Here is a 221,902-nt window from a genome sequence, read left to right as displayed (position 1 = left end):
TCAGCGGCGATTTCACGGCGCTGGGCATGAAGCAGGAAGTCGTGCTGGGCGCGAACTATTCCAAGCTCACCACGCAAGACCGCTTCACGCGGGCCTGGAGCAATAGCGACGGCAATATCTTCGACATCGACCACGACCGGCCGTGGCAGGATATCGACAGCATCGCGGCCGCCAGCGGCTACGACAACCGCAGCGCCTACGACATCCGGCAGAAGGGCATCTACGGCACGTGGCGCGTCAAGCCCACCGAGTCGCTGTCGTTGATCGGCGGCGGCCGCGTGGGCTGGTATGACTTCACGTACCGGTCGGCCGGCGAGACCTCGGCCACGACGGAATCCGGCCGCTTCATTCCCTATGCCGGCATCGTCTACGCCCTGAGCCGCGACTGGTCGGTCTACACCAGCTATACGTCCGTGTTCGAGCCGCAGACCGATCGCAGCGTATCGGGCGCGTTGCTCAAGCCGGTGGAAGGCGCCAACTACGAGGCCGGCGTGAAGGGGGAGCTGGCCGATGGCCGCGTCAACGTGGCGCTGGCCGTGTTCCGCTACGACCACAAGAACCGCTCGGTGACCGACTACGACAACGGCTTTGCCTGCGATGGCTGGTATTGCTCGCGCGCGGCCGGCAAGGTGCGCAGCCAGGGCTTCGAAGCGGAAGTGTCGGGCGAGGTGATCCAGGGCCTGCAACTGTTCGCCGGCTACACCTACAACACCACCAAGTACCTGGAAGACCCGGACAACCAGGGCAAGATCTTCAACACGTGGACGCCCAAGCACATGCTGCGCCTGTGGGCCAACTACAAGCTGCCGGGTGACTGGAACCGCCTGAGCGTGGGCGCCGGCGTCAACACGCAGACGCATACGCTGAGTTCGGACCGCAAGTTCGCGCTGGCGGGCTTTTCCGTGTGGAATGCCCGCGTGGGGTACCAGGCCACGTCCGAGCTCAGCTTCGGCCTGAACCTGAACAACGTGTTCGACAAGAAATACTACGTGCCGTCCTACAACACGATCAGCAGCAACAACTACTACGGCGAGCCCCGCAATGTGATGCTGACGGTGCGCTACGCGCCGAAACTGTAGCCCGGGGGCGGGGCGGCCGCGATGGAGTAAAATAATAATTATTCCCATTTAGATTCCATCGCGAGCCGCGCCGTGTCCTCGACCGACTCCCTGCCCAACGACGCTGTCACGCAGATCTACCGCGACCACCACGGCTGGCTGTCCGGGTGGCTGCGCAAGAAGCTTGGCAATTCCTTCGATGCCGCCGACCTGGCGCATGACACCTTCGTGCGCCTGATGGGGGCGCGCGTGCGCGAGGGCGGCGGGGCCGAACCGCGTGCGCTGCTGACGCACATCGCCAAGGGCCTGGTGGTGGATCACTGGCGCCGCCGCGCGCTGGAAGACGCCTACCAGGCGGCGGCCGCGCAGTTGCCGCCTTGCGAGGCGCCGTCGCCGGAAGTGCGGGCGCTGATCCTCGAAACCCTTTACGCCATCGACGCCACCCTGCGCACCTTGCCCGCCAAGACGCGCGAGATCTTCCTGGCTTCGCAATTCGACGGCATGGCCTATGCCGACATCGCGCGGGTGCAGCGCGTGTCGCTGGCCACGGTCAAGCGCCACATGCAGAAGGCGCTGACGGCCTGCCTGGTGGCCTATCACGCGAGCGCGGCATGACGGCGGCGCCGGACCGCGCACTGCTGGAGGAGGCCGCCGGCTGGCTGGTGCGGTTCCAGTCGGAAGCGCTGTCGGCGTCGGACCATGCCGCCTTTGAACGCTGGCGCGGCCGCAGCCCGGCGCACGCCGCGGCCTGGGCCCGCGCCCAGGACATGCTGCGCAGTTTCGGGCAGGTGCCGCCCGCCCTGGGGGCGCAGGCCTTGCGAGGGCTGGACCGGCCGGGGCGTCGCCAGGTGCTGCGCACCGTGGCGGGCCTGCTGGCGCTGGGGCCGGCCGCGTGGCTGGCCTGGCGCGAGCTGCCGTGGCGCGAGTGGGCGGCCGATGCGCGCACGGCCGCCGGAGAGCAGCGCCGCCTGCAACTGGCCGACGGCACGCAGCTGATCCTGAACACCGCCACGGCCGTGGACATCCTGTACACCGCGGATCAGCGCGTCGTCTGGCTGCGGGCCGGTGAAATCCTGCTGACCACCGGCAAGGACCCGTCGCCGGTGCTCCGGCCGTTCATCGTGCGCACGGCGCAGGGCACGGTGCAGGCGCTGGGCACGCGCTTCCTGGTGCGCGACGAAGGCCGCCGCGTGCGCGTCGCGGTGTTCGAAGGTGCCGTGGATATCGGTCCGGCGGGCGGCGGCGCGCATCGCGTGCTGCAGGCCATGCAGCAGACGGTGTTCGATGCCGGGCACGTCGCCGCGGCCACCGACGCGGATGCCGCGCAGGCCTCGTGGGAGCACGGCATGCTGGCCGCGACCAACTGGCGCCTGGCCGATCTGGTGGACGAGCTGGCGCGCTATCGCCGCGGCTTTCTGCGCTGTGATCCGGCCGTGGCCGATCTGCGGGTGTCGGGCGCTTTTCCGCTGCACGACATCGACGCCGGCCTGCGCCTGCTGGAAAAGACGCTGCCGGTGCGGATCAGCCGGGTCACGCCGTACTGGGTCAGCGTTACGGCGCGTTGAAGCGGGGGCGCTGCAAGACCTCGCGGGGGACAGGCTGTCTGACGGCGCAGCAGGCCGATACCCCTGGCGGCCCGTTACAAATTGATCGCCGATTTCCTGACACTTTTTTCGCCTTCGTCCGGTGTACCGGGTGAATGATCGCGGCCCGGCCGCGACGCCCCGCCCCTAACGAAGGATCGTCACATGGTTTCCCGAAGCTCGCATCCCCAGTCCGTTTGCCGTCCCCCGGCCGCGCCATCGCCCGCGGTAAGCGCGGTGCGGGCCGTCAGCCTGGGGGTGGCGCTGCTGTTCGCGGCCACCGCGGCGCCGTCGGTGCGTGCGGCCGAGGCGGCCAGTGCGCCGGCCGGCAAGGCCTACGCCATTGGCGCCGGCCCCTTGGGCGACGTGCTGGCGCAATTTGCCGCGGCGGCGGGCGTGCCGCTGTCGTTCGACCCAGCCGTGCTGGCAGGGCAGCGCAGCAGCGGTTTGAATGGCGTCTACACGGTGCGCGACGGCTTCGCGCACCTGCTGGCCGGGTCCGGCTACGCGCTGGCCGAGCAAGGCGGCGGCGCCTATTCGCTGCGCAAGCTGCCGGCGCCGGAAGCCGGCGTGACGACCTTGCCCGCGGTGACCGTGGCCGCGGCGGGCGTGAACTCGTCGGCGTTGCCGGCCGAGTACACCGGCAACCAGGTGGCCCGCGGCGGCCGCGTGGGCCTGCTGGGCAACCAGGACGTGATGGATACGCCCTTCAGCGTCACCCACTACACGTCGGACCTGCTGGCCAACCGCCAGGCCGTCACCCTGGCCGATGCGCTGAACGTGGATTCCTCCGTGCGCTTCACCGGGCAGATCGGCGGCGTGACCGATTCGTTCTACATCCGCGGCTTTCCCATCGGCGAAGGCAACCTGGGCGAGATCGCCTTCGACGGCGTCTATGGCGTGGCGCCCAATTACCACGTGTTCACCGACTACATCGAACGCGTCGAAGTGCTGAAGGGCCCTGCGGCGCTGTTGTACGGCATGTCGCCCAACAGCGGCGTGGGCGGGGTGATCAATATGGTGCCCAAGCGCGCCTTGCCCGAGGACCTGACGCGCCTGTCGGCCGACTACGTGGGCTCGTCCCAGTTCGGCGGCCGGGTGGACCTGAGCCGGCGCTTCGGCAACGACGGCGAATGGGGGGTGCGCGTCAATGCCATGCACCGCCAGGGCGATACGCCGCTGGACAATCTGCATTCGCGCACCGACATCGGCGCCCTGTCGCTGGACTACCAGGGCACGCGGTTGCGGGCGACGCTGGACGTCTTGATGCAGAACGAAAAGGTCGACGCGCCGACGCGGCCCTTCCTGGTGGCCTCGGGCCTGCAGGTGCCGGGCGCACCGGACGGCCGCCGCAATGCGACCCAGCCCTGGGGCTGGTGGAAGTCCGAGGGGCAGTCGGCGCTCTTGCGCGTGGAATACGACATCAGCGACCGCCTGACGGTGTTCGCCGATGCGGGCGGCTCGGACACGTACGTGACGCGCCTGTCCGACCAGACGCCCACCATCGTCAACGCGGCCGGCGACACGCTGGTGACGCCGAACAACTCCAAGTTCCAGATCGACCGCAGCACCTACAACGCAGGCCTGCGCGCCAAGCTGGATACGGGGCCGGTGCGCCACGCCATCAGTTTCATGGGCAGCCTGTACAGCGATCGCAACCTGCAGGCCAGCGTGCTGGGCACGCCGCTGTCGTCCAACATCTACCATCCCGTGACGCGGCCCGAGCAGTTCATTCCCGCGCCCGCCAACCTGCCCAAGGTGTCGTCGTCGGACCTGACCGGCTTTGCGCTGGCCGACACCATGAGCATCCTGGACGACCGCGCGCAATTGACGCTGGGCGTGCGCCAGCAGCGCATCGAGTCGCGCAACTTCAACGCCACCACGGGCGCGCGCACCCTCAGCTATGACGAAAGCGCCACCACGCCGCTGGCCGGCCTGGTCGTCAAGCCGTGGAGCAATGTGTCGCTGTATGCCAACTACATCGAAGGCCTGAGCAAGGGCGACGTGGCGCCGGCCACCGCCAGCAACGCGGGGCAGGTGTTCAAGCCCTACAAGGCCAAGCAGAAAGAGGTGGGCATCAAGGTCGACCTGGACAGCGCGATGCTGACCCTGAGCGCATTCGAGATCACCAAACCCAGCGGCCAGTTGACCGGCAACGTGTACGCCGCCGACAGCGAGCAGCGCAACCGCGGCCTGGAGCTGAACCTGTCGGGCGAGCCGTTGCGCGGCCTGCGCCTGTTGGGCGGCGTGACGCTGCTGGACGCGGAATTGACGCGCTCCAGCAATCGCGCCGTGCTGGGCAACCAGCCGGTGGGCGTGCCGCGTGTGATGGCGAACCTGAGCGCCGAATGGGATACGCCGTGGGTGGCGGGGCTGACGGTGACGGGCGGCGTGATTCACACCGGCAAGGAATACGTCAACCAGGCCAACACGCAATCGGTGCCGTCGTGGACGACTGTCGACCTGGGCGCGCGCTATGCGACGAAGATCCAGGGCAAGGACGTGACGCTGCGTGCCAACGTCGTCAACGTGTTCAACCGCGGCTACTGGTCGGGCGTGGCATCGTACGGCACGATCTCGCAAGGCGTGCCGCGCACGCTGATGCTGTCGGCGTCGATGGATTTCTAAGGGCGTCCGGGGCCTGCGAACAGGGCGGGCCTCGTGCCCCGCCCTTGAATGACTACGCCAGCCTGGGCGCGAACACCAGGCACACCGGGCTGCCGATCCGCTGCGTGCCGCCGTCATGGGCCAGCGTGCCGTCGTCGGGATGCACGCGAAAGCGTTCCAGCGTGTCGCTGTCTTCGTTCAGCGCGAAGAGAAAGCGGCCATCGGGCGCCAGCGTGAAAAATCTTGGCGTCCTGCCGTGCGTGGCGGCGTGCTGCACCGGGGCCAGTCGCCCGGTCTGCGCCTCCACACGGAACACCGCGATGCTGTCGTCGCCGCGGTTCGACACATACAGGTGGCGGCCGCGCGCGTCGATCGCGATGCCCGCGGCGCGGCTGTTGCCGGTGTACGTATCGGGCAACGAGGGCAGCACCTGGAAGGGGCGCAGCGCTTGTTCGTCCAACGCGTACGCCGTCACGGTGTTGTCCAGTTCGTTGATGACATAGGCCCACGGCGCCGAGGGATGAAACACGGCGTGCCGCGGGCCGGCGCCTTCGCGCGCAGTGGCGACATGAACCGCCGGATCGCCCACGCGGTCGTCGTGCAAGGCATGCAGGAACACGCGGTCCAGGCCCTTGTCGGGCACCATCACGTAGCGCCCGGTCGGGTCCACCAGGTTGTAGTGCGGCTTGGCGTGGGGCTGTTCCTTGCGGTGCGGGCCCGGCTCGCCCGGCATGGCGATCTGCTGCGCCACGGGTTCCAGGCTGCCGTCTGCGGCCACGGGCAGCACGGCCAGCGTGCCGCTCAGGTGGTTGGACACCATCAGGTAGCGGCCCGACGGCGCCAGCGCCAGATGCACGGGGTTCAGGCCGTCGCACGACTGGCTGCGCCAAAGCGTCAGCCGGCCGCTGCGCGCATCGCGTCGCAGCGTGCTGACTTCGCGGCGGTCGCCATGCACCGCATACAGCACGGGCAGCGACGGGTGCGGCAGCAGGTATGACGGGTTGACCAGATCGCCGACGACTTGCGTGAGCGTCAGCGCGCCGGTCTCGGGCGCATAGTCGAAGACGCTGATGCCATCGCCGCGGGCGTTGCGTTCGCGGGTGGTGCGGGAACCGATGTAGACGTGCATGGCCAGGGCCTGTTCCAGTAAGACAAGAAAAAGGCCATGCCAGGCAGGCCCTATGAAGCGAGGATGCCGCTGATGCGGGTCAGGTTGTCGAGCGTGCTGCGCAGGTGGGCGGCCAGCGCCTGGGCGGCCTCTTCGTTGCGCTCGCGTTCGAGCAGGTCGAGAATTTCCAGGTGCTGGTCGCAGTGCTGCTTGTAGCGGCTGCGGTCCTGCATCGAGCGGTACGACAGCAGCCGGCGCACGCGGTTGACGCGCTTGATGGTGTCGATGAAGAACGGATTGCCCGAGGCTTCGACCAGCGACTCATGAAAGCGCACGCCGCGGTCGTGCAGCTGGTCGGCCGTGTCGGTGGCGATGCCGCCGTCCAGCAGGTGGCGTTCGGCGGCGCGGCAGCGTTCCAGCACGGGCTTGTCGATGCGAAAGCCGGGTTCCAGCAAGGCGGCCGGCTCCAGCGCCAGGCGCAGCCGGTACGACTGCAACAGGCTATCGGGCGTGGTCATCATCGACGAGAATTCCCAGCCGTAGCCCGGGCGCCGCTGCGCCCAGCCTTCCTGCGCCACGCGCGCCAGCAAGGCCTGGGTCTGCGCCTGGGTCAGCGCGTAGCGGCTGCGCAGCAGCGCTTCGCTGCACTGCATCGGCAGCTCGCCGCGCAGCAGTTCGTCGGCCAGCTGGAAATAGCGCTGCGTGACGATGTCGTCGGCGGCGGGCGGGGCCAGGTCCATGGGCGCCTGCGCCAGGGCGTCATAGGCATGCTGCAGGAAATACCCGCGGTTGGGCTTGCGCGCCACGATGCCGTGCTGCTCCAGGATGCCCAGCGCGTCATTGACCGGCGAGCGCGACAGGCGCAGGCGATCCGCCAGTTTCTGGGCCGTGAGGTGGGCGCCGCCGGGCAGGCGGTCTTGCCGGATCAGCTCCAGGATCTTGCTTACGGTGTTGGTCTGCGCGCTCATGGGATGGCCCGGGTTGCGGGGGCCTCAGCTGCCTGGGCCCGGTTCGGCCGGCGCCTGTCCATGGGCGCCGAGGGTATCCGCTAGGATAGCGGGAATCACCCCGCCCATCCGCAACAGACGCAGTTCCAATTGGGTTTCCACGGCGGCCGTGGCGGTCAGCGGTTCCTGGCGGCCATCGGCGCGCAGCACGCGCACCGCGACGGCCTGGCGCGGCGCCAGGGCGTCGGCGGGGCAGTCGATGTCGATGCGGTCGCCGGGCTGGATCCCCAGGGTCTGCGGCGTGACGCCCGCGGGCAGGCGCAGGGGCAGGATGCCCATGCCGATCAGGTTCGACCGGTGGATGCGTTCAAAGCTGACCGCCAGCACCGCGCGGATGCCCAGCAGCCGCTGGCCCTTGGCGGCCCAGTCGCGCGACGAGCCAGTGCCGAAACGCTCGCCGGCCAGCAGCACCACCGCGTCGCCGTCGCGCCGATAGCGGTCGGCGGCTTCCCAGATGGGTTCGAGGCGGCCGCTGGGGGCGTGCCGCGTATGGCCCACCGGGGCGCCAGGGCACAGCAGGTTGACCATGCTCTTGCTGTAGAAGGCGGCGCGCATCATCACTTCCCAGTTGCCGCGGCGCGAGGCGAACACGTTCAGGTCGTCGCGGTCGTCGCCTTGCGCGACCAGGAAGTCGGCGATCAGGCTGCCTGGCGGAATCGCGCTGGCGGGCGACAGGTGGTCGGTGGTGACGTCGTCGCCCAGCACCAGCAGCGGCCAGGCAGCGTAGCGGCCCAGCTGGCTGGCGGGGCCGGCGGCGGCAAAGGGCGGGCGCCGCAGTGCGGTCGATGCCGGGTCCCATGGAAAGCGCGGCGTGTCGGGTGATTGCAGCGCCTGCCATTGCGGATTGGCGCTGGCTATCCGGAAGGCTCGGGCAAAGTCGTCGGCGCGCAGGCCCTGCGTCAGCGCGGCGTCGATCTCGGCGTCGTCGGGCCACAGGTCGCGCAAGTACACGGCGCGGCCGTCGGGCGCGACCTGCACCGGTTCGCGCGACAGATCGCGTTCGGCATCGCCGGCCAGCGCAAAGGCGATGACCAGCGGCGGCGACATCAGAAAGCCCAGGTCCAGGTCGGGATGGATGCGGCCGGTGAAATTGCGGTTGCCGGACAGCACGGCCACCGGGTGAATGGCGCCGGCAGCCATGGCGTCCTGCACGGCCTGGGGCAGCGGGCCCGAGTTGCCGATACAGGTGGTGCAGCCGTAGCCGACGATGTCAAAACCCACGGCGGCCAGGTCGTTCAGCAGGCCGGCCCGCGCCAGGTAGTCGGCGGCCGCGGGCGAGCCGGGGCCCAACGAAGTCTTGACCCAGGCCGGCACCGTCAGCCCGGCGCGGCGGGCCTTGCGCGCCAGCAGGCCGGCGGCGATCAACAGGCGCGGATCCGACGTGTTGGTGCAGCTGGTGATGGCGGCGATGGCGATGGCGTGGCGCGGCAGCGCGGGAGCTGGGGCGGATGCGGGATCGGCGGGTGGCGTGGGTGCGCGATCGGCCGGCGACACGGATTGCGGCGCGCTTTGCGCCTGGAAGTTCAACGCGGCCAGGATCTCGCGCGTCTGGCGGTACGGGTGCAGGTCCTGCGGCCGCTTGGGGCCGGCCACGTGCATCTGCACCTGGTCCAGCGCGATTTCGATCTCGCGGGTGTAGCGAGGGTGGGCCGCCGGGTCCAGCCCGATGCCCGCGCTGGCGGCATAGGCGCCCACCCGCGCGATGTGGGCCGCGTCGCGGCCGGTCTGGCGCAGGTAATCCAGCGTGGCGTCGTCGATAGGGAAATAGCCGGTGGTGGCACCGTACTCGGGCGCCATGTTGGCGACCACGCAGCGGCTGCCCGCCGACAGCGTCGCAACGCCGGGGCCGAAGAATTCGACGAATTCGCCCGACACCTGGATGGCGCGCAGGCGCTGCGTCACCGTCAGCGCCAGGTCGGTGGCGGTGACGCCGGGGCCCAGCTTCCCGGTCAGGCGCACGCCGATCACGTCGGGAATGCGCAGCAGGGTCGGCATGCCGAACATCACCGTCTGCGCCTCCAGGCCGCCCACGCCCCAGCCCAGCACGCCGATGCCGTTGATCATCGGCGTGTGGCTGTCGGTGCCGATCATCATGTCCGGGTGCAGCGCGCCCGCGTCATGGCATACGACGGTGGCCAGTTGCTCCAGGTTGATGGTGTGCATGATGCCGGTGCCGGGCGGATGGATGCGCACGTTCGACAAAGCCTTCGAGGCCCAGCGCAGGAAGCGGTAGCGCTCGGCATTGCGGCGCAGTTCCAGCGCCAGGTTCTGCGTGGCGGCATCGGGCTGCGCATAGGCCTGCACGGCCAGGGAATGATCCACCGACACGTCTACCGGCAGCACCGGGTTGAGCACACGCGGGTCTACCCCGGCCTCGTCCAGCGCATCGCGCATGGCGGCGATGTCGACCAGGGCGGGCGTGCTGGTGGTGTCGTGCATCAGCACGCGGCCGGGCTGGAACGCGATCTCGGCTTCGCTGGTGCCGTGCGCCAGCCAGGCCATCAGCGCGGCCACGGCCTCGTCGCGCTCAATGCCCTGCATGTTGCGCAGCGCGTTTTCCAGCAGCAGGCGCAGCACCACCGGCAGGCGGTGGTAGTCGGGGCCGACCGTCGCGGCCAGGTCGATATGGGTGTAGGCCACGCCATCCAGCGTGAAGCCGGTGCGGCGCGGCGAGGCATTGGTGTTTTCCATAGCTGCCAGTTTTGCATATTGAATGCATAAAATGCAATTAAGGAAAAACCCGGCCGCCACGACGCAGGCCACCCAGGAGACTGACCATGACCCTCATCCGTACGCTTGCCGCCAGCGCGGCCCTGACCTTGGCAGCCGCCACGCCGCTGCATGCCGCAGATGCCCCCCCGCCCGGCGTCGGCAGCGGCCGGCCCATCACGCTGATCGTGCCGTTCGCCGCGGGCGGCGGCGTCGATGGCATGGGCCGTCTGCTGGCCGAACGCCTGCGCGCCGAACTGCCGCAGGGCGTGGTGGTGGAAAACAAGCCGGGCGCAAGCGGCATGCTGGGCGCGCAGACGGTGGTGCGCTCAGTGCCCGACGGCACGACCTTGCTGCTGGGCTCGGCCGGCGAAACCGCCATCAATCCGTTGGTGTTCAAGGGCAAGATGCAGTACCAGCCCGAACGCGACCTGGCGCCGATCGCGCTGGTGGCGCGCGTGCCCAACGTGCTGGTGGCCAGCCCCAAGCTGCCGGTGGCCACGGTGCAGGAACTGGTGGCCTATGGCCGCGCCAACCCCGATCGCCTGACCTACGCCACCAGCGGCGTCGGCAACCCTCAGCACCTGAACGGCGAACTGCTGCAATCGCTGGCCGGCATCAAGATGGTCCACGTGCCGTACAAGGGCGCGTCGGCGCAACTGGTGGACGTGGCCGCGGGCAGTGTCGACCTGACCTTCGTGAGCCTGGCGGGCGCGCTGCCGTTCATCAAGAGCGGCAAGGTCAAGCCGCTGGCCGTCACGTCGGCCAAGCGGGCCTCGTTTGCGCCCGACATTCCTGCCGTGGCCGAATACGCACCGCTCAAGGATTACGCGCTGGAAAACTGGTTCGGCATTTTCGTGCCGGCCGCCACGCCCGTCGCGGTCCGCCAGCAACTCGCCGCCGCCATCGACCGCTGCCTGCGCGATGAAAAACTGGTGGCCAGCCTGCGCGAACTGGGCGGCGAGGTGCAGCCGATGTCGCCGGACGCGTTCCGCGATTTCATCCAGGCCCAGACCGCCGTGTTCGCCAAGGTCGTGGCGGACGGGCATATCACGGCGGAGAATTGATAGGGGCCGTCAGCAGCGTTCAGCCGGCGGCTAGTCGGAAGGCGTCAGCCATTCGGTCTTGTTCGCGGGCGGAAAGGCCCAGGCGTTGAGCCAGGGTTCGCCATTGACGGACGATGCCGCGGAACGTTTCGATGATGTCGTCCGCCTCGTGCAGATCGAGCCTGAAGTATTCGGCGACCTCGCGCGCAAGCGTCAGATTCAGTGCGTTGTCCGACGGGGTGATATTGAGCTTCAGGCCGTCGGCCATGGCCACCGGGTTCATGTCGTAGGCGGCAGACAGCCTCCATCCCGCGCCGGGCACCCAGAGAAAACCGTGATTGCGCAGGTGATCGTCGGTGTTCGAAACGAGCAGGTTGAAGACGATTCGTGACCAGAGCTCTTTCAGGTCGGTTCGGGTTTGCGATCCGTGCCGGATCAGGACTTCGGCAAGTTCCAGATAGCTGGCGCCGGTGGATGCGTCATCGCCGTCCGTGCGGCCGGTCATGGTCATGGCCGATGCAAAGTGGATGCGTCGCCCGCTTTCCGTGCGGTCAAACCGGCGGACGATAAAGCAGTGGTGATGGCTGGAAAATTTGCGGGCTTGCGCATCCGCGACCCTTAGCCCGCAGCCGACCGCCAGGGCGTTGACCAGCATCTCCCAGCCGCCGACATCGACTTCGTCGCGGGTGCTGGGGAATTTTGCGATGCAAAGGTGGCCCGTGTTGTCGCGCACCGTGGCCTTGGGCCTGGCGCCACCGAGCGAGCCGCCTGGGGCCATGAGCATCCGCAGCCATTCCTGGCCTTGCGGCGCGCGATTGTCAGGATCTTCTTCGAGGGCTCGGCTTGCCCTTTCCAGTGCGTGAATTTCGGTGAAGGGGGGCGCGGCGACGGTGTGCCGATTGTCGAGGAAGTCTCCTTCGTCTTCCCGCTTGTAGCGCAAGGCGCCGACGCGATAAAGATCGTGGACGCCCAGCAGGTAGTCGGACTCGTGCAGACGAAGGCCGCCGGGTTGCAGGCCGGCGCGGATGTCGCGTTCCAGGCGGCGGTCCATCAGCAGCCGGCCCCAGCGATCGGGACTGGAGTCGGCGAAGACGCCAAACCGGTCTTGAGGCGGGGCAGGGTATTGGGGGCCTTCGAACGGATAGATCCGCGGATCGAGTGTCAGGCTTGCAAGCCGGGAATCAGACAGGGCGGCGGGGTCGTAGCGGAATTCGAAAGTCTCGTGCGCACGTGTCTTGCGGGAGTGCAGCCAGCCGAGCCGCGTGGGCTGGGGTAAGCCGTCCCAATCGCCGTACACCCCGATCGTCGTCATGACTTGCGGCCTCGAGGGCGGGTGGGTGGGGGCTGCAGCAGCGCCGCCAAGTCTTGCGCCGTGACGCCCGGCGTGGCGTCGGGTTGCCGTTGCGAATAGGCGGCGATGCGCGTCGTCGGTTCGGCCAGTGTCGACGCGGTGTGGTCCGCGGGATGGGCGGGCTGTATATCGGGTGGTGTGCTGCCTTGCCTGATCAGACGGGCATCCTGAAGCTGACGGCCCAGCGCGTCGCGGGCGGCCATGTGTTGCAGGTCTTGCTCAAGGCCCAGCACCTGCATCACGGCAAGGTAGGCGCCAATGGTGGCGCCCGGGCCGCCGGCTTCGAGCGACCGCAGGGTGGTCGGCGACATGCCGGCGCGTTCCGCCACCTGCTTGGCAGTCAATTTGCGCCGCAAGCGCGCAAGCTTGAGCCGCTCGCCGAATTCGCGGAGCAATTGGTTGGTTGCGGGAAGAAGAGGGGCAGTGCGTTGAGCCATATAAACAGTATTTTTACGCTATTCACGTGAAAACACCAGAATATTGCCATTTATAGGACTGAATCCGCATCAATTCCGGCTTAGGCCCAATTTTCCGAAAAAACATCAATATTTTGATGTTAAAGACATAAAAAAGTTTAAATATTGACGTTATAAGGGTCAAAGACGGTGTGGCCGCCCTGCCAGGTGGCGCGTGTCACAGCGGCCCCAACGGCAGTTCCAGCCCCACCCGCACCCCGCTGCGCACGCGGCTGATGGCGTGGCGCAAGGTCGCGCGGTAGTCGCCCTGCGCGCCGCGAATGGGGCGGTGCGCGGCGGCGATCAGGGCGGCATCGCCCAGGGCCAGCGGCAGCACCAGGGGGCGCGATTGCTGGCGGGGGCGTTGCTCGGTCATGACGAATTCGCCGCCCGTGAAGTCGTGGCCCGGGGCAGTCAGCAGGGCGACCAGCCGCAGCGGAAAGGCCGATTCATCGGCGTCGTATTCCAAGGGATGGGAATCGCCTTCGCGCAGGCGGTGGATCACGGCGGCGTTCGGCAGTGCCAGCGGCAGGCTGTGCGTGTCGAGCCCCAGCCGCTGCGCCCAGGTCCGCGCCAGTGATTCAAGCCGCGCATGCAGCGCCGCCTGCAATCCTGCCAGCGCCATGGGCAAGGGTGCGCCGAGCGAGGCGCGTTCGCCTTGCCCGGCGAGGGTGGGCAAGCGGTGGATGCCGCCGGCCTTGTCGTTGCCCTTTGGGTCGTCGAGCCGCTGCGCTAATTCCCGCGCCTGGGCTGGCGTAAACAGCGCGGGCAAGCGTGCCCAGCCTTCGGCATCCAGCGCCTGTTCGATGCGTGCCCAGTCGTAGCGGTCCAGGCCCTGAGCCATCGCGCTCATGGGGCCTGCGGCGTCGGCGTTGCCGGCATGCGCCACAGATACCACGCCGCGATGGTGCGATAGGGGCTGAAGGCCTCGCCGATCGTGCGCATCCGGGCGGGCGAGGGCGCCTTGTCCAGCCGCTTCAGGCGGCGGTAGCCCTCGCGCACGCCGTAGTCGTCGACCGGCAGGATGTCCATGCGTTCCAGCGTGTAGATCAGCAGCATTTCCACCGTCCAGCGGCCCACGCCGCGCAGCGCCACCAGGCGTTCGACCAGCGCATCGTCCGTCATCGCCAGCGCTTCGTCGCGGCCGGGAATGACGCCGTCCAGCGCCGCCTGGGCGATGCCGCGGATGGTGGCCAGCTTCGAGGCCGAAAAGCCGCAGTCGCGCTGCGCCTGCGGGTCGGTGCCCAGCAGTGTGGCGGGCGGCGGAAACGTCTGGCCAGGGTACAGCGCCAGGAATCGCCCCAGGATCGCGTCGCCGGCGCGCGCATGCAGTTGCTGGTAGGCGATGGCGCGCACCAGCGCCTGGTAAGGGTCGCGCGCCGGCCGCGACTCGTGGCGGCACGGGCCGATGGCGGCGACGTGGCGGGCCCAGTCGTCGTCCAAAGAGGCCAGGTGTTTGGCGGCGCGTCTGTACAGGGCGGTGGGCGGCGGCGGAATCGGGGGCGCTGCGGCGGCAACGGCCGGGGGAGCCTCGCGGGCGGAGTGGCGGGCAGGCTTGCGCGGCGAGGCCGCGGGGGCGGTGGGATCGGATTTCGGTGGCGTCATGGACGACGGGGCGTGGCAGGGGGAAGGACAGCATAGCGGCCCATGCGGGAATTGGCACTCCGGTGCTTGCGGTCGCGACCCGCTGCTGCGGTGCAGTATGCTCTAGGGCTTCCCGGACTCTTCCCCTGCTGCCCGCAATGACTGATTTTCCCTTTGACGCCGTGCTGTTCGACTGCGACGGCGTGCTGGTCGATTCCGAACCCATCACCGCCCGCGTCCTGACCGAAATGCTCAACGAGCTGGGCTGGGCGATCACGTTCGAAGAGGCCACCCGCATCTTCACCGGCAAGGCCGTGCGCGACGAGCTGCCCCTGATTCAATCGAAGACCGGCGTGGCGCTGTCGCCCGACTGGTTCGCGCAGTTCCGCGAGCGCCGCAATGGCGCCCTGGACCGCGAACTGCTTGAAATTCCCGGCGCGCCGGATGCGGTGCGGGCCCTGCACCAGACGCTGGACGGCCGTATCGCCGTGGCGTCGGGTGCCGACCGTCGCAAGGTTGAATTGCAGCTGGCCAAGGTCGGCATCGCCGACTGCTTTGGCGAGCGGGTCTTCAGCGGCCACGAAATGCCGCGCAGCAAGCCCTTTCCCGACGTCTACCTGGCGGCTGCCAGCGCGCTGGGCGTGGACCCGACGCGTTGCGCGGTGGTCGAAGACACCATCACCGGCGCCACGGCCGGCGTTGCCGCAGGCGCCACGGTGTTCGGCTATAGCCCCGACGGCAACGGCCACAGCAGCGCCGAGGCCCTGCGGGGCGTGGGCGTGGCGCACGTGTTCACCGACATGAAGCAATTGCCGGCCCTCTTGGCCGGCTGGGCCGCGGCGCGCTGAAACGCCGGCTGAAAACGTGGCGGCCCGTCCGGTCAGGGCGGGACCGCCATGTCGGGACCGATCTGCCCGTCAGGCTCAACGGGCGTACTGCTCGCCGCCGTCCAGGTCGATGACCGTGCCGCTCAGGTAGCCCGCCCGGGGCGAGGCGCCAAACACCACCATGTCCGCCACTTCCTCGGCTTCCATCAGGCGGCCGAAGGGCAGGTCGGACAGGGTTTCTTCCCAACGCGATTCGTCGCCCCAGCGCGCCTGTGCACGTTGCCTGGCCAGCGTCAGCACGCGGTCGGTGCGCGTGCGCGACGGATTCACGCCGAAGACGCGTACGCCGTGGCGCGGCGCATCGCCACCCAGGGCGCGGGTGAAGGCAATCAACGAGGCGTTGGCGGCTGCGCCACAGATGTAGTCGGCGCGCGGGGCCGATCCGGCCATGCCGATGACATTGGCGATGACGCCCGTGCCGGCCTGCCGCATCAGCGGGTAGTAGTGGCGGGCCAGGTCGATGTAGCCGTGCACCTTCAGTTCCCACCCTGCGCGCCAGCGAGCATCCTCCACCTGGTCCAGCGCGCCGCCGGGTACCGCGCCGGCATTGTTGACCAGAATGTCGACCGCTCCCGCTTCATCGAGCACGCGCGCCGCCGCGCCTGCTTGCGCCAGGTCCAGCGCCAGCGTGCGCGCGGACGTGCCCGTCTGCGCCTGGATCGCCTGGGCCGCGGCCTGCAGCGCCGCACCGTCGCGCGCGACCAATATCGGCTCGGCGCCTTCCCGCGCGAACGCCATGGCGCACGCCAGGCCGATGCCCTTGGACGCGCCTGTCACCAGCACGCGCTTGCCTTGCAGCTGCAAATCCATCCGAAGCTCCTCGCGGTCGCGCCCGCCGACGACATGCCGGGGCGCTGTGGGAAATCGACCCGGGCAACCCGGTGTCGTACAGCGCAGTTGTAAACCAGATGCCTGCGGCCGAACAGCCGTGGCCGATATCAGGCAACGGCCCGCCTGCATTCCGAACGACGTGAGCGCCGGCATTCAAGCCGGCGAGATATCGACGCGATGCCCGCCCGCCTGCGCGGCATGGCGAATGACCACGGGCAGGAAGCGTTCGATCACCGACGCATTCGTGCTGGTGTGCCCCGTGATCTCGGAACAGGTGAAATACGCCGGCGTGCCGCTGTCGTGCACCGCCAGCGCCAGCAGCAACAGCCATTGGTCGGCCAGGTGCGGCCCCAGTGCCGCGTCGCTGGCAAGATACGCGCCGACCTCGCGCGCCAGCGTGCCGGCCACCGTTTCCGCATGGACGCCCTTGGCGCCGTATGCCGTGAAAACCTCGGTGACCTCGGCATGCGCCAGCGTGGCGGTCAGGGCATTGCCCGGGCCTTCGTTCTGGTGCGAGGCGGCGACAAGCAACTGGTCCTGCGTCCAGCCCAGTTGCTCGGCCAGTACGTCCAGTTCGCGCCGCGCGATGGCGCGCGGCAGGCCGGCCACGATGCATTCCGCGGACAGGTTTTGCACCGCGCCGCGCTGCGCGATATCCACGGGGACCAAGCCCTTCACCGGGGGCGTAATCTCGGCCGTCACCGCACCGCCGCCCGCCGGATAGAAGCCGCGGCGGCGCAGGTCCAGCGTCAACCCCGCGCCCAGCCGGCGCGCCAGCGGCGCATAGGCGCGCGCCAGGAAATCGAACGACGGCGCCAGCGGGTTATGCGTGCCGCCCTGCAATTCCAGGCGGCTGGGACCGTCGGCCCGCAGCAGCGCCGGCAGCACGGTCTGCAAGACCAGCATGCAGCTGCCGGCGCTGGCGATCGCGTAGCGGTAATCGCCCGCGCGTATCGGGCCCGGCGTGAAGCGCAACTGCTGCGAGCCGAGTTCGGCGCCTTCGCACTCGGCGCCGCTGATCTGCATCGCCGCCTGCACGCAGGCCAGATGCTGGCGCATCAGGCCGGGCTTGGAACGCCTGGCGCGGATGCGCTCGATGCGCAGCGGCACGCCGGTAATCATGGAAAGCGCGAGCGCGGTGCGCAGCACCTGCCCGCCGCCTTCTCCTTCGGAACCATCCAGTTCAATCATTGCCATTCTTCTTGTTCAACGTCTTGTTCAACCGGGCTGGTTCAGCCCGGTTTTTTCAACCCTTCACGCACACGATCTGCTTGAGGGTGTAGACCACTTCCACCAGGTCCTGCTGCGCCTGCATCACGGCGTCGATGTCCTTGTACGCCATCGGGATCTCGTCGATCACGTTGGCGTCCTTGCGGCATTCCACGCCCTCGGTCGCGGCCACCTGGTCGGCCACCGTGTACAGCTTCTTGGCCTTGGTGCGGCTCATCTTGCGGCCGGCGCCGTGGCTGCAGCTCATGAAGCTTTCCGGGTTGCCCTTGCCGCGCACGATGTAGCTCTTGGCGCCCATGCTGCCCGGAATGATGCCCAGTTCGCCGGCCTTGGCGCTTACCGCGCCCTTGCGGGTCAGCAGCACCTCTTCGCCGAAGTGGGTTTCGCGGCTGACATAGTTGTGGTGGCAGTTCACCGCTTCCATGTGCGCCTCGAACGGCTTGCCGATCACCGAGCGCGCGGCGCCCACCACGCGATGCATCATCACTTCACGGTTGGCGCGCGCGAACTTCTGCGCCCAGCCCACCGCGCGGACATAGTCGCCGAAGTACTTCGAGCCTTCCTCGAAGTAGGCCAGGTCCTGGTCGGGCAGGTTGCGCTGGTGCTGCTCGGCATCTTTCTTGGCCAGCTCGATGAACATCGTGCCGATGGCGTTGCCGACACCGCGCGACCCCGAGTGCAGCATGAACCACACCGACCCCGCTTCATCCAGGCACACTTCGATGAAGTGGTTGCCCGTACCCAGCGTGCCCAGGTGCTTGTAGTTGTTGGTGTTGCGCAGGCGCGGGTAGTCCTGGCACAGCGCTTCGAATTCCGGCGACAGGGTGCGCCAGGCGATATCGGCTTCATCGGGCGGCGTTTCCCACGACCCCTGGTCGCGGCCGCTGCGGCGCGGCGAGATGCCGTGCGGCACGGCTTTCTCGATGGCCGTGCGCAGCGGGCCCAGGTTGTCCGGCAGGTCGTTGGCGTGCAGCGTGGTCTTGCACGCCATCATGCCGCAGCCGATATCCACGCCGACGGCGGCCGGAATCACGGCCTTGATGGTCGGAATCACCGAACCCACCGTCGCGCCGATGCCGTAGTGCACGTCGGGCATGGCCGCGATGTGCTTGTAGATGATGGGCAGGCGGGCGGCGTTTTCCAGTTGCTGGAGGGCTTCGCCCTCGACCGGCACGCCTTCGGTCCACATCTTCACGGGAACGCCCTGGGCGACTTGGTGCAGCTTGTACGTCATGTTCTTCTCCATTGCATGGTGAGGGGCGGCGGGCCTTGCGCGCCGCCTGCTTCTCTCTATGCAATCGCCGTGCCAGCTTTTGAAAATAGCCTGCATGAATCTTGCAAGCCTTTGATGTGAAAGGAAATGGTGGCCATTGCGCCAGGGTTGCCAGTCGCAGGGGCTGCCTCTAGAATCCTGATAACTTATAAATATAGCTAGAAATATAGAAAATGAAACCGATCGTGGTCGTGGGGTTCATCGGCACCCAGCTCGATGCCGGCACGGGGCCGGCCCGTTGGGAAAAGTGGCGCCCCACCGTGGCGCTGACGCAGCACGAAGACCGTGTCATCACCCGCATGGAATTGCTGTACACCGCCCGCCACCGACGGCTGGCCGACCTGATCCAGGCCGACATCGCGGCCGTGTCCCCGGAAACCGTCGTCAACCTGGTCGAAGTCGACCTGGCCGACCCCTGGGACTTTGGCGAGGTCTACCACTGCCTGTACCAATGGGCGCGCGCCTATCCCTTCGATGTCGAGCGCGAAGAATACTGGGCTCACATCACCACCGGTACGCACGTGGTGCAGATCTGCCAGTTCCTGCTGGTGGAATCGCGCGTGTTGCCCGGCGTGCTGGTGCAGACGGCGCCGCCGCGGCGGCAGCGCCCGGGCCAGCCGGGCGACCTGGCGCTGATCGACCTGGACCTGTCGCGCTATGACGTGATTGCCCAGCGCTTTGCCGACGAGCAGCGCGATGCGGTCGACTTCCTCAAGCGCGGCATCGCCACCCGCAACGCCAGGTTCAACGCGCTCATCACCGAGATCGAGCGGGTGGCCCTGCGGTCCCGCGCGCCCATCCTGCTGGCCGGGCCCACCGGCGCCGGCAAGTCGTTCCTGGCGCGGCGCATGTTCGAATTGAAAAAGGCGCGGCACCATATCGCGGGGCCGTTCGTCGAGGTCAACTGCGCCACGCTGCGCGGCGACACGGCCGCGGCGGCCTTGTTCGGCCACAAAAAGGGCGCCTACACCGGCGCGGCGGCCGACCGCGCCGGCTTGCTGCGCACCGCGCACGAAGGCGTGCTGTTCCTGGACGAGATCGGCGAACTGGGCGTGGACGAACAGGCCATGCTGCTCAAGGCCATCGAAGAGCGGCGCTTCTATCCCGTGGGCGCCGACCGCGAGGTCGACAGTGATTTCCAGCTGATCGCCGGCACCAACCGCGACCTGCGGCGCGAGGTCGCGGCGGGGCGCTTTCGCGAAGACCTGTACGCCCGCATCAATATGTGGACCTACGACCTGCCCGGCCTGGCCGCGCGAGCCGAAGACATCGAGCCCAACATCGACCACCTGCTGGCGGCCTACGCCACCGAGCACCATCGGGCCGCGCGCTTCAATGTCGAAGCCCGCCAGGCCTACCTGGCCTTCGCGCAGAGTGCCGAGGCCCCGTGGCGCGGCAACTTTCGCGACCTGTCGTCCAGCATCGCGCGGTTGGCCACATTGGCCGAAGGCGGGCGCATCAGCCTGGAACTGGTAGAGGCCGAGATTTCCCGGCTGCGCTGGCTGTGGCAACGCGACGGGCAGGACGCGGCGGCCACGCCGGCTGCGCCGGACCTGCGGGCGTTGCTGGGCGACGCGCGCGTCGACGCCATGGATCTGTTCGACCAGCTGCAACTGCAAGCGGTGCTGCAGGTCTGCGCCCAGGCCCGCAGCCTGTCGGACGCCGGCCGCAAGTTGTTCCAGGCGTCCCGCGCCGAACGCAGCGTGGTCAATGATGCGGACCGCCTGCGCAAGTACCTGGGCAAGCATGGGCTGCATTGGGACCAGTTGCGGACAGACGCGGCCTGGGTGGCGCCCCTATAGGGCCACGTCCTTGTCGCTGCTATGCTGGTTCTGGCCGGCGCGGCGATGCCCGGCGCCGCGTCATTCAGCGTTCACCCCTTGCCCGGAGACGGCGATGTCGGAAATCTGGTTGGAAGTCTGGAGCACCCTGCGCAGCGAATTTGCCGACATTCCGGACGTCGGCGAAGCCACGCGCATCGTGCTGCGCCTGGGCATGGCGGTCATCCTGGGCGGCCTGCTGGGCTACGAGCGTGAACGCAGCGGCAAGGCGGCCGGCCTGCGGACCCATATGCTGGTGGCCCTGGGCGCCGCGATCTTCGTGCTGGTGCCGCTGCAGAACGGCATGCAGGTGGGCGACCTGAGCCGGGTGCTGCAGGGCGTCATCGCCGGCATCGGCTTTCTGGGCGCAGGCGCCATCATCAAGCTCAGCAATGAACGCGAGATCCGTGGCCTGACCACGTCGGCCAGCATCTGGATGACGGCCGCCATCGGCGTGGCCGCGGGCATGGGCCGCGAGGCCACCGCCGTGGCCAGTACGCTGATGGCGCTGTTCGTATTGGCGGTGTTGCGGCGGGTCGAAGCCCGCATCGCCGACCGGGGCGCCAGGCGCGTCATCGAAAGCGAAAAGGGCCCCATCGAACGCGACACCGCGTGACGCGCGCCAGGCCGGCCGGTTGCTGCCGGCGGCCTGCACCTGCCTACTTCTTCAATTGCACCAGCACGAACTCGTTGCCGTACAGGTCGATGAAGTGTGCGTAGACGGCGAAATTGTCGTGCACCGGTTCACGCGTGAAGCGCACGCCCCGGGCGACGAAGCGGGCGTGGTCGCGCACGACGTCGTCGGTGTAGAACACGCCCACCGGCTGGCCGCCGGTCTGGTCGCCGACGCGGTCGCGTTGCGCCTGGGTCTGGGCCTGCAACAGCCACACGCCCACCGATGGCTGTTCGGGCAGGCGCAGGTGCACGAAGCGTTGCTGGCCCACGGCCATGTCGACGAACACCTCCATGCCCAGCTTGTCCTGGTAGAAAGAAATGGCGGTGTCGTAATCGTTGACGAGCAGGACGAGACGGCCCAGCGAATGCATGTCAGGACTCTCTTTGTAGTGGTATGTGCGGCTATGCTAACCGCTATACGCCGGGGGCTGTTGTCACCGTCCGCGGTGCGATCGCCGGGCAGGCCTCAGTCGGCCTCGCGCAGCAGCCGGAAACCGACCAGCGGATAGCGTGTTTCGGGGGTATTCCAGTTGCGGTAGGCCGACCGCACGTACAACGCCCAGGTGTGCCACGAGCCGCCGCGGCGCACGCGCACATTGCCGCTGGCCGGGCCCTGCGGGTCGTCCTGGGGCGATTGCGCGTAATAGTCTTCGCCGTACCAGTCGGCCACCCATTCCCAGGCATTGCCATGCATGTCGTACAGCCCGAAGGCATTGGGGGCGTAGCGGGCGACCGGCGCCGTGAAGGTGTGGCCGTCGCTGCGCGGGGCCGCAAAGGCCTGCCACCTGGGCCACAACGGCGCCGCGTCAGCATCGAACGTATTGGCCACGTCCGGCAGGCCCGCCGGGTCGTCGCCGTGTTGATAGCGGGCGCGGCCGCCGGCCCGGGCCGCGTATTCCCATTCGGCTTCGGTGGGCAGGCGGTAGACGCGGCCTTCCTGCTGGCTGAGCCAGCGTGCCAGGGCGGTGGCATCGTTCCAGCTGACGTTGACCACGGGGTGCTCATCCGTCTGGGCAAAGCCGGGGTGGCGCCACGAATAGCGGGTATCGCGGCCTTCGAAGGCGTCACCGCGTTCGGTCTTGTCGGGATCGTAGGCGGCGTTGTAGCCGTAGCCGCCGGTGCCGTCGGCCTCGGATTCGGGCACGTAGCCGGACGCCTCGATGAAGCGGCGGAACTGGCCCACCGTGACCTCGGTGCGTTCAAGATAGAACGGCCGGGTGATGCGAACCGTGTGCACCGGGGCTTCGTCGAACAACTGCGTGAAGCGCTCTTTCGGGTAGTGGGGAAAGTCGCGCGCCAGGGCATCGGCGGTTTCGTCGCTGCCCATCTGGAAGGTGCCGGCAGGCACATGCACGAAGGTCATGCCCAGCGAGTTTTCGACCAGGGCAGGAGGTTCGGCGGACCAGGCCGGCACGGCGGCCAGCGTACAGAGCAATGCCAGGGCGATGGGAAGGCGCATGACGGGCCGCAAGGAAGGAAAGGGCAGATAGTAGGCCCGCGGCATCGGCGCCGCCAGCCCTGGGGAACCCTCACTCGGGAACTACTGAGCAGGCGCCGCCGCCGGGGTTTCCAGCCATTCACGCGGCGACACGCCCAGCTTGCGGCTGAAGGCCCGCGACAGGGCCGAGGCATTGGCGTAGCCCAGTTCCGCGGCAATCGCCTTGACCGGGCGGCCGTCGCGCAGCCGAGCCTGGGTCAGCGCCAGACGCCAGTCGGCCAGGTAGTCGGCCGGCGGCTGGCCGACCGCCGCCTTGAACGCCGCAGCAAAGGCGCTGCGCGACATGCCCGCCTGGCCGGCCAGGTCGGCCAGGGTCCAGGGCGCGCCAGGTGCCTGGTGCATGGCCACCAGGGCGCGGGCCAGCCGGGGGTCGGCCAGGCCTGTCATCAACCCGGCCTGGATGCCGGCTTCGCTGGGGTGGTCGATCAGCCAGCGCAGCAGCTGGATCAGCACCACTTCGAACAGCCTGTCGGCCAGCAGGCGCTGGCCGCAGCGCACGGATTCGGTTTCGGCGAACAGCAGCGCCAGCGCCTGCTCCAGCCCCTGCACGCGGGCCAGCGGCAGCGCGATCAGGGCAGGCAGCGCGCGCACCAGCGGGTTGCGCGCGCCACCGTCGAAATCCAGCGTGGCGCAGGTGAAGTCGGATCCATCCTGCGGCGGGTTGTGGAAATCGTGCCGCACCGGCCGCGGGTAGAACAGCAGCGTCGGTTCGGTCAGGGCCAGCCGCCGCGGCAGGCCCGCGCCCACCGGGTGCCGCACTTCCATCTGGCCGCGCCGCAGCACGTGCAGGAAACCGCGGCCGGTTTCGGGTGCAAAGCGGGTCAGCCCGCACATCGCGCCGCTGTGGAACAGCCGGGCGCGGGCGCGGAACTGCTCCAGCAGGGCGGACAGGCGGTCGACCGGGGCTGATGGCTCGGACATGGACGAATGGATATGTTTTGTGGACGCAAGGTATCCAATGCTACTGCGGAAAGCGGAATACTGGGTTCCAGCCCACAGCCATTCCGGCCCGGCCCTTTCATTCAAAGGAAACGCTCATGTCCCGCATTCCTCTCGTCGATGCCACGTCCGCCCCGGCTGCCAGCCGGGACATCCTGCGCCAGATCCATGGCGCGTTCGGCGCCACGCCCAACATGTTTCGCGCGGTGGCCAACTCGCCCGCCGCCCTGCAAAGCCTGTGGGCCGCGTTCGGCGCCCTGGGCGGCGGCGTGCTGCCCGCGCAACTGGGCGAGAAGGTTGCCGTGGCCGTGGCCGACAGCAACCGCTGCGAATACTGCCTGGCCGCGCATACGGCGCTGGGCCGGAAAGCCGGCGCCAGCGCCGAACAGATGGCCGCCGCGCAAGCCGGCCGCGCCGACGACCCGCAGACGGCGGCGGCGCTGGACTTCGCGCTGAAGCTGGTGCGCGATCGCGGCCAGTTGCGCGATGCGGACGTCGCCGCGCTGCGCCAGGCCGGCTTTGACGACGGCCAGATCGTCGAGCTGCTGGCGCACGTGGCGCTGAACCTGTTCACCAACTACGTCAACGTGGCGTTCGACGTGCCGGTGGACTTTCCGAAGGTGGCGCTGCGCGCGGCCTGAATTCAGCCGGCCCGGCGGATCGTGAAGTTGATCCGCCGGCTGCCCAGCAGTGGATGCGGATGATCTTTCAACGGCATCACGCCATGAAAGCGCAGCCGGTCCACGCCACCCCAGACGACCACGTCGCCATGGAACAGCGGCACGCGGCGGGCCTTGTCCGCGCGGTCGTGGCCGCCGAACAGGAACACCGCCGGCATGCCCAGCGAGACCGACACGATCGGCGAGCCGTAGTCGCGCTCGTCCTTGTCCTGGTGCAGCGACAGGCGCGAACCGGGTTCGTAGCGGTTGACCAGGCAGGCGTCCGGCGCGAAGCCGGGAAAGCCCGCCTGGTCAGCGGCGCGCCGCGCCAGGTCGTCGAAGGCGGCGGGCATGTCAGGCCAGGGCTGGCCCGACAACGGGTCGTTGCGGCTGTAGCGGTAGCCATGCGCGTCTGTCGTCCAGCCATAGCGGCCGCAGTTGGTCAGCGCCACCGACATGGTGTAGCCGCCCGGCGTGACCATGTTGCGAAACGGCGCCTGGGCCGTCACGGCATCCACGCCGGCCAGCAGCGCCGCCGCATCGGGCAGCGCGTAGCCGCGCAGCACCACCGATTGCTCGCCCAGCATTTCACGGCCCGATTGCGCGGTGTCGTCGTCGCCGAACAGATCCAGGGTAGGGCTCATGTCAGGTCGCATCATGGAAGATCACGCCCAGCGTATGGCGCCGGCCTTCGCGCAGGGCGCTGACGCCATGGCGCATGGCCACCCGGCGCCAGCCGCGCGCGCCGGCGACCGGGCGCTGGTTCACGGTGAAGACCAGCGCATCGCCCTGTTGCAGCGGCAGCACTTCGGCGCGTTGGCCATGGCTGTCGGTTTCGGTCATGACGAATTCGCCGCCGGTGAAGTCCTCGCCCGGCTGCGACAGCAGCACGGCCACCTGCAGCGGAAACACGTGTTCGCCGTACAGGTCCTGGTGCAGGCAGTTGTAGTCACCCGGGCCGTATTGCAGGATCAGCGGCGTGGGCCGACGCTGGCCGGCCTGGTGGCAGCGCGCCAGGAACGCGGCGTGATCGTCCGGGTATTGCACGGCAATGCCCATCTGCCGGTTCCAGCGGTTGGCGATGGGCGCCAGGCGCGGGTACAGGGCGGTGCGCAGGTTGTGCAGCAGCCGCGGCAGCGGATAGGCGAAGTACTTGTATTCTCCCCGGCCGAAGCCATGGCGGCTCATGACGATGCGGCTGCGGTAGCGTTCATCGTCGGCATAAGCGGCGGCCAGCGCCTGGCACTGCGCGGGCGTCAACAGACCTGCCGCCACGGCGTGGCCGTGGGCGTCCAGGTCGGCGGTGATGCGGGTCCAGTCCAGGGTGTCCAGCTTGCTCATGGTGGCGACGGCAAAGGGCGATGCGGCAGAGTCGGGATGGGGTTCAGTCTACGCCGCGGCGACAGGCGCGGCACTCCGCAAGTTGCCTTCGTGGCGGGGGCTACAGCAGCGATTCGATCGGCAGCAGCGACATGAACCACACCGAAAAGCGCTTCCATGCGGTGGTGCCGGGTTCGGTGTCATGGCGGATGGTCTTGCCATCGCGCTGCTCCAGCCAATAGAGCGCACCCTTGTCGTCCAGGCAGACCCGGTAGGCGGTGCGCGGGATGTCGTTGTCGAAGGCCTCGGCGATGTGGCGCGCCAGCGTCGGGCTGTCGATCACGAAGCCCAGTTCGGTATTCAACCGTGCCGAGCGCGGGTCGAAATTGAACGAGCCCACGAACACGCTGCGTCCGTCCACCGCGAAGGTCTTGGCATGCAGGCTGGAACCGGAACTGCCGAACGGCCCCAGGCTCTTGTTGCGCTCGGCGCCCGCCTGGCGCTTCATCTCGAACAGCTCGACGCCGCCGGCCAGCAGGTCGCGGCGGCGCGAGGCATAGCCGGAATGCACCACGGCCACGTCGGTGGCTTCCAGCGCATTGGTCAGCACGCGCACCTTCACCCCGCTCTGCGCCAGTTTCACGAAGGCCTCGGTGCCGCTGTCCGTGGGCACGAAATAGGGCGACACCAGTTCCACGTCCACCTTGGGCGCGCCGACGATCTCGTGCAACTGGTGCGGCAGCATGGCTTCGGGCGGCGCCGTGCCCAGCGTCTTGCGCGGGTCGTCGCTGACCATGCGGGTGTCGGCCCATTCCAGCGTCAATTCGCCGCGCAGCAGTTGCTGGATAAACGGCAGCTTGCGCATGGCCTCGGCGTAGGCCGCGGCCTCGGGAGATTTTTCGACCATGTTGGCAGAACGCGCCAACTCGGCCAGCGCACCGGGAGCGGCCGGCTTGAGCAGCCGGTCCACCGGGTAGGCCGATTCGCTGGCCCAGTAGCGGTCGAAGTCGGTCGACACGTCGTTGACGGCGGCGCCGATGGCCAGCACGTCCAGGTCGGTGAACAGCACGCCGTTGGCGGCGCCGAAATACTCGTCGCCAATGTTGCGGCCGCCGACGATGGTGGCCTGGTTGTCGGCCGTGAACGACTTGTTGTGCATGCGCCGGTTCAGGCGCCGGAAGTCGGTCAGGTAGCCGACGAACTTGGGCCAGCGCACCACGAACGGGTTGTACAGGCGCACTTCGATGTTGGGGTGTGCGTCCAGCGCCGCCAGCACCTTGTCCAGTCCGGCGGTGCCGTTGTCGTCCAGCAGCAGGCGCACGCGCACGCCGCGGTCGGCGGCCTCGTGCAGCGCTTCGAGCAGCATGGTGCCCGTCATGTCGTCGTGCCAGATGTAGTACTGCACGTCCAGGCTGCGCTGGGCGGCGCGCGCGAGCATCATGCGCGCGGCAAACGCGTCGTAGGCATCGGCCAGCGGGTGGATACCCGATTTGCCCGGGTGTCCGGCAGCCAGCGGCGCAATGGCGCGGCCCAGCGCGGTATCGCGGGAGGCTTCCGGGGTGAGCGCCTGCGAGGCGTTGCGAGCGTCCAGGGGCGGCAGGCTGCAGCCCGTCAGGAAGCCAAGGCACAGGACGGTCAGGGAGACGAATCGGGCGGTATGCATACGCCGTATTGTGCCGAATTGTCGACAAGGCAGCCGGAGCAGGGAAAGACAGGGCTTGACGGTTTTCCGTATTTGAGAGAAATTCTCTAATATGGAAAATTCATCAAGACTGGGCACTTCGCCCCAAGACCCTGACCTGGACCAGCGCCTGGCCGGCCGCCTGAAGGCATTGCGCCTGGCGCGCGGTTGGTCGCTGGACGAACTGGCCGGCCGCGCCGGCGTCAGCCGCGCCACGCTGTCGCGCCTGGAAAACGCCGAAGTCAGCCCCACCGCCAACGTGCTGGGCAAGCTGTGCGGCGCCTATGGCCTGACCATGTCGCGGCTGATGCGCATGGTCGAGGACGATTTTGCGCCGCTGGTGCCGGCCGCCGCGCAGGCGCTGTGGGTCGACGACAGCACCGGCTTCACGCGCCGGTCGGTGTCGCCGCCATCGCAGAAGCTGGCTGGCGAAGTGCTGGCCTGCGAGCTGGCCGCCGATGCCCATATCCGTTACGACCAGGCGCCGCGCGCCGGCATGGAACACCATCTGGTGATGCTGGAAGGCAAACTCTCCCTGACCGTCGACGGCCAGGCCTACACCCTGGCGCCGGGCGACTGCCTGCGCTATCAGCTGCAAGGCGCCAGCGCTTTCGATACTCCGCCGCACTGCGGCGCCCGTTACCTGCTCTTCATTGTCTGAGAACCCGTCATGTCCATTGCCACGCTTGAATACATTCGCCCTTCCGCGGACCAGGCCCGCGACCTTCTGCCCGGCTTGGGCGCGTTGTTGCAGGCCTGCGTGCAGGACGGCGCCAGCGTCAGTTTCGTGCTGCCCTATACGCAGGAAGACGCGCAGGCCTTCTGGCGTGACAAGGTGCTGCCGTCGCTGGCGGCGGGCAAGGCGTCGCTGCTGGTGGCCATGCAGGACGGCCGCGTAGCCGGTTCGGTGCAGCTCGATTGCGATACGCCGCCCAACCAGCCGCACCGCGCCGAGATCCGCAAGCTGCTGGTGCACCCGGACTTCCGGCGGCGCGGCATCGCGCGGCGCCTGATGCAGGACGCGGAAAAGCTGGCGGTGGAACAGGGCCGCAGCCTGATCACGCTGGACACCCGCACGGGGGACAGCGCCGAGCCGCTGTACGGCTCGCTGGGCTATGTGACGGTGGGGGTGATACCGGGATTCGCCCGCGATGCGCGGGATCCGTCCAAGCTGGACGGCACGACCATCATGTACAAGGCGGTGTAGCCAGGTCTGCGTGCGGGGTGTGGCCCGGCGTCTGCCGGGCAGGCATTGCGCGCCTTGAGCGGCCGCGCGAGACGGCCGCCAGGCGCCGGGGCGATCAGGCCAGCGGCTTGATGCCCACGCTGTAGGGCGGCGCATTGCCGCGGGCGGGGGCCTTGATCTTCAGCATCGAGCCGCCGGGCGTGTACTCGAATTCCTGGAAGGGCACTTCAAACCACTGGTGAAAGCTGGTGCGCGAGAACTCGGGCACCCAGACCTTGGGGCGCTTGGCGTCGCAATGGAATTCGACCAGCGTGCAGTCGATGTTCAGCGGGCGGGTGTTGCCGATGCGGTAGCTGACGCGCAGGTCGGCGCCTTCGGTGCTGCCGGGGCGCCAGGTCAGGCCGACCGATTCCATGAAGTGTTCAATCGCCTCAATGCCGCGATACATAGCTGACTCCGAATGCTGTCGGGCAGAGGCGCCCGAGAAAAAAACCGCCGGCGTTGCGGCGGGAAACATCCGGGATTATCCGTCATTCGCCGTTTTCCTGCCGGGCCGGGCTCGACTGTCGGCCGTGCGGACGGGGAAATCAACGAGCGGCGGGCAGCGCGGCGCAGAACTTCAGGATGGCGTCGGACACGGCCTGCGGCGCTTCACGCTGCGGGAAATGGCCTACGCCGTCCAGCACCCGCCGCTCGTATCCGCCGGTGAAATAGTGTGCCCGACCTTCGGATGTGGCCGGCAGGTTGCAGGTGTCCGCGCTCCCGTGCAGCACCAGCGTGGGTACTGCCAACCGCGGCGCGGGCGTCAACTGCGCGTTGTCGCCCGCATAGGCGGGGTCGCCGGCTTCGAAACCCCAGCGGTGGCGATAGGAATGCAGCACGACGTTGGCCCAGTCGGGGTTGTCGAAGGCGCGCGCCGCCTCGGCGAATTCCGCCTCGGCATACCAGCCGGCGGGGGACCAGGTATCCCACATATATCGCGCGAACGCAGGCCCATCATTGCGCACCGTATCCGCGCCGCGAGGCGTTGCCATGAGCCAGTGGTACCAATAATTGCGGGCCTGGGGCAGCGGCAATGCCTGCGACGGGTCGTTGGTGCCGTACCCGACGGACAGCAATGCCAGGTGCGAGGCCACGGCCGGCTGCAGGCCGCAGGCGTTGGCGGCGGCGCGTGCGCCCCAGTCATGGCCCACCAGAAGCGGCCGCATCAGCCCCAGCGCCGCTATGAAATCCAGCAGGTCGCGGCCCAGCGCGGCCAGTTCGCCGCTGCGTGGCGTGGCCGCGTCCAGAAAGCGCGTGGCGCTGAAGCCTCGCAGTGCCGGGCACAGCACCCGGTATCCTTCGGCCGCCAGGCGCTGCGCCACCGTGCGCCAGCTTTCGGGGCTGTCCGGCCAGCCGTGAAGCAGCACGGCGGTGCGTGCGCCGGCGGGGTTCCATTCCAGGTAGGCGATGTCCAGTCGCGGGGTGCGGATCGTGGCGTAGGGGGCCATGGCATTGCATCCTTGCAGTAGCGGGAAGCCTTACGATAGCGGCGCGCATGGTCATGATTGGTGAATAATCAGTGTGTATTATCAACAAATCATGTATTGCGGAATCGACTCCATGGATACCTTGGCCGAACCGACCGGCGCCGTGCTTGACCTGACCCTGCTGCGCACTTTCCTGGAAGTGGTGGACAACGGCGGCTTTGCGCTGGCGGCCGACGCGCTGGCGCTCACGCCCTCGGCGGTCAGCGGCCATATCAAGCGCCTGGAAATGGTGGCCGGTTCCGTGCTGCTCGAACGCACCACCCGCAGCTTCGAGCTCACCGCGGCCGGCGAAACGCTGTACGCGTATGCGCGCAACATCGTCGACCTGGAACGCGAGGCGCGCGCCCGCCTGAGCGGAGCGCGTCTGAAAGGGCGGCTGCGCATCGGCTCGTCGGAAGATTTTGCCGGCGCCTGGCTGGCCGAAGTGCTGCAAGCGTTCCACCGCGCCCATCCCGAGGCCTCGATCGAACTGAAGGTCGGCGTTACGGCAGACCTGCTGCGTCAGCAGGCGCGCGGCAAGCTCGACGTGGTGTTTGGCAAGCAATGCGCGCGGGTGCAGGACGAGGGCGAACTGTTGTGGGAAGAAGAGCTGGTCTGGGCCTGGGCCGAAGACAAGCCCTGGAAGTCAGGGCCTCAGGTGCCGCTGGCGGTGTTTCCGGAACCTTGTGTGTATCGCGAGGCGGCCATCGGCGCGCTGGGCGCGGCGCGCCGCGCCTGGCTGCCCGCCTTTGAAAGCGCCAGCATGGCGGGCTGCCTGGCCGCCGCGCAGGCAGGCTTTGCCGTGGCCCCGGTGGCGCGCAGCCAGTTGCGCCAGGGCCTGCGCGCGCTATCGCGCGAAGACGGCATGCCGGCGCTGCCCAATGCGCGCTTCTACGCCTTCCTGCGCTCGGCCGAACCGGCGGTGCAGTCGCTGGTCGCGGCGGTGCGCCAGACGGGGCAGCGACGCCGTTTTGCACGGTGAGTGTCCTGCGTCCAGTTTTTCGCCGGATTGCGCGGCCTTAAGTTGCCTCAATCGCCGCGATTGACACAAGCAAATGGACGCGCGGCGCCGCCGTCAGCAAGATGGACCCCTATGTCTTATATAAGACCGACGCAGCCGCCGCCGGTCCGGGCATGTGAATCAAAGGAGTCATCATGGCAAATTTCCTGCTTGCATTGGTCACCGCTGAACTTTCCCTCTTTGGCGTCGACGCCGCGGCTGCGCCTGCACCCGCCGCCGTCACCGACGCGCCGCCCGCGGATTCCGCGCCGCGATTCGACAGCGAGCACTATCGCAGCGCGTTGGGCTGAACCCGCACCGCGCCGGGCGGCAGGGCGCCAAGCCGCCGCCTGGCCGCGGCGATGCCGCACCGCCACGGTGGCCGTGCCGGCAAGCCTGTAGAAATAGGCAGGTTTCACGCAAGAACGAGCCTGTACGCTGCCCCGTGCGATTCTTAATATCCCTCTCACGCTTGGGGTCGATGGGTTCCGCGTGAATCGATGGGCACGGGCGGGTTGCCGGCGTGTTGCCGGCTGCCGCAAGTAGAGGGAGATCGCATGAGCACCGAAAAAATCTGGTTTGTGACGGACGCGTCCAGCGGCCTGGGCCTGGCATTGGTCAGGATGCTGCTCGACCAGGGCCACAAGGTGGCGGCCACGTCGCGCGACGTCGACGCCTTGCTCGACGCGGTGGATGCCAAGCTGGAAGGCCGCTTCCTGCCGCTGGCCGTGGACCTGGCCGACGCGCGCAGCGTGCACCGCGCGGTCGACACCGCCATCGCGGGTTTCGGCCGCATCGACGTGGTGGTCAACAACGCCGCCTGCAGCCTGGCGGGACCGCTGGAAACGCTGTCGGACGGCGAGTTGCGCGATACCTTCGATATCAATGTGTTCGGCGTGCTGAACGTGGTGCGCGCGGTGATGCCGCGCCTGCGGGCACAGCGGGCGGGCCACGTGTTCAATGTGTCGTCGATCCTGGGGTTTGATGGCGGCTACGCGGGGTGGGGCGCCTACAGCGCCACCAAGTTCGCCGTCAGCGGCCTGAGCGAGGCCCTGGCAGCCGAAGCCGCGCCGTATGGCGTGCGGGTGTCGGTGGTGTATCCGGGCGCGATGCACGGTCAGGCGGCGGGCGCGCCGCAAGCGAGCCATCCCGAAGCCGGGCGCACCGACCTGTCGGGCATCGCCGCGCCCGCCGGGGATCCGGTCAAGGCGGCGCGCGCCCTGATCCAGGCCGCGCAGGCGCAATACGCGCCCCTGCACCTGTTCCTGGGCCGCGATGCCTTCGACCAGGCACGCGCCAAGATCCAATCGGTGCAGCAGGAGCTGGCGCGTTGGCGCGAGATGTCGGTGTCGATCGGTTTTGTGGACGAGCGCAGGGCGGACGAACGGCGCAGGGACGAGCGCCGCCTGGCGGCCTGATGCGCCGCGGCGTCTACCCGGCCAGGCCCTGCGCCGCCTGGTAGGCGCCCAACAGCGCCAGGCTCACCATGAAGCACAGCTTGAAGGTGCGCGCCGACAGCCGGTCGCGCAGCCACTGCCCCAGCGCCATGCCGCCCAGCGCAGGCAGCAGCATCAGCACTGACGCGCCTGCGGCGGCCGGCGAGTAGCTGCCGGTCAGCCACAGCCCGGCCGCCAGCGCCACCGTGGACACCGTGAAGGAAATGCCCATGGCCTGGATCAGGCCGTCCTTGCCCAGGTTCAGCGCCTGCAGGAACGGCACGGCGGGAATCACGAACACGCCCGTGGCCGCCGTGATGACGCCGGTGATGGCGCCCACCGCCACGCCCCATGCGCCTTCGTGGCGCGCAGGGACGGCGGGCGGCGTGCCGAACAGCCCCCAGGCCGCATAGGCCACCAGCGCTGCGCCCAGGCAGACGCTGGCCCAGTGGCCCGAGGGCGCGCCCAGCCACAGCGCGCCGGCAATCGTGCCGACGCACACGCCGACCTGCATGCCGGCAATGCGGCGCAGCACCGGCATCAAGGTCGGCCAGGGCCGCGCCTGCCACAGGTTGGTGATCAGCGACGGCACGATCAGCAGCGCCGCCGCCTGCGCCGGCGCCATCACCAGCGCCAGCAGCGCCATGGAGATGGTGGGCAGGCCCAGCCCCACCACGCCCTTCACCACGCCTGCCAGGATAAAAACGGCTACCGTCGCGGCCAGCAGCGCCGGCGTGCCGCCGGCCATCCCGTCGTACGGATTCATGCGGCCTCGCAGTGGGCGGTCAGCGCATCGCGCGGGCGGCCGAACAGCGCGTAGGCCACGTCGTCGGCGTTGTCCTGCCCTTGCCGGGCGGCGCGCAACAGCCACTGGCGGCCCTCGCACAGATCGGTGGGCTGGACGCCGCCGTACAGGGCAGGACCGCCCAGCAGCGCGATGCCCAGCATGCGCTGGGCCGGCGCGTGGCCGTCGCGCGCCGCGGCGCGCAGCCAGGCCAGCATGGCGGGATAGTCGCCCTGGGTCTGGGCCTCCAGCGCCAGCGCGTATTTCTGTACCGGGGTCGTGTAGGCCGACAGCCCGGCCGGGGCTTCGGCCCGGCCTGAGGAATGCAGGGCCAGGGCCGTCAGCAAGGCCAAGGGCCACAGGGCCAGTTGATGTCGCAGCATCTGGATTTTCATGGAAATCTCCCTTCATCGAGGATGAATGGGCAGATTCTCCACCCGGGCCTGCGTAACGCCGTATCGGGATCTCGCGTACCTGGCCTATGGAACAGCCTGAGCCTGCCGTGCTACGCTTTTTTGCATGCGCTTCGATCTGACCGACCTACGCCTGTTCCTGAATGTGCAGGAGACCGGCTCCATCACGGCGGGCGCGCGCCGTTCGCACATGACCCTGGCGTCCGCCAGCGAACGCATCCGCGGCATGGAAGACACGTTGGGCGTGCCGCTGCTGCTGCGCGAACATCGTGGCGTGCAGGCCACGCCCGCCGGCCGCACGCTGGCCCATCACGCCCGCCTGGTGCTGGCGCAGATGGATCGCATGCGCGGCGAACTGGACCACTACGGCCAGGGGCTCAAGGGCCACGTGCGGGTGCTGTGCAACACCACCGCGCTCAGCGAATACCTGCCGCAGGTGCTGGGCGAATTCCTCAAGGACCACCCGCGCGTGTCGGTGGACCTGGAAGAACGCCTCAGCTACGAAATCGCCGACGCCCTGCGCGCCGGTACCTGCGATATCGGCGTGCTGGCCGATTCCACCGACCTGCACGGCTTGCAGGTGCTGCGCTTTCGGCATGACCCGCTGGCGCTGGTGGTGCCGGCGGGCCATCCCTTGGCCGGACGCCAGACCGTGACCTTGGCCGAGGTGGCGGACGAGGAATTCGTCGGCCTGGTGCAAGGCAGCGCCTTGCAGGAACACATTGCGCACCATGCGCGCCGCAGCGGCAAGGTGCTGTCGTATCGGGTGCGCCTGCGCAGCTTCGACGCCGTATGCCGGATGGTGGGGCTTGGGGTGGGGGTGGCAATCATGCCGCGGGTGGCGGCCGTGCGGCATGGCCGCGCGGCCGGCGTGCGGCGCGTGGCGCTGGTGGACGATTGGGCGGTGCGCGACCTGGTGCTGTGCGTGCGCGGGGAACTGCCGGCGTATGCGCAACAGTTGGTGGCCTACGCGCTGCGCGACGCGCCCAAGTCGTAGCGCGTATCCTGCCACGTCATGGCGCGGCCCTGCCGCTTGGCGGGATACCGGCCAAGCCGGCGCCGCGCCACGGCTAACGCGCCGCCAGCCCCGGCTTGCGCAGATGCCCGGGCTCGAACCACGACCCCGACGCGACCGCGCCCAGGATGATCAGGCCGTACAGGCACATGGCCGCCGCCGCGATGGCGAAGAACACCGTCAGCGATCCGGTGAAATGCAAGGCCGCGCCGCCCAGGCCCGCGCCGATCAGCAGCCGCAGGAATCCCGCCAGCAACGGCCACTTCAAGCGCCCCGCGCCCTGCGAGGCGAAATACATCGAAAAGCCCAGCGCGAAAAATCCATACAGCGGTCCGACGATGCGCAGGTAGGCCGCGCCCGCTTCCAGCATGTGGTCCTGGGCGCCGAACAGCCGCAACCAGGCTTCGGGGAAAAATGCCGCCGCCAGGCCGATGATCTCGGCCAGCACGAAGGCCATGGCGCCGCCCGTCAACGCGATGCGCAACGCGCGTTCGGGCTGGCCGGCGCCGATGTTGGACCCCACCATCGCGACCATCGGCGCGCCCAGGCCGAAGGCCAGCGGAATCATCAGATACTCCAGCCGCACCGCGATGCCGTAGCCGGCCACTGCCGCGGTGCCGGCGTAGGCGCCGACCAGCGCGGCGGTCAGCGCCACCAGGCCGTTGGTCAGCAAGGGGTTCAGCGTCGCCAGCGCGCCCACGCTGAGGATGCTGCGCAGCAGGCTCAGGTGCAGCCGGCTGCGCGTCAGGCGCGCGGCGTTGCGGCCGCTCAGGCAATAGCCGCCCAGCACCAGCGTGCCCACCGCGTAGTAGGTCACCAGCGCCCAGCCGCCGCCCGCCACGCCCAATGCGGGAAACGGGCCCCAGCCGAAGATCAGGCAGGGCGACAGCGGCACCAGCAGCAGCGCGCCGCCGCAGATCACCGCGCCCGGCACCAACATGTTGCCGGTGCCGCGGATGACGCTGGCAAAGGCATTCATCAGCCACATCAGCACGATGCCGCCGAAGATCACGTTGGAGTACGCCAGCGCCGCGTCCAGCGCGGCGCCATCGGCGCCCAGCGCGCGATACAGCTGCGGGCCGAACACCAGCAGCAGCACGCAGAACACCGCGCCCAGCGCCGCATTCAGCACCACCGCGTGCAGCACCAGCTGGTCGGCCTCTTGCTGGCGGCCCGCGCCCAGCGTGCGCGCCACCGCCGCCGAGATGCCGCCGCCCATCGCGCCCTGCGACATGTTCTGCATCAGCATCAGCACCGGCACCACCAGCGCCACCCCGGCCAGCACCGGCGTGCCCAGCCGCGCCAGGAACCAGGTTTCGATCAAGCCGGTGGCCGACTGTGCCAGCATCATCAGGATGTTGGGCCAGGCCAGCCGGGCCAGCGTGGGGGCAATGGGGGCGTGCAGCATCGCCTGCAGGCGCGCGTTGGCGGGGCGGTGCGTGGGCGCGGCGGGGATGGCGGACATGGGGACGGGAAGGCCATAAGGGGAGCGTGCGGAAAATTTACGTGCATATGCCAATATCTGTCAAGAATGGGCTAGACTCCAGTCCGGCGTGGAAGTAGCGTAATGGACCGGGCCCGCCTGGCGCGGTCGCGACCCGCCGCCTGTTCAGGTCCCTGCGCATTGCCGCGGGCGCTTTCCACCGCTTGCGCTGCCGTCATTCCCGCTCAACCAAGTCGTCCGAAGCCACCATGTCCGACGCCGAACCCTTCGCCTCCACCATCCCCCAGGACCCGCTGATCTGCAACGGCGCCGCCCTGCGCAAGGCCACCCGCCGCGTCTCGCAGCTCTACGACACGGTGCTGGCCCCTTGCGGCCTGAAGGTCTCGCAGCATTCGATCCTGGTGCACATCGCGCGCGCCGGCACGCCGTCCATGACCGACCTGGCGCGCGCCATGGTGCTGGACCGCTCGGCGCTGGCGCACAACCTCAAACCGCTCGAACGCGACGGCTATGTCAGCATGGCGCGCGACGAACGCGACGGCCGCAGCCGCCGGGTCGCGCTGACTGACGCGGGCCGCGCCAAGCTGGCCGAGTCCAGGCGCCTGTGGAAAGACGCGCAGCAGCGTTTCGAGGCCGCTTATGGCGCCGAGCGCGCCGCCGCCCTGCGGCATTCGCTGGCCGACATTTTTTCGGATGAATTCGCCCTGGCGTTCAGCCGCGGTTGAAGGCAACTTACTCCGGCTTCGCGGCGTCCCGCCGGACCTCAAAAGCCGGCGACTGCGCCGTCAGCAACGCGTGGCGCAACGGCGGCTGCCAAAGGTCCGCCAGCGCTGTGTGCAATTCCTGCACCAGCCGCGCCACATCATCGGCCGCGCTCGCGTGCAGGGCCTCGGCCACGATCAGCACGTCGCGCGTGTCGTCGCGCACGGCCGACAGCCCGCTTTGCCGGTTGGTCCAGCGCCGGGCATGGGCGCGGCCTTCCGGGTCGGCGTAGGTCACTTCGCCGGGCTCGGGATGTTCCGTTTCGCCGCCGAACGTCAGGTAGGTTTCGGTGCCATCGGCGGGACGGACTTCCAGCGCGGATCCGACCTGTCTCAAGTCCAGCACCGCGACCGGGATCGCGTATGCCATCGACACGGCATTGCACAAGTCGATCAGCGGGTGCAGCGGCGGCGGCGCGCCGTCCTTGCGCAGGCGCCGCAGCAGCGCTTCCGAGGCGCAGCGGTACTGCGTGGGCTTGACGCCCATGCTGGCAAAGGCGCGCCGCCAGGCCTGGATCTCGGGCAGGTCGGATTCACTGCCTTGCGCCAGCCGCGCGCGGGCCCGCGCGATGAAGGGTTCGGCATGGGCGGCGACGGACGCTTGCGCGTGGACGCCGCGCAGGTGCAGCACGCCGACGGACAACTGCGGGTAATCGCGCCAGATGGCGCTTGCATGGCGGAACAGCATGGCTTACCTCGTGACGGCGGCGGGCTTGCGTGCCCCACCCAGGATGAAGACGGCGCCCAGCACGCAGGCCATGCCCCAGAACTGGCTGGCCGACAGGCTTTCGCCCAGCAACGCGGCCGCCAGCAGCACGGCCGATACCGGCGCAATAGCGGTGAATAGCGCGGCGTCCGATCCGGGCACACGGGCAGCCCCCGCGTACCACAGCAGGAACCCCCCCACCGTCGGCACCAGCGCGTAATAGGCTACCGCGGTCAACGCGTCGGCGGAAACCGCCAGGGTCCAGGGCGCTTCCACCAGGCTGGCCGGCACGCACACCGCCAGGCCGATGGCGCACAGGAGGGTCGACAGCGCCAAGGGCGGCACCGGCGAGCGCAGGCGCTTGTGCAGCAGGATGAACAGCCCTTCGCAAAGCACCGCGCCCAGCACCAGCGCGTTGCCGGCCAGGGAGCCCGCCCAGTCCGCCGCGCCGCTGCGCGTCATCAGCCAGACGCCGGCTGCCGCCGCGCCAATCGCCAGCAGGGTGGCCCGGCCAGGCCGTTCGCCCAGCACCACGATGGCGATGCCGGCCGACACCAGGGGCAGGGTGCCCAGGATCACCCCGGCGTCCACCGCGGACGTGTGCTGCAGGCCGGCGATCAGCAAGGTGGTGTAGCCCACGCTGCCGGCAATGGCCTGCGCCGTCAGCAGCAGCCAGTCGCGCCATTGCAGGCGCGGCAGCCGTGTGCCGGTCAGGCGCCATAGCAGCGCGAAGCAAGGCAATGCCGCGGCGAAGCGCAACGCCGTGGCGGTGAACGGCGGCAGCCCGGCGGCGATGATCTTGCTGGCCACCACCGTGCTGCCCACCAGCGCCATGGCCGCGGCCAGGCAGGCGTGGCCCTGCAAAGTTCTGTTCATGAAGTGCGGCTGTGTTCAACGAGAACCGCAGCGTAGACGCCAGCGCGCGGCGCGGTCTTGAACGAAATTGCAGGGCCGCCCAGGTCTGTTCGACGGGTCCGCCGCGCGTAGCGGGGCGTCTCCCGGGGCCGCGGCCGCCTGCGGTGATTCAGCGCGCGACCGCCTGCGCGTAGCGCCCTGGCGACACCCCATAGGCGCGCGCGAACAGCCGGGTCATGTGGCTCTGGTCGGCAAAGCCTGCCGCGGCGGCTGCCTCGGCCAGCGCCGTGCCCTGGCGCAGCAGGCTGCGCGCCAGGAGCAGGCGCCGCTGCAATTGATAGGCGTGCGGCGTCATGCCCGTGGCGCGGCTGAACGCGCGCAGCACCTGGAAGCGGCTCAGGCCGCTGGCATGGGCCAGATCGGCCAGCGACAGCGCCGCGGCGGGCGCATCGTCGATCAGGCCGATGGCATGGCGAATGGCGGCGGGCGCGCCGGCCTCGCGCACCGGGAGGGCGCGCCCGCCCGCGCGCGCCAGAATCCGCCGCAGCAGCGCATCGCACGCCAGGGGCGAGGCAGGCGAGATGGCCTGCGCATACAGGGCCTGCACGTCCGCGGCCAGCGCAGGGGCGTCCAGGACGGGGTGTTCGAAGGCAAACTGGCCGCTGCGCGGCAGGCCCTCTGCCGCATCCGCGACCACGGCGGGGTCCAGGTACAGCATCTGCCAGGCTCGTTCGCCGCCGATGGGCGCGCCATCGTGCACTTCGCCGGGGTTGACCGTGATGACCTGTCCCGGGCCGGCCTCGACTTGTCCGCGGCCGCTGTGCGAGACCTGCGCGCCGTGGCACATCACGCCGATGCCGAACTGGTCGTGGGTATGCCGTGCGAAGGTGCGTCCGCTGCGCGCGGCCACCGCCTGCACGCCCGCCAGGGCGCTGCGCGGCATGACGAACTGGCTGTGGGGCATGGGCGGTCCGGATAACAGGGGCGAACGTGCAGTATCGCCGCGCGGCAAGTCCGGGATCAAGCGAGCGCGCTGGGGGGGGCGCCCTGGGGCCGTCCGGCCCGGGTTATTGCAGGCCGTCCCAGCGCGTCACGGCCGGCTCGGCGGCGGCCCATTTCCATTGCCCGGCCGGCTGCCGGCAGATCTGGCTCACGTAGGCCTGCGCCGCCGTCTTGTCTGCCGTCACGGTGAACAGCACTTCGCGGCAACGCGCCAGCGGCGTGTCGATCTCGCGCAGCACCTGGATGCTGCCTTGTTCATTGCCGAACGGCAGCCAGCGGCGGATCTGCCACTGGCGCACCTGGCCGGGGTCCAACTGGCCGGCGGCGTTGGCCATGACGTTCTGCTGGTCGTTCTTCCATTCGCGCATGACGTACTTGACGCTGGCATCGACCGCCGCCTGCACGCCGACGCCGATGGCGAAGCCGGCCACCGGATTGGCGGTGGCGGCACCGCTGGCCGTGCCCACGATGGCGCCGGTGGCGCTGCCGATGGACGAACTCTGGCACCCGGCCAGGCCCAGCGTCGCAGCGATCGTCAGCAGGGCGATGCCGACCGGCCTCACTGCAATGCCCCCCAGCGGGCCGTCGCCGGTTCGGCGCTGGCCCAGCGCCAGGTCTCGCCGTCGCGGCATATCGTGGTGACGTAGAACGCTCGTTGCGGATCGGTCTGCGGTTTTTCGGCGGGCGTGTCGATCGAAAACACGACCTCTTTGCATTGCAGGTCGTCATTGCCCATGAGCCGGCTGATGGCCACCTGCCCCTGGGCGTCACGGTCAAGCGGCAATTGATGCTCGACGCTCCAGGGCGCCACATCGCCGACCGCCAGGGGGCCGGCTGCGCGTGCGATGGCGTCTTGTTCTTCGCCGCGCGTTTTGCGTTGGGCATAGGCCAGGGCCGCCTTCGCACCGGCCTGCACGCCCAAGCCGATGCCGGTGGCGACGGTGGCGTTGTCGGTGATCTGGTTGGCGATGGCGGCGCCGGCAATCCCCGCGCCGGCACCGGTACCTTCGGATAGCAGCGAATTGCAGCCTGACAGTGTGCCGGTACAAAGCGTGGCAAGCGCCACGCACCGCAGAAACAAACGTTGACGGGTGAACACTGCTACAGGCCTCCTGGAATGCTATGCGCGGGGCAGTATAGGAGTGCAGCAGGGCCGGGTTGACGAGTCTTTACAGTTCTTGATGAATCGCTGGCGACGGATACCAAATGTATTGCTATGCGTACATAAATGTATCAATTAGCGTCCTGCGCGACCGAACACCTCGCGTAGCGCGGCGGCAAACAGCGCGTCGACATTGCGACGCAGGCCGTCGGCGCGGGTGAACAATGAAATGGGCGGCAGGGTCCAGTCGAACGAATAGGGCACGATCGCCGCGCCGGCGATGCGCACCAGCTCATCGGCGATGTCGGCCGGCAGGATGGACACGGCGCGGTCGCTGGCCACGATCATCTCGCCGATCAGCTTGGACGAATCGCTTTGCACCGATGGCGTCGGCGGTGCCAGCCCGGCGCGCAGGAAAATGTCGGCGACTTGCTCGCGGATCGGGCTGTCCGGCGTGCCCAGAATCCAGTCCAGGTCGGCCAGCATGTTCCATTCCAGCCGCGTGCGGCCCAGCCGCGCGGCCAGGCGGCGGCTGGCGATCAGGCGCGGCGGCTGGTGGTACAGCACCTCGAAATCGATCTGGCGCAGGTCCACCGACGGCGTGGCCCAGCCCACCACCACGTCCAGCGTGTGGTCGCGCAGTTGGCGCAGCAGCGCCGGCCCCTGGCCCTCGTGGATGGTGGCGGTAATGCCGCGCCCCTGCGGCACGGTGCGGGCGATGGCCGCGGACAGCATCTGCCCCGACACGAACGGAATCACGCCGATGTGCAGGTGGGCGGCATGGCCGGCGGCCACGGCTTCCATTTCCTGCACCAGGTGGCCCAGGTCGTGCACCAGGGCGCGGGCACGGGCCAGCACCACCGCGCCCAGCGGCGTGGGCGTCATGCCGCGTACCGAGCGTTCGAACAGCGGCACGTCGAACATGCTTTCCAGCTCGGCCAGCGCATTGGTCACGGCCGGCTGGCTCGTGGCCATGTGCTCGGCCACCCGCGTCAGCGAACCGTGCTGCTCGATCTGCAGCAGCAGCATCAGGTGCCGCATCTTCAGCCGCGAGGTCAGTTTCCGGATAACCTCGTCCGGGGAAAACGGCGTCATAGACAAGCCATAATGAAAAGGTGATGTGACAATATTAAATCTGAATGATCGCCTTATGTCTTCGGCCCTAGAATTTTCCCTATTCAAGACGAGGAGGCGCCGCCCCATGAATTCGCAATCCGACCGCCAGGCCGCTCTGGACTATCACGAGTTTCCCACCCCGGGAAAGATCTCCGTCGTGGCGTCCAAGCCGCTGACCAACCAGCGTGACCTGGCCCTGGCGTACTCGCCGGGCGTGGCGGCGGCCTGCGAGGAAATCGTGGCGGATCCGGCCAACGTGTTCCGTTACACCGGCCGCGGCAACCTGGTGGGCGTGATCACCAACGGCACCGCGGTGCTGGGCCTGGGCAACATCGGCGCGCTGGCTTCCAAGCCGGTCATGGAAGGCAAGGCGGTGCTGTTCAAGAAGTTCGCCGGCCTGGACGTGTTCGACATCGAAATCAACGAAACTGACCCGGACAAGCTGGTCGAGATCATTGCCGGGCTGGAAGCCACCTTCGGCGGCATCAACCTCGAAGACATCAAGGCGCCTGAGTGCTTCACGGTCGAGCGCAAGCTGCGCGAACGCATGAAGATTCCCGTTTTCCACGATGACCAGCACGGCACCGCCATCACGGTCTCGGCCGCGTTCATCAACGGCCTGAAGGTCGTGGGCAAGACGATCGACCAGGTCAAGGTCGTGACGTCCGGCGCGGGGGCTGCCGCCCTGGCGTGCCTGGACCTGATGGTGGACCTGGGCCTGCCGCTGGAAAACATCTGGGTGACCGACATCGAAGGCGTGGTCTTTGAGGGCCGCACGACGCTGATGGACCCGGACAAGGCGCGCTTTGCGCAAAAGACGGACGCCCGCAAGCTGGCCGACGTGATCGAGGGCGCGGACGTGTTCCTGGGCCTGTCGGCCGGCGGCGTGCTCAAGCCGGAAATGGTCGCGGCCATGGGCCCGCGTCCGCTGATCCTGGCGCTGGCCAACCCCACCCCGGAAATCCTGCCGGAAGTCGCGCACGGCGTGCGTGACGACGTGGTCATGGCCACGGGCCGTTCGGACTACCCGAACCAGGTCAACAACGTGCTGTGCTTCCCGTACATCTTCCGCGGTGCGCTGGACGTGGGCGCCACCACCATCACCCGCGAAATGGAAATGGCGGCGGTTCATGCCATTGCCCAGCTCGCCGAAGAAGAGCAGAACGAAGTCGTGGCCGCCGCCTACGGCACCTACGACATCTCGTTCGGCCCCGAATACCTGATTCCCAAGCCCTTCGATCCGCGCCTGATCGTGCGCATCGCCCCGGCGGTGGCCAAGGCCGCCATGGACGGCGGCGTAGCCACGCGCCCGTTGGCCGACCTGGAAGCCTACGAAGAGCAGCTGCAGCAGTTCGTGTACCACTCGGGCGCCTTCATGAAGCCGCTGTTCTCGGCGGCCAAGCGCATCGTGCGTGGCGGCGGTAAATCGCGCATCGTCTTCACTGAAGGCGAAGACGAACGCGTGTTGCGCGCGGTGCAGGTCATCGTCGACGAAGGCCTGGCCCGTCCGATCCTGGTGGGCCGCCCCGCCGTGCTGCTGTCGCGCATCGAGAAATTCGGCCTGCGCCTGCGCCTGGGCGAAGACGTCGAAGTCACCAACCCCGAATACGACGAACGCTTCCATCAGTACTGGACCACATACTGGGAACTGATGTGCCGCCGCGGTATCACCAAGGAAATGGCACGTGTCGAAATGCGCCGCCGCCTGACGCTGATCGGCGCGATGATGGTGCACCTGGGCGATGCCGACGGCATGATCTGCGGCACGGTGGGCGCCTATCACGACCACCTGCGGTTCGTGGATGAAGTGATCGGCCGCCGCCCCGGCGCTAATGTCTACGCCGCCATGAACATCCTGCTGCTCAACGAGCGCACGGTGGTGCTGGTGGACACGCATGTGAATGATGAACCGACGGCCGAGCAGATCGCCGAGTTCACCATCGCCGCCGCCCGCGAAATGAGCCGCATGTTCCTGGCCCCCAAGGTGGCGCTCTTGTCGCGGTCGAACTTCGGCTCGGGCAGCTCGGCCTCGGGCGCCAAGATGCGCCGCGCGCTGGAACTGGTGCGTGAAACCGCGCCGGAAATCGAAATCGACGGCGAAATGCACGGCGACTGCGCGCTGGACGAAGCGCTGCGCCTGCGCATCCTGCCCTCGTCCACGCTCAAGGGCGAAGCCAACCTGCTGGTGTGCCCCAACGTGGACGCCGGCAACATCGCCTACAACCTGCTCAAGACGGCGGCCGGCGGCAACGTGGCGGTGGGCCCGATCCTGCTGGGCGCCAATGCGCCGGTGCACATCCTGACCTCCAGCTCGACCGTGCGCCGCATCATCAACATGACGGCCATGACGGTGCTGGACGCCAACCGCGTCGAAGGCTGATCCCGCGCGCCTTGTCCTGCGGGGCAAGGCGCCGGCCGCTGCAGGCACCCGCCCGCATTCGCGCCCATGAAAACGCCCGCCTCATCCCAGGATGAGGCGGGCGTTGCATTTGGGCGGCCGGGCAAGCCGCGGTGGATCAGTTGGAGCTGGCCTTCCAGGTGCCGTCAGGCTGCTTGCAGAACCAGAACTTCCAGGTCTCGGTCGTCTTGGCGCGCGCGAAATCGCCTTCCAGCAGGCGGCAGGTGCGATCACCCGACAGCTTGCTGGTCTGCAACGGCGTGATCCTGGCCGTGATGGGGGCCTGCTTGCCCTTGGGCGTGCTGGACCACTGGGTGCTCTGGCCGTCGGCCGCGTTGTTCAACGCGTCGGCCACCGCCTTGTGAAAGACGGGTTGATCGGCCTTGGAAATTTCAGTGATCAGGGCGTGGTTCAGCATCACGGCAGGCGCGGCCAAGGCAGCGCCGGACGCGCCGCAGGCGAGCAGGCCGATAGCGATCAGATGGGTGGTTTTCAAAACGGACTCCCTCGTTGTTATAGGCAGGAGGCTGCATGCGCAGCCCATCGGCGTTCACCTGCGATGGTAAGCCAAGCTGCCGGCTCTTGTCTTGAGGCGCGCGCGCCTGTGCTGATGTGGCGCAGAACAGGCAAAAAAAGCCGCCTGGAGAGGCGGCCAAGGTACAACAAGGGGAGGGGTAAATCGGTCAAGGCGGGCGGCCGCGCATCGGCGGCCGCGGCGCGGCTTAGTTGCTGCGGTGGTACGCGCCCGAGAACGGCAGGTCGTTGGGCTCGACGTTGGACACCTGGCCAGCAGCGCGGGCGGCGGCCAGTTCGGCCTGCACTTGCTCGCGGGTCACGCCAGATTGCGGTGCGCCATACACGCCTTGGAACGGCATGTCGTTGGGTTCGACATTGGACACCTGGCCGGCGGCCTTGGCGGCAGCCAGTTCGGCTTGCACCTGGGCGCGGGTCGGGCCTTCGTACGGGGTGCCGTAAACGCCTTGGAACGGCACGTTGTTGGGTTCGATGTTCTGCGAGGCGTAGGCACCGGCGCTCAGGGCGGCCAGGGACATCAATAGGGCGGTGGCAAGGGTCTTTTTCATGGTGAATCTCCGATTTCAAAAGCCGGGGAGCGAATCAGGCGGCCTATCCGTCGTGCTTCGTTGTTGTTTCCCGATGACTGAATGGTGCGCCGATTCAGACTAGGGATAAACCCGTATATCGGTAAAAGATTTTTCCATCAATGGAAAGTTAGTAGATGTTTTGAGTTTTAGTCTCCATTAATGGCATTGATAGCTGTGGCAACCGCCGGGTCCGAGCAAAAAAAAAAGCCGCCTGATCAGGCGGCAAGACTCCAGCAAGAGTCGGGCGCGGGGCGCGCCTAGCGTTTTGTTGTGGCCTTGAACGGCTTGTCGTCGGGTTCGGCCTCCGAGACCTTGCCAGCGGCCTTGGCTGCGGCAAGGTCTTTTTCCACTTGGGCACGCGTCGGGTCCGAGGGCGTAGAGCCGGCTGCCTTGAACGGGGTATCGTCGGGTTCAACATTCGATACCTGGCCGGCGGCTTTGGCGGTTGCCAGCTCGGCTTCGACCTGGGCGCGGGTGGGGCCGTTGTCCGGGGTGCCTGCCACGCCCTGGAACGGTACATCGTCAGGTTCGACGTTCTGTGCCGCCTGGGCGCAGGTGCCCAGGGCGGCCAGGGCTACCGTCAATGCACTGGCAAAGGTCTTGATCATGGTGTGTCTCCGGTTCACATGTCAGGGGAGCGCATTCGACCGTGGGTCCGCCGAATCCATTGCTGTCTCCCGAGGGGGCGATGTTGCATCACTCGGGTGTTTTTATAAATTGTTGTTTTTAAAAGGTTTTTTCCACTCGTGGCACAATAAATCAGATTTATCCAATTGCCATCCGCGATCTATCGCTGTTTGCTGTCCGTCTCGGGAGTCATATGGAAAAGCAGGACCTGACCGGCGTGAAGGCGACGCTGCTGATTACCCTGTACGCCAAGGCCCAGGAAAGCCGGCTGTCCGATTCCCTGTTGCGCGACCGCCACGCGGCGGATGCGGTGGCGCGTATCGACTACGACTTTTCCTCCCTGCCGCTGCGCCACGATGAAATGATCGGCCTGGCCATGCGGGCCCACGTGCTGGATGGCTGGACGCGCGAATTCATCAACGCGCACCGCGAGGCCACCGTGCTGCATCTGGGCTGCGGCCTGGATACGCGGGTGTTCCGGGTGGACCCGCCGCCCGAGGTGGCCTGGTTCGAGGTGGACTATCCAGAGGTGATTGCCCTGCGCCGCACGCTGTACCCGGACCGCGCGGACTGCCACCTCATCGCGTCATCGGTAACCGATCTGGCCTGGCTGAGACAGGTGCCCGCGGGCCGGCCGACGCTGGTGGTGGCCGAAGGCCTGTTCCTGTACTTGCCCGAGGCGTCGCTGCTGGCGCTATTGCGCACCATCACGACGCAATTTCCCTGCGGCGAAGTGATTTTCGACGGCTACAGCGACCTGGGGCTGGCGCTGGTGGTGCGCAATCGCATGATCCGGGCCACGGGCGCCGTCACCCGCTGGAGCCTGAACCATCCGCAGGACTTGGAAGCCCAGGTGCCGGGCCTGAGACTGCGTACCGAGCAATTGGTGCAGGAGGGGCGCAGCCCGGCGCAGGTCGCACGGTACACCCGGGTTGCGCGCGTGGCGATCTGGTGGATGCGGCGGCTGGCTCCGCTGCGGCGGATCGGGCGGCTGTTGCGGTACCGATACTAGGGGCGGTGCCCCGGCCGCGTTCAGTAGTGCGGCGGCAGCTCGTCGCGCAGGCTGCGAAACGGCGCCGCGCCTTCGGGCGCCTGCTGGCGCAGGTCGGCCACCTCGCGCTGCAACCGGTCGATCTGCTGCTGTTGGCGCACGATGATCTGGTTGAGCTGTTCGAGCAGGTCGTCGGCGAAACTGGCCTTGACTTCCAGGTCGAGCAGCCGGCGTTCGATGTCTTGCGAATTTTCCATGCCAGTATTAGAACCCATTCCCCGCGTTTACCCGATCAGGAGCCCCGAGTGACCGATCACCCCCGCCGCCGCGCTCCGCTGTCCCGACTTCTGCACAGCCTGCTCGGCATGGCGCCGGCGATGGCGGCGGTGGCGCAGTCGCAGGTGCCCGAGACGGCGCCGGTGGTGGTGACCGGGACGCGGCTGGGGGTATCCGTGCTGGATACGCCTGCGTCGGTGGATGTGGTCGAGGGCAGCGCCATGCGTCGGGGCCAGCCCGGCATCAATCTGTCGGAAGGCTTGGGCGGGGTGCCGGGCCTGCAAGTGCAGAACCGCCAGAACTACGCGCAGGACCTGCAGATTTCCAGCCGCGGCTTCGGGGCGCGGTCCACCTTCGGGGTGCGCGGGGTGCGGCTGTATGTGGACGGCATTCCGGCCACGATGCCGGACGGGCAGGGGCAGACCTCGAACATCGATATTGGCTCGCTGGATCGGGTGGAAGTGCTGCGCGGGCCGTTTTCGGCGCTGTACGGCAACTCGTCCGGCGGCGTGATCCTGGCCTATACCGAGGATGGCGCCGCGCCGCCGTCGGTGTCGGCCTCGGTATGGGGCGGCAGTTTCGGCACCTGGCGCTACGGCGCCAAGGCGTCGGGCGCAGAAGGCGCGGTGGACTATGTGCTGGACCTGTCGCGCATGACCACGGACGGCTTTCGCGACCGCAGCGCGGCGCGCAAGAACCTGGGCAACGCCAAGCTGGGCGTGCAGCTCGATGATGCCAGCCGCCTCACCATCGCGGCCAACAGCGTCGATCTCAAGGCGCAGGACCCGCTGGGATTGACCTATGCGCAGTTCCAGGACGAGCCGCGCAGCGCCGACCTGGCTTCGCAGTACGACACCCGCAAGACGGTGCGGCAGACGCAGGGCGGCCTGGTCTACGAGCGTCATGTCGACGGCGCCAATACGCTGCGCGTGACGCTGTATTACGGCCAGCGCGACACCACCCAGTTCCAGGCCATTCCGCCCGCGGCGCAGATCGCGCCGACGCAGGCAGGCGGCGTCATCGACCTGACCCGGCGCTACGGCGGCGCGGACCTGCGCTGGACCTCCGAACTGGCCATGGCGGGGCGGCCCCTGACGTTGGTCGGCGGCTTTGCGTACGATACGCTGCGCGAGACCCGCCGCGGCTACCAGAACTTCATCGGCACGGGCAGCAGCCAGCAGTTGGGCGTGCAGGGTGCGCTGCGGCGCGACGAGACCAATACCGTCTACAACGCCGATCCCTACGTGCAGGCCTCGTGGCGCGTGACCCCGCAATGGACGCTGGACGCGGGCCTGCGCTACAGCACGGTGGACTTCGATTCGCACGACCACTACATCGCGCCCGGCAATGGCGACGACAGCGGCAGCGCGCGCTACCGCCGCGCCTTGCCGGTGGCGGCCATCGGCTACGAACCCGTTGCGGGCACGCGCCTCTACGCCTCGTACGGGCGCGGCTTCGAGACGCCGACGCTGAATGAAATCGCTTACCGCCCGGGGGGCCTGCCGGGCCTGAACTTCGGCCTGGCGCCGGCGCTGAGCACCCACGTGGAAGCCGGCGTGAAGACCCGCGTGGGCGATGGCCTGCTGACCGCCGCGGTGTTCCACGTGTCGACCGACGACGAGATCGTCTCGGCCGGCAGCAGCGGCGGACGCACGACTTTCCGCAACGCGGGCCGCACCCGCCGCGACGGCCTGGAGCTGGGCTGGTCGACCCGCTTTGCCGGCCAGTGGCGCGCGCAGCTGGCCTACACCTGGCTGGATGCGCGGTATCGCGATGACGCGGGCGGCGGTATTCGCGCCGGCAACCGCATTCCGGGCATCGCGCGGCAATCGGCCTTTGCGTCGCTGGGCTGGGCGCCGCCGCAGGGCTGGCAGGCCGCCATCGAAGGGCGTTATCTCAGCCAGCTGTACGCGGACGACGCCAACGACGCGGCGGCGCCCGGGTACGCCGTGGCCGCGCTGTCGGCCGGGTACATCAAGCAGATCGGCGCCTGGGAATTGAGCGCCTATGCGCGGGTCGACAACCTGTTCGATCGCCACTACGCGGGCTCGGTCATCGTCAACGAAAGCAACGGCCGCTATTACGAACCGGCGCCGGGACGCAGCGTGGGGATGGGGCTGGGCGTGACGTATCGCTATTGAAGCGGCGCACGACCTGATCTCGTTCGGTGTTGATCCGCGTGGGAGTGCAGCGCGACAGGCGGGTCATGACAAAGTCATGGCGCGCCTGTCGGGTGTCGGGTTGGTGCGTTAGTGCTTGAACAGACGTTCGTGCATCCATCCGTCATTCGTCAGGATCAACACGGCCTTGGCCTTGATGTCGCCCTCAGCCTGATCGGCGAAATTCTTGTAGTTTGCGCGAAGACTTTCCGATTTGGCCCAGTCTGCGACATCGTGCGCCTTATAGCGAAAGTTCACTTGCGAGATTTTCATGCCCATCGCGTCGCTGGGTTGCGTGAAGTTATCCACTTCAACGACAGCATATTTTCCGGTGCAGAAGGCATCCTGCTGGGCAAAGGTGTCGGCAGCGTTGGCGACCAAATACTTCTTGCCCAGATCCGTGATCTGGTATTCGGTGGCCGGTTCCATCTTGTTGCCGAACATGGCTTGGGTTTCGGTGTTGCGTGGGCTCAGCAGGCCTGCTTCTACCAGCGAATCGGCAAGTTTCTTGGTCTGCCGACCGATGATGTCTTGATTGGCGAGCGTGAACGGCAGCGTCTTGGCGGGAATCGCGGCGCACAGCCCATGTTGCTTGTCCAGGTAGGTCTGAATGGCCTTGCCAAAATTGCCTTTGCTGGCGTCCTGCGCACTGCCGCATGCCACGAGGGAAAGGGTCAGGCAAGCCATGGCGATATGTTTAGGTGAGATATGCAAAACGGTGTTGCCCTCAAGTGGGTGAGATATCCGGGGTGAGCGGAAATCCTAACGGGCATCGGCATGGAAGCGGCGCAGCGTGTGAAAAATCAGAAATTTCCTCAGGTGTGAGGCCTCAATCCGCCCCGCCGTCGCCATAGCAGACGTCATGGTCCTCGCAGGCCGCGCAGCCAGGCGCCGCGGCGGCGGGCAGGCCGGCGTGTTCGCAGGCGGAATAGGCCAGGAATTGCTTCCAGCGCAGGTTGCGCGTGTTGCGCGCCACCAGGCCGGGGTAGTGGCGGGTCAGCAGTGCCGTGACGTCTTCGCGTCCGGTCAGGCCCAGGTCGCGCCACAGGTGGTCGGGGCGCAGGCAGGCGTGTACCAGCACGCGGGTGACGAACGGCGTGGTGGCGCATTGTGGTGCGCCATAGGCATCCAGCAGCGTGCGCAGCAGCAGGGTGAAGTCGGGGCGAGGATCAGGCAGGCCTTGCGCGGCATAGGCGGCCAGGCGGGCCGGCAGGTCGACCAGCGCAGGCTCCGGGCTGCGGCGCGCGCCGGGGAACAACTGCGTCAGGACCTCTTCCAGTTCGTCCGGCGCCAGGCCGCTGCGGGCCAGATCGCCGTGCGCCAGGCTCTTGCCGATCACCGTGGCAAAAAAGGCGGCGTCGGGATGGCCGGGCGCGGCATGGCGCAGCAGGCGACAGGCGAGGGCGGCAGAATCAGGGGCCTGGGCAAAGGCGGTCAACACGGCTGGCATGGCGAAGGGGGGGCGCTCGTTATTTGCGTAAAGTGCCGATCAGGTCGATATAAGCTCTACTATATAACGATTGGGCCGCGAGCCGCCTTGCCTGGCGTCAAGCGCCGTGGCCGCGGGCCCCGTCCGCGCGGGGCAGCCGGCGCGCCAGGGCGGTATCATCGGGCCGCCTTCCACTTCCAGGTCCATCCGGATGCTTCCCGCCTTGCCCCTCGCGTTTCCCCGCCGCCTTGGCGCCGCCCTGCTGACGCTGGCTGGCGTGTTTGCCGTGGCGGCGCCGCCGCCGGCCGCCGCCTACGACATCGGCGCCGTGATCGACGCCGTACGGCTGTCGCGCTATCCGCTGCGCGAGCCCGAGCGCCGCGCCTGGGGTACCGAAAACGCCAAGGACGCGCTGCTGGTCGGGCAGATGGACAACCGGCTGTACCTGTACCGCTACGTCCGCGGCGCGCAGGCCGGCGCGGCGGCGGAACTGGCCTTTCGGTCGCGGCCGCTGGTGATCGATCCGGCCGCCTGGAATGTGTCGCGGCAAGAGACCGTCAGCGTGGCGGCGCCGCGCGAGGGGCAGTCGTTCTACTGGGTGGCCTATACCTATAACGACGCCGACGGCAGCCAGGCCAATGGCTTTCTGGTGGATGCGACCGGCGCGGCGGTGACGGTGCATGCGGATGCCGCCCGCGTGGTGGCGACGGCCGACCGGCCCTGGGACGACGCGCGACGCGCGGCGGCGCTGGCCACGCTCAAGCCCGCGCTGGTGGCGTATCCCAGCCCGCTCAAGGCATTTCCCGCGGACGTTCGTTTCGAATACCAGGCGCCGGTCGATGTGGCCGCCACCTTTCGCAAGCTGCACCAGGTGGCGTTTGCCATCCCGCGCGCCAAGGCCGCCGAGTTCAACCGGGCGCTGGCGGATCTGCGCCGCTTCGTGCTGGAAACGGACTATCGCGAGATCGATCCGGCTGGCCAGGACCCCGAGGCCCTGGCCGCGTTGAACGACTACGGTTTCTGGCTGGCCGAGGCCGGTAACCCGGCCGAGGCCGACGCGGTGCTGGGCGAGGTGCTGCGGCGCGACCCGGCGCGCACGCCCGCCTACCTGAACCGCGCCGATGCACGCCTGAAGCTGCGCGACCAGCGGCGCGATCAGCGCAGCTATTTCGAAACCTTGGCGCAGGAAGACTACCGCCTGTATTGCACGCGCCGCCTGGCCGCGGGCGAGCCGATTCCGGCCAAGGTGGCCGAGCGTATCGGCGCCGCGCTGGGCGCCAAGGCGCTGGATGCGGCGGTGTGCCGGCCCCGGCTGGCGATTTTCCAGGCGATTCGGGCGGGCGACCTGGACGCCGTGCGCGCGGAACTGGCGCGCGGGCAGGACCCCGACGGCGTCAACGAAAACGGCGTGTCGGCGCTGAATGCGGCCACGTCGGCCAAGCAGATCGAGATGGTGCGCGCGCTGCTGGCAGCGGGCGCACGGGTCGACGCTCCCACGCGCGGCGCGCCGCTCGTGTCCAGCGCCTTGCCGGATAGCCGCGATACCCGCCCGCTGGCCGAACGCTATGCGCTGGCCGACGTGCTGGTGGCGGCGGGCGCGTCGCTCGAAGCCCCCGATTCCAACGGCTCGCCGCTGCTGCTGCGCCGGGTGGCGTATTCGGCCGAAGACAAGGACACGCTGGACTACCTGCTGGCTAAGGGCGCCAACCCGAACGGCCGCGACAAGAGCGGCCGTTCGGTGCTGCACGCCGCCATGGGCAGCCCGTCCAGGTTCTGGTTTGCCGAGAAGCTGTTGGCCAAGGGCGCCGACATCAACGCTGCCTACATCCGCATGTACTACGGCAACCAGGCCATGTGGGAAACGCCGCTGCTGGAAGCGCTGCGCGAAGCGCCGGTCGAGGACTTGAAGCCGCAGTCCGCCTATGCGCCGTCCGAGCGCGTGGCGTTTGCGCTGGCGCATGGCGCCGATCCGGCGGTGGGTGGCTATGGGCCCAAGGATGGCCAGGTGCGCGCCGGCCTGGACGAGGCCTTCAGCCTGGCGGCGCGGCAGATGTCGCCCGAGCTGGTCGACCAGCTGGCGCAGGCCGCCGCCGGCAAGCCGCATGCCCCCATGACGACGGCGCCGATGACCAGCCTGCTGCGTCAATGGAACGAGGTCGAACTGCGTGCCGACGCGAACCAGAACAGCGCCGAATGGGACGGCCAGCGCGCCCGCCTGCGCGCCACCGCCGACCGCCTGCTGGCGGCAGGGGTGCCGTTGGCGTATGTGGGCAGCGCGACGGGCACCGTGAACAACCAGATCGCGCCGCTGTCGCTGCCGTGGCTGCCGGATGACCTGTATCAGGCCTGGCTGGCGGCCGGGGCAAATCCGTCGGACCGCAGCGATGGGTCCCTGCGCCTGCGCGGCGTGGCCGATCCCGGCGCGCTGCCCCTGGTGATCATGCTGCAGCAGGGTAACGAGGCCAAGGCGCGCATGCTGCTCGAACACGATGCCCCGTTGTATGCCACGCCGGCACGCTGCGGCATGGCGGTGGCGGACATGCTGGCCTGGCAGGCCAGCGATGGCGGCCCCTTGTCGCCGTCGGCGGCGCGGGCGATGAAACAGGTGCTGGACGGTGCCGCCAATGCGCCTGCCTGCGACCTGGACCAGGGCGCGCGGGTGCAGCCGTATGTCGGCATGACCGCGCGGCAACTGGCGGACAGGCTGGGCATCACGCTCGTGGTGAAAGCGCCGGGCCAATAAGCCAGGCGCATCCCGCAAAAAAAAACAGGCGCCGCAAGGCGCCTGTTTTGTCGTCAGCAAGTGACGGGTCTTACATGGCGTGGCCCATGTTGACGTTCATGTTGTACAGCACCCAGGCCGAACCGCCGACGATGATCGCGATGATCATCACGGTGAAGACGAACGTGGCCAGGTTGTCGCGGGCCGATTTCGAGGCGCCCATGTGCAGGAAGTACACCAGCTGCACCAGCAGCTGGAGCACGCACAGCGCCACCACGCCGATGATCGTGATGGTGTGGGACAGCGCGCCGCTCATCACCAGGCCGAACGAGCCGAAGGTGAGCAGAAGCGAGAGCACGAAACCGATGATGTAGGACTTCAGGCTGCCGTGGTCGGCGGCGTGATCGTCGTGGCCGTGTGCGGCCGCAGCGGAGTGCGACATCAGAGGGCTCCCAGAAGATAGACGAAGGTGAAGACGCAGATCCAGACGATGTCCAGGAAGTGCCAGAACAGGCTCAGGCACGCCAGACGACGCTTGTTGATCGAGTCCAGGCCATGGCGGCGGATCATGTCGATGAGGATGACGATCCAGATCAGGCCGAACGTGACGTGCAGGCCGTGGGTGCCGATCAGCGTGAAGAACGCCGACAGGTAGGCGCTGCGGCCGGGGCCCGCGCCTTCGGTGATCAGGTGATGGAATTCATAGATTTCCATCGCGATGAAGCCCGCGCCGAACAGGAACGTGACCATCAACCAGCCGATTGCGCGGCTTTTGTTGTTGGCGTGCACGTTCAGGTTGGCCATGCCGAAGGTGAAGCTGGAGAACAGCAGCAACAGGGTTTCGACCAGCACGAACTTCAGGTCGAACAGTTCCTTGCCCGTCGGACCGCCCGCGGTGGCGTTGGACAACACCGCGAACGTGGCGAACAGCACCGAAAAGATCAGCAAGTCGCTCATGAGGTAGACCCAGAAACCGAAAACGGTCTTGGATCCATCGTCATGGTGCGCGTGATCGTCGTGACCCGCGTGGGGGTGAGTGGCTACGGCTTGAATCATGGCTCAGGCGGCCTTCTGCATTTTTTCAAAGTGGGCGTTCTCGATCCGCTCGACTTCAGCGGCCGGGACCCAGTAATCGACGTCACGGTCGTAGGCGCGGACGATGAACGAAGCGATCATGCCGACGAAACCGACGATGGACAGCCACCAGATGTGCCAGATCAAGGCGAAGCACATGACCAGGCCGAAGGCGCCGATGTACACGCCGGCTCCGGTGTTCTTGGGCATGTGGATGTCTTCGTACTTGGCCGGGCGCTTGTAGGCCTTGCCGCTTTGCTTGTCTTCCCAGAACTGGTCCAGTTCATCGACGTGAGGAACGTGGGCGAAGTTGTAGAAAGGCGCAGGCGAAGAGATCGACCATTCCAGGGTACGGCCATCCCAGGGATCGCCGGTGACGTCCTGGTTCTGCTTGCGCTGGCGAACCGACACGAACACTTGCTGCAGCAGGAACCAGATGCCCAGCATGATCAGCGCGGCGCCGGCCAGCGCGACCAGCAGGTAGGGCTGCCATTCGGGGTTGTCGTAGTGGTTCAGGCGACGCGTCATGCCCTTGAAGCCCAGGATGTACAGGGGCATGAAGGCCAGGAAGAAACCGACGAACCAGCAGTAGAACGAGTAACGGCCCAGGCGCTCGTTCAGCGTGAAGCCGAACGCCTTCGGGAACCAGTAGGTCATGCCGGCGATGCAACCGAACACCACGCCACCGATGATGGTGTTGTGGAAGTGGGCGATCAGGAACAGGCTGTTGTGCAGCACGAACGACACACCCGGGATGGCCAGCATCACGCCGGTCATGCCGCCGATGACGAACACGATCATGAAGCCCAGCGTCCACAGCACCGGCGTGGTGATGCGCAGGCGGCCGCGGTAGATGGTGAACAGCCAGTTGAAGATCTTGGCCCCGGTCGGGATCGAGATGATCATTGTGGCAATGCCGAAGAACGCGTTGACGTTGGCCCCCGCACCCATGGTGAAGAAGTGGTGCAGCCAGACCAGGAACGACAGCACGCCGATGGCGGCCGTGGCGTAGACCATGGACTTGTAGCCGAACAGGGTCTTGCGGGCGAACGTGGCAACCACTTCGGAATACACGCCGAAGGCGGGCAGCACCAGGATGTAGACCTCGGGGTGGCCCCAGATCCAGATCAGGTTCACGTACATCATGACGTTGCCGCCCATGTCGTTCGTGAAGAAGTGCGTACCCAGGTAGCGGTCGGCCGTCAGCAGCGCCAGGGTGGCGGCCAGCACGGGGAAGGCGGCCACGATCAGCACGTTGGTGACCAGCGAGGTCCAGGTGAAGATCGGCATCTTCATCAGGCTCATGCCCGGTGCGCGCATGCGCAGGATGGTCACGATGAAGTTGATGCCGCTAAGTGTCGTGCCCAGCCCTGATATCTGCAGCGCCCAGATGTAGTAGTCCACCCCGACGCTTGGGCTGTAGTCCAGCCCTGACAGCGGCGGATAGGCGAGCCAGCCGGTCGCGGCGAATTCGCCCACGAACAGCGAGATCATCATCAGCGCGACGCCGGCACCGAACAGCCAGAAGCTCAGCGAGTTCAGGAACGGGTAGGCCACGTCGCGGGCGCCGATCTGCAGCGGCACCACGATGTTCATCAGCCCGGTGATGAAGGGCATCGCCATGAAGAAAATCATGATGACGCCGTGGGCGGTGAAGATCTGGTCGTAGTGGTGCGGCGGCAGGAAGCCGGCGGAGTCGGCCGAGGCGACGGCCAACTGGGTACGCATCATGATGGCGTCGGCAAAGCCGCGCAGCAGCATGATCAGGGCGACGATGATGTACATCACGCCGATGCGCTTGTGGTCGACGGAGGTGAGCCATTCCGTCCAGAGGTACTTCCACTTGCCGAAGTAGGTGATGGCGCCGAAGACCGCTAGGCCTCCCAGGCACACGGCGGCCAGCGTAACCATGACGATAGGTTCATGGTACGGAATGGCCTCGAGGGTGAGTTTCCCGAGCATTGTTAGTTGATTCCTGCGATCAGATTATTCGACGTGGGGGTGCACGTGGCGGAGTCCACGCCGGCCATCTTGGACATGGTGCTGCCCAGGATGAACTCGAACATCGACGGCGGCACCGAGGCGTACTTGACGACCGGATTGCGCTCGCTGCGCTTGGTCAGTTCCTGGTAGGCCTCGGGGGTCAGCGTCGTGGGCGATGCCTTGGCTTCCTTGACCCAGTTGTCGAACCCTTCCTGCGACGTGGCGATGGCCTTGAAGCGCATGCCGGAGAAGCCGGCGCCGCTGTAGTTGGCCGAAATGCCGGCGTAGGTGCCGGGTTCGCGCGCGTTCAGGTGCAGCTTGGTTTCCATGCCCGCCATCGAGTAGATCTGGCTGCCGAGCTGGGGAATGAAGAACGAGTTCATGACCGACGCCGAGGTGATCCGGAAATTGACCGGCACGTCCACGGGGAACGCGATCTCGTTGACGGTGGCGATGTCGTACTCGGGGTAGATGAACAGCCACTTCCAATCCAGCGAAACCACCTCGATGGTCACCGGCTTGTGCTCGGACACGAGCGGCTTGTAGGGGTCCAGCGCATGGGTGGAGCGCCAGGTGATCACCGCGAGAATCGCCACGATGATACAAGGCACCGTCCAGACCACGATTTCGATGGCCGTGGAGTGGGCCCACTTGGGCTGGTAGTCAGCTTTGGTGTTGGACGCGCGGTACTTCCAGGCGAAGGACACAATCATGAAGAGGACCGGAATCACGACCAGGAGCATGAGCCCCGTCGCCGTGAGCAGCAGGGTCCGTTCCTGCATGCCGATGTCTCCCTTGGGGGAGAGGATTTCCATGTTGCAGCCGCCAAGCAGCATGACCGCGCCGACGCCGAAAATGCGCGTAAGGGTCGCAAGGAGGGGGTGTTTCACGTACAGCCTTGGATGGAGGGTGGGAAATGCTGCGGAGCAGCAGACTGGAATGCTGCTAGGCAGCAACGTCCATCCTATCGGCTTGATCTGGGTCAAGGCTGCGACGAATGGTCGCATTGCCTGGGAGGATTCTGCCCCCACGCGGGCAGATTCAGGGTTTTCCTAGGGGAGCAGATGCCCCTGGGGGGAGGGGTGGGGTGCGACGATATGTCGCACCTGCACAAAGGGGGGAGTTGACGATGTGTTGCATCCGCACCAAACCGCCCCGCTTGGCACCCCCCGGTCAATCGACCAGGACCTCGCGTTCTGGCCCCGGTTTTTTCGCCAGCTTGCGCTGCAAAGAGCGCCGGTGCATGCCCAAGAGGCGGGCGGCGGCCGACACGTTGCCGCCGGTCTCGTGCAGCGCCTGGTGGATGTGTTCCCATTCTAGGCGGTGCAGCGGCGTCATGGTGCTTTCGATCGTAACCGTATCCGCCTTCACCAGGCCCAGGGTGCGCAGGATCATCGGCGCGGTGGCAGGCTTGGGCAGGTAGTCGTCGGCGCCGCGCTTGATGGCCTCGACCGCGGTGGCCACGCTGGCGTAGCCGGTGACCAGCAGGATGCGCATGTCGGCGCGCAGGGCCCGAAGGGGACGGATCAGGGTCAGCCCCGAATCTTCGCCCAGGCGCAGGTCCACCAGGGCAAAGGCGGGCCGGATTTCCTCGGCCACGCGCAGGGCCTCGGCGATGCCGGTGGCGGTTCGGGTTTCCAGGCCGCGACGCGACAGGCTGCGCTGCAAGGTGCGCACATACAGCTCGTCGTCGTCGATCAACAGGCCAAGATCGGTCGGATTCAACATGTCAGGTCCCGGGGGTGCCGAGCGGTAAATAAAAGCGGATGCGGGTGCCGCCGCCGTCGGCGGCCGTCATGGTCATTTCGCCGCCCAGCTGCTCGACGGTGGCATGCGACAGGGCCAGGCCCACGCCCAGTCCTCCCGGCTTGCCGCTGTTGAACAGGCTGGTGGCCGGCAGCAGCGTCTGGTCGGGGTCGAAGCCGCGGCCGTAGTCGCGCACTTCGCCGCGCAGGGCGCCGTAGCCGTATTCCAGGTGCAGGTCCACGCGCGGTTCGTCGGCGGCTTCGCCGGCGTCGGCCGCGTTGTTCAGCAGGGCCTGCAGCAGGTGGGCGATGGCCGGGTCGACCCGCAGGCTGGCCGGCAGGGTGCCCGAGCGTTGCAGGTTGATGGTCGGCCGGATCAGCCGCCATTGCCCCACCACGCGCACCAGGTCCACTGCGGTTGGGACCGCCAGATTGCGAATGCGTTCCCGGCACAGGGCCAGCAGCTGGCTGAGGGTGGCGACGTCGTCCTTCAGGTCGGGGTCCTTGACCTCGGCGGCGATTTCGTCGGCCAGCAGGGTCATGGTGGCCAGCGGGGTGTTCAGTTCGTGCGCCATCGCGGCGGCGTGGGTGGCCAGGGCGACGATGCCCTCGTTGCGGGTGAAGCGTTCGCGCAGGCGGGCCAGTTCGCGTTCGCGGGCCCGCAGGTCGGATGCCAGGCGGGTCGAGAACACCAGCACCACCACCACGGAAATCAGGAAATTGGCCGACAGGCCCCACAGCAGCAGGGTGTGGGTGTTGACGTCGCCGCGCAGCGGCTGGCCGAAGATGGCGGCGGCCGCGTAGCCGGAAATGCCGGCCAGCGCGGCGGCCAGCGCCCAGTTGCGCGGCAGCGCCAGCGCCGCCAGGGCGGTCAGGATCAGGAACATCATGCCGAACGGATTGCTCAGGCCGCCGCTCCAGCCCACCATCCAGGCCAGCGCGGCCATGTCCACCAGCAGGTGGGCGAAGGCGGTGGCGTGGGACAGGTCGCGGCTGTGGCGCAGGCGCAGGCTGGCGTAGACGTTGAAGCCGATCAGCACGCCCACGCCGATCCACAGGGGTTCGAGCGGCAAGGCCAGGCCCAGCACGCTGCTGGCGACCAGGATGGTGGCGGCCTGGCCCGCGATGGCGAGCCAGCGCAGGCTGCAGAGGGTACGCAGGAAGGAAAAGGCGGAACTACCGGGCATATCCAGACACAGGGTTGCCGGCACAACCGCCGGCGGCTACAGGCGCCCGGCGGCGCGGAACGCTGTCATCCAGCGCGCGGCGCAGGGGGCGCCGGCTGCCGTCAGGCCCCGCGAGGGCGCTGGCGGCGGATGTGCTGGCATTGTATGTGGAATCACGGCGCCCCGCAGGCGCGCGGGCGGTAATGTGTCCCCGATATCGGCCCCGCCAGCGGCTGGCAGACGAGCCTTGAGGCTGCGCGCCGCTGTGCCGAGGGGGGCCAGGGGACGGCGCGCGGCACTACTGGAGGGCGGACGTGCCGCTATGGGCCATCGGGGTGGGCGGATAGCTTTCCTGGTCGGACGCCATCTGCCCTTGCATCTCGGCCGTCTGCAGTTCCTGTTCGACCTGGGCGCGGCTTTCCATGGCGCCGCTGGTGGCGGCGGCGGGCGGGTAGTCTTCCTGGCCGAAGGTGTATTGGCCGTCCTGCTTGGCCCGGGCCAGTTCGGCGCTGACCTGGGACGATGTCTTGGCCGAGGGGGCCGGGTAGCTCACGCGCCAGTCGCCGAAGGCGTCGCGCTTGTAGGTCGCGGCGGGCAGGGGGGAGGGGACTTGCTGGGCTTGCACGGTGGTGGCGGCGGCGGTCAGGCCGGCGCAGAGCAACAAAGTGGCTGTCAGGGTCTTCATGAAACGCTCCTAGCAATCAAAGCCATCGGCCACGGGTAGCGGCCGAGCCGTCGTCCTCGATACCGCCGGAGGACGATTTCCTGTGATGCGGGGGATGCCTGCCGGCGGCGTCGCGGACGCGGCGCACGCCGGCTTTTTCAGTTCGACCGGATGCGATGGCGGGCGTTGCAGAAAACGCCCGGAACCGCCCAAACAGCTATTTCAAGCTTGAAATACAGGTGTCAATCCGCTTGCAGCGGCATGGACCCCTGTTTCAGTGGCCGTGCCCGGCCGCCGCCGGCGCGGCCGCCGACAGCGGGCGTGCCACGGCCGTCACCGGCACGCGTTGCTGCTTGCCGGCAGCGTCCTGCAGCACCAGCGTCAGCGCCACCGGATCGCCCACGGAAATCTGCTTGGCCAGGTCGATCAGCATGACGTGGTAGCCGCCCGGCTTGAGCTCCACCGGCTGGCCGGCGGGCAGGTCGATGGCGGAGACCTGGCGCATCTTCATGACGTCGTTCTGCATGGCCATTTCGTGTACTTCGGTGTGCTTGGCGGCGGCGGACTCGACGGCGACCAGGCGCGTGGGGGCGGTAGCGGTCAGGCGCATGAAGACGCCCGTGGCGTGCTGGTTGGGCACCGTGGCGCGGACCCAGGCGTCTTCCACCTTGAGCGGGGCGTCCTGGGCCAGGACGGGGGCGGGGTTCAGCGTCAGCGCGCTCAGGGTGAAGGCGGCGGCCAGGGTAGCGAAAGCGGTCTTTTTCATGGGAAGTTCCTTGTTCAGAGGGGCGCGGCGCTTACAGCACCGTGCGCAGGTCGTCGGCGCACTGCTCGGCGCTTTGCTGGTGGCGCAGGGCCAGGCGCAGCTTGCCCTGGGCGTCGATGATGTAGGTCAGCGCCGTGTGGTCCATGGTGTAGGACGAACCGGTGGGCACCTTCTGGTAGAACACCTTGAACGACTGGGCCGCGGCGCGGGTCTGTTCGGCGTCGCCGCGCAGGCCGACGAATGCCGGGTCGAACGCCTGCATGTAGGCGCGCAGGATTTCCGGCGTGTCGCGTTCGGGGTCCACGGTGATGAACAGGATGCGCAGCTTCCTGGCGGCCTCGGGGCCGAGCAGGCTCTTGATCTCCAGCGCCCGGGTCAGGGCGGTGGGGCAGATGTCCGGGCACTGGGTGAAGCCGAAGAACAGCATCACGGTCTGGCCGCGGTAGTCGGCCAGCTGGCGTTGCCGGCCGTCAGTGTCCTGCAGCTGGAAGTCGCCCGTGGGCATGCTGGACAGGTCCATGCCGTTGAGCTTGGGGGCATCCGGGCCGCAGCCGGCCAGCGGCAGCAGGGCCAGGGTGGACAGCAGCAGGCGCCGGCGGCGGTCGGGCGTGGGCGCGCCGCCCAGGGGCGCGCGCGTAAGCAGGGAATGCATGAAAACCTCGTCGAAAGACGGTTCGCGACAGGCGCGGCGCAGGCCGCGCGCAAGGGGCGGAGTCAGGCGACGAAGGGCGGGGCGCGTGAACCCAGCGGCGGCCCTTGGGCCGGCTGCACGGGCAACGCATGGGGGGGACAGGCCGGCGGGGGCGCAGGGCGGCCGGCGGCCAGCGCCAGCGGCGCCACGTAGGGCGTGGGGGCAGGCGTGACGTGGGCCAGCAGCCCGAAGGGACATTGGGCGCCCGTCTCGGCGCTACGGTGGTCACCCGTGCCGTCGGCGGTCTTGCCATCGGCCGACAGCGCGATCTTGAAGGTGGACAGGTCGCCCGCGGCCGAGCAGAAGGTGACTTCCAGCCGGCCGTCGTGCAGCGCGCGGGCATCGGGCATGTAGCCCGCCGGCACCACGGCGCGCAGCAGCACGGCCAGGAACACCAGCCACAGCACGCCCCGGACGCGCACGGCGCCGCAGGCATGCAGAAGGCGGATCAAGGCAGGCATGGCGGGATTTTAGGGCAAGCGCCCGGACTGCCGCGCAGGGCAAGCGTGCGGCGCAGTGTCGCAGTGCACGGGCCGGGCGCGGTGTCAGTCATCGGTGTCCAGCCGCCGGATCAGGGCAATGTAGCGGCGTTGCGCCTGGTCCGGCGGCAGGCCGGTCAGCAGGCGCCATGAGGCGTGTTCGATCTGCTCGCGCGGGGTCGCGTTGGCGTCGGCCTGGGGCGGCGCATCGCCGTGGCGGGCCTGTTGCTCGTAGGCGTGCAGCCGCAGCGCGACGCCGGTCGAGGGGGCCTGCGGCAGGGCGCGCAGTTCGAGCACGGCGGCTTCGAAGGCATCGGCCAGCGCGTCGGCGGGGATGTCCAGCGTGGCGCGGTCCATCGCATCGCCTTCGGGCTCCAGCCCGCTGGCCACGGCCAGCCGGCGCCACAGCGCATCTTCGGCGGCCGGGTCTGCCGCCGTCGAGGTGACCTTGGCGATCTGCTGGTTGCGCAGGCGCAGCGTGTGGGTCGAGGCGCCGCGGAACACGGCGGGGCCGTCCTGCACCTGGAAGGTCAGCGGCACCGCGATCGAACGCCCGGCCAGTTCGGGTTGGCCAACGCTGTCGACCGTGAAGGTGTTGCGCGAATAATCCATGACCCGCGAGAACAGGTCCACCAGGCCGCCGCGGCCCTGGTAGACGCCCGCGAGCGGACTGTCGCCTTCTTCGTGCCAGGCGATGTCTTCGGCGAGCAGCGGGAACAGCGCTTCGAATTGGCCCGACAGCAGCGCATCGCGATACGCCTGCAGCAGGCGCTCGGTGTCTTCGGCGGTCATCGCGGCGGCGCGGCCGGGGCGGGCGGCGGCCTCGGGGCGCTTGTCCATGAACTGCAGGATGTCGGCGGCGACGCGGTCGCGGTCGTTGTCCACGCAGATCATGTGGTAGCTGTTGTCCAGCAGCACCAGGCGGCTGTCGGGAATGGCGTCGTTCAGGTAGTGGGCCGACCGTACCGAGGTCAGCTCGTCTTCGTGGGCATGGATGATCAGGCTGGGGCAGGTGATGGCGTTCAGCCCGCGCTGCACGAAGCGCCGCAGCCGGTCGACCTCGCGCACGCAGGCCAGCGGCACCCAGCGGTAGTGGAAGTTCTCGCCGCGTTCGAACTTGGCCTTGACGATGGACCGCACCAGTTCGTTCTTGATGCCGTAGGGCTCTTCTTCTTCGACGCGCATGCGCGCGGCCAGGCCCGGGATGCGGTAGACCAGCTTGCGCAGGTCGCGATACCAGGGCGTGCTCCAGCCGTCGATGAAGACGGGCGCGGCCAGGCTGACCAGCTTGCCCTTGCGGTGCTGCACGCGCTTGCACAGCTCGACGGCCAGCAGGGCGCCCAGGCACATGCCGACCACGTGCACGGTCTCGTAGCGCCCGGCCACCTCGCGGTACTTGGCGGTCACGGCGTCCAGCCAGTCTTCGGCGCGCACGGGCAGCAGGTCCTCGGGCGTGGTGCCATGGCCGGGCAGCGTCAACGAGTGCGTCTCGATGCCGGCGCGCTTCAGTATCTTGTGCAGCGATCCCAGGTCGTACTGGGTGCCGCCCAAGCCGTGGATGAGCAGGGCTCCTGTGCTATTGGACATCTGCCTGCTCGACTTCGCCCAGACGCCACATGCCCGCCACCACGGCGACGCTGCCGTCGAAATCCTGCAAGGGTGATCCACGGTCGCTCACCACGCGCCAGCCGCCGCCGGCATGCGCCAGGCGGAACAGCAGCGGCGTGCGGTCCAGGCCGCCGGCGCGTCGGGCGGCCCAGTGCAGCGTCAGGCGGGCGCGATCGTCGGGGTGGGCCAGGGCCAGCAGCGCGTCCAGGTTGGCGATCGCGCCGGCGGGCAGGCCGAAGGCGTCGTGCAGGTCGCCGGCCAGTTCGAACGAGCCGTCAAAGGGGTTGTAGCGGTACATCAGCTGGTGGCTGCCGGCCAGCGCCAGGTCGAAGCGGCCGCGCCATTGCTCAGCGTTTTCGAGTTCCTGGGCGCGGGCGCCGCGCAGCGTATTGACCAGCAGGATCAGCAGCGCGGTGACGACCAGGTACACCTGGGTGGCCAGCAGCACGTGCCAGTGGTCGTTGGCCTCGACGAAGGGCCCTTCGCCCTGCGCGCTCTGGTACAGCGCCATCAGGGTCAGCGTGATGACGGCCAGGGTGCCGCCCAGCGGCCCCCACACCAGCGCGGTCAGCACCGCGAACACCAGCGGCAGGTAGGTCAGCTCGAAGGTCACCACATACGGCAGGTTCTTGATCATGTCGCCGTCGAAGGTCAGGAAGGTCGAGACGATCAGGGCCAGGTAGGCGACGGCGCCCAGCACCAGGTCGCGCATGCGCGGACCGCCGGAACGGCGCGGCCGGAAATGCGCCCAGCCGGTGACGGCCGGCGCCAGGATCAGGATGCCGCCCAGGTAGGCCGCGACCCAGGTGCGCAGCCGGACCCAGGCGTGGGCTTCCTGGGTCATCCACAGCCAGCTGCCGTTGAGCAGGGCCGACAAGGCGGCGCCCACCACCGCGCCGGCCAGCAACGCGGCCACCGTGCCCACCCCGCCATCGCGCGGCGTCAGGCGCTGGATGGTCCAGGCCGCGGTGATGCTGGACAGGCTGGCGGTAATGGCGAACACCAGTGCCGTGGCGGGCTGGCCGCGCGTGAAGCTGGTGATCACGATCTGCGCAAAAAAGAACGCGGCCAGCAGCAGCGGCCAGTTGCGGCGCTGCGTCAACAGATAGGCGCCCACCGCCACCCCGGGCGGCAGCCAGACGAACACGGCATGGCTGACCGGGTCGTTGAGCAGGCGTGAAAACAGGCCGCACAGCAGGTACGGGATCGCCCATAGCAGGCAAAACGGGTTTCTTCGGGGCGCTTGGGTTCCCATGTGGCTCCTTGCAGACGCGGTGTTCCATGACGAGCCGCAGCTCGTGGCAATGAGCGGGTTATACACGGGTCGGGGCGGTCTGCCAAAGCCATCGGGGCATACTTGCGCCCGAAAATCTTGGTACCCTTGGACGCAGTCGTTCCCCATTCGCTTCAGGATTCAGTGCTCTCCTTGCCCGCCCAGACCCTGCCCGCTTCCCTTTTTGCCGCCGCGCCGGGGCGCGTATCGGCGACTTTCCCTGTTCGTGCCGCCCGATGGTTCCGGTGGGCGTTGCTGGCCGCGCTGCTGGCCTTGCTGGCGGCCTGCGGCACGACCAAGGTCCAGCCGGGCTATTACCGAGTCCAGTCGGGCGATACCCTGACGCAGATCGCGCGCAAGCAAGGCACCAGCGTATCGAACCTGGTGCGCTGGAACAACCTGTCCAATTCCAATTCGATCGAGGTCGGGCAGATGCTGCGGGTCCAGCCGCCGGCGGGCCAGGCCAGTTCGTCCCCGCCCACCAAGTCGCGCGGCAAGGCATCGCAAGGCACCAAGTCGTCGGCGCCCGCCATGGGCAAGCGGCGAACCGCGCCGCCCGGGGCGATCTCGCTGGTCTGGCCGGCGCAGGGCAAGGTCACGCGCGGCTACGACGGGTCGGGCTCGAACGGCATCGTCATTTCCAACAGCAGCGGCACGCCCGTCGTGGCGGCCGCCGCGGGCACCGTGGCCTATTCCGGCAGCGGCCTGCGTGGCTACGGCCACCTGGTGATCGTCAAGCACAGCGCCAGCTTCCTGAGCATCTACGCCCACAACAGCAAGCTGCTGGTCAAGGAAGGCCAACGCGTCAGCCAGGGCCAGAAGATCGCGGAAATGGGCAACAGCGACAGCAAGCAGGTCGGGCTGTATTTCGAGTTGCGCTACGACGGGCAGGCCGTCGACCCTGCGGGATCCCTGCCGAGCAGATAAAAGCCCCCACGCTGAGGGAGGGGCCCCCACGCTGAAGGAGAGGCCCCCACGCTGAGGGAGGGGCCCCCACGCTGAAGGAGGGGCCCCCACGCTGAGGGAGGGGCCCCCACGCTGAAGGAGGGGCCCCCACGCTGCGCACGCTGTGCGTGCTTGCTGCCCCCCGAGGGGGCGGCCCGGCCTTCGGGCGGCCGGGCGGCCGGGCGGCTGTTTTAGCGAGCAAGCGTACGTTCTGGGCGGGGGGGCCTTGGCACGCGTGCTCATCGGGTGTATCTACCCGGGATGCCCCGCGTCCTGCGTCAAGGTCGAGATGAAGGCGGCGGTGCGCGGGTCGGCGGGGTGGGTGAAGAGGTCGCGAGAGGGGCCGGCTTCGATCACGGTGCCGTCCAGCAGGAATACCACTTCGCGCGAGACGCTGGCGGCCAGGCGCAGGTCATGCGTGGCCATGAGCATGGTCATGCCTTCGTTGGCCAGCTGGCGCAGCACGTCCACCACTTCGGCCGCCAGGCCCGGGTCCAGCGCCGACGTCGGCTCATCGCACAGCAGCACGCGGGGAGCGGGCGCCAGGGCGCGGGCGATGGCCACGCGCTGCTGCTGGCCGCCGGACAGGTTGGCGGGCCAGGCGTCGGCCTTTTCCAGCATGCCGACCTTCTTGAGCAGTTCCTCGGCGCGCTCGCGGGCGCGGTCGGCCGGCCATTTCTGCACGGTCACCAGGCCTTCCATGACGTTGCCGATCACGGTCTGGTGCGGGAACAGCTGGAAATTCTGGAACACCATGCCGGTCTGCTTGCGCACCCGCTGGACCTGGTCGCGGGACAGCTTCAGGCCGGGTTCGAATTCGACCTGTTCGGGGCCGATTTCCAGCAGGCCGCGATCGGGCACTTCCAGCAGGTTGACGCAGCGCAGCAACGTACTCTTGCCGCTGCCGGACGGGCCGATCAGGGCGGTGACGCTGCCTTCGGCGATGGTCACGTCCACCTGCTTGAGCACGGGGTTGCCGCCAAAGGATTTTTCGATCTTGTCCAGGCGGATCATCGCTTGTTCTCGCTAAACACGGCATGCTGGCCGAAGCGCCGTTCCAGGCGAACCTGGGCGGCGGACAGCACCGAACTGAACACCAGGTAGATCAGCGCGGCCTCGGTGTACAGGATCAGCGGCTCGTAGGTGACGGCGGCGATGCGCTGCGCCGCCTGGAAGATCTCGGGCACCGTCAGCACGGCGGCCAGCGAGGTGTCCTTGACCAGCGCAATGAATGAGTTCGACAGCGGCGGCACGGCCACGCGGGCCGCCTGCGGCAGCACCGTGCGGCGCAGCGCCTGGCCGCGCGTCATGCTCAGGGAATAGGCGGCTTCCCACTGGCCTTTCGAAATGGATTCGATGGCGCCGCGGATGACTTCCGAGTTGTAGGCGCCGACGTTCAGCGTGAAGCCGATCAGCGCGGCCGGCAGCGGGTCAAGTACCACGCCCACGCTGGGCAGGCCGTAGAAGATCACGAACAGCTGCACCAGCAGCGGCGTGCCGCGGATGAGCCAGACATAAAAGCGCACCAGCGCCACCAGCGGCGCCGGGCCGAACAGCCGGATCAGCGCCACCACGAAGGCCAAGGCCAGCCCCAGCGCGAACGACATCAGCGTCAGCGGCACGGTGAACACCAGCCCGGCGTGCAGCAACGGCCAGAACGAGTCGGCCATCAACTGCACCCAGGCCGGCACCGTCCAGCCGGCCACCTGCGCCAGGATCCAATCGGGCAGGACGGCCTGCAGCCACGAGGGTAGCGTCATGGCGCGGGCCGCTTACTGCTGCGCGGACAGGTCCGTGCCGAAGTACTTGACCGAGATGGTCTTGTAGGTGCCGTCGGCCTTGATGTCGGCCAGCGCCTTGTTGATGGCGGCGACCAGCTCAGGGTTGTTCTTGCGCAGCAGCACGCCCGAATTGCTGAATTCGGCGGCCTTGTCGGTGGCGGCGATCTTGACCTTGGCGTTGGGCTTTTGCTTCTTGAAGTCCAGGAACGACAGGTTGTCGTTGACCGTGGCTTCGACGCGGCCCGACGTCAACAGGTCGATGGCTTCGTTGAAACCCTGCACCGCCACCACGTCGGCGCCATGGCTTTGCGCCAGCTTGCCGAAGTTGCTGGTCAGCGTGTTGGCGGACTTCTTGCCCTTCAGGTCGGCGAAGGACTTGATGGTGGTGTTGTCGTCGCGCACGATCAGCACGGCGGCCGACGAGATGTACGGATCCGAAAAATCGTATTTGGTGCGGCGCGCGTCGGTGATGCCGACCTGGTTGATCACGGCGTCGTAGCGCTTGGCGTCGAGCCCGGCGATCAGGCCGTCCCATTTGCCTTCGACGAATTCGGCCTTCACGCCCAGGCGCTGGGCGATGGCGCGGCCGATGTCGACGTCAAAACCGGTAAGCTGCCCGGATGCGTCGTGGAAAGTGAAGGGGGCGTAGGTACCTTCGGTGCCGATCTTGAACACGCCGGCGGATTTGATCTGGTCCAGCCCCGACTGGGCGTGGGCGGCGGACAGGGCGGCGACCTGGACGAGGCCGGCGATGAACAACGAGCGCAAGAGTTTCATGGCAATGCTCCACGGATGGGATATCACTGTGGAGAGCATGTGGCACTTGCAATGCCCTCCGGCGTAGCCGCACTCTAACAACGGGCCTATTTTTCCACAAAGCATAAGGAATAGTAAAAATATAGCGGCAAGTCATATGGTTGGATCGCGCCCCGGGCCGAGCGGCACGGGGTTTTTTCCTGGGCATGACACAGACGGAGACAGGCGTGCAACAACAGTGGAACAGGCGGGCTTTCATGATGGCCGCGGCGGGCGCCGCAGCGATGGCCGGGGTGGCGCCGGCGCACGGCGGGGGCGGTTTGCGGCGCATGCCGGGCGGGGGCAGCATCACCGACGTGGCCGGGCTGAAGGTGGGGCATTTCACCGACACCCGCCGCCCGACCGGCTGCACGGTCATCATTGCCGAGGCAGGCGCCGTCGGCGGGGTGGACGTACGCGGCGCGGCGCCCGGCACCCGTGAAACCGACCTGCTCAACCCGGTCAACATGGTGGAAAAAGTGCACGCCGTGATGCTGGCAGGCGGCAGCGCCTTCGGCCTGGAAGCGGCCACCGGCGTCATGCGCTACCTGGAAGAACGCAAGATCGGCTTTGACGTCGGCGTGGCGCACGTGCCCATCGTGCCCGCGGCCATCCTGTTCGACCTGGGGGTGGGCGACGCGTCGATACGGCCCGATGCCGCGGCCGGCTACCAGGCCTGCAAGTCGGCCACGGCCAAGCCGCCGCAAGAGGGCAATGTGGGCGCCGGCGCCGGGGCCACCGTGGGCAAGCTGTACGGGGCCAAGCGCGCCATGAAGGGCGGCCTGGGCAGCGCCTCGCTGACCGTGGCCGGCGTGACGGTGGGCGCCATCGTGGCCGTCAACGCGGTGGGCGACGTGCTGGACCCGGCCACCGGCCGTATCCTGGCCGGCGCCCGCACGGCCGACGGCAAGCACCTGCTGGACACCCGCGCGGCCATCCTGGTGGGCGACCTGCCCACCTCGATGCGCGAGGGCGCCGCCACCACCATCGGCCTGGTTGCCACCGACGCCAGGCTGACCAAGGCGCAGGCCCAGAAAATGGCGCAGATGGCGCACGACGGCCTGGCCCGCACCATCAACCCCATCCACACGATGCTGGACGGCGACACGGTGTTTGCCCTGGGCACGGGTGCGTCGGGCAAGCCCGGCAACCCGATGCTGCTGGGCGTGATGGCGGCCGAAGCGATGGCCATCGCGGTGCAGCGGGCCATCCTCGCGGCGCGGGCGCTGGAAGGGTATCCCGCCGCGGTCGATTTCATCGCCTGACCGACGTGCTTGCCGGCATCACTGGCGTGCCGTCCGGCAGGAACGCCAGTTGCTGTTCCCTCGTTGTCCCATCTTGCTGACCCCGGTTTGTCACATGGCTTCGGCATGATGGAAAGCGTCGGCGCTAAGCCTGCGCACGGGGAGGGGACGGCATGTACGAAGGGGAACGCTTCAACGGCGCCACGCACCTGGCGGGCCTGGCGCTGGCCGTGGCCGCGTCGGGGGCGTTGATCGTCCGCGCGGCCGAATTGAACGTGCAGTCGCGCCAGATCGTGGCGTGCGCGGTGTTCGCCGTGTCCATGATTGCCGTCTATGCCTCGTCGGTGCTGTATCACTGCACTCGCGGGCGCCGCAAAGCGCTGTGGGCCAAGGCAGACCACTGCACCATCTATCTATTGATCGCGGGCACCTACACGCCCCTGGCTTTCGCGCCGCTGGAATTGGGCTGGGGTGCGGTGATGGCCGTGGCGATCTGGCTGCTGGCCCTGTACGGCATCGGCCGTGAACTCTGGTGGGCGCGCGGCGCCGCGCCCGCCTTGCCGCTGTACCTGGCCATGGGGTGGCTGGGCGTGATATGTGCCGCGCCGATTGCCAGCGCGCTGTCGTCGGCCGGACTGGCCTGGCTGCTGGCCGGGGCGGCGCTGTATACGGTGGGCACGGTGTTCTACGCGCACGACAAGCGCTGGCGCCATGCCCACGGCATCTGGCACCTGTTCGTCATGGGCGGCTCGGCCTGCCACTTCGTCACGGTGTTTGGCTTTCTGCGGTATTCGTAGCGCGGGCATTGCCTAGCGCCAGGCCGCCAGCGGCAGCATGCCGCCCCGATTCTTCACCTTGCGCATGACCAGGTGCGAGCACAGGTCCCGCACGCCGGCGATCTTGCTGAGTTTTTCTTCGACGAACTGCGAGAACGCGGCCAGGTTGCGGGTGCGCACCGTCAGGATGTAGTTGGACGCGCCGGTGACGATGCTGGCTTCGGTGATTTCGTCATACAGGGCGATGCCCGCCAGGAATTGCTCGTGCCAGCCGGCGCGCGACTGGTCCAGCGATACGTGGACGATGGCTTCCAGTTCGAACCCCAGTTTGTCGGCGTCCAGTACGGCGCGGTAGCCGCGGATGAAGCCGCCTTCTTCCAGGGCGCGCACCCGGCGCAGGCAGGCCGATGGCGACAGGGCAACCTGCTCGGCCAGGTCCTGGTTGCTGAGCTGGCTGTTCTCTTGCAGGCGGTACAGAATGCGCTGGTCGATGGCGTCTAGTTGCACGGTGCAATCCAATTCTAAAAAGTGGCCCAGAACGCAATTTAATGCGAAATCCTAGGGTAAGCCACGCCTGATTTTGCAACTATTCGGCTCGTCGGCGCTGCTAGTATGTTCGCAGCATAATGCCCGAAGGAGCTTTGAATGCATACCCGCGAAGCCTGCGTTGCCGCAGACCGCCAAGACCCCCTTGCGCCGCTCAAGGCGCGCTTCGATCTGCCGCCCGGCGTGCTCTATATGGATGGCAATTCGCTGGGCGTGATGCCCCGCGCCGCCGCCGCCCGCGCTGCCCAGGTCATCACCCAGGAATGGGGCACGGGCCTGATCCGCAGCTGGAACACGGCCGGCTGGTTCGAGCTGCCGTCCCGCCTGGGCGACAAGCTGGCCGGTCTGCTGGGCGCCCGCGAGGGCGAACTGGTGATCACCGACACCACCTCGCTGAACATCTTCAAGGCCCTGGCCGCCAGCCTGCGCATCCAGCAGAAGCAGCAGCCCAAGCGCCGCGTGATCCTGTCGGAACGCGACAACTTCCCGACCGACCTGTACATGATCCAGGGCATGATCGACCTGCTGCAGCAGGGCTACGAAATGCGCCTGATCGACGACGAACTGCCGCTGGACAAGGCGCTGGACGATTCCGTGGCGGTGGTGCTGCTGTCGCACGTGAACTACCGCAGCGGCCAGATGCACGATATGGCCGCCGTCACCCGTACCGCGCACGAGCGCGGCGCGCTGGTCATCTGGGACCTGGCTCACGCGGCCGGCGCGGTGCCGGTGGACCTGAACGGCTCGGGCGCCGACTACGCCGTGGGCTGCACGTACAAGTACCTGAACGGCGGCCCCGGCGCGCCGGCCTTCATCTGGGTGGCGCCGCGCCATATTCAAGACTTCTGGCAGCCGCTGTCCGGCTGGTGGGGCCACCAGCGGCCGTTCGACATGACGGTCGCCTACGAGCCCGCGGGCGGCATCCGCCGCTATCTGTGCGGTACGCAGCCGATCGTGTCGCTGGCCATGGTGGAGTGCGGCCTGGACGTGGCGCGCGAGGCGGACATGGCCGAGGTGCGCAAGAAGTCGCTGGCGCTGGGCGACCTGTTCATCGCGCTGGTCGAGGAACGCTGCGCCGGCCATCCGCTGACGCTGGTGACGCCGCGCAACCACGCCGATCGCGGCAGCCACGTCAGCCTGCGCCATCCCAATGGCTACGAGGTGATGCAGGCGCTGATTGCACGCGGCCTGATCGGCGACTACCGCGAACCCGAAGTGCTGCGCTTTGGCCTGACGCCGCTGTATTTCGGCTACGCCGACGTGTGGGACGCGGTCGAGATCCTGAAGGACGTGCTGGATAGCCGCGCCTGGGACAAGCCCGAATTCAAGCAGCGTTCTGCCGTGACCTGATACGCCGCGCGCAAGACCGGCCATCAACGCATCCATCAAGAGAATGCAGTACCGGAGGAGACATGGGACAACAACAAGGGTTCGGGAAAATCACCGAACGGGAACAGGGGCTCAAGCGGCGCCTGACGTCGGGCCAGATGAGCATGATCGCGATCGGGGGGGCCATCGGGACGGGCCTGTTCCTGGGGAGCAAGTTCGCGATCGGCTTTGCCGGGCCCAGCGTGATCATCAGCTATGCGATTGGCGGGCTCATCACGTTGCTGCTGATGGGGTGCCTGGCCGAGATGACGGTGGCGCATTCGACGTCGGGCTCGTTCGGCGCCTATGCCGAGCACTACATCGGGCCGCTGGCGGGCTTTCTGGTGCGCTATGCGTATTGGTCCTGCGTGGTGCTGGCGGTGGGCACGGAAGTGACGGCGGTGGCCGAGTACATGAAGTACTGGTTCCCCGGGGTGCCGGGGTGGCAGTGGGTGTGCCTGTTCTCGGCGGCGCTGATCTTCATCAATGCCATGAGCGTGAAGGCCTTCGGCACGATCGAATACTGGTTCTCGACCATCAAGATCAGCGCCATCGTGGCGTTCATCATCCTGGGCGCGTATGTGGTCTGGGGCAATCCGCAGTACGGCACGGCGCAGTACACCGCGCACGGCGGCTTCTTTCCCAACGGTGTGTGGGGCATGTGGATCGCGGTGGTCATTTCCATTTTCAGCTACCTGAGCGTGGAGATGATCGCGGTGGCGGCGGGTGAAGCCGAAGACCCCGAGCGCGCGGTGAAAAAGGCCTTTCGGGCCACCATCGTGCGCCTGGTGATCTTCTACCTGCTGACGCTGGCGCTGATCCTGGCCATCGTGCCGTGGGACCAGGCCGGCAAGGGCGGCAGCCCGTTCGTGACGGTGATGCAGGCGGTGAACGTGCCGTACGCGGCCGGCGTCATCAACTTCATCGTGCTGGTGGCGGCGCTGTCGGCCATGAATAGCCAGCTGTACATCACCACCCGCATGATGTTCAGCCTGTCGCGGGCCGGCCACGCGCCCGCGGCGATGGGCAAGCTGACGCGCAGCGGCACGCCGCTGAATGCGCTGCTGCTGTCCACCAGCGGCATTGCCATCGCAACGGTGCTGAACGTGCTGTACCCCGAAAGCTCGTTCACGCTGATGATGGCGATCTCGATGTTCGGCGCGCTGTTCACCTGGATGATGATTTTCGTCACGCACTATTTCTTCCGCCGCCGCTGGGCGCGTGAAGGCGGTGCGGCGCTGTCGTTCCGGATGCCGGGCTTTCCGGTGCTGACGCTGCTGGGGGCCGGTGCGATGCTGGCGATTCTGCTGACCACCTATTTCACGGGCGTGTTCAAGATGACGCTGGTGTTCGGCGTGCCGTTCCTGCTGGCGCTGGCCGCGCTGTATCACCTGCTGTTCAGGAAGTCGGCGGAATCGGTGGTGCTGAAGGCGCGCGAACAGCGCCCCTGACAGGGTTTCGTAGTCTTCAGGCCGGTCGGCGCCGCGCGGGGTTTCCTGGCGGCATCGACCGGCCTTGTTGTTTCGGGGCCTGAAGGTCTTCGGCGCACGCGCGGAGGGCGGCCAGCATGGCGCGGGCTCGCGCCGGCAGGGTGCGCGACGCGTACACGGCATGCATCTGCGGCGACGCGCCTTGCGCCGAGGTCGCGGTGTAGCCGGGGCAGACCTGCACCAGGGTGCCGCGGGCGATCTCGGGCGCGGCGGCCCAGTCCGCCAGCCGCGCGATGCCCACGCCTTGCAGCGCCAGCGCCATCAGGCCGCTGCCGGTGCTGACGCGCACCGCGGGTTCGGCACGCATACGCACGATGCGCTTGTCGCGGCGCAGGTGCCAGTCCTTCAGCACGCGGGGACCGGTGTGCATGATGAGGCGGTGGCGCGCCAGTTCTTCGGGTTCGCGCGGCAAGCCCATGCGGGCGACGTAATCGGGGCTGGCGCACAGCAGCCGCGCGTAGGGCCAGAGCCGCGCGCCCAACAGTTCGCTGGAGGCCGGAAAGCCGCCGCGGATGGCGAAGTCCAGTCCTTCGGCGATGGGGTCGACTGATTTATCGGTGTAGGTGATGTCCACGGTGACGCCGGGGTAGTCGGCGGCGTAGCGTCGCAGCACGGCCGGCAGCAGGGTCACGCCCAGCAGGTCCGGCGCCGAGAATCGCAGCCGGCCCTGCGCGCCCAATTGCGTGTCGCGCAGCGCCTCGCGCACTTGCGCTTCCCGCCGCAGCAGGTCGCGGGCCGACTGGAAGTAGCTTTCACCCTGCGGCGTCAGTACCACGCTGCTCTTGCTGCGCAACAGCAACTGCACGCCCACCTGGCGTTCCAGCGACTGCACCGCACGGGTCACGGCGCTGGGCGAGGCGCCCAGCGCGCGCGCCGCCAGCACGAAGCTCTGGCGTTCGGCGACGGCGCAGAACACCTGGTATTCCCATAGCGCGCCACGGTCCATGGCGATTCTCCATTGCGTTTATCGCAACATGATATTGCAACGTGGGGCCGGTATGCGGGCCTAGACTGCGTGCATCGCCATTCTCCTTTGCAGTGATTGCCATGTCCGACCCCCATTATTTCGACCCCGTCACCGGTGCGCGCCATGCGCTGGATGAAGCGCGCTGGTGTTCCGATGCCCAGACGCCGCTGATGATTTCGCCGCTGCCCGGCATCTCGCGCGACGATATCGACCGCGGTCAGCGGTCGCTGTGGCGCTATCGCGCCGCGTTGCCGCGCGACGTGGCGCAGCCGGTGTCCTTGGGGGAAGGCTGCACGCCGATGGTGGAACGCGCCTGGGGCGGGCTGCGGCCGCATTTCAAGCTGGAATGGTTCAACCCCACGTGCAGCTTCAAGGACCGGGGGGCGGCGGTGATGCTGTCCTGGCTGCGGCAGATTGGCGTGCAAGCCATTGCCGAGGACAGCTCGGGCAATGGCGGCGCGGCGATTGCCGCCTTCGGCGCGGCCGCGCAGATGGACGTCACCATCTTCGCGCCGGCCTATACGTCCAGCGCCAAGGTGGCGCAGATTCGTGCGTTTGGCGCCGACGTTCGGCTGGTGGAAGGCCCGCGTGAGAATGCCGAGACCGAGGCGATCCGCGCTTCCGACGAGATTTTCTACGCCAGCCACAACTGGCAGCCGTTCTTTCTGCAGGGCACCAAGTCGATCGCCTACGAAATGTGGGAAGACTTCGGTTTCGAGGCGCCGGACAACATCGTGATCCCGGCGGGGGCGGGCAGCAATGTGCTGGGTTGCGCCATCGGCTTTGCCGAGCTGCTGGCCGCTGGCCAGATCCGCCGCCTGCCGCGCCTGTTCGTGGCGCAGCCGCTGCATTGTTCGCCGGTGGATGCCAGTTTTCAGGCAGGCGTCGATACGCCCGTGGCGCGCGAAGTGCTGCCCACGGTGGCCGAAGGCACGGCGATCAAGCGGCCGGTGCGATTGCGCGAGGTGTTGCAGGCCATTCGCGCCAGCGGCGGCCAGACCGTGGCGGTGCCGGAAGCCGACATCATCGGCGCGGTGCGCAAGCTGGCGGCCATGGGGCTGTATGCCGAGCCCACCAGCGCCACGGCCGCGGCCGCGCTGGACCTGCTGGCTGCGCGCGGCGCGGTCAGTCAGGCCGAGCGCACCGTGGTGCTGCTGACTGGAACCGGCGTGAAGGCCACGCAATTCATGACGGATCTGTATTCATGAAGGCTCGTCATCCAGCGACGGCATGAAAGGCGCCGCGCCAGTGTCCGCCAGCAGGTGATCGAGCAGGCGCCGGGCGCGGGCATTGAGCGCCTGGCGCGATTGCACGCACACCAGCAGGTCGCGCGAGGCCCAGGCGTCGGACAACGCTACCGGCACCACCTTGAGCAGCCGCCGCATGCTGTGCGCGGTGGTCTCGGGCACGATGCCCACGCCGACGCCGGCTTCGACCAGCCGGCACATGGCGTCGAAGCTGCGCAGCTGCACCCGCAGCTTGATGGGCTTGCCGGCCACCAGGGCCTGGCGCGCCAGGAAACGCTGCAAGGCGCTGCTGCGGTCCAGCCCGATGAAGTCTTCGTCCAGCACGTCGCGAAACGCGATTTCGTCCACGCCGGCCAGCGCGTGCGCGGCGGGCACGAGCAGCACGAAGCGGTCGGAGCGGTAGGCGTAGGTTTCCAGCGCGCCGGTATCGACGGTGCCGGCGACGATGCCGATGTCGGCCGAGCCGTCGGCGATGCATTCGACGATTTCGTCGCTGAGCATTTCCTGCAGCTCGACGTTGATGCGCGGATGCGCCGCCAGAAAGCCGGAGAGCGCTTCGGGCAGGAAGGCGGTCAGGGCGTTGGTATTGGACAACATGCGCACCGAGCCGCCGAATTCACCGGAAAAGCCGGCCAGGTCGTCGCGCAGGCGGTCGGCCTGGGCCAGCATGATGCGGGCATGCGCGGCCAGCTTCAGGCCTGCCGGGGTGGGGATGACGCCCTGGCGGCGGCGTTCGAGCAGCGGCGCGCCCAGCGAGGCTTCGAGATTGCGGATGCGGGCGCTGGCCGCGGCCAGCGCCAGATTGGCGCGGGCGGCGCCGTGGGTGATGCTGCCGGCCTGCACCACGTGCAGGAACAGCGCCAGGTCGGTGAGGTCAAAGCGCATGGGTAGAGCCTACGCGGCGCGTTGAGGCTGCCTCTGCGAATCGCGCATTTTCAGCGGGGGACAGGGTCCGTACACTGCGCCGATTCGTGTTCCTGCCGTAGGTTGCCCATGCATCTTGTCGCCTCCAATTTTCCGATTCTACCCGCGCTGCTCACCGCCATCACGATTGCGTTGTGGGCCTTTTCGCGGTTGCCGGAATACCTGACCGCGCTGCTGTTCTTCAGCGCCGCGACGATCCTGGCGGTGGCGCCGCGCGACGTGGTGTTCTCGGGTTTTGCGTCGGCGGCGTTCTGGCTGGTGCTGAGCGGTTACGTGCTGGGCCTGGCCCTGAAGAACACGGGGCTGGCCGACCGCCTGGCGGGCGCCTTGTCGCAGCGCCTGTCGGGGTCGTATCCGATGGTGGTGGCGGGCGTGGTGCTGTTGACGTACCTGTTGGCCTTCATCATGCCGTCGAACATGGGCCGCATCGCCTTGCTGATGCCGATCGTGCTGGCCTTTGCCGACCAGATCGGCCTGGCGCCGGGCCGCCGGGGCCGCATCGGGCTGGCGCTGGCGGTGGGCTTTGGCACGTTCGAGCTATCGACCTCGATCCTGCCCGCCAACGTGCCAAACCTGGTGATGGCAGGCAGCATCGAGACCAGCTATGGCCTGCAATTGGGGTATCTGCCGTACCTGTGGCTGCATGCGCCGGTGCTGGGCGTGCTGAAGGGCGCGGTGCTGGTGGCCTGCATTGCATTGTTGTTTCGCGATACGCCGCAGCCGGCGCCGCCAGCCCCTGCGGCCCGGCCGCTGTCGGCGGCGGAAAGGCGCCTGGCCGTCCTGTTGGGGCTGACCTTGCTGGGGTGGGTGACGGACGGCTGGCATGGCGTGTCGCCGGCCTGGGTGGGCTTGGCGTCCGCCTGCGTGTGCCTCTTGCCCAAGGTGGGGTTCGTCAGCGGCGAGCAGTTCGGCAAGGAGGTGAATTTTCGTACCGCCATTTACGTGGCGGGCATTCTGGGCCTGGCTGCGATGGTGGCCGACAGTGGCCTGGGCGGCATCATCGGGCGGGCGTTGCTGGCGTGGCTGCCGTTGTCGCCGGACGCACCGATGCAGAGCTTCTTTTCGTTGGTGGGCCTGTCGGCCGCGCTGAATTTCGTGGTGACGGCCAATGGGGTGCCGGCCCTGTACACGCCGCTGGCCGAGACGCTGGCGCAGGCATCGGGCTTTCCGTTGATGACGGTGCTGATGGCGCAGGTGGCCGGCTACGCGACCGTCATCATGCCGTACCAGGCCTCGCCCATCGTGGTGGCGATGGGCATGGGCCAGGTGCCGGCGCGCAGCGGCTTGGCGCTCTGCCTGGTGACGGCGCTGGTGTCGTTCGTGCTGCTGGTGCCGCTGGACTACCTGTGGTTCAGGCTCCTGGGAATGCCGGGATCGTGATGAGCTCGGCCTCGGCCAGGGCGGGTTCGGGGGCCGGGGCGAACACGCGCAGGCGATGGCCGTCCGGATCCAGGGCCACGAAGGTGCGGCCGAAGTCCATGTCGGTGGGCGCCTGCAGGATGGGCAGGCCGCGCAGGCTCCAGTCGATGTGGCGCTGATCGAGGGCGTCGGCGTCGGGCACGGTGAAGGCCAGCTCGGTGCAGCCGCCGCGTCCGGCCGCGGCCGGTTCCACGGTGTGGCGCGACCACAGGCCCAGCATCAGGCCGGAATCCAGCGCAAACAGGGCAAAGGTGGGCGAGCTTTCGACGGGCGGGCGGTTCAGCAGCGCACTGTAGAACGCGGCGCTGGCCGAGGGCTTGTCGACGTAGAAAATGACGAAATTCTTGGCGGACATGATGCGCTCCTGGGTGAATGAGCGCTCATCTTAGAAAGGTATGCTGTCAGATTTTGTCAGTAGTGATTGGGACGATGTCGCATCGGCTCAGCAGCCCTCGCGCTTGACGGCATTGAGGGCGCGCCATTCCTTGAGCAGGGCGTGGCGGCGGCGCGGGTAGCGCTGCCCGGTTTCCAGCGTGGCGATGCGGTCGGTGCGGAAATGGCGGTAGTCCTGGCGCAGTTCGCACCAGGCCATGACGATGCGCACGCTGTCGAAAAACCCCAGGGCGAAGGGCCAGATCACGCGTTCGGAATCGGCACCCTTGTCGTCGCGGTAGGTGATGGCGATCTTCTGTTCGCCACGGATCGCCTGGCGGATGAGCGACAGGTCGACCTTGTCGACCACCGCCCAGGCGCTGGGCCCGACCAGCAGCGGAATGGCGTCCAGTTCGTCGCGCAGTTCCTGCGGCAGCACCGCGCTGATCTTGGCCAGGGCGTTGGCGGCCGCTTGCCCCAGGCGTGGATCCGAGCGGTCGGCGACCCAGCGGGTGCCCAGCACCAGGGCTTCGATTTCCTCGGTGCTGAACATCAGCGGCGGCAGCATGAAGCCGGGGCGCAGCACGTAGCCCACGCCGGGCTCGCCCTCGATCTCGGCGCCCTGGGCCTGCAGCGTGGCGATGTCGCGGTACAGCGTGCGCAGGCTGATGCCCAGGTCGCCCGCCAGGCGATGGCCGCTGACGGGCAGGCGGTGGCAGCGCAGGGTCTGCAGCAGATCCAGGAGGCGTTCGGCGCGGGACATGGGGGCAAGGGGGGGCTGGAGGCGGGACGGTTGCCATGCTGCCACGAATTGGCAGGGGCAGGAAGCGCCGCGCGGGGCATTGCCGCCCGGCGTGGCCGCGGCGCCCGGCCTGCCGTCCGGTACGCCGTTCAAGGCATCGGCATTACGCCGTCTGCCCGATCAGCCAGTCGTGCACCCGCTCGGCGATATCCAGGCTGTTGCGGTCCATCATCAGCATGTGCGAATTGCCGCGAATGCCCAGGTCCGGCAGCGTCAGCAGCGTGACGCTGGGGTGGCGGGCGGCGAAGTCGCGTGCGCGCTGGCGCATGCGGGGCCAACGCGGGTCGGTGTCCATGTGGTCGCCCATCACGATCAGGGTGGGCGTGTCGTAGACGGCGCCGGGTCCCAGGTCGGGAATGCTGGCCGGCTCCAGCGCCACCAGCGCGCGCACGCCCGCCGGGCGGGCGTGCGCCGCGCGAATGCCGAACACGCCGGCCTGCGAATGGCACACCACCGCGGCCGGGCCGATGCGGTCCAGCAAGGCCAAATAGGCACGCAGGATGGCCGCGTCCGTATGGACCCAGCGCGGCACCATCTGCGCGGCCAGCTGGCCGAAGGATTCCAGCGGGAATTGCGTGTCGGGATAGGCGCTGCCGGGGCCGGGCCGGGTGCCCGGGCGGCCGATGCGAAAACGGGTGTAGCAGTCTTCCTGCGCCTGCACCACGGGCGCTTGCTGCCAGACGTGCGGCGCGGCGCCGGCGCGGCCGCGTTCGACCGCGTCGCACAGGTAGGCGTCCCAGCCGCGCCGCAGGAAATAGTGCAGCCAGCCCTGGCGGCCGTCGGGCGTGGTCTCCCAGGCGGCGCCGGTCATGCCGCCGCCGTGCCAGAAGGCCAGGGGCGGGCGGCCGCTGGCCGGTTCGGCCAGGAAATACTGGGCGTACATCTGCTCGACCCGGTAGGTGCCGTTGGGGTCCAGCTGCACGGGTTGGCCGCCCTCGGCCATGACCAGCTCGCGCCGCGGCAGGCCGGCTAGCAGGATGTCGTGGCCGCCGACGTGGAAGGCGCCCATGTCGCGCAGGCGGATGGGGGCAAGGGCCGATGCGGCGGGGGTGACTTGCGCCATCATTCCGCCTTGATGTGATTGGCCTGGATGACGCCCTGCCATTTCACCGTTTCGGCGGCGACGAAGCGGGCGAGGTCGGCGCGAGTGCCGGATGCCGTTTCCACGCCCAGTTCACGCATCCTGGCCGCCACCTCGGGCGACTTCAGCGCCTGGTCGAAGGCATCGTGCAGCGTGTCCAGCACCGGCCCCGGCGTGCCCGCCGGGGCCATCACCCCGAACCAGGGGGTGATCAGGAAGTCGGGCACGCCGGCTTCGGCAAAGGTCGGCACGTCCGGAATGGCCGGGGCGCGCGCAGTGCTGGCCACCGCCAGGGCGCGCAGCTTGCCGGCGCGGATGTTGGCCAGCGACGCGGGCAGGTTGTCGAAGTACATGTCCACCTGTCCGCCCAGCAGGTCGGCCGCGACCTGGCCGGCGCCCTTGTAGGGGATGTGGGCCAGGTCGATGCCGGCGCGCAGCTTGAGCAGTTCGGTGGCCAGGTGGGCCGAGCCGCCGATGCCGGACGAGGCCGAGTTCAGCTTGCCTGGGTTGGCGCGGGCGTAGGCCAGCAGCGCGGGCAGCGTGTCGGCCGGCACCTTGGGGTTGACCACCAGGACGCTGGGCACGGTGCCGATCATGGCGACGGGCGCGAAGTCCTTGACGATGTCGTAGGGAGGCGGCTGGTACAGCGACGGCGCCACGGTGCAGCCGAAGGCGCACATCAGCAGCGTCTGCCCGTCGGGCGCGGCGCGGGCCACGGCCTGGGCGCCGATGTTGCCGCCGGCACCGGCGCGGTTTTCCACGATCAGGGGCTGGCCCAGGTGCCTGGCGATGCTGTCGCCCATGAGGCGGGCCAGGATGTCGGGCGTGCCCCCGGCGGGAAACGGCACCACCAGCGTGATGGGGCGGCTGGGGAAGTCGGCGGCGCGGGCAGCCAGCGGCAGGGCGGCGGCCAGCGCCAGCACGGCGCTGCCGGCCCAGCGGGCCAGGGCCGGCAAGCGGCGGAAAGAGAGGGGGGCCATGGTGTCTCCGTAGCGGGGCGGCCGGGTCGAAACGCCCGGTCCGAGGCGGACTGTAGCCAAGGCCGCGCCGCTTGCCCAATGCCGGGGGCGCAAGCACCTCATATCGAAATCGATATGGGCCTTTCAAGGCATTCATTTACGGCATAGCATGGCGCCATGACCGACGCCGCTCCCTTGCCCTATCTGCGCAGGCTCGACATGAACCTGCTGCTGACCTTCGACGTGTTGATGCGCACGCGCAGCGCCACGGCCAGCTCGGCCCTGCTGCACAAGACGCAGCCGGCCATCAGCCGCGACCTGGCGCGCCTGCGCCTGCGGCTGGAAGATCCGTTGCTGGTGGTGGTGAAGGGCCGTTTCATTCCCACCGAGCGGGCGCTGGAACTGCACGCAGCGGTGCACGACGCGCTGGCGCAGCTTGAGACGGCCTTGCGTCCGCCGGAAGCCTTCGACCCGGCGCGGGCCGAGGGCGTGGTCAATATCGGCACCGGCGCGCACAGCGAAATCCTGCTGGCCGCGCCGCTGATCGAACGGCTGCACCGCGCCGCGCCCGGCGTGACCCTGCGCTTTCAGTCGCTGCACGGCGACTTCGTGCCCGACGACCTGGACGCCGAACGCCTGCACATCGCCATCGGCCTGTTCGGCAAGGTGCCGGCGCGCTTTCACCGCGACGCGCTGCACACCGACCGCCGCGTCTGCGTGCTGTCGGCGCGGCACCCTTGGGCGGATCGGGGTGCCTTGACGCTGGCCGACCTGGGCGCAATCAAGTGGTTTGCCTTCGAGCAGATGCACGGCCGCGAAACCACCTTCGACCGCTTGCTGAAACCGGGGGCCGGCCGCATGGCGTTTTCGGCCTACCTGTCGGGCTTTGGCGTGGCGCCGTACGTGCTGGTGGAAACCGATTACGCCACCACCATGCCGGCCAGCGTGGCGCGGGTGCACTGCCGCCACTTTCCGCTGGCGATGCTGGAGATGCCGGCGCGGCTGCGCAAGATGGAACTGGCGATGGTGTGGGCGCGGCGCCAGCACACCTCGCCCTTGCAGGCGTGGCTGCGCGGGCAGGTGCGCGAGGTGCTGCGCGAGCGGCTGGCTTAGCGGCTGACCGCCTTGCCGGTGGCCACGTCGGTCACCGTGCCGTCTTCCAGGCTGATGCGGTAGATCTCGCGCGTGACGTTGCCGGCAAAGCCCAGTTCAACGATGGACACGTCCTTGAAGGTCGTGTCGATGCCATCGGGCAGCACGGCGTTGAACTTGTCCGCTTCCTGCTTCATGGCGCTGGCCAGGCGCTCGTCGTACCGCGCCATGCTGTAGACCAGCGTGTTGTGCGGGTTGTGGGCGCGCACTTCCTTGCCGTCCTTGACCACGTTCACGCCGCTCACGCCCAGGGTCTTGACCAGGTCGCGGCCGGCGTCGGCCATCTTGGCGTAGACTGGGCCGGTCACACGCGGCAGCGGGCCGTCGCGCAGCGGCGCCAGGGCGGCGGTGGCGGTGGTGTTGTAGGCCATCATGGCCTCATAGCCCGCGCCGCTCTTGACCACGCCCAGGTCCAGCCACCACGGGTGGCCCGCGCCCTTGGCGGCTTCGGTCGGGTAGAAGTTCTTGAGCGTGATGGCCAGCGGGGCCGGCGGCTTAGGCAGGGCCTTGAGCATGCGCTGCGGCGTGGCCGGGTCGGCGTTGTGGATGTGCACCACCGTCACGTGCGGGATGTTGGGCGTTTCGGCTTCGGCCTTCAGGCCCAGCGCCACCAGGTCGGGGCGCAGCGCGCTGTAGACCTTGGCGTCCAGCACGGCATTGACTTCCTTGGGCAGGCGGTACACCAGGCCGTAGGTGGTCTTGTGTTCGCGAAAGCCGGGTTGTTCCAGCGCGCTGTTGTCGATGGGGGCCGCGGCAAAGGCGGCGGAGAAGGTGGCGGTGGACAGGCCCAGGGCGGCCAGTTGCAAGACGCGTTTGATCATCGGTTTTCCTTTTATGTCGTAAGACCCGCGAGAGTCCGGTCCAGTGTGGCCACGCCGGATGTACAGCGTATTGCACCAACCCGAAGAAATCCGATAGCCGACCGTGCTTGTCCGATAGCTTAGCCGCGGCTTTGTCCGACATTCATCCGCATTTTCCCTGCCGCGGCGGCTGCGGTTCAGGCCAGAAAGACCGCCGCCACGATCAGCAGCCCCAGCACCAGGTTGATGCCCACCCAACGGCGGATGCCGCCCATGGCCTGGCCGCCTCGCGGCCAGTCCGACGCCGCCACGGCCGCGCGCAACTGCGGGTAGAGCACGGCGCGGATATAGGCGTAGATCGCCGTCATCACCAGCCCGCCGGCGGCCATCAGCGTCCAGCTGCGCGGCATGAAGAACGCGCCGCCCGTCTGCGTGGCCTGGCTGGCCTCCTGGCCGATCATCGTGGCCCCGGTCGCCAGGATCAGCACGATCGCGGCCAGCACGGCGTTCAGGAACGGCCCCAGCACGGCGGCCATCAGGCGCAGCCGTTGCGGCGGTTCCAGCTGCGCGGCCGCCGGCCGCAGGAAACAGTGGGCGAACAGCATGCCGCCCACCCACAGGATGACGGCCAGCAAGTGCACGAGTTTCAGAACGCTGTAGAGCATGGGGAAAGGGCCTGGAAAGGGGGCGCCGCGCAAGCCGCGGTCGAATCTGTCCCCATCATATCCCCGCACGGCCCGCGCAACGACGGCTTGACCGGCATCATGGTTTTGCATTTAGAATGAGAACGATTGTGATTTGTAATCAAGAATGTTCGGGAGTCCGCCGTGTCCAACCTTGCGCTTGCCTCTGGCGACGCCGTCCACCAGCTGTACCGCACGCACCAGGGTTGGCTGCACAACTGGCTGCGGGCCAAGCTGGGCAATTCGTTCGATGCCGCGGACCTGGTTCAGGACACGTTCGTGCGGGTGCTGCGCCATCGCCACGAACTGGAGGCGCTGCGCGAACCGCGTGCCTACCTGACCACCATCGCCAAGCGGCTGGTGTTGAACCATCACCGGCGCCGCTCGCTGGAGCAGGCCTATCTGGAAGCCCTGGCCCTACTGCCGGAGGCCGTGGCGCCGTCGCCCGAACAACGCCTGCTGATCCTGGAAGCCCTGCAGGAAATCGATGACATGCTGGCCGGCCTGCCGCGGCCGGCGCGCCAGGCGTTCCTGATGGCGCAACTGGAAGGGCTGGGCCACGGTGAGATCGCCGCCCGCCTGAATGTGTCGCTGCGGTCGGTGCACCGCTACATCGCCAAGGGATACGAGCAATGCATCATGGCGGTGATGTGAGCGCGCAATGGGGCCTGGCGGGCGAACTGCCCGCCGTCGAACGCAACGTGGCGCGCGAGGCCGCGCGCTGGCTGCTGCGCCTGAGTTCCGAGCGCGCCACCGACGCCGACATCCATGCCTGCGATGCATGGCGCGCCAGCAAGCCCGAACACGAACACGCCTGGCAGCGGGCGCAGCGGGTCAACCAGCGCTTTGGCCTGATTCCGTCGGCGCTGGGCATGGCAACGCTGAACCGGCCCGAATCCGGCGACCGCCGCCGCGCGCTGAAGGCGCTGGCTGCGCTGATCGTGGCCGGGCCGGTGGGCTGGGCCGCCTGGCGCGCCAGCCCGTTCGAATGGACGGCCGACTATCGCAGCGCCACCGGCGAACAGCGCCAGTTGGCGCTGGCCGATGGCTCGTCGCTGCGCCTGAACACCGCCAGCGCGGTCGACGTGCTGTTCGATGCCGACCTGCGGCTGGTGCGGCTGCGCGCCGGCGAAATCGCCGTGCATGCCGTGGCCGAAACCGGTGCGCACGCGCGGCCCTTCGTGGTGCGCACGCGCCAGGGCGATGTGCGGGCGCAGGCGTCGCGCTTTTGCGTGCGCCAGGACGGCGACGCCTGCCGCGTCAGCGTGCAGGAAGGGCAGGTCAGCCTGCACCGCGGTGGCGCCGTGGTGGCGCTGGCGGCCGGCGAACAGGCCCTGCTGGCCCGCGATGCGCCGCCGCACGCCGAGCCCGCCGATCCGCATGCGGCCGACTGGACCCGTGGCGTGCTGCACGCCAGCGCCTGGCGCCTGGATGCCTTCGCCGCCGAACTGGGCCGCTACCGCGCCGGCATCCTGCGCTGCGACCCGGCGGTGGCCGGGCTGCGGATTTCGGGCGCGTTCCAGTTGCAGGACACCGACGCGGTGCTGGCGGCGTTGCCGTCCACCCTGCCGGTGCAGGTGCGCTATCGCAGCGCGTACTGGGTGACGATCGCGCCGCGCGAGGGCCAGGCTTGAACGCGCGGTTGCGCCGCAGTTACAAAAAAAGACGAGAACGCGCTGTCCGATCCGCGATGGTCGAGGGTCATGGTCAGTAGAGGCACACGAATGCCGATACCCGTTGGATCGAAAGGACGACCATGGCTTACTTCCCTGCCGGCCGCACGCGCGGCTTATCCCAACCCGGCGCGCACCACCGCCTGACCGGCCTGGCGTTCGCGCTGCGCCTGGCCACGGCCCTGGCCGCGCCGGCCGCGATGCTGTGGCCGGCCGCCGCGGCGCAGGCCCAGGCGGCGCCAGGCGCGGCGCGCAGCTACCGCATTCCGGCCGGCCCGCTGGCCGAGAACCTGTCGCGCTTTGCCGATAACGCCGGTGTGACCGTGCTGTTCGATGCCGCGCTGGTGGGCCCGCGCCGCGGCGCGGGGTTGAACGGGGAATACTCGGTGGCCGACGGTTTTGCCCGCCTGCTGGCCGGCAGCGGCCTGGCCGCGCGGGAACGCAGCCCCGGTGTGTTCGTGCTGCAGCCGGTGCCGCAAGCCGGCGTGACGCAGTTGTCGCCCGTGACCGTCGAAGGCGAAGGCGCGGCCGCCACGCCCGCCTGGGAAACGCGCACCGACCGCAAGCGCCTGGATGACCTGCAGATCAAGAACTGGAGCGACCTGGGCAAGCGCGCCGAGCCGGGCGTGAGCTTGAACCGCCAGAACAACAGCATCAACATCCGCGGCCTGGACCAGGACCGCGTGCTGACCCGCGTGGACGGCATCCGCCTGCCGTGGCTGGATGACGGCGCCCGCGGCGTCAAGGGCGGCCTGGAATCGGTGGACTTCAATTCGCTGTCGCGCCTGGACATCGTGCGCGGCGCCGACGCCAGCTCGGGCGGCTCGGGCGCCATCTCGGGCATCGCCGACCTGCATACGCTGGACCCGTCGGACCTGCTCACCGACGGCAAGACCTTCGGGGCGCTGGCCAAGACCGACTACGACACCGCCGACAGCAGTTGGGGCACCAACGCTGCCCTGGCCGGCCAGATCCACAGCAATACCTTCTGGCTGCTGCAGGCCGGCCTGCGCAACGGCCACGCGCTGGACAACCGCGGCGACATCGGCGGCTACGGCCCCCGCCGCACCGAACCCACGCCCGAAAACTACGACCAGCGCAGCTTCCTCCTGAAGCTGCAGCAGCGCGTCGAAGGCGGCCACCGCTTCGGCCTGACCGGCGAATACTTCAAGCGCAACGCCACCCAGGACAGCATGTTCGAGCAGGGCCCGGGCACCAGCTACCTGATCGGCGAAAACACCACCAGGAAAGAAACCGAGCGCGAGCGCGTGTCGTTCGATTATTCCTACAAGGCACCCGGCACCGGTGGCCTGATCGACAGCGCCACCGCGGTCGTGTACTGGCAGCGCATGCAGCTGGACAGCGCGCTGGATGGCGAACGCAGCCGCGACGCGCGCGCCGACATCATTCGTGGCGACCCCTTCCGCTATGGTTTCCCCAGCGGCGCCTATGGCCGCAACAACTCCATCCGCCAGACCATGTTCGGCGCCAACGCCGAACTGACCAAGCGCTTTGCGGGCGATGCGGTGGCGCAATTGTGGACGGTGGGCGGCGAATGGTTCGGCAACAAGACCCAGCAGAACTCCAGCGGCTACGACAACTGCCCGGTGGTGCGCCCGGGCACGCCGGCGCCGTTCGGCCCGCGCGCTTGCGACATGCTGCACACCAACCAGGCCGACGTGCCCGAGTCCAAGGGCAGCCAGTGGGCGGTGTGGGTGCAGGACGAATTCAGTTTCGCGGAGGGCCGCTACACGGTCATGCCGGCGCTGCGCTACGACCACTACGAGCAAAAGCCGCAGGCCACCGAAAGCTACACCAGCAATCCCAATGCCGGCGCCTTGCCGTCCACCAACAGCGGCGGCCGCTTCTCGCCCAAGCTGCTGACCACCTGGAAGGCGGCCGACGAACTGAGCCTGTACGCGCAATACGCCTACGGCTTCAAGGCGCCCAGCCCGACGCAGCTCTACACCAACTACGGCGGGCCGGGCACTTACCTGCGGGTCGGCAACCCCTACCTGAAGCCGGAAACCAGCAAGGGCTGGGAATTGGGCGCCAAGCTGGGCACCGATGCGCTGGGCGGCGCGCTGTCGTTCTTCGACAACCGCTACCAGAACTTCATCGACAGCAACGTGCCGCTGGATGCCGGCTCGCCGCAGTGGCAAGCGGGCTGGGCCGGCCAGTACCCCTTGGGCGTGACGGGCAACGTCAACCGTGCCAAGGTGCGCATCTACGGCGCCGAGGCCAGCGCGCACTGGAAGTTCTCGCCGGGTTGGCGCACCTGGGGCTCGCTGGCGTGGGCCGTGGGCAAGGACGAAGGCACGGGCCAGTACCTGAATTCGGTGGCGCCGCTGAAGGCCGTGCTGGGCGTGGGCTATGGCCGCGACGTCTGGGGCGTGGACGCCATGCTGACGACCGCCCTGCGCCGCAACAAGGTGGAATATCCTGATGCCAGCGCCACCACGCCCAATCGCGACTTCCAGGCGCCGGGTTACGGTGTGGTGGACCTGATGGGCTACTGGCGCCCGACGCAGGTCAAGGGTTTGCAAGTGCAGGCCGGCGTGTTCAACCTGTTCGACAAGAAGTACTGGGAAGCCATCAACGTGCCGACCGCCGGCGCCACGGCGCTGCCGCGGCCGGTGGACTGGTACACGGAACCGGGACGCAGCCTGCGCGTTTCGCTGACGTATCAATACTGACCCCCGCGCTGCCGCCGCTGCGCGTCAGCGGCGGCAGTTTCGATTTTCCATTCCGGCCGGAGAGCCCGCAATGAGCAACGAAATGAACCAGACCGATTTCAACACCCGCGCCGCCGAGCTGCGCGCCCGCAACGAAGCCCTGGCGGCGGCCAAGCCCGGCCTGCGCGCCCGCAACCTGGCCCAGGAATTGGGCGTGTCCGAAGCCGAATGGGTGGCCGCCGGCTGTGCCGGGGTCAAGGCCACCGAACTGCATGGCCAGCCCCAGGCGATCTTTCGCGAGCTGGGCGCGCTGGGCCCGGTGATGGCCCTGACCCGCAACGACTGGTGCGTGCACGAGCGCCACGGTGCCTACCTGGACATCCAGGCCGATGGTCCGGTGGGCCTGGTGCTGGGCGCCGACATCGACCTGCGCGTGTTCTTCTCGTGCTGGAAGTCGGCCTGGGCCGTCGAGCAGGACGGTCGCCACAGCCTGCAGTTCTTTGACGGCGCCGGCGTGGCGGTGCACAAGGTGTACCGCACCGAGGCCACCGACGTGGCGGCGTACGAGGCGCTGGTGGCCAAGTTCGCGGGTGAGTCGCGCTGGCCCGAGACCACGGCCTATGCCGCCGCGACCGATGCGCCGCAGGTCGACGACGCCGCGGCCTGGCGCGAAGCCTGGCTGGGCATGCAGGACACCCACGAATTCTTTCCGCTGCTGCGCAAGTTCAAGGTGTCGCGCCTGGCGGCGCTGGCCGCGGCCGGCGAAGACCTGGCCCAGACAGTGCCGGCCGACGCGGTCGAGCGCATGCTGGAGTCGGCCGCGCAAAGCGGCCTGCCGATCATGTGCTTCGTGGGCAACCGCGGCATGATCCAGATCCACACCGGCCCGGTGCAGCAACTGCGCCGCACGGGCCCCTGGTTCAATGTGCTGGACCCGACGTTCAACCTGCACCTGGACACCACCGCCATTGCATCGGCGTGGGTGGTGAACAAGCCCACGTCCGACGGCTGGGTGACCTCGCTGGAACTGTACGCGTCCACCGGCGACCTGATCGCGCAGTTCTTCGGCGAGCGCAAGCCGGGCAAGCCCGAACTGCCGGCTTGGCGGGAATTGATGATGGGCCTGTGCCGCGTGCCGCTGGCCGCTTGAGGAAAACGCAATGAAGACATGGTGGGCGGTGGTGGCGGGCTGGATGCTGGTGGCGTGCGCGCAGGCGGCGCCGCCTGCGCGGGTGGTGACCCTGGGCGGCAGCGTGACGGAAATCGTGTACGGCCTGGGCCAGGGCGACAGGCTGGTCGGCGACGACCAGTCCAGTCTGTATCCGGAGGCCGCCACCAGGCTGCCGCGTGTCGGTTATTACCGCGCGGTGCCGGTCGAAGGCGTGCTGGCCTTGCAGCCCGACCTGGTGCTGGCGTCGGAACAGGCCGGCCCGCCCGAGGCGCTCAAGCGCCTGGGCGAGGTCGGCGTGCGCGTGGTGCGCGTGCCGGACGCGCCGTCGGTGGATTCATTGAAGGCGCGCATCCGCGCCGTGGCGGACGCGCTGGGTGTGGCCGCGGCGGGCGAGCAGATGGTGGCCGACGTGTCGCGCGACCTGGACCAGGCCCAGGCCTTGCCTGCGACGCGCGCGCGGGCGCTGCTGTTGATCAACCGCAACGGTGCGCCGCAAGGTGCCGGCCGCGGCACGGCCGCGGCCGAGGTCATGCATCTGGCCGGCCTGGTCAATGTGCTGGACGGGCAGCAGGGCTACAAGCCGCTGTCGCCCGAGTCCATCGGCGCGCTGGCGCCCGACCTGATCATCGTCACCCGGGAATCGCTGCAGGCCAGCGGCGGCCTCGAGGGCTTTGCGCGCCTGCCGGGCATTGCCGTTACGCAGGCCGCGGCCAAACAGCGCATCATCGTGATGGATGATCTGCTGATCCTGGGCCTGGGCCCGCGGCTGCCGCTGGCCCTGAGCCAGCTCAAACAAGAGGCCGCGCATGCCATGGCGCGCTAGTCCGCCGCTGGCGCTGGCGGCCTTGGCCGGGGTGCTGGTGGCGGCGGTGCTGGCGGCCAGCGCCAGTGGCGCGGTGGCGATTCCGCTGCGCGAGCTGCCGTCGCTGTTGGGGGGCACGCCCACGCCCGAGCAGGCCTTGTGGCGCAACGTGCTGATCGATATTCGCCTGCCGCGCGTGCTGCTGGCGGTGGTGATGGGCGCGGGCCTGGCGATTTCGGGCGCGGCGTTGCAGGCGCTGTTTCGCAATCCGCTGGCCGAGCCGGGGCTGATCGGCATTTCGGCGGGCGCCTCGCTGGGCGCGGTGGCGGCCATTGTGCTGACGCATGGCGGCTTCTGGTACACGGCGCCCGGCGCCTTCATCGGCAGCCTGGTCGCCACGCTGTCGGCCTATGCGGTGGGCCGGCGCGTGCCGGGCGTGGCGGGCTTGCTGCTGGCCGGCGTGGCCATCACGGCCATCGCCTTCAGCCTGATCGGGCTGTTCACCTTCATGGCCACCGATGCGCAATTGCGCGACCTGACCTTCTGGAACATGGGCAGCCTGGCCGGCGCCAGCTGGAAGCTGCTGGCTTTCCTGGCACCGTGGGTACTGGTGCTGTCGTGGTGGCTGATGCGCCAGTGGCGCGTGATGAACGCGCTGCTGCTGGGCGAACGCGAGGCCCAGCACCTGGGCTATTCGCTGAAGCAGGCGCGGGCCCGGCTGGTGCTGGCGTGTACGCTGATCGTCGGCCCGCTGGTGGCGGCCAGCGGCACGATCGTGTTCGTGGGCCTGGTGGTGCCGCACCTGGTGCGCATGACGCTGGGCGCCAACCACCGCTTGTTGCTGCCGGCCTGCCTGCTGGGTGGGGGGCTGGTGATGGTGCTGGCCGACTGGCTGGCGCGCATCGTGGTGGTGCCGGCCGAATTGCCGATCGGGCTGGTGACCGGTTTGGTGGGCGGGCCGTTCTTCTTGTGGCTGCTGGCGCGCGGCCGGAGGCACGGTTGATGCTGGCCGCTGACAATCTGACGCTGGCGCGTCACGGCACGCGTATTCTGGACCAGGTGTCGTTGAGCATCCGTCCGGGCGAGGTGGTGGGCCTGCTGGGCAGCAACGGCGCGGGCAAGTCGACGTTGTTGAGCGCGCTGTCGGCAGAATTGGCCGCAGAAGGCGGCAGCCTGACGCTGGACGGCCGCGCGTTGGCGTCGATGCCGCCTCGCGAGCAGGCACGCAAGCGCGCGGTACTGCCGCAAAAGCCGGGGCTGACGTTCGACCTGGGGGTGCGCGAGGTGGTGGCGATGGGGGCGTATCCGTTTCCCGAACTGTCGCCGGCCGAGGTGGATGCGTTGGCGCAGCAGGCGCTGGACTGGGCGGACGCGAGGCACCTGGACGGACGCCGCTATCCGGAACTGTCGGGCGGGGAGCAGCAGCGGGTGCAGTTCGCGCGGGTGCTGGTGCAATGCAGCGCGGGGCGGGCGGCGGGCGAGGTGCGCTATCTGCTGCTGGACGAGCCGACGGCCAGTCTGGACCCCAGGCACCAGGCGGACCTGATGCGGCGGGCGGCGCAACTGGCGCACGAGGGCAATACGGGGGTACTGGTGATTCTGCACGATATGAATCTGGCGGCGCGCTGGTGCGACCGGCTGTTGCTGTTGAGTGGCGGCCGCGCGGTGGCGCTGGGCACGCCGGCCGAGGTGCTGACGCCGGCAAATCTCTACCTGGCGTATGGGATCGAGGCGCAGGTGATGGCGCATCCGTTGCAGGCGGAGCGGCTGCTGGTGCTGATGACGTGACGCGGGGGCGGGGGCCGGTAAAATGGGGCAGACGGCGTTAGCCGGATTTTTTTCATTTACTGACGGGACTTTTTGTCATGCCTACTTTCGACGTCGTTTCCGAAGTCGACAAACACGAGCTCACCAACGCCATCGACCAGGCGAACCGGGAACTCGCGACGCGCTTCGATTTCAAGGGCACGGATGCCAAGTTCGAGCTGGAAGGGTTTGTGGTGACGCAGGTGGCGTCGAGCGCGTTTCAGTTGAAGCAGATGCTGGATATCCTGCGGGGGCGGTTGTCTGCGCGCGGGATCGATGTGCGCTGCCTGGATGTGGCGGATCCGCTTGAGAATCTGGGCGGGGCTCGGCAGAAGGTGACGATCAAGCAGGGGATCGAGCAGCCTGTGGCGAAGAAGTTGATCGCGGCTATCAAAAACGCGAAGTTGAAGGTCGAGAGTCAGATCAACGGGGATAAGTTGAGGATCAGCGGCAAGAAGCGCGATGATCTTCAGACTGCTATTGCCTTGCTCAAGAAGACGGATGTGGATCTGCCTTTGCAGTTTGAGAACTTTCGGGATTGAGTTTTTTTTAGGCGTTTTGTTCTTCGTAGGTCGCCCCTCGGGGCGGCGGCTTGCGGAGCGGGCGCCCACGATTGCGGTCCGGAGCCTTCGCTCCGGACGTCCCCTTCGTCATCTTCGTCCAGGCCTTCGGCCTTCCCTTCAGATTCCCTCGGGCGCATCGAGGTTGCCCGCTCCGCAAGCCGCCGCCCCGAGGGGCTACGGGTTTCGAGGAATGAGGGGCCGCTAGACCGGGGGACGGGGGCGAGGTTTGCGTTGCCCGCCAAAACCGGCTGCGCGGGCAGCCGGTTTTGGCATACGCGGTGTCTTGCGTCGTAGCGATGTTCGCTGCGCGTTTGGGGTGAGTGGTTTTCCTTTCGGTGCCTGTTCTTGGTATCGGTTTGCGGCGCTAGGCGGTCGGTCTGTGGCGCGCGCCATTTAAGTTTCTCTTGATAGCTGGCTGGCTGGTTTTCTGGCCGCGTCAACGCGCGGGTGCTCCGTGCCTATCCACATCCTTTCAGTATTCAGCCCACAAGTGTTGCGCGGCGTAGGCGCGCCAGGGGCGCCAGGATTCTGCGCGGGCCAGGAGTTGGGCGGGGGTGCATTCGCGGGATTCCAGTTTTTCCAGGGCGCGGATCAGGCCGATGTCGGACGCGGGGAAGGCGTCGGGTTCGCGCAGGTGGCGCAGGGCGATGTATTGGGCGGTCCATTCGCCGATGCCGCGGATGGCGCGTAGGCGGGTGATGGCGGTTTCCAGGGTGTTGGCGGGGGCGAAGAGGTGTGGGTCTGCCTGGGTGGCGGCGGCGACGGCGGAGAGGGTGGCGGCGCGGGTGCGGGGCATGCCCAGGGGGGCGAGGTCGGCAGGGGCGATGGCGGCGGGGGTGGGGAAGAGGTGGGTGAGGTCGGCGTCGGGGTGGGTCAAGGGTTGGCCGTAGGCGGCGACGAGTTTGCCGGCGAGTTTGATGGCGGCGGTGACGGTGATCTGTTGGCCCAGGACGGCGCGCAGGGCGAGTTCGAAGCCGTCCCAGGCGCCGGGGACGCGCAGGCCGGGGCGGCGGGCGGTGAGGGTGGCCATGATGGGGTCGTGGGCCAGTTGGGCGGCTAGCGCGGTGGGGTCGCTGGCGAGATCGAAGACACGGCGCAGGCGGGCGATGAGGGTGGGCAGGGATTGCAGGCGGGGAAAGCGCACGGTGGCCTGCAGGGCGTGGCCGGGGCCGGGCTGGACGTGGACGGTGCCTTGGCTGCCGTCCAGGCTGATGCTGCGGGCATAGCTGGTGTCGGTGACGTGTTCGATGCCGGGAATGGCGCGGGCGCGCAGGAAGGCGAGCATGGCGGGCCAGTCGTAGGGCGGGCGGTAGCGCAGCAGCAGTTTGATTTCGCCCTGGGGGCCGGCGGACTCGTCGGGTCGGCTGGAGCGGCGCAGGTCGCCGGGGGCGCGGCCGAAGAGGTCGAGGAAGATTTCGTTGAAGCGGCGGATGCTGCCAAAGCCGGCCGCGAAGGCGATTTCGGCCATGGGCAGGCGGGTTTCGTGGATGAGCTGTTTGGCGAGCAGGACGCGGCGGGTCTGGGCGACGGCAATGGGCGAGGCGCCAAGGTGCTGGCGGAACTGGCGCCGCAACTGGCGTTCGCCGACGCCCAGGCGTTCGGCCAGGGCGTCGATGCCGGCGTCGTCCAGGGCGCCGAGCTCGATCTGGGCCAGGGCGCGGGCGACGCTGTCGGGCAGGTCCTGGCCGGGGCTGGCGGGGGCGGTTTCGGGGCGGCAGCGCAGGCAGGGGTGAAAGCCGGCTTCCTGGGCGGCGGCGGCCGTGGGGTAGAAGACGACGTTGCGCGACAGCGGGGTGCGTGCCGGGCAAACGGGGCGGCAGTAGATGCCGGTGGTCTTGACGGCGGTGAAGAAACGGCCGTCGTAACGGGCGTCGCGCACCTGGATGGCGCTGTAGCAGGCGTCGTGGTCTAGGTTCATGCGGTTCATGCTAGCGCTGCAGGCGATGCCGATCTAGCGGTTTTCGGACATTGTTGTCACATTGAGGGTCGTGTCCGAAAACCGCCAGCGCCGGGGGGCAGGCGGGCCTATATTGGATGCCAGCCGAACGTTTTCCAGGAGTCACGCCATGTCCAGGCCCCTTGTTGCCGCCGCCGTCCCGCTGGCGTTTATTCTTGAACGGGTGACCACCCCGATTGGCACGATGCTGGTGCTGACCGATGAGGCAGAGCGCCTGCGGGCGGTGGATTGGGAGGATTACGAGCCGCGCATGCACGCGCTGCTGCGGCGCCAGTACGGCAAGGGGGCGGTGCAGGTGCGCGATGCGGCGCAGCCGTCGCAGGCGAGCGGGCGGTTGCAGGCGTATTTCGACGGTCAGGTCGACGCGATCGATGACCTGGCGGTGGCACTGGGCGGCACCGATTTTCAGCGGCAGGTGTGGCAGGCGCTACGCGACATCGCGCCGGGCGATACGGTCAGTTACGGGATATTGGCGACCCGCATCGACCGAGCGTCGGCGGTGCGGGCAGTGGGGATGGCCAACGGCGCCAATCCGGTGGGCATCGTGGTGCCCTGCCACCGGGTGATCGGCGCGGATGCGTCACTGACGGGCTATGGCGGCGGCTTGCATCGCAAGCGCTGGCTGCTCGAACACGAAGGGCGTTGGCGTGCGGCCCGGCCGGCTGAATCGCTGGCGCGGGCGGCCTGAAGGCGTCAGGCCCGAATCCAGCCGCGCGCAATCGGCACCGCCAGCACTTTGCGGTAGATGGTTTGCAGCAGCCCGGTCAGCGGCGCGCCCACGCGGTTCCACACCGGCACCGCCAGGCCCGCGGCGACGGGCGCCAGCACCAGGCCGCCGGCGATATCCAGCGGGAAGTGCACGCCCAGGTAGACGCGCGAGGTGCCGACGAGGGCGGCCAAAAGCAGGGTGACCCAGCCCCAGCCGGCCCAGCGCCGGTCGAAGATCAGCGCGAACGCCATCGTGGCGATGATGATGGTGTGGTTGCTGGGGAACGAGGACGTGGCCTTGTGGTGGAAGAAGGCGTGACCCAGGCCGATGGTGAAGGGCCGGGGATGCGGCCACAGGGCGCCGAACAGGTAGCTGATGCACAGGCCGGCGCCGATGCTGGCCAGGATCTTCAAGGTCAGGCTGCGTTGTTCCTGGCCGCCCCACAGCCACAAGGCCGCCAACGTACACGGCACCAGCAGGATCAGCTTGTTGGCGATGAGCAGGGCGGCGTGGATGCGCCAGATCGGGGTGGCCGGGTCGGCGTTGACCAGCAGAAAAAGGGACTGATTCAGGGGTTCAAGAAAATCCATGACACGTCATCGCGGCGTAATAATCGAATAGCCGCGATGGTAATGGGGTTTCCCGTCAGTCCGCTTACAAAATGCGCCGAAACCCGCGTATTTACTTCTGGATGCGTTTGCCGTCGGCGTTCACGACCTGTTCGCCGTCTTCCTTGGTAAAGGCGCCTTGTTGCGGCGCGGGCAGGATGTCCAGCACCAATTCCGACGGCCGGCACAGCGCGGCGCCCAGCGGGGTCGACACGAACGGGCGGTTCAGCAGGATGGGATGCTGTTCGATGGCGTCCAGCAGGGCGTCTTCGGGCAGGGACACATCGTCCAGGCCCAGTTCCAGGTAGGGCGTGCCTTTTTCGCGCAGGGCGTCGCGCACGCTGATGCCGGCGCGCTTGAACAACGCCTTCAGGGTGGCGCGGGACGGCGGGGTTTCCAGGTACAGCACCACGTCGGGTTCGATGCCGGCGTTGCGGATCATGGCCAGGGTGTTGCGCGAGGTGCCGCACTTGGGGTTGTGGTAGATGGTGACGTCGGACATGGCGGGCTCCACAAATAAGGGAATCAGCGGGGCCTGGCGGCAGGCCCCGGGGGCAAGGCGATGAGCATAGTGCATTCTCGCGCGGCTTTCAGGTGCGTACATTCAGGTGCGCCCCTTCAGGCCCGTGTTTTCAGGCCCATGCTTTCATGCGCGCAGCTTGCGCCCCAGCCGGCGCCAGCCGATCACCACGCCCGTCAGGCTCAGCGCCGCGCCGCCCAGCGACAGGAACACCAGCACGATGTCCCACAGCGGCCGGTTCGCCAGCAGGCCCGTCCAGTCCCAGCTATGCATGAAGGCGAACAGCCAGCGGCTGGCGCGATTGCCGCGGTCCTGCTTGCCCAGGATCTGGCCGGTGCGCGGGTCCAGGTAGACCCAGGTGGCCTGCGGGTTGTCGAACACCAGGCGCCAGGCGGGCAGGGGCTTTTCGATGTGGCCGAGCATGGCGTGCTCGTCGCGGGCGTAGTAGTAGAAGTCGTAGCGGTCCAGCACCTGCACGTTGGTGAGCATGGCGCCGGGCACCAGGCGGGCGGCGGCCGCGCGCAGGGCCGCGGGGTCGAGCGCGACGGGGCGGGCATCGGCGGCGGACAGCAGTGTGGGGGCGCCCGGGCCGCTGCGGGCCAGCACCAGGTCCTGGCCGTCCACCCGGCTCCAGCGCAGTTCGCGCGGGGCGGCGGGCAGGGCGCGGATCAGCGTGGCGGGCGAGGCTTGCGGTGCGTCGGCCGAAGCCATGGCGGCCGGTGCGCCGACTGCCGCGCGGGCACCGGCCGCTCGGGCGGGCGGCGTTGCGGCGGGCGGACTGCCCGCATACGCATGCAACGCCAGCGGCGCCGCGTCGCTGGTGAACACCTTCCACGGGTTCATCGACATCAGCCCGCTGAAGATCCACGTGATGGTGATGACGGCGAACAGCAGGCCGCTCAGGTGGTGCCAGCGCATCATGGTGTCGCGGTAGGGCGAACGGCTGCCGCTGGCGTAGGGCCGCGAAAAGCGCCAGCGCAGGATGCCGACCACCGTGCCGGTGACGGCCACGGCCACGCCGATGACCGACAGCCACACCACGATGTCGTGCCACCAGGGGTCGAACACATTGCCGCGAAACGGGTACAGCCAATGGATCCAGGCGCCGACGTAGTTCCACAGCCGTTCGCTGCGGGTGGCGTCCAGCACCACTTCGCCGGTGGCCGACGACACGTACAGGCGGGTGTGGTCGGGGTCGTCCAGGTCGATGCGATGCAGCGGGCGATGCGGGTCCAGCGCGCCGGAATGGGTGTAGACGTCTTCCTCGACCTCGCCCTGGTAGTGCGCGGCGTAGTCGCCGCCGAACCAGGCCGCGGCGCTGGCGGTGGCGACCTGGGCGTCGGCGCGCGGCAGCAAGGCGCCGCTGGCGCCGTCCACCACCTTGGGCGCCTGGCCGCGGCCCGCCGGCACCAGGTACACCGGCGCGCCGCCGCGCAGGGCGGCCAGGCTCAGGCCGGGGGCGTCCCGGGCGCCCGCCGCCGCCAGCGCCTGGGCGGGCGTGGCGGTGACTTGCGCCGGGTCCAGCGGGGCCAGGTGCGTCATGCGCTCGTGCGGCGTGAGCTTGGGATAGCCCACATACATCATCACCACGCCCGACACGAACCACATGGCAAAGAACAGGCACAGCACGATGCCGGCCCAGCGGTGGATCAGGTACAGCCAGCGCTTGGCGCGGGTGGACCAGGCGGGTGGCGCGGGCCGGGGACGGGCGGGATGGATGGCGGTCATGGCGGCCTCAGAAGCGGGCTTGCACGGACAGTTCCAACGTACGCGGCGCGCCCAGGTAATACATGGGGGTGCCGGTGACGTTGGCCGCGTACACCTTGTCGGTCAGGTTGCGCACGCGGCCGGTGACGGTGAAGTGGCGGTCGATGCGGTGCGACACGGCGGCGTCGAAGATCGTGTAGGACGGCGCCCACACGGTGTTGGCGGCATCGGCATAGGCGCGGCCCACGTAGCGCGCCGCGACGCTGGCGTTCCAGTCGGGCAGGAAGGCGTAGTCCAGCCACAGGTTGGCCACGCGGCGCGGCGTGTTGGTGGGGACGTTGCCGTTGCGCGATACGGCCACGCCGTTGACCGTCTGCGAGAAATCGTCGTACTTGGGGTTGACGAAGGCCATGTTGCCCTGCAGCGACAGCGTGCGCGTCAGGCGCAGGCCGCCGGCCAGTTCCAGCCCGCGGGCCGACTGCTGGCCCACCGGCACGCTGACCGCCGGGTTGTTCGGATCAGGCGCCGAGATGTTCTTGCGCGTGATCTCGTAGGCCGCGATGGTGGCCGACCCGCGGCCGTCCCAGAATTCGAACTTGCCGCCCACTTCCTTCTGCGTGCCGGTGGTGAGCTTGTCGTTGTTCAGCACGTCGGCAAAGCTGGCGGTGGCCATGATGCCGGACGGGGGATCGGCGGCGGTGGCGTACTGCGCATACAACGAGGCCTGCGACGTCACCGCCCAGTTGACGGCCAGGCGGCCGGTGGTGGGCGAATAGTCGCGCGAGGCGGAGGCGGGCGACGCGTTTGAGACGGCGCGGCGATTCGTCAGGTCCAGGTCGATGAAGTCGTGGCGCAATGCCGACACGATGGCTACGCCCGGCAGCACCTCGGTGCGGTTTTCCAACGTGAAGGCCAGGGTGCGGATGCGGTTGTCGCGGTCCGGATTGTGGCCGCGCGTCATGCCGGGAATGTCGTAGAAATAGCCCGGCGAAAAATCGTAGGGGTCTACCGCGTCGACGGTGGCGGGCAGGCTGGTGGGGTAGCGCGTCTGCTTGTTCACGCTGAGGTCGGCGCCGAACGACCAGCTGCTGGGCAGGCCGGCCAGCGTGGTCTCGACCAGGCCTTCGACCCGGTTGCCGACCAGGCTTTGCTCGTGTCGCTGCAGCAGCGCGCCGGACCGCAGCACGCGGCTGTTGGCGGCGTTGTAGCGGTAGGTTTCGAGGTTGCGGAAATCGCGCTCGGCGCGGTAGTAGTAGAGCGTGTTCTTGAACGTCACGCCGGGCGCCGCGCGCCATTCGGTCAGCGAGCGGGCCCACAGCACCGATTGCTCGTACAGGCCATCGTCGACGTTGTAGTTCTTGAACCGCGTGCCGCCGCGGATGTGGCCTTCGCCCGTGACCTTGCCGTCCGCGCCCACCGTCAGCGGCGTGCCCCAGTAGGGCCGCTCGACCCGCTCGCGCTGGTATTCGAAGGCCCAGGTCTGCGTGACGTCGTCGCCCAGGTCCGACAGCACCGAGGCCGCGACCTGCGTGGCGTTCGAGGGGTTGCTGTCGACCCAGCCGCGGCTGGCGGTGTGGTTGGCGTCGATGCGCAGGTAATGGCCGCGCCCGCCTGGCGAGCCGGCCAGTTGCTGGTTGATGCCGGCCGACACCTGGCGCGTGTCGTAGGAACCCCACCGCAGCTGGCCTTCGTAGAAGGTGTCGCGCTGGGCCAGCTTGGTGACGTAGTTGATGGCGCCGCCGACCGCGCCCGCGCCGAACAGAAAGGTCGACGGGCCGCCGATGGCCTCGACCCGGTCGTAGATCCAGCTGTCCACCGGCCGCGCCGCGGCCGAGTCGTATTGCACCGAGATGCCGTTGAACAGCTGCGACACCTGGCCGCCGCTGAAACCCCGGTAGCTGACCGAGCCGGCCGATCCCGGGGGCGAGGCGTTGTCCACGCCGGGGATGCCGCGGGCGATTTCCTGGGTGTTCTGCGAGCCGCGCGCCTCGATCTGGGCGCGGTTGATGACGGTGACGGATGCGGGCGTTTCGCGCAGGGTCAGGCCCAGGCGGCTGCCGGTGCCGTCGATGCGGTTCAGGTCCAGCGGGCCGTTGGGCTTGCCATCGGCATCGTCGCCTTCCACCACGGTGGCGGCCAGCGTTTCGATGGCGGGGTCGGTGGTCAGCGCCAGGGCGGGGTTGGCCGCGCAGGCGCCTGCCAGCAAAGAGGCTGCGTAGGTTTTTTTCATGGTCCAGGCCGGCACGGGCCGGCTTGCGCGCCCGCGGGCCGCGCCGTGCACGAAGGCGGCGTCGGGGGCGGGCGATGATGCCGGAATGCCGCCGGCGCGCGAAAACGGCCGGCGGGGGGCTCAAGCGCAATGCGGCGCGGCGGCTGCCCGAGAACCGGGCGGGCCGCCTGCGCGCGGACTCAAGCGGCGGGCGGGGCGCGCGGCTGGGCCGCGCTCCAGGCGTAGAGGGGATGCGAGGCGCGGTAGAACAGCGCCGGATAGCTGACCCGGCCGGGCGGGGCCCGCAGGACGAGCAGCGGCGCGGGCAGGATGCCGATGTCGGCCTGGGGGTTGCGGCAGAACGGGCAGTGGGTGCTGTCGCCGTGGTGCGCCGCGTGGTCGGCGGGGGTGTCGTCGCCCTGCACGTCGATGGTCAGCGACGACTTGCCTTCAGGGGCGCAGTAGTCGACGGTGACCTGGCGGCTGGCGCCGCCCGCGGCATGGCTGCCGTGCGCCAACGACGGAACCAGGGACGCCCACAGGATCGCGACAAGGGCGATCCAGGCGTAGCCGCGGTTCAGGAAGTGGGCAAGGTGCATAACGGCGCATTATATCCAGGCTCCGTTGGCACTAAAAGGCGCCTCAGACGGAAAGGTGGCGCCGCACGTCCTCGCCGTCGATGGCCGCCCGGTCGCCGCTGGCCACCACTTCGCCGCGCGACAGCACCACGAAGCGGTCGGCCAGCTCGCGGGCAAAATCGAAATACTGTTCGCACAGCAGGATGGCGATGTCGCCGCGCTGGCGCAGCATGTGGATCACCCGGGCGATGTCCTTGATGATCGACGGCTGGATGCCTTCGGTGGGTTCGTCCAGGATGATGAGCTTGGGTTCGGCCACCAGTGCGCGGGCGATCGCCAGCTGCTGCTGCTGCCCGCCCGACAGGTCGCCGCCGCGTCGCGCCAGCATGCTTTTCAGCACCGGAAACAGCTCGAATACTTCTTCCTTGATGCGCCGCGCGCGCGCGGCGGGCTTGGTGGCCATGCCCATCAGGATGTTCTCTTCGACGGTGAGCCGGGCGAAGATGTCGCGCCCTTGCGGCACGTAGGCCATGCCGCGGGCGGCGCGCTGGTGCGGCGCCAGCCGGGTGATGTCGGCGCCGTCGAAGGCGATGGCGCCACGGGCCACGGGCAGCACGCCCATCACGCACTTGAGCAGCGTGGTCTTGCCCACGCCGTTGCGCCCCAGCAGCGCCAGGCATTCACCCTGGTTCACCGCCAGCGAGACGCCGCGCAAGGTGTGGCTGCCGCCGTAGTACTGGTCGATGGTGGTTACGTTCAACATATCAGCGCCCCAGATAGACTTCGATCACGCGCGGGTCGGCCTGCACTTTCGCCATGGGCCCTTCGGCCAGCACCGAGCCTTCGTGCAGCACCGTCACCTTGCCGTCGCCGGCGATCTGGTTGACGAAGTCCATGTCGTGTTCGACCACCATCAGCGAATGGCGGCCGCGCAGCTCGTTGAGCAGTTCGCCGGTGCGTTCGGTTTCGGCATCGGTCATGCCGGCCACCGGTTCGTCCAGCAGCAGCAACTGCGGTTCCTGCATCAGCAACATGCCGATCTCCAGCCATTGCTTCTGGCCATGCGACAGCAGGCCGGCGGGCCGGAAGGCCTCGGGCCGCAGGCGGATCAGGTCCAGCGTCTCGCCGATCCTGTCGGCCTGCGCCCCGGTCAGGCGCGAGAACAGCGTGGGCCGCACGCGCTTGTCGGTCTTCATCGCCAGTTCCAGGTTCTCGAACACGCTGTGCTGTTCGAACACCGTGGGCCGCTGGAACTTGCGGCCGATGCCGGCGTGGGCGATCTGCGCTTCGGTCAGCTGGGTCAGGTCGATGCTCTGGCCGAAAAAGGCGGTGCCGGCGGTGGGGCGGGTCTTGCCGGTGATGACGTCCATCATGGTGGTCTTGCCTGCGCCGTTGGGACCGATGATGCAGCGCAGCTCGCCCACGCCGATGTCCAGCGTCAGGTCATTGAGCGCCTTGAAGCCGTCGAAGCTGACGGTGATGCCTTCCAGGTACAGGATGGCGCCGTGGCTGGTGTCCAGGCCCTTGGGGCTGACGCGGCCGTAGCCGGCGTCGCCGCTGGGGCCGCCGTCCAGCATGGCGGTTTCGGAATGCGTGCTGGTCATGCGCGTCGCTCCTGGTAGCGGGTGGCCAGGCGGCGCGCCAGGCCGACGATGCCGGTGGGCAGGAACAGGGTCACCAGGACGAAGATCAGGCCCAGCGCGTACAGCCAGAATTCGGGCAGCACGCTGGTGAACCAGGTCTTCAGGCCGTTGACCACGCCCGCGCCGAGGATGGGGCCGATCAGCGTGCCGCGTCCGCCGGTGGCGACCCAGATCACCATTTCGATCGAGTTCTCGGTGGACATTTCGCTGGGGTTGATGATGCCGACCTGCGGCACGTACAAGGCGCCTGCGATGCCGCACAGCACGGCCGACAGCGTCCACACGAACAGCTTGAAGCCCAGCGGGTCGTAGCCGATGAAGCGCAGCCGGCTTTCGGCATCGCGCACCGCGGTCAGCACGCGGCCCAGCTTGGACTGCGTCACGGCGCGCGCCAGCACCAGGGCCGCGGCCAGCGCCGCCAGCGTGATCCAGTACAGCGCCGCGCGGGTGCCGGGCGCCGTGATGTCGAAACCCAGGATGCGCTTGAAGTCGGTAAAGCCGTTGTTGCCGCCAAAGCCCGTGTCGTTGCGAAAGAACAGCAGCATGGCCGCAAACGTCAGCGCCTGCGTGATGATCGAGAAGTACACGCCCTTGATGCGCGAGCGGAACGCGAAGTAGCCGAACACGAAGGCCAGCACGCCCGGCACCAGCACCACCAGCAGCATGGCGTAGCCGAAGTGATCGGTGAAGGCCCAGTACCAGGGGTAGTCCTTCCAGTCCAGGAACACCATGAAGTCCGGCAGGCGGCTCTGGTAGACGCCGTCGCTGCCGATGGCGCGCATCAGGTACATGCCGTGGGCATAGCCGCCCAGCGCGAAGAACAGGCCGTGGCCCAGCGACAGGATGCCGGCGTAGCCCCACACCAGGTCCAGCGCCAGGGCGGCCATGGCATAGCACATGAACTTGCCCAGGAGGGCCACGGCATAGGCCGAGACGTGCAGCGGATGGCCGGCGGGAAAGACCAGGTTCAAGAGCGGCAGCAGCGCCAGCACCAGCGTGGCGGCGGCCAGGGCGATCCAGGCGCGGCCGCTGTACAGCGGACGACGCGCCTGCAAGGTCAGGTCGGTCAGGGCGGTCTGTTTCATTCGACGCTCCGGCCGCGCGGGGCGAACAGGCCTTGCGGCCGCTTCTGTACGAAAAGCACGATGAGCACCAGGATGGTGATCTTGGCCATGACCGCTCCCGCGTAAGGCTCCAGGAATTTGTTCACGCCGCCCAGGCCCAGCGCCGCGATGACGGTGCCGGCCAGCTGGCCCACGCCGCCCAGCACCACCACCATGAAGGAATCGACGATGTAGCCGCGGCCCAGGTCCGGGCCCACGTTGCCCAGCTGCGACAGCGCCACGCCCGCCAGCCCGGCGATGCCGGACCCCAGGCCGAACGCCAGCATGTCGACGCGGCCGGTGGGCACGCCCACGCAATCGGCCATGCGACGGTTCTGCGTGATGGCGCGCACGAACAGGCCCAGCCGGGTGTGGTTCAAGAGCGCCCACACCAGGAACACCACGAACAGCGCAAAGCCGATGATGACCAGTCGGTTGTAGGTCAGCACCAGCCCGCCCAGCACGGTGATGCCGCCGGACATCCAGCTGGGGTTGCCCACTTCCACGTTCTGCGCGCCGAACAGCGTGCGCACGCCTTGCATCAGCATCAGGCTGATACCCCAGGTGGCCAGCAGGGTTTCCAGCGGCCGGCCATACAGCCAGCGGATCACGGTGCGTTCCAGCGCCATGCCCACCAGCGCGGTGATCAGGAAGGCCAGCGGCAGCGCCGCGGCCACGTACCAGTCCAGCCAGCCCGGCAGCCAGGCGCGAAACGCCGTCTGCACCAGGTAGGTGACGTAGGCGCCGATCATCAGCAGTTCGCCGTGCGCCATGTTGATGACGCCCATCAGCCCGAAGGTGATGGCCAGGCCCAGCGCCGCCAGCAGCAGCACGCTGCCCAGGCTGAGGCCGTAAAAGAGGTTGCCGGCCCATTCGATGGTGGCCAGGTGCCGGTCGATGCGCTTGATCGCATTGGCCGCGGCCTCGCGTACGCTGGCATCGGGTTCGGTGTAGACGCCGTCCTGCTGCTGTGTCAGCGCGGCCAGCGTGGGGCGAAAGGCCGCGCTGTCGGTGCGGCCCAGCAGGTCGACCGCGTGACGCCGCACAGCGGGGTCGGCGCTCTTGAGTTCAAGATTGGCTTGCGCGATTTCCAGTGCGCCGCGCACGGCTTCGTTCTTTTCGGCGGCCAGGGCCTTTTCCACCAGCGGCAGGCGGGCCGGGTCGCCGGTCTGTTGCAGGCGGCGGGCCGCGGCCAGCCGTTCCTGCGGGTTGTCGGAAAACAGTCGGGATCCGGCCAGCGCCGCCTCGATGGCGCGGCGCAGCCGGTTGTTGATGCCGATGGTGGCGGCGCCCGCAGGCAGCTCGGTCGTCGCTCCGGTCGCCGCATCGGTGGCCGGGCCTTTGCCGCCGCCGATCAGCACGCGGCCATCGGGCAGCGCATACAGCTGGTCGCTGCCCAGCGCTTGCAGCACGGCGGCCGCGCCCGGGTCGGGCAACTGCCCCAGGGCGGCAATCGCCTGCAACTTGGCGTCGGTGTCGTCGCCGGCCAGGGGGGCCAGCAGCGCCGGATCCACGCCGGGCGCCGCCGCGTGAGCGGACAGCGCCGGCGCGGCCAGCAGCCATGCAAGCAGGAAATGACGCAGGAATTTCGCGATAGCCGCATTCAGCATGGCTGCGTGTCCGGTTCCGGTTTAAAGGCCTTGCTTGCTTTCGTTGCCCGGGATGTACGGGCTCCAGGGTTGCGCGCGGATCGGGCCCTTGCTCTTCCACACCACGTTGAATTGACCGTCCGCCTTGATCTCGCCGATGTAGACCGGCTTGTGCAGGTGGTGGTTGGTCTTGTCCATTTCGATCTTGAAGCCGCTGGGCGAATTGAACGTCTGGCCGCCCATGGCCGCGATCACCTTGTCGACGTCGGTGGTCTTGGCCTGCTCGACGGCCTGCTTCCACATGTAGATGCCGATGTAGGTCGCTTCCATCGGGTCGTTGGTGACGACCGTGTTGGCGTTGGGCAGGTTCTTGGCCTTGGCGTAGGCCTGCCACTTCTTGATGAAGGCTTCGTTGACCGGGTTCTTGATCGATTCGAAGTAGTTCCAGGCGGCCAGGTGGCCCACCAGGGGCTTGGTGTCCACGCCACGCAGTTCTTCCTCACCCACCGAGAACGCCACCACCGGCACGTCGGTGGCCTTCAGGCCGGCGTTGCCCAGTTCCTTGTAGAACGGCACGTTCGAATCGCCGTTGATGGTGGAGATGACGGCGGTCTTGCCGCCCGCGGCGAACTTCTTGATGTTGGCCACGATGGTCTGGTAGTCGGAATGGCCGAACGGGGTGTAGACCTCGTCGATGTCGCTGTCTTTGATGCCCTTGGAATGCAGGAAGGCGCGCAGGATCTTGTTGGTGGTGCGCGGGTAGACGTAGTCGGTGCCCAGCAGCACGAAGCGCTTGGCGCCGCCGCCGTCTTCGCTCATCAGGTATTCCACCGCCGGGATGGCCTGCTGGTTGGGCGCGGCGCCGGTGTAGAACACGTTCTTTTCCAGCTCTTCGCCTTCGTATTGCACCGGATAGAACAACAGGCCGTTCAGTTCCTTGAACACCGGCAGCACCGATTTACGCGACACCGAGGTCCAGCAGCCGAACACCGCCGCCACCTTGTCCTGCGCCAGCAGCTGGCGCGACTTCTCGGCGAACAGCGGCCAGTTCGACGCGGGGTCGACCACCACGGCTTCCAGCTTCTTGCCCATCACGCCGCCATTGGCGTTGATTTCATCGATGGTCATCAGGGCCACGTCCTTGAGCGACGTTTCCGAGATGGCCATGGTGCCCGACAGCGAATGCAGGATGCCGACCTTGATGGTGTCTTCGGCGGCGTACAGCTGCGGCATCCAACCGGACAGGGCCAACAGGCTCATGGCGGTCAGTTGCTTAAGGACTAGTCTGCGTTTCATGGTGACTCCTGAGGAGGAAGAAGCCGGCGGCGCCGGCGGCATGGGCGTGACCAGGACTTCAAAGCAAAAGCCGTGCCAACCGATCTGCCAGGCGGCGGTGCTGTAGTAAGGGGAAGGGTTTTCGATGACGCCGTGGCGGTCGACGGCGGCTGCGCGTGCGGACCAATCTGGTGCCGCATGCACAAGATCGGTGCGCGGCTTGCCCGTTGCGGGTGCGCACGCCAGGCGCCGCGTGGCGGGGGGTTCGAGGCATCCCGGTGGGCAATGCCGGGCGCCAGAGGGAAGTGCGCGGCGCGCGGCCAACATGGCACGCGTATTGCTTGGGTATCCGTACTTGTATACAAGAAAGGATTCCAGCATGAATGCCGTAGCAACGCCGCAGGGCCCCACGACCGGTTGGACGATCGCGCAATGGCTGTCTGCCTATCGCGAGGGCGGGGCCACCCCGGACGCGCTGTTGACGCCGCTGGCCGAGACGCCGGCCACGCCCGCCGACAACACCTGGATCACGCGGGTCAGCCCCGCCGTGTTGGCGCGCCAGCTTGACGACCTGCGCCTGCTGCTTGCGGCGGCGGGCGGCGACGTGACGCGGCTGCCGCTGTATGGCGTGCCGTTCGCCATCAAGGACAACATCGATGCGGCCGGCTGGCCCACCACGGCGGCCTGCCCCGAATTCGCCTACACGCCTGACGAAGACGCGACGGTGGTGCGGCGCCTGCGCGCGGCCGGCGCGATTCTGGTGGGCAAGACCAACCTGGACCAGTTCGCCACGGGCCTGGTCGGCACCCGCTCGCCGCACGGCGCGGTGGCCAACGCTTTCAATCCTGACTACATCAGCGGCGGCTCCAGCTCGGGCTCGGCCTCGGTGGTGGCGCGCGGCCTGGTGGCGTTTTCGCTGGGCACCGACACGGCCGGGTCCGGGCGCGTGCCCGCGGGTTTCAACAATATCGTCGGTCTCAAGCCCACCAAGGGCTGGCTGAGCACGGCGGGCGTGGTGCCCGCCTGCCGCACGCAGGATTGCGTGTCGATCTTCGCGCTGACGGTGGACGACGCCGAACAGGTGGCCGGCATCGCGGGCGGCTACGACGAACATGATGCCTATTCGCGGGCGCAGCCGGCGGGCGCCGCCGCGCCGTGGCCGAAGGTGCCGCGCCTGGCCATTCCCGACCGCCTGGAGTTCTTCGGCGATGCGCAAGCGGCCGAGGCCTTCGAGGCTGCGCTGCAAGCCTTGAAGGCAAGCGGCGCGCAGGTCGAGACCATCGACTTCGCGCCCTACGCCGAACTGGCCGCGCTGCTGTACCAGGGCCCGTGGGTGGCCGAACGCTTCGCCGCGGTCGAGTCCCTGTGGCAAGAGCACCCCGCCGCGATCCACCCGGTGGTGCGCGGCATCGTCGAAGGCGCGGCGAACTACAGCGCGCTGGATGCCTTCAAGGCCGAATACCGCCGCGCCGAACTGACGCGCCAGATCCAGCTGTCGCTGCAGGGCTTCGACGCATTGGTGGTGCCGACGTCGCCGTCCATCTACACCATTGCGCAGTTGCAGGCCGACCCGGTCCGCCTCAATTCGCAGCTGGGCGTGTACACCAACTTTGCCAACCTGGCCGACCTGTCGGCGCTGGCGCTGCCGGCGGGCATGCGCGCCGATGGCCTGCCGGCGGGCATCACCGTGATTGGCCTGGCCTGGCAGGACCGCGCGCTGGCGCAGTTCGGCCGCCAATGGCAGGCCCAGCGCGGGCTGCCGCTGGGCGCCACGGGCCGGCCCTTGCCGACGCTGGCGCCCCAGCCGGCGGACCCGAACACCTTGCGCGTGGCCGTGGTGGGCGCCCACCTCACGGGCATGCCGCTGAACCATCAATTGACGTCCCGCCGCGCCGTGCTGGTGGAAAAGACCCGCACCGCCGCCGATTACCGGCTGTATGCGCTGGCCAACACCACGCCACCCAAGCCCGGATTGGTGAAGTCCGACAGCGGCGCGCCGATCGAGGTCGAGCTGTGGGACATCCCCGTGGCCGCCTTTGGCGCCTTCGTGGCCGAGATTCCCGCGCCGCTGGGCATCGGCACGCTGGAGCTGCATGACGGCCGCCTGGTCAAGGGCTTCATCTGCGAGCCGCGCGGCCTGGCCGGCGCTCGCGACATCACCGACTTCGGCGGCTGGCGCGCGTATCTCGCCAGCCTGAACGCCACCCCCCGTTAATCCAAGACCGCCCCTGGGAGCCGCCCCGTGTTCGATACCGTCCTGATCGCCAACCGCGGAGAAATCGCCGTCCGCGCCATTCGTACCCTGAAACGCCTGGGCATCCGCAGCGTTGCCGTGTATTCCGATCCCGACCGCAACGCGGCGCACGTCAAGGAAGCCGACGTGGCCGTGGCGCTGGGCGGCGAGAAAGCCGCCGACAGCTACCTGCGCATGGACCTGCTGCTGGACGCGGCCCTTGCGCACGGCGCGCAGGCCATCTACCCCGGCTACGGTTTCCTGTCGGAAAGCGCCGAATTCGCCGAGGCCTGCGAAGCGGCAGGCATTGCATTCGTGGGCCCCACGCCGCTGCAGATCCGCGAGTTCGGCCTGAAGCACCGCTCGCGCGAACTGGCGGCCGAAGCCGGCGTGCCGATGACGCCGGGCACGGGCCTGCTGGCCAGCCTGGGCGAAGCGCTGTCGCAGGCCGAGCGCATCGGCTACCCGGTGATGCTCAAGAGCACCGCGGGCGGCGGCGGCATCGGGCTGTCGCGCTGCGAGAACGAGGCTGAACTGACGGTGGCGTTCGACAGCGTGCAGCGCATGGGCGAACACTTCTTTCGCGACGGCGGGGCGTTCATCGAGCGCTATGTGGACAATGCGCGCCACGTTGAAGTGCAGATCTTCGGCGACGGCGCGGGCCGCGTCGTGGCGCTGGGCGAACGCGACTGCTCGGTGCAGCGGCGCAACCAGAAAGTGATCGAGGAAACCCCCGCGCCGCTGTTGCCGGCCGCGACCCGTGCGGCGCTGCTGGATGCGGCGGTGAAACTGGGCGAGTCGGTGGCGTACCGGTCTGCCGGCACGGTGGAATTCATCTACGACCCGGCGCGCGACAGCTTCTATTTCCTGGAGGTCAATACGCGCCTGCAGGTCGAGCACCCGGTGACCGAGGCGGTGACCGGGCTGGACCTGGTGGAATGCATGCTGCGCGTGGCGGCGGGCGAGCCGCTGGATTTCGACGCCATGACGCGGGCCCCGCAGGGGGCGGCCATCGAGGTGCGCCTGTACGCCGAAGACCCGCTGCGCGGGTTCCAGCCGTCGCCCGGCGTGTTGACGGACGTGTATTTCCCGGACGGCGTGCGGCTGGACGGCTGGGTGGCCACCGGCACCGAGGTGCCGGCGTTCTACGACCCGATGCTGGCCAAGCTGATCGTGCATGCCGATACGCGCGAAGCGGCGCTGGACAAGCTGGCCGACGCGCTGGCCCATACGCGCCTGCATGGCATCGCGACCAATCTGGATTACCTGCGCCAGATCGTGGCGGATGCGCGTTTCCGCGCGGCGCAATTGTCGACCCGTTTCCTGGACAGCTTTGCCTACCGGCCGGCCGCCATCGAAGTGCTGGAAGCCGGCACCTACACCAGCGTGCAGGACTATCCGGGCCGTACCGGCTACTGGAACATCGGCGTGCCGCCGTCGGGCCCGATGGACGACTACGCGTTCCGCCTGGCCAACCGCATCGTGGGCAATGCGCCGGATGCGGCCGGCATCGAGGCCACGCTGGTCGGCCCGACGCTGCGCTTCCATGGCGACGCCCTGATCGCGTTGACCGGCGCCGAGTGCGCCGCCACGCTGGACGGCGAGCCGGTGCCGATGTGGCAGCCGGTGACGGTGCGCTCGGGCCAGGTGCTGGCGACGGGGCGGGCACTGTCCGGCTGCCGCAGCTATCTGGCGGTGCGCAACGGGCTGGACGTGCCGGTATACCTGGGCAGCCGCTCGACCTTTGCGCTGGGCCAGTTCGGCGGCCACGCCGGCCGCACGCTGCGGGTGGGCGACATGCTGCCGGTGGTACAACCCGGGCTGCCGGCGGCGAACGCCACGCCGCCCCTGGCCGCGCCGCAGGCGGCGGCGCCGGAGTTGATTCCGGTCTATGGCAACACTTGGGAAATCGGGGTGCTTTATGGTCCGCATGGCGCGCCGGATTTCTTCCGGCCCGAAGCCATCGAGGCCTTCTTCGCCGCCGATTGGGAAGTGCACTACAACTCGAACCGGCTGGGCGTGCGCCTGACGGGCCCCAGGCCGACCTGGGCGCGCGAGAACGGCGGCGAGGCCGGCCTGCATCCGTCCAACATCCACGATTGCGAATACGCCATCGGCAGCATCAACTTCACGGGCGACAGCCCCGTGATCCTGACGCGCGACGGCCCCAGCCTGGGCGGCTTCGTCTGCCCCGCCACGATCGCGCGCGCCGAACTGTGGAAGGTGGGGCAGGTCAAGCCGGGCGACCGCATCCGCTTCGTGCGCATCGATTACGCCGACGCGGTGGCGCGGGAAGCGGCGCAGGACCAGAGCGTAGAGACGCTGGGCGTGGTGACGCCGCAGGCCACGACGCCTGTTGCCGTGCCGCAGACGGCATCCGAGACCATCGTGGCGGCCTTGCCGGCCGAGGGGACGCGGCCATCGGTGTCGTACCGCCAGGCGGGGGATGGCTATCTGCTGCTGGAGTACGGCGACAACGTGCTGGACCTGGCGCTGCGCATGCGCATCCACCTGCTGATGGAAGCGCTGGCGGCCCGGCCGATCGATGGCGTGGAAGAACTGTCGCCGGGGGTGCGCTCGCTGCAGATCCGCTACGAGAGTCGGGTGATCCGGCAGGACGCGCTGATTGCGCGGCTGCTGGAGATCGAGGCCGGCCTGGCCGACGTGGCGACGCTGCAGGTGCCGACGCGGGTGGTGTACCTGCCGATGGCGTTCGAGGATTCGGCGACGCTGGGCGCGGTGCAGCGCTATCAGGAAACGGTGCGCGCCAGCGCGCCGTGGCTGCCGAACAATGTGGATTTCATCCAGCGGATCAACGGGCTGGCCAGCCGCGAGGACGTGCGGCGCATCGTGTTCGACGCGAGCTACCTGATCATGGGGCTGGGCGACGTGTACCTGGGCGCGCCGTGCGCGGTGCCGATCGATCCGCGCCACCGGCTGCTGACGTCGAAGTACAACCCGGCCCGCACGTTCACGGCGGAAGGCACGGTGGGCATCGGCGGGGTGTACATGTGCATCTACGGAATGGACTCGCCAGGGGGCTATCAGTTGGTAGGCCGCACGCTGCCGATCTGGAACAAGTTCCTGAAGAATCCGGTGTTCCAGGACGGCAAGCCGTGGCTGCTGCGCTTTTTCGATCAGGTGCGCTTCTATCCGGTGAGCGAGGCCGAGCTGGATACGCTGCGCGAGGATTTCCGCGAGGGGCGTGCGACGGTACGCATCGAGGAAGAGATGTTCGATTTCGCGGCGCACCAGCGCTTCCTGGCGGAACAGGCGGACAGCATCGCGGTGTTCCAGGCGCGCCAGAAGACGGCGTTCGATGCCGAGGTGGCGCTCTGGAAGACCGAGGACGTGGCGGCGGCGCCGGTCGAGGCCGAGCCTGAACCGGAGACGGCGCTGCGCGAGGGCGAGCGGCTGGTCAGTGCGGACATGTGCGGCAATATCTGGAAGATCCCGGTGCAGGTGGGCCAGAGCGTGTCGGCGGGCGATACGCTGGTGGTGGTCGAGGCGATGAAGATGGAACTGTCGGTGATTGCGCCGGCGTCGGGCACGGTGACGGCGATCCGTTGCGTGCCGGGCAAGCCGGTGAACGCGGGCGATCCGTTGATCGTGCTGGCGGAAGACGCCACGTGCCCCGTGACCTGACCATGGCGGGCGAATCGGTTCGGATCAGTCCGGCGCTGCGGCAGGCGCCGACGTTGGCGGGGTCGCTGGCGGACCAGGTGTACCAGCGCATCAAGGACGAGCTGTTCGATTTCCAGCTGCTGCCGGGGGACCGTTTCACCGAGGCGGAACTGGCGTTGCGGCTGGGGGTGAGCCGCACGCCGGTGCGGCTGGGGCTGGCGCGGCTGGAGCGGGAAGGCTTTGTGCTGCCCAGCCCGCGCAGCGGCTGGCAGGTGCGGCCGTTCGATTTCGAGCGGTTCGAGGCGCTGTACGACGTGCGGGTGGTGCTGGAGCTGGCGGCGGTGGAACGGCTGTGTGCGCGGGAGCACATGGACGAGAACGGGATGCTGGGGGCGCTGACGGATGTGTGGCTGGTGCCGCCGGCGCAGCGGATTCTGGATGGGCGGTTAGTGGCTGAGCTGGATGAGGCGTTTCATTGCTCTCTGGTCGCGGCGGCGGGGAATCCGGAGATGGCGTTGATCCATCGGGAGGTGACGGAGAAGATCCGGATCGTTCGGCGGCTGGATTTCACGAAGGACTTTCGAGTGGATGCGACGTATGAGGAGCATGGGGCGATTTTGCGGGCGGTGCTGGGGCGGCGGGGGGAGGCGGCGGGGAGGATGTTGCGGGGGCATATTGAGATGAGCAAGGCGGAGGTTCGGAAGATTACGTTGCATATGCTTTTTGAGGCTCGGGGGTGAGTCTTTTTGGTTTGGTGGGTGGGGTTCTTTAGGCGCGCCGGGTTGCGGCGGCCGGGTGGGCGCGGGGCTACGATTGCGGTCCGGAGCCTTCGCTCCGGACTCGCCTAGGCGGCCCCCCCCTTCGTCATCGTCGTCCGCCTTCGGCTCCCTTCCGATTCCCTCGGGCGCATCTACACGCCCCGCGCCCACCCGACCAGCGCAGCCCGGCGCTCTGCTTAGGGCCCGCGACGGGTTTTGGGGAGAGTGTTTGCTGGTGTTTTGCTCAGCGGTGGGGTGGGGCGGTGGGGTGCGGGGCCCGCCGCAATCGGCCGCGCGGGCGGCCTTCTGCGGCTTACGCGGTGGTGGGGCGTTGGGGCGGTGGACGCTGCGCGTGTTGGGGGTGTCTCGCGCTTTTGGTTGGAGCGTGTTATGAATTCGGCCGGGTGGCACTTCGTCGCATTTGCCATGCTCATGCTGTTCTTACGCCGAAACCACGACATGCTTGGTCTTGCCGATGTTCGGATTGACAGCAAATCGATTCTCGACAGGCAGTCCGAACCAATGAAAATTGTTGCAGCAGCGTTGCTAAGCCTTTCGTTCCTGGTGGTGGCTCCCTGCGTCGCGGATACCGACGCGGATCAAGCGGAGCTTCTGGGGACGCTGGCTGGCGGAAGTTGGCGGTCCGGCGATGGGCAGGGCTCGTATCGGGTGATCCTGGAGAACGTGGGCTTCGAGCATGTGAGCTGCCGTGTCTGGATCGAGTGGCTGGGCACTGCGACGTCTGGCAAGAAGTCGCCCGGGCAGCCGGCGCGCCTCGTTGCCAGGGCGCCGTACGACGAAATCTCCAGCGGCTTCTGGTCTTGCGATCCGAAGCAGGTCGGGTTGGCGGGTGCCACGCTGACCATTCACGCTACGCACACTTATTCCGGTGAAAGCCGCAAGTTTTGCGCCGTGCTGGGTGTGCCGGGCGAGTACCGCGATCAGGGCTTGTGTTGAGCCTGTGTTCTGACGCGCGCTAGCCTTGCAGCTGGTCGTAGACCTCTTGCGAGATTCTCTGTAGTTCGTCTCGGCTGACCGCGCCCGACAGGGCGTAGCCGAATGGGCCTTCGGCCCAGTAGAAGACGCGGACGGGGCCTTCCTGGGTGAATTGGAAGGCGGTTTGGCCACCGGTGGCTTCTCGGGTGACGTAGAGGGTCAGGCGTTGGCCGTCTTGGGCGCCGTACATGAAGAGGGCGACGGGGCCGGTGCCGCCGGGGAGCAGGCGGCCGCCGACGAGGTCGTAGCCGGCGTGGGACAGGTTGGGGGCGCGCACGGGGGCGCCCAGGCGCTTGGTGAGCCAGGTGACCAGGGCTTTTTCGTTGTCGCCGCTGACTTCCACGGGGCGGCCCATGTCGGGGGCGTAGACGGCGTGGGCGATGGCGGCGCGTTGGGCGTAGCCGCCGGCCGCGTGGTCGGGGCTGGCGGTGGCCAGGATGGATTGCAGGTGGCGGGCGTCGAGGGCGCCGCGGGTGAGCCAGGCGGCGCTGGCGCTGATGGCGGCGATGGCGATGCCGGCGGCGAGGGCGCGCCAGGGCAGGTGGCGGGCGGGGGGCGCGAGGGGCAGGCGCAGGGGCAGGGGCTCGTCCAGGACGGGGTCGAGCAGGGCGTGCAGGGCGCGGCGCTGGGCCTGCCAGGCGTGGACGCGGGCCAGGTCTTGCGGATGGGAGGCGAGGTAGGCGTCGACTTCGGCGTGGCGGCCGGGCGGCAGCTGGCCGTCGGCGTAGCCGTGCAGGTCGGCCTCGGTGATGGGGTGGCCGGCGGCGGGAACGGGGTGGAGGCGTTTGTCGTTCATGTCATTTCACGCGATGGAGCCGGCCGGCGGGTTCCTGGCCTTGCATCAGGGCGCCGAGCCGTTCGCGGGCACGTGACAGGCGCGACATGACGGTGCCGATGGGCACGCCCAGGACCTGGGCGGTTTCCTGATAGGACAGGTCCTCGACGCAGACGAGCAGCAGCACTTGGCGCTGTTCGGCGGGCAGGCCTTGCAGGCAGCGATCCAGGTCGCGCACCTCCAGGTGATCGGTTTGGGTGGCGCGCACCGGCACGTCGGGCAGCTCGCTGGTGCTGGCGTCGCCGGCTTGCCGGTGGTGGGCGCGCACGCCGTCGATGAAATGGTTATGCATGATGCCGAACATCCAGGCCCGCAGTTCGCCGCGCCGTTGCCAGCGCGAGTAGCGGCTCCAGGCGCGCTCCAGGGTGTCCTGCACCAGGTCGTCGGCCCGGTGGGGGTCGCCCGTCAGCCCGCGGGCGTAACGCCGCAGGCTGGGGATGCAGGCCAGGATCGATGCTTCGTCTTCGGCGCGCATGGTCTGATGCGGAGGGGCGAGGCGATCCGGATCAGGGCTTGATGACGTGCCAGACGTCCTTGAAGTTGTCGCCGGTCTTGTCGCCCGGCTTGGCGTCCTTGGCATACAGATAGATGGGCTTGCCCTTGTAGGCCCATTGCTTGGAACCGTCGTCGCGGGTGATGACGGTGAGGTCGCCCGAGGGCTTGGCATCGGCGGCGGCGGTGACCGGGGGCCAGATCTTGGCGCACTGGTCGTTGCAGGCGCTCTTGCCGCCGGCGTCTTTGTCGAAGGTGTACAGGGTCATGCCGGCGCTGTTGACCAGGACGCCGTCCTGGGTCTTGACGGCCTGGGCGTGGGCGCCGGCCGAGAACAGGGCGGCAGAGGTGAGAACCAGGGCTGCGGCGATTTGATTGCGCATGTCGTGCCTCGCGTAGAAAGGAAAGTGGGGGACTGCCCTCTACAGACGCCGGCCGGGGCGGCGATATTCCACCCGGCGCAAAAAAAATCCTGCGAGGGCTCAGGGGGCCGCCGGGGGCGGACCGGGTTCGTAGCGCATTTCGGTTTCCACGCCGGCCTCCTCGACGGCGCGAAAGCCCAGCGACTCATAGAGCCGCCGGGCGGGGTTGCCCTGCAGGACGGACAGGGTGACGGCGGTGCCTTCCTGGTCGGCCTGGTGCAGCAGGCCGGTCAAGAGTTGCCGGCCCAGGCCCTGGCCTTGGTAGGCCGGGTCGATCTGGATCTGTACGACGCGCCAGCCGTCGGGCTCGCGCAGGGTCTTGAACAGGCCCGCGGGGCGGCCGTGCAGCCAGACGATCTGGGCGCCCTCGAAGCCGTAGCGGATGCGGGCCAGGTGGTGTTCGTCGTCCTGCGGGGCGCCGGCGCGGGCCAGGTGTTCGGTCATGGTGGCGCGGCGCAGCGACAGCAGGAAGGGCAGGTCGTCTTCGGTGGCGGGCTGCAAGGCGAGGGAGTGGGGGCTCATGGGATGGCTTTGGAGGGCTTGGCGGAACCGCGCTTGGCGCTTTTGCCGGTCTGGTGGATCAGGTTATAGAGCTGTTGGGCCGCCGGCGCCAGGGGGCGGCCGCGGCGCGAGATCAGGCCCAGGCTGCGGGTGACGCGCGGATGCTCGAGTTTGACGCCGGCCAGGGTGGCGTGGCCGGCGGGCGGCATGGCCAGCTGGGGCACGGCGGCCACGCCCAGGCCGGCCTCGACCAGGCCCAGGAGGGTCATCACGTGGCTGACCTCGAAGGCGCTGACGGTGCGTTTGCCGCTCTTGGCCAAGGCGTCGTCGATCAAGAGGCGGTTGCCGCTTTCCTTGGCCACGGTCATGAAGCGTTCGCCGGACAGTTCTTCCCAGGACACGCTGCGCCGCGTGGCCAGCGGGTGGTCGCGGCGCACGGCCAGCACGAAGTCTTCGCGCAGCACGGCCTTGAAGTCCACGTCGGGTTCCTGGGTGCCGAAGAAGCTGATGCCGAAGTCGGCGCGGCCGGTGACGACGCTGTTGAGCACGGTGTGGGCGGTTTCGTCGATGATGCGCACGCGGATGCGCGGAAAGCGCTCGGCGTAGTCGTGGATGATGGCGGGCAGGAAGTAGTAGGCCACTGACGGCACGCAGGCCACGGTGACCAGCCCGCCGCGCTGCGCGGCCAGGTCGCCGATGCTGAGCACGGCGCGTTCGAGTTCGTCGATGGCGCCGCGGGCGCGTTCCAGGAAGATGCGGCCTACGTGCGTGAGCGACACGCGGCGGGTGGTGCGTTCCAGCAGGCGGGCGCCGAGCAGGTCTTCCAGTTTTTCGATGCGGCGGCTCAGCGCGGGTTGCGACAGGTTCAGGTCTTCGGCGGCGGCGCGAAAACTGGCGCGTTCGGCCACGGCCACGAAGGCCTGCAATTCCTGTAAATCGAAATTGATGCGTGCCATGCATTAATCCATCCGTAAGTTGCAATTCAAATAATAGCCGCACCGTCGCAGAATGCACCGCATGGAAACGATCATCCCTTGCGTACTGATGCGCGGCGGCACGTCCCGCGGCCCTTTTTTCCTCGCCGACTGGCTGCCCGCCGACCCGGCCGAGCGCGACCGCCTGCTGCTGGCGGCCATGGGCTCGCCCCATGCCTTGCAGGTCGACGGGCTGGGTGGCGGCAACTCGCTGACCAGCAAGGTCGCGATCGTGTCGCGATCGCGTCGGCCGGACTGCGATATCGACTACCTGTTCGCCCAGGTGTCGGTGGACCGCGCCAGCGTCGATACCCGGCCCAACTGCGGCAACATGCTGTCCGGCGCCGCGCCGTTCGCCATCGACGAAGGCCTGATCGCGGCGGCCGATGGCGAGACGTCGGTGCGGGTGCACAACGTGAATACGGGCGCCGTCATCGAGGCGGTGGTGCAGACCCCGGGCGGGCGCCTGACCTACGAGGGCGACGCCCGCATCGACGGCGTGCCGGGTGCGGCCGCACCAGTGCGCCTGAACTTCCTGGATGCCTGGGGCGCGGTCACCGGCCGTCTGTTCCCCACCGGCCAGCGCCAGGAAGTGGTGGACGGCATCGCGGTCACGCTGATCGATGCCGCGATGCCCATGGTGCTGCTGCGCGCCGCTGACTTCGGCTTGCGCGGCGACGAGTCGCCGGCCGAACTGGACGGCAATGCCGCGTTGCTGGCGCGCCTGGAACGTATCCGCCGCGAGGCCGGCGCCCGCATGGGGCTGGGCGACGTGACGGACAGCGTCATCCCCAAGCCGGTGCTGCTGGCTCCGGGCGACGATGCATCGGGTTTGTCGCTGCGTTCGCGCTACTTCACGCCGCACGCCTGCCACCGGGCGCACGCCGCGACGGGTGCGGTGGGCGTGGCCGCCGCCTTCCTGATGCCGGGCACGGTGGCGCACGATTGCGGCGGCCCCGCGCCGCAGCCGGGCTATCGCAGCGTGCGCATCTCGCACCCGTCGGGCGGCATGGACATCGATGTGAAACTGGACGAACGCACGGGCGAGGTCGCGGCCGCCGGGCTGGTGCGCACGGCCCGCAAGATCATGAAGGGCGTGCTGTACCTGCCGCAATTCGTGTCGCAACCGGCCGCAGTGCCGCAGGCGCAGCCCGCGCAAGCGACGCCGCTTGCGGTGGCGGCCTAGCGCGCCAGGGCGATACCCGACATCAGGACCCGGCGTCGCCGCAAGCGGTGGCCGGTTGGCAGAAAAAACAGGGGCCGGCTTGTGCCGGTGCCCATTCAACACTCAGCGGTCCGCAGAGACCGTCCCGACAAATCATCAGGAGACTCGATATGGCATTTCCCACCCGCAGCAGCATGCTTGGCGCCGCCGCGCTGTGCCTGGCCCTGGCCGGCCAGGCTGCCCAGGCGCAATTTCCCGACCGCGCCATCACGATGGTGGTGCCCACCGCCGCCGGCGGCGGCAACGACACCCTGGCCCGCGTGATCGGCCAGAAGATGGGCGAACTGCTGGGCCAGACCGTCATCGTGGTCAACAAGCCCGGCGCGCAGGGCGCCATCGCCGCCGACTACGTGGCACGCCAGCCGGCCGACGGCTACACGCTGATGCTGGGCTACATCGGCACGCACGGCATCAACCCCGCGCTGCAAAAGCTCAACTACGATCCGGTGCGCGATTTCACCGCCATCGGCATGGTGGCCGATTCGCCGACATTGATGGTGGTGAACAGCGGCATCGGCGTGCACGACGTGGCCGGGCTGATCAAGTACGGCCAGGCGCATCCCGATGGCCTGAGCTACGCCTCGGCCGGCCCGGGCACCGCGCCGGCGGTGGCGGGCGAGCTGTTCAACCGCGCCACGGGCGCGGCCATGCTGGAGATTCCGTACAAGGGCTCGGCGCCCGCCATGACCGACACGCTGGCCGGCGTGACGCAGGTGATGTTTCCGAGCCTGTTCAGCGCCTATCCGCACCTGAAGTCCGGCAAGATCGTGGCGCTGGGCGTGGCTGGCGCGCGCCGTGCCAAGGTGCTGCCTGATATGCCGACGCTGGCCGAGCTGGGCGTGCAGGGCGTGGATGTGGCGCAGTGGTATGCCGTGTTCGCCCCGGCCAATGCCAAGCCCGAGGTGGTGGCCAAGCTCAACACGGCCTTGAATGGTGCGCTGCACGACCCGGCCGTGGTCCGCAAGATCGACGAGCAGGGCGCCGAGGTGCGCACCAGCACGCCGGACGAATTGGCGGCGTTCGTGCGTGACGAGGCGGTCAAATGGAAGCGCCTGGCCACGTCGATGCACGCGGCGCTGTAACGCCCGGTGTGCGTGACGGCGCGCCTGGCTGGCGCGCCGTTTGCAAGGGTCGCCATCGCAGCCAGCCCCGTCCTGCTACGTGGCACTGTCAAACAAGGCGGGCGGCGCGGCATCGAAATGTCGCAGGTTCGGAAATACCAGGTTCAGGTCATCCCGGCCCGCGCCGAACCAGCCGCCCAGCGCTGCGCCCAGCTGTTCCACCGCCAGGGTCGGCAGCAGCCGGCCGTTGTCCACGAAGCCGGGGCCGTCCGGTGCGATCTCGGGGTGCGATCCATAGTAGCGGCCGCCCCGCACCGCGCCGCCCAGCACCAGGTGATGCGCGCCCCAGCCGTGGTCCGAGCCATTGCCGTTGGACCCCAGCGTGCGGCCGAATTCCGAGGCGGTAAACGTGGTGACCTGCCGCGCCACGCCCAGCGTTGCCAGCGCGTCCTGGAACACCGCCAGCGCCTGGCCCAGTTCACGCAGCAGGGCCGGGTGGGTGTCGTTCAGCCCGGTGTGGTTGTCATAGCCGTTCTGTGACACGAAAAATACCTGGCGCCGCGCGCCCAGCGCCTGGCGCGCGGCGATGATGCGCGCCACGATCTTCAACTGCTGCGCCAGCGGCGAGCCGAAGTCGCCGGGCACTGCCACGCCGGACAGCGCGGCGCGCAGCCGCGTGTCCGCATCGATCGATTGCGCGGCGATGCGCGACATCTCGCGTTCCATCAGGTGGTCGCGCGGCTGGGTGATCAGCTGGCGCAGCAGCGTGGTACAGGCGCTGGAGCCGTACAGGTCGCGCGTCAGCAGGTCGATGCGCGTGGAGCCGTTCACGCCGACCCGATACCCGGCCACGTGCCGGCCCGCCAGCAGCACGGTGCTGCCGCCGGCCGTGATGCCGGTGAAGCTGCGTTGCGCGTTGAGGCTGGCGTACAGGTCCGTCAGGCGGCCGGCCCAACCCGACGACGCGCCTTCCGGCGCCAGCGCTTGCCAATACGATTGCTGGTCATTGTGCGAAAACAGCTTGGGCGGCAGCGGCACGCGCGCGCCGATGTAGTCGGCCTTGGTCGTGGGCACGACCAGCGGCCCCACGTTCAGCACCAGCGCCATCTCGCCGCGTTCGAACACGGGGGCCAGCGGCGCCAGCGACGGCGCCAGCGCGAACTGGGCGCCGTTGTCCAGCGCCGCCTTGCCGCGCAGCGCGGTGGCCTGCAGCGCGGCGCGGGGCAGGGCGATGTCGCTGCGCGCCGCGGCGTAGGCGCGATAGGCCGCGGCATCAAACGGCACCAGGGTGTTGAAGGGATCGTTGCCGCCATACAGGAACACGCACACCAGCGCCTTGTAGTCGGCGGGCGCGGCCTGCGCCGCGGCCGCGCCCAGCGCGGCCAGGTTCAGCGCCAGCGGCGCGGCGGCATGGCTGGCGCCCAGGGCGCAGGCGCGCAGCAGGAATTCGCGGCGGTCGGGCTTCATGGCTGCTCCAGCGGGTCGGGGCGATCGGACTTCATGGTGGTTCCCGGGATTCGCGGCGGTCGCGCCTCATTTCTGCACCAGGTATTCGGGGCTGGCCGCCACCAGCATGATCGCGGCGCGCACGCGGTCGCGCGGCCGCTCGGGCGGCAGGGTGGCGACCGCCTGGGCGATGGCGTCGGCGGTGGCGCCGCTGAACGCATCGCCGGCCAGCAGCAACGCCACGCGCGCCACCAGCGCAGCGGGGTCCCGGGCCAGCGCGATCTCGGCGGCGTAATCCGTTTGCAGGTCTTCCCAGCCGCGGTCGACGTAGATCGCCAGGAAATTCAGGTAGCCCGCGATGCTGGTTTCGTCGGTGATCTGCAGTTCCGGCGCCACCCGCCCGCGCCGCGCCAGTTCGGTCACCGGCGGGCTGTAGCGCGGCCGGAAGAAGTTGAACACGCTGGCCGAACGCATGGGGCTTTGCGCCAGGCGGATCGTGTTGTCGGTGGTGTCGGGCATGGCCCAGGCGCCGTTGTTGGACGTGGCGCCGAACGCCCGCGCCCAGCCCGAGAAGCGCAGGATCGGCTCGCGTACCTTGCCCCACTCGGGCGCGGCCAGGTCGGGGTGGCGGGCCTCGTCGTCCAGCAGGATCGCCCGCACCACCGCCCGCAGGTTGCCGCGCACGCCATGGCCGTCGTCATTGAACGCCGCGGCCACCCGGCCGACGTAGGCAGGGCTGGGGTTGCTGGTCACCAGCCGCTGGATCAGCTGCGTGCCGATGAACGGCCCCACGTTGGGATGGGCGCTGATCACTTCCATGGCCCGCTGTAGCGACAGATGGCCGTCGGTGCCGGGCGGAATCACCGCGCCCAGAAAACGCTTTTCCGCCAGCGAATGCAGGGCGTTGTTCAAGGCCATCGGCCGGCGATGGAACTGCACGTCGGTCTCGGGGCCGTCCAGGTCCCAGCCGGTGAAGACCTTGGCCAACCCCTGCACGTCGGCGTTGCCGTAGGTTTCCACGGGCGCGCCGTTCACCAACCTGACCGTGCCGTCCGGGTTCAGCTCGACCAGGCCGATGCTGAACAGCTGCATCACTTCGCGGGCGTAGTTTTCGTCGGGGTGGCGGCCAGTCTTGGGATCTTCCTTGCGGTTGCCGCGGTAGGTCAGCATGCAGCCCATCGACAGATTGCGCGTCACCGCGGTCAGCAGGGCCTGGTAGTTGCCCAGCGCGTGCTCGGCCAACAGGTCCATGAACCCGGCAGCGCCGAACAGCGGCCAGTTGGCGGTAATGGACGCCACGCCCACCACGAAAATCTCGGACAGCGCAAAGGCCACCCGCGTGCGCACCTGGTCCTCGGCGCTGATGAACTTGCGCCACAGGGTCGATTCCAGCGGCGCGTTGATGCCGTTGCCCTTGTACGCCTCGGTGTTCTTGCCTTGCTGCAGCAGCCAATCGAAGTGGCTTTGCGATGGCGGCAGGCTCAACTGGGCGTCCAGCCAGGCCGCATAGCCGTCCCGCACCACGACGTCGATCTGGGCGGGCGTCGGGCCGAAGGTCGCCTGCGCCAGGAAACGCGAAGCCTGGCCGGGCGTGGGCCGGGCGGATGAAGTCGGTACGGAGGCGGCGCCCAGCGCCGCTTCGGGCGGCGGCGCGGACATGCAAGAGGCCCCGGGTTCGAATGCGAGCACCTACGGTAACGAAGCGCCGGGGGCGCTTCAATACCACCATACGGACGAGGGGATTAATGCGTTTGCACGAGGCCCGCGCGCGTGTCGGCCGCGGCATCGGCACGGGCCGGGGTGCCGGCCCGGCGGACCTTGAACGGACCTGCCGGGTCGGGATGCCGGCCGGATCAGACCGAGCGGGTGATGCCGCCGTCGATGCGGATGTTCTGCCCGGTGATGTACGACGAGGCGTCGGACGCCAGGAAGGCGATCAGGTCGGCCACTTCCTCGGCGGTGCCGTAGCGGCCCATCGGGATGCGCACGCGGCGGTCTTCTTTCTCGGGCAGGCTGTCGATGAAGCCCGGCAGCACGTTGTTCATGCGCACGTTGTGCTCGGCGTATTCGTCCGAGAACACCTTGGTGAACGCGGCCAGGCCGGCGCGGAAGACGCCCGACGTCGGGAACAGGGCTTCGGGCTCGAAAGTGGCGTAGGTGGAAATGTTGACGATGGCGCCGGCCTTCTGGTTTTTCATGATGGGGGCCACCAGGCGGGAAATGCGCACCACGTTCAGCAGGTAGTACTCCATGCCCAGGTGCCAGTCGTCGTCGCTGATTTCAAGCAGCGGGCCCTTGGGGCCATGGCCGGCGCTGTTGACCACGGCGTCGACGCGGCCCCATTTCTGCACGGTGGTGTCGACCAGGCGGGCCAGGTCGTCGGGCGACCGGTTCGAACCGGTCACGCCCAGGCCGCCCAGCTCGGCCGCCAGGGCCTCGCCCTTGCCGGACGAAGACAGGATGGCCACGCGGTAGCCGTCGGCCGCCAGTTTGCGTGCCGCCGCCGCGCCCATGCCGCTGCCGCCGGCGGTGATGATTGCCACTTTATCCGTGCTCATGTGTTCGTCTCCAAGGGGTCCGGGAAACGGCCATTGTAGGGGTGGGCACGGCGGCCTTGCGGACAATCCCGCAAGGCCGGCAGGGGCGATCAGTCGACCAGTTTCAGCACGCCCTTCATCAGCGCGAAGTGGCCGGGGAACGAGCAGAAATAGGCATAGTCCTGGCCGGCGGCCAGCTTGCTGACGTCGAACGTGACCGAGTCCGTTTCGCCGCCGCCGATGACCTTGGTGTGGGCTATGACGCGGGCGTCGTCTTTCTTGACGTAGTTGTTGTCCAGGCCGGCGGCCATGCCGTCGTTCACGGCGCCTTGCATGTCGGCCTGCTTGGTCAGCACCCAGTTGTGGCCCATGGCGGTCTTGGGCAGCTTGCCGGGGTGGGTGAGCTTGACGGTGAATTCCTTGCAGCGCTTGCTGACCGTGATTTCCTTCTTGTCGAACTGCATCTGGTCGGTGCCGGCGATTTCGACCGAGCAGTCGGCGGCCAGCGCGGGGGCCGAAACCAGGGCCAGGACGGCCGCGGCGCACAGATTCTTCAACAGCATGTTTGATGCCTCCAGGTGGCGAGGGGAGAAACGCAGGCCCGCCGGACGAAGCCGGCCGGGCGTTGCGACCATTGTCACGCCACTCTACGCCATATCGCTGCCGGTGACCTACGCCGGGTTTGACGCAACGCAAGCAAGCCTCAGCGAATTGCCGTGAATCGGTCTGAAAGTTGCGGCAGCGCGGGGCCGACCTGCCGCAACCCCCGCGGCTAGGGCCGCGCGCTGATCCGCCAGATGACGTTGCCCACGTCGTCGGCCACCAGCAGCCCGCCCTGGCGATCCACCGCGACGCCCACCGGCCGTCCCTGGGCCTGGCCGGCGGCATCCAGAAAGCCCGTCAACACGTCCTGCGCCGCGCCGTCCGGGCGGTTGTCGGTGAAGGGCACGTAGATGACCTTGTAGCCGCTGCGCGGATCGCGGTTCCAGGAGCCGTGCTGGCCCACGAACATCCCATGCGTGAACGGGGCCAGCCTGGCGTCGCCCGACCACGCCAGGCCCAGCGATGCGGTGTGCGGCCCCAGCGCGTAGTCGGGCACGATGGCCTTGGCCACCAGGTCCGGGCGCGGCGGCTTGACCCGGGTGTCGACGTGCTGGCCGAAGTAGCTGTACGGCCAGCCATAGAAGCCGCCGTCCTGGACCGAGGTCCTGTAGTCGGGTACCAGGTCGCTGCCCAGTTCGTCGCGTTCGTTCACCGCCGTCCAGAGCGTCTTGCCGTCGGGCGCCCAGGCCATGCCCACCGGGTTGCGCAGGCCGCTCGCGTACAGGCGCCTGGCGCCGCTGGCCACGTCGATTTCCCAGATGGCGGCGCGGCCTTCTTCGATCTCCATGCCGTTCTCGGCCACATTGCTGTTCGACCCCACCGACACATACAGCTTCTTGCCGTCGGGGCTGGCGATCAGGTTCTTGGTCCAGTGGTGGTTGATGCCGGCCGGCAGGTCGGTCACCTTGACGCCGGGCGCGGTGATGCGCGTCTGGCCCGGCTGGTAGGGGAATCGCACCACGGCGTCGGCATTGGCCACATACAGCTGGTCGCCCACCAGCGCCATGCCGAACGGCGAGTTCAGGCCGTCGAGCAACACGCTGCGGCGTTGCGCCGTGCCGTCCGGCGCCATGCCCCGCAGCAGCGTGATGCGATTGGCGCTGGCCGTGCGCGCGCCGGCGCGCTTCATGACGAGGCCGGCGGCCCAGTCCTTGAATCCGCCGGAGGCCTCTTCGGGCTTGGGCGGCGCGTTGGTCTCGGCCACCAGCACGTCGCCGTTGGGCAGCACGTAGAGCCAGCGCGGGTGGTCAAGATCGCGGGCGTAGGCCGTCACGGCCAGGCCGCTGGCCGGCGTGGGGTGCGCGCCATCGGCCCAGCCGACCGCCTTGGCGGTATTGACAGTGGGAATCAGGGTGGTGTTGGGGGCGGGCAGCGCAGGGTGCGGCCCCATGCCCGCCTCGACCGGCAGCTTGGCGACTTCGCCGCAGGCGGCGAGCGTGCTGACGGCCGCCAGGGCCGCTGGCAACAGGGTTCGAATGCGCATGATGCGGCTCCAGGTGCGGCGCGATCACCGCGACGCCCCATCATACGACGCACGCCCTAGCGCATGTCGAAGGCTTCCTGGTGCCAGCGCACGCCACCGCGGCCCAGGCGCCGCAAGCCATCGCGCAGCGCGGCAGACAGGCCCGCCGGGCCGCAGAACCAGACGTCGGTGGCGCGGCCATCGGCCACTGCGCCTTGCGCCAGGTCGTCCGCGGTCAGGCGGTGGCCGGCGTCGTGGACCAGCAAGGTGACGTTGCCCAGCGTCGCGCAGCGCTGCTTCAGCGTATCCACAAAGGGATCCGTGGCGGCATCGCGCACGCAGTAGTGCAGCCAGACGGGCGCGCTGTCCGCGCCGGCGGCCTGCCGGTCTTCCAGCCAGGCCAGGAACGGCGTGATGCCGATGCCGCCGGCCACCCACACTTGCGGCTGGGCGTCGGCTGAGCCGGGGCGCTCGAAGCGGCCGTACGGGCCTTCCACGGCCACCGTCTGTCCGGCCGCCAGCGTGTCGGCCAGGCGGCCCGTGTAATCGCCCAGCGCCTTGATCTGGAAGGTCACCCGGCCGGGGGCGTCGCCAGGTGCGCTGGCGATGGTGAACGGGTGCGCGCCTTCGCTGCGGTCGAACGTGACGAAGGCGAACTGCCCCGCCCGATGGCCGGGCCATTGCCGGCCGAGTTCACAGGTGACCTCGACAATGCCGCCCGGGCGTCGCGTTACCGCGGCGATCCGGCCCGCGACGCGGCGCCCGCGGCCGACGCGGCCGGCCAGGGACCACAGCGCGGCCACGGCGCCGCCCGCAAGCAAGGGGATCAGCAGCAACCCCGTCGGCCCTGTCCAGTAATACGCGGGGGCCAGTGCCAGGGTGTGCAGGGCCAGCGCCAGGTACGCGACGGGCATGGCCCGATGGGCGATGCGCCAGGCGTGGTACGGAAAGCGGCGCCACAGCGTGATGGCCAGCATGATGAGCAGCGCGTAGATCGTCCATTCGCCCAGGTCCTTGGCCAATCCGCGCGAGCCTTCCAGCACGGCCAGCACCGCATCGCGTGCGGGCCGGCCGTCAGGGCCCGGAAGCGCCTTGAGCGGCGTACTGGACAGCTTGGCCAGCCAGTGCGCCGCGCTGGCGCCCACGGCAAGGATGCCGGCCCATTTATGCAGCCGATAGACCTTGTCCATTCCGCCCAGGGGGCCTTCCAGCCACGCCGGCCGCAGCGCCAGCAGCATGATCAGCGACATCAGTCCGATGGCCCAGACGCCGGTGAGGTACAGGGTCTGCTGGCGCAGCAGCCAGGGCCACGCGGCCGCCGACGGCGGCTGCAGCAGGAAGGTGTCGACGGCCCAGGCGCCGGTCAGCGCCAGCAGGAAGCCGCCAAGCGCGGCGCGGGTGTTCATGAGAGGCTCCAGCGTGTCATGCCGGGCCCGGCGGCGCCGGGCCCCATGTCCCTGTCAGTCCTTGATGCGGCTGCGCAGCACGGCGCCGGTCTGCGCATCCACGCGCAGCTTCACGCGCTGACCCTGCGGGTCGTCGGCCTTGACGTCGTAGCCGCGGTGATGCTCCAGCTCGATCTCGGTGATGTTGCGGTAGCCGGCGGCCGTCAGCGTGTCGTAGATCTGGCGCACAGTCAGGATCTGCGCGGGGGCTGCCTGGGTGGCGACCGGGGCGGCAGGCGCTGCGGCCGGTTGCGGGGCGGCCTGGGCGAAGGCCCCGGCGCTGGCCAGGGTGGCGGCGCCCACGGCGAAGGCGGCCAGGGTGTGGCGGATCGAAGGCTTGAAAGTTGTCGTCATGGTGGTAGCTCCTTGTCTGTTGGGATATGGCCAAAAGGCCGGCCATGCATGCATTATTCGGGTGGGCCCATGAACCGTTTCTGAAGCGCTCGTTCACCTGCCGTTCATCCACGGTTCGCTATAACCGAGGCGTCGTACCGATCTGTTTTTCCCGGGCGTCCCGCGTTATCCTGGACGCCATTCATCCTGGAAGCCCCCATGACCGCAGGCAAGCGCATCGCACTCTGGCTGTCCGGCGGCGCGCTGGCCGCGGCGCTGGCCATCGGCCCCGGCCCCGGACGCGCCGACGAAAGCGACCACGAACAGGCCCGCCAGGCCTTGCAGGCCGGCAAGGTGCTGCCGCTGCGCGCGGTGCTGGATATCGTCGAGCGCGACTACCCCGGCCAGGTCATGAAGGTCGAATTCGAAGAAGACGACGGCATCTACCTGTACGAGATCCGGCTGCTGCAACCCGGCGGCAACCTGGTCAAGCTGAAGATCGACGCACGCGACGGCTCCGTGCTGGGCATCAAGGGCCGCGACATCCAGTTCCGGAACAAACACTGATGCGCATCCTCGTGGTCGAAGACGAACCCACCCTGGCCACGCAGTTGGCCGAGGCCCTGCGCCAGGCCGGCTACACCGTCGACACCGCGGCCGACGGCGGCACTGCCCACTACATGGGCGAGGTCGAGACCTACGACGTGGTGGTGCTGGACCTGGGCCTGCCCGTGACGGACGGGCTGACGGTGCTCAAGCAATGGCGCGCCGCGGGGCTCGGCATGCCGGTGCTGATCCTGACCGCGCGCGCCAATTGGCACGAGAAGGTCGCCGGCATCGACGCCGGCGCCGACGACTACCTGACCAAGCCCTTTCACATGGAAGAACTGCTGGCCCGCGTGCGCGCGCTGCTGCGCCGCCACAGCGGCCACGCCAGTGCGCAGTGGCGCTGCGGCCCGCTGATGCTCGACACGCGCCAGGCCAAGGTCACGGTGAACGGCCAGGCGCTCAACCTGACCAGCCACGAATTCAAGGTGCTGGCGGTGCTGATGCAACGCGCCGGCGAAGTGATTTCACGCAGCGAACTCACCGAACACATCTACGCCCAGGACCACGACCGCGATTCCAACACCATCGAGGTCTTCATCGGCCGGCTGCGCAAGAAGCTGCCGCCAGACACCATCGAAACCGTGCGCGGCCTGGGTTACCGGCTGGCAGCCGGCGCATGACGGGGCCGCGCGCGCCCGGCTCGTTGCGCTGGCGGCTGCTGGCCGGCACGCTGGCCTGGATCGCGCTGACCATCGTGCTGGCCGGTTGGGGCCTGGGCAGCCTGTTTCGCCAGCACATCACCGAGCAATTGCGCGCCGAACTGGCGCTGCACCTGAACCAGCTGACCGCCGCGGTCAGCGTCGCCCCCGACGGGCGGCCCATCGTGGCCCCGCCGCTGAGCGACCCGCGGCTGGAGCAGCCGCTGTCGGGCCTGTACTGGCAGATCGATCGGCTCGATGAACAAGGCCGCCTGGCGGCCGCGGGCGTGGCGCGTTCGCGCTCGCTGTGGGACCAGGTGCTGGCCTTGCCCGCGACCGACAGCGCCGACGGCGCCTACGACATCACCGGGCCCGAAGGCCATGGCCTGACCGCGCTGACGCGCACGCTCAAACCGGAAGACGCCGACGCCGCCACGCTACGCCTCATCGTTGCCGCCGACCGCCAGGTGCTGGCCGAGCCGATCGAACGCTTCAACCACATGCTGCTGCTGTCGCTGGGCGCGCTGGCGATCGGGCTGATCGCGGCCGCGGTGGTGCAGGTGGCCGTGGGGCTGCGGCCGCTGGGGCGGCTGCGCCGCCAGCTGGCCGCGCAGCAGGGGGGCAACAGCGTGCGCATCGACGGCCGTTTTCCCAGCGAGATCCAGCCGCTGGTCGACGACTTCAACCGCGTGCTCGCCGTCAACGCCGACATCGTGCAGCGGGCCCGCACGCAGGCCGGCAACCTGGCTCACGCCGTGAAAACGCCATTGACGATCCTGGCCAATGCCGCGGCGCGCGAAGACAGTCCGTTCGCCCGCCTGGCGCGCGAGCAGGTGGCCTTGGCGCAGCGCCAGATCGACTACCACCTGGCCCGCGCCAGGGCCGCCGCCGCGTCGGGCACCGAAGGCGGGCGCACGCCGCTGCGCCCGGCGGTCGAGGCGTTGCTGCGGGTCATGCGCCGGCTGTACGCCGCGCGTGAACTGGCGCTGGACATGACGGATTTTGCCGACGGCCTGGTCTTTCGCGGCGAAGAGCAGGACCTGCAGGAAATGGTGGGCAACCTGCTGGACAACGCCTGCAAATGGGCGGCGGGGCGGGTGCGGATCAGCGCAAGCGCCGCGCCGCCAGACCGCCTGCGGATCCAGATCGACGATGACGGCCCCGGCATCGCCGAAGGCGAACGCGAACGTGTCTTCGAGCGCGGCGTGCGCATGGACGAACAGCGCCCCGGCTCGGGGCTGGGGCTGGACATCGTGCGCGATCTGGCCAGCACGTATGGCGGCGAGGTGCGCGCCGAACAGGCGCCGCTGGGCGGCCTGCGCGTGACGCTGACGTTGCCGGCGCTGGCCTTGTCCGCGTAGGGCTTGGCCGGCGGACAAGGCCAGCGCCGCCGCAGCGGCCTATTTCACCAGCGTCACCGGCACGTCGGCCAATTGCACCACCTGGTTGGCAACCGACCCGATGAGCAGGCCCGCAAAGGCGCCGCGTCCGCGCGTGCCCATGACGATGCGTTCGCACTGGTGCTGCTGCGCGTAGGCGTTGATCTCCACCGCCGGATTGCCGAATTCGACATGGCTGGTGTAGTCGGTGCCGGTCACGTCGAGCAGCTTGCGCGCCTCGTCGGCCGCTTCCTGGCCTTCGCGCACGTAGTATTCGTCGATCATGTCCTGCGTGACCAGGCGCGACAGGCCGGCGCGGCTTTGGGGCGGGGTCTGGATATTGAGCAGATGGATGCGCGCGTCCTTCGCGCCTTGGGCCAGCTGGCGCGCGTGCAGCACGGCGCGGTTGGCGTCGTCGGAACCATCGACCGGGACCAGGATGTTCAGCATGGCGGGCTCCTTTACTTGACCAGGGTGACGGGCAACGTCGTCAGGTGCAGCACACGGGTGGCGACAGACCCCATGAACAGCGCTGCAACGGAACCGAGCCCGCGCGTGCCCATGGTGATTTCATCGGCGTCGATCTCGTCGGCCACGCGCACGATGGTTTCGGCGGGGGCGCCGATCTCGACGCGCGTGCCGTATGGCACGCCTTCGGCGGCCAGCAGCGCGCTGGCCTCGCGCAGCGCGGCCTGGCCTTCTTCCTCGTGGTAGGCGTCGATGTCGGCCTGCGACAGGCCGCGGCCGATCTTGCCGGACTGCAACGGAATCTGCACGGTCAGGAGTTCGACGTGCTCGACGGGGTCGTATCGGCGGGCGTGCAACATCGCCCGCACGGCGTGTACGGCGTGCGTTGATCCGTCCACGGGAATGAGGATGCGTTTCATCGGCGTCTCCTTGGTAGATAGGTCTACTTTAAGGAAAAATTCAGCCACGCGGCGTGCGCCGGATCAAATGGCACCGGGGTTTACCGTCCGCGCCCGCCGCCGCGTCTGTTGCCAAGGCCGGTCGCCGACCGGCATCGCCCAGGCCCGTGGCCAGCGCCTAGCGCCATTGCGCAGGCGTCTGCGTCGCCTCGGCCGGCAAGCCCAGCAGCAGCGCGCCCAGTCGGGCCAGCGCCGCCGGGTCGCCGGTGGTTTCCAGCGCCAGCGTGCCCGCGCCGTCGGTCTTCAAGCCCCCGCGTTCCTGCAACTGGTGACGCAGCCGGCGCGCCACGGGGCCGCCGGTCTCCAGCAGGGGCACGGCAGGGCCCGCGACGGCGGCGATCGCCTCGCTCAGGAATGGAAAGTGGGTGCAGCCCAGCACCAGCGCGTCGGCGCCCTGGTCCAGCAGTTCCTGCACCGGGCCGGCCACGGCGCGCGCGGCGGCGGGTCCGGCAATCTCGCCTTGCTCGACCCGCAGCACCCATTCGGGGCAGGGACGCAGGAGAATGCGGATCTCGGGCGCCTCGCGCTGCACCAGCGCGGCGAACTTGGCGCTGGCCAGCGTGCCGGTGGTGGCGAACACGCCGATCACGCCGCTGCGCGTCAGGTGGGCGGCGGGTTTGATCGCCGGTTCCACGCCGATGATGATCAGCTCAGGATGGCGGGCGCGCAGCAGGGCGATGGCGGCGGTGGTGGCCGTATTGCACGCCACCACCATGGCCTTGGCATGGCGCGAGACGTAGTAGTCGGCGATGGCCAACGCCCGCTGCTGCACGTATTCCGGGGTCTTTTCGCCATACGGCACGTGGGCCGAGTCCGCCACGTACAGCAGGTCTTCGTGGGGCAGAGCATCGCGGATGGCGCGCAAGACGCTCAGTCCGCCGACGCCGGAGTCGTACACGCCGATGGGATGGGAGGCAGGCATTTCGATCGGGCAAAAACAAGGGTGCCGGCAAGTGTAGCGCCGCGTCAGGCCTCGGGCGCTTCGCGGTGCGCCCGCACCTCTTCGATGAGCCGGCGGATGGCGCCCGACAGGGGCGCATCGCGCCAGATCAGCGTCAGCGGGGCGCGCAGTTCCACCGGCCCCGTGACGTTCACGTACACCACGCCCTCGATGTTGACCCGCCGCAGCGAGGCCGGCACCAAGGACACGCCCAGGCCGGCGGCCACCAGGCTCAGGGTGGACAGCATGCGCGGCGCTTCCTGCGCCACGCGCGGGCTGAAACCGGCCGCCGCGCAGGCCGTGATGATGGCGTCGTACAGGCCCGGACCGCTGTGGCGCCGGTACAGGATCAGCGATTCCTCGGCCAGCTCGGACAGCGCGATGCGCTTGCGGGCGCGGCCCTTGACCATGGGATGGTCCGCCGGAAAGGCGGCCAGCATGCTTTCTTCCAGCACGGTTTCGAACGCGACGCCACGCTCGACCCCGTGCGAGCCGCGAATGAAGGCCACGTCCACGCGGCCGTCGCGCACGTCTTCCATCAGTTCGCCGGTGCTGCTTTCTTCCAGCACCAGCCGCACCTGCGGCGCGCTTTCGCGAAAGCGCCGGATCACCGACGGCACGAAGGGATGAAAGGCCGCCGACCCGGTAAAGCCGACGGTCAGGCGTCCGGCTTCGCCCAGCGACACGCGCCGAACGCCGTCCACTGCCTGGTCCACCAGCGCCAGGATGCTGCGCGCATCCGCCAGCAGCGCGCGGCCGCTCTCGGTCAGTTCCATGCCGCGCGGCAGGCGGTGGAACAGCGTCACGCCCAGCTCCTGTTCCAGCACGCGGATCTGCTGGCTCAGCGGCGGCTGACGGATGCCCAGGCGGGCGGCTGCACGGGTCAGGTGGCCTTCCTCGGCCACCGCCAGGAAGTAACGCAAAAGCCGCAGGTCGACGGATGCCATATGAAACCGATATGAATGTTTAGCCAGGCATATATTAGACATTATCTGGGGGCGGGAGTAGGCTGCGGTCTATTCACCCAGAAGATCATGAACGCAGCATCGACTCCCCCTGACGCCGCCCTGCGGCCCCCGCCCACCTGTGGGCAACTGTTCTACGGCTTTCTCATGCTGGGCCTGACGGCCTTTGGCGGCGCGCTGCCCCTGGCGCGCCGCATGGTGGTGGAAAAGCACCGCTGGCTGAGCGGCGCCGAATTCACCGACCTGCTGGGCCTGTGCCAGTTCCTGCCGGGCGGCAACATCATCAACCTGTCGGTCGCCCTGGGCATGAAGTTTCGCGGTCCGCGTGGCGCGTTCGCCGCGCTGATGGGCTTGATCCTGGCACCCTCGGCCATCGTGGTGCTGCTGGGCATGGTCTACGACCGCTTCCAGAACGATCCGCACATCCAGCACCTGTTCGCCGGCCTGGCCGCCGCCGCGGCGGGCCTGTTGATCTCCATGGCCGTCAAGATCGGCACGCCGGTGCTCAAGCGGCGCGACTGGCTGGCCGGCCTGGTGGCCACGGCCTGCTTCATCGCCATCGCGGTGCTGCGCATCCCGCTGCTGCCCACCATGGCGGTGCTGACGCCGCTGAGCATCCTGCTGGTCTGGAGGCAACGTCGATGATCCAGACCCTGATCGCCCTGGCCATCATCTTTTCCCAGCTGTCCGTGCTGGCGTTCGGCGGGGGCAACACCATCCTGCCGGAAATGCAGCGCCAGGTCGTGGAAGTGCATGGCTGGATGACGGCCGCCGACTTCTCGGCCCTGTTCGCCCTGGGCCAGGCCGCGCCCGGCCCCAACCTGATGGTCGTCACCCTGGTGGGCTGGCACGTGGCCGGCTGGATGGGCATGCTGGTGACCACCATTGCCAAGTTCGGGCCGTCGTCCATCATCACGGTCATCGCCCTGGGCCTGTGGGAACGCTTCAAGGACCGGCCCTGGCGCGGCGTGATCCAGGCCGGCATCTTCCCCATGACGGTGGGGCTGGTCGCCGCCAGCGCCGCGCTCATCACCGAGGCCTCGGTGCATTCCTGGCTGCTGGGCGCCATCACCGCGGTGGTGGCGGTGCTGGGCAGCGCCACGCGCATTCATCCGCTGTGGCTGCTGTTCGGCGGTGCGCTGGTGGGATTGCTGGCTATCGGTTAGCGTTGAGGCTCTTGCCACGCCAGGAGCCCGCCATGTCGCTGCCGGTCAAAGACCCGGAAACCGAATCGCCGCCCGCCCGTGTCGCGCGCCTGCCCTTTGTCCACGCGCACCGGCGCCTGGTGCTGTGCGGCCTGCTGTTCGTGGCGGTGGCCACGGGCCTGTACCTGACCGGCATGTCGCCCAGCCGCGCCTGCCTGCTGGGGTTCGACCTGGCCGCGCTGGTGTTCCTGCTGTTCACCGTGTCCGCCTTCGGCAGCGCCACCCCGGCGTCCATGCGGGTGCGGGCCCAGCAGGTCGACGTCGGCCGCACCGGCGTGCTCTGGAGCAGCGTGGCGCTGTCGTGCCTGGTGATGCTGGCGCTGTGGGTCGAATTGCGGGCCAGCGGCGGCACCGAAGGGGTGCTCGACCTGATCGCCGCGGCCGCCAGCATCGTGCTGTCGTGGCTGTACATGAACATGATCTTCGCGCTGCACTATGCGCACGGCTACTACAGCCATCGCAACGCGATGCACAAGGGCCTGGATTTTCCCGGCAAGGAAGACCCGGACTACTGGGATTTCGCCTACTTCTCGCTGGTGCTGGGCATGACCTTCCAGGTCTCCGACGTGCAGATCGTCAGCCGTCGGCTGCGGCGCACGGCGCTGATGCACAGCGTCATCGCATTCTTCTTCAACGTCTTCATCATCGCCATCAGCGTGAACGTGGCGGCCGGGCGCGCATGAAAAAGGCCGGGGAATCCTCCCCGGCCTGCTGGCCGCCATGCGGGTAGCGGCGCGTGCCGTCAGGCCGCGGCCTCGGCTGCCGCCAGCCGCCACAGCGACGTCACTTCCTTCGAACGCGCCGCATACAGCGGATCGTCCCGGTCTTTGGCGCGGGCATGCGTGGGCCGCGTGTCGATACGCTCGACCACCCGCAGGCCGGCCTGCTGGATCATGTCCAGCAATTGCTCGCGGGTGCGCAAACCCAGGTGTTCGGCCAGGTCCGACAGGATCAGCCAGCCTTCGCCGTTGGGCGTCAGGTGCGCCGCCAGGCCATTGAGAAAGCCGCGCAGCATGCGGCTGTCCGGGTCGTACACGGCCTGTTCGACCGGCGAGCTGGGCCGGGCCGGCAGCCACGGTGGATTGCAGACGATCAGCGAGACCCGGCCTTCGGGGAACAGGTCGGCCTGTTCCACGTCGACCTGCCTGGACAGGCCCAGGCGGTCCAGGTTTTCGCGGGCGCAGGCCAGCGCACGCGGGTCCATGTCGGTGGCGATGACTCGCTTGCCGCCGCGGCGCGCCAGCACCGCCGCCAGCACGCCGGTGCCGGTGCCGATATCGAAGGCCACGCTGCCGCGCGGCATCGGGGTATTGGCCACCAGGTCCACGTATTCGCCGCGCAGCGGCGAGAACACGCCGTAGTGCGGGTGGATGCGGTTGTTCAGCGCGGGAATCTCCACGCCCTTCTTGCGCCATTCGAAGGCGCCGATCAGGCCCAGCAGTTCGCGCAGCGACGCCACGTAGGGTTCGTCGGCCGGGCCGTGGGCTTCTTCGCAGGCCTGCCGTGCATCGGGTGCGCGGCGCAGCGAAATGCCGTGGCCGGCGTCGAACGGAATCAACAGCATGCCCAGGATGCGGGCGCGCTGCGACTGGATCTGGCGATGCTGGTTGAAGGCTTCCAGCAGGGTCTCGACCGGCTTGCGCGGGCGCTTGTCCACCCGCCGGGTCATGGCCTGCAGCAAGAGGCGCGCATTCTGGAAGTCGCCGCGCCAGAGCAGGCCCACGCCTTCGCAGGCCTGGCGGTAGGCCATGTCCGCGGTGGTGCGGTCGTCGGCCAGCACCACCCGCTTGGGGGGCGTGGCGCCGGATTCCGAGCGCCAGCGGGCGGTGTGCGTGGTCTGGTCGGGGGCGTCGCCTTCCGTCCAGCTCAGTTCAGGCAGGGTCAACGTGGCGCTCCAGCAATAAGGGGCTTCTTGGGCAGGCAGGTCATGGGGGAGGGGAATCGGGGGGAAAGGAGGAAAAAAGAAAGGGCGCGGCTGCCAATGTAGCAGCTTCGCGCCCTGGGGGCGGGCCGGCGCGCGGGGCGCCGGCCCGGCAAACGGGGTCAGTGGAACAGCACCACGGCCTTCTGCAACGTGATCCAGACGCCCCAGGCCAGCGGAATGCCCACGCAGGCCCAGGCAAACAGCACCAGCGCCAGCGGCGTGCGGAAGGTGGACGTACCGGATCCGTGGGTCTCGGCCGCTGCGGCGCGCTCGTGCGCCAGGGCCTTTTCGCGGGCCAGTTCCTCGTCGGTCATGAAGTACTTGGGGTTCACCGGGCGGATTGCCAGGTTGCACAGGAAGCCCAGCACCAGCATGCCGGCCAGGATGTACATGGTGATGTCGTACACCTGTGCCCGCGGCACGCCGATGGACAGCTGGTATTCGCGGATGTAGTTCACCAGGACCGGGCCGAAGATGCCCGCCGCCGACCAGGCCGTCAGCAGGCGGCCGTGGATGGCGCCCACCATCTGGGTGCCGAACAGGTCCGCCAGGTAGGCGGGCACCGTGGCGAAGCCGCCGCCGTACATCGACAGGATCACGCAGAAGGCGGCCACGAACAGCGCCAGCGCGCCCATGTGCGCCGTCCAGGGAATGGCGGCGTACAGCACGAAGCCCAGCACGAAGAAAATCAGGTAGGTCAGCTTGCGGCCCAGCTTGTCCGACAGGCTGGCCCAGAAGAAGCGGCCGCCGATGTTGAACAGGCTGAGCAGCCCGGTAAAGCCGGCGGCGATGGCGGCAATGGCGGCCAGCTGGCTCTTGTCGAGCTGGCCATAGCCCAATTCAGGCTTGTTGATCAGGCCGCCGCCGAACACTTCCTGCAGCAGGGGCGAGGCCATGCCCAGGATGCCGATGCCGGCGGTCACGTTCAGGCACAGCACCAGCCACACCAGCCAGAACTGCGGCACGCCCCAGACCCGCTTCACGTGGACGTGGCCCTTGGTGATCATGGCGTTGTTGGCCTGCTTGGCGGGCGCCGTCCAGCCCGCGGGCTTCCAGCCGGTGGGCGGCACGCGGTAGCCCATGGCGCCGGACATCATGAAGACGAAATACACCACCGCCATGGTCAGGAAGGTCTGCCAGACGCCTGGCGAGGTCGGCGTGGCGAAGTGGCGCATCAGCAGGTCGGCCAGCGGCGCGCCGATCATGGCGCCGCCGCCAAATCCCATGATGGCCATGCCGGTCGCCATGCCGCGGCGGTCGGGGAACCACTTGATCAGGGTGCTGACCGGCGAGATATAGCCCAGCCCCAGGCCGATGCCGCCGATGACGCCGGACCCCAGCCACAGCATCCACATCTGGTGCAGATAGACGCCGAAGGCCGAAATCACCAGGCCGCCGCACCAGCACACCGCCGACACCACCCCTGCCTTGCGCGGGCCGGCACGTTCGAGCCAGCCGCCCCACAGCGCCGCGGAACAGCCCAGCAGCACGAAGAACAGGGTGTACATCCAGCCCATGGTCGAGATCCGCCAGTCGCAGCTGGTGGTGAACAGCTCGGTGGCCAGGCTCATGTCGGCCGGGCAGGCCAGCGGCTGGGCGCCGCCGATCGCCTTGGACAAGGGCAGCCAGAACACCGAGAAGCCATAGGCCATCCCGATGCACAGGTGGATGGCCAGGGCGGCCGGGGGCACCAGCCAGCGGGAAAAGCCCGGTCCGGCGATGGTGCGTTCTTTGTCCAGGAAGCCGGGCTTGGCGCCAGGCAGGTCCAGTGTTGCAGTGCTTTCCATGAGGTCTCCTCGGGGTGCGGCTTTATAGCGCGCGTCAGACCGGAAAATCCAGTCCCGCGCTTGTTGTGAACCCTTTGCTGCGGTAAAGCGTGCTGCTGCGGCGGCGGCCTGCCCGGTCTACGACACGCGGGCAAGCGGCGTCAGGCGCTGGCGGTTCTGCGTGACCGCTTCCAGCACCAGGGGATGCAACTGGTGTTCGCCGGCATCGCCATCGGGCTGCCGGGCCAGGAAGTCCAGCAGCTCGTTGCGCATGCGGGGCTCCCAGAACTTGTGGATATGGTTGGCCACGCCTTCCACCGCTTCCGGGCGCAGCGGCATGGCTTCGAAGAATTGGCCGATGCGGTTGGCCATGCGGATCAGGTTGCCGATTTCCATGCGTGTGTCGCGTCCGGTCTAGGAGGTGATGCGTTCGGGGTGGGAATACAGGGTGGCGTCATGGCCGCGCAGAAAGCCCAGCAGCGCGATGCCGGCGCGGTCGGCCAGACGGACGGCCAGGCCCGTGGGGGCCGATACCGCCGCCAGCACGCCGACGCCGGCGGCCGCCGTCTTCTGCACCATTTCAAAGCTGGCGCGGCTGGACACCAGCACCATGCCGCCGCGGGCGTCGATGCCCTGGCGCGCCAGCGCCCCCACCAGCTTGTCCAGCGCGTTGTGGCGGCCCACGTCTTCGCGCACCAGCGCGACCGTGCCGTCGGCGCCTGCCCAGCCGGCGGCATGGGTGGCGCCGGTCAGGTCGTGCAGCGTCTGGCGTGCGCGCATGTCGCCCATGGCGCGCAGCACCGCGCCGATGGCCAGCGGCGCGCCCGCCGGCACCGGGTCCACCGGCCGCAGCACTTCCGGCAGCGTTTCCACGCCGCACAGGCCGCAGCCGGTGCGCCCGGCCATGGCGCGGCGGCGCGACTTCAGGCGCACTTCGCAGGCGCTGGAGATTTCCACCTGCACCACGATGCCGTCGCACTGCGGCAGTACGTCGATGCCGCGCACGTCGGCCACGCTATCGACGATGCCTTCGCACAAGGAAAAGCCCACCGCGAAGTCTTCCAGGTCGGCCGGCGTGGCCAGCATGGTGGCGTGGCTGATGCCGTTGAATTCCAGCGCCACCGGCGTTTCCTCGGCCAGGTGATCGGCCTGGGCGCCGGCCACGATGGCGCCGGCCCGCACGCGGGTCACCTGGGCCGTCACGCTGTCGGCGCGGTCGGAGGGGGAAGGGGGGCGTAGATCCATGGCGGTTCCGGGGCGGTCGGGGTTATTTCCCCGTCAGCGCGGCCTCGCTTTCGCGTGACCGTTCACGCAGCAGCTTTTGCTGGATATCCGCGAAACGCGACCATTGCCGCTGCCATTCCGAAGGCTGGGACACCCGCGTCAGCTGCACCGCGGTGACCTTGTATTCGGGGCAGTTGGTGGCCCAGTCGGAGTTGTCGGTCGTGACGACGTTGGCGCCGGACTCGGGGAAGTGGAACGTGGTGTATACCACGCCCGGCTGCACCCGGTCGGTCAGCGTCGCCCGCAGCACGGTCTCGCCGGCGCGGCTTTGCACGCCGACCCAGTCGCCGTCCTGCACGCCCCGGTCTTCCGCGTCCTGCGGGTGGATTTCCAGCACGTCTTCGCTGTGCCACATCACGTTGGGCGTGCGGCGGGTCTGCGCGCCCACGTTGTATTGCGACAGGATGCGGCCGGTGGTCAAGAGCAGCGGGAAGCGGCGCGTGCTGCGCTCGTCGGTGGGCACGTACTTGGTGATCATGAACTTGCCCTTGCCGCGCACGAAGGCGTCGATGTGCATGATGGGCGTGCCTTCCGGTGCGTCATCGTTGCACGGCCACTGCAGGCTGCCCAGCTTGTCCAGTTTTTCGTAGCTGACGCCGCTGAAGGTCGGCGTCAGGCGCGCGATCTCTTCCATGATCTCGCGCGGATGGCGGTAGTTCATGGGGTAGCCCAGCGCGTTGGACAGCGCCACCGTCACTTCCCAGTCCGACTTGCCGTTCTTGGGTTCCATCACCTTGCGCACCCGCGAAATGCGGCGCTCGGCATTGGTGAAGGTGCCGTCCTTTTCCAGGAACGACGAGCCGGGCAGGAACACGTGCGCGTATTTGGCGGTTTCGTTCAGGAACAGGTCCTGCACCACGATGCATTCCATTGCCGCCAGCGCCGCCGCCACGTGCTGCGTGTTGGGGTCGGACTGCACGATGTCTTCGCCCTGGCAGTACAGGCCCTTGAACGAGCCGCCCAGCGCGGCTTCGAACATGTTCGGAATGCGCAGGCCGGGTTCGGGCTGCAAGGTCACGCCCCAATCGGCCTCGAACTGCGCGCGCACCGCATTGTCGGAAATGTGACGGTAGCCGGGCAGTTCGTGCGGGAACGAACCCATGTCGCACGAACCCTGCACGTTGTTCTGCCCGCGCAGCGGATTCACGCCCACGCCCTCGCGGCCGACGTTGCCCGTGGCCATGGCCAGGTTGGCGATCGCCATGACGGTGGTCGAACCCTGGCTGTGCTCGGTCACGCCCAGGCCGTAATAGATCGAGCCGTTGCCGCCGGTGGCGAACAGCCGCGCAGCGCCGCGCACGGCCTGCGCCGGCACGCCGGTGATCTCGGCCATGGCTTCGGGCGAATTCTCGGGCAGCGAGACGAAATCGCGCCACTCATTGAATGCCTTGGTTTCGCAGCGCTCGGCCACGAAGGCCTCGTCGATCAGGCCTTCGGTGGCGATTACGTGGGCCAGCGACGACAGCAGGGCGGTATTGGTGCCGGGGCGCACCTGCAGGTGGAAGTCGGCCTTGATGTGCGGCGAACTTACCAGTTCGATGCGGCGCGGGTCGATCACGATCAGGCGCGCGCCCTGGCGCAGCCGGCGCTTCAGGCGCGAGGCAAACACCGGGTGGCCGCTGGACGGGTTGGCGCCCATCACGATCACCACGTCGGTATGCATGACCGAGTCGAACGTCTGCGTGCCGGCCGATTCGCCCAGCGTCTGCTTCAGGCCGTAGCCGGTGGGCGAATGGCAGACCCGCGCGCAGGTGTCGACGTTGTTGGTGCCGAAGGCGGCGCGCACCAGCTTCTGCACCAGCCAGGTTTCTTCGTTGGTGCAGCGCGACGACGTGATGCCGCCAACGGCGTCGCGACCGAATTCACCCTGGATGCGGCGGAACTCCGACGCGGCGTAGTTGATCGCCTCGTCCCAGGACACCTCCTTCCAGGAATCGGTGATGTGCTTGCGGATCATGGGCTTGAGCACGCGTTCCTTGTGCGTGGCGTAGCCCCAGGCAAAGCGGCCCTTCACGCAGGAATGGCCGCGGTTGGCCTGGCCGTCCTTCCAGGGCACCATGCGCACCACTTCCTGGCCCTTCATCTCGGCCTTGAAACCGCAGCCCACGCCGCAATAGGCACAGGTGGTCACGACCGAGTGTTCAGCCTGGCCCATCATGATGACGGTCTTTTCCTGCAGGGTGGACGTGGGACAGGCCTGCACGCAGGCGCCGCAGGACACGCATTCGCTTTCCAGGAAGGGCTGGTCCTGCCCCGGCGACACGCGCGATTCGAAGCCCTTGCCCGAAATCGTCAGCGCGAAGGTGCCCTGGGTTTCCTCGCAGGCGCGCACGCAGCGGTTGCAGACGATGCACTTGGATGCGTCGTAGGTGAAGTACGGGTTGGACTCGTCCTTCTCGCTCTTCAAGTGGTTGGCGCCGTCGTAGCCGTAGCGCACGTTGCGCAGGCCCACCACGCCGGCCATGTCCTGCAGTTCGCAGTCGCCGTTGGCCGGACAGGTCAGGCAGTCCAGCGGGTGGTCGGATATATACAGTTCCATCACGCCGCGCCGCAGGTCGTGCAGCTTGGGCGTTTCGGTGTAAACCACCATGCCGTTTTCGGCGGGCGTGGTGCACGACGCGGGATAGCCGCGGCGGCCCTCGATCTGCACCAGGCACAGGCGGCAGGAACCGAAGGGTTCCAGGCTGTCGGTGGCGCACAGCTTGGGGATGTTGATGCCGGCCTCGGCGGCCGCGCGCATCAGCGAGGTGCCTTCGGCCACGGTGATTTCCTGGCCATCGATGGTCAGGGTGACGGTCTGCTCGGACACCCGCGCCGGGGTGCCCAGATCGCGGTCGCGCTTGATGACGGTTTCTAGCATGGCGGTCTCGGGGTCAGGCCGGGTGAGCGGCGGGCTGAGGGGTATCGATGCCGAAGTCCTGCGGGAAGTGGTTCAGCGCCGACAGCACGGGGTAGGGCGCCATGCCTCCCAGCGCGCAGAGCGAACCGCCCAGCATCGTGTCGCACAGATCGCGCAGCAGGTGCACCTGCTGCGCGCGGTCGGGGCCGCCGGCCGAGATCTTGTCGATGGTTTCCACGCCGCGGGTCGAGCCGATGCGGCAGGGCGTGCACTTGCCACAGGACTCGATGGCGCAGAATTCCATCGCATAGCGCGCCATGCGCGCCATGTCGACCGTGTCGTCGAACGCCACCAGGCCGCCGTGGCCGATCATGGCCGAGATCTGCACGTAGGCCTCGTAGTCCAGCGGCACGTCCCATTGCGATTGCGGCAGGTAGGCGCCCAAGGGGCCGCCGACCTGCACCGCGCGCAAGGGGCGGCCGGACGCGCTGCCGCCGCCAAAGTCATACAGCAGGTCGCGCAGGCTCAGCCCGAAGGCCTTTTCCACCAGGCCGCCTTGCTTGAGGTTGCCGGCCAGCTGGAACGGCAGCGTGCCGTGCGAGCGGCCCACGCCATAGTCGCGGTAATAGGCCGCGCCCTTGGCCAGGATGATGGGCACCGTGGCCAGCGAAATCACGTTGTTGATGACGGTGGGCTTGCCGAACAGGCCCGAAATCGCCGGCAGCGGCGGCTTGGCGCGCACCACGCCGCGCTTGCCTTCCAGGCTTTCCAGCAATGACGTTTCTTCGCCGCAGATGTAGGCGCCCGCGCCCTTGCGCACTTCCAGGTCGAAGCGGCGGCCGCTGCCGTGCACGTCGTCGCCCAGCCAGCCCACATTGCGGGCCCGCTCGATGGCGGCTTCCAATGTGGCGATGGCATGCGGGTACTCGGACCGCACATAGATGTAGCCGCAGGTCGCGCCTACTGCCAGGCCGGCGATGGTCATGCCCTCGATCAGCACATAGGGGTCGCCTTCCATCAGCAGGCGGTCGGCAAAGGTGCCCGAGTCGCCTTCGTCGGCATTGCAGACGATGTATTTGCGGTCGGCGGGCGAGCCCAGCACCGTCTTCCATTTGATGCCCGTGGGAAACGCGGCGCCGCCGCGGCCGCGCAGGCCCGATGCCACCATCTCGTCGACGATGGCGGCCGGTTCCATGGCCAGCGCGCGTTTCAGGCCCTGCAGCCCGCCGTGCGCGGCATAGTCCTGCAGCGACAGCGGGTCGATCACGCCGACCCGGGCGAACGTCAGCCGCTCCTGCCGCTTCAGGTAGGGAATTTCTTCGGTCAGTCCCAGGCGCAGCGGATGTTCACCGCCCGTCAGCCAGCCGGCCTCGAACAGCGCGGGCACGTCTTCGGGCTGCACCGGGCCATACGCCAGGCGCCCTTCGGGCGTGGCGATTTCCACCAGCGGTTCCAGCCACAACAGGCCGCGCGAACCATTGCGCACCACCTGCACGGCCAGGCCGCGTTCGTCGGCGGCCTGCTCGATGGCCTGGGCCACGGCGTCTGCGTCCATGGCCAGGGCCGCGGCGTCGCGCGGCACGTAGATCGTGATGGGGGCGGTCATTGGCCGGCCTCCCGCGTGCGGCGCAGCAGCCGGTCCAGTTTGTCCGGGGTGACCCGGGCATGCGGCTGGCCGTCGATCATCACCGCCGGTGACTGGGCGCACAGGCCCAGGCAATACACCGGCTCCAGCGTGAAATCGCCGTCATGCGTGCTGGCATGGAAATCGCATCCCAGCGCCTGGCGCGCGTGGGCGGCCAGGTGCTCGCCGCCCATGGCCTGACAGGCCTCGGCGCGGCACACTTGCAGCGAGTGGCGTGCGGCCGGCTCGCTGCGAAAGTGCGGGTAGAAGGTAATGACGCCATGCACTTCGGCGCGGGACAGGTTCAGGGCCTCGGCGATGGTCTGCACCGCCTCGGCCGGGATACAGCCCAATTCGTGCTGCACGGCGTGCAGCACCGGCAGGAGCGGGCCGGGTTGGTCTTGCAGCTGGGCCAGGATGCGAGCCGTGGCGGCGATGGACGGGCTGGCCGATGCCTGGGCGGCATCAAGGGCCAACGGGCCGCCTCGGGCGCCCCCGCTGGACGCCAGATCGGATTTTGCCTCGCGCTGACGCATGGCGGTCTCCTCCAGTTGTGTGCTGGACCCCATTGCAGGGGCTTAGTCATGGTGGGGCGTCGGCGGCACTTAATATGTTTGAAAAAACATATTAAATGCCCATGCGCCGCGTTATTTGTGTACTCTAAACGGGTAATTGGACCCGTTCAATAAGAAATAAATGACATATAAGATCGGCCTGCGGCCCCAATGGACCCTGGGCGGAGACGACGCGGCGCCGGTGCCCTTGCAGGACATGCTGGCGCTCCTGGCCGCCATCGACGCCACCGGCAACATCGCCGGCGCCTGCCGCGCCTGCGGGTTGTCGTACCGCCACGCCTGGGGCGTGCTGCGCCGTTTCGAAGGCATCTTCGGCACCCAGCTTTTGATCACCAACCGGCGCCAGGGCACGCAGCTGTCGCCCTTCGCGCAGCGCCTGCTGTGGGCCAACCGCCGCATCGAGGCGCGCCTGATGCCCACGCTGGACAGCATGGCGTCCGAACTGCAGGAAGAGCTGGCGCGGCTCCTGCCCGAAAACGGCCCCCACCTGCGGCTGCACGCCAGCCATGGCTTTGCCGTGGAATCGCTGATGGAACACATGGGCACGCGCAAACCGGGGCTGGAACTGCGCTACCGCACGGCCATCGAGGCCCTGGCCTCGCTGGAACGCCACGAATGCGACCTGGCCGGCTTCCAGGTGCCGCTGGGCGACTTCGAAGCGCCCATCATGGAGCGCTACGCCCAGTGGCTGCACGCCGACGAATACCTGCTGATCCACCTGGCGGTGCGCAACACGGGCCTGTTCGTCATTGCCGGCAACCCCAAGCGCATCCGCGGCATGGCTGACCTGGCGCGCCAGGACGTGCGCTTCGTCAACCGCCAGATCGGCTCCAGCACGCGCTATCTGGTGGGCCTGATGCTGCAACGCGCCGGCGTGTCGATCAGCGAGGTGCAGGGCTACGAAACCAACGAATTCACCCACATGGCCATTGCCGCGCACATTGCCAGCGGCATGGCCGACACCGGCGTGGGCGTGGAAACGGCCGCCTGCCGCTTCGGCCTGGATTTCATCCCGCTGGTGCGCGAGCGCTATTTCTTCGCCATCCGCAAGACCTCGCTCGATACGCCCGCCATGCAGGACCTGCTGACCCTCATGCGCAGCCCCGACTACGTCGGCTATGTCGGCCAGCTGGTCGGCTACGACGCCAGCCACACCGGCCAACTGCAAACCCTGGACGAGGCCTTTGCCTGAGCGCACCGGGCTATGATGATTCCATGAGCAAAGTGATCCTTCTTGCTGACCGTCGCAACGACCTGCCGGCCCCAGTCGCGCCCCCCGCGCCGGGCCAGCCGGCGCTCGATCTGCGCGCGCGGCCGCTGCGCGACCTGCGCATCTCGGTCACCGACCGCTGCAACTTCCGCTGCACCTACTGCATGCCGCGCGAGGTCTTCGATGCCGACTACACCTTCATGCGGCATTCCGACCTGCTGTCGTTCGAGGAAATCGCGCGCCTGGCCGGCGTGTTCACTCGCCTGGGCGTCGAAAAGATCCGCCTGACCGGCGGCGAACCCCTGCTGCGCAAGCACCTGGAAAACCTGGTGGGCCTCTTGGCCGACGTGCGCACGCCCGCCGGCCAGCCGCTGGAACTGACCCTGACCACCAACGGCAGCGTGCTCGAACGCAAGGCCGCCGACCTGAAGGCCGCGGGCCTGACCCGTGTCACCGTCAGCCTGGACGCGCTGGACGCCGCCATGTTCCAGGACATGAGCGACAGCGGCTTCACCCCCGACGACGTGCTGCGCGGCATCGAGGCCGCCGCCCGCGCGGGCCTGGCCCCCGTGAAGGTCAACATGGTGGTCCGGCGCGGCCTGAACGACGCGCAGATCCTGCCCATGGCCGAACGCTTCCGCCACAGCGGCCACATCCTGCGCTTCATCGAATACATGGACGTCGGCAACACCAACGGCTGGAACCTCACCGAGGTTGTGCCCAGCCAGGAAGTGCTGGCACGCATCGGCGCGATCCATCCCCTGGCGCCCGTGGCCGCCGACGATATGGGCCGTGTGGCCGAACGGTGGCGTTACCTGGATGGCGGCGGCGAGATCGGCGTCATCTCCAGCGTTTCGCACGCCTTCTGTGGCGGCTGTACGCGCGCGCGCCTGTCGCCGGAAGGCAAGCTGTTCCTGTGCCTGTTCGCGCACCAGGGCTACGACCTGCGCGCGCCGCTGCGCGATGGCGCCAGCGACGACGAACTGGCCGCCATCCTCACGGGCATCTGGGCCGGCCGTGGCGACAACTATTCCGAACAGCGCGGCCGCCATATGGCCGACCCGGCCCGCAAAGTCGAAATGAGCTACATCGGTGGCTGATCCCGTTCCCCATGTCGATCCGCAACGCGTTGCCGGCCTGATCCTGGCCGGCGGGCAGGGCTCGCGCATGGATGGCCGCGACAAAGGCCTGGCGCTGCTGGGCGGCGAGCCGCTGGTGGCGCACGTGGCGCGGCGCCTGGCGCCGCAGGTCGGCACGTTGATCATCAGCGCCAACCGCAACGCCGACGTCTACGCCCGTTACGGACAGGTCGTTGCCGACGACACCGCCGCGCTGGGCGCCTGGCAAGGGCCCTTGGCGGGTCTTGCCGCCGGGCTGGATATCGCTGCGGCCTGCGATTGGCTGGTGGCCGTGCCGTGCGATACGCCTTTTCTGCCGGGCGATCTGGCCAGCCGCCTGATCGCCGCGGCGCACGCGGCCGGCGCGCCGCTGGCCTACGCGGTGGCTGGCGGCCGGCGCCATCCGGCCTGCATGGCCGTGCGCCCGGCGTTGTTGCCGGCGTTGCGCGATTACCTGGCCAGCGGTGAACGCAAGGTCGGCCTGTGGCAGTCGCAGGCGCGCGGCGTGGCCGCTGCCTTCGACGATGCCGACGGCGCGTTCACGAACCTGAATACGCCCGACGATCTGGCTTCGGCCGAACGTTACGCCAGCCAGTGACGCAGGTCGTAGTAGGGCACGCGGTCGCGGTCCTGCACCTTCACATCGGCCGGCAGGCGCGCCAGCCCCGTGGCCCAAGGCAATGAACTGATCACGCCGGACCCTTGATGGCCGTAAGGCACGAGTTCGGCATTGCCGTCGTCGGCCGTGCGGCGCTGCACCCGCAGGAATTCCTCGCGCGCATCCTGGCGCGGATGCTCGGTGCGCAGCGGCAGCCGGCTGACCGGCGGGAACAGTTCCTCGCGGCCCTGCATGCGCCGCACCAGCGGCGACACCAGCAGCGTGAAGACGGCGTAGGCCGACACCGGATTGCCCGGCAGGCTCACCACCGGCTTGCCGTCGATCTGCGCCAGCGCCACCGGCTTGCCCGGCTTCATGCGCACCTTCCACAGCGACAATTCACCGCCCAGCGCGGCCAGGGCCGGCTTGACCAGATCGCGCTCGCCCACCGACACGCCGCCCACGCTCAGCACCAGGTCGCACTCGGCCAGCAGGGTCTTGAAGGCGGCCAGCAGCTCGGCCTCGGTATCGCGAGCGTGCAGCACCCGCGCCGGATCCGCGCCCATGCCGCGCACCAGCGCGGCCAGCATCGGGCCGTTGGAGTTGTAGATCTGCGCCGGCTCGCGCGCGCCGCCCGGCGGCACGAGTTCGTCGCCGGTGGTCAGGATGCCGACCTTCAGGCGGCCCACCACCGGCACGCTGGCCAGGCCCTGCGAGGCCAGCAGGGCAATGTGGGCTGCCTGCAGTTGCGTGCCGGCGGGCAGCAGCGGGGCGCCGGCCAGCGTGTCTTCGCCGCGCAGGCGGATGTGCTGGCCCAGGCGCGGCTCGCGCGTGATCTCGACCTGGTCATCGGCTTCGTGCGTGTCTTCCTGCATCACCACCGTGTCGGCGCCTTGCGGCACCAGGCTGCCCGTGAACAGGCGGATGGCATGACCGGGCTTGAGCGGTTCGGGCGTATCGCCGGCATAGCAGCGCTGCTGGATGGGCAGGCGCGCGCCGGGCTGCCAGTCGGCCAGGCGCACCGCGTAGCCGTCCATGGCGCTGTTGTCGGCCGGGGGAATGTCCACCGTGGCGTCCAGGTCGGCGGCCAGCACGCGCCCGGGGGCGTCGGCCAGGCTGGCATGCTCGCGGCGGGCGAGCGGGGCGGCCGCATTGGCCAACAGGGTCTGGGCTTGATCGAAATCCAGCATGGGGTCAGTGGTCTTGTTCGCGGTGTTGAAGATGCGTGGCGAAATTGCAGGGGCGATGGCTGTTGTCCAGCTGTTCGCGGATGATCTTGGTCCAGGCCGTTTCGCAGGCGTTGTTGGATCCCGGCAGGCAGAACAGCAGCGTCTGGTTGGCCGACCCGGCAAAGGCGCGCGACTGGATGGTCGAGCTGCCGATCTCGGCGTAGGACAACTGGCGGAACAGTTCGCCAAAGCCCGGGATCTCGCGATCCAGCAGGGGCTGGACGGCCTGGGGGACATGATCGCCGTGCGAAAAGCCGGTACCGCCGGTGGTCAGGATCACCTGCACCTCGGGATCGGCAATCCAGTCGCTGATGACGCGGCGGATCTGATAGAGGTTGTCCTTGACGATGTCGCGCCGTACGCATTGATGCCCGGCCTGTGCCAGGCTGTGCGCCAGCAGGTTGCCGGACGTGTCGTCGCCGGCGCTGCGGGTGTCGCTGATCGTCAGCACGGCGCAAGCCAGCGAGACGGGGGTGACGTCGTTCATGCGGTCTCCTTGGGGGGCGGGGTGTCGGCGTCCCAGGACTGCGTGCGGTCCTGGTCGGATTGGCGCTGCTCGACCCAGAAGCTGTCGCCGCCTGCCAGCGTTTCGCGCTTCCAGAAGGGCGCGCGGGTCTTGAGCGCGTCGATGATGAACTCGCAGCCGCGGAAGGCGTCGCCGCGGTGGGCGCTGGCCGCGGCCACGAACACGATCTGCGCGTTGCGGGCCAAGGCGCCCACCCGGTGCACGATCGCGGTGCCGTCCAGGTTCCAGCGCGCGCGCGCCGTGGCGGCTATGTCTTCGAGCTCGCGCTCGCACATGCCGGGGTAGTGTTCCAGGTAGAGCGTGTCGGTGGGAGTGTCCGGTGCGTAGTCGCGCACATAGCCCACGAACGTGACGATGCCGCCCACGCCCGGGCCGGCGCTGGCGCGCAGGGCCGCCGTCAGTGCGGCGGCGTCGAAGTCGGCTTCCTGCACGATGACCATGGCGCTCAGCCTCCCGTGACCGGTTCGAACACCGCCACCTCGTCGCCTGCGCGGATCGGCGCCGACGGCTTGGCGTGGGTCTGGTTGATGGCCAGCTTCAGCCGCGAGGCCGGTTCCAGCTGCGGATAGCGCGCCTCCAGCGCGGCCAGCAACTGCGCGCCGGTGGATTCGCCATCCAGCGTCCAGGCTTCGGTCCGCTTGCCGACCAGTTCGGCCACGCGGGCAAAGTACAGCAGATCAATCGTTGCGCCATTCACCGCTTTTTCCTCCCGCCTTGTACTTCAGGCGTACCTGTTCGATCACGATGCCCTTGTCCGCCGCCTTGCACATATCGTAGATGGTCAGGGCGGCCACGCTGCACGCCGTCATGGCTTCCATTTCGACGCCGGTCTTGTAGCTGGTGCGGCAGGTCGCCTGGATGTCGATGCGATGCGCGGCGTCGTCCAGCGAGAATTCCACCCCCACGAACGACAGCGGCAGGCTGTGGCACAGGGGAATCAGTTCGGCGCAGCGCTTGGCGGCCAGGATGGCGGCCACGCGCGCGGTGTTCAGGACCTCGCCTTTGCCGCGGCCCGGCTGTGTCAACAGGCCATAGGCCACCTCGTTCATGCGGACGCTGGCGGCGGCAACCGCCACGCGTTCGGTGTCCGTCTTGGCGATCACATCGACCATACGGACCTGGCCGGCTTCATCCAGGTGGCTCAAGGTGGGGGTGGGCGTGGACATGGGAATCGGGAGCGAAAATTGTTAATGATTGAAAAGCCCGGCCCCGGCAGGCCGTGGCGGGGCCATCGATACGCCTATGATAACGAGGGTTTATCGGCCCGGCCTTGCTGAAGAATAAAAGAACCCTATGTTTTCATGCCCCTGCGGGGGCATTTTGCTTTTCGGGACGGGCCGCAAAAAGCACCCCACATTTGCTCGAAGGACGCGATAATGGCCTTCAATTCGTATCAGGAGACGCGTAATGCCCTTGCGGATGCCCAAGTTCCGGTTCACCCGCCGCTTAGGCAAGATTCTCTTGGGCGTCGTGGCCGTGGCGCTGATCCTGTGCGGCGTTGCAGCATGGCAAGTCCCCAAGGTCCTGCATGACGTCCTGACCCAGGACGTGGCCAAGATGATCGGCCGCGACGTCTCCGTCGGCAAGATCAGCTTCAATCCCTTCACCCTGACCGTGCGCGCGCGCGATCTCGCCGTGGCCCAGCCCGGCTCGCAGACCCCGCTGTTCACCGCCGCCGAACTGGACGTCAGCGCCGCCTGGTCGTCGCTGTTCTGGTTCGCCCCCGTGGTCGACCGCTTCACCCTGCGCGCGCCCACCGTCTCGATCGTGCGCGAAGACGTCACCCGCTTCAATTTCTCCGACATCCAGCAGCGCGTGGCCGAGATGACGGCCGCCAAGCCCGAAGAGCCGCCCAAGCCCGACGAAGGCCCGCCGCGCTTCTCCCTGAACAACATGGTGATCGAAGGCGGCGTCGTCACGCTGGACGACAAGGTCACCGGCCGCAAACAGGTCATCGACGAACTGGCCGTGGGCGTGCCGTTCATTTCCACCTTCGGCTATGCCACCGACATCGACGTGCAGCCCCGGCTGCACCTGCGCATCAACGGCAGCCCGTTCGACCTGACCGGCGTCGCGCGGCCCTTCGACAAGGTCCCCTCGTCAACCTTGCGGGTGGCCTTCACCGGCCTGCAACTCGAGAAATGGGCCGACGTCTGGCCCATGCCGCTGCCCTTCAAGCTGGAACGCGCGCTGCTCGATTCCAACCTGCAGGTCGTGTTCGAACAACCCAAGGACGCCCCACCCAAGATCCGCGTCGTCGGCGACCTGGGCCTGCGGCAGTTCGACCTGCGCGACACGGCCGGCGAAAGCCTGGCCGCCTGGAGCGCCCTGACCGTCAGCCGCCTCGAACTCGAACCCATCGCCCGCCAGGTCTACGTCGGCGACGTCGGCCTGTGGGCCCCGCAGGTCTATGCCCGCCGCTACAGCAACCAGCACCTGAACTGGCAGGACGTGGTCGACAAGCTCAAGGCGCTTGGCGGCCCGGCCCCGGCGGCCAAGCCCGCCGCCGCCAAGCCCGGCGCGGCGAAAGGTGGCTCGTCCAAAGCCGAACCCGCGAAGACCGACGCCGCCAAGCTCGATGCCGCCAAGCAAGCCCCCGCCAAGGTAGCCGCGGCACCCGCCGACGCGGCACCGGCCGCCACTGCCGCAGAAGCCGGGAAGGGCGCCGCCCCCGCAGCCGCTACGCCCGCCGCCAGCGCCTCCGCCGCGCCGACCACCGCGGCGCCCGGCCAGGCAACGCCTGCCGCTGGTACGCCTGCCGCCACCGCAGCCTCTGGCAAGCCAGCAGCTGCACCGGGCGGCGTCCCTGCCGCGGCCACGGCATCTGCCCCCGCCGCAGGCGCCGTCCCCGCTCCCGACGGCACCCCGGCCGCCCCCGCCGCGCCCGCCGAATGGAAGGTCACGCTCGACGCCTTCAACATCCACGAAGGCGAGCTCTACGTCACCGACGCCATCAGCAAACTCGACTACGCCATGACTGGCCTGGCCGTCACCGTCGAAGGCGTGGCGCTGCCGCAGGTCAAGGACCAGCCCATCAACCTGTGGCTCACCGTCGACAACAGCACCGACGGCGGCTGGATTCGCGCCAAGGGCCCGCTCGTGCTCCAGCCCCTGTCGCTCGAACTGTCGGTCCGGCTGGGCAACGTCGCCCTGGCCCCGTTCGCCCCGGCCGTGCGCAGTCTTTCGCCCCTGCAACTGCTGGACGGCCGCCTTGGCCTGACCGCCCAGGTGCACGTCCTGGACAAGAACGGCGCCATCGACGCGTCCGCCACCGGCGTGCGCGCCGAACTGGCCCAATTCAAGGCCCGCGACGAAACCCTGAGCCCCGCGCTGGACATCGCGCTGCAAAAGCTTGCCGTCACCGCCGACCGCCTGGCCATGGGCCCCGGCCAAAGCAACTTCACCCTGGCCGCCGCCGGCATCCAGGGCGATGGCAAGCTCGACCTTAAGGGCGTCTTCACCCCGCAGCCGCTCACCGTCAAGACCTCCGTCGACCTGGCCGGCCTGAACGTTGCGTCCTTCGCGCCCTACGCCGCATCCAGCCTCAATGCCACCGTCCGCGCCATCACCCTGGCCGCCAAGGGCGACGCCGAATTCGCAGCCGCCGCCGGCAACGCCCCCATGAAGGCCGGCTGGAAAGGCGGCATCGACATCACCGACGTCGACCTGCAGGACCGCGTCAACAAAGACGACTTCCTGAACTGGAAACGCCTGGCCTTCTCGGGCATGAACATCTCGGTGGCCGGCGACAAGATCGGCGCCGCCCTGGGCGACATCGCGCTCGACGATTTCTACGGTCGCATCCTGCTCAACGCCCAGGGCCGCCTGAACGTCATGGACCTCGTCGCCGCGCCCGGCCAGGCCGGCGGCTCCATCACCCAGGACACCCAGACCCCCGGCCGCAACGCCGCGCCGTCCGCCGCCGCGGCGGCCGCCGCACCCAGCGCCAAGGGCGGCGGCATGCCCGACATCTCGCTCAACAGCGTCACCCTGTCACGCGGCCGCATGACCTTCACGGACCGCTTCGTCAAACCCAACTACGTCGCCGAGCTCTCCAGCATCGACGGTTCCATCACCGCCGTCTCGTCCACCAACCCGCAGCCCGCCAAGGTCAAGGTCACTGGCCGCGTCTACACCACCGCGCCGCTTTCCATCAGCGGCATCGTGCAGCCCTTCGCCAAGTTCCTGACGCTGGACCTGAAGGCCACTGCCAAGGGCGTCGACCTGCCGCGCTTCAACACCTATTCGGCCAAATACGTCGGCTACCCCATCAAGCGCGGCAAGCTCTCCGTCGACCTGGAATACAAGATCAAGGACCGCGCGCTGCTCGCCACCAACCACGTCGTGCTGAACCAGCTCACCTTCGGCGACAAGACCAACAGCCCCGACGCCACCAAGCTGCCCGTGCTGCTGGCCGTGGCCCTGCTCAAGGACTCGCGCGGCAACATCGACATCAACCTGCCCATCTCCGGCTCGCTGGACGATCCCGAATTCTCCGTCGGCGGCATCGTCGTGCGCGTGCTGCTCAACCTCGTCGTCAAAGCCGTCACCTCGCCCTTCAGCCTGCTCGCATCCGCCTTTGGCGGCGGCGAAGAACTGTCCTACGTCGAATTCGCCCCGGGCAGCGCCGCGCTCACCGAAGACTCGCTCCAGCGCATCGAAACCCTCACCAAGGCCCTGGCCGACCGCCCCGCGCTCAAGATGGACCTGAGCGGCCGCGCCGATCCCAAGACCGACATGGACGGCCTGCGCCAAGCCTGGGTCGACGCCAAGATCCGCGCCGCCAAGGCCCGCGACGTCGCCCCCCGCGGCAAAAAGCCCGACCCCGCCGGCGTCGAGGTATCCGGCGCCGAACGCACCAAATACCTTGAAAAGGTCTACGACGACACCGACATCAAGGACAAGCCCCGCAATTTCATCGGCATGGCCAAGTCCGTGCCGCCGGCAGAAATGGAGGAGATGCTGCGCAGCGTCGCCCAGGTCGGCGACGAACAGTTGCGCCAACTGGCCGACGCCCGCGCGCAAGCGGTCTATGAAAAGCTGCAAGCCCAGGAAGGACTCGCGGATCGCGTGTTCATCGTTGCCCCGCAACTGAACGCCGATGGCATCAAAGACGAGGGCCAGCCCTCGCGCGTGGACTTCTCCCTGAAGTAAACCCGACGGTCCGCCGCGACGCCCAGCCAAGACAGCGGGCGTCCGGCAGCCCGCCCTTTGCCCGGAGATTCATGATGAAAGACCAGGACGCCCACTTCGACAGCCTGCTGCCGCCCCTGCGACTGAACCGGCGAGGCTTCATCGCCACCACCGTCGCCGCCGGTTTCTCCCTGGCCGCCGGCCCCGCCGTCGCCCAGACCGCCATCCACACCGACGCCAACGGCCTCACCGCCGGCAAGGTCGACATCCCCACCCCCGACGGCAAGATGCCGGCCTACCGCGCCGCCCCCGCCGGCAAGAAAAACCTGCCCACCGTCCTGGTCATCTCCGAAATCTTCGGCGTCCACGAATACATCCAGGACGTCTGCCGCCGCCTGGCCCACCTGGGCTACCTGGCCATCGCCCCCGAGCTCTTCGCCCGCCAGGGCGACCCCTCCAAATACACCGAAATCCCCAAGCTGCAAGCCGAGATCATCAGCAAGGTCCCCGACAAACAGGTCCAGGCCGACCTCGACGCCACCACCGCCTGGGCCGCCGCCAACGGCGGCAGCGCCGACAAGCTCGGCATCGTCGGCTTCTGCTGGGGCGGCCGCCAGGTCTGGCTCTACGCCGCCCACAACCCCAAGCTCAAAGCCGGCGCCGCCTTCTACGGCCAATTGGGCGGCGAGCCCAGCGACCTCAAGCCCAAGTCCGTCCTGAGCCAGGTCAACGACCTCAAGGCCCCCGTCCTGGGCGCCTACGGCGGCAAGGACGCCGGCATCCCCCTGACCGACGTCGACAAGATGCGCATCGAACTCGCCAAGGGCCCCGCCGCCGCCAAGGCCTCGCGCATCGACGTCTACCCCGAAGCCCCGCACGCCTTCCACGCCGACTACCGGCCGAGTTACCGAAAGGCGGAGGCCGAACAGGCGTGGCAAAGAATGCTCGATTGGTTCAAGCAGAACGGACTGGGCGTGTAGATTGGTTTAATGCTTGGAGGTGTGCTTCGTAGGTCGCCCCTGGCGGCGGGGTTGCTCGGGGGGCGCGCCCACGATTGCGGTCCGGAGCCTTCGCTCCGGACTGCCCCTGCGTCATCCTCGTACGCCTTCGGCTCCCTACGGATTCCCTCGGGCGCATCGAGGTTGCGCCCCCCGAGCAACCCCGCCGCCAGGGGCTGGCAGTAGCGGCTGATGTGAGGCCGCCAGGCCGGAGGGGAGGGGCGAGGTTTGCGTCGCCCGCCGAAACCGGCTGCGCGGGCAGCCGGCCCCGGCTTACGCATCGTGCTGCGTCGTGACGCTGGCGCTTCGCGATTGCGGGGAAGTGTGCGCGAAGGTACTGTGGCCGCTCTGCAAGGCCGCGGCGAAGATCCACTCAGTCGGAAAGAAAGCCGGCCTTCAATACCGCGCTGATCCCATTAGCCTGCATAAAGACTGCGATCCATGAAGCCTGCCTCGTGTTTGAGCAGCGCCCAAACCCGAGACAACGGAGCCCGGAGCGTCGGGGGCAGGCGGTGGGCGGGGCGTGTAGATGCGCCCGACGGAATCCGTAGATACCGTCTTGGCCGTCAAGTAGAAAAAGCGTAATCAGGCCTGTAAGGCTGCCGCGTCTTGAGCACGCCGAAGCACAGATGCACCACTTTTCGCATGCAGGCGCCCAGGGCCGACATCTTGCTCTTGCCCGCGGCCAGCAGTCGTTGATACAACGCCCGCACATGGGGGTTGTGCTTGGACGCAACCACGCCAGCCATGTATGCCAACGCCCGTACGTCCGCAGGACCGGCCTTGGACATGCGGCTACGGCCGCGCAGCGACGTGCCAGACTGTCTCTGCACCGGCACCAAGCCCAGATACGCCGCCAGATCCTCTGCACACTTGAAGTGGTGGGTATGCATCACCCGCAGCATGGTTCTGGTCATTTTCGGCCCCACCCCGGGTATGGTCGCCAACAACCTGGCGTCTTCCTTCAAGTCAGGATGCCGGTCGATATGGTCGTCGATGGCCTTCTCCAGGCGAGCGATCTCCTTGCCGTAAAAGCTCAGCGTGTCGCTGATCGAACGTTCCACCAGCTCCGAGGGCGAGCTGGCCTCGATCTTCTCCTGGCGGTTCATCGTGCGCAGCCGATCCTTGGACAACGCTTCCAGTTGGGTAATCAAGGCACGCAGCTCGCGCACATGGGCCGGCGGGGGCTGCCAGGCGGGCGGCTTCATCGCCACGCCATAACGGGCCAACACCACGCTATCGAGTGCGTCGGTCTTGGACCGCATCGCCAACGCCCGACTGAAGTCGTGCACGTTGGCCGGGTTGGCCACCGACACCGTCAGCCCGCCATCATGCAGCGTCGTCGCGGCTTGCTCGTGATAGGGCCCTGTGGCTTCCAACACGGCGTGAACCTGGTCAGCCGCGGCGCCATGCTTGGCGCACCACCGGACTAGGTCGTGCACCCCGTCCCGGCTATTAGGGACAACCTTGCTTTTGCGCTTGTCATTCTCTGGATCCAGCAGCAACGTGCAGTCCAGCTTCAGCTTGGAGACATCAATACCCAGATAGATCATCGTCATACCCTCCATACAAAGAAAGTATGCCAACTGCGCCCACTTACCTTGTGCATGCAGGGTCAAGCCCTAGGCTACCGTCCAGTGTCCGCGATGGCGTCAGAGGTGAGAGACAGGGGTTTAGTCTTCAGAACAGGGTCAGGCACCTAAGGGAGCCGCAGAAACTCACCTGTCTCTCGTGGAATGGTAGCTAACCATCCCAGGGCTCAAGATACAAGGGAGCCGAAGGCGTACGAGATTCTATGGTTTGGGTCAACCCATAACCGGCCGCAATTTCCCAGGATCGAAGGGCTGGCCGGTGCGCCAGACCCCGTAGGCGATGCGCAAGAGTTTGCGCGCGATCACCACCAGGGCTGCCGTTGAGGCCAGGCCGCGCGCCCGGAGCATGGCGTAGTAGTCTTTGAAGTAGATCGAACGCGCTGCCGAGCTGGCCGCGTTGTAGAGCAAGGTCCTAGCCGCCTTGTCACCCTGTTTGCTCAAGCGCCGCCGGCCGGTCTTTCTACCGGACTCGTTCGGCCTGGGGTCCAGCCCGCAGAAGGCCACCGCGGCATCGCTGCTGGCGAAGTGGATCCGGTTGAACAAGGTCGTCAGGGCAGCGCCATTGATCGGCCCGATGCCGCAAATGCCGGTCAGCAGGCTGTAGGTCTTGGCCCACTCACTGTCTGCCTTGATCGTGGCGATCAACTCCCGTTCAAGCTGTTCAGCCCACGAACTCAAGCTGGCCAGGGCCTTCTTCTGATGGCTGCTGGCGCAACCATGCCGCTGCGCGGACAGCCTCAACGAAGTGCCTACGCGCACCACCGTTGATCGAAGCGCCTGAAGCGACTTGGCCTGTTGCAGCTCTGGCGATATCGGCTCATAACGGTGCAATGTTGTACGCCGCTGCGCGATGTACTGCGCAATAACCTCGGCATCCAGGCGATCGGTCTTGCCCCGGTTGCCCAATGAGATGGCGTAATGATGCACATGGGTGGGGTTCAGAATGTAGACCTCAAACCCCCGTTCGTGCGCCGTACGGGCCAGCAGCTCCTGGTAGCCCCCGGTCGCCTCCATCGCGATCACGCTGCCGGCGGGCAAACGCTTGAGCCAACCGACGATGCTGGAACGATTGTTGGGCAGCACGCCCGCCACAATCTGCCCCTCATGCCCTGCAACTTGCAGCTCAAATTTACCGACATCGACCCCAATAAAGCAGACGGATGTTTGCATGATTGCTCTCCCTGCGATACGTTAAGTCCGCTGGGGTAGCCTCGCCTCGGGCGTTACCTTGCGATCAATCGGCGGTCCTGGCCGCTAGATTCCTTATCGACGCTGTGAGGCGGGGTGGGATGCTCTCGCTGTGGCAGTCCGGCTGCTACCGGCTGATGGATGAGGACGTCCCGTACCCCAGCGCCCTCCCCACTGCAGAGGGCGCACCTACACCATACAAGGATGAGGACGGGGCAGTCCGGAGCGAAGGCTCCGGACCGCAATCGTAGCCCCGCCCACCGCCTGCCCCCGGCGCTCCGGGCGGCATAAGAAATCAGCCCGAAGCCAGCAAAAACACCTCTACTTCTCAGCACTCTCCCCAGGCAACCCATCACTGACCTCAGCCAGAGCCGCCTTCATATCCTCATAGGAAATCACCCGCTCATTCTGAAAGCTGCCGAGCACCCCCCGGCAACCATCCACCCCCGAGCGTTTCATTTCTTCCATCATCGTCGTCCCATCAGAAAGCCCCTTCTGATAAAGCCCGTCGTACCCCGAAGCAGAAAACCCATATTCCTTGGCATAGCGTTCAAGGTTCTTGCGGGACGTTGCCTCGTGCTGCGCCAGGTCCGGTTCAGACGCCCCGCAAGCCCGGGCGGCGCCGTTGGACGCGCCCGCCGCCACCACGAACGATTCAAATTGCGCCTGCTCCGCCGCATCCGGAGCGGCCCAGGCCGAGGTGGCCGCGGCCATCATCCAGGCCAGGCCGATCAGCAACTTACGCATCGATATCCCTCCACAAAGCGCCCCCGCGCGGCAGCGCGCCAGGGTCATTGATCACAGTCACATTATGGCAACGATGCACGTTGCATGCAGTTTCATCCAGCGTGTGGAGTCGTTTCAGACTGTGCTTCTTTTTTTCTCATTCAGCCCAACCCGCCTGCAGCCTCTGCGCGCAGGAACTATGATGGCGGGTGTGGGGCGCCTTGCCCCAATGCAACACCCCCATCACCTACTGGAGATCTCCCCATGACCATCAAAGTCGGCGACCGCGTGCCCGATGGCACCCTGACCGAATTCATCGAAACCGAAAGCGAAGGCTGCTCCCTCGGCCCCAACGCCTTCCAGGTCGCCGACCTGACCCGTGGCAAGACCATCGCCCTGTTCGCCTTGCCCGGCGCCTTCACCCCCACCTGCTCCGCCAAGCACCTGCCGGGCTACGTCGAGCAAGCCGCCGCCCTCAAGGCCAAAGGCGTCGACGAAATCTGGTGCGTGTCCGTCAACGACGCCTTCGTCATGGGCGCCTGGGGCCGTGAACAAAAGACCGAAGGCAAGGTTCGCATGCTCGCCGACGGTTCCGCCCTGTGGACCAAGGCCCTGGGCCTGGAACTCGACCTCATCCAGCGCGGCATGGGCGTGCGCTCGCAGCGCTACTCCGCCCTCATCGTCGACGGCGTGGTCAAGCAGCTGAACATCGAAGGCCCTGGCAAGTTCGAAGTCAGCGACGCCGCCACCCTGCTGTCGCAGGTCTGATGTTCCCCGCGTCGTCTCGTTTCACTGCTTAACGCGCGGGCCGCTCCGGCGGCTCGCCGCGCTACCGCCAGCAGCGGTTGCCCAACGCCATGCTCGCTACCCTCTCCTCGTTTTCCTCGCTGTATTTCGCGACCTTGCTGATGCTCATCGGCACTGGTCTCTTCAACACCTACATGGGGTTGAGGCTCACTGCGCAGTCCGTCAGCGAAATCTGGATCGGCACCCTCATCGCCGGCTACTACCTGGGACTGGTGTGCGGCGCCCGGCTGGGGCACAAACTCATCATCCGCGTCGGCCACATCCGCGCCTTCGTCGCCTGTGCGGCCATTGCCACCAGCATGATCCTGGCCCAGACGCTGGTCGACTCCATGCCGCTGTGGCTGGTGTTCCGCGTCATCTCGGGCATCGTCATGGTGACCGAATTCATGGTCATCGAAAGCTGGCTCAACGAACAGACCGAAAACCACCAGCGCGGACGCGTCTTCTCCGTCTACATGGTGGTGTCCGGCCTGGGCACCGTGCTGGGCCAGCTGGCCCTCACCGCCTATGCCACGCTCGACCTGCGGCCCCTCACCCTGGTGGCCATGTGCCTGGTGCTGTGCCTCGTGCCCATTGCCGTCACCGCGCGCTCGCACCCGCCCACGCCGCTGCCGGCCCCGCTCGACATCCGCTTCTTCCTGCGGCGCGTGCCGCTGTCCATGACCGTGCTGTTCGTGGCCGGCAACCTGTCCGGCGCCTTCTACGGCCTGGCCGCCGTGTACGGCGCCAAGCATGGCCTGTCCACCTCGCAAGCCGCCATCTTCGTCGCCGCCGCCGTCACGGCCGGTCTCTTGTCGCAGTGGCCCATGGGCTGGCTGTCCGACCGCATCAACCGCGCCGGCCTGATCCGCTTCAACGCCCTGTTGCTCGTCGTGCTGCCCACCGTCATGTGGGGCTGGCTGACCTTGCCGTATTGGGCCCTGGTAGCCATGTCCTGCATCTTCGGCATCCTGCAGTTCACCCTGTACCCCCTGGGCGCCGCCTTTGCCAACGACCACGTCGAATCCGAGCGCCGCGTCAGCCTGTCGGCCGTCCTGCTCATGACCTACGGCGTGGGCGCCTGCGTCGGCCCCATGATCGCGGGCCTGTTGATGTCGCTGGCCGGGCCCAGCATGTACTACGTCTTCATCTCCGCCTGCGCCCTGATCCTGGTGTGGCAGGTGCGGCCCACCCGCGTCACCGGCGCGCACCAGGTCGACGAGGCCCCGGTGCACTTCGTGCCTATGCCGGACACGCTGCAAAGCTCGCCCGCCGCCGCGGTGCTCGATCCGCGGGTCGACGTCGAAAACGACCTCAATATCGAAATGGTCCAGCCCGATCCGTCGGCGGCGGCCGCGCCGGTCGAAGGGGCAGGGGCGGTCGATCCCCCCATCACCGAGCCGGCGGCGCCGGCGGCCGACGCGGGGGCCGGCGAATCGGCAGCGCAACCTGCCGTGGAACTGGCTGCCGACCCCGCAGCCGACCCGGTCGAACCCGCTGCCGCATTGCCTCCGATTGCCGGCGTGGTCTCGAACCCCGCGCCGACGCCTGCGCAGGAGCCGGATGCCAGCGACGCCGAACGGGATCAGGCCGAGGCCGCGCGGGGCCAGCGCACTGGCACGTGAGCCAGGCGGGGCCGTGCCGGTATTCAGGACCCGGCGCGGGTCCAGCCAGGATCGCTACATACCAGCGCATCCTGACCGCCAGCACCGCACGTCACCAGGGGGCCATCAGCACGATGGCCGCCAATGCCAGCGCCAGCCCCAGGCCGTTCCAGCGGCTCAGCGGCTCGCGAAACACCAGGGCGCCGACCAGCGTGCCCAGCGTGATCACCCCCATGTTCATGGACGCGAACACCAGCGCAGGATGCTCGGGCAGCGCCTGGTGGGCGCGGATATAGGTCAGGATGTTGGCGAAGTTCAGCCCGCCCAGCGCCACGCCCGCCACCAGATGGCGCGGCGCCCAGGCCACGCGGCGCCACAGCAGGTAGGCCAGCGTCAGCACACCCGCCAGCGTGAAGGCCAACAGCAGGCCGCCCGCGAACGCCGTGCCGGCGCGCGCCATCTGCTTGAACAGGATGTCCACCAGGCCATAGGCCACCCACACCGCCAGCGGCCACAGCCACAGGGCGTGACGGTCGGCCATGCTCGATGCCGGTGCGTCGGCCCTGGCTGTCGTCCGGCGCAGCAGGAAGAACAACGCGCCGAACGCCAGTGCGATCGCGCCCAGCTTGCGGGCGGTGACGGGCTCGCCGAACAGCAGGAACGCCGCCAGCAGCGGAATGAACAGCGACAGCCGCTGTGCCGCGTCGCTGCGCACCACGCCGGCGTGGCGCACGGCCAGCGCCATCGCCATGAAGCCGCTGGGCAGCAGTATGCCCAGTGCCGCCAGCACCCGCCACGGCGTCTGCGGCGTCAGCAACGCGGCCGGGTCGGGCCGCAGCACCAGCCAGGAGAGCAGGGCGGCCACGGCGTAGTTCGCCAGGACGGCCTGGCGCACGTCCACCTGCCAGCGCCGCGCCAGCTTGAGCAGCGCGGCCACGCCGACGCTGCAGGCCACGCTGGCCAGCAGGTAGAACAGGCCCGGCGTCAGCGGCATGCCGGGGCGTCGTGCGCGCCGGGGTGGGCGCAGTCATGGGAATGCGTGTGGGCAGGGGCCGCGTGCAGGTCCTGGTGCGCGTGCGAGTGGTTATGCGTGCCCGCGTCGATGCGCATGCCCAGGCGTTGCAGCAGGCGCTGGTCGGCCTCCATGCGCGGGTTGCCCGTGGTCAGCAGCACGTCGCCGTAGAACATCGAATTGGCGCCCGCCATGAAGCACAGCGCCTGCATCGCGTCGTCCATGGCCTCGCGGCCGGCCGACAGGCGCACCATGGCGCGCGGCATCGTGATGCGCGCCACCGCGATGGTGCGCACGAACTCGAACGGGTCCAGCGCCTCGACGTCGGCCAGCGGCGTGCCTTCGACCCGCATCAGATTGTTGATCGGCACCGACTCGGGGTAGGGCTCCATGTTGGCCAACTGCGCGATCAGGCCGGCGCGCTCCTGGCGCGACTCGCCCATGCCGACGATGCCGCCGCAGCAGACGTTGATGCCTGCGCCGCGCACGCGTTCCAGCGTGTCCAGGCGGTCCTGGTAGGTGCGGGTGGTGACGATCTTGCCGTAGAACTCCGGCGACGTGTCCAGGTTGTGGTTGTAGTAGTCCAGCCCCGCGTCCTTGAGCTGTTCGGCCTGGCCTTCGCGCAGCATGCCCAGCGTGACGCAGGTTTCCAGGCCCAGCGCCTTGACCGCGCTGACCATCTCCGCCACGGTTTCCAGGTGGTGCGGCTTGGGGCTGCGCCAGGCGGCGCCCATGCAGAAGCGCTGTGCGCCGCCGGCTTGCGCGGCGCGAGCCGCGGCCAGCACCTCGTCAAGCGGCATCAGCTTTTCCGCTTCCAGGCCCGTGTCGTAGCGCGAGGACTGCGAGCAGTAGCCGCAATCTTCGGGACAGCCGCCGGTCTTGATCGACAGCAGGCTGGACAGCTGGATGCCGTTCGGGTCGAAGTGGGCGCGGTGCGTCTGTTGTGCGCGGTGCACCAGGTCCATGAACGGCAGCGCGTAGAGCGCCATCACGGCCTCGCGACTCCAGGCGGGCGGGGGCAGCGTCTTGGACGGCTTGGGAACGGGGACGTAGGCGGTCTGCATGAACGGACTCTCCAGAGGGGCTTGCGGGGATCGCGCCGCTCGCCGGGGGACGGCGGCTTGATCGGCGGATCGTAAGAAGCTGCGCAGGGTTTGCGCAATCTGGCGTCGGTTCTGTTTTTTAGCAGGGCGTTCGCCCCGTTTTTGAGGGGGATGGCGCTTTTTGCGGGGGTGCCGGCGCGAACGCGGCGGCATCTTCGCGCAGGCGCACCCCCCGATTATTTTGATTCAATTTGTAAGTTCTGGCTGAATGGGCTCAGGCCTTGCCCGCTTTGCCCCGCGGGCGGGGCTTTTCGTAGCCGGTAATGCCGCGGTCGCGCGCCCAGACGATGGCCGCGCTGCGCCGGTGCACGCCGATCTTGCTGTAGATGGTCGCCACGTGATTGCGCACCGTATTGCGTGACAGCCGCAGATGCTTGGCAATGCCGTCGTCATCGAGCCCCTGGCACAGCAGGCTGAGCACCTCGCGTTCGCGCGAGGTCAATTGCGCCAGTTCGGCCACGTCGCGGGCGGCGGGGGCAGGCGCTCGCAACTGCGCCAGCTTTTCGATGATGCCGCGGCTGAACCAAGAGGTGTCCTGCATCACCGCTTCGATCGCGGTCAGCAGCTCGGTCTCGTTGCGCTTGCGCTCGCTGATGTCCTGCATCACCAGCAGCACGCGGCGTTCGTCGCTGATCATGACTGGCTCGGCCGATACCAGGCAGTCCAGTTCGCTGCCATCGGCCGCGACCAGCTTGGCGTCGCGGTTGCGCACGCTTTCGCCGCGGGCCAGGCTCTCGGCCATGCCTTCGAAGGGGCGCAGCCCCAGCGCCGTCAGTTCCTGGCCGGCGGCGTCCGCGGAGGATGTGCCGGTGACCAGGGCAAAGGCGTCGTTGATGTCCAGTGCGCGCAGCGACTCGCCTTCGCACAGCGCCATGGGCACGGGCGCCAGGCGGAACGCCTTGGAAAAGCGCTCTTCGCTCTGTTGCAGCGCCTCTTCGGCGCGCTTGCGCTTTTCCAGGTCGATGAAGGTGAACAGCATGCAGGGCTCGTCATGCATGTCGATCGGCTGGCCAGCCACGATGACGAACTTGGCGCCGCCGTCGGTGAGCCTCAGCACGCCTTCGCGCTGGGTGATGGTCAGGCCCGCATTCAGCTTGGCCACCGCGTCGTCCTTGTTGTCGCCGCCGTCGAGCACGTCCAGTTCGTAGGCGGACTTGCCCAGCACCGCATCGCGGGTCAGGCCGGTCATGTCCAGGAAACCCTGGTTCACTTTCACGTAACGCAGGTCGGACAGCCGGCAGATCAGGGCCGGGGCCGGGTTGGCGCCGAAGGTGCGTTCGAAGCGCTGTTCGGCATTGAACTGCCCGGTCTGGTCGTCCAGGATCAGCACGCGATAGTCGCTGCCGTCGCCTTCGAGCAAGAGGCCGCGCGCCCGGATGTTGCGCAGGAAATCGGCGTCGTCCCTGCGCGTCAGGTCCAATTGCAGGTCGTCGAACGGGTCGGCTGCGGCCAGGCGGTCCAGCGGATAGTGCCGGGCGGGTACGCGGTGATGATTGCGGTAGGTCAGCGCGAAGCGTTTGCGGTAGCCGGCGGGCGTCTGGCCCAGGCCTTGCAGGGTGTCGACGCCGTGCAGCGTCAGGGCGCTGTCGTTGGCCCAGGCGATGGCGCCGTCGGGCTCGATCAGGATGATGCCTTCGTTCAGGCCTGCGATGATGCGTTGCAGGTGTTGGCGGTGCGCGTGAGGAGCGGCATTGCTTGCGGTCACGTAAGCCTCTTTGCTTGGCTGGCACAAGCGCACAGGATGCGTTGGCAAGGCCAGCCTGTCCAGAGGATAAACGGACGAGACACACAAGGGAAAGGGTGCAGGGCCATCGGCCGCAGCAAACAAAAAAGCTCCGGAATCCGGAGCTTTTGGCGGGCGCCTTCTGGCGCATTGCAGGGGTACCCCTGCGGAACAACTGGGTCTCGCGATGCGAGACAAGCACAAAGTGCTTGGCGGAGCGGACGGGGCTCGAACCCGCGACCCCCGGCGTGACAGGCCGGTATTCTAACCAACTGAACTACCGCTCCGCAGCGGCGTACTCGACTTGCGCAACACACTGCTTGTCAGGCAGCTTGGTCAAACATGCCAGAGCGAACTGGCGTCCCCTAGGGGATTCGAACCCCTGTACTCACCGTGAAAGGGTGATGTCCTAGGCCTCTAGACGAAGGGGACCTGAACGGAACTACTGTACTGCGAACTGCTTTACTGGTGGAGGTAAGCGGGATCGAACCGCTGACCTCTTGCATGCCATGCAAGCGCTCTCCCAGCTGAGCTATACCCCCCAGAAGTCCCTGCTGTTTCCACTTTCAAACAACAAGGCTTACACCTTATAAATGCAAAAAGCTCCCGGAACGGAGCTCTTGAACGGCACTGCGTAGAGCAAACTTGGCGGAGCGGACGGGACTCGAACCCGCGACCCCCGGCGTGACAGGCCGGTATTCTAACCAACTGAACTACCGCTCCGCAGCGGCATACTCAACTACTGTGACACTTCAACTGCATTCACATACTGCTGCCAGTAAGACTGGCGTCCCCTAGGGGATTCGAACCCCTGTACTCACCGTGAAAGGGTGATGTCCTAGGCCTCTAGACGAAGGGGACTTGGACCTGCACAAACTTCTTCGCTTTGGACTGGTGGAGGTAAGCGGGATCGAACCGCTGACCTCTTGCATGCCATGCAAGCGCTCTCCCAGCTGAGCTATACCCCCTGGTCACAACCGGCTCTAAAATCCTTCAACGTTTTCACGATTTCTGGCGCTTTTCAGTGCCGTTTTTCGTGGTTCGTTGCCGGTTTTGTTTAGTGCCGTTGGCGAAGAAACGAGATTATGCACGAACTAAATTGGGTGTGCAAGTCAGTGTGATGCAAAAAATGAAAAAGTTGAGGGGTTTTTTGATTCAAGGGGACGCATGAACGCCCGCGAGGCCCCGAACCATGCGCATCAGCGCTTGCCCGCCGCGTTCGGAAAAGCCGGCGCTCGCCGACAGGATCGCCGGAAAATCAAAGGCTTGGCTGAGTGCTATCGTGGATGCCAGGGGCCAGCGGTGTCCGGCCCGCCATGATGTCTTGCCGGCAGGAGATTTTTTTCGCATGAGCACAACGACTTCTTTTCCGACGCGTCCGTTGGGGCGCAGCGACATGTCCATCACCCGCATCGGGTTGGGCGCATGGGCCATGGGCGGCAATGATTGGGCGATCGGCTGGGGGCCGCAGGACGACACGGATTCGATCGCGGCCATCCGCCTGGCGGTCGACCGCGGCATCAACTGGATCGATACCGCCGCGGTCTACGGGCTGGGGCATTCCGAGGAAATCGTGGGGCGCGCGCTGGCGCAGATGAGCCCGGGCGAACGGCCCTATGTGTTCACCAAGTGCGGCCTGACGTGGTCCGCCGACCAGCGCCAGGCGACGCCGCGCCGCAACGGTGCGCCGGCCAGCATCCGTCGCGAAATCGAAGGCTCGCTGCGCCGCCTGGGCGTCGAGCGCATCGATCTCTACCAGATGCACTGGCCGGCCGGCGACGGCACGCCGCTCGAAGCCTATTGGCAGGAACTGCTCGACCTCAAGCAGGCGGGCAAGGTGCGCGCGGTGGGCTTGTCGAACCACAACCTGGCGCAATTGCAGGACGCAGAAGCGCTGGGCCACGTGGATTCGCTGCAACCGCCGTTTTCCGCCATCCAGCGCGGCGCCGCCGCCGACGTGATTCCCTGGTGCGCGCAGAACGGCACCGGCGTCATCGTCTACAGCCCGATGCAATCGGGATTGCTCAGCGGCGGCTTCACCGCCGAGCGCGCACAGGCCCTGCGCCAGGACGATTGGCGTTCGCGCAACGCCGAGTTCAAGGCGCCCAATCTGTCGCGCAACCTGGCCCTGGCCGAAGCCTTGAAGCCCATTGCCGAACGCCACGGCGCCACGCAGGCTGCCGTGGCCATCGCCTGGACGCTGGCGTGGCCGGGCGTCACGGGCGCCATCGTCGGGGCGCGCAGCGCGGCGCAGGTCGATGGCGTGGTGGGGGCCGCCGAACTGGAACTGGATACCGACGACATGGCGCGTATCGCCAATGCCATCGAACTGACCGGCGCGGGCTTCGGGCCGCTGCGTCCGGAAGACGACAGCGGCGCCTTGCCGGCCAATCTGTTTGCGTGAAGGGCGCGCTGGGCCCGGGCGGTGCCGGGCCTGTCAGCGAAGACGGACGAACGCCGCGGTGGCGTCAGGCGCGCCGCGTGCGGCGGCCGCTGCCGAAGGCGGCGATCAGCGCCAGGCCGATCAGCGCCAGCGCCGACTTGTCGCCAAAGCGCGCGTAAGGCGTCAGCCCCGCCATGCCCTGCACCACGACCGGCAGCACGCCCGGCTGCAACGGCGCCAACTGGGCCGCGACATGGCCCTTGGCGTCGATGGCCGCGGTAATGCCGGTGTTGGTGGCGGTCAGCATGGGGCGGGCGGTTTCGAGGGTGCGCAGGCGTCCGATCTGCAAGTGCTGGCGCAAGGCCCAGGAATCACCGAACCAGCCCAGGTTGCTGACGTTGACCAGGATGGTCGCGCCCGGTTCACCGTTGGGACCCGGCTGCAGCGCGGGCAGCAGGTCGGGGCCGAACAGGTCTTCGTAGCAGATGTTGAAGGCGATGTGCTGCCCCCCCACGGCGAATGGGGTCTGGCGCGCGGGGCCGCGGTCGAAGTCGCCCAGCGGGATGTTCAGCATGTCGACGAACCAGTGAAAGCCCGGCGGCACGTATTCGCCCCAGGGCACCAGATGGCGCTTGTCGTAGCGCATGGCGGTGGCGCCGCCCACTAGCTGCGTGGCCGGCGTCTGGCCGTCAAAGCCCAGCACGCTGTTGGTGTAGCGGTCACGGCCGGCTACCACGTCGTGCACCGGCACGCCCATCGCGATCACGGCGTTCTGCCGCGCCGCCACCTGGCGCCAGACGTCCCAGATGCGAGGATCGAGCTGGTCCTGGAAGACCGGCATCACCGTTTCCGGCAGGATGATCATCTGCGGCGCGGGCACGCCCGGCGCGGGCGGCAAGGCCGCCAGTTCCAGGTGGCGCCGGATGCTTTGATCCAGCAGCGCGGGGTCGAATTTCTGCGATTGCCCGATGTTGCCCTGGACCAGGCGCACGTTCAGCGGCTCGCCGCTGGGGGCGGACCAATCGATGCGCGACAGCGGCCAGCCCGCGGCCACCAGCGCCAGCGCCACGCCGGCGGCCAGCGCACGGCGGCCGTCGCGGGCCTGCTTGCGGTCGCTCGCCTGACGCCACAGGCTGGCGATGGCGGCGGCGGCGAACGCCGACACGAACGCCATGCCGTGCACGCCCAGCAGCGGCGCCCAGCCGGCGATGGGGCTGTCGACCTGGGCATAGCCGATATTCAGCCACGGAAAGCCGGTGAGCAGCACCGCGCGGACCCATTCGAAGCCGGCCCATAGCGCGCCCCAGGCCAGCGTGCCGGACAGCACACGCGCAGGCGTGGAATCGTGTGCCAGCGGCACATAGCGGCGCGCCAGCGCGCCGGCCGTGGCGGGAAACAGCGCCAGGAAGGCTGACAACGCCAGCACGGCGGCCACGGCCAACGGCGCGGCCAGGTCGCCGTAGCGGTGCAGGCTGATGAAGATCCAGTACAGGCCCAGCGCGTACGTCACGAAGCTGAACCACCAGCCGCGCGTCCAGGCCTGGCGGGCCGTGGGGGCGTACAGGGTGACGCGGGCGGCTATCGCCAGCGCCAGGATCTGCGTGATGGCCAATGCCCAATCGGGCAGCGGGCCGGGTGCGAAGGTCAGGGCATGGACGGCGCCCGCCAGCGTCAGGCCGGCGGCGCCGCGCAGGAGCCGGCTGCGAGTGCTGCGGGTCATGCGTTGTCGGCGGGGGAGGCGTTGTGCGCGGCGGCGTTGCGCTTGACGCGCAGCCAGATGGCGCGGCGCGCGTCGCCGCGGGCCACTTCCAGCTTCAGGCCGTCGAATTCGGCGGTGTCGCCACGGCGCGGGATGCGGCCCAGTTGGCCGCCCATCCAGCCGCCGACGCTGTCGTATTCATCGTCGGGCAGTTGGCAGCCGAACACCTCGTTGAAGTGCGAGATGTCGGTAGCGGCAAGCACGCGCCACTGGTTTTCGCCCTCGGGGAAGATCGAGTCTTCTTCGGTTTCGTCGAATTCGTCTTCGATGTCCCCGACGATCTGTTCGAGCACGTCTTCCATCGTGACCAGGCCGGAGATGCCGCCGTGCTCGTCGATGACGATGGCCTGGTGGTTGCGGCTGGCGCGAAACTCGTGCAGCAGCACGTTCAGGCGCTTGGATTCGGGAATGAACACGGCCGGGCGCACCAGCGTGCGCACTTCGATGCCGGGTTCCAGCATGCAGCGCAGCAGGTCTTTGGCCAGCAGGATGCCGATGATGTTGTCGCGGTCGCCTTCGTACACGGGGAACCGCGAATGCGCGGTTTCGATCACCGAGGCCACCAGGTAAGGGATGGGCTGCGTGACGTCGAGCAGGTCCATGCGCGAACGCGGAACCATGATGTCGCCGACGGTGCCCTCGGACACGGCCAGCGCGCCCTTGATCATCTTGTAGGACTCCGCGTCCAGCAGGTTGCGGTCGTGGGCGGCTTCCAGGATGGCCTTGATGCCTTCACGGTCCTCGGGCTCGCGGCGCACAAGGGAAAGCAGGCGGTCTAGAAGGGATTTGGTGGCGGGTTTGGCTGAGCGAACAGGCGTCGCTTCGGGAGCAGGGTAAGGGTCAGACATCGTCCGGGAGGACAAGTTATGGAGGGGCCAGCATAACCGAATCTGGTGTCCGATTTGTAACGCCAGCCTCGAAAATAGGGGTAACCGACGCGATCTGCGCCTTGTAGGACGCCATTTCGCGCCGATTTGTCAGGGTTGACCCCAGGCCGCGGAATCAGACGGGCAGATAGGGATCAGCGATGCCCATGCGGGCCAGCGTGGCGGTTTCCAGCGCTTCCATGCGGCGGGCATCGCGCGCCTTGATGTGGTCGTAGCCCAGCGAATGCAGCACGCCGTGCAGGGTCAGGTGGGCGGCGTGGTCCAGCAGCGCCTTGCGCTGTTCACGGGCCTCGCGCACCAGCACCGGCACGCACATCACGATATCGCCACGCGCCACGCCCAGCGGGTCCACGCCGTACTCGAACGTCAGCACGTTGGTGGCGTAGTCGCGCTGGCGGAAATCGCGATTCAGGCGGCGGCCCTCGGCGGCGCCCACCAGCCGCAGGCTGAGTTCGGCGGCCGAGAACTGGACCAGGCCGTCTTCGGCTGCGGCCGCCAGCGCCCGCTCGGCCCAGCGGCGCAGGCGCCAGCGGGGCAGGCGGGGTTCTTCGACCCCGTACTGGACGGAAAGGGACAGCTCAGGCGTCATTTTCGGAAGCGCGGTCGTAGGCGTCGACGATGCGGGCCACCAGGGGGTGGCGCACCACGTCCCGGCTGGTGAAACGGGTGGTGGCGATGCCCTGCACGTCATGCAGCACCTTGACCGCGTGCGCCAGGCCGCTGTCCTGCCCGCGTGGCAGGTCCACCTGCGAGGGGTCGCCGGTGATGACGGCCTTGCTGCCGAAGCCGATGCGGGTCAGGAACATTTTCATCTGTTCCGGCGTGGTGTTCTGCGCCTCGTCCAGGATGACGAAGGCGTGGTTCAGCGTGCGGCCGCGCATGTAGGCCAGCGGCGCGATCTCGATGGTCTGCTTCTCGAACAGGCGCTGCACCTTTTCAAAGCCCATCAGGTCGTACAGCGCGTCGTACAGCGGGCGCAGGTAGGGGTCGACCTTTTGCGCCAGGTCGCCGGGCAGGAAACCCAGGCGTTCGCCAGCCTCGACCGCCGGGCGCGTCAGCACCAGGCGCTGCACGGTGTCGCGTTCCATCGCGTCGATGGCGCAGGCCACCGCCAGCCAGGTCTTGCCGGTGCCGGCCGGCCCCACGCCGAAGGTGATGTCGTGCTTGAGGATGTTGTTCAGGTAGTCGCGCTGGCGCGGCGTGCGCGGGCGCAGGTCGCTGCGCTTGGTGCGCAGGGCGATGCCGTCGCTTTCGTCGTCCAGCGCGGGCAGCGGGTCGGCCTCGTGGGCCGGCGATTCCTGCAGCTTGTCTTCCTGGCGGCCCACGCCGATTTCGACCAGCCCCAGCTGGATGTCGTCGACCGACAGGGCGCGGTGCACGGCCTGCTCGTGAAAGCGCCGCAGGACGCGTCCGGCCAGCTCGGCGCGTTCGCCTTCGATGGTGACGCGGCTGCCGCGGCGCGACAGCTTCACGCCCATGCCGTCGGCCAGTTGGCGCAGGTTTTCGTCCAGCGGGCCGCACAGATTGGCCAGGTGGGTGTTGTCGCCGTCCAGGGTGACGATGGCGGGCATGCTGCGGCGGGCGCGGGGGCGGGAAGTGGTCATTCGGCCTCTTGGGGATCGCGGTCGACGTCAGCCACCCGGGCGCGCAGCGAATTGGTGTGCGCTTCGGTGATGATGACGTCGACCATTTGTCCGATGAGCCGCGCGGGCGCGGCGAAATTGACGATGCGGTTGTTCTCGGTGCGGCCCATCAGTTCGTTGGGATCGCGGCGCGAGGGGCCTTCGACCAGCAGGCGCTGGCGCGTGCCGACCATGTTGCGGGCGATGGTGGCCGCCTGCTCGTTGATCAGCGCCTGCAGGCGCTGCAGGCGGCGCAGCTTCACGTCTTGCGGCGTGTCGTCGTGCAGGTCGGCCGCCGGCGTGCCGGGACGGCGCGAGTAGACAAACGAGAACGAGGTATCAAAGCCCACGTCCTCGATCAGCTTCATGGTCTTTTCGAAGTCTTCCTCGGTTTCGCCCGGGAAGCCGACGATGAAGTCCGACGACAGCGTGAGGTCGGGGCGCGCCGCGCGCAGGCGCCGCACCACCGATTTGAATTCCAGCGTGGTGTAGCCGCGCTTCATGGCCGCCAGCACGCGGTCGCTGCCGGCCTGCACCGGCAGGTGCAGGAACGACACCAGCTTGGGCAGGCGGGCGTAGGCGTCCACCATGCGCTGGGTCATTTCCTTGGGGTGCGAGGTCGTGTAGCGGATGCGTTCGATGCCGGGGATCTCGTGCACGTATTCCAGCAGCATGGCGAAATCGGCGATCTCGTCGCTGTCGGCCATGCGGCCGCGGTAGGCGTTAACGTTCTGGCCCAGCAGCGTCACTTCCTTGACGCCCTGGTCGGCCAGGTCGGCCACTTCGATCAGCACGTCGTCGAACGGGCGCGAGACTTCTTCGCCGCGCGTGTAGGGCACGACGCAGAAGCTGCAGTACTTGCTACAGCCTTCCATGATGGACACGAAGGCGGTGGCGCCGTCGACGCGCGGGGGCGGCATGTTGTCGAACTTCTCGATTTCCGGGAAGCTGATGTCGACCTGCGAACGGCCTTGTTCGCGGCGGCGCTTGATCAGGTCGGGCAGGCGGTGCAGGGTCTGCGGGCCGAACACCACGTCCACATAGGGCGCGCGCTTGACGATGGCCTCGCCTTCCTGGCTGGCCACACAGCCGCCCACGCCGATCACCAGGTTCGGATTGGTCTTTTTCAGGTGCTGCACGCGGCCCAGATCGGAGAAGACCTTTTCCTGGGCCTTTTCGCGTACCGAACAGGTGTTGAACAGGATGACGTCGGCGTCTTCCGGGTTGTCGGTCAGTTCCAGCCCCTGGTCGCCGCGCAGCACGTCGGCCATCTTGTCCGAGTCGTACTCGTTCATCTGGCAGCCGAAGGTGCGGATGTACAGCTTGCGGGGCGCGCCGCTGGCGGCATCGGGGGACAGGGCGGCGGCGGGGGCGCCGTCGGGCGCGGCGTGCGCGCGCTTGAGGGAAGTTTCTTGCATGTTGGTCGCCGTGACGGGTGTAGATCCCGGGGGCTGAAGAAGGGAAAGGCGGAATTTTACCCCTTGCTGCAAATTTCCTTCTTGGATTGGTCACCCGGGGCCGTTACGATAGCTGGCCTTCGCCGATTCCCTTTCCGATAATAATTATCTTTACACCTCCGGTCCGATGACGCCGAACCCTCTCATGCCTCCCGTGGGTGCGCCTGCGGCCGCTGCCCCGGCTGCCGCGGCGGACGAATTCCGCAATCCGCTGTCTACCCGCGCGTGGTTGGCCGCGGGCCTGTTGCTGGCGCTGGCCGCCGGTGCCAGCGCCCTGTGGATCGACCTGCCGTTGGCGATCTGGATCCGGCAGTCGGTCAGCGATGGCGTCAACCAATCGTTCGAATGGATCGGCGAACTGGGCGAAAGCGGCCGCTACATCGGCGTGGCGCTGGCGTTCTATATCGTGGGCCTGGTCGGCCTGGCGCGCGGCTGGCGCAACCCGGTGCGCATGAGCTTTGCCAGCATGGCGCGCGGCAGCCTGCTGATGCTGTCCACCATGGCGGTGGGCGGGCTGATCGTGCTGATCCTCAAGCGCTCGGTGGCGCGGGCCCGGCCCGAGCTGTTCTTCGAAAAAGGCATCTACGGGCTGGGCGAGTCGTTCTCGCGCGCCCAGCAGTTCAATTCCTTTCCGTCCAGCCACACCTACGCGGCCTTTGCCGTGGCCGTGGTGCTGGGCATCCTGGCGCCGCGCTGGCGCTGGGCGTTCCTGTCGCTGGGAGCGCTGGTCGCCGTCAGCCGCCTGGTCAACCTGGACCACTACCTGTCCGACGTCATGACCGCCGCCGGCATCGCCATCGCCGTCGGGCACCTGCTGGCCCCGCGCATCCTGAGCAGCCGCTACCAGTGGCCGCTGCGCGCGCCGTGGCGCTGGTGGAAAAAAGCCTAGGCGAATGCCACGACCACGCGCCGGTTGGTGCGGCTTTTCTTTTCGATCTTGGTTACCGTGATGGGGCCGATTTCGCCCGTGTTGGCCACGTGCGTGCCGCCGCAAGGCTGGCGGTCCACGCCGGGGATCTCGATGATGCGGATGCGGGCGGTGCCGGCGGGCGGGGCGGCGCCCACCGTGCGCACCAGGTCGGGCTGGGCGGCCAGTTCCTCGGGCGTGATGGCGTTGACGGCCACGTCGGTGCGGGCGTTGATCAGCGCGTTCAGGCGTTCGGTCAGGTCGGTCTTGTCCAGCGTGGATTCGGGCAGGTCGAAGTCGATGCGTGCCGAGTCGGGCGAGATGCTGCAGCCGGTGACGGGCGCCGGCACCAGCGACCCCAGCAAGTGCAGACAGGTATGCAGGCGCATCAGCTTGTGGCGGCGCGCCCAGTCGATGGCGACGGTGACGCGGTCGCCCACTTGCGGCTGTGCGCCGCCTTCGACGGGCACGTGCAGGATGCGGCTGCGATCATCGGCGTAGACCGTGTCGGCCAGCGCCAGCACCTGGCCGTCCGGCAAGGTCAGCGTGCCGCTGTCGCCGGCCTGGCCGCCGCTGCGGGCGTAGCAGACGGTCTGGTCCAGTTCGATGCCTTCGGGGGTGACGGCGGTGACCGTGGCCTCGCAGTGCTGCAGGTAGGGTTCGTCGTCAAAGCGCTTGATGGGGGCGGTCATGGGGTGTCTCCGGGGGGGCTTCGTGTAATCGAGGCTGGCGGTCGGCCTCAAGCCCGTTCAATCGGGCCGTGGCGGCGTCAGGCCGTAGCTTCGGTCGTGTTCAGGTCAGGGTTTTCGTACCCAGGGCCGTGTCGATCGTGGCGGCAAGGCGCGGCGGACCGTCGGCCTGCTCGACCGTGATCAGATGATCCGCGCCCAGCCACGCCAGCCCTTGGCGCAGCAGCGCTGCGTGCGGATGAGTGCCGGTAAGCGATCGCAGCGTGAGCGGCTGGCGCGGCAGGCTGACGCCGGGATAGGCATTCACGTCCCATTGGATCAGGGTGGGCAGAAGGCCGTCGCCGGCGGCCAGGCCGTTTTCGCGCCAGGCCGGCAGGCTGCCGTCGTCAGGCACTGTGAGCCGCCAACGCAGGTCGCCGCGCGTCATGGCAATGGCGGGCGCGAGGCGGTCCGGATGACGAGCTTGCCAATCGGTCAGGTCATCGGGCGCCTGGATGCGCGCGGCCCAGTGCGCCAGGAAGGGGCCTTCGGCCAGGCGTGCGCGCATGGCAGGCTGGTCCAGCCCAAACCAGCGGGGCCGCTCGGGCGCGGGTGCGTCCGGATCAATGGCGATCACTTCCAGGTATACGCCGTCGGCCATGCCCAGCACCCGGTTATGGGTGCCCATGCGCGGATGCGCTCCGCCGCCCGTGGGCGTGATGCCCAGCAGGTCGGCCACGTAGCGCGTGCCGCTGGCCAGGTCGGCGGCAGCGACGACAAGATGATCAATGACGGGTTTCATGGACGCCTATGGTATCGAATCCCGGCGCATCCATACCTCTGCAGCGGGGCGGGGGAAGTCTGCCTTGGCGGTTAGCGCGGTCGCATCATTCAAGCCAAGATCGTACAAGACATTCAGCGTACCGACGTTCGGCATGACTTCTGTTCCGGTCAGGCCCCCTCATTCACCTACCCATGAAGTCCTGCGCCCAGGAACCCGGGACGCTGCGTCTGTCAGAGCAGCCAGGCGATTCCCAGTCCCACGGCCATCGCACCGACCCAGGCGGTATTGGCCAGGCCCGTCATTTCCAGACTGACGCCGCCCAGCAGCGAACCCAGCAGGCCCGTCATCAGCACCATCCACGGCAACGACGGCGCCGATGCCGCCCCGCCAGTTGGGTTGCCACGCTGGAGGCTACGGCGAGAAATACCCCATGGCCCAGGCCCGAGGCGAAACGTGCCATCAGCATGGGCGTCAGTGCGTCGGACAGGCTGACGACTGCGTTGCCCAGCGTGAACAGCCCCATTGCCACCAGCAGTAGCCGCTTGCGCGGCCAGCGGGTCGCCAGTGCGGTCAGACCCGGCGCACCAATCACTGCGCCCAGCGCACAGGCCGTGACCGCCGTGCCGACCTGGCTGACGCTGGCATGCAGATCCGCGGAAATGGTGGACACCAGGCCGATCGTGACGAACTCGGTAAAGCCGAGGGCGAACGCGCATAGCGTGAAGATGTAGATGACGAAAGGCATACTTTCTGTTTGATCGCTGGCAGCCAGCGCCGTGGGATCATTGATCTCATTTCCCACTGCTGGCTGGTCCAGAAGATCTCTACCGGCTGCTAAGCCTCATAGAAAATCTCGTAGCGCGTACCTTTGCGCTTGATGTGCCCGAATCCGAGTTCGCCAAGGTGCATGCCGGCGACGAGGATCTTGTCCGAGCTGACAAAATCCAACATCTTTGACCGTGTTTCGGCGGAAAGAAGCGGATCTTGGTCGAACGCGATGGAGACGTCGGGACGAGCAATCTGGATGTGGGGGAAATGAACGATATCCCCCCAGACCAGCAGGCTGCGACCATTGGAATCGAGGCGATACCCGGAGTGTCCTGCGGTGTGCCCCAGAAGGGGCACCGCACGAATGCCAGGGAGCACGTCGCTAGCGGTAAACGTGCGTGTCTTCTCCCGATACCGATCGAACACCTTCCGAGCAAACAGAAAGTTGCCACGCGCACGCTCACTCGCTCGACCGAGATTGCCATCGTCCTCCCAGAAAGAAACCTCACGCTGGTGGACGACCAACTCTGCATCGGGAAAGGCTGCTTGCCCTGACGAGTCAAGCAGCCCCCCAACATGGTCGGGATGTGCATGGGTCAGAAGAATGGTGTCAATGTCAGCGGGTTGCACGCCAGCAAGCGCGAGATTCGCCTTTAGCTTGCCGCCCCACTGCTTGAAACCGCCCGCCCCCGCATCGATGAGGATCGTGCGGCCCATTCCACGGACCAGGTAACAGTTGATGTGGATCGAGGAGGGGGCGCTCACGCCGGCGTCCTGCTGCAACCTGGACGCCTGCGCAGGATCGATGTTGGAGAGAAGATCCAGACTTGCGCAAAGGTATCCGTCACTGATGGCGGTAATCGAAAACTCGCCGATCTGCTGGCTTGGAAATTTCATGTCGTTCATTGCGGCACTCCTTGCGCGTCGTCAGTTCCGCGCATAGATGGCGGGGGGCGAATAGCCGAAGCAACGGATGCGCGCCGTGAGTCCGGTATGGCGCGTCACGGCCTCATCCAATCCCGCCGTGAAGGCGTTCATGACCGAGGGCGTTCTGAATGGCTCCAGGCGGTACCTGATTTCCACATAAGCAGGATGCCCGCGTCCTTGGCGAGCGCAGACATAGATGACATGCACGTTGTCCAACGCTGCCTGGAGGACGTCCGTGCAAAGCCGAGTGCATTCTTCAGTGAGCTCCGCCAGATTCGCTTCGCGCGGCATCATTTCCGCCTGGATGGAGATCGTCAGGTTAGGCATGTCGGATTTGCCCTTGCGTTTGCGGCACTGCGCCCCTGCCATTCGTCAACTGCGCGGTCATCGGGGCATAGCGGTGCACGCCCTTTGGAAGGGTATCTGCACCAAGACTGATGGAGCTATCCAGCTTCGCCAGCCACCTGTTTTCAGGACACTTCTCCAATGCGACGGCCCGGATCTGCGCAGGCGTGAGTCCCATTTCGATGAGTGGCTCGGGGCCGACTGCGCTCACCATGAGATGGTCGCCTTCGCCGATGGCAGGCGCACGTTCAAGGCCGCCGTAGAGATTTCGGTGCCAATCGGTAATGTTCTGCTGCCAGCGTGCGAAGTTGCCGCCGCCCCTCTGGCGGTACTCATCGCCCTGCAGGACAGCCAGGCCGTCGATCGAATGCATGGCAAGGTAGACGGGGCAACCAGCGTTCAACGCCTTGAATCGCTGCGAGGTATGGAACCCGCTTACTGAAATGAGCGCGGGCAGTTTGTCCTGGCTGTAGAAATCATTCCACGCTGCTTCGCTGGCTGGGTCGGCATAGCTGCACTCGACGGTATAGATCATGGGATCACTCATCACCGAAACGCTCGCGCGTTCGGTCCTATTGGTTGATGTTTGATCATGGTAGGGCTTGGTATTTAGTGGATAAAGCGATTTTTCGGTATTCTTCAGTGATAAAAAATCAAGCTAAACCGAACGCTCGCGTCCAACCAGGAATGTTCATGCGAAAGAAGATCCCCAGCAGCACGGCACTGACGGCATTCGAGGCAGCTGCGCGCCATGGCAGCTTCGCGCGCGCGGCAGAGGAACTGTCTCTGACTGAAGGAGCCATCAGTCGCCAGATCGGTCGGCTGGAAGCCTTCCTCGGCGTCACGCTGTTCGAGCGTGTCGGCAATCGTGTCCGACTCCTGCCCAACGGGGAGCGCTACGCGGCCCAAGTTCGCGAATCGCTTGACCGCCTGGATCGGGACAGTCAGTACCTGATGGGGCAGCCGAACGACGGCGCGAGCCTGGACATCGCCACCATCCCGACTTTCGCGATGCGATGGCTCATCCCTCGCTTGGCACGATTCCAGCAAAAGCACCCGAACATCACTGTGCATTTGGCCGAGCGCATGGACCCCTTCGTCCTGGCTGGGAGCGGATTCGATGCCGCAATCCATTTCGAGCATCCAGCTTGGGCGGGCATGCGAACTCACCCCCTTTTGCATGAAGTGCTGGTTCCGGTTTGCCATCCTGGACTGCTGGCAGGGCACGAACGATCCGTCGCACTGGACGAATTACCGCGCCTGCACCGACGACAGAATCCTGAAGCGTGGCAACACTACTCCCAGGAGACGGGAATCCCGTTGACCCATCCTGCAATGGGTGCACGCTACGATCTTCACGGAATGTTGATAGAAGCCGCATTGGCCGGCCTCGGTGTTGCGCTAGTGCCGCGCCTCTACGTTGAAACCGAACTGGCGCGGGGAAACCTGGTCGCCCCCTGGCCAGAGGGGAAAACCACTTCCAAGACCTTCTGCCTCATCCTCCCCGAGCCCATCGGATTGAGCAGAGCGCCAATACAAGCCTTTGGTCAATGGCTGCTCGACGAAGCGCAGAAGGGAACACCGGTGGGTGCGTAGGAATGTCCTTTCCCTCGTGTCATCAGGGGGCATTCTCTGCATCATCCCGGCTACGTCAGTCGTGGTGAAATAAAAAAACCCGCCGCAATGCGACGGGTTTTTCTGGCGAGGGCGAAAGATCAGGCGGTTTCGCCTTCTTCGCCTTCTTTCTTGACCGGCTTGACCAGGTCTTCGCGCTTGACGCCCATCCACATGGCCAGCGCGGCGGCGACGAACACCGACGAGTAGATGCCGAACCAGATGCCGATGGTCAGGGCCATGGCGAAGTAGTGCAGGGTGGGGCCGCCGAAGAACAGCATGGCCAGCACCATCATCTGGGTCGAGCCGTGGGTGATGATGGTGCGCGAGATGGTCTGCGTGATGGCGCTGTTGATGACCTCGTGCACGTCCGCCTTGCGGTACTTGCGGAAGTTCTCGCGGATCCGGTCCATGATGACCACGGATTCGTTCACCGAGTAGCCCAGCACCGCCAGCACGCCCGCCAGCACCGACAGCGAGAATTCCCACTGGAAAAAGGCGAAGAAGCCCAGGATGATCACCACGTCGTGCAGGTTGGCGATCACGCCGGCGACGGCGAACTTCCATTCGAAGCGAAAGCCCAGGTACACCATGATGCCGATGACCACGACCAGCAGCGCCATCAGGCCGTTGTGCAGCAGTTCCTGGCCCACCTGCGGGCCCACGAACTCGACCCGGCGCAATTCCACGCCCTGGTCCGCGGTCTTCAGGGCGGCCATGACGGTTTCGCTCTGGGTGGCGGACGTCTGGCCTTCCTGCAGGGGCAGGCGGATCATGACGTCGTGCGAGGTGCCGAAGTTCTGCACCTGGAAGTCGGTGTAGCCCAGCTTGGAGACCACGCCGCGTACGTTTTCAAGCTGCGCCGTCTGGGCGTAGTTGACTTCCATGACCGTGCCGCCGGTGAATTCGATCGACAGGTGAAAGCCGCGCGTGAGAATGAAGAAGACCGCCGCCACGAAGGTGACGAGGCTGATGATGTTCAGCACCAGCGCGTGGCGCATGAACGGGATGGTGCGGTGAATCCGGAAAAATTCCATTTTTTGCCCTGGCTTGTCGGTGGCGGGCGGCGTGGCCGCCCGCACTCATGTTCAGTTGGTCTTCGGCTTCCAGACTTCGCCGATGGAAATCGACGTGAGCTTCTTCTTGCGGCCATACCAGAGGTTGGCCAGCGCGCGCACGCCCACGACGGACGAGAACATCGAGGTCAGGATGCCCAGGCAATGCACCACCGCGAAGCCGCGGATGGGACCGGAACCGAATGCCAGCAGGGCCAGGCCGACAATCAGCGTGGTGAGGTTGGAGTCGAGAATGGTGCCCCACGCGCGTTCGAACCCTTGGTGGATCGCCTGTTGTGGCGACGCCCCGGCGCGCAGTTCTTCCCGTATCCGCTCGTTGATCAGCACGTTCGAGTCGATGGCCATGCCCAGTGTCAGCGCGATAGCCGCGATGCCCGGCAGCGTCAGCGTGGCCTGCAGCATCGAGAGCAGGGCCAGCAGCAGCAGCACGTTCAGGGTCAGGCCGACGGTGGAGAACACGCCGAACAGGTGGTAGTAGAGGATGATGAAGACGGCGATGGCCAGGAAGCCGTACAGCGTCGAATGGAAGCCCTTCGAGATGTTGTCGGCGCCCAGGCTCGGGCCGATGGTGCGTTCTTCGATGATCGACATCGGTGCGGCCAGCGCGCCGGCGCGCAGCAGCAGGGCGGTGTCGGCGGCTTCTTCCGAGCTCATGCTGCCCGAGATCTGCACCTGGCCGCCGGCGATTTCGCTGCGGATGACCGGGGCCGTCACGACTTCGCCCTTGCCGTTCTCGAACAGCAGGATGGCCATGCGCTTGTTGATGTTGTCGCGGGTGACGTCGCGGAAGATGCGGGCGCCCTTGGAATCGAGCGTCAGGTGCACGGCGGCCTGCTGGGTCTGCGAGTCGCGGCCGGGCTGGGCATCCTGCAGGTTTTCACCGGTCAGGATGACCTGGCGGCGTACCAGGATGGGGCGACCGTCACGGTCGGAATAGCGTTCCAGGCCGAAGGGCACCGAGCCGCCCAGCAGCGCGGCTTGCGCGGCGGGGGAGTCGTCGACCATGCGGATTTCCAGCGTGGCGGTGCGGCCCAGCAGTTCCTTGGCCTTGGCCACGTCCTGCACGCCGGGCAGCTGCACCACGATGCGGTCCGAACCCTGTTGCTGGATGACCGGTTCGGCCACGCCCAGTTCGTTGATCCGGTTGTGCAGCGTGTTGATGTTCTGCTTCAGGGCCGAGTCCTGCACGCGGGTGACCGCGGCCGGGTTCAGCGCGCCGAGCAGCAGCAGCTTGCCGTTTTCTTCGCTTTCGGTGAATTCCAGGTCAGGCAGGCGGGTGCGCAGCGTCGAGATGGCGCGGTCGCGGTCCTGCGAGTTGGCGAAGGTGGCGGCCACGCCCATGCCCGAGCGTTCGACGCCGGCCACGTTGACCTTCTGGTCGCGCAGCACCGAGCGCACGTCGGCGGCCAGGGAATCGTAGCGGGCGGTCAGGGCGCCCTGCATGTCCACTTGCAGCAGGAAGTGCACGCCGCCGCGCAGGTCCAGGCCCAGGTACATGGGCTTGGGGGCGAACCAGCCCATCGCGCGCATCCAGGTGGGCGACGCGGGCAACAGGTTCAGCGCCACGGTGTAGTGGGGGTCGCCCGGGATGGTATTGAGGGACTTGTCGATCAGGTCGCGCGCCTGCAGTTGCAGGTCGGTCGACGTGAAGCGGGCGCGCACGGTGCCGAGCGTGCCGTTCTGTTCGTAGTACACCCCTTCGTTGGGGATCTTGGCATCGGCCAGTACCTGCTCGACCCGGCTCAGCATGGCCGTATCCACCTTGATGGTGGCCTTGGCGCTGGAAACCTGGACGGCGGGGGACTCGCCGTAGAAATTGGGAAGCGTATAGAGCAGGCCAATAAAGACCGCAATCAGGACCGTAATGTACTTCCAGAGGGGATAGCGGTTCATTGCCGGCTACTTCATGTAAGAGTGATGAAAGGGCCGCCCGGGCGACGGGCGCGGCGGGCGGCGGAGCGGCGCCGCCGAACCCTGGGGCCCGGCGGCGCTCCTATGGGACGCTTACAGGGCCTTGATGGTTCCCTTGGGCAGAACGGTCGAGACCGACGACTTCTGCATGATGATCTCGACCGGCTTGTCGGCCAGTTCGGACACTTCGACGGTGACGTAGCTGTCGTTCACCTTGGTGACCTTGCCCAGCATGCCGCCGGCGGTGACGACTTCGTCGCCCTTGGCGAGGGCGGCGATCAGATTGCGGTGTTCCTTCTGGCGCTTCATCTGGGGACGGATCATCAGGAAGTAGAGGATCACGAACATCAGGATGATGGGCAGCATGCCCATCAGCGCGTTGCCTTCGGGGGCTGCCTGGGCCACGACGAGGCTGGCGGTATCGATAGCGGACATGTAATTCTCCTGCGTATAGTCTGTTTGGGTTTGTTTGTATCGAGCTGTCGTCGATCTTGTTCTGCGCCCATCCCCGCGCGAGCCATGGATAGGGCAAGCCGACTATTGTAGCGAGGTTATTCCCGGCTACCTGTCACGGCCTGTGCGCAGTGATGGGGGCGGATCGCCAAATAAAAAGCCCCCATGGCCTCGTGGTTTTCACTAGGGTCGCCGACCTGCGCCGGCGGCCCTATTCCACCCCGCGCGCCCGATCGGCGGCAAATTGGGCGCGCCAGGCGTCGAAGCGGCCTTCGGCGATGGCTTCCCGCATTTCCTTCATGATGGTCAGGTAGAAGTGCAGGTTGTGCAGGGTGTTCAGGCGCGCGCCGGTGATTTCGTTGGCACGTTGCAGGTGGTGCAGGTAGGCGCGCGAAAAGTGCGCGCAGGTGTGGCATTCGCAGCTGGGGTCAAGCGGGCGGGTGTCGTCGCGGTACTTGGCGTTGCGGATCTTGACGTCGCCAAAGCGGGTGAACAGCCAGCCGTTGCGCGCGTTGCGGGTCGGCATGACGCAGTCGAACATGTCCACGCCGCGGCTCACGCCCTCGACCAGGTCTTCCGGCGTGCCCACGCCCATCAGGTAGCGCGGCGCCTGGGCCGGCAGCTTGGGCGTGACATGCGCCAGGATGCGCATCATGTCTTCCTTGGGCTCGCCCACCGACAGGCCGCCGATGGCGTAGCCATGAAAGCCGATGTCCTGCAGGCCGGCCAGGGACTCGTCGCGCAGCGCCTCGTACATGCCGCCCTGGACGATGCCGAACAGCGCGTTCGGGTTTTCCAGGCGGTCGAATTCCTCGCGCGAACGGCGCGCCCAGCGCAGCGACATGCGCATGGACCGGGCGGCCTCTTCGACGGTGGCGGGCCGGCCGTCGATTTCATACGGCGTGCACTCGTCGAACACCATGACGATGTCCGAATTGAGCGAACGCTGGATGCGCATGGATTCTTCGGGCGTCAGGAACAGGCGCGCGCCATCGATGGGCGAGGCGAACTTGACGCCTTCCTCGGTGATCTTGCGCATGCCTTGCAGGCTGAACACCTGAAAGCCGCCCGAATCCGTCAGGATGGGCTTGTCCCACTGCATGAAGCCATGCAGGCCGCCGTGCTTTTCCATGATTTCCGTGCCCGGGCGCAGCCACAGGTGGAAGGTGTTGCCCAGCACGATCTGCGAGCCGATTTCCTTGAGCTCGTGCGGCATCATGGCCTTGACGCTGCCATAGGTGCCCACGGGCATGAAGATGGGCGTTTCCACCACGCCGTGGTTCAGCGTGATGCGGCCGCGGCGGGCGCCGCCATCGGTGGCGAGCAGTTCGAAATTCAGTCCGGTCATGGGGCAGGGGATTCGATGAACATGGCGTCGCCATAGCTGAAGAAGCGGTAGCGCTGGGCCACGGCGTGGGCATAGGCGCGGCGGATCGGCTCGACGCCGGCCAGCGCCGACACCAGCATCAGCAAGGTCGACTGGGGCAGGTGGAAGTTGGTGACCAGGGCGTCGACGACGCGGTACTGGTAGCCGGGGGTGATGAACAGGCGGGTGTCGCCCTGGGCCGCGGCCAGTGGCAGCCCGGGGGCGGTGCGGCCTTCGGTCTGCGCGGCGGCGGATTCCAGGGCGCGCACGCTGGTGGTGCCCACCGCGATGACGCGGCCGCCCTTGGCGCGGGCCGCGGCGATGGCGTCCACCGCGGCTTGCGGCACGGTGAACCACTCGGCGTGCATGATGTGGTCGGCCAGGTTGTCCACGCGCACGGGCTGGAAGGTGCCGGCGCCCACGTGCAGGGTGACGAAGGCGCGGTCCACGCCCAGCGCGGCCAGGCGGTCGAGCGTGGGCTGGTCAAAGTGCAGGCCGGCGGTGGGGGCGGCGACGGCGCCGGGTTCGCGGGCGTAGACGGTCTGGTAGCGGTCGTCGTCGCCGGCGTCGGCCTCGTGCGTGATGTAGGGCGGCAGCGGCGTGGCGCCGTGGGCGTCCAGCAGGTCCAGCACGGGGCCGGGAAAGCGGATGTCGAACAGCTCGCCTTCGCGGCCCAGCACGGTGGCGTCGAAGGCGTCGGCCAGGCGCAGCACCATGCCGGGGCCGGGCGATTTGCTGGCCCGCACGTGCGCCAGGGCGCGGTCGGTGTCGGTGATGCGTTCGACCAGGACTTCGATCTTGCCGCCGGTGGCCTTGTGGCCGGCCAGGCGCGCCTTGATCACGCGCGTGTCGTTGAACACGAGCAGGTCGCCGGGGCGCAGCAGCCCTTCCAGGTCGGCGAAGCGGCGGTCATGCAGCTGGCTGGCGCCGTCCAGGTGCAGCAGCCGGCTGCCCGTGCGCTGGGCGGCGGGCGTCTGCGCGATGAGCTCGGGGGGCAGCTCGTAGTCGAAGTCGGAAACGGTAAGGGCGTGCACGGGATATCGGTATCAGGGGGCGGGCGTGGCGAGGGTCGCAGCAAGGGCGCCGGGCCGCCGGCAATGGGGCGGCAAAAATACGAGCCCGGCCCGGGGGCCGGCTCGGGGGCAACTCGGTATTGTAAAGGGGCTGGGAAAAAGGGCGGCTGGCCGGGCCGGGGCACGGCCGATTCAGCGTCCGCCGCGCCAGCCCAACCGGCGCGAGCAGTCGGCCGCTGCCGCCGCCAGCGCGCGCAGCGGCGCGCCGTCTGGCGACAGGTCGAAGCCGCCGTGCAGGCCCAGGCCTGTGATGGCCCCGGCCAGTTGGCCCTGGGCGTCCAGCACCGGCAGCGCGGCCGAGTCGATGCCGTGCAGCAGATGGCCGCTGACACTGGCATAGCCGCGTTCGCGGGTGGCGAGCCAGCGTCGCCGCAGGACCCCGGCAGGGTCCGCCACGGTGGCAGCCGGCAGGTCCGGGCCGGCGGGATCGCCCAGCAGGCTCGCCGGGTCGGCGCCCTGGCGTTGCGCCGCCTCCCATTCCGCCAGGGCGCGTGACAGCGCCAGCGCTTCGGGCAGCCAGGCCGCGAACACGCGCCCGGTGGCGCTGTTGAGCAGCGGCAGCACCGAGCCGACCCGCACGTTCACCGTGACGGGCAGGCGGGCGTCGCGCCACTGCACGATGGTGGGGCCGTGCTGGCCCCAGACGGAGATGAAGACGGTCTGGCCGATGGCGGCGCTCAGGTCTTCCAGGCAACCGGCCGCCAGCTTCACGAAATCCACCTCGGCCAGCGCCGCCAGGCCCGTGTGCAGGGCCTGGGGCCCCAGCCGGTAGCGGGCGCTGGCAGGGTCCTGCTCGACGTAGCCGCGCCGTTCCAGCGACACCAGGTAGCGGTGCGCCTTGGCGCGCGGCATGTCCAGGCTTCGGCCCAGTTCCGACACTGACACGGCGCCGCCCAGTTCGGCCAGCCGGGTCAGGACGTCCAGGGCGATTTCGGCGGACTGGATTCCGGTGCTGCTCTCTGTTGACATCAGTTCGTCTCTTATTAGAATACGTGTATCACTAAAAAATACATCAGCGCACCGCCGCGGACAAATACGGAGACAACCCATGAAGCTGTCCATCTTCTCGGTACAGGACCATTACCCCGACCAGCCCCGCAGCCTGGGCCAGTTGTACAGCCAGGTGCTGGAGCAGGCCCGCCAGGCCGAACAGTGGGGGTACGACACCTTCTGGGTGGCCGAGCATCACTTTCATGAATACGGCGCGGTACCCAATCCGGCGGTGTTCCTGGCGGCCCTGTCGCAGCAGACGACGCGCCTGAGGCTGGGGACCGCGATTTCGATCCTGACCTTCCACAACCCCCTGACGGTGGCGGAAAACTATGCCTTGGTGGACCAGCTTTCGCAAGGCAGGCTGTCGCTGGGCGTGGGGTCGGGCTATCTGAAGCACGAGTTCGAGGGCTACAACGTCGACCCGGCCATCAAGCGCGAGCGCTTCGATGAAAACCTGATGCTGGTCGAGCGCCTGCTGTCCGGCGAACGGGTCAGCCACGAAGGCAAGTTCAACACCATCCGCGAGGTCCGGCTGAACGTGCAGCCGGTGCAGCAGCCGGTGCCCGTCTATGTGGCCATCCTGCGCCGCGAGGCGGCCTACCACGTGGGCCGCCAGGGGCGCCGCATGCTGTTCGTGCCTTACGCGGCGGTGGACAACTTCGAAGAGATCGGCCTGATGATGCAGGACTACCGCCGCGGCCTGGCCGAAGCCGGCATCGAGGACGCGTCCGGCATGGCGGCCGTGGCGCTGCATACCCACGTGGCAGCCACCGACGACGAGGCCCGCGAACGCGCCGCCCGCGCCTTCGACCTGTATGTGGAAACGCGCCTGTATGCCCGCAGGCAGGTCTACGACGACATCATCGCCAGCGGCCTGTCGCTGTTCGGTTCGCCCCGCACCGTGGCCGACAAGCTGGCGCGGTTGGCGGACATGGGCCTGGACCATGTGATGAGCCTGCACAATTTCGGCCTGATGCCGCAGGACCGGGTGCTGGATTCGATGCAGCGCCTGATGGACGAGGCCGTGCCGCTGTCGGGCGTGCGCCCCTCCGCGGCCGTGCCGGCCTGACGGCAATACGCGTGCCTGCCTGCCGGCACGCGCCGTCCTGTCCTGCCCGCCCTGCATCGTCGACCCGCCGGAGCCTTCCATGACCTGCGCCAGCCTTGATCTCAGCCCGATGCGCCTGCGGCAGGCGCTGGGGCGCTATGCCACCGGCGTCACGGTCGTGACCGCCGCGGGCGCCCAGGGGCCCATCGGCCTGACGGTCAATTCCTTCGCCCCGGTGTCGCTGGACCCGCCGCTGGTGCTCTGGAGCCTGCGCCGCGCCAGCATGCACTACGCCGATTTCATGGCACAGGGCGGCTTTGCCATCCATGTGCTGGGGGCGCCGCAACGCGACCTGGCGCGCGTATTTTCGCAGCCGGTGGCCGATCGTTACGCCGGGCTGGACTGGTACGTGGGGCAGGACGGCATTCCCGTGTTCGACGCCTGCGCGGCGCGCTTCGAGTGCGCCACCCGCCAGGTGCTGGAAGTGGGCGACCACGCCGTGCTGATCGGCGAAGTGCTGCGCCTGCACGCCCCGGACGATGACGGCGGAGCACTGGTTTTCCATAAGGGCGCTTTCCTGCCGCAGGCTGAGGTTCCCGTCGTATAACGCTTTTGACGCCGTAGCGGATCGGCAAGACGCATAACGATATCCGCACCCCAAAGGAGACGACGCATGCCCCCCCGTTGCACATTGAAGGCCGCGTTGGCGGCCCTGCTGGTCGCGGCCGCCGCACCCGCGCTGGCGCAGGTGAAGATCGGCGCCACCCTGTCCACCACCGGCCCCCAGGCCTCGCTGGGCATTCCCGAACGCAACACCATCAGCCTGCTGCCCACCGAGATCGGCGGCGTGAAAGTGGAATACATGGTGCTGGACGACGCGTCCGACACCACCCGGGCGGTCAGCAATTCGCACAAGCTGATTTCCGAGAACAAGGTCGACCTGATCGTCGGCTCGACCACCACCCCCAACACCATGGCCATGCTGGATACCGTGGCCAGCGGCGCCACGCCGGTGATCACGCTGGCGTCGTCGGCCCGTCTGATCGACCCGGTGGACGACAAGCGCCGCTGGGTCTTCAAGACGCCGCATTCCGATTCCCTGATGGCTGAGGGCATTGCCCGCCATGCCGCCGCCAACGGCGTCAAGAAGCTGGCCTTCATCGGCTTCAACAACGCCCTGGGCGAGACCTTCTGGGTGGAAGTGGAAAAGGCGGCCAGGCAGCACGGCATCGAGATCGTGGGCCGCGAGAGTTTCGCGCCCACCGACACCTCGGCCGTGGCGCAGACCCTGAAGCTGGTGGGCGCCGCCCCGGATGCGGTGGTGGTGGGCGCGTCCGGCACGCCGGCCGCGATGCCGGCCCGGGCGCTGCGCGAGCGTGGCTACCCGGGCAAGATCTATTTCAACCACGGCGTGGCCAACAATGATTTCCTGCGGGTGTGCGGGGCGGCCTGCGATGGCGCCTGGGTGCCGGTGGGGCCGGTGATGGTGGCCGACCTGCTGCCCGAGAGCCATCCGGTCAAGGCCACGGCGCAGGCCTTCGCCAAGAAGTACGAGGCGGCCAACGGCCCGGGCAGCGTGTCCCTGTTCGCCGCCTATACCTGGGACGTGGGCTTGTTGTTGCAGCAGGCGATCCCCGTGGCGCTCAAGTCGGCCAAGCCGGGCACGCCGGAATTCCGGGCGGCGCTGCGTGAGGCGCTGGAAAACGTGAAGAACCTGCCGACGGCCACTGGCGTGGTCAACATGAGCGCCACCGACCACAACGGCCTGGACGAGCGCGCACTGGTCATGGCGACCGTGGCGGGCGGCAAATGGAAACTGCAGTAGCCGCCTGCCGTTGACCGGCCGGCACGGTGACCGGCCGGTCGGCGACCCGGGCCGCCCGGATGCCGCGGAATCGTCCCGAACGGGGCGGCTTGGCGCGGGGCATCGACCCACCGCCACCCGTAACCGTCGCAGGTTTTGTATGCTCTCGGTTTCGCGGGACAGGCAACCAGGTGGACAGGGCATGACAGGATCAGGGAAAAAGCGGTGGAGCGGGCCGGCGCGGTGGCTGGCTGGCGGGTTGCTGGCCCTGGCTGCGGGCAATGCCTGCGCGCAGGTGCCCGGCCTGCCGCCCAGCGTGGTCAACGCCTGGAAGGCCACCAAGCTGCCCGACAGCGCCCTGTCCCTGGTGGTGCAAGAGGTCGGCGGCCCGCGGCTGGCGACCCTGAACGCCAAGGAAGCCCGCAACCCGGCATCGGTGATGAAACTGGTCACCACCTGGGCCGCGCTGTCCGAGCTGGGGCCCAATTACGTCTGGCGCACCGATTTCATGACCGAGCCGGGCGCGCGGCCGGACGCCCGCGGCGTGTTGCCCGGTCCGCTGTACCTGCGCGCCGGCGGCGACCCGCAATTCCTGATGCAGGACCTGTGGGCGCTGCTGCGCGAATTGCGCCTGCGCGGGGTCAAGCAGATCAATGACCTGGTGATCGACCGCAGCATCTTCGGCCAGGTGGCGACCGACCCCGGCGCCTTCGACGGCGCGCCCGACCGCGCCTATAACGCCAGCCCCGACGCGCTGATGGTGGGTTTTGGCGCCGTGCGCATCCTGTTCAGCCCCGATCCGGCCGCCAATAAATGGGTGCCCCTGATCGACCCGCCGCTGCCCGGCCTGAAGATCGAAGGCAAGGTCGACTGGAGCGACGTGCGATGCCCCGGCGCGCCGGTGGTCCAGACCGACCCCGTCATCACCCAGCAGGGCGTGACCCTGCGCGTCAGCGGCAAGGTGGCCGGATCCTGCGGTGAATTCAGCCTGTACCGCCTGGCGCTGTCGCAGAACGACTACGCCACCGAAGTCTTCCGCATGCTCTGGAAGGAGCTGGGAGGCACCTTCAAGGGCCAGGTCCGCACGGGCGTGGTGCCCGGCGATGCCGTGGTGCTGGCTTCGCATGATTCGCCGACCCTGGCCGAAGTGATCCGCCAGATCAACAAGCGCAGCAACAACGTCATGGCGCGCACCTTGCTGTTGACCCTGGGCGCCGAGCGGGGCCGCCGGCCGGCTACGGTGGCCAGCAGCGAGACCGTGGCCAAGGGCCTCTTGGCCAGGCAGGGCCTGGACATGCCGGAACTGGTGATCGACAACGGCGCCGGCCTGTCGCGCGAGGCCCGGGTGTCGGCCGACAGTCTGGCGTCGATGCTGACCGTGGCCTGGAATTCGCCGGTCATGCCCGAGTACATTTCGTCCTTGGCAATCGCCGGCGTCGATGGCACGGTGCGTCGCCGCCTGAAGGGCGACGGCACCGCCGGCATGGCCCACCTGAAAACCGGATCGCTGCGCGACGTGCGCTCGATCGCCGGTTACGTGCTGGGCGCCAGCGGCAAGCGCTTTGTCGTGGTCAGCATCGTCAACCACGAACAGGCGGGCGCCGTGCGGGCGTTCGACGACGCGCTGATCGCCTGGCTGGCCGAACAATAAGGCGGGCAGGATGGGCGCGTCGCGGCGCGCCCATCCGCCGCTTTTCCCTTAAACCGATTACGATTCTCTGGCGTGCACCGCGTGGCGGTGGCGCCTGAGGCGAAATACCCTGTCTATCAATAATTCTGGAGATTTACGCACATGCCCGTGCACGAAATCCGCCATCCGCTGATCCGCCACAAGCTCGGGATCATGCGTCGCGCCGACCTCAGTACCAAGAGCTTCCGTGAACTGTCGCAGGAAGTGGGCGCGCTGCTCACTTATGAGGCGTCCAAGGACCTGCCGCTGGCGCCCGCCACCGTCGAAGGCTGGTGTGGCTCGGTGCAGGTCGAGAAGATCGCCGGCAAGAAAGTCACCGTGGTGCCCATCCTGCGCGCCGGCATCGGCATGCTGGACGGCGTGCTCAGCCTGATCCCCGGCGCCAAGGTCAGCGTGGTGGGCGTGGCCCGCAACGAAGAAACCCTGGAAGCGCACACCTACCTGGAACGCCTGGTGGGTGAACTGGACCAGCGCCTGGCCCTGATCGTCGACCCGATGCTGGCGACCGGCGGCTCGATGGTCGCCGCGATCGACCTGCTCAAGCGCGCCGGCTGCAAGGAAATCCGTGCGCTGGTGCTGGTGGCCGCGCCGGTCGGCATCGACGCGGTGCTGTCCAAGCACCCGGATGTGCATATCTACACGGCGTCCATCGACGACGGCCTGAACGAGCACGGCTACATCATGCCGGGCCTGGGCGACGCGGGCGACCGCATTTTCGGCACCACGCAAAAGACGGACTGATGCCGTCTGTCCGGGGCCCGTTCGCCGTGGCCCCGGCCCGCTTTCATGGACGGGGCCCTAGGCCGCCAGCCGCTGCGGCGCCCCTTCCAGGTGCTCGCCAAACCAATGCAATGACTGAGCCAGTCCGGCCACTTCGCCCACGATCAAGAGGGCGGGGGACCGGATGGCATGGGCGCGCGCCAGTTGCGGCAAGTCCTGCAACGAACCCGACAGCACCCGCTGTTCGGGGCGGCTGCCGTTTTCGATCAGTGCGAACGGCGTCTGCGGCGCACGGCCGTGGCGTATCAGGCGCTGCGTCAGCAATTCGAGCTGACCCACTCCCATATAGAAGGCCAGGGTCTGTTTTTCGCGGGCCAGTGCCGGCCAATCCAGGTTGTCTTCGTCTTCGCGGCAGTGCGCCGTCACCAGTCGAACCGACTGGGCATGTTCGCGGTGCGTCAGCGGAATGCCGGCGTAGGCCGCACAGGCCAGCGCGGCGGTGATGCCGGGCACGACCTCGTAGCGCACGCCGTGGGCGCGCAGGTGTTCCAGTTCTTCGCCGCCCCGGCCGAAAATGAACGCGTCGCCGCCTTTCAGGCGCACCACCCTGCGGCCGGCGCGGGCGTGTTCGACCAGCAGCGCGTGAATGCGCGCCTGGGTGGCGTGGTGGTCTTCACCGGGCAGCTTGCCCACCGAAACGCGTTCGGCGTCGCGGCGCGCCAGCGACATGATGTCATCGCTGACCAGGCGGTCGTACAGAATCACGTCGGCTTCGTTCAGCGCGCGCAGCGCCTTCAGTGTCAACAGGCCGGGGTCGCCGGGGCCGGCGCCCACCAGGACCACGCTGCCTTCGGCGGGCGCCAGCGGCTGGGCCAGCGCCGCCGCCAGGGCGGCCTCGGCCGCGTCGGGCTGCTGCTGGCGCAGCAGGCCGGCTACGGGGCCGTCCAGCAGCCAGTCATAGAAGCGGCGGCGCGCGCCCAGGTCGGGGTGGCCGGCGCGGATGCGTTGGCGGTAGCGTTCGGCCAGCCCGGCCAGGTGGCCCAGGGTGTGGTCGAACAGGGATTCGATGCGTTCGCGCAGGCGCCGCGCCAGCACCGGGGCCACGCCGGACGACGAGATGGCGACGATGACCGGCGAGCGGTCGACGATGGACGGGACCTGGAACGACGACAGTTCGGGGTCGTCCACCACGTTGCTGAAAATCCGGCGGGCCTGGGCGGCGTCGGACACGGCGGCATTGACGCTGCGGTCGTCGGTGGCCGCAACCACCAGCCACACCCCGTCGAGCCACGCCGGGTCGAACGGGCCGGGCAGGTGGCGGATGCGGCCCTGGGCCAGCAGATCCGCCAGGGCGGGGGTCAGGTCCGGCGCGCCGACGGCCACGTCGGCGTGGGCTTGCAGCAAGGCGAGCGTCTTGCGCTCGGCCACGGCGCCGCCGCCCACGACCAGCACGGGCCGGTCTTTCAGATCGGCAAAAATCGGGAAAAGCTTCATCACGCAGCCTCGGGCGCACCCGGCAGAAGGTCAGTCGATCATAGGGATGGGGTTTCATCCCCACAACTTCTGATTTCTTGAATCCATATATCCATAACTTATTTGGCAGGCCCGTCGGGCGCGCCTGCCTGGCTAGTGATGCAAGTTCCATGCCGGCCGCCGGGCGCGAGCTCGGCTCGGGCAACGGCAGGTCGCGGCGCGAAAAACCGCACGTCGATGGTGCGCCGCCGCAGGGTGTGTTGCACCAAAATGGACCATCGGAGGCGGCCGGGCCCGTTGCGTGGCGGCCGCGGATTTGCCGCCTGCCGCCCGCAAAACCAGTATCGGCGCGGGCTGGCGGTGGGCCAGGCAGCGGCGCAATCAGGCTGGCACAGCGATTGCTTAAGGGTTCATGGGGGCGCCGCGTGCGGCCCGCCCACGCCAAGCGCCGCGATTCGCGGCAGGGAACAACGACGTTCCGCAGCGCCGACGGGTTGTTCCCGCAGGGCGCGCGGGACGTTTTTTTTTGCCAGGAGCCCCGTATGACGCAACCGAAGACGCCTGTGAAACCCCTTCTGTCCGACGCCGCTTCCGCTTCGGCCAGTCCCGCCAGCAGCGGCCGCCGCCAATGGCTGGCGGGCACCGCGCGCGCGGTGGCGGGCGCCAGCCTTTTGTCGTTGGTCGATCCCCTGGTGCGGGCCGGCGCCTGGGCGGCGGGCAGCGATGCGCCCGAGAAGCCCGAGGTCAAGATCGGCTTCATTCCGCTGACCGATTGCGCCTCGGTCGTCATGGCCTCGGTGCTGGGCATCGACAAGAAGCATGGCGTCACCATCACGCCGTCCAAGGAAGCGTCGTGGGCGGCGGTGCGCGACAAGCTGCTCAATGGCGAACTGGACATGGCCCACGTGCTGTACGGCCTGATCTATGGCGTGCAGATGGGCGTGGGCGGGGCGAAGAAGGACATGGCCGTGCTGATGAACCTGAACCAGAACGGCCAGGCCATCACGCTGTCGAACAAGCTGCTGCAGGCCGGCGCGCGCGATGGCGAATCGCTGGCCAAGGTCATGGCGTCCGACAAGCGCGAATACACCTTCGCCCAGACGTTTCCGACCGGCACGCATGCGATGTGGCTGTATTACTGGCTGGCCGCGTACGGCATCGACCCGATGAAGGACGCCAAGGTCATCACCGTGCCGCCGCCGCAGATGGTGGCCAACATGCGCGTGGGCAATATGGATGGCTATTGCGTGGGCGAGCCGTGGGGCGCCCGCGCCATCCTCGACAAGATCGGCTTCACGGCCGTGACCACCCAGGCCATCTGGACCGATCACCCCGAAAAGGTGCTGGGCACCAGCGCCGACTTCGTGGCGCGCAACCCCAACACGGCGCGCGCCGTGACCGCCGCCATCCTGGAAGCCGGCAAGTGGATCGATGCCTCGCCCGCCAACCGCCAGAAGACCGCCGAGACCATCGCCGCCAAGTCCTACGTCAACACCGACGCCAGCGCCATCGTGGGCCGCATGCTGGGCCAGTATGAAGACGGCCTGGGCAAGCAGTGGAACGACGAGCATGCGATGCGCTTCTCGGGCGATGGCGCGGCCAACTTCCCGTACCTGAGCGACGGCATGTGGTTCCTGACCCAGCACAAGCGCTGGGGCCTTCTCAAGGACCATCCCGACTACCTGGCCACGGCGCGCCAGGTCAACCGCATCGATATCTACAAGCAGGCCGCCCAGGCCGCGGGCATTGCGCTGCCCGCCAGCGAGACGCGCAGTTCGAAGCTGATCGACGGCGTGGTGTGGGACGGCAGCAATCCGGCGGCCTACGCCGACGGTTTCAAGGTCAAGGCCTGAGCGCCGGTTTGCGATAAGGAGCAACACCATGTCTAGCGTGACGAATAGGGAAGGGGGCGCCTTGGCGGGCGGCACAGCGGGGGCGGCCATGGCCGGCAGCGCCTTGGCCGGGGCCGCCCCGACGGCAGGCGCAGGCGCCCGCGCCAGGCTCTGGGCAGACGCCGGGCGCGACTACCTGGAAGCCGCGCTGCGCGCCGTGGTCGGCCCGGTGGCCGGCTTCGCGCTTTTCGTGCTGGTGTGGCAGGTGGTGGCCATGCGCATTCCCGAGATTCCCACGCCGGGGGTGACCTGGCAGGCGGCGGTCGCCTTGTTTGCCGACCCGTTCTACGACAATGGCCCGAACGACAAGGGCATCGGCTGGAACTTGCTGGCGTCCTTGCAGCGGGTGGGCATCGGCTTCGGGCTGGCCGCGCTGATCGGCATTCCCGTGGGCTTCGCCATCGGCCGCTATGCGCCGGTGCGGGCCATGTTTTCGCCCATCGTGAGCCTGCTGCGACCCGTGTCGCCGCTGGCGTGGCTGCCGCTGGGCCTGTTGCTGTTCAAGGCCGCGAACCCGGCGGCCATCTGGGCGATTTTCATCTGTTCGATCTGGCCCATGATCATCAACACCGCCGTCGGCGTGTCGCGCGTGCCGCAGGACTACCTGAATGTGGCGCGGGTGCTGAACCTGTCGGAATGGAAGGTCACCACCAAGGTGCTGCTGCCGGCGGTGCTGCCCTACATGCTGACCGGCGTGCGGTTGTCGATCGGCACCGCGTGGCTGGTGATCGTGGCCGCCGAGATGCTGACGGGCGGCACCGGCATCGGCTTCTGGCTGTGGGACGAATGGAACAACCTGAAGGTCGAACACATCGTCATCGCCATTTTCGTGATCGGCATCGTCGGCCTGATCCTGGAAACGCTGCTGGTCGCGCTGGCCCGCCGCTTCACCTATACCGAGGAATAGCGCCATGAAGAAATTCGTACGCATCGAACGCGTGGGCCAGACCTTCACCACCCGCAAGGGTGCCTTCGTGGCCCTGCGCGATATCGACCTGACCGTGGAGCAGGGCGAATTCATCACGCTGATCGGCCACTCGGGCTGCGGCAAGTCCACCCTGCTGAACCTGATCGCCGGCCTGACCCGCCCCACCAGCGGTGTGCTGCTGTGCGCCGAGCGCGAGATCACCGGACCGGGCCCGGACCGTGCGGTAGTGTTCCAGAACCATTCGCTGTTGCCCTGGCTGACGTGCTTCCAGAACGTGCACCTGGCGGTGGAGCGGGTCTTCGGCGCCACCGAAAAACGCGCCCAGCTGGCTGACCGCACCCGCGCGGCGCTCGACCTGGTGGGGCTGCTGCCCGCCCAGAACAAGCTGCCGCGCGAGATATCCGGCGGCATGAAGCAACGCGTGGGCATCGCCCGCGCCCTGGCGATCGAGCCCGGCGTGCTGCTGATGGACGAGCCGTTCGGCGCCCTGGATGCGCTGACCCGCGCGCATCTGCAGGACGAGCTGCTCAAGATCGTGGCAAAGACGCGCACCACCACCATCATGGTCACGCACGACGTGGACGAGGCCGTGCTGCTGTCGGACCGCATCGTCATGCTGACCAACGGGCCGGCAGCGACCATCGGGGAAATCCTGCCCGTGCCCTTGCCGCGGCCGCGTGACCGGGTGCGGCTGGCCAATGACCCGGTCTACCTGGCGTGCCGTGCCGGGGTGGTGGATTTCCTGCACCGCCGCCACGGCAATCCGGAACGGGCCCAGCCCGCGGCCCTGGCCAGCGTGCCGGCGCCCCAGGCGCAGGGGCCGGCCGTGGCCGAGGCGTCGCGCGTTGCCGCCTGACCGGCTGGGAAAAGCGTGACCTGCCTGACACGTTCGGTCATGCGGCGCTTTTGCCAACCGGTGTAGTATCAAGCCAGCCATCCGCGCAAAGCGGGGGGCGTTTTCTGATTTCTGGAGTGGCTTGTGGCTTTGCGAAAATTGGCATCCCTGATAGTGATGGTTGGCGGGCTGGGCACGGCCGGCGCGGCGCAGGCGGGCGTGTGCGACGCGAAGTTCATGCATGACGGCGGCGCGGTCCAGCTCACCGGCTCGGGCAACATCGCGCTGGGCGCCGACCTGGCCTTCACCGAGGTTACAAAAAGCAATGGCGATAACTGCCGCGCCCGCGTGCAGGGAGTCGCCCGTTTCAGCTACGCGGGCCTGCCGCCGGGCAAGTCCAACCTCGACTACCTCATGACGGTCAAAGGCGGGCAGGCCACTTTCCTCAAGTACGCCACCGCCGGCGAAGCGCCCAAGCCCTCCGAAGGGCAGTTCGACCTGCGCATGCTGGGCCTGTTCGCGTATGACGGCAAACTGAACCCCGGCCAGAAGCTGCCCGGTTCGTCGTTTCGTCTGAAAATCGGCAAGGAAGCGCCGGTGGGCGGCCAGCCCAGCACCACGGTGCGCATCGGCGAGAAGAGCGTGGGGCGTGCCACCGCCATCAGCACCGCGCTGGGCCAGCAGTCCTGCCATCCCATTTCGTACTCGCGCAATTCCGAGCCCACGATGGCCACCTTCCAGGGCCTGACCATTCCTATCCCGGGCATGAACACCACCGTCACCGATTGGTATTGCCCGGCGGTCAACCTGGTCATGAAACAGGACATCGACCAGGGCGGCGTCAAGTCCGCCGTTGAGATTACGCAAATCAAGTAGCACACGGTAGCAAGCCGGCCATGCTCCTCGCGGGGCGGCTGGTATGATGGTTTCGTCATAGACACACAACAGGAGCTCAAACATGGCCACGAGAAAATCCGAAGAAGTCGCAAAAGAAAAACTCATCGACAGTGTCAAGACCAGCCTGAACGACGCTGAAAGCCTGCTGCGCGAAGCCGCCAGCAGCACGGGCGACAAAGCCACCGAACTGCGCGAACGCGCCATGACCTCGCTCAAGCGCACCCGCGAAGCCCTCTACGAAGCCCAGGACGCGGTGCTCGAGCGCGGCCGCAAGGCCGCCCGCGCCACCGACGACTACGTGCATGACAATCCCTGGCAAGCCATCGGCATCGCAGGCGTGACCGGCCTGCTGCTCGGCTTGCTGATCAGCCGCCGCTGATAAGGCAGGGACGTCCCGGGCGGGCGGCGCAGGCGTTTTTGCCGCGTCGCCCGCCCGGTGTCCTTTCAGCCATGGGTCTACGCAAATCTGTGTTTGGCGTGGCGTCCAGCCTGGTCGGGCTGATGCGTACGCGCCTGGAATTGCTGGCGCTGGAAGCGTCCGGCGAAAAAGCGCGCCTGCTCAAAGTGTTGGGCCTGGCATTTGCCGCGTTGCTGTTCCTGACGCTGGCGGTGCTGGTGTTCACCATCACCATCGCGGTGGCGTTCTGGCCCACCGAAGACCGCTATCTGGCCTTGGGCCTGTTGGCGGCGTTTTATCTGCTGGTTGGCGTCGTGCTGCTGCTGGTGGTGCGCCATGGGTTGCTGTATGGCCCGCCGCCGTTCGCAGCCACGCTGGAAGAGCTGGGCCGCGACGCGGAACTGCTCGAACGCGTGCGCGACGCCCAGGACGACGATGACCGGGCGCGTCGGCGCGAGGAGGGCTGAACCATGACGAAAAGGTCTCCCGCTGTCGACCGCGCGGTGCGCATCGAGCTGCTGCGGGCCCGCGCCGCGATCGAGCGCGAGTCGCTGGCCCAGGACATCGTCTCGGCCGGCCGCAAGCTTGAACCTTCGGCACTGTTCAAGAGCCTGCTGCCGGGCCTGGCGTCCGGGGGCGCGTCGCGCTGGGCCATGCAGGCCATTGGCCTGGCCCGGCGCTATCCGCTGATCAGCTCATCGGTATCGGCCATGTTCATGCGCGGCGGCAGGAAGTCCAAGCTGCTCAAGCTGGCCGGCGGCGCGCTGGTGGGCTGGCAGTTGTTCAAGCTCTGGCAGGATTCCCGCCAGGATGGCGACAATCCCTGAATGGGTTGCGCCCGCATCCTCGAACCCCGCCCTGGCCGGCGGGGTTTCTTTTGGCCCGCGGAATCTTTCTGTCCCCGAATTTGAAATAAAATGCGTCCAATTCTCAAATAGGTCAGGACATGTCCCGAGCTCCTCGCTTGCAGCCCCCCGTTCGTCCCAGGCGCCGGCCGTTGCGCCCGACTCCCGTTGGCGATGAAAGCGGCAGCTGGCGGCCCCTGGTCCGCCATCTCGGACGGTTCCGCGAGGCGCTGGACGTCATGTGGAAGCTGTTGCCGCTGTGGCTGGTGTTGCCCGCCGGGGGCGTCTGGCTGCATCTCCATGGTGCGGGCTGGGAAAGCCTGTTCCTGGATGCGGTGGTGTCCTGGAGCGGGCTGGGCGTGCTGCTGGCCGCCGGCTTGCTGGGTTGCCTGGCGACCACCGTGCTGATTGTTTCACCGGCGTTGATGTTCTTCGGCGGCATGCGGGCGCACCTGGTTGCTCGCGTGGCCCGCGGAGCGAGCTTCACGATATCGGCCCGGCTTGCGTGGTTGACCACGGGGTGCTGGCTGGCGACATTGGCGGGGGCGCGCTACCTGGCCGATACCGCCGAGCGTTGGGCGCCCGGGGCCGGCGTGGCGGCCTGCATGGCGGCGGGCAGTGCGCTTGCCCTGGCGGCGTTGGCGCTGGCCGCGGTGTGGACGCGCAAGCGCTTGACGCGGGAGTGGCGCGATGACGACACGGGTTTCTGGCGGGTGCTTGCCGCGACGCTGGGCCTGGCGGGGGCGATGATGGTGATGAGCCTGGTGCCGTTTCTGACCCTGCTGGCGCTGGTCAAGCCGCTGGCGGGCGAGGCGGGATCCGGCTTTGCCTTGTTGTTCGTGCTGGCCCTGACGTTCGGACTGAGTTTCCTGCCCGTGCTGGCCTTGCTTGCCTCGCCGGCCCATGCCGGCAAGAGCGGCAAGATGAAGGCGTGGACTGCGGTGGTGTTCGCGACAGTGCTGCTGCTCGCGGGCAACTATGGCAGCCTGGCGCAATGGGCGCTCAAGCCGCTGGGCGTGTATCGGACGGCGCCGCAACACTACCTGTTGGTCAAGCCGGAAGCGGCCGCGGCGGTCAGCGCGGCGGGTCTGACGCTGGCGCCGGTGTGGGGCGGGCAGGCGGTGCGCGCCTATCAGCGTTTCGCGTTGGGTGGCGTGTTGCTGCTGTGCCAGCGGGCCGGCCCGTTGCCGGGCCAGGCGCGCGGCGCCGGCTGCGCCGCGCTGCGGCGCGACGATGTGATTCCGTATCAGCCGGCGGCGCCGACGGTCACGCCGGGCGTCGACCGCCCCAGGGCGAAACGGCCGCGCCGGACAGATACCCTGCTGCCGGGCTGACGCCCGGCCACGTCGGGCTTACAGCCCCAGTTGGCCCCACATATCGTCCACGCGTTTCTTGACGGCGGCGTCCATGGCGATGGGGGTGCCCCATTCGCGCTGGGTTTCGCCTGGCCATTTGTGGGTGGCGTCCAGGCCCATCTTGCCGCCCAGGCCCGAGACCGGCGAGGCGAAGTCCAGGTAGTCGATGGGGGTGTTTTCCACCAGCAGCGTGTCGCGCACCGGGTCCATGCGGGTGGTCATCGCCCACACCACTTCTTTCCAGTCGCGCGGGTTGATGTCTTCGTCGACCACCACGATGAACTTGGTGTACATGAACTGGCGCAGGATGCTCCACAGGCCGAACATCACGCGCTTGGCATGGCCGGCGTACTGCTTGCGGATCGACACCACGGCCAGGCGATAGCTGCAGCCTTCGGGCGGCAGGTAGAAGTCGACGATCTCGGGCAGTTGGCGGCGCAGCAGCGGCACGAATACTTCGTTGAGCGCCACGCCCAGCACGGCGGGTTCGTCGGGCGGCTTGCCGGTATAGGTGGAGTGGTAGATCGGGTTGCGGCGCATGGTGATGCGCTCGACCGTGAACACCGGGAACCAGTCCTGTTCGTTGTAGTAGCCGGTGTGGTCGCCATAGGGACCTTCCAGCGCCATTTCGTAGCCGGTGTCGGGTGGCGGGTTGACGCCGTCGGGCACGGTGGGGGCGATTGCGCGCGGGTCGGACGACGGCAGCAGGTGGCCTTCGAGCACGATTTCGGCCCAGGCCGGCACCGACAGGTTGCTGCCCAGCGCCTGGGCGACTTCCGTGCGCGACCCGCGTAGCAGGCCGGCGAACTGGTATTCGGACAGGCTGTCCGGCACCGGGGTGACGGCGCCCAGGGTGGTGGCGGGGTCGGCGCCCAGCGCCACGGCGATGGGGAAGGGCGTGCCGGGGTGCGCCAGCGCGTGGTCGCGAAAGTCGAGCGCGCCGCCGCGGTGCGACAGCCAGCGCATGATCAGCTTGTTGGGGCCCAGCAGTTGTTGGCGGTAGATGCCCAGGTTCTGGCGCTTGGCGTTGGGGCCGCGGGTGATGACCAGGCCCCACGTCAGCAGCGGCGCCACGTCGCCGGGCCAGCAGGTCTGGATGGGCAGGCGGTTCAGGTCCACGTCCTTGCCTTCCCAGACGATTTCCTGGCAGGCGGGGCTCTTGACGTTCTTGGGGCTCATGTCCCACAAGGCCGATTTCAGCATCGAGACCTTGGCCAGCGCATCGCGCAGGCCCTTGGGGGCCTCGGGCTCGCGCAGGGACGCCAGCAGTTCGCCGATGTCGCGCAGGGCGCTGACGTCGTCGGCGCCCATGCCGCGGGCCACGCGGGAGGGCGTGCCGAACAGGTTGGCAAGCACCGGCATCTCGGCGGGCTCGCCGTCGTGCACGGCTTTTTCGAACATCAGGGCGGGGCCCTCGGCGCGCAACACGCGGTCGGAAATTTCGGTCATTTCCAGGCGCGTCGAGACGGGCGCGGCGATGCGTTTGAGCTCGCCCATGCGTTCGAGTTGAGCGAGGAAGTCTCTAAGGTCGCGGTATTTCACTACAGATCCCGGCGATTTGGTTACATTTTGGGGAGAAAGAGAGGTTAACATTGACTCCCTCTTTTTTAACGCAGGAGGTTTTATGCCCGATGCGTCAGTGGCCAGCCTGTTCAGGAACATGGCCCAAGGAGTGCACCAATATCTTGCCGAGTCCCTGCGCATCTGCTCCGTCTACCTGGGCATTGCAGTGATCGTAACGGTAAGCATGGGATTCGCCCTGCCTGGTTTGCGCGACCAGGCATTGCAAGTGCACAAAGCCTTGTTGACCGCCCTAGCGCCTTCATCCATGCAGACCGGCGTCGAATCCGACACCGGGTCCGAGTTCGGCGATTCCTCGTCGGCGATTGCCATGGCCGTTCCTACCGCGCCTTCCAGCAATGCCACCGGCATGCTGGGGCCTGCCCGCACGGCGCCTGCCGCGCCGAAAAAGCCTGCCATGGTTGCGACCGGGCCGCAGGCGGAAGCGCTGCGCAACTATATTTCGCGCAAGTACAAGGTCGCGTATGACGCGACGGGTCCGCTTCTGAATACCGTCTACAAGGTCGGCCGCGAGAAGCAGCTGGATCCGCTGCTGTTGCTGGCCGTGATCGCGATCGAGTCCCGCTACAACCCGCTGGCTGAAAGCCACGTGGGCGCGCAGGGGCTGATGCAGGTGATGACCAGCGTGCACCAGGACAAGTTCGATGCAGTGGGCAAGAATCCGCTGGATCCTGGGGCCAATATTGCCGTGGGCGCGACGATTCTGCGCGACTGCATCAACCGGCGTGGGTCGGTGGATGGCGGGTTGGCATGCTATGTCGGGTCGACGGGGCCGGATGACAACGGCTATGGGGCTAAGGTGCAGGCGGAGCGGCGGCGGTTGGCGTTGGCTTCCGGGATTGCTTTGGCTCGGGATTGATTGAGTTTTTTTGTTGCGTTGTTGCTTCGTAGGCCGCTCGGCACGGGTGGCGCCCATGCGAAGCGCGCCAACGATTGCGGTCCGGCGCGCGGGCGCCGGACTTCCTAGGCGGCCCCCCCCTTCGTCATTCTCGTCCGCCTGCGGCTCCCTTCGAATTCCCTCGGGCGCATCGACGGCGCGCTTCGCATGGGCGCCACCCGTGCCGAGCTACCGGTTTCGAGAATTGTGATGCCGCTAGGCTGGGGTGGGGGGGCGAGGTTTGCGTTGCCCGCCAGAAACCGGCTGCGCGGGCAGCCGGTTTTGGCTTACGCGGTGTCTTGCGTCGGGGCGGGGGCGCTGCGCGCTGGTGGGGATTGTTGTCCGGTTTGAGTGCGGGTCGAGGGACGATTGCTTCTCTGTTTTCCGGCTTCTGTGACGGATTGGTGGGGCTGGTTTTTTGCTTGGGTGCTTGTTTTGTCGTGTGAGCTTGTGGAGGCGGCCTGTTGGCCGCCTTTTTTGTTTTAGCGGGCCAGTAGCTTGGTCATGCGTGCGACGGCTTCTTCCAGGCGGTCCAGGCCGGTGGCGTAGGAGAAGCGCATCGTGTGGTGGCCGTGGGTGGGGCCGAAGTCCAGGCCGGGGACGGCGGCGATGCCGGCTTCCAGCAGGAGGCGTTGGGAGAAGGTGGCACTGTCGGTGCCGAAGTCGGTGATGTCGGCGTAGATGTAGAAGGCGCCGTCGGGTTTGACGGGGACTTTGAGGCCCAGGCGCTCGAATTCGGGCAGCAGGTAGTCGCGGCGTTGCTTGAAGGCTTCGCGGCGGTGTTCGAAGGTGCGCAGGGCGTCGGGGGTGAAGCAGGCCAGGGCGGCGTGCTGGGCCAGGGTGGGGGCGCAGATGGCGAGGCTGGCGGCGATTTTTTCGACGGGCGCGACCATGTCTTCGGGCACGATCATCCAGCCCAGGCGCCAGCCGGTCATGTGGAAGTACTTCGAGAAGCTGTTGATGACGATGATGTCGTCGTCCAGCGTCAGGGCCGACCGCGGCTGGCCCTCGTAGGACAGGCCCAGGTAGATTTCATCGACGATGGCAAAGCCGTTGCGGGCGCGGACCTGGGCCAGCAGGTCGGCCAGTTCGCGCGGGTCGATGGAGGTGCCGGTGGGGTTGCTGGGCGAGGCGACCATGACGCCCTGGGTGGCGTCGGTCCAGTGCTGGGCGACGTCCTGGGCGGACAGCTGGAAGCGCTTGTCAGCCGAGCTGGGGATCAGGCGCGGCACGCCGCCCGCGGCCAGCACGAAATTGCTGTTGGCGGGGTAGGACGGGTCGGGCATGAGGACTTCGCCGCCCGCGTTGACCAGCGCGGCGCAGGCCAGGGTCAGGGCGCCGGATGCGCCGGCGGTGACGATGACGCGCCGGGGGTTGATCGTGGCGCCGAACTGGTCGTGGTAGAACTGGGCAATGGCCTCGCGCAGCGGCATGATGCCGGCGGGGGGGCTGTAGCCGCTCTGGCCCGCCTGGGCGGCGCGCTGCAGCGCTTCCACGACCTGGGGCGGCGCGGTAAAGTCCGGTTCGCCGATACCGAGGCTGATGATGTCCTTGCCGGCCGCTTGCAGGGCTTGCGCCTGCTTGAACAGCTCGACGACCTGGAAGGTCAGGAAATCGTGGGTACGGGCGGCAAGGCGGGGCATCGGATTCTCGAAGGCGTTTTGAAGCGGAAAAAGGAATTGTATTCATGCAGCCATCCCGGCGCGCTTTCCTGATGGGCCGGCGGCCCGTCCTGACCCCTTGGGCTACCTTCCTGCAGCGCCTGGGATTGTCATGCCAGGGGGCGGTAAAGGACCTGGGCGAGGCGGGCAGCGAGGGGCCGCGCGCCTTGTTGACGCCGGTGCGCGAGGCCGACGTGGCCCATGCCCGCACGCTGTGCGCGGAATACGGCGTGGTGATGGCGCTGGACGACGCCCAGGGGCCGTTCGAATCCGCTTATGGGCCGTTGCTGTGGCTGGACCCCAGCCGCCTGGCGGGGTTGGCGCGGCTGACCGGGCCAACCCCGCGTTGGCGAGCCCAGCCGGGCGTGCCGCTGGCCGCGCTGGCGCAGGCCGGGCTGACGCAGTTCGACGGGCTGCCGGGCGCGATGACGTTGGCGCAGTGGCTGGCGGCCCCGGCATTGTGGCCGACGGGACAATGCGCGGCGTCGGGCGTGCTGGCGGTGGACCTGGTGCTGGCGGACGGCGTGGAGGAAACCTTGGGGCCGTTCGGCGCCGCCGACGTGCAGCCGCTGCGGTCGGCGACCGTGCAGCGATTGGTGCCGTCCTTGTTCCAGCTGTCGGGCGGGGCATTCGCCACCGACTACCGGCCGGGGCTGCGCTGGCCGGCCCGCTATCGCCTGGACGCGCTGGCGCCCGAGGCGCCGGCCACCGTCAACCTGGCGCACCTGGTGCTGGGGCATGGCGGTACGCTGGCCTGGGTGCAGGGCGTGACGCTGGAGGCCCGGCCGGCCTTGGTGACGGACGCCCTGCCGGTCGACCCGGGCGCGTCGTCGCAGACGGTGTCACAGCGGCGCATCAAGGCGCTGTTCGATCCTTATGGGCGTTTTCCCGAATTCCAGGACTCAGTGAATAGCGACAATTTGTAAGCCAAGGGTAAGATGGGCAGCGCTTGCGGCAAAGGGGCAAGCGCACGCCGAACGGCATGCAGGGAACGTTTCGCGCCGTCCGTCATCGGAATAGAATTGCCCCCTTTCGTGTTCCTCACTCTAGCCAGTAGCCGCCCCTATGGATGCCAACCTTCGCAAAGCCGCCCTTGAATATCACGAGCACGGCCGCCCCGGCAAAATCTCGGTCACGCCGACCAAGCAGCTCACCAACCAGCGCGACCTGGCCTTGGCGTATTCGCCCGGCGTAGCGGCGGCCTGTGAGGAAATCGTGGCGGATCCGGCCAACGTGTTCCGCTACACGGCCCGCGGCAACCTGGTGGGCGTGATCACCAACGGCACCGCGGTGCTGGGCCTGGGCAACATCGGCGCGCTGGCTTCCAAGCCGGTCATGGAAGGCAAGGCGGTGCTGTTCAAGAAGTTCGCCGGCCTGGACGTGTTCGACATCGAAATCAACGAAACCGACCCGGACAAGCTGGTCGAGATCATTGCCGGGCTGGAAGCCACCTTCGGCGGCATCAACCTCGAAGACATCAAGGCGCCGGAGTGCTTCACGGTCGAGCGCAAGCTGCGCGAACGCATGAAGATTCCCGTTTTCCACGATGACCAGCACGGCACCGCGATCTGCGTGTCCGCCGCGTTCATCAACGGCCTGAAGGTCGTGGGCAAGGAAATCGACAAGGTCAAGGTCGTGACGTCCGGCGCGGGGGCTGCCGCCCTGGCGTGCCTGGACCTGATGGTGGACCTGGGCCTGCCGCTGGAAAACATCTGGGTGACCGACATCGAGGGCGTGGTCTTTGAGGGCCGCACCACGCTGATGGACCCGGACAAGGCGCGCTTCGCACAAAAGACGGACGCCCGCAAGCTGGCCGACGTGATCGAGGGCGCGGACGTGTTCCTGGGCCTGTCGGCCGGCGGCGTGCTCAAGCCGGAAATGGTCGCGGCCATGGGCTCGCGCCCGCTGATCCTGGCGCTGGCCAACCCCACGCCGGAAATCCTGCCCGAGCTTGCCCATTCGGTGCGCGACGACGTGGTGATGGCCACCGGCCGTTCGGACTACCCGAACCAGGTCAACAACGTGCTGTGCTTTCCGTACATCTTCCGCGGTGCGCTGGACGTGGGCGCCACCACCATCACGCGCGAGATGGAAAAGGCGGCGGTGTATGCCATCGCCCAGCTGGCGCAGGAAGAACAGAACGAAGTCGTCGCCGCGGCCTACGGCACGTTCGATATTTCGTTCGGCCCCGAATACCTGATTCCCAAGCCCTTCGATCCGCGCCTGATCGTGCGCATTGCCCCGGCGGTGGCCAAGGCCGCCATGGACGGCGGCGTGGCCACGCGCCCGTTGGCCGACCTGGAAGCCTACGAAGAGCAGCTGCAGCAGTTCGTGTACCACTCGGGCGCCTTCATGAAACCGCTGTTCTCGGCGGCCAAGCGCATCGTGCGCGAAGGCGGCCCGGCGCGCATCGTGTTCGCCGAGGGCGAAGACGAACGCGTGCTGCGCGCGGTGCAGGTGGTGGTGGACGAAGGCCTGGCCCGTCCGATCCTGGTGGGCCGCCCGTCGGTGCTGCTGACCCGCATCGAAAAACTGGGCCTGCGCCTGCGCCTGGGCGAAGACGTCGAAGTCACCAACCCCGAATACGACGAACGCTTCCATCAGTACTGGACCACGTACTGGGAACTGATGTGCCGTCGCGGCATCACCAAGGAAATGGCGCGCGTGGAAATGCGCCGCCGCATGACGCTGATCGGCGCGATGATGGTGCGCCTGGGCGATGCCGACGGCATGGTCTGCGGTTCGGTGGGCGCGTACCACGACCACCTGCGTTTCGTGGACGAAGTGATCGGCCGCCGCGCCGGGCGCAACGTGTACGCCGCCATGAACATCCTGCTGCTCAACGAGCGCACGGTGGTGCTGGTGGACACGCACGTCAACGACGAACCCACGGCCGAGCAGATCGCCGAATTCACCATCGCCGCGGCCAACGAAATGCAGCGCATGTTCCTGGCCCCCAAGGTGGCGCTCTTGTCGCGGTCGAACTTCGGCTCGGGCAGCTCGGCCTCAGGCGCCAAGATGCGCCGCGCGCTGGAACTGGTGCGCCAAGCCGCGCCCGAACTGGAAATCGATGGCGAAATGCATGGCGACTGCGCGCTGGACGAAGCGCTGCGCATGCGCATCCTGCCCTCGTCCACGCTCAAGGGCGAAGCCAACCTGCTGGTGTGCCCCAACGTGGATTCCGGCAACATCGCCTACAACCTGCTCAAGACGGCGGCCGGCGGCAACGTGGCGGTGGGGCCGTTCCTGCTGGGCGCCAATGCCCCGGTGCACATCCTGACCTCCAGCTCCACCGTGCGCCGCATCGTCAACATGACCGCGATGACTGTGGTCGATGCCAACACGCCACGTTGAAGTCGCTCCGGCCGGCCCGGCGTGCCCGCGCACGCCGACCGGCCTGGTCCTGACCGGCGGCGGCGCGCGCGCCGCCTACCAGGTGGGCGTACTCAGCGCCATCATGGAGCTGCTGGACCCGGACTGGCATTCGCGTTTCAAGAATCCCTTCGACATCATCTGCGGCACCTCGGCCGGTGCCATCAATGCGGCGGCGTTGGCCTGCCGGGCCGAGCGCCCGCACCTGGGCGTGCGCCGCATCCGGCGCCTGTGGTCGTCGCTGAACACCGACATGATCTATCGGGCCGACGCGCCGGGTCTTATCCGCACGGGCGTGCGGTGGCTGGGCCTCTTGTCGCTGGGCTGGATGTATTCCGGGCTGACGCGCAAGCGGCCGCAGTCGCTGCTGGACAACAGCCCCATGCAGGCGTTGCTGGGCCGGGTACTGAACTTCGACAGCCTGCAGTCCAATCTGGAAAGCGGCGCATTGTCGGCGTTGGCCATCACGGCGTCGGGCTACACCAGCGGCGAGCACCTGACGTTCTACCAGGCCCACACGCCGATCGAGCCGTGGCATCGTTATCTGCGGCTGGCCATCCCCACGCCGATCACGGTCGATCACCTGATGGCTTCGTCCGCGATCCCTTTCGTTTTTCCCGCCCGGCAGATTCCGGTGCACGGCAAGGGCGAATGGTGCGGCGACGGATCCATGCGCCAGCTGGCGCCGATCAGCCCGGCCATACACCTGGGCGCGCATCGGGTGCTGGTGATCGGCACCGGGTTCCGGGACGACACCCACCCCGAGCATCGCGAGGACGCGCCGCCGTACCCCTCGCTGGCCCAGGTGGGCGGCCATGCCTTGTCCAGCATCTTCCTGGACGGCCTGTCGATGGACGTCGAGCGCCTTGAACGGTTGAATTACCTGGTGGACCACGCCGTGCCCCGCGAAGGTGACACGGTCAACGTACGCCGCATCCAGGTGCTGACGATCACCCCCAGCCGGTCGCTGGATTCGCTGGCGCTGGAACACCTGGGCGACATGCCGGCCCAGGCCCGTGCTCTTTTTCGCGTACTCGGTGTATCGTCCGACCCAGGCCGCCCCGGCGGCGGCGCGCTGATGTCCTACCTGTTGTTCGAATCCAGCTACACCAAGCGATTGATCGAACTGGGTTATGCCGATACGATGCAGCGTACTGACGAAGTGATCGCCTTTTTCAAGGAGGCACAGGCATGACGCGCAATGCCCAATCTACCCTGCAGCGGCAGTTGAAGCGAGGTGGAGCGCTGGCTCACGACGGGCTGGACAAAAAGGCCGTGGTCGAGGCCGCGCATGAACTCGGCCTGCCTCTGTTCGTGGCCAATTGCGACCCTGCCCGCAGCCGTTCGGCGGTGTTGCGCGCCATCGCCAAGGCGGTGGATTTCCCCGAGTATTTCGGGGGCAATCTCGACGCGCTCTACGACTGTCTGTGCGACACCGTGCTGGATCACAAGATCGGCGTGGTGCTGTGGCTGTACAAGCTGCATTCGGGCGACCCCGCCCTGGAAGAAGACGCCGCCCGCATTGAATCGGTGTGTGCGGACGCCGCCGAATTCGCCCACGAAAACGGCCGCATCTTTGCGTATGTCGTGGAACATGCGGGCAAGCACCCGGACCCGGAACCCGGTGTGGCTGCCGCGCCTTACGGCGAAAACGACTGATTTCAATCGCGGCAGGCCGACGGGCCTGCCGGATGCCCCCACCGGCGTCAGGGACGTCGGGTGTGTCTTTCTATTCCGTTACCAGCCCAGCAGGGCGCCCGCCGCAGCGATCAAGGCGAGACCAGCGGTTTCGGTGCGCAGCACGCGCGGCCCGAACCTGACGGTTTGCACGCCGGCCTCGCGGGCCTGGGCCAATTCCTTGTCAGACCAGCCCCCTTCGGGGCCGACCAGCAGCGTCAGCGATGCGAGGCCGGGCGTGGTCTGCAACAGGCCGGCCAGGTCGGTGTCGGCATCGGGGTGGCACAACAGACGCAGGCCATCGGCCGGCAACGCCAGCCAGTCGGCCAGGGCCAGGGGAGCGTCGACCGTCATCAGGCGGTTGCGGCCGCACTGCTCGGCGGCCGACTGCGCGATGCGCTGCCAGTGGGCTACCCGCTTGTCCAGCCGCGGGCCCGACAACTGCAGCACGCTGCGCTGCGCGGCGATGGGGCAGACCCGGGCGGCGCCCAGTTCCACGGCTTTTTCCACCACCCAGTCCATTTTGTCGCCGGACGGCAGGCCCTGCACCAGGGTGATGCGGCCAGCCAGCTCGGCTTCGCGCGGGTCGAAGGCGCCCAACTGGGCAAAGCCGGCCTTGCCGTCGACGTCCAGCGTGGCGGGGTATTCGCCGCCCTGGCCGTTGAACAGCACGACGCTTTCACCGGCGCGCAGCCGCAGCACTCTCAGGGCGTGGTGCGCCAGGGCATCCGGCAGGGCGATGCGGGCGCCGGCGGACAGGGGAGCGTCGCAGAAAAAGCGGGGAACGGACATGGGCGTTGCAGCAACGGAAACGGGCGAAGCTCAGGGGCGGCGACCTGGCGTATTTCAGGTGACGGTATCCCCGGGCTACTTGAGCGCGTAGCCTACCACTTTGGTCCCCCATTCGATGAAGAGTGGGGTGTTGGAAGTGAGATTGAGCGCCAGCAGGACCAGAAAGCCCACGGTCATCTTTTTGTCCAGGCGCAGGAATTGGCTGCGCAGTTCTGACAGGTCTTCGTGAGTGGCGAAGCGCTTGAGTTCTTCGCGGTTGGGCAGCTTGGCGATTTCGCGGCGCAGTTCCTGTATTTCCTCGCGCCGGGCGAGGGGGGCGACGGCGTTTGCCAGTTCTTTTTGCCACTCTTGCCGCAATGCGGCCGCCAGTTCGGCCTCGCCCCGGATCTGGGCGAGTTCCAGGGAATGGGCAATGGCAATGGCCTGCTCTTCGCCCAGCGCATTGCGTAGTGCCATGATGCCTTCGACGGGCAGGGTGACGTTCAACATGCGGTTCATCTTAGATGGCTTCCGGTGCAGATACAGGCAGCCATCATGAATCTCGGACCGCCTCGCCGCAATTGTGGCTTCTACCCCATCATTTTCGGGCTTGCGCCCGCGCATTTCCCCGAGAATGCGCCCATTTGGCTCGTGCCGGCGCCCGATGGCAGGGGGGTAGGCCCCGGATGCTAAAATCTTTTGCTTCGCAACCTACTCAACTGGCCCCCATTTCCTGCGTGGGCGCGCCAGCTTCAAAGAGCCTTCCGAATGAGCAATCCGACCGCCCCTAAACTTGCCTTGGCGGATGCCATCCGCGCCCTCGCGATGGATGCCGTGCAACAAGCGAACTCCGGGCACCCGGGGGCACCCATGGGCATGGCGGAAATCGCCCAGGCCCTATGGATCGGCAACCTGCGCCACAATCCCAAGGATCCCGCCTGGGCCAACCGCGACCGCTTCGTGCTGTCCAACGGCCACGGCTCGATGCTGATCTACGCCCTGCTGCACCTGACGGGCTACGACCTGCCGATCGAAGAACTCAAGAATTTCCGCCAGTTGCATTCCAAGACGCCGGGCCACCCCGAAGTGGGCATCACCCCGGGCGTGGAAACCACCACCGGCCCGCTGGGCCAGGGCCTGGGCAATGCCGTGGGCATGGCGCTGGCCGAAGCGCTGCTGGCCGCCGAATTCAACAAGCCCGGCCACACCATCGTCGACCACCACACCTACGCCTTCACGGGCGACGGCTGCCTGATGGAAGGCATCTCGCATGAAGTGTGCTCGCTGGCCGGCACGCTCAAGCTGTCCAAGCTGGTCGTGCTGTACGACGACAACGGCATTTCCATCGACGGCCACGTCGAACACTGGTTCGCCGACGACACCGCCAAGCGCTTCGAAGGCTATGGCTGGAACGTCATCCGCGGCATCGACGGCCATGATGCCGCCGCCGTGGACGCCGCCATCAAGGCCGCCCGCGCGCAATCGGAAAAGCCCACGCTGATCGTCTGCCGCACCGTCATCGGCAAGGGGGCGCCCAACATGGCCGGCACCCACAACGTGCACGGCGCGCCGCTGGGCAAGGACGAAATCGCCGCCACCCGCGCCGCGCTGGGCTGGTCGGCCGAACCCTTCCAGATTCCGCAAGACGTCTACGACGGCTGGGACGGTCGCAAGGCCGGCGCCGCCGCGCAGGCCGAATGGCAGTCGGCGTTCGACGCCTACGCCGCCGCGTTCCCTGCTGAGGCCGCCGAGTTCACCCGCCGCATGAAGGGCGAGCTGCCCGCCGGCTACGCCGAGCAGTTCCAGGCGTTCCTGAACAGCACGCTGGAAAAGGCCGAAACCGTCGCCACCCGCAAGGCCTCGCAGTTCGCGATCACGGCCCTGGCCGCCGCGCTGCCGGAAATGCTGGGCGGCTCGGCCGACCTGACCGGCTCGAACTTCACCGACTGGAAGGGCGTGGCCGCCGTTCGCGCCGGCGACAAGGGCATCCAGTTCGGCCGTCACATCAACTACGGCGTGCGCGAATTCGGCATGGCCGCCATCATGAACGGCGTGGCCCTGCATGGCGGCTACCTGCCGTTCGGCGGCACGTTCCTGACGTTCTCGGACTATTCGCGCAACGCCATCCGCATGGCGGCGCTGATGAAGCAGCGCGTGGTGCACGTGTTCACGCACGATTCGATCGGCCTGGGCGAAGATGGCCCCACCCACCAATCGATCGAGCACGCGGCCAGCCTGCGCCTGATCCCCAACCTGTCGCTCTGGCGTCCTTGCGATACGGCCGAAACCGCCGTGGCCTGGAATGCCGCCGTGACGCGCCCGACCAGCATCGGCATGGATGTGCATGACGGCGGCCCGACGGCCCTGTTGCTGTCGCGCCAGAACCTGCCGTTCGTGCCGCGCGATGCCGCCACCGTGGGCGCCATTTCCCGCGGCGGCTACGTGCTGCGCGATGCCGAAGGCGCCCGCGCCGTCATCATCGCCACCGGCTCTGAAGTGGCCATCGCGCTGGACGCGCAGGCGCAACTGGCCAAGGACGGCATCGCGGTGCGCGTGGTGTCCATGCCCAGCACCGACGTGTTCGACCGCCAGGACGCCGCCTGGAAGCAATCGGTGCTGCCCAAGGGCCTGCCGCGCGTGGCTGTCGAAGCCGGCGTGACCGCCTTCTGGCACAAGTACGTAGGCCTGGAAGGCGCGGTGGTCGGCATCGACCGCTACGGCGAATCCGCCCCGGCCGGCGCGCTGTTCAAGTTCTTCGGGCTGACCGCCGACAAGGTGGCCGAGACCGTCCGCCAAGTTTTGTAAAAAAGGAGCTTAGTCATGACTATTCGCGTCGCCATCAACGGTTACGGTCGCATCGGCCGCAACATCCTGCGTGCCCACTACGAAGGTGGCAAGAAGCACGATATCGAAATCGTCGCCATCAACGACTTGGGTGATCCCAAGACGAACGCCCACCTGACCCGCTACGACACCGCCCACGGCAAGTTCCCGGGCACGGTCGAGGTCGACGGCGAATTCATGGTCGTCAACGGCGACAAGATCCGCGTGCTGGCCAACCGCAACCCGGCCGAGCTGCCCTGGGGCGAGCTGAAGGTCGACGTGGTGCTGGAGTGCACGGGCTTTTTCACCACCAAGGAAAAGGCCGGCGCCCACATCAAGGGCGGCGCCAAGAAAGTCATCATTTCGGCTCCGGGCGGCAAGGACGTTGACGCCACCGTCGTGTACGGCGTGAACCACGGCGTGCTCAAGGCCACCGACACCGTCATCTCGAACGCGTCGTGCACCACCAACTGCCTGGCCCCGCTGGTCAAGCCCCTGAACGACAAGCTGGGCCTGGAAAACGGCCTGATGACGACCGTTCACGCCTACACCAACGACCAGGTCCTGACCGACGTCTACCACGAAGACCTGCGCCGCGCGCGGTCGGCCACGATGAGCATGATCCCCACCAAGACCGGCGCTGCCGCCGCCGTGGGCCTGGTGCTGCCGGAACTGAACGGCAAGCTGGACGGCTACGCCATCCGCGTTCCGACCATCAACGTGTCGCTGGTCGACCTGTCGTTCGTGGCCAGCCGCGACACGACCGCCGACGAAGTGAACAAGATCCTGAAGGACGCTTCGGAAGGCGCGCTCAAGGGCATCCTGGACTACAACACCGAACCCCTGGTCTCGGTGGACTACAACCACAACCCGGCCTCCAGCACCGTTGACGCGTCGCTGACCAAGGTCTCGGGTCGCCTGGTCAAGGTGTCGTCCTGGTACGACAACGAATGGGGCTTCTCGAACCGCATGCTCGACACCACCGTCGCGCTGATGTCGGCCAAGTAAGCATCGCTGTCAGGCCGAAGGGGACGAACGGGTTTTCCGCCCAAGCGGAAAGCGGGTTCGTCCCCTTTGTTTGCCAACTGTAGGAAGCAAAGCATATGTCCAAGGTCAATACCCTGTCCGCGCTGGCCAAGGCCGGCGCCCTGTCCGGCAAGCGCGTGTTCATCCGCGCCGATCTGAACGTGCCGTTCGATGATGCCGGCCGCATTTCCGAAGATACCCGCATCCGCGCCTCGGTGCCCGGCATCCGCCTGGCGCTGGACGCCGGCGCCGCGGTGATGGTGACGTCCCACCTGGGCCGCCCGAAAGAAGGCGTGCTGACCGAAGCCGATTCGTTGGCGAAGGTGGGCCAGCGCCTGTCCGAGCTGCTGGGCATGCCGGTGCCGCTGGTGCAAAACTGGGTGGACGGCGTGAAGGTCGAGCCGGGCCTGGTGGTGCTGCTGGAAAACTGCCGCGTGAATGTGGGCGAGAAGAAGGACGACGAGGCGCTGTCGCGCAAGATGGCGGCGCTGTGCGATGTGTACGTGAACGATGCATTCGGCACGGCGCACCGCGCCGAGGCCACGACGCACGGCATCGCGCGTTTCGCGCCGGTGGCTTGCGCAGGTCCCCTGCTGGAAGCCGAGCTGGACGCGCTGGGCCGTGCGCTGCACGAGCCGAAGCGCCCGCTGGTGGCGATCGTGGGCGGCTCGAAGGTGTCGACGAAGCTGTCGATCCTGCAGTCGCTGGCGGACAAGGTGGACCAGCTGGTGGTGGGCGGTGGCATTGCGAATACGTTCATGCTGGCGGCCGGCCTGTCGATCGGCAAGTCGCTGGCGGAGCCGGACCAGGTGGACCAGGCGCGCGCGGTGATCGAGCTGATGAAGCAGCGCGGCGCGGATGTGCCGATTCCGGTGGACGTGGTGTGCGCGAAGTCGTTCGGGGCGGATGCCGAGGCGACGGTGAAGGCGGCCGACGCGGTGGCGGCGGACGACATGATCCTGGATATCGGGCCGCAGACGGCCGAGCAGCTGGCCGCGATCCTGAAGCAAGCCGGCACGATCGTGTGGAACGGGCCGGTGGGCGTGTTCGAGTTCGATCAGTTCGCCAATGGCACGAAGGTGGTGGCGCAGGCGATTGCCGACTCGGACGGATTCTCGATTGCGGGTGGCGGCGATACGCTGGCGGCGATTGCGAAGTACGGGATTTCGGAGCAGGTGGGCTACATCTCGACCGGGGGCGGGGCTTTCCTGGAGTTCCTGGAAGGCAAGACGTTGCCGGCAGTGGCTGTGCTGCAGGAGCGGGCCAAGTAAGCGTTTTGCTTGGTGTCTGCTGAGGAAGGCCGCTCCTTTGGGAGCGGCTTTTTTTTGGGCTTTGGCGTTCTTGGCTTTGAGCACGGGGGGGCTTCGTAGGTCGCCTGGGGCGCGGGCGGTCTTGCTGTCGAGCGCCCACGATTGCGGTCCCGAGCCTTCGCTCCGGACGTCCCCTGCGTCATCCTCGTCCGCCTTCGGCTCCCTACGGATTCCCTTGGGCGCATCGAGGTTGCTCGACAGCAAGACCGCCCGCGCCCCAGGCTACGGGTGTCTTGGTTTGTGGCGTTGCTTGCGCCTTTATTCCATCTTCGCGCCTGACAGCTTCACGATCGCGCCGTAGCGGTCGATTTCCGTGCGCATGAATTCGCCGATGGCGGCGGGGGGGGCGGCAGGGAGCGAGCCGCGCTGTTGTTCCGGGGCGGGGAGGCCCTGGGGGCGGCGCTGATGCCGCGTTTGTTGTGAGCACGACGCTACGCAATCGGGAAGTTGATAAAAAGGGATAAATAGTTAAGGAAATCGATTCCTTTTTGGAATGATGGCGGGGGAAGGCAAGACAGGACGCGTTTGATCTGGCGACAGGTATTGGGGACGCGTCTGGTGTAGCCTTGTCGCTCACCCGCGCGCCGCGGTTTTCTTTCGGTTTTCTGCCTGCCTTGCCGCTCCATGAATCTACGATTTCTTCCTGGCCTGAATAATTTCCGGGGTATCACCCGGGAGTCCGCGGGGCGCGACGTGGCGGCCGGGCTGAGCGTGGCGGCGGTGGCGTTGCCGGTAGGGCTGGCCTACGCGGCGATGATGGGGGTGCCGCCGGTGGCGGGGTTGTGGGCGGCGATCGCGGGGATGCTGGGTTACGCGCTGTTCGGGTCGTCGCGTACGTTGATCGTGGGGCCGGACACGGCGACTTGTACGCTGATCGCGGCGACGCTGACGGGGATGGCGCTGACAACGCCAGAGGACCGGCTGGTGGCGGCGACGGGCATCGCGTTGACGGTGGGGGTGGGCTGCCTGATCGCGCGCGTGCTGCGGCTGGGCGTGCTGGCCAATCTGCTGTCGCGGCCGGTGCTGATCGGCTACATGGCGGGGGTGGCGGTGACGCTGGCGCTGTCGCAACTGAGCGGGCTGACCGGGGTGGGGCTGCGCAACAGCGGGCTGATCCACCCGTTTCTGGAGTTGTCGCGGCGCGTGTCCGAGATTCGCATTCCGACCCTGTGCCTGGGGGTGGTGTCTTGCCTGTTGCTGGTGGCCATCAAGCGCTGGCGGCCGACGTGGCCGGGGTCGATCCTGTTGGTGGTGGGGGCCTGCTTCTTGTCCTGGCTGTTCGATTTTCCCGGTCTGGGCATCGCGGTGGTGGGTGAGGTGCCGGCGGGCCTGCCGGCGCTGAGCCTGCCGGTGCGCCTGGAAGGGGTGGACGACATCCTGTTGGGCGCGGCGGGGGTGCTGGTGGTGAGTTTTTCCAGCGGCATCGTGACGGCGCGCAGTTTTGCGGCGCGCACGGGCGAGCATGTGGATCCGAACCGGGAATTGGTGGGCTTTGGCGCGGCCAATGTGATGGCGGGACTGTTCCAGGGGTTTGTGGTCACGGGCGCGGATTCGCGCACGGCGGTGGGGCTGGCGGCGGGCGGTTCTTCGCCGCTGGTGGGGGTGAGCGCGGCGGCGGCGCTGGCGGTGGTGGTGGGCTTGCTGAGCGCGCCGCTGTATTGGCTGCCCCAGGCGGTGCTGTCGGCGATTCTGCTGCTGGCGGCGGCCAGCCTGTTCGATGGGCAGGCCTTCCTGCGGCTGGCCCGCATTTCACGCGTCGAGCTGGCCTTCGGCATCCTGGCGGCGGTGGGCGTGGTGGGCTTTGGCGTGCTGCAGGGCGTGGCGGTGTCGGTGGGCGCCACGTTGCTGTACGCGATGTACGTGTCCGGCAATCCGCGCGACGCCTTGCTGGGCCGTCTGCCGGGCGAATCGGTGCTGGGCAAGATGCACTTGAATCCGCAGGCGCAGCCGGTGCCGGGCACCGTGATCTGGCTGTTCGAGTCGTCGGTGTGGTTCTTCAATGCGGACGCGTTCCGGCGGCGCGCGCGCGAGGTGATCGAGCAAGCCGGCGACGTGACGTGGTTCGTGCTGGACGCCGAGGCGATGACGCAGGCGGACGCGGATGCGATCGAGGCGCTGTATGAATTGCGGCGCGAGCTGCGCGACCGCGGCATGGTGCTGCTGGTGGCGGGGGGGCATGGCCAGTTCCGCATGGCGCTGGATCGCAGCGGCCTGGCCGACCGGATCGGCCGCGACAAGATTTTTGCCAGCCCCGAGCAGGCGGTCGAAGCCATCGAGCGTTGGCGCCAGGGGCCGGCGCCGGCCACGCTGAGCTGAAGCGTGGCGCGGGCCCGGGTTGCCCATTGGGTGGCCGGGCCGCTGCGGTTCCTACCCGGCATGGGCATGCCGAATGCCTCAATCGATGATGTGATAGCCGCCGTCGATATACAAGGTCTGCCCCGTCATCAGGCGGGCGGCGTCGGTGGCGAGCCAGGCGGTGGCCTCGCCGACGTCATCGATGGACACCAAACTGCGCGCCGGGGCCTTGGCCTGGGCGCGGTCCAGCAAGGCGTCGAATTCATGGATGCCCGAGGCGGCCCGGGTTTTGAGCGGCCCGGGGGAAATCGCATGCACGCGGATGCCCTGGGGGCCGAGCTCGGCGGCCAGGTAGCGGGTGGCCGATTCCAGCGCGGCCTTGACCGGGCCCATCATGTTGTAGTGCTCGACCACCATCTGCGAGCCGTAGTAGCTCATGCAGAACAGCGCGCCGCCGCCCGGCATCAGCGGCTCGGCCAGCTTGGCCATGCGGATGAACGACCAGCAAGACACATCCATCGCCTGCAGGAAGCCGGCGCGCGAGCAGTCGGTGACGCGCCCGTGCAGGTCGTCGCGCGGCGCGTAGGCAATGGAGTGCAGCACGAAGTCCAGGCTGCCCCACTGTTCGGTGATGCGGTCGAAGACGGCTTCGAGCTGGCCGTCCTGCAACAGGTCCAGCGGCATCAGCAGGGACGCGTCCACTTGCCGCGCCAGCGGTTCGACGTGCGGTCGCGCCTTGTCGTTCAGGTAGGTCACCGCCAGTTCCGCGCCCAGGGCGCGAAAGGCCTTGGCGCAGCCCCAGGCGATGGAATCGGCGTTGGCAATGCCGGTGACCAGGCCGCGCTTGCCGGCCAGGGGAAGCGGGGCGTTCATCGTTGTTTCACCAGGTCCAGGGTGTGCTGTGCAATGACGAGTTCTTCGTTGGTGCGCACGACGTAGACGCCGATGCGGCTGTCGTCGCTGGAAATGCGCGGGCCGTGGCGGGCGTTGCGCTCGGGGTCGAGCTTGATGCCCAGCCAGCCCCAGTGTTCGCTGATGGCCTGGCGGATCTCGGCCGAGTTCTCGCCGACCCCGGCGGTGAAGACGATGCCGTCGATGCCGTTCATGGCGCAGCCCAGCCCGATCATGCCTTCGGCCACGCGCCAGGCGAAGTACGACAGCGCCAGCCTGGCCGACGGCGCCTCGCTGGCCAGCAGCTCGCGCATGTCGTTGCTGATGCCGGACAGGCCCTTCATGCCGCAGTCGTGGTAGAGCGTGTGCTCGATCTCGTCGTGGGTCATGCCCTGTTCCATCATCCACAGCACCACGCCGGCATCCAGCCGGCCGGGGCGCGTGCCCATGGGCAGGCCTTCCAGGGCGGTGAAGCCCATGGTGCTGTCCACGCTCTTGCCCTGGTGCATGGCGCAGGCGGACACGCCCGAACCCAGGTGCGCGGCAATGATCTTGCCCATGGCGATTTCGGGCAGCGCCTGGCGCAGGCGCTGGGCAATGTATTCGTACGACAGGCCATGAAAGCCATAGCGGCGCACGCCTTGCTGGTAGAGCTTGTCGGGCAGGGCGTAGCGATCGGCGACGTCGGAATGGCTGCGGTGGAAGGCGGTGTCAAAGCACGCCACCTGAGGAATCCAGGGGCGCCGCTCGCGGATCACGCGGATGGGGGCCAGGTTGTTGGGCTGGTGCAGCGGCGCCAGGGGCGTGTAGGCGTCGAGCTGCGCCAGGATGGCATCGTCGACCAGCACCGGTTGGGACAGGTCGGGGCCGCCGTGCACCACGCGGTGGCCCACGGCCAGCGGCGCGCCGCCCAGGTGACCGCTGAGCCAGGTGCCGACCACTTCCTGGCCGTTGGGCACGTCGGGCGCATGGCTGGGCGCGATGTCGCGTTCCACCAGCGTCTGGCCGGCGGCGTCGCGCACGCGCAGGCGCGGGTGGCGGGTGCCGATGCCTTCGAGCTGGCCGCCCAGCCGCGGCGCCAGGGCCGCTTTGTCGTCGATGTCGTACAGGTAGAACTTGATGCTGGAACTGCCGGCGTTGATGACCAGGATGGTGTCGGACATGGGCAATGGCCTTTAGATGCAACGGACAAGAGGCGATGGAATCGCCGCGACGGGCAAGGTGCGACAAACGCTGCGGCAGACTTGCCGCGGCGGGCGGGGCCGCAGCCCCGCCTCGCTACGCCAGCGGACGGGCCTGCTGCTGGGCCAGATGGTGCGCGTAGATCGCGGCCACCGCGCAGGACGCCAGGCGCGAGCGCGGGCTGTCCGCGCGGCTGGTCAGGATGATGGGCACGCGCGCGCCCAGCACGATGCCGGCGGCCTCGGCGTTGGCCAGGAAGGTCAGGTTCTTGGCCAGCATGTTGCCGGCTTCCAGGTCGGGCACCACCAGTACCTGGGCCACGCCGGCCACGGGTGAGCGTATGCCCTTGATGCGGGCGGCGTCGGGGCTGATGGCGTTGTCCAGCGCCAGCGGGCCGTCCAGCACGCCGCCTGCGATCTGGCCGCGGTCGGCCATTTTGCACAGCGCGGCGGCCTCGATGGTGCTGGGAATGCTGGGGGTGACCTGTTCCACCGCCGACAGGATCGCCACGCGCGGCTCGCCCAGCCCCAGCCCATGGTGCAGGTCGATCACGTTGCGGATGATGTCGGCCTTGGTTTCCAGGTCGGGGAAGATGTTGATGGCGGCATCCGTGATGAACAGCGGCTCGGCATAGGTGGGCACTTCCATGATGAACACATGGCTGATGCGCCGTCCGCTGCGCAGGCCCGTGGTGCGCGCCACCACTTCGTGCATCAGCTCATCGGTGTGCAGGCTGCCCTTCATGAGCAGCGAGGCTTCGCCGCTGCGCACCAGGGCGACGGCGGTCTCGGCCGCGGCATGGCTGTGCGGCACGTCGACGATGCGGGCGTCGCCCAGGTTCAGCTTGAACTGCGCGGCGGTGTCGCGGATCTTGTGCTCCGGGCCCACCAGGATGGGCCGCAACAGGCCCAGGTCGCGCGCTTCCAGCGCGGCCGACAGCGACGGCTCGTCGCAGGGGTGGGCAATGGCGCACAGCGCGGGGTCCAGCGTTTGCGCGCGGGCGATGAGCTTGTCGTAATGCGTGGAGGTGGGCAGACTCATTCGGATTCGACGTGGGCGGGTTGACGGGCGCTCGCGGTCTTGGTCGCGGCGGCTTGCTTGGCAGCGGCTTTCTTCGCGGCGGGCTTGCGGGCCGCGGCTTTCCTGGGCGCGGCCTTGGCATCAGGGCGGGGGGCGGCGGCCTTGGCGGCAGGCTTGGCCGCGGGCGCCGCAGCCTTGGCGGCCTTGACCGGCGCGCGCCGGGTCTTGGCGGGCTGGGCGGCGGCCGGGGCCTCTTGCCGGGCGGCCGCGATGCGGGGGCGCTTGCGCGCCGCGGGCGGCGCCAGGCGCTGGGCCGCGCGTTCAGCCGTCAGGAAGATCTGTTCCATCTCGGCCAGGCTCTGGCGCGCGGCCGGGCTCATCGGCTCGGCGGCTTCCAGCACGTGCTTCATCGAATCCAGCGCCTCGCGAATGGCGTCGGGCGGCGAGCTTTCCAGCAGGTGCGGCATGGTCTGCAAGACCGCGGCGGAATCCAGCCGCATCATCATCGCCTGGTCGCGCACGATGTCCTTGAATTCCTGCAGCGTCATGCTGTTGCCGGCTTCGGCGCGCATCTTGCGGATCAGCGCGAAGCTGCGTTCGTCCAGCCCGCCTTCTGCCCCCGCCACGTACAGCAGCATGCGGATGGCGGCCACGCGCAGGCCGCCTTCCTGCAGCAGCGAACGCAGCTCGGCGGCGCGTTCTTCCATGAAGCGGCGGTGTTCCGGCGACACGCCGGGGTGGCGGCGCGGCAGGCCGTCCTTGCCGCCCAGGCCGGCCAGGTCTTGCACCAGCGGCGAACCATAGACGCTCATGAAGGTGCGCTCGTCGGCCGAATCGCGCAGTTCCTGGAAGATGTTCAGGCCGGTCTCGATCAGGTTCGAGAACATTTCCTGGGCGATCAGGAACGGATTGGCGGGCGAGGCCGGCTGGCGGTGTTCGCGTACCTGCTCGGCCACCTTTGCGATGGGGGCGATGAGCGGATTGCGGTCGGACACCAGTTCGTAGGGCAGGCGCAGCGGATGCAGGCGCTGGCTCCATTCGGCCGATTGCGGCGTGACCGCGGCGCGCACCCAGGGCTGCACGAAGCTGCGGTACATGCCCAGGTTGATGTCCGAGATGCGGGCAACGGCCTTGAAGCGGCGGTCGTCGTCTTCCTTGCGGTCGACGATGGCGCGCACGTCATCCATCTTGCGCTGCTCGAACGACAGCACGTAGTTGCCGTAGGCCAGGTCGGCGTTGGGCGTGTCCGGCGTCTTGTCGGTGATTTCCGCCTGGTAGATGCCGGGCGGCAGCACATCGATCATGTCGATGTTCGAGGTGAATTCCTGGTGTTCTTTGCGCGCCACGCTGCCCGACACGAAGATGCCCAGGTGGCCGATGCTTTCATGGACGGCGTAGACGATGGTCTGGTCGTGCGCCAGCACTTCGGCGTCGTCCTGGTACAGGTCGGGGATCCAGCCCAGGGCCTGCGGCGGCGGCGTGATGTTGTCGCCCTTGGAGCAGAACACCACGATGGGCGAACGGATGTTGCGCAGGTCGATGCGGATGCCGTCCGAGGTCACCAGGCCCGAGGACGACAGGCGGTTGCCGACGAACAGGTTGTCGACGATGTACTGGATTTCCGGCCCGT

General features: G+C 68.0%; 209 protein-coding genes and 6 tRNA genes (2 of these 215 cut by a window edge). 81 read left to right on the top strand and 134 right to left on the bottom strand.

All coding sequences use genetic code 11. The features are described 5' to 3' along the window. The 4 genes from ACUDP5_RS24165 to ACUDP5_RS24150 all read left to right on the top strand — a co-directional run. On the top strand, window positions 1-1,079 hold the final stretch of the coding sequence (locus ACUDP5_RS24165; RefSeq protein WP_445657385.1) for a TonB-dependent siderophore receptor. The gene continues 1,393 nt to the left of window position 1, outside the view; the window shows 1,079 of its 2,472 coding nt (coding positions 1,394-2,472); its start codon lies off the left edge, out of view; the stop codon is at window positions 1,077-1,079. Window positions 1,080-1,151: 72 nt separating this feature from the next. Continuing rightward, window positions 1,152-1,673, top strand: coding sequence for a sigma-70 family RNA polymerase sigma factor (locus ACUDP5_RS24160; protein ID WP_175217833.1), 522 nt, complete (start codon window positions 1,152-1,154; stop codon window positions 1,671-1,673). After that, window positions 1,670-2,623, top strand: a complete 954-nt coding sequence (locus ACUDP5_RS24155) for a FecR domain-containing protein (protein WP_445657384.1) — start codon at window positions 1,670-1,672, stop codon at window positions 2,621-2,623. The genes ACUDP5_RS24160 and ACUDP5_RS24155 overlap by 4 nt, the downstream gene beginning before the upstream one ends. A 183-nt stretch (window positions 2,624-2,806) precedes the next feature. After that, window positions 2,807-5,269, top strand: a complete 2,463-nt coding sequence (locus tag ACUDP5_RS24150) for a TonB-dependent siderophore receptor (protein WP_445657383.1) — start codon at window positions 2,807-2,809, stop codon at window positions 5,267-5,269. A gap of 52 nt (window positions 5,270-5,321) precedes the next feature. On the opposite strand, the gene ACUDP5_RS24145 is transcribed toward ACUDP5_RS24150, so the two are convergent. From ACUDP5_RS24145 to acnA, 3 genes are read right to left on the bottom strand one after another with little or no spacing between them, the layout of a single operon-like run. Continuing rightward, complete coding sequence (locus tag ACUDP5_RS24145) at window positions 5,322-6,377, bottom strand: lactonase family protein (RefSeq protein WP_445657382.1); 1,056 nt, start codon at window positions 6,375-6,377, stop codon at window positions 5,322-5,324. A gap of 50 nt (window positions 6,378-6,427) precedes the next feature. Then, a complete protein-coding gene (locus ACUDP5_RS24140) occupies window positions 6,428-7,324 on the bottom strand; it encodes a GntR family transcriptional regulator (RefSeq protein ID WP_025139248.1) in 897 nt (298 codons plus the stop codon). Window positions 7,325-7,348: 24 nt separating this feature from the next. Further along, window positions 7,349-10,054: an aconitate hydratase AcnA gene (acnA, locus tag ACUDP5_RS24135; protein ID WP_445657381.1), complete on the bottom strand. Its 2,706-nt coding sequence runs from the start codon at window positions 10,052-10,054 to the stop codon at window positions 7,349-7,351. An 86-nt stretch (window positions 10,055-10,140) separates the two neighbouring features. Here acnA and ACUDP5_RS24130 point away from each other — a divergent pair, with 86 nt between their 5' ends. Next, window positions 10,141-11,139: a Bug family tripartite tricarboxylate transporter substrate binding protein gene (locus tag ACUDP5_RS24130; protein WP_445657380.1), complete on the top strand. Its 999-nt coding sequence runs from the start codon at window positions 10,141-10,143 to the stop codon at window positions 11,137-11,139. A 19-nt stretch (window positions 11,140-11,158) separates the two neighbouring features. Here ACUDP5_RS24130 and ACUDP5_RS24125 read toward each other — a convergent pair whose 3' ends face one another. The 4 genes from ACUDP5_RS24125 to ACUDP5_RS24110 form a co-directional block, all read right to left on the bottom strand. Continuing rightward, a complete protein-coding gene (locus tag ACUDP5_RS24125) occupies window positions 11,159-12,430 on the bottom strand; it encodes a type II toxin-antitoxin system HipA family toxin (RefSeq protein ID WP_445657379.1) in 1,272 nt (423 codons plus the stop codon). Continuing rightward, on the bottom strand, window positions 12,427-12,864 hold the full coding sequence (locus ACUDP5_RS24120; protein ID WP_445657378.1) for a helix-turn-helix transcriptional regulator: 438 nt from the start codon (window positions 12,862-12,864) through the stop codon (window positions 12,427-12,429). The genes ACUDP5_RS24125 and ACUDP5_RS24120 overlap by 4 nt, the downstream gene beginning before the upstream one ends. A gap of 238 nt (window positions 12,865-13,102) precedes the next feature. Further along, window positions 13,103-13,777, bottom strand: coding sequence for a 2OG-Fe(II) oxygenase (locus ACUDP5_RS24115; protein ID WP_445657377.1), 675 nt, complete (start codon window positions 13,775-13,777; stop codon window positions 13,103-13,105). Further along, window positions 13,774-14,529: a DNA-3-methyladenine glycosylase family protein gene (locus tag ACUDP5_RS24110; protein WP_445657376.1), complete on the bottom strand. Its 756-nt coding sequence runs from the start codon at window positions 14,527-14,529 to the stop codon at window positions 13,774-13,776. The genes ACUDP5_RS24115 and ACUDP5_RS24110 overlap by 4 nt, the downstream gene beginning before the upstream one ends. Before the next feature lie 137 nt (window positions 14,530-14,666). On the opposite strand from ACUDP5_RS24110, the gene ACUDP5_RS24105 reads away from it, so the two are divergent. Continuing rightward, a complete protein-coding gene (locus ACUDP5_RS24105; protein ID WP_263910127.1) occupies window positions 14,667-15,356 on the top strand; it encodes an HAD family hydrolase in 690 nt (229 codons plus the stop codon). A 75-nt stretch (window positions 15,357-15,431) separates the two neighbouring features. Here ACUDP5_RS24105 and ACUDP5_RS24100 read toward each other — a convergent pair whose 3' ends face one another. From ACUDP5_RS24100 to ACUDP5_RS24090, 3 genes are all read right to left on the bottom strand, one after another. After that, window positions 15,432-16,205: an SDR family oxidoreductase gene (locus ACUDP5_RS24100; RefSeq protein ID WP_445657375.1), complete on the bottom strand. Its 774-nt coding sequence runs from the start codon at window positions 16,203-16,205 to the stop codon at window positions 15,432-15,434. A 174-nt stretch (window positions 16,206-16,379) separates the two neighbouring features. Next, window positions 16,380-17,417 carry an RNA 3'-terminal phosphate cyclase gene (gene rtcA / locus ACUDP5_RS24095; protein WP_263910129.1) on the bottom strand — a complete coding sequence of 346 codons (1,038 nt, stop codon included), beginning with the start codon at window positions 17,415-17,417 and terminating at the stop codon, window positions 16,380-16,382. 55 nt (window positions 17,418-17,472) lie between these two features. After that, the gene (locus ACUDP5_RS24090; protein ID WP_263910130.1) at window positions 17,473-18,702 is read right to left on the bottom strand and encodes an RtcB family protein; all 1,230 of its coding nucleotides are present in this window, start codon (window positions 18,700-18,702) and stop codon (window positions 17,473-17,475) included. A 200-nt stretch (window positions 18,703-18,902) separates the two neighbouring features. On the opposite strand from ACUDP5_RS24090, the gene rtcR reads away from it, so the two are divergent. Together rtcR and ACUDP5_RS24080 are read left to right on the top strand one after the other, a co-directional pair. After that, the gene (rtcR, locus tag ACUDP5_RS24085; protein ID WP_263910131.1) at window positions 18,903-20,531 is read left to right on the top strand and encodes an RNA repair transcriptional activator RtcR; all 1,629 of its coding nucleotides are present in this window, start codon (window positions 18,903-18,905) and stop codon (window positions 20,529-20,531) included. A 94-nt stretch (window positions 20,532-20,625) separates the two neighbouring features. Then, entirely contained in the window at window positions 20,626-21,165 is a 540-nt protein-coding gene (locus ACUDP5_RS24080; RefSeq protein WP_263910132.1) for an MgtC/SapB family protein, read from the top strand. A 43-nt stretch (window positions 21,166-21,208) separates the two neighbouring features. Here the strand turns inward: ACUDP5_RS24080 and ACUDP5_RS24075 are convergent, their stop codons facing one another. The 3 genes from ACUDP5_RS24075 to ACUDP5_RS24065 all read right to left on the bottom strand — a co-directional run bounded on the left by ACUDP5_RS24075 (window position 21,209) and on the right by ACUDP5_RS24065 (window position 23,643). Further along, window positions 21,209-21,595, bottom strand: coding sequence for a VOC family protein (locus tag ACUDP5_RS24075; RefSeq protein ID WP_263910133.1), 387 nt, complete (start codon window positions 21,593-21,595; stop codon window positions 21,209-21,211). 95 nt (window positions 21,596-21,690) lie between these two features. Then, window positions 21,691-22,683: a formylglycine-generating enzyme family protein gene (locus tag ACUDP5_RS24070; protein WP_445657374.1), complete on the bottom strand. Its 993-nt coding sequence runs from the start codon at window positions 22,681-22,683 to the stop codon at window positions 21,691-21,693. Window positions 22,684-22,764: 81 nt separating this feature from the next. After that, on the bottom strand, window positions 22,765-23,643 hold the full coding sequence (locus ACUDP5_RS24065; protein WP_263910136.1) for an AraC family transcriptional regulator: 879 nt from the start codon (window positions 23,641-23,643) through the stop codon (window positions 22,765-22,767). Between the two features lie 116 nt (window positions 23,644-23,759). Between ACUDP5_RS24065 and ACUDP5_RS24060 the strand changes: the two genes are divergently transcribed. Then, window positions 23,760-24,302, top strand: coding sequence for a carboxymuconolactone decarboxylase family protein (locus ACUDP5_RS24060; RefSeq protein WP_445657373.1), 543 nt, complete (start codon window positions 23,760-23,762; stop codon window positions 24,300-24,302). A gap of 2 nt (window positions 24,303-24,304) precedes the next feature. Here the strand turns inward: ACUDP5_RS24060 and alkB are convergent, their stop codons facing one another. The 3 genes from alkB to ACUDP5_RS24045 form a co-directional block, all read right to left on the bottom strand. After that, the gene (gene alkB / locus ACUDP5_RS24055) at window positions 24,305-24,964 is read right to left on the bottom strand and encodes a DNA oxidative demethylase AlkB (RefSeq protein WP_263910140.1); all 660 of its coding nucleotides are present in this window, start codon (window positions 24,962-24,964) and stop codon (window positions 24,305-24,307) included. A gap of 1 nt (window position 24,965) precedes the next feature. Beyond that, window positions 24,966-25,661, bottom strand: a complete 696-nt coding sequence (locus ACUDP5_RS24050) for a 2OG-Fe(II) oxygenase (RefSeq protein WP_263910141.1) — start codon at window positions 25,659-25,661, stop codon at window positions 24,966-24,968. 100 nt (window positions 25,662-25,761) lie between these two features. Further along, entirely contained in the window at window positions 25,762-27,303 is a 1,542-nt protein-coding gene (locus tag ACUDP5_RS24045; RefSeq protein WP_445657372.1) for a phospholipase D family protein, read from the bottom strand. A gap of 91 nt (window positions 27,304-27,394) precedes the next feature. Here ACUDP5_RS24045 and ACUDP5_RS24040 point away from each other — a divergent pair, with 91 nt between their 5' ends. Beyond that, window positions 27,395-27,982: a helix-turn-helix domain-containing protein gene (locus tag ACUDP5_RS24040; RefSeq protein ID WP_445657371.1), complete on the top strand. Its 588-nt coding sequence runs from the start codon at window positions 27,395-27,397 to the stop codon at window positions 27,980-27,982. A 9-nt stretch (window positions 27,983-27,991) separates the two neighbouring features. Beyond that, window positions 27,992-28,528, top strand: a complete 537-nt coding sequence (locus ACUDP5_RS24035; protein WP_445657370.1) for a GNAT family N-acetyltransferase — start codon at window positions 27,992-27,994, stop codon at window positions 28,526-28,528. A 94-nt stretch (window positions 28,529-28,622) separates the two neighbouring features. Here ACUDP5_RS24035 and ACUDP5_RS24030 read toward each other — a convergent pair whose 3' ends face one another. Together ACUDP5_RS24030 and ACUDP5_RS24025 are read right to left on the bottom strand one after the other, a co-directional pair. Beyond that, window positions 28,623-28,955 (bottom strand): hypothetical protein, encoded by a 333-nt coding sequence (locus tag ACUDP5_RS24030; protein WP_263910149.1) that lies wholly within the window; start codon window positions 28,953-28,955, stop codon window positions 28,623-28,625. Window positions 28,956-29,094: 139 nt separating this feature from the next. Beyond that, a complete protein-coding gene (locus ACUDP5_RS24025; protein WP_263910150.1) occupies window positions 29,095-29,997 on the bottom strand; it encodes an alpha/beta hydrolase in 903 nt (300 codons plus the stop codon). A 112-nt stretch (window positions 29,998-30,109) separates the two neighbouring features. Between ACUDP5_RS24025 and ACUDP5_RS24020 the strand changes: the two genes are divergently transcribed. The 3 genes from ACUDP5_RS24020 (at window position 30,110) to ACUDP5_RS24010 (ending at window position 32,433) form a co-directional block, all read left to right on the top strand. Next, entirely contained in the window at window positions 30,110-30,997 is an 888-nt protein-coding gene (locus ACUDP5_RS24020; protein WP_263910152.1) for a LysR substrate-binding domain-containing protein, read from the top strand. Between the two features lie 173 nt (window positions 30,998-31,170). After that, entirely contained in the window at window positions 31,171-31,326 is a 156-nt protein-coding gene (locus tag ACUDP5_RS24015) for a hypothetical protein (RefSeq protein ID WP_263910153.1), read from the top strand. A gap of 246 nt (window positions 31,327-31,572) precedes the next feature. Beyond that, the gene (locus tag ACUDP5_RS24010; protein ID WP_263910154.1) at window positions 31,573-32,433 is read left to right on the top strand and encodes an SDR family NAD(P)-dependent oxidoreductase; all 861 of its coding nucleotides are present in this window, start codon (window positions 31,573-31,575) and stop codon (window positions 32,431-32,433) included. Between the two features lie 13 nt (window positions 32,434-32,446). Here ACUDP5_RS24010 and ACUDP5_RS24005 read toward each other — a convergent pair whose 3' ends face one another. Both ACUDP5_RS24005 and ACUDP5_RS24000 read right to left on the bottom strand, forming a co-directional pair. After that, complete coding sequence (locus tag ACUDP5_RS24005; protein ID WP_263910156.1) at window positions 32,447-33,217, bottom strand: sulfite exporter TauE/SafE family protein; 771 nt, start codon at window positions 33,215-33,217, stop codon at window positions 32,447-32,449. Beyond that, window positions 33,214-33,630 carry a sel1 repeat family protein gene (locus ACUDP5_RS24000; RefSeq protein WP_263910157.1) on the bottom strand — a complete coding sequence of 139 codons (417 nt, stop codon included), beginning with the start codon at window positions 33,628-33,630 and terminating at the stop codon, window positions 33,214-33,216. The genes ACUDP5_RS24005 and ACUDP5_RS24000 overlap by 4 nt, the downstream gene beginning before the upstream one ends. Before the next feature lie 124 nt (window positions 33,631-33,754). Here ACUDP5_RS24000 and ACUDP5_RS23995 point away from each other — a divergent pair, with 124 nt between their 5' ends. Beyond that, window positions 33,755-34,645: a LysR substrate-binding domain-containing protein gene (locus ACUDP5_RS23995; protein ID WP_263910158.1), complete on the top strand. Its 891-nt coding sequence runs from the start codon at window positions 33,755-33,757 to the stop codon at window positions 34,643-34,645. A gap of 73 nt (window positions 34,646-34,718) precedes the next feature. Here ACUDP5_RS23995 and ACUDP5_RS23990 read toward each other — a convergent pair whose 3' ends face one another. After that, window positions 34,719-36,128 carry an MATE family efflux transporter gene (locus ACUDP5_RS23990; protein WP_445657369.1) on the bottom strand — a complete coding sequence of 470 codons (1,410 nt, stop codon included), beginning with the start codon at window positions 36,126-36,128 and terminating at the stop codon, window positions 34,719-34,721. Between the two features lie 227 nt (window positions 36,129-36,355). Here ACUDP5_RS23990 and ACUDP5_RS23985 point away from each other — a divergent pair, with 227 nt between their 5' ends. Further along, complete coding sequence (locus ACUDP5_RS23985) at window positions 36,356-36,832, top strand: MarR family winged helix-turn-helix transcriptional regulator (protein ID WP_263910161.1); 477 nt, start codon at window positions 36,356-36,358, stop codon at window positions 36,830-36,832. Between the two features lie 7 nt (window positions 36,833-36,839). Here the strand turns inward: ACUDP5_RS23985 and ACUDP5_RS23980 are convergent, their stop codons facing one another. The 6 genes from ACUDP5_RS23980 to ACUDP5_RS23955 form a co-directional block, all read right to left on the bottom strand. Then, on the bottom strand, window positions 36,840-37,556 hold the full coding sequence (locus tag ACUDP5_RS23980; protein WP_445657368.1) for a B3/B4 domain-containing protein: 717 nt from the start codon (window positions 37,554-37,556) through the stop codon (window positions 36,840-36,842). Window positions 37,557-37,559: 3 nt separating this feature from the next. Beyond that, on the bottom strand, window positions 37,560-38,450 hold the full coding sequence (locus ACUDP5_RS23975; protein ID WP_445657367.1) for a DMT family transporter: 891 nt from the start codon (window positions 38,448-38,450) through the stop codon (window positions 37,560-37,562). Window positions 38,451-38,598: 148 nt separating this feature from the next. Continuing rightward, window positions 38,599-39,393 (bottom strand): AraC family ligand binding domain-containing protein, encoded by a 795-nt coding sequence (locus tag ACUDP5_RS23970; RefSeq protein ID WP_445657366.1) that lies wholly within the window; start codon window positions 39,391-39,393, stop codon window positions 38,599-38,601. Window positions 39,394-39,496: 103 nt separating this feature from the next. Beyond that, entirely contained in the window at window positions 39,497-40,063 is a 567-nt protein-coding gene (locus ACUDP5_RS23965; RefSeq protein ID WP_263910166.1) for a hypothetical protein, read from the bottom strand. Continuing rightward, on the bottom strand, window positions 39,991-40,530 hold the full coding sequence (locus ACUDP5_RS23960) for a hypothetical protein (RefSeq protein WP_445657365.1): 540 nt from the start codon (window positions 40,528-40,530) through the stop codon (window positions 39,991-39,993). Before ACUDP5_RS23960 ends, ACUDP5_RS23965 begins: the two co-directional genes overlap by 73 nt. A 138-nt stretch (window positions 40,531-40,668) precedes the next feature. Continuing rightward, complete coding sequence (locus tag ACUDP5_RS23955; protein WP_263910168.1) at window positions 40,669-41,628, bottom strand: LysR substrate-binding domain-containing protein; 960 nt, start codon at window positions 41,626-41,628, stop codon at window positions 40,669-40,671. 106 nt (window positions 41,629-41,734) lie between these two features. Here ACUDP5_RS23955 and ACUDP5_RS23950 point away from each other — a divergent pair, with 106 nt between their 5' ends. Continuing rightward, window positions 41,735-44,029, top strand: coding sequence for an NADP-dependent malic enzyme (locus tag ACUDP5_RS23950; RefSeq protein ID WP_445657364.1), 2,295 nt, complete (start codon window positions 41,735-41,737; stop codon window positions 44,027-44,029). Window positions 44,030-44,165: 136 nt separating this feature from the next. Here the strand turns inward: ACUDP5_RS23950 and ACUDP5_RS23945 are convergent, their stop codons facing one another. From ACUDP5_RS23945 to ACUDP5_RS23935, 3 genes are all read right to left on the bottom strand, one after another. Then, the gene (locus tag ACUDP5_RS23945; RefSeq protein ID WP_445657363.1) at window positions 44,166-44,543 is read right to left on the bottom strand and encodes a hypothetical protein; all 378 of its coding nucleotides are present in this window, start codon (window positions 44,541-44,543) and stop codon (window positions 44,166-44,168) included. A gap of 226 nt (window positions 44,544-44,769) precedes the next feature. Then, a complete protein-coding gene (locus ACUDP5_RS23940; RefSeq protein WP_263910171.1) occupies window positions 44,770-45,129 on the bottom strand; it encodes a DUF4148 domain-containing protein in 360 nt (119 codons plus the stop codon). Window positions 45,130-45,407: 278 nt separating this feature from the next. Then, window positions 45,408-45,758: a DUF4148 domain-containing protein gene (locus ACUDP5_RS23935; protein WP_445657362.1), complete on the bottom strand. Its 351-nt coding sequence runs from the start codon at window positions 45,756-45,758 to the stop codon at window positions 45,408-45,410. Window positions 45,759-45,970: 212 nt separating this feature from the next. Between ACUDP5_RS23935 and ACUDP5_RS23930 the strand changes: the two genes are divergently transcribed. Further along, complete coding sequence (locus tag ACUDP5_RS23930; protein ID WP_445657361.1) at window positions 45,971-46,789, top strand: class I SAM-dependent methyltransferase; 819 nt, start codon at window positions 45,971-45,973, stop codon at window positions 46,787-46,789. A gap of 20 nt (window positions 46,790-46,809) precedes the next feature. On the opposite strand, the gene ACUDP5_RS23925 is transcribed toward ACUDP5_RS23930, so the two are convergent. Further along, window positions 46,810-47,025 (bottom strand): SlyX family protein, encoded by a 216-nt coding sequence (locus ACUDP5_RS23925; protein WP_006391018.1) that lies wholly within the window; start codon window positions 47,023-47,025, stop codon window positions 46,810-46,812. Between the two features lie 108 nt (window positions 47,026-47,133). On the opposite strand from ACUDP5_RS23925, the gene ACUDP5_RS23920 reads away from it, so the two are divergent. Next, the gene (locus ACUDP5_RS23920) at window positions 47,134-49,185 is read left to right on the top strand and encodes a TonB-dependent receptor domain-containing protein (protein WP_445659208.1); all 2,052 of its coding nucleotides are present in this window, start codon (window positions 47,134-47,136) and stop codon (window positions 49,183-49,185) included. A gap of 108 nt (window positions 49,186-49,293) precedes the next feature. Here the strand turns inward: ACUDP5_RS23920 and ACUDP5_RS23915 are convergent, their stop codons facing one another. Further along, a complete protein-coding gene (locus ACUDP5_RS23915; protein WP_263910177.1) occupies window positions 49,294-49,890 on the bottom strand; it encodes a hypothetical protein in 597 nt (198 codons plus the stop codon). Between the two features lie 142 nt (window positions 49,891-50,032). Then, the gene (locus ACUDP5_RS23910) at window positions 50,033-50,653 is read right to left on the bottom strand and encodes a nitrogen fixation protein NifQ (RefSeq protein ID WP_445657360.1); all 621 of its coding nucleotides are present in this window, start codon (window positions 50,651-50,653) and stop codon (window positions 50,033-50,035) included. Window positions 50,654-50,855: 202 nt separating this feature from the next. On the opposite strand from ACUDP5_RS23910, the gene ACUDP5_RS23905 reads away from it, so the two are divergent. After that, window positions 50,856-53,375 (top strand): ankyrin repeat domain-containing protein, encoded by a 2,520-nt coding sequence (locus ACUDP5_RS23905; RefSeq protein ID WP_445657359.1) that lies wholly within the window; start codon window positions 50,856-50,858, stop codon window positions 53,373-53,375. A gap of 70 nt (window positions 53,376-53,445) precedes the next feature. Here ACUDP5_RS23905 and cyoD read toward each other — a convergent pair whose 3' ends face one another. The 12 genes from cyoD to ACUDP5_RS23845 all read right to left on the bottom strand — a co-directional run bounded on the left by cyoD (window position 53,446) and on the right by ACUDP5_RS23845 (window position 64,785). After that, window positions 53,446-53,796 (bottom strand): cytochrome o ubiquinol oxidase subunit IV, encoded by a 351-nt coding sequence (gene cyoD, locus ACUDP5_RS23900; protein WP_006387442.1) that lies wholly within the window; start codon window positions 53,794-53,796, stop codon window positions 53,446-53,448. Next, entirely contained in the window at window positions 53,796-54,410 is a 615-nt protein-coding gene (gene cyoC / locus ACUDP5_RS23895; protein ID WP_263910182.1) for a cytochrome o ubiquinol oxidase subunit III, read from the bottom strand. The genes cyoD and cyoC overlap by 1 nt, the downstream gene beginning before the upstream one ends. Window positions 54,411-54,413: 3 nt before the next feature. Continuing rightward, the gene (gene cyoB / locus ACUDP5_RS23890) at window positions 54,414-56,390 is read right to left on the bottom strand and encodes a cytochrome o ubiquinol oxidase subunit I (protein WP_263910183.1); all 1,977 of its coding nucleotides are present in this window, start codon (window positions 56,388-56,390) and stop codon (window positions 54,414-54,416) included. Between the two features lie 2 nt (window positions 56,391-56,392). Beyond that, window positions 56,393-57,301 (bottom strand): ubiquinol oxidase subunit II, encoded by a 909-nt coding sequence (cyoA, locus tag ACUDP5_RS23885; protein WP_263910184.1) that lies wholly within the window; start codon window positions 57,299-57,301, stop codon window positions 56,393-56,395. A gap of 283 nt (window positions 57,302-57,584) precedes the next feature. After that, window positions 57,585-58,139, bottom strand: coding sequence for a response regulator transcription factor (locus ACUDP5_RS23880; protein ID WP_369797704.1), 555 nt, complete (start codon window positions 58,137-58,139; stop codon window positions 57,585-57,587). A gap of 1 nt (window position 58,140) precedes the next feature. Beyond that, entirely contained in the window at window positions 58,141-59,343 is a 1,203-nt protein-coding gene (locus ACUDP5_RS23875) for an ATP-binding protein (protein ID WP_263910185.1), read from the bottom strand. A 277-nt stretch (window positions 59,344-59,620) separates the two neighbouring features. After that, window positions 59,621-60,007, bottom strand: a complete 387-nt coding sequence (locus ACUDP5_RS23870) for a DUF4148 domain-containing protein (RefSeq protein WP_445657358.1) — start codon at window positions 60,005-60,007, stop codon at window positions 59,621-59,623. 253 nt (window positions 60,008-60,260) lie between these two features. Then, entirely contained in the window at window positions 60,261-60,752 is a 492-nt protein-coding gene (locus ACUDP5_RS23865; RefSeq protein WP_445657357.1) for a copper chaperone PCu(A)C, read from the bottom strand. 31 nt (window positions 60,753-60,783) lie between these two features. Continuing rightward, window positions 60,784-61,404 (bottom strand): SCO family protein, encoded by a 621-nt coding sequence (locus ACUDP5_RS23860; RefSeq protein WP_445657356.1) that lies wholly within the window; start codon window positions 61,402-61,404, stop codon window positions 60,784-60,786. A 62-nt stretch (window positions 61,405-61,466) separates the two neighbouring features. Beyond that, entirely contained in the window at window positions 61,467-61,904 is a 438-nt protein-coding gene (locus ACUDP5_RS23855) for a DUF2946 family protein (RefSeq protein WP_445657355.1), read from the bottom strand. Between the two features lie 84 nt (window positions 61,905-61,988). Continuing rightward, the gene (locus ACUDP5_RS23850; protein ID WP_445657354.1) at window positions 61,989-63,509 is read right to left on the bottom strand and encodes an acyl-CoA-binding protein; all 1,521 of its coding nucleotides are present in this window, start codon (window positions 63,507-63,509) and stop codon (window positions 61,989-61,991) included. Further along, the gene (locus tag ACUDP5_RS23845; protein WP_263910193.1) at window positions 63,499-64,785 is read right to left on the bottom strand and encodes an MASE1 domain-containing protein; all 1,287 of its coding nucleotides are present in this window, start codon (window positions 64,783-64,785) and stop codon (window positions 63,499-63,501) included. The genes ACUDP5_RS23850 and ACUDP5_RS23845 overlap by 11 nt, the downstream gene beginning before the upstream one ends. Before the next feature lie 171 nt (window positions 64,786-64,956). Between ACUDP5_RS23845 and ACUDP5_RS23840 the strand changes: the two genes are divergently transcribed. Next, a complete protein-coding gene (locus tag ACUDP5_RS23840) occupies window positions 64,957-65,730 on the top strand; it encodes a peptidoglycan DD-metalloendopeptidase family protein (RefSeq protein ID WP_263910195.1) in 774 nt (257 codons plus the stop codon). 270 nt (window positions 65,731-66,000) lie between these two features. On the opposite strand, the gene ACUDP5_RS23835 is transcribed toward ACUDP5_RS23840, so the two are convergent. From ACUDP5_RS23835 to ACUDP5_RS23825, 3 genes are all read right to left on the bottom strand, one after another. Further along, entirely contained in the window at window positions 66,001-66,762 is a 762-nt protein-coding gene (locus ACUDP5_RS23835; protein ID WP_263910197.1) for an amino acid ABC transporter ATP-binding protein, read from the bottom strand. Then, entirely contained in the window at window positions 66,759-67,439 is a 681-nt protein-coding gene (locus ACUDP5_RS23830) for an amino acid ABC transporter permease (protein WP_263910255.1), read from the bottom strand. Before ACUDP5_RS23830 ends, ACUDP5_RS23835 begins: the two co-directional genes overlap by 4 nt. A gap of 81 nt (window positions 67,440-67,520) precedes the next feature. Further along, window positions 67,521-68,306, bottom strand: a complete 786-nt coding sequence (locus ACUDP5_RS23825; RefSeq protein ID WP_445657353.1) for an amino acid ABC transporter substrate-binding protein — start codon at window positions 68,304-68,306, stop codon at window positions 67,521-67,523. Window positions 68,307-68,542: 236 nt separating this feature from the next. Here ACUDP5_RS23825 and ACUDP5_RS23820 point away from each other — a divergent pair, with 236 nt between their 5' ends. Both ACUDP5_RS23820 and trhA read left to right on the top strand, forming a co-directional pair. After that, window positions 68,543-69,589: a P1 family peptidase gene (locus tag ACUDP5_RS23820; protein WP_445657352.1), complete on the top strand. Its 1,047-nt coding sequence runs from the start codon at window positions 68,543-68,545 to the stop codon at window positions 69,587-69,589. Window positions 69,590-69,741: 152 nt separating this feature from the next. Then, window positions 69,742-70,365 carry a PAQR family membrane homeostasis protein TrhA gene (trhA, locus tag ACUDP5_RS23815; RefSeq protein WP_263910201.1) on the top strand — a complete coding sequence of 208 codons (624 nt, stop codon included), beginning with the start codon at window positions 69,742-69,744 and terminating at the stop codon, window positions 70,363-70,365. 12 nt (window positions 70,366-70,377) lie between these two features. Here the strand turns inward: trhA and ACUDP5_RS23810 are convergent, their stop codons facing one another. Continuing rightward, window positions 70,378-70,851: an Lrp/AsnC family transcriptional regulator gene (locus ACUDP5_RS23810; protein WP_445657351.1), complete on the bottom strand. Its 474-nt coding sequence runs from the start codon at window positions 70,849-70,851 to the stop codon at window positions 70,378-70,380. A gap of 138 nt (window positions 70,852-70,989) precedes the next feature. Here ACUDP5_RS23810 and kynU point away from each other — a divergent pair, with 138 nt between their 5' ends. Together kynU and ACUDP5_RS23800 are read left to right on the top strand one after the other, a co-directional pair. After that, on the top strand, window positions 70,990-72,240 hold the full coding sequence (gene kynU / locus ACUDP5_RS23805; protein ID WP_263910210.1) for a kynureninase: 1,251 nt from the start codon (window positions 70,990-70,992) through the stop codon (window positions 72,238-72,240). Window positions 72,241-72,302: 62 nt separating this feature from the next. Beyond that, complete coding sequence (locus ACUDP5_RS23800; protein WP_263910212.1) at window positions 72,303-73,709, top strand: amino acid permease; 1,407 nt, start codon at window positions 72,303-72,305, stop codon at window positions 73,707-73,709. 16 nt (window positions 73,710-73,725) lie between these two features. On the opposite strand, the gene ACUDP5_RS23795 is transcribed toward ACUDP5_RS23800, so the two are convergent. Further along, window positions 73,726-74,694: a LysR family transcriptional regulator gene (locus tag ACUDP5_RS23795; protein WP_445657350.1), complete on the bottom strand. Its 969-nt coding sequence runs from the start codon at window positions 74,692-74,694 to the stop codon at window positions 73,726-73,728. A gap of 101 nt (window positions 74,695-74,795) precedes the next feature. Between ACUDP5_RS23795 and ACUDP5_RS23790 the strand changes: the two genes are divergently transcribed. Beyond that, window positions 74,796-75,923: a threonine synthase gene (locus ACUDP5_RS23790; protein WP_445657349.1), complete on the top strand. Its 1,128-nt coding sequence runs from the start codon at window positions 74,796-74,798 to the stop codon at window positions 75,921-75,923. On the opposite strand, the gene ACUDP5_RS23785 is transcribed toward ACUDP5_RS23790, so the two are convergent. Continuing rightward, window positions 75,918-76,847 carry a LysR substrate-binding domain-containing protein gene (locus ACUDP5_RS23785; protein ID WP_263910218.1) on the bottom strand — a complete coding sequence of 310 codons (930 nt, stop codon included), beginning with the start codon at window positions 76,845-76,847 and terminating at the stop codon, window positions 75,918-75,920. The genes ACUDP5_RS23790 and ACUDP5_RS23785 overlap by 6 nt on opposite strands. 108 nt (window positions 76,848-76,955) lie before the next feature. Between ACUDP5_RS23785 and ACUDP5_RS23780 the strand changes: the two genes are divergently transcribed. Beyond that, window positions 76,956-78,266 (top strand): SLC13 family permease, encoded by a 1,311-nt coding sequence (locus ACUDP5_RS23780; protein WP_445657348.1) that lies wholly within the window; start codon window positions 76,956-76,958, stop codon window positions 78,264-78,266. Here the strand turns inward: ACUDP5_RS23780 and ACUDP5_RS23775 are convergent. The 4 genes from ACUDP5_RS23775 to ACUDP5_RS23760 all read right to left on the bottom strand — a co-directional run bounded on the left by ACUDP5_RS23775 (window position 78,238) and on the right by ACUDP5_RS23760 (window position 81,540). After that, window positions 78,238-78,660 (bottom strand): VOC family protein, encoded by a 423-nt coding sequence (locus tag ACUDP5_RS23775; protein WP_263910220.1) that lies wholly within the window; start codon window positions 78,658-78,660, stop codon window positions 78,238-78,240. The genes ACUDP5_RS23780 and ACUDP5_RS23775 overlap by 29 nt on opposite strands. Window positions 78,661-78,747: 87 nt before the next feature. Further along, window positions 78,748-79,440: a YafY family transcriptional regulator gene (locus tag ACUDP5_RS23770; protein ID WP_263910221.1), complete on the bottom strand. Its 693-nt coding sequence runs from the start codon at window positions 79,438-79,440 to the stop codon at window positions 78,748-78,750. Between the two features lie 142 nt (window positions 79,441-79,582). Beyond that, the gene (locus ACUDP5_RS23765) at window positions 79,583-80,545 is read right to left on the bottom strand and encodes a hypothetical protein (RefSeq protein WP_445657347.1); all 963 of its coding nucleotides are present in this window, start codon (window positions 80,543-80,545) and stop codon (window positions 79,583-79,585) included. Then, the gene (locus tag ACUDP5_RS23760) at window positions 80,542-81,540 is read right to left on the bottom strand and encodes a tripartite tricarboxylate transporter substrate binding protein (protein WP_445657346.1); all 999 of its coding nucleotides are present in this window, start codon (window positions 81,538-81,540) and stop codon (window positions 80,542-80,544) included. Before ACUDP5_RS23760 ends, ACUDP5_RS23765 begins: the two co-directional genes overlap by 4 nt. Before the next feature lie 156 nt (window positions 81,541-81,696). Between ACUDP5_RS23760 and ACUDP5_RS23755 the strand changes: the two genes are divergently transcribed. Next, entirely contained in the window at window positions 81,697-82,632 is a 936-nt protein-coding gene (locus tag ACUDP5_RS23755) for a LysR substrate-binding domain-containing protein (protein WP_263910225.1), read from the top strand. Here the strand turns inward: ACUDP5_RS23755 and ACUDP5_RS23750 are convergent. Continuing rightward, a complete protein-coding gene (locus ACUDP5_RS23750; RefSeq protein WP_263910227.1) occupies window positions 82,629-83,492 on the bottom strand; it encodes a hypothetical protein in 864 nt (287 codons plus the stop codon). The genes ACUDP5_RS23755 and ACUDP5_RS23750 overlap by 4 nt on opposite strands. A 176-nt stretch (window positions 83,493-83,668) precedes the next feature. Next, a complete protein-coding gene (locus ACUDP5_RS23745; RefSeq protein ID WP_263910228.1) occupies window positions 83,669-84,136 on the bottom strand; it encodes a CopD family protein in 468 nt (155 codons plus the stop codon). Between the two features lie 162 nt (window positions 84,137-84,298). On the opposite strand from ACUDP5_RS23745, the gene ACUDP5_RS23740 reads away from it, so the two are divergent. The 8 genes from ACUDP5_RS23740 (at window position 84,299) to ACUDP5_RS23705 (ending at window position 92,823) form a co-directional block, all read left to right on the top strand. Then, a complete protein-coding gene (locus ACUDP5_RS23740) occupies window positions 84,299-84,808 on the top strand; it encodes a sigma-70 family RNA polymerase sigma factor (protein WP_263910229.1) in 510 nt (169 codons plus the stop codon). After that, complete coding sequence (locus ACUDP5_RS23735) at window positions 84,787-85,788, top strand: FecR domain-containing protein (protein ID WP_445657345.1); 1,002 nt, start codon at window positions 84,787-84,789, stop codon at window positions 85,786-85,788. Before ACUDP5_RS23740 ends, ACUDP5_RS23735 begins: the two co-directional genes overlap by 22 nt. A gap of 122 nt (window positions 85,789-85,910) precedes the next feature. Then, complete coding sequence (locus ACUDP5_RS23730) at window positions 85,911-88,523, top strand: TonB-dependent hemoglobin/transferrin/lactoferrin family receptor (RefSeq protein WP_445657344.1); 2,613 nt, start codon at window positions 85,911-85,913, stop codon at window positions 88,521-88,523. Between the two features lie 82 nt (window positions 88,524-88,605). Next, complete coding sequence (locus tag ACUDP5_RS23725) at window positions 88,606-89,652, top strand: hemin-degrading factor (RefSeq protein ID WP_263910256.1); 1,047 nt, start codon at window positions 88,606-88,608, stop codon at window positions 89,650-89,652. Between the two features lie 10 nt (window positions 89,653-89,662). Continuing rightward, on the top strand, window positions 89,663-90,496 hold the full coding sequence (locus ACUDP5_RS23720; protein WP_445657343.1) for a heme/hemin ABC transporter substrate-binding protein: 834 nt from the start codon (window positions 89,663-89,665) through the stop codon (window positions 90,494-90,496). After that, on the top strand, window positions 90,480-91,478 hold the full coding sequence (locus ACUDP5_RS23715; protein ID WP_445657342.1) for a FecCD family ABC transporter permease: 999 nt from the start codon (window positions 90,480-90,482) through the stop codon (window positions 91,476-91,478). Before ACUDP5_RS23720 ends, ACUDP5_RS23715 begins: the two co-directional genes overlap by 17 nt. Next, window positions 91,475-92,263 (top strand): heme ABC transporter ATP-binding protein, encoded by a 789-nt coding sequence (locus ACUDP5_RS23710; RefSeq protein WP_263910234.1) that lies wholly within the window; start codon window positions 91,475-91,477, stop codon window positions 92,261-92,263. Before ACUDP5_RS23715 ends, ACUDP5_RS23710 begins: the two co-directional genes overlap by 4 nt. A gap of 77 nt (window positions 92,264-92,340) precedes the next feature. Further along, on the top strand, window positions 92,341-92,823 hold the full coding sequence (locus ACUDP5_RS23705; RefSeq protein WP_006390968.1) for a YajQ family cyclic di-GMP-binding protein: 483 nt from the start codon (window positions 92,341-92,343) through the stop codon (window positions 92,821-92,823). 493 nt (window positions 92,824-93,316) lie between these two features. Here the strand turns inward: ACUDP5_RS23705 and ACUDP5_RS23700 are convergent, their stop codons facing one another. Then, a complete protein-coding gene (locus tag ACUDP5_RS23700) occupies window positions 93,317-94,762 on the bottom strand; it encodes an AlkA N-terminal domain-containing protein (RefSeq protein ID WP_445657341.1) in 1,446 nt (481 codons plus the stop codon). 148 nt (window positions 94,763-94,910) lie between these two features. Here ACUDP5_RS23700 and ogt point away from each other — a divergent pair, with 148 nt between their 5' ends. Further along, complete coding sequence (ogt, locus tag ACUDP5_RS23695) at window positions 94,911-95,489, top strand: methylated-DNA--[protein]-cysteine S-methyltransferase (RefSeq protein WP_445657340.1); 579 nt, start codon at window positions 94,911-94,913, stop codon at window positions 95,487-95,489. Window positions 95,490-95,494: 5 nt separating this feature from the next. Here the strand turns inward: ogt and ACUDP5_RS23690 are convergent, their stop codons facing one another. The 10 genes from ACUDP5_RS23690 to urtA form a co-directional block, all read right to left on the bottom strand. Then, window positions 95,495-96,100, bottom strand: coding sequence for a phosphatase PAP2 family protein (locus tag ACUDP5_RS23690; RefSeq protein WP_263915750.1), 606 nt, complete (start codon window positions 96,098-96,100; stop codon window positions 95,495-95,497). Between the two features lie 91 nt (window positions 96,101-96,191). Then, window positions 96,192-96,620 (bottom strand): arsenate reductase (glutaredoxin), encoded by a 429-nt coding sequence (gene arsC, locus ACUDP5_RS23685; protein WP_263915751.1) that lies wholly within the window; start codon window positions 96,618-96,620, stop codon window positions 96,192-96,194. 144 nt (window positions 96,621-96,764) lie between these two features. After that, complete coding sequence (locus ACUDP5_RS23680) at window positions 96,765-98,366, bottom strand: PepSY domain-containing protein (protein WP_445657339.1); 1,602 nt, start codon at window positions 98,364-98,366, stop codon at window positions 96,765-96,767. A gap of 7 nt (window positions 98,367-98,373) precedes the next feature. After that, entirely contained in the window at window positions 98,374-100,575 is a 2,202-nt protein-coding gene (locus ACUDP5_RS23675; RefSeq protein ID WP_445657338.1) for a TonB-dependent receptor, read from the bottom strand. Window positions 100,576-100,754: 179 nt separating this feature from the next. Beyond that, complete coding sequence (locus tag ACUDP5_RS23670) at window positions 100,755-101,153, bottom strand: DUF2946 domain-containing protein (RefSeq protein ID WP_263915754.1); 399 nt, start codon at window positions 101,151-101,153, stop codon at window positions 100,755-100,757. 43 nt (window positions 101,154-101,196) lie between these two features. Continuing rightward, complete coding sequence (gene urtE, locus ACUDP5_RS23665) at window positions 101,197-101,895, bottom strand: urea ABC transporter ATP-binding subunit UrtE (protein ID WP_263915755.1); 699 nt, start codon at window positions 101,893-101,895, stop codon at window positions 101,197-101,199. Between the two features lies 1 nt (window position 101,896). Next, on the bottom strand, window positions 101,897-102,736 hold the full coding sequence (urtD, locus tag ACUDP5_RS23660; RefSeq protein WP_263915756.1) for an urea ABC transporter ATP-binding protein UrtD: 840 nt from the start codon (window positions 102,734-102,736) through the stop codon (window positions 101,897-101,899). Next, a complete protein-coding gene (gene urtC, locus ACUDP5_RS23655; protein WP_445657337.1) occupies window positions 102,733-103,860 on the bottom strand; it encodes an urea ABC transporter permease subunit UrtC in 1,128 nt (375 codons plus the stop codon). The genes urtD and urtC overlap by 4 nt, the downstream gene beginning before the upstream one ends. Then, the gene (gene urtB, locus ACUDP5_RS23650; protein WP_263915758.1) at window positions 103,857-105,488 is read right to left on the bottom strand and encodes an urea ABC transporter permease subunit UrtB; all 1,632 of its coding nucleotides are present in this window, start codon (window positions 105,486-105,488) and stop codon (window positions 103,857-103,859) included. Before urtB ends, urtC begins: the two co-directional genes overlap by 4 nt. A 21-nt stretch (window positions 105,489-105,509) precedes the next feature. Beyond that, entirely contained in the window at window positions 105,510-106,763 is a 1,254-nt protein-coding gene (gene urtA, locus ACUDP5_RS23645; RefSeq protein WP_445657336.1) for an urea ABC transporter substrate-binding protein, read from the bottom strand. A 358-nt stretch (window positions 106,764-107,121) separates the two neighbouring features. On the opposite strand from urtA, the gene atzF reads away from it, so the two are divergent. The 4 genes from atzF (at window position 107,122) to ACUDP5_RS23625 (ending at window position 114,314) form a co-directional block, all read left to right on the top strand. Next, the gene (gene atzF / locus ACUDP5_RS23640) at window positions 107,122-108,957 is read left to right on the top strand and encodes an allophanate hydrolase (protein WP_445657335.1); all 1,836 of its coding nucleotides are present in this window, start codon (window positions 107,122-107,124) and stop codon (window positions 108,955-108,957) included. A gap of 27 nt (window positions 108,958-108,984) precedes the next feature. Then, on the top strand, window positions 108,985-112,620 hold the full coding sequence (uca, locus tag ACUDP5_RS23635; RefSeq protein WP_445657334.1) for an urea carboxylase: 3,636 nt from the start codon (window positions 108,985-108,987) through the stop codon (window positions 112,618-112,620). A 2-nt stretch (window positions 112,621-112,622) separates the two neighbouring features. Continuing rightward, window positions 112,623-113,339: a GntR family transcriptional regulator gene (locus tag ACUDP5_RS23630; protein ID WP_263915762.1), complete on the top strand. Its 717-nt coding sequence runs from the start codon at window positions 112,623-112,625 to the stop codon at window positions 113,337-113,339. Window positions 113,340-113,747: 408 nt separating this feature from the next. Continuing rightward, a complete protein-coding gene (locus ACUDP5_RS23625; RefSeq protein WP_445657333.1) occupies window positions 113,748-114,314 on the top strand; it encodes a hypothetical protein in 567 nt (188 codons plus the stop codon). A gap of 19 nt (window positions 114,315-114,333) precedes the next feature. On the opposite strand, the gene ACUDP5_RS23620 is transcribed toward ACUDP5_RS23625, so the two are convergent. From ACUDP5_RS23620 to ACUDP5_RS23600, 5 genes are all read right to left on the bottom strand, one after another. Continuing rightward, window positions 114,334-115,149, bottom strand: a complete 816-nt coding sequence (locus ACUDP5_RS23620) for an anti-sigma factor (RefSeq protein WP_263911228.1) — start codon at window positions 115,147-115,149, stop codon at window positions 114,334-114,336. A 1-nt stretch (window position 115,150) separates the two neighbouring features. Then, window positions 115,151-115,663, bottom strand: coding sequence for an RNA polymerase sigma factor (locus ACUDP5_RS23615; RefSeq protein WP_263911229.1), 513 nt, complete (start codon window positions 115,661-115,663; stop codon window positions 115,151-115,153). 31 nt (window positions 115,664-115,694) lie between these two features. Continuing rightward, a complete protein-coding gene (locus ACUDP5_RS23610) occupies window positions 115,695-116,063 on the bottom strand; it encodes a COG4315 family predicted lipoprotein (protein ID WP_263911230.1) in 369 nt (122 codons plus the stop codon). A gap of 99 nt (window positions 116,064-116,162) precedes the next feature. Then, complete coding sequence (locus ACUDP5_RS23605) at window positions 116,163-116,624, bottom strand: GNAT family N-acetyltransferase (RefSeq protein ID WP_445657332.1); 462 nt, start codon at window positions 116,622-116,624, stop codon at window positions 116,163-116,165. Next, on the bottom strand, window positions 116,621-117,559 hold the full coding sequence (locus tag ACUDP5_RS23600) for a LysR family transcriptional regulator (protein WP_263911232.1): 939 nt from the start codon (window positions 117,557-117,559) through the stop codon (window positions 116,621-116,623). The genes ACUDP5_RS23605 and ACUDP5_RS23600 overlap by 4 nt, the downstream gene beginning before the upstream one ends. Window positions 117,560-117,620: 61 nt before the next feature. Between ACUDP5_RS23600 and ACUDP5_RS23595 the strand changes: the two genes are divergently transcribed. Continuing rightward, window positions 117,621-118,763 (top strand): 4-oxalomesaconate tautomerase, encoded by a 1,143-nt coding sequence (locus ACUDP5_RS23595; RefSeq protein WP_263911233.1) that lies wholly within the window; start codon window positions 117,621-117,623, stop codon window positions 118,761-118,763. 149 nt (window positions 118,764-118,912) lie between these two features. Further along, window positions 118,913-119,884 (top strand): tripartite tricarboxylate transporter substrate binding protein, encoded by a 972-nt coding sequence (locus ACUDP5_RS23590; protein ID WP_263911234.1) that lies wholly within the window; start codon window positions 118,913-118,915, stop codon window positions 119,882-119,884. 75 nt (window positions 119,885-119,959) lie between these two features. On the opposite strand, the gene ACUDP5_RS23585 is transcribed toward ACUDP5_RS23590, so the two are convergent. From ACUDP5_RS23585 to ACUDP5_RS23555, 7 genes are all read right to left on the bottom strand, one after another. Continuing rightward, window positions 119,960-121,330 (bottom strand): DUF1501 domain-containing protein, encoded by a 1,371-nt coding sequence (locus tag ACUDP5_RS23585; protein WP_445657331.1) that lies wholly within the window; start codon window positions 121,328-121,330, stop codon window positions 119,960-119,962. 66 nt (window positions 121,331-121,396) lie between these two features. Next, window positions 121,397-122,968 carry a DUF1800 domain-containing protein gene (locus ACUDP5_RS23580; protein WP_445657330.1) on the bottom strand — a complete coding sequence of 524 codons (1,572 nt, stop codon included), beginning with the start codon at window positions 122,966-122,968 and terminating at the stop codon, window positions 121,397-121,399. A gap of 194 nt (window positions 122,969-123,162) precedes the next feature. Beyond that, on the bottom strand, window positions 123,163-123,867 hold the full coding sequence (locus tag ACUDP5_RS23575) for an SDR family oxidoreductase (RefSeq protein ID WP_263911239.1): 705 nt from the start codon (window positions 123,865-123,867) through the stop codon (window positions 123,163-123,165). An 89-nt stretch (window positions 123,868-123,956) separates the two neighbouring features. After that, on the bottom strand, window positions 123,957-124,409 hold the full coding sequence (gene azu / locus ACUDP5_RS23570; protein ID WP_445657329.1) for an azurin: 453 nt from the start codon (window positions 124,407-124,409) through the stop codon (window positions 123,957-123,959). Window positions 124,410-124,618: 209 nt separating this feature from the next. Beyond that, entirely contained in the window at window positions 124,619-125,932 is a 1,314-nt protein-coding gene (locus ACUDP5_RS23565) for a PQQ-dependent sugar dehydrogenase (protein ID WP_445657328.1), read from the bottom strand. A gap of 56 nt (window positions 125,933-125,988) precedes the next feature. Next, entirely contained in the window at window positions 125,989-127,317 is a 1,329-nt protein-coding gene (locus tag ACUDP5_RS23560; RefSeq protein WP_445657327.1) for a ferredoxin reductase family protein, read from the bottom strand. A 54-nt stretch (window positions 127,318-127,371) separates the two neighbouring features. Further along, window positions 127,372-127,710 (bottom strand): PepSY domain-containing protein, encoded by a 339-nt coding sequence (locus tag ACUDP5_RS23555; RefSeq protein WP_445657326.1) that lies wholly within the window; start codon window positions 127,708-127,710, stop codon window positions 127,372-127,374. Window positions 127,711-127,908: 198 nt separating this feature from the next. Between ACUDP5_RS23555 and ACUDP5_RS23550 the strand changes: the two genes are divergently transcribed. The 3 genes from ACUDP5_RS23550 to ACUDP5_RS23540 are packed head-to-tail and all read left to right on the top strand — an operon-like array spanning window position 127,909 to window position 130,297. Then, window positions 127,909-128,256 (top strand): PepSY domain-containing protein, encoded by a 348-nt coding sequence (locus ACUDP5_RS23550; RefSeq protein WP_025137275.1) that lies wholly within the window; start codon window positions 127,909-127,911, stop codon window positions 128,254-128,256. Further along, the gene (locus ACUDP5_RS23545; protein ID WP_263911247.1) at window positions 128,256-128,918 is read left to right on the top strand and encodes a response regulator transcription factor; all 663 of its coding nucleotides are present in this window, start codon (window positions 128,256-128,258) and stop codon (window positions 128,916-128,918) included. Before ACUDP5_RS23550 ends, ACUDP5_RS23545 begins: the two co-directional genes overlap by 1 nt. Beyond that, window positions 128,915-130,297 carry a sensor histidine kinase gene (locus ACUDP5_RS23540; protein ID WP_263911248.1) on the top strand — a complete coding sequence of 461 codons (1,383 nt, stop codon included), beginning with the start codon at window positions 128,915-128,917 and terminating at the stop codon, window positions 130,295-130,297. Before ACUDP5_RS23545 ends, ACUDP5_RS23540 begins: the two co-directional genes overlap by 4 nt. Window positions 130,298-130,336: 39 nt before the next feature. On the opposite strand, the gene ACUDP5_RS23535 is transcribed toward ACUDP5_RS23540, so the two are convergent. The 4 genes from ACUDP5_RS23535 to ACUDP5_RS23520 form a co-directional block, all read right to left on the bottom strand. After that, complete coding sequence (locus ACUDP5_RS23535; protein ID WP_445657325.1) at window positions 130,337-130,765, bottom strand: universal stress protein; 429 nt, start codon at window positions 130,763-130,765, stop codon at window positions 130,337-130,339. A gap of 11 nt (window positions 130,766-130,776) precedes the next feature. After that, complete coding sequence (locus ACUDP5_RS23530; RefSeq protein WP_445657324.1) at window positions 130,777-131,202, bottom strand: universal stress protein; 426 nt, start codon at window positions 131,200-131,202, stop codon at window positions 130,777-130,779. A gap of 157 nt (window positions 131,203-131,359) precedes the next feature. Beyond that, window positions 131,360-132,163: a glutamate racemase gene (gene murI / locus ACUDP5_RS23525; RefSeq protein ID WP_263911252.1), complete on the bottom strand. Its 804-nt coding sequence runs from the start codon at window positions 132,161-132,163 to the stop codon at window positions 131,360-131,362. A 44-nt stretch (window positions 132,164-132,207) separates the two neighbouring features. After that, window positions 132,208-133,128, bottom strand: coding sequence for a LysR family transcriptional regulator (locus ACUDP5_RS23520; protein WP_263911253.1), 921 nt, complete (start codon window positions 133,126-133,128; stop codon window positions 132,208-132,210). Window positions 133,129-133,215: 87 nt separating this feature from the next. Between ACUDP5_RS23520 and ACUDP5_RS23515 the strand changes: the two genes are divergently transcribed. The 3 genes from ACUDP5_RS23515 to ACUDP5_RS23505 are packed head-to-tail and all read left to right on the top strand — an operon-like array spanning window position 133,216 to window position 135,034. Next, window positions 133,216-133,791, top strand: coding sequence for a chromate transporter (locus ACUDP5_RS23515; RefSeq protein ID WP_025137280.1), 576 nt, complete (start codon window positions 133,216-133,218; stop codon window positions 133,789-133,791). Then, complete coding sequence (locus tag ACUDP5_RS23510; protein ID WP_175194041.1) at window positions 133,788-134,312, top strand: chromate transporter; 525 nt, start codon at window positions 133,788-133,790, stop codon at window positions 134,310-134,312. Before ACUDP5_RS23515 ends, ACUDP5_RS23510 begins: the two co-directional genes overlap by 4 nt. A 32-nt stretch (window positions 134,313-134,344) precedes the next feature. Continuing rightward, entirely contained in the window at window positions 134,345-135,034 is a 690-nt protein-coding gene (locus tag ACUDP5_RS23505) for a DUF1345 domain-containing protein (protein ID WP_263911257.1), read from the top strand. Between the two features lie 59 nt (window positions 135,035-135,093). Here the strand turns inward: ACUDP5_RS23505 and ACUDP5_RS23500 are convergent, their stop codons facing one another. The 7 genes from ACUDP5_RS23500 to ACUDP5_RS23470 all read right to left on the bottom strand — a co-directional run bounded on the left by ACUDP5_RS23500 (window position 135,094) and on the right by ACUDP5_RS23470 (window position 144,324). Next, window positions 135,094-136,236 (bottom strand): methyltransferase, encoded by a 1,143-nt coding sequence (locus ACUDP5_RS23500; protein ID WP_445657323.1) that lies wholly within the window; start codon window positions 136,234-136,236, stop codon window positions 135,094-135,096. Between the two features lie 158 nt (window positions 136,237-136,394). Next, window positions 136,395-138,062, bottom strand: a complete 1,668-nt coding sequence (locus ACUDP5_RS23495; protein WP_445657322.1) for an OFA family MFS transporter — start codon at window positions 138,060-138,062, stop codon at window positions 136,395-136,397. A 117-nt stretch (window positions 138,063-138,179) separates the two neighbouring features. Continuing rightward, window positions 138,180-138,437: a formate dehydrogenase subunit delta gene (locus ACUDP5_RS23490; protein WP_263911263.1), complete on the bottom strand. Its 258-nt coding sequence runs from the start codon at window positions 138,435-138,437 to the stop codon at window positions 138,180-138,182. A gap of 18 nt (window positions 138,438-138,455) precedes the next feature. Continuing rightward, a complete protein-coding gene (gene fdhD / locus ACUDP5_RS23485) occupies window positions 138,456-139,286 on the bottom strand; it encodes a formate dehydrogenase accessory sulfurtransferase FdhD (RefSeq protein ID WP_445657321.1) in 831 nt (276 codons plus the stop codon). Between the two features lie 22 nt (window positions 139,287-139,308). Continuing rightward, a complete protein-coding gene (gene fdhF / locus ACUDP5_RS23480; RefSeq protein WP_445657320.1) occupies window positions 139,309-142,185 on the bottom strand; it encodes a formate dehydrogenase subunit alpha in 2,877 nt (958 codons plus the stop codon). A 13-nt stretch (window positions 142,186-142,198) separates the two neighbouring features. Then, complete coding sequence (locus ACUDP5_RS23475) at window positions 142,199-143,770, bottom strand: formate dehydrogenase beta subunit (protein WP_445657319.1); 1,572 nt, start codon at window positions 143,768-143,770, stop codon at window positions 142,199-142,201. Further along, window positions 143,767-144,324, bottom strand: a complete 558-nt coding sequence (locus ACUDP5_RS23470; RefSeq protein ID WP_445657318.1) for a formate dehydrogenase subunit gamma — start codon at window positions 144,322-144,324, stop codon at window positions 143,767-143,769. The genes ACUDP5_RS23475 and ACUDP5_RS23470 overlap by 4 nt, the downstream gene beginning before the upstream one ends. 160 nt (window positions 144,325-144,484) lie before the next feature. On the opposite strand from ACUDP5_RS23470, the gene ACUDP5_RS23465 reads away from it, so the two are divergent. From ACUDP5_RS23465 to mobA, 3 genes are read left to right on the top strand one after another with little or no spacing between them, the layout of a single operon-like run. After that, a complete protein-coding gene (locus ACUDP5_RS23465; RefSeq protein WP_025137290.1) occupies window positions 144,485-145,555 on the top strand; it encodes a substrate-binding domain-containing protein in 1,071 nt (356 codons plus the stop codon). 23 nt (window positions 145,556-145,578) lie between these two features. Then, window positions 145,579-146,673 carry a GTP 3',8-cyclase MoaA gene (gene moaA / locus ACUDP5_RS23460; protein ID WP_263911272.1) on the top strand — a complete coding sequence of 365 codons (1,095 nt, stop codon included), beginning with the start codon at window positions 145,579-145,581 and terminating at the stop codon, window positions 146,671-146,673. Beyond that, window positions 146,666-147,289, top strand: a complete 624-nt coding sequence (mobA, locus tag ACUDP5_RS23455; protein WP_445657317.1) for a molybdenum cofactor guanylyltransferase MobA — start codon at window positions 146,666-146,668, stop codon at window positions 147,287-147,289. The genes moaA and mobA overlap by 8 nt, the downstream gene beginning before the upstream one ends. Here the strand turns inward: mobA and ACUDP5_RS23450 are convergent. From ACUDP5_RS23450 to moaC, 5 genes are read right to left on the bottom strand one after another with little or no spacing between them, the layout of a single operon-like run. Next, window positions 147,274-148,479 carry a molybdopterin molybdotransferase MoeA gene (locus ACUDP5_RS23450; protein WP_445657316.1) on the bottom strand — a complete coding sequence of 402 codons (1,206 nt, stop codon included), beginning with the start codon at window positions 148,477-148,479 and terminating at the stop codon, window positions 147,274-147,276. The genes mobA and ACUDP5_RS23450 overlap by 16 nt on opposite strands. 4 nt (window positions 148,480-148,483) lie before the next feature. After that, a complete protein-coding gene (moaB, locus tag ACUDP5_RS23445) occupies window positions 148,484-149,005 on the bottom strand; it encodes a molybdenum cofactor biosynthesis protein B (protein ID WP_263911276.1) in 522 nt (173 codons plus the stop codon). After that, window positions 149,002-149,484: a molybdenum cofactor biosynthesis protein MoaE gene (locus ACUDP5_RS23440; RefSeq protein WP_263911277.1), complete on the bottom strand. Its 483-nt coding sequence runs from the start codon at window positions 149,482-149,484 to the stop codon at window positions 149,002-149,004. Before ACUDP5_RS23440 ends, moaB begins: the two co-directional genes overlap by 4 nt. 5 nt (window positions 149,485-149,489) lie before the next feature. Continuing rightward, on the bottom strand, window positions 149,490-149,741 hold the full coding sequence (locus ACUDP5_RS23435) for a MoaD/ThiS family protein (protein WP_263911278.1): 252 nt from the start codon (window positions 149,739-149,741) through the stop codon (window positions 149,490-149,492). Further along, window positions 149,722-150,210 (bottom strand): cyclic pyranopterin monophosphate synthase MoaC, encoded by a 489-nt coding sequence (gene moaC, locus ACUDP5_RS23430; RefSeq protein WP_263911279.1) that lies wholly within the window; start codon window positions 150,208-150,210, stop codon window positions 149,722-149,724. The genes ACUDP5_RS23435 and moaC overlap by 20 nt, the downstream gene beginning before the upstream one ends. 241 nt (window positions 150,211-150,451) lie before the next feature. Here moaC and ACUDP5_RS23425 point away from each other — a divergent pair, with 241 nt between their 5' ends. After that, on the top strand, window positions 150,452-154,198 hold the full coding sequence (locus ACUDP5_RS23425) for a DUF748 domain-containing protein (RefSeq protein WP_445657315.1): 3,747 nt from the start codon (window positions 150,452-150,454) through the stop codon (window positions 154,196-154,198). Between the two features lie 74 nt (window positions 154,199-154,272). After that, window positions 154,273-155,157, top strand: coding sequence for a dienelactone hydrolase family protein (locus ACUDP5_RS23420; protein ID WP_445659207.1), 885 nt, complete (start codon window positions 154,273-154,275; stop codon window positions 155,155-155,157). A 584-nt stretch (window positions 155,158-155,741) separates the two neighbouring features. Here the strand turns inward: ACUDP5_RS23420 and ACUDP5_RS23415 are convergent. From ACUDP5_RS23415 to ACUDP5_RS23405, 3 genes are all read right to left on the bottom strand, one after another. After that, the gene (locus ACUDP5_RS23415; RefSeq protein WP_263915835.1) at window positions 155,742-156,728 is read right to left on the bottom strand and encodes an IS110 family transposase; all 987 of its coding nucleotides are present in this window, start codon (window positions 156,726-156,728) and stop codon (window positions 155,742-155,744) included. A 252-nt stretch (window positions 156,729-156,980) separates the two neighbouring features. Further along, complete coding sequence (locus ACUDP5_RS23410) at window positions 156,981-157,937, bottom strand: IS110 family transposase (RefSeq protein WP_263915836.1); 957 nt, start codon at window positions 157,935-157,937, stop codon at window positions 156,981-156,983. Between the two features lie 339 nt (window positions 157,938-158,276). Then, the gene (locus ACUDP5_RS23405; RefSeq protein WP_263911282.1) at window positions 158,277-158,702 is read right to left on the bottom strand and encodes a hypothetical protein; all 426 of its coding nucleotides are present in this window, start codon (window positions 158,700-158,702) and stop codon (window positions 158,277-158,279) included. Window positions 158,703-158,945: 243 nt separating this feature from the next. On the opposite strand from ACUDP5_RS23405, the gene ACUDP5_RS23400 reads away from it, so the two are divergent. Together ACUDP5_RS23400 and ACUDP5_RS23395 are read left to right on the top strand one after the other, a co-directional pair. Beyond that, window positions 158,946-159,449, top strand: a complete 504-nt coding sequence (locus ACUDP5_RS23400; RefSeq protein ID WP_263911283.1) for a peroxiredoxin — start codon at window positions 158,946-158,948, stop codon at window positions 159,447-159,449. 89 nt (window positions 159,450-159,538) lie between these two features. Then, window positions 159,539-161,092, top strand: a complete 1,554-nt coding sequence (locus ACUDP5_RS23395) for an MFS transporter (protein ID WP_445657314.1) — start codon at window positions 159,539-159,541, stop codon at window positions 161,090-161,092. A 91-nt stretch (window positions 161,093-161,183) separates the two neighbouring features. Here ACUDP5_RS23395 and ACUDP5_RS23390 read toward each other — a convergent pair whose 3' ends face one another. The 9 genes from ACUDP5_RS23390 to ACUDP5_RS23350 all read right to left on the bottom strand — a co-directional run bounded on the left by ACUDP5_RS23390 (window position 161,184) and on the right by ACUDP5_RS23350 (window position 165,877). Next, window positions 161,184-162,059, bottom strand: coding sequence for a DMT family transporter (locus ACUDP5_RS23390; RefSeq protein WP_263911604.1), 876 nt, complete (start codon window positions 162,057-162,059; stop codon window positions 161,184-161,186). Continuing rightward, window positions 162,056-163,147 carry a biotin synthase BioB gene (gene bioB / locus ACUDP5_RS23385; protein WP_445657313.1) on the bottom strand — a complete coding sequence of 364 codons (1,092 nt, stop codon included), beginning with the start codon at window positions 163,145-163,147 and terminating at the stop codon, window positions 162,056-162,058. The genes ACUDP5_RS23390 and bioB overlap by 4 nt, the downstream gene beginning before the upstream one ends. Before the next feature lie 253 nt (window positions 163,148-163,400). Further along, window positions 163,401-164,891 (bottom strand): PAS domain S-box protein, encoded by a 1,491-nt coding sequence (locus ACUDP5_RS23380; RefSeq protein ID WP_445657312.1) that lies wholly within the window; start codon window positions 164,889-164,891, stop codon window positions 163,401-163,403. A gap of 228 nt (window positions 164,892-165,119) precedes the next feature. Next, window positions 165,120-165,196 (bottom strand) — tRNA-Asp (locus ACUDP5_RS23375). A 69-nt stretch (window positions 165,197-165,265) separates the two neighbouring features. After that, a tRNA-Glu gene (locus ACUDP5_RS23370) sits at window positions 165,266-165,341 on the bottom strand. Between the two features lie 34 nt (window positions 165,342-165,375). After that, a tRNA-Ala gene (locus ACUDP5_RS23365) sits at window positions 165,376-165,451 on the bottom strand. 104 nt (window positions 165,452-165,555) lie between these two features. Next, a tRNA-Asp gene (locus ACUDP5_RS23360) sits at window positions 165,556-165,632 on the bottom strand. Window positions 165,633-165,694: 62 nt separating this feature from the next. Continuing rightward, window positions 165,695-165,770 (bottom strand) — tRNA-Glu (locus tag ACUDP5_RS23355). A 31-nt stretch (window positions 165,771-165,801) separates the two neighbouring features. Next, window positions 165,802-165,877, bottom strand: a tRNA-Ala gene (locus ACUDP5_RS23350). 380 nt (window positions 165,878-166,257) lie between these two features. Between ACUDP5_RS23350 and ACUDP5_RS23345 the strand changes: the two genes are divergently transcribed. Continuing rightward, complete coding sequence (locus ACUDP5_RS23345; RefSeq protein ID WP_263911288.1) at window positions 166,258-167,313, top strand: aldo/keto reductase; 1,056 nt, start codon at window positions 166,258-166,260, stop codon at window positions 167,311-167,313. A 64-nt stretch (window positions 167,314-167,377) separates the two neighbouring features. Here the strand turns inward: ACUDP5_RS23345 and lnt are convergent, their stop codons facing one another. The 5 genes from lnt to miaB form a co-directional block, all read right to left on the bottom strand. Then, on the bottom strand, window positions 167,378-169,012 hold the full coding sequence (gene lnt / locus ACUDP5_RS23340; protein ID WP_263911289.1) for an apolipoprotein N-acyltransferase: 1,635 nt from the start codon (window positions 169,010-169,012) through the stop codon (window positions 167,378-167,380). Further along, window positions 169,009-169,899, bottom strand: coding sequence for an HlyC/CorC family transporter (locus ACUDP5_RS23335; RefSeq protein ID WP_263911291.1), 891 nt, complete (start codon window positions 169,897-169,899; stop codon window positions 169,009-169,011). The genes lnt and ACUDP5_RS23335 overlap by 4 nt, the downstream gene beginning before the upstream one ends. Window positions 169,900-170,053: 154 nt before the next feature. Continuing rightward, window positions 170,054-170,527 (bottom strand): rRNA maturation RNase YbeY, encoded by a 474-nt coding sequence (ybeY, locus tag ACUDP5_RS23330; RefSeq protein ID WP_263911293.1) that lies wholly within the window; start codon window positions 170,525-170,527, stop codon window positions 170,054-170,056. Continuing rightward, window positions 170,517-171,542: a PhoH family protein gene (locus ACUDP5_RS23325; RefSeq protein WP_263911294.1), complete on the bottom strand. Its 1,026-nt coding sequence runs from the start codon at window positions 171,540-171,542 to the stop codon at window positions 170,517-170,519. Before ACUDP5_RS23325 ends, ybeY begins: the two co-directional genes overlap by 11 nt. After that, entirely contained in the window at window positions 171,539-172,978 is a 1,440-nt protein-coding gene (gene miaB / locus ACUDP5_RS23320) for a tRNA (N6-isopentenyl adenosine(37)-C2)-methylthiotransferase MiaB (RefSeq protein WP_445657311.1), read from the bottom strand. Before miaB ends, ACUDP5_RS23325 begins: the two co-directional genes overlap by 4 nt. A 166-nt stretch (window positions 172,979-173,144) precedes the next feature. On the opposite strand from miaB, the gene ACUDP5_RS23315 reads away from it, so the two are divergent. After that, complete coding sequence (locus ACUDP5_RS23315) at window positions 173,145-173,906, top strand: phosphatase PAP2 family protein (RefSeq protein ID WP_263911298.1); 762 nt, start codon at window positions 173,145-173,147, stop codon at window positions 173,904-173,906. Here ACUDP5_RS23315 and ACUDP5_RS23310 read toward each other — a convergent pair. From ACUDP5_RS23310 to ACUDP5_RS23285, 6 genes are all read right to left on the bottom strand, one after another. Continuing rightward, the gene (locus ACUDP5_RS23310) at window positions 173,903-174,616 is read right to left on the bottom strand and encodes an alanyl-tRNA editing protein (RefSeq protein ID WP_445657310.1); all 714 of its coding nucleotides are present in this window, start codon (window positions 174,614-174,616) and stop codon (window positions 173,903-173,905) included. The genes ACUDP5_RS23315 and ACUDP5_RS23310 overlap by 4 nt on opposite strands. A gap of 100 nt (window positions 174,617-174,716) precedes the next feature. Continuing rightward, on the bottom strand, window positions 174,717-175,394 hold the full coding sequence (locus tag ACUDP5_RS23305; protein ID WP_263911301.1) for a VOC family protein: 678 nt from the start codon (window positions 175,392-175,394) through the stop codon (window positions 174,717-174,719). Window positions 175,395-175,722: 328 nt separating this feature from the next. Beyond that, a complete protein-coding gene (locus tag ACUDP5_RS23300; protein WP_445657309.1) occupies window positions 175,723-176,121 on the bottom strand; it encodes an MFS transporter in 399 nt (132 codons plus the stop codon). 89 nt (window positions 176,122-176,210) lie between these two features. Further along, window positions 176,211-177,050 (bottom strand): MBL fold metallo-hydrolase, encoded by an 840-nt coding sequence (locus tag ACUDP5_RS23295; protein ID WP_263911305.1) that lies wholly within the window; start codon window positions 177,048-177,050, stop codon window positions 176,211-176,213. Window positions 177,051-177,071: 21 nt separating this feature from the next. Then, complete coding sequence (locus tag ACUDP5_RS23290; protein ID WP_445657308.1) at window positions 177,072-177,398, bottom strand: hypothetical protein; 327 nt, start codon at window positions 177,396-177,398, stop codon at window positions 177,072-177,074. Continuing rightward, window positions 177,391-177,951: a sugar ABC transporter gene (locus ACUDP5_RS23285; RefSeq protein WP_445657307.1), complete on the bottom strand. Its 561-nt coding sequence runs from the start codon at window positions 177,949-177,951 to the stop codon at window positions 177,391-177,393. Before ACUDP5_RS23285 ends, ACUDP5_RS23290 begins: the two co-directional genes overlap by 8 nt. A gap of 158 nt (window positions 177,952-178,109) precedes the next feature. Here ACUDP5_RS23285 and ACUDP5_RS23280 point away from each other — a divergent pair, with 158 nt between their 5' ends. Next, window positions 178,110-179,012 (top strand): LysR substrate-binding domain-containing protein, encoded by a 903-nt coding sequence (locus ACUDP5_RS23280; protein ID WP_445657306.1) that lies wholly within the window; start codon window positions 178,110-178,112, stop codon window positions 179,010-179,012. A gap of 119 nt (window positions 179,013-179,131) precedes the next feature. Here the strand turns inward: ACUDP5_RS23280 and secF are convergent, their stop codons facing one another. From secF to ACUDP5_RS23250, 6 genes are all read right to left on the bottom strand, one after another. Next, a complete protein-coding gene (gene secF / locus ACUDP5_RS23275; protein ID WP_445657305.1) occupies window positions 179,132-180,067 on the bottom strand; it encodes a protein translocase subunit SecF in 936 nt (311 codons plus the stop codon). A gap of 51 nt (window positions 180,068-180,118) precedes the next feature. Continuing rightward, window positions 180,119-181,999: a protein translocase subunit SecD gene (secD, locus tag ACUDP5_RS23270; protein WP_263911313.1), complete on the bottom strand. Its 1,881-nt coding sequence runs from the start codon at window positions 181,997-181,999 to the stop codon at window positions 180,119-180,121. 111 nt (window positions 182,000-182,110) lie between these two features. Continuing rightward, the gene (gene yajC / locus ACUDP5_RS23265; RefSeq protein ID WP_006390891.1) at window positions 182,111-182,452 is read right to left on the bottom strand and encodes a preprotein translocase subunit YajC; all 342 of its coding nucleotides are present in this window, start codon (window positions 182,450-182,452) and stop codon (window positions 182,111-182,113) included. Window positions 182,453-182,681: 229 nt separating this feature from the next. Then, complete coding sequence (tgt, locus tag ACUDP5_RS23260; protein ID WP_025137318.1) at window positions 182,682-183,818, bottom strand: tRNA guanosine(34) transglycosylase Tgt; 1,137 nt, start codon at window positions 183,816-183,818, stop codon at window positions 182,682-182,684. Further along, window positions 183,815-184,870, bottom strand: coding sequence for a tRNA preQ1(34) S-adenosylmethionine ribosyltransferase-isomerase QueA (queA, locus tag ACUDP5_RS23255; protein WP_263911315.1), 1,056 nt, complete (start codon window positions 184,868-184,870; stop codon window positions 183,815-183,817). Before queA ends, tgt begins: the two co-directional genes overlap by 4 nt. Window positions 184,871-185,041: 171 nt before the next feature. After that, window positions 185,042-185,878, bottom strand: coding sequence for an IclR family transcriptional regulator (locus ACUDP5_RS23250; RefSeq protein ID WP_445657304.1), 837 nt, complete (start codon window positions 185,876-185,878; stop codon window positions 185,042-185,044). Window positions 185,879-185,957: 79 nt separating this feature from the next. Here ACUDP5_RS23250 and ACUDP5_RS23245 point away from each other — a divergent pair, with 79 nt between their 5' ends. From ACUDP5_RS23245 to upp, 5 genes are all read left to right on the top strand, one after another. Continuing rightward, complete coding sequence (locus ACUDP5_RS23245; RefSeq protein ID WP_263911317.1) at window positions 185,958-186,971, top strand: LLM class flavin-dependent oxidoreductase; 1,014 nt, start codon at window positions 185,958-185,960, stop codon at window positions 186,969-186,971. A gap of 79 nt (window positions 186,972-187,050) precedes the next feature. Continuing rightward, entirely contained in the window at window positions 187,051-187,557 is a 507-nt protein-coding gene (locus ACUDP5_RS23240) for a flavin reductase family protein (RefSeq protein ID WP_445657303.1), read from the top strand. Between the two features lie 66 nt (window positions 187,558-187,623). Then, entirely contained in the window at window positions 187,624-188,775 is a 1,152-nt protein-coding gene (locus ACUDP5_RS23235) for an ABC transporter substrate-binding protein (RefSeq protein WP_445657302.1), read from the top strand. 181 nt (window positions 188,776-188,956) lie between these two features. Further along, window positions 188,957-190,405 (top strand): D-alanyl-D-alanine carboxypeptidase/D-alanyl-D-alanine endopeptidase, encoded by a 1,449-nt coding sequence (gene dacB, locus ACUDP5_RS23230; RefSeq protein ID WP_263911323.1) that lies wholly within the window; start codon window positions 188,957-188,959, stop codon window positions 190,403-190,405. Between the two features lie 141 nt (window positions 190,406-190,546). Beyond that, complete coding sequence (gene upp, locus ACUDP5_RS23225) at window positions 190,547-191,185, top strand: uracil phosphoribosyltransferase (protein ID WP_175194101.1); 639 nt, start codon at window positions 190,547-190,549, stop codon at window positions 191,183-191,185. Window positions 191,186-191,242: 57 nt separating this feature from the next. Here upp and cysG read toward each other — a convergent pair whose 3' ends face one another. After that, window positions 191,243-192,658 carry a siroheme synthase CysG gene (gene cysG, locus ACUDP5_RS23220; RefSeq protein WP_445657301.1) on the bottom strand — a complete coding sequence of 472 codons (1,416 nt, stop codon included), beginning with the start codon at window positions 192,656-192,658 and terminating at the stop codon, window positions 191,243-191,245. Between the two features lie 521 nt (window positions 192,659-193,179). Here cysG and ACUDP5_RS23215 point away from each other — a divergent pair. The 8 genes from ACUDP5_RS23215 to ACUDP5_RS23180 all read left to right on the top strand — a co-directional run bounded on the left by ACUDP5_RS23215 (window position 193,180) and on the right by ACUDP5_RS23180 (window position 199,765). Then, a complete protein-coding gene (locus ACUDP5_RS23215) occupies window positions 193,180-194,490 on the top strand; it encodes a CmpA/NrtA family ABC transporter substrate-binding protein (RefSeq protein ID WP_445657300.1) in 1,311 nt (436 codons plus the stop codon). An 88-nt stretch (window positions 194,491-194,578) separates the two neighbouring features. Further along, window positions 194,579-195,436 (top strand): nitrate ABC transporter permease, encoded by an 858-nt coding sequence (ntrB, locus tag ACUDP5_RS23210; protein ID WP_445659206.1) that lies wholly within the window; start codon window positions 194,579-194,581, stop codon window positions 195,434-195,436. A gap of 4 nt (window positions 195,437-195,440) precedes the next feature. Continuing rightward, on the top strand, window positions 195,441-196,313 hold the full coding sequence (locus ACUDP5_RS23205) for an ABC transporter ATP-binding protein (protein WP_263911328.1): 873 nt from the start codon (window positions 195,441-195,443) through the stop codon (window positions 196,311-196,313). A gap of 156 nt (window positions 196,314-196,469) precedes the next feature. Then, entirely contained in the window at window positions 196,470-197,168 is a 699-nt protein-coding gene (locus ACUDP5_RS23200) for a hypothetical protein (protein ID WP_263911605.1), read from the top strand. Between the two features lie 82 nt (window positions 197,169-197,250). Then, a complete protein-coding gene (locus tag ACUDP5_RS23195; RefSeq protein WP_025137331.1) occupies window positions 197,251-197,568 on the top strand; it encodes a DUF883 family protein in 318 nt (105 codons plus the stop codon). Between the two features lie 71 nt (window positions 197,569-197,639). Beyond that, window positions 197,640-198,053, top strand: coding sequence for a phage holin family protein (locus tag ACUDP5_RS23190; RefSeq protein WP_263911330.1), 414 nt, complete (start codon window positions 197,640-197,642; stop codon window positions 198,051-198,053). 3 nt (window positions 198,054-198,056) lie between these two features. Beyond that, a complete protein-coding gene (locus ACUDP5_RS23185; RefSeq protein ID WP_263911332.1) occupies window positions 198,057-198,413 on the top strand; it encodes a hypothetical protein in 357 nt (118 codons plus the stop codon). Window positions 198,414-198,583: 170 nt separating this feature from the next. Then, a complete protein-coding gene (locus ACUDP5_RS23180) occupies window positions 198,584-199,765 on the top strand; it encodes a hypothetical protein (protein WP_263911333.1) in 1,182 nt (393 codons plus the stop codon). Window positions 199,766-199,783: 18 nt separating this feature from the next. Here the strand turns inward: ACUDP5_RS23180 and ubiD are convergent, their stop codons facing one another. Further along, window positions 199,784-201,328, bottom strand: a complete 1,545-nt coding sequence (ubiD, locus tag ACUDP5_RS23175) for a 4-hydroxy-3-polyprenylbenzoate decarboxylase (protein ID WP_445657299.1) — start codon at window positions 201,326-201,328, stop codon at window positions 199,784-199,786. Between the two features lie 82 nt (window positions 201,329-201,410). Here ubiD and ACUDP5_RS23170 point away from each other — a divergent pair, with 82 nt between their 5' ends. After that, on the top strand, window positions 201,411-202,226 hold the full coding sequence (locus ACUDP5_RS23170) for a transglycosylase SLT domain-containing protein (RefSeq protein ID WP_445657298.1): 816 nt from the start codon (window positions 201,411-201,413) through the stop codon (window positions 202,224-202,226). Between the two features lie 500 nt (window positions 202,227-202,726). Here ACUDP5_RS23170 and ACUDP5_RS23165 read toward each other — a convergent pair whose 3' ends face one another. After that, window positions 202,727-203,887 carry a pyridoxal phosphate-dependent aminotransferase gene (locus ACUDP5_RS23165; protein WP_263911337.1) on the bottom strand — a complete coding sequence of 387 codons (1,161 nt, stop codon included), beginning with the start codon at window positions 203,885-203,887 and terminating at the stop codon, window positions 202,727-202,729. A 44-nt stretch (window positions 203,888-203,931) separates the two neighbouring features. On the opposite strand from ACUDP5_RS23165, the gene ACUDP5_RS23160 reads away from it, so the two are divergent. The 4 genes from ACUDP5_RS23160 to ACUDP5_RS23145 all read left to right on the top strand — a co-directional run bounded on the left by ACUDP5_RS23160 (window position 203,932) and on the right by ACUDP5_RS23145 (window position 208,936). Continuing rightward, a complete protein-coding gene (locus ACUDP5_RS23160; RefSeq protein ID WP_445657297.1) occupies window positions 203,932-204,831 on the top strand; it encodes an FAD-binding protein in 900 nt (299 codons plus the stop codon). A gap of 139 nt (window positions 204,832-204,970) precedes the next feature. Continuing rightward, window positions 204,971-207,259 (top strand): NADP-dependent malic enzyme, encoded by a 2,289-nt coding sequence (locus ACUDP5_RS23155; RefSeq protein ID WP_263911340.1) that lies wholly within the window; start codon window positions 204,971-204,973, stop codon window positions 207,257-207,259. Next, window positions 207,240-208,472, top strand: a complete 1,233-nt coding sequence (locus ACUDP5_RS23150; protein ID WP_445657296.1) for a patatin-like phospholipase family protein — start codon at window positions 207,240-207,242, stop codon at window positions 208,470-208,472. The genes ACUDP5_RS23155 and ACUDP5_RS23150 overlap by 20 nt, the downstream gene beginning before the upstream one ends. Next, window positions 208,469-208,936: a barstar family protein gene (locus ACUDP5_RS23145; RefSeq protein ID WP_025137340.1), complete on the top strand. Its 468-nt coding sequence runs from the start codon at window positions 208,469-208,471 to the stop codon at window positions 208,934-208,936. Before ACUDP5_RS23150 ends, ACUDP5_RS23145 begins: the two co-directional genes overlap by 4 nt. A gap of 78 nt (window positions 208,937-209,014) precedes the next feature. Here the strand turns inward: ACUDP5_RS23145 and ACUDP5_RS23140 are convergent, their stop codons facing one another. Both ACUDP5_RS23140 and ACUDP5_RS23135 read right to left on the bottom strand, forming a co-directional pair. Then, window positions 209,015-209,746, bottom strand: a complete 732-nt coding sequence (locus ACUDP5_RS23140) for a 16S rRNA (uracil(1498)-N(3))-methyltransferase (RefSeq protein WP_445657295.1) — start codon at window positions 209,744-209,746, stop codon at window positions 209,015-209,017. Between the two features lie 75 nt (window positions 209,747-209,821). Beyond that, on the bottom strand, window positions 209,822-210,244 hold the full coding sequence (locus ACUDP5_RS23135; RefSeq protein ID WP_175194119.1) for a hypothetical protein: 423 nt from the start codon (window positions 210,242-210,244) through the stop codon (window positions 209,822-209,824). 249 nt (window positions 210,245-210,493) lie between these two features. Here ACUDP5_RS23135 and tkt point away from each other — a divergent pair, with 249 nt between their 5' ends. From tkt to ACUDP5_RS23115, 4 genes are all read left to right on the top strand, one after another. Beyond that, a complete protein-coding gene (gene tkt / locus ACUDP5_RS23130; protein WP_445657294.1) occupies window positions 210,494-212,530 on the top strand; it encodes a transketolase in 2,037 nt (678 codons plus the stop codon). A gap of 15 nt (window positions 212,531-212,545) precedes the next feature. Next, window positions 212,546-213,556 carry a type I glyceraldehyde-3-phosphate dehydrogenase gene (gene gap, locus ACUDP5_RS23125; protein ID WP_445657293.1) on the top strand — a complete coding sequence of 337 codons (1,011 nt, stop codon included), beginning with the start codon at window positions 212,546-212,548 and terminating at the stop codon, window positions 213,554-213,556. 95 nt (window positions 213,557-213,651) lie between these two features. Next, a complete protein-coding gene (locus tag ACUDP5_RS23120) occupies window positions 213,652-214,845 on the top strand; it encodes a phosphoglycerate kinase (RefSeq protein WP_175194123.1) in 1,194 nt (397 codons plus the stop codon). A 663-nt stretch (window positions 214,846-215,508) separates the two neighbouring features. Further along, entirely contained in the window at window positions 215,509-217,200 is a 1,692-nt protein-coding gene (locus ACUDP5_RS23115) for a SulP family inorganic anion transporter (protein ID WP_445657292.1), read from the top strand. A 78-nt stretch (window positions 217,201-217,278) separates the two neighbouring features. On the opposite strand, the gene fabI is transcribed toward ACUDP5_RS23115, so the two are convergent. The 4 genes from fabI to ACUDP5_RS23095 form a co-directional block, all read right to left on the bottom strand. After that, window positions 217,279-218,052 (bottom strand): enoyl-ACP reductase FabI, encoded by a 774-nt coding sequence (gene fabI, locus ACUDP5_RS23110; RefSeq protein WP_445657291.1) that lies wholly within the window; start codon window positions 218,050-218,052, stop codon window positions 217,279-217,281. After that, the gene (locus ACUDP5_RS23105; RefSeq protein ID WP_445657290.1) at window positions 218,049-219,233 is read right to left on the bottom strand and encodes an acetate/propionate family kinase; all 1,185 of its coding nucleotides are present in this window, start codon (window positions 219,231-219,233) and stop codon (window positions 218,049-218,051) included. The genes fabI and ACUDP5_RS23105 overlap by 4 nt, the downstream gene beginning before the upstream one ends. 115 nt (window positions 219,234-219,348) lie before the next feature. Continuing rightward, the gene (locus ACUDP5_RS23100; protein WP_263911351.1) at window positions 219,349-220,293 is read right to left on the bottom strand and encodes a phosphate acetyltransferase; all 945 of its coding nucleotides are present in this window, start codon (window positions 220,291-220,293) and stop codon (window positions 219,349-219,351) included. Further along, window positions 220,290-221,902, bottom strand: the 3' portion of a protein-coding gene (locus ACUDP5_RS23095) for a DUF3141 domain-containing protein (protein WP_445657289.1). The gene runs 859 nt beyond the window's last position; the window shows 1,613 of its 2,472 coding nt (coding positions 860-2,472); its start codon lies beyond the right edge, outside the window; the stop codon is at window positions 220,290-220,292. The genes ACUDP5_RS23100 and ACUDP5_RS23095 overlap by 4 nt, the downstream gene beginning before the upstream one ends.

This window comes from Achromobacter sp. NCFB-sbj8-Ac1-l (genome assembly GCF_052695805.1).
This window is presented reverse-complemented; position numbering and strand designations above follow the sequence as displayed.

Bases quoted from the DNA above. Each gene is read 5' to 3' on its own strand.
- ACUDP5_RS24155 (WP_445657384.1), top strand. From the start codon at position 1,670: ATGACGGCGGCGCCGGACCGCGCACTGCTGGAGGAGGCCGCCGGCTGG.
- ACUDP5_RS24150 (WP_445657383.1), top strand. From the start codon at position 2,807: ATGGTTTCCCGAAGCTCGCATCCCCAGTCCGTTTGCCGTCCCCCGGCC.
- ACUDP5_RS24145 (WP_445657382.1), bottom strand. From the start codon at position 6,377: ATGCACGTCTACATCGGTTCCCGCACCACCCGCGAACGCAACGCCCGC.
- ACUDP5_RS24140 (WP_025139248.1), bottom strand. From the start codon at position 7,324: ATGAGCGCGCAGACCAACACCGTAAGCAAGATCCTGGAGCTGATCCGG.
- acnA (WP_445657381.1), bottom strand. From the start codon at position 10,054: ATGGAAAACACCAATGCCTCGCCGCGCCGCACCGGCTTCACGCTGGAT.
- ACUDP5_RS24130 (WP_445657380.1), top strand. From the start codon at position 10,141: ATGACCCTCATCCGTACGCTTGCCGCCAGCGCGGCCCTGACCTTGGCA.
- ACUDP5_RS24125 (WP_445657379.1), bottom strand. From the start codon at position 12,430: ATGACGACGATCGGGGTGTACGGCGATTGGGACGGCTTACCCCAGCCC.
- ACUDP5_RS24115 (WP_445657377.1), bottom strand. From the start codon at position 13,777: ATGAGCGCGATGGCTCAGGGCCTGGACCGCTACGACTGGGCACGCATC.
- ACUDP5_RS24110 (WP_445657376.1), bottom strand. From the start codon at position 14,529: ATGACGCCACCGAAATCCGATCCCACCGCCCCCGCGGCCTCGCCGCGC.
- ACUDP5_RS24105 (WP_263910127.1), top strand. From the start codon at position 14,667: ATGACTGATTTTCCCTTTGACGCCGTGCTGTTCGACTGCGACGGCGTG.
- ACUDP5_RS24100 (WP_445657375.1), bottom strand. From the start codon at position 16,205: ATGGATTTGCAGCTGCAAGGCAAGCGCGTGCTGGTGACAGGCGCGTCC.
- rtcA (WP_263910129.1), bottom strand. From the start codon at position 17,417: ATGATTGAACTGGATGGTTCCGAAGGAGAAGGCGGCGGGCAGGTGCTG.
- ACUDP5_RS24090 (WP_263910130.1), bottom strand. From the start codon at position 18,702: ATGGAGAAGAACATGACGTACAAGCTGCACCAAGTCGCCCAGGGCGTT.
- rtcR (WP_263910131.1), top strand. From the start codon at position 18,903: ATGAAACCGATCGTGGTCGTGGGGTTCATCGGCACCCAGCTCGATGCC.
- ACUDP5_RS24080 (WP_263910132.1), top strand. From the start codon at position 20,626: ATGTCGGAAATCTGGTTGGAAGTCTGGAGCACCCTGCGCAGCGAATTT.
- ACUDP5_RS24075 (WP_263910133.1), bottom strand. From the start codon at position 21,595: ATGCATTCGCTGGGCCGTCTCGTCCTGCTCGTCAACGATTACGACACC.
- ACUDP5_RS24070 (WP_445657374.1), bottom strand. From the start codon at position 22,683: ATGCGCCTTCCCATCGCCCTGGCATTGCTCTGTACGCTGGCCGCCGTG.
- ACUDP5_RS24065 (WP_263910136.1), bottom strand. From the start codon at position 23,643: ATGTCCGAGCCATCAGCCCCGGTCGACCGCCTGTCCGCCCTGCTGGAG.
- ACUDP5_RS24060 (WP_445657373.1), top strand. From the start codon at position 23,760: ATGTCCCGCATTCCTCTCGTCGATGCCACGTCCGCCCCGGCTGCCAGC.
- alkB (WP_263910140.1), bottom strand. From the start codon at position 24,964: ATGAGCCCTACCCTGGATCTGTTCGGCGACGACGACACCGCGCAATCG.
- ACUDP5_RS24050 (WP_263910141.1), bottom strand. From the start codon at position 25,661: ATGAGCAAGCTGGACACCCTGGACTGGACCCGCATCACCGCCGACCTG.
- ACUDP5_RS24045 (WP_445657372.1), bottom strand. From the start codon at position 27,303: ATGCATACCGCCCGATTCGTCTCCCTGACCGTCCTGTGCCTTGGCTTC.
- ACUDP5_RS24040 (WP_445657371.1), top strand. From the start codon at position 27,395: ATGGAAAATTCATCAAGACTGGGCACTTCGCCCCAAGACCCTGACCTG.
- ACUDP5_RS24035 (WP_445657370.1), top strand. From the start codon at position 27,992: ATGTCCATTGCCACGCTTGAATACATTCGCCCTTCCGCGGACCAGGCC.
- ACUDP5_RS24030 (WP_263910149.1), bottom strand. From the start codon at position 28,955: ATGTATCGCGGCATTGAGGCGATTGAACACTTCATGGAATCGGTCGGC.
- ACUDP5_RS24025 (WP_263910150.1), bottom strand. From the start codon at position 29,997: ATGGCCCCCTACGCCACGATCCGCACCCCGCGACTGGACATCGCCTAC.
- ACUDP5_RS24020 (WP_263910152.1), top strand. From the start codon at position 30,110: ATGGATACCTTGGCCGAACCGACCGGCGCCGTGCTTGACCTGACCCTG.
- ACUDP5_RS24015 (WP_263910153.1), top strand. From the start codon at position 31,171: ATGGCAAATTTCCTGCTTGCATTGGTCACCGCTGAACTTTCCCTCTTT.
- ACUDP5_RS24010 (WP_263910154.1), top strand. From the start codon at position 31,573: ATGAGCACCGAAAAAATCTGGTTTGTGACGGACGCGTCCAGCGGCCTG.
- ACUDP5_RS24005 (WP_263910156.1), bottom strand. From the start codon at position 33,217: ATGAATCCGTACGACGGGATGGCCGGCGGCACGCCGGCGCTGCTGGCC.
- ACUDP5_RS24000 (WP_263910157.1), bottom strand. From the start codon at position 33,630: ATGAAAATCCAGATGCTGCGACATCAACTGGCCCTGTGGCCCTTGGCC.
- ACUDP5_RS23995 (WP_263910158.1), top strand. From the start codon at position 33,755: ATGCGCTTCGATCTGACCGACCTACGCCTGTTCCTGAATGTGCAGGAG.
- ACUDP5_RS23990 (WP_445657369.1), bottom strand. From the start codon at position 36,128: ATGTCCGCCATCCCCGCCGCGCCCACGCACCGCCCCGCCAACGCGCGC.
- ACUDP5_RS23985 (WP_263910161.1), top strand. From the start codon at position 36,356: ATGTCCGACGCCGAACCCTTCGCCTCCACCATCCCCCAGGACCCGCTG.
- ACUDP5_RS23980 (WP_445657368.1), bottom strand. From the start codon at position 37,556: ATGCTGTTCCGCCATGCAAGCGCCATCTGGCGCGATTACCCGCAGTTG.
- ACUDP5_RS23975 (WP_445657367.1), bottom strand. From the start codon at position 38,450: ATGAACAGAACTTTGCAGGGCCACGCCTGCCTGGCCGCGGCCATGGCG.
- ACUDP5_RS23970 (WP_445657366.1), bottom strand. From the start codon at position 39,393: ATGCCCCACAGCCAGTTCGTCATGCCGCGCAGCGCCCTGGCGGGCGTG.
- ACUDP5_RS23965 (WP_263910166.1), bottom strand. From the start codon at position 40,063: ATGCCGCGACGGCGAGACCTGGCGCTGGGCCAGCGCCGAACCGGCGAC.
- ACUDP5_RS23955 (WP_263910168.1), bottom strand. From the start codon at position 41,628: ATGACGCCGTTTTCCCCGGACGAGGTTATCCGGAAACTGACCTCGCGG.
- ACUDP5_RS23950 (WP_445657364.1), top strand. From the start codon at position 41,735: ATGAATTCGCAATCCGACCGCCAGGCCGCTCTGGACTATCACGAGTTT.
- ACUDP5_RS23940 (WP_263910171.1), bottom strand. From the start codon at position 45,129: ATGAAAAAGACCCTTGCCACCGCCCTATTGATGTCCCTGGCCGCCCTG.
- ACUDP5_RS23935 (WP_445657362.1), bottom strand. From the start codon at position 45,758: ATGATCAAGACCTTTGCCAGTGCATTGACGGTAGCCCTGGCCGCCCTG.
- ACUDP5_RS23930 (WP_445657361.1), top strand. From the start codon at position 45,971: ATGGAAAAGCAGGACCTGACCGGCGTGAAGGCGACGCTGCTGATTACC.
- ACUDP5_RS23925 (WP_006391018.1), bottom strand. From the start codon at position 47,025: ATGGAAAATTCGCAAGACATCGAACGCCGGCTGCTCGACCTGGAAGTC.
- ACUDP5_RS23920 (WP_445659208.1), top strand. From the start codon at position 47,134: ATGGCGCCGGCGATGGCGGCGGTGGCGCAGTCGCAGGTGCCCGAGACG.
- ACUDP5_RS23915 (WP_263910177.1), bottom strand. From the start codon at position 49,890: ATGGCTTGCCTGACCCTTTCCCTCGTGGCATGCGGCAGTGCGCAGGAC.
- ACUDP5_RS23910 (WP_445657360.1), bottom strand. From the start codon at position 50,653: ATGCCAGCCGTGTTGACCGCCTTTGCCCAGGCCCCTGATTCTGCCGCC.
- cyoD (WP_006387442.1), bottom strand. From the start codon at position 53,796: ATGTCGCACTCCGCTGCGGCCGCACACGGCCACGACGATCACGCCGCC.
- cyoC (WP_263910182.1), bottom strand. From the start codon at position 54,410: ATGATTCAAGCCGTAGCCACTCACCCCCACGCGGGTCACGACGATCAC.
- cyoB (WP_263910183.1), bottom strand. From the start codon at position 56,390: ATGCTCGGGAAACTCACCCTCGAGGCCATTCCGTACCATGAACCTATC.
- ACUDP5_RS23880 (WP_369797704.1), bottom strand. From the start codon at position 58,139: ATGTTGAATCCGACCGATCTTGGCCTGTTGATCGACGACGACGAGCTG.
- ACUDP5_RS23875 (WP_263910185.1), bottom strand. From the start codon at position 59,343: ATGCCCGGTAGTTCCGCCTTTTCCTTCCTGCGTACCCTCTGCAGCCTG.
- ACUDP5_RS23870 (WP_445657358.1), bottom strand. From the start codon at position 60,007: ATGAAGACCCTGACAGCCACTTTGTTGCTCTGCGCCGGCCTGACCGCC.
- ACUDP5_RS23865 (WP_445657357.1), bottom strand. From the start codon at position 60,752: ATGAAAAAGACCGCTTTCGCTACCCTGGCCGCCGCCTTCACCCTGAGC.
- ACUDP5_RS23860 (WP_445657356.1), bottom strand. From the start codon at position 61,404: ATGCATTCCCTGCTTACGCGCGCGCCCCTGGGCGGCGCGCCCACGCCC.
- ACUDP5_RS23855 (WP_445657355.1), bottom strand. From the start codon at position 61,904: ATGCCTGCCTTGATCCGCCTTCTGCATGCCTGCGGCGCCGTGCGCGTC.
- ACUDP5_RS23850 (WP_445657354.1), bottom strand. From the start codon at position 63,509: ATGTCCAATAGCACAGGAGCCCTGCTCATCCACGGCTTGGGCGGCACC.
- ACUDP5_RS23845 (WP_263910193.1), bottom strand. From the start codon at position 64,785: ATGGGAACCCAAGCGCCCCGAAGAAACCCGTTTTGCCTGCTATGGGCG.
- ACUDP5_RS23835 (WP_263910197.1), bottom strand. From the start codon at position 66,762: ATGATCCGCCTGGACAAGATCGAAAAATCCTTTGGCGGCAACCCCGTG.
- ACUDP5_RS23825 (WP_445657353.1), bottom strand. From the start codon at position 68,306: ATGAAACTCTTGCGCTCGTTGTTCATCGCCGGCCTCGTCCAGGTCGCC.
- ACUDP5_RS23820 (WP_445657352.1), top strand. From the start codon at position 68,543: ATGATGGCCGCGGCGGGCGCCGCAGCGATGGCCGGGGTGGCGCCGGCG.
- trhA (WP_263910201.1), top strand. From the start codon at position 69,742: ATGTACGAAGGGGAACGCTTCAACGGCGCCACGCACCTGGCGGGCCTG.
- kynU (WP_263910210.1), top strand. From the start codon at position 70,990: ATGCATACCCGCGAAGCCTGCGTTGCCGCAGACCGCCAAGACCCCCTT.
- ACUDP5_RS23800 (WP_263910212.1), top strand. From the start codon at position 72,303: ATGGGACAACAACAAGGGTTCGGGAAAATCACCGAACGGGAACAGGGG.
- ACUDP5_RS23795 (WP_445657350.1), bottom strand. From the start codon at position 74,694: ATGGACCGTGGCGCGCTATGGGAATACCAGGTGTTCTGCGCCGTCGCC.
- ACUDP5_RS23790 (WP_445657349.1), top strand. From the start codon at position 74,796: ATGTCCGACCCCCATTATTTCGACCCCGTCACCGGTGCGCGCCATGCG.
- ACUDP5_RS23785 (WP_263910218.1), bottom strand. From the start codon at position 76,847: ATGCGCTTTGACCTCACCGACCTGGCGCTGTTCCTGCACGTGGTGCAG.
- ACUDP5_RS23780 (WP_445657348.1), top strand. From the start codon at position 76,956: ATGCATCTTGTCGCCTCCAATTTTCCGATTCTACCCGCGCTGCTCACC.
- ACUDP5_RS23775 (WP_263910220.1), bottom strand. From the start codon at position 78,660: ATGTCCGCCAAGAATTTCGTCATTTTCTACGTCGACAAGCCCTCGGCC.
- ACUDP5_RS23770 (WP_263910221.1), bottom strand. From the start codon at position 79,440: ATGTCCCGCGCCGAACGCCTCCTGGATCTGCTGCAGACCCTGCGCTGC.
- ACUDP5_RS23765 (WP_445657347.1), bottom strand. From the start codon at position 80,545: ATGATGGCGCAAGTCACCCCCGCCGCATCGGCCCTTGCCCCCATCCGC.
- ACUDP5_RS23760 (WP_445657346.1), bottom strand. From the start codon at position 81,540: ATGGCCCCCCTCTCTTTCCGCCGCTTGCCGGCCCTGGCCCGCTGGGCC.
- ACUDP5_RS23755 (WP_263910225.1), top strand. From the start codon at position 81,697: ATGACCGACGCCGCTCCCTTGCCCTATCTGCGCAGGCTCGACATGAAC.
- ACUDP5_RS23750 (WP_263910227.1), bottom strand. From the start codon at position 83,492: ATGATCAAACGCGTCTTGCAACTGGCCGCCCTGGGCCTGTCCACCGCC.
- ACUDP5_RS23745 (WP_263910228.1), bottom strand. From the start codon at position 84,136: ATGCTCTACAGCGTTCTGAAACTCGTGCACTTGCTGGCCGTCATCCTG.
- ACUDP5_RS23735 (WP_445657345.1), top strand. From the start codon at position 84,787: ATGCATCATGGCGGTGATGTGAGCGCGCAATGGGGCCTGGCGGGCGAA.
- ACUDP5_RS23730 (WP_445657344.1), top strand. From the start codon at position 85,911: ATGGCTTACTTCCCTGCCGGCCGCACGCGCGGCTTATCCCAACCCGGC.
- ACUDP5_RS23725 (WP_263910256.1), top strand. From the start codon at position 88,606: ATGAACCAGACCGATTTCAACACCCGCGCCGCCGAGCTGCGCGCCCGC.
- ACUDP5_RS23720 (WP_445657343.1), top strand. From the start codon at position 89,663: ATGAAGACATGGTGGGCGGTGGTGGCGGGCTGGATGCTGGTGGCGTGC.
- ACUDP5_RS23715 (WP_445657342.1), top strand. From the start codon at position 90,480: ATGCCATGGCGCGCTAGTCCGCCGCTGGCGCTGGCGGCCTTGGCCGGG.
- ACUDP5_RS23705 (WP_006390968.1), top strand. From the start codon at position 92,341: ATGCCTACTTTCGACGTCGTTTCCGAAGTCGACAAACACGAGCTCACC.
- ACUDP5_RS23700 (WP_445657341.1), bottom strand. From the start codon at position 94,762: ATGAACCTAGACCACGACGCCTGCTACAGCGCCATCCAGGTGCGCGAC.
- ogt (WP_445657340.1), top strand. From the start codon at position 94,911: ATGTCCAGGCCCCTTGTTGCCGCCGCCGTCCCGCTGGCGTTTATTCTT.
- ACUDP5_RS23690 (WP_263915750.1), bottom strand. From the start codon at position 96,100: ATGGATTTTCTTGAACCCCTGAATCAGTCCCTTTTTCTGCTGGTCAAC.
- arsC (WP_263915751.1), bottom strand. From the start codon at position 96,620: ATGTCCGACGTCACCATCTACCACAACCCCAAGTGCGGCACCTCGCGC.
- ACUDP5_RS23680 (WP_445657339.1), bottom strand. From the start codon at position 98,366: ATGACCGCCATCCATCCCGCCCGTCCCCGGCCCGCGCCACCCGCCTGG.
- ACUDP5_RS23675 (WP_445657338.1), bottom strand. From the start codon at position 100,575: ATGAAAAAAACCTACGCAGCCTCTTTGCTGGCAGGCGCCTGCGCGGCC.
- ACUDP5_RS23670 (WP_263915754.1), bottom strand. From the start codon at position 101,153: ATGCACCTTGCCCACTTCCTGAACCGCGGCTACGCCTGGATCGCCCTT.
- urtE (WP_263915755.1), bottom strand. From the start codon at position 101,895: ATGTTGAACGTAACCACCATCGACCAGTACTACGGCGGCAGCCACACC.
- urtD (WP_263915756.1), bottom strand. From the start codon at position 102,736: ATGACCAGCACGCATTCCGAAACCGCCATGCTGGACGGCGGCCCCAGC.
- urtC (WP_445657337.1), bottom strand. From the start codon at position 103,860: ATGAAACAGACCGCCCTGACCGACCTGACCTTGCAGGCGCGTCGTCCG.
- urtB (WP_263915758.1), bottom strand. From the start codon at position 105,488: ATGCTGAATGCGGCTATCGCGAAATTCCTGCGTCATTTCCTGCTTGCA.
- urtA (WP_445657336.1), bottom strand. From the start codon at position 106,763: ATGAAACGCAGACTAGTCCTTAAGCAACTGACCGCCATGAGCCTGTTG.
- atzF (WP_445657335.1), top strand. From the start codon at position 107,122: ATGAATGCCGTAGCAACGCCGCAGGGCCCCACGACCGGTTGGACGATC.
- ACUDP5_RS23630 (WP_263915762.1), top strand. From the start codon at position 112,623: ATGGCGGGCGAATCGGTTCGGATCAGTCCGGCGCTGCGGCAGGCGCCG.
- ACUDP5_RS23625 (WP_445657333.1), top strand. From the start codon at position 113,748: ATGAATTCGGCCGGGTGGCACTTCGTCGCATTTGCCATGCTCATGCTG.
- ACUDP5_RS23620 (WP_263911228.1), bottom strand. From the start codon at position 115,149: ATGAACGACAAACGCCTCCACCCCGTTCCCGCCGCCGGCCACCCCATC.
- ACUDP5_RS23615 (WP_263911229.1), bottom strand. From the start codon at position 115,663: ATGCGCGCCGAAGACGAAGCATCGATCCTGGCCTGCATCCCCAGCCTG.
- ACUDP5_RS23610 (WP_263911230.1), bottom strand. From the start codon at position 116,063: ATGCGCAATCAAATCGCCGCAGCCCTGGTTCTCACCTCTGCCGCCCTG.
- ACUDP5_RS23605 (WP_445657332.1), bottom strand. From the start codon at position 116,624: ATGAGCCCCCACTCCCTCGCCTTGCAGCCCGCCACCGAAGACGACCTG.
- ACUDP5_RS23600 (WP_263911232.1), bottom strand. From the start codon at position 117,559: ATGGCACGCATCAATTTCGATTTACAGGAATTGCAGGCCTTCGTGGCC.
- ACUDP5_RS23595 (WP_263911233.1), top strand. From the start codon at position 117,621: ATGGAAACGATCATCCCTTGCGTACTGATGCGCGGCGGCACGTCCCGC.
- ACUDP5_RS23590 (WP_263911234.1), top strand. From the start codon at position 118,913: ATGGCATTTCCCACCCGCAGCAGCATGCTTGGCGCCGCCGCGCTGTGC.
- ACUDP5_RS23585 (WP_445657331.1), bottom strand. From the start codon at position 121,330: ATGAAGCCCGACCGCCGCGAATTCCTGCTGCGCGCCTGCGCCCTGGGC.
- ACUDP5_RS23580 (WP_445657330.1), bottom strand. From the start codon at position 122,968: ATGTCCGCGCCGCCGCCCGAAGCGGCGCTGGGCGCCGCCTCCGTACCG.
- ACUDP5_RS23575 (WP_263911239.1), bottom strand. From the start codon at position 123,867: ATGAGCACGGATAAAGTGGCAATCATCACCGCCGGCGGCAGCGGCATG.
- azu (WP_445657329.1), bottom strand. From the start codon at position 124,409: ATGCTGTTGAAGAATCTGTGCGCCGCGGCCGTCCTGGCCCTGGTTTCG.
- ACUDP5_RS23565 (WP_445657328.1), bottom strand. From the start codon at position 125,932: ATGCGCATTCGAACCCTGTTGCCAGCGGCCCTGGCGGCCGTCAGCACG.
- ACUDP5_RS23560 (WP_445657327.1), bottom strand. From the start codon at position 127,317: ATGAACACCCGCGCCGCGCTTGGCGGCTTCCTGCTGGCGCTGACCGGC.
- ACUDP5_RS23555 (WP_445657326.1), bottom strand. From the start codon at position 127,710: ATGACGACAACTTTCAAGCCTTCGATCCGCCACACCCTGGCCGCCTTC.
- ACUDP5_RS23550 (WP_025137275.1), top strand. From the start codon at position 127,909: ATGACCGCAGGCAAGCGCATCGCACTCTGGCTGTCCGGCGGCGCGCTG.
- ACUDP5_RS23545 (WP_263911247.1), top strand. From the start codon at position 128,256: ATGCGCATCCTCGTGGTCGAAGACGAACCCACCCTGGCCACGCAGTTG.
- ACUDP5_RS23540 (WP_263911248.1), top strand. From the start codon at position 128,915: ATGACGGGGCCGCGCGCGCCCGGCTCGTTGCGCTGGCGGCTGCTGGCC.
- ACUDP5_RS23535 (WP_445657325.1), bottom strand. From the start codon at position 130,765: ATGCTGAACATCCTGGTCCCGGTCGATGGTTCCGACGACGCCAACCGC.
- ACUDP5_RS23530 (WP_445657324.1), bottom strand. From the start codon at position 131,202: ATGAAACGCATCCTCATTCCCGTGGACGGATCAACGCACGCCGTACAC.
- murI (WP_263911252.1), bottom strand. From the start codon at position 132,163: ATGCCTGCCTCCCATCCCATCGGCGTGTACGACTCCGGCGTCGGCGGA.
- ACUDP5_RS23520 (WP_263911253.1), bottom strand. From the start codon at position 133,128: ATGGCATCCGTCGACCTGCGGCTTTTGCGTTACTTCCTGGCGGTGGCC.
- ACUDP5_RS23515 (WP_025137280.1), top strand. From the start codon at position 133,216: ATGAACGCAGCATCGACTCCCCCTGACGCCGCCCTGCGGCCCCCGCCC.
- ACUDP5_RS23510 (WP_175194041.1), top strand. From the start codon at position 133,788: ATGATCCAGACCCTGATCGCCCTGGCCATCATCTTTTCCCAGCTGTCC.
- ACUDP5_RS23505 (WP_263911257.1), top strand. From the start codon at position 134,345: ATGTCGCTGCCGGTCAAAGACCCGGAAACCGAATCGCCGCCCGCCCGT.
- ACUDP5_RS23495 (WP_445657322.1), bottom strand. From the start codon at position 138,062: ATGGAAAGCACTGCAACACTGGACCTGCCTGGCGCCAAGCCCGGCTTC.
- ACUDP5_RS23490 (WP_263911263.1), bottom strand. From the start codon at position 138,437: ATGGAAATCGGCAACCTGATCCGCATGGCCAACCGCATCGGCCAATTC.
- fdhD (WP_445657321.1), bottom strand. From the start codon at position 139,286: ATGGATCTACGCCCCCCTTCCCCCTCCGACCGCGCCGACAGCGTGACG.
- fdhF (WP_445657320.1), bottom strand. From the start codon at position 142,185: ATGCTAGAAACCGTCATCAAGCGCGACCGCGATCTGGGCACCCCGGCG.
- ACUDP5_RS23475 (WP_445657319.1), bottom strand. From the start codon at position 143,770: ATGACCGCCCCCATCACGATCTACGTGCCGCGCGACGCCGCGGCCCTG.
- ACUDP5_RS23470 (WP_445657318.1), bottom strand. From the start codon at position 144,324: ATGCGTCAGCGCGAGGCAAAATCCGATCTGGCGTCCAGCGGGGGCGCC.
- ACUDP5_RS23465 (WP_025137290.1), top strand. From the start codon at position 144,485: ATGACATATAAGATCGGCCTGCGGCCCCAATGGACCCTGGGCGGAGAC.
- moaA (WP_263911272.1), top strand. From the start codon at position 145,579: ATGAGCAAAGTGATCCTTCTTGCTGACCGTCGCAACGACCTGCCGGCC.
- ACUDP5_RS23450 (WP_445657316.1), bottom strand. From the start codon at position 148,479: ATGCTGGATTTCGATCAAGCCCAGACCCTGTTGGCCAATGCGGCCGCC.
- moaB (WP_263911276.1), bottom strand. From the start codon at position 149,005: ATGAACGACGTCACCCCCGTCTCGCTGGCTTGCGCCGTGCTGACGATC.
- ACUDP5_RS23440 (WP_263911277.1), bottom strand. From the start codon at position 149,484: ATGGTCATCGTGCAGGAAGCCGACTTCGACGCCGCCGCACTGACGGCG.
- moaC (WP_263911279.1), bottom strand. From the start codon at position 150,210: ATGTCCACGCCCACCCCCACCTTGAGCCACCTGGATGAAGCCGGCCAG.
- ACUDP5_RS23425 (WP_445657315.1), top strand. From the start codon at position 150,452: ATGCCCTTGCGGATGCCCAAGTTCCGGTTCACCCGCCGCTTAGGCAAG.
- ACUDP5_RS23420 (WP_445659207.1), top strand. From the start codon at position 154,273: ATGAAAGACCAGGACGCCCACTTCGACAGCCTGCTGCCGCCCCTGCGA.
- ACUDP5_RS23415 (WP_263915835.1), bottom strand. From the start codon at position 156,728: ATGATCTATCTGGGTATTGATGTCTCCAAGCTGAAGCTGGACTGCACG.
- ACUDP5_RS23410 (WP_263915836.1), bottom strand. From the start codon at position 157,937: ATGCAAACATCCGTCTGCTTTATTGGGGTCGATGTCGGTAAATTTGAG.
- ACUDP5_RS23405 (WP_263911282.1), bottom strand. From the start codon at position 158,702: ATGCGTAAGTTGCTGATCGGCCTGGCCTGGATGATGGCCGCGGCCACC.
- ACUDP5_RS23400 (WP_263911283.1), top strand. From the start codon at position 158,946: ATGACCATCAAAGTCGGCGACCGCGTGCCCGATGGCACCCTGACCGAA.
- ACUDP5_RS23395 (WP_445657314.1), top strand. From the start codon at position 159,539: ATGCTCGCTACCCTCTCCTCGTTTTCCTCGCTGTATTTCGCGACCTTG.
- bioB (WP_445657313.1), bottom strand. From the start codon at position 163,147: ATGCAGACCGCCTACGTCCCCGTTCCCAAGCCGTCCAAGACGCTGCCC.
- ACUDP5_RS23345 (WP_263911288.1), top strand. From the start codon at position 166,258: ATGAGCACAACGACTTCTTTTCCGACGCGTCCGTTGGGGCGCAGCGAC.
- lnt (WP_263911289.1), bottom strand. From the start codon at position 169,012: ATGACCCGCAGCACTCGCAGCCGGCTCCTGCGCGGCGCCGCCGGCCTG.
- ACUDP5_RS23335 (WP_263911291.1), bottom strand. From the start codon at position 169,899: ATGTCTGACCCTTACCCTGCTCCCGAAGCGACGCCTGTTCGCTCAGCC.
- ybeY (WP_263911293.1), bottom strand. From the start codon at position 170,527: ATGACGCCTGAGCTGTCCCTTTCCGTCCAGTACGGGGTCGAAGAACCC.
- ACUDP5_RS23325 (WP_263911294.1), bottom strand. From the start codon at position 171,542: ATGACCACTTCCCGCCCCCGCGCCCGCCGCAGCATGCCCGCCATCGTC.
- miaB (WP_445657311.1), bottom strand. From the start codon at position 172,978: ATGCAAGAAACTTCCCTCAAGCGCGCGCACGCCGCGCCCGACGGCGCC.
- ACUDP5_RS23315 (WP_263911298.1), top strand. From the start codon at position 173,145: ATGACGCCGAACCCTCTCATGCCTCCCGTGGGTGCGCCTGCGGCCGCT.
- ACUDP5_RS23310 (WP_445657310.1), bottom strand. From the start codon at position 174,616: ATGACCGCCCCCATCAAGCGCTTTGACGACGAACCCTACCTGCAGCAC.
- ACUDP5_RS23305 (WP_263911301.1), bottom strand. From the start codon at position 175,394: ATGAAACCCGTCATTGATCATCTTGTCGTCGCTGCCGCCGACCTGGCC.
- ACUDP5_RS23300 (WP_445657309.1), bottom strand. From the start codon at position 176,121: ATGCCTTTCGTCATCTACATCTTCACGCTATGCGCGTTCGCCCTCGGC.
- ACUDP5_RS23295 (WP_263911305.1), bottom strand. From the start codon at position 177,050: ATGAACGACATGAAATTTCCAAGCCAGCAGATCGGCGAGTTTTCGATT.
- ACUDP5_RS23290 (WP_445657308.1), bottom strand. From the start codon at position 177,398: ATGCCTAACCTGACGATCTCCATCCAGGCGGAAATGATGCCGCGCGAA.
- ACUDP5_RS23285 (WP_445657307.1), bottom strand. From the start codon at position 177,951: ATGATCTATACCGTCGAGTGCAGCTATGCCGACCCAGCCAGCGAAGCA.
- ACUDP5_RS23280 (WP_445657306.1), top strand. From the start codon at position 178,110: ATGCGAAAGAAGATCCCCAGCAGCACGGCACTGACGGCATTCGAGGCA.
- secF (WP_445657305.1), bottom strand. From the start codon at position 180,067: ATGGAATTTTTCCGGATTCACCGCACCATCCCGTTCATGCGCCACGCG.
- secD (WP_263911313.1), bottom strand. From the start codon at position 181,999: ATGAACCGCTATCCCCTCTGGAAGTACATTACGGTCCTGATTGCGGTC.
- yajC (WP_006390891.1), bottom strand. From the start codon at position 182,452: ATGTCCGCTATCGATACCGCCAGCCTCGTCGTGGCCCAGGCAGCCCCC.
- tgt (WP_025137318.1), bottom strand. From the start codon at position 183,818: ATGACCGGACTGAATTTCGAACTGCTCGCCACCGATGGCGGCGCCCGC.
- ACUDP5_RS23250 (WP_445657304.1), bottom strand. From the start codon at position 185,878: ATGTCAACAGAGAGCAGCACCGGAATCCAGTCCGCCGAAATCGCCCTG.
- ACUDP5_RS23245 (WP_263911317.1), top strand. From the start codon at position 185,958: ATGAAGCTGTCCATCTTCTCGGTACAGGACCATTACCCCGACCAGCCC.
- ACUDP5_RS23240 (WP_445657303.1), top strand. From the start codon at position 187,051: ATGACCTGCGCCAGCCTTGATCTCAGCCCGATGCGCCTGCGGCAGGCG.
- ACUDP5_RS23235 (WP_445657302.1), top strand. From the start codon at position 187,624: ATGCCCCCCCGTTGCACATTGAAGGCCGCGTTGGCGGCCCTGCTGGTC.
- dacB (WP_263911323.1), top strand. From the start codon at position 188,957: ATGACAGGATCAGGGAAAAAGCGGTGGAGCGGGCCGGCGCGGTGGCTG.
- upp (WP_175194101.1), top strand. From the start codon at position 190,547: ATGCCCGTGCACGAAATCCGCCATCCGCTGATCCGCCACAAGCTCGGG.
- cysG (WP_445657301.1), bottom strand. From the start codon at position 192,658: ATGAAGCTTTTCCCGATTTTTGCCGATCTGAAAGACCGGCCCGTGCTG.
- ACUDP5_RS23215 (WP_445657300.1), top strand. From the start codon at position 193,180: ATGACGCAACCGAAGACGCCTGTGAAACCCCTTCTGTCCGACGCCGCT.
- ntrB (WP_445659206.1), top strand. From the start codon at position 194,579: ATGGCCGGCAGCGCCTTGGCCGGGGCCGCCCCGACGGCAGGCGCAGGC.
- ACUDP5_RS23205 (WP_263911328.1), top strand. From the start codon at position 195,441: ATGAAGAAATTCGTACGCATCGAACGCGTGGGCCAGACCTTCACCACC.
- ACUDP5_RS23200 (WP_263911605.1), top strand. From the start codon at position 196,470: ATGGTTGGCGGGCTGGGCACGGCCGGCGCGGCGCAGGCGGGCGTGTGC.
- ACUDP5_RS23195 (WP_025137331.1), top strand. From the start codon at position 197,251: ATGGCCACGAGAAAATCCGAAGAAGTCGCAAAAGAAAAACTCATCGAC.
- ACUDP5_RS23190 (WP_263911330.1), top strand. From the start codon at position 197,640: ATGGGTCTACGCAAATCTGTGTTTGGCGTGGCGTCCAGCCTGGTCGGG.
- ACUDP5_RS23185 (WP_263911332.1), top strand. From the start codon at position 198,057: ATGACGAAAAGGTCTCCCGCTGTCGACCGCGCGGTGCGCATCGAGCTG.
- ACUDP5_RS23170 (WP_445657298.1), top strand. From the start codon at position 201,411: ATGCCCGATGCGTCAGTGGCCAGCCTGTTCAGGAACATGGCCCAAGGA.
- ACUDP5_RS23165 (WP_263911337.1), bottom strand. From the start codon at position 203,887: ATGCCCCGCCTTGCCGCCCGTACCCACGATTTCCTGACCTTCCAGGTC.
- ACUDP5_RS23160 (WP_445657297.1), top strand. From the start codon at position 203,932: ATGCAGCCATCCCGGCGCGCTTTCCTGATGGGCCGGCGGCCCGTCCTG.
- ACUDP5_RS23155 (WP_263911340.1), top strand. From the start codon at position 204,971: ATGGATGCCAACCTTCGCAAAGCCGCCCTTGAATATCACGAGCACGGC.
- ACUDP5_RS23150 (WP_445657296.1), top strand. From the start codon at position 207,240: ATGCCAACACGCCACGTTGAAGTCGCTCCGGCCGGCCCGGCGTGCCCG.
- ACUDP5_RS23145 (WP_025137340.1), top strand. From the start codon at position 208,469: ATGACGCGCAATGCCCAATCTACCCTGCAGCGGCAGTTGAAGCGAGGT.
- ACUDP5_RS23140 (WP_445657295.1), bottom strand. From the start codon at position 209,746: ATGTCCGTTCCCCGCTTTTTCTGCGACGCTCCCCTGTCCGCCGGCGCC.
- ACUDP5_RS23135 (WP_175194119.1), bottom strand. From the start codon at position 210,244: ATGAACCGCATGTTGAACGTCACCCTGCCCGTCGAAGGCATCATGGCA.
- tkt (WP_445657294.1), top strand. From the start codon at position 210,494: ATGAGCAATCCGACCGCCCCTAAACTTGCCTTGGCGGATGCCATCCGC.
- gap (WP_445657293.1), top strand. From the start codon at position 212,546: ATGACTATTCGCGTCGCCATCAACGGTTACGGTCGCATCGGCCGCAAC.
- ACUDP5_RS23120 (WP_175194123.1), top strand. From the start codon at position 213,652: ATGTCCAAGGTCAATACCCTGTCCGCGCTGGCCAAGGCCGGCGCCCTG.
- ACUDP5_RS23115 (WP_445657292.1), top strand. From the start codon at position 215,509: ATGAATCTACGATTTCTTCCTGGCCTGAATAATTTCCGGGGTATCACC.
- fabI (WP_445657291.1), bottom strand. From the start codon at position 218,052: ATGAACGCCCCGCTTCCCCTGGCCGGCAAGCGCGGCCTGGTCACCGGC.
- ACUDP5_RS23105 (WP_445657290.1), bottom strand. From the start codon at position 219,233: ATGTCCGACACCATCCTGGTCATCAACGCCGGCAGTTCCAGCATCAAG.
- ACUDP5_RS23100 (WP_263911351.1), bottom strand. From the start codon at position 220,293: ATGAGTCTGCCCACCTCCACGCATTACGACAAGCTCATCGCCCGCGCG.